The organism is Neisseria sp. KEM232, assembly GCF_002237445.1.
Classification (GTDB): domain Bacteria; phylum Pseudomonadota; class Gammaproteobacteria; order Burkholderiales; family Neisseriaceae; genus Neisseria.
On the sequence record NZ_CP022527.1, the window covers coordinates 115,344 to 341,254 of the forward strand.

Annotated in this window: 207 protein-coding genes, 4 tRNA genes, 13 pseudogenes, 1 CRISPR repeat array and 1 riboswitch (2 of these 226 cut by a window edge); of the genes and pseudogenes, 119 read left to right on the plus strand and 105 right to left on the minus strand. The window is 57.3% G+C overall.

Translation table 11 applies throughout. The annotated features are described in order from the left end of the window. The 4 genes from CGZ77_RS00495 to CGZ77_RS00510 form a co-directional block, all read right to left on the minus strand. Positions 1-36, minus strand: partial view of a YheT family hydrolase gene (locus tag CGZ77_RS00495; RefSeq protein WP_009427313.1) — the 5' portion only. Its footprint begins 936 nt before the window's first position; 36 of the gene's 972 nt are visible here — the first part of the coding sequence; it begins with the start codon at positions 34-36; the stop codon falls past the left edge of the window. Positions 37-107: 71 nt separating this feature from the next. Continuing rightward, positions 108-626: a 2-C-methyl-D-erythritol 2,4-cyclodiphosphate synthase gene (ispF, locus tag CGZ77_RS00500; RefSeq protein ID WP_009427312.1), complete on the minus strand. Its 519-nt coding sequence runs from the start codon at positions 624-626 to the stop codon at positions 108-110. A gap of 60 nt (positions 627-686) precedes the next feature. Continuing rightward, positions 687-1,586 (minus strand): bestrophin family protein, encoded by a 900-nt coding sequence (locus CGZ77_RS00505; RefSeq protein WP_009427311.1) that lies wholly within the window; start codon positions 1,584-1,586, stop codon positions 687-689. Between the two features lie 42 nt (positions 1,587-1,628). Next, complete coding sequence (locus CGZ77_RS00510; protein WP_009427310.1) at positions 1,629-2,474, minus strand: aldo/keto reductase; 846 nt, start codon at positions 2,472-2,474, stop codon at positions 1,629-1,631. 152 nt (positions 2,475-2,626) lie between these two features. Here CGZ77_RS00510 and CGZ77_RS00515 point away from each other — a divergent pair, with 152 nt between their 5' ends. Continuing rightward, the gene (locus CGZ77_RS00515) at positions 2,627-4,072 is read left to right on the plus strand and encodes a subtype B tannase (RefSeq protein ID WP_009427309.1); all 1,446 of its coding nucleotides are present in this window, start codon (positions 2,627-2,629) and stop codon (positions 4,070-4,072) included. A gap of 149 nt (positions 4,073-4,221) precedes the next feature. On the opposite strand, the gene CGZ77_RS00520 is transcribed toward CGZ77_RS00515, so the two are convergent. After that, positions 4,222-5,859: an NAD-dependent malic enzyme gene (locus CGZ77_RS00520; RefSeq protein WP_009427308.1), complete on the minus strand. Its 1,638-nt coding sequence runs from the start codon at positions 5,857-5,859 to the stop codon at positions 4,222-4,224. Between the two features lie 205 nt (positions 5,860-6,064). On the opposite strand from CGZ77_RS00520, the gene CGZ77_RS00525 reads away from it, so the two are divergent. Together CGZ77_RS00525 and CGZ77_RS00530 are read left to right on the plus strand one after the other, a co-directional pair. Then, a complete protein-coding gene (locus CGZ77_RS00525; RefSeq protein ID WP_009427306.1) occupies positions 6,065-6,424 on the plus strand; it encodes a helix-turn-helix domain-containing protein in 360 nt (119 codons plus the stop codon). Positions 6,425-6,477: 53 nt separating this feature from the next. Then, positions 6,478-6,894: a hypothetical protein gene (locus tag CGZ77_RS00530; protein WP_009427305.1), complete on the plus strand. Its 417-nt coding sequence runs from the start codon at positions 6,478-6,480 to the stop codon at positions 6,892-6,894. A 139-nt stretch (positions 6,895-7,033) separates the two neighbouring features. On the opposite strand, the gene CGZ77_RS00535 is transcribed toward CGZ77_RS00530, so the two are convergent. After that, complete coding sequence (locus tag CGZ77_RS00535; protein ID WP_009427304.1) at positions 7,034-8,005, minus strand: TIGR03571 family LLM class oxidoreductase; 972 nt, start codon at positions 8,003-8,005, stop codon at positions 7,034-7,036. 295 nt (positions 8,006-8,300) lie between these two features. Between CGZ77_RS00535 and CGZ77_RS00540 the strand changes: the two genes are divergently transcribed. Then, positions 8,301-9,293 carry a LysR family transcriptional regulator gene (locus CGZ77_RS00540; protein WP_009427302.1) on the plus strand — a complete coding sequence of 331 codons (993 nt, stop codon included), beginning with the start codon at positions 8,301-8,303 and terminating at the stop codon, positions 9,291-9,293. A 623-nt stretch (positions 9,294-9,916) separates the two neighbouring features. On the opposite strand, the gene CGZ77_RS00545 is transcribed toward CGZ77_RS00540, so the two are convergent. Beyond that, the gene (locus tag CGZ77_RS00545) at positions 9,917-11,494 is read right to left on the minus strand and encodes a phosphoethanolamine transferase (protein WP_094030819.1); all 1,578 of its coding nucleotides are present in this window, start codon (positions 11,492-11,494) and stop codon (positions 9,917-9,919) included. A gap of 304 nt (positions 11,495-11,798) precedes the next feature. Here CGZ77_RS00545 and CGZ77_RS00550 point away from each other — a divergent pair, with 304 nt between their 5' ends. Next, a complete protein-coding gene (locus CGZ77_RS00550; protein WP_036496851.1) occupies positions 11,799-13,136 on the plus strand; it encodes a sodium-dependent transporter in 1,338 nt (445 codons plus the stop codon). Between the two features lie 99 nt (positions 13,137-13,235). Here CGZ77_RS00550 and CGZ77_RS00555 read toward each other — a convergent pair whose 3' ends face one another. From CGZ77_RS00555 to pncB, 6 genes are all read right to left on the minus strand, one after another. Beyond that, the gene (locus CGZ77_RS00555) at positions 13,236-13,562 is read right to left on the minus strand and encodes a rhodanese-like domain-containing protein (protein ID WP_009427475.1); all 327 of its coding nucleotides are present in this window, start codon (positions 13,560-13,562) and stop codon (positions 13,236-13,238) included. 99 nt (positions 13,563-13,661) lie between these two features. Continuing rightward, positions 13,662-14,318 (minus strand): protein-L-isoaspartate O-methyltransferase, encoded by a 657-nt coding sequence (locus CGZ77_RS00560; RefSeq protein WP_009427476.1) that lies wholly within the window; start codon positions 14,316-14,318, stop codon positions 13,662-13,664. A 97-nt stretch (positions 14,319-14,415) separates the two neighbouring features. Then, the gene (locus CGZ77_RS00565; protein WP_009427477.1) at positions 14,416-14,955 is read right to left on the minus strand and encodes an NUDIX hydrolase; all 540 of its coding nucleotides are present in this window, start codon (positions 14,953-14,955) and stop codon (positions 14,416-14,418) included. Positions 14,956-14,999: 44 nt separating this feature from the next. Then, on the minus strand, positions 15,000-15,953 hold the full coding sequence (locus CGZ77_RS00570) for an NYN domain-containing protein (RefSeq protein WP_009427478.1): 954 nt from the start codon (positions 15,951-15,953) through the stop codon (positions 15,000-15,002). 85 nt (positions 15,954-16,038) lie between these two features. Continuing rightward, the gene (locus tag CGZ77_RS00575; protein WP_094030820.1) at positions 16,039-17,625 is read right to left on the minus strand and encodes a VWA domain-containing protein; all 1,587 of its coding nucleotides are present in this window, start codon (positions 17,623-17,625) and stop codon (positions 16,039-16,041) included. A 103-nt stretch (positions 17,626-17,728) separates the two neighbouring features. After that, entirely contained in the window at positions 17,729-18,946 is a 1,218-nt protein-coding gene (pncB, locus tag CGZ77_RS00580; RefSeq protein ID WP_094030821.1) for a nicotinate phosphoribosyltransferase, read from the minus strand. Positions 18,947-19,123: 177 nt separating this feature from the next. Between pncB and fumC the strand changes: the two genes are divergently transcribed. Then, entirely contained in the window at positions 19,124-20,512 is a 1,389-nt protein-coding gene (gene fumC, locus CGZ77_RS00585) for a class II fumarate hydratase (protein ID WP_094030822.1), read from the plus strand. 397 nt (positions 20,513-20,909) lie between these two features. Here the strand turns inward: fumC and CGZ77_RS00590 are convergent, their stop codons facing one another. The 4 genes from CGZ77_RS00590 to CGZ77_RS00605 form a co-directional block, all read right to left on the minus strand. Further along, positions 20,910-21,365: a hypothetical protein gene (locus CGZ77_RS00590; RefSeq protein ID WP_094030823.1), complete on the minus strand. Its 456-nt coding sequence runs from the start codon at positions 21,363-21,365 to the stop codon at positions 20,910-20,912. Positions 21,366-21,450: 85 nt separating this feature from the next. Continuing rightward, a complete protein-coding gene (locus CGZ77_RS00595) occupies positions 21,451-22,713 on the minus strand; it encodes a Glu/Leu/Phe/Val dehydrogenase (protein ID WP_094030824.1) in 1,263 nt (420 codons plus the stop codon). Positions 22,714-23,072: 359 nt separating this feature from the next. Beyond that, a complete protein-coding gene (locus tag CGZ77_RS00600) occupies positions 23,073-23,603 on the minus strand; it encodes a chorismate lyase (RefSeq protein ID WP_009427485.1) in 531 nt (176 codons plus the stop codon). After that, entirely contained in the window at positions 23,600-24,670 is a 1,071-nt protein-coding gene (locus tag CGZ77_RS00605) for an AI-2E family transporter (RefSeq protein WP_094030825.1), read from the minus strand. Before CGZ77_RS00605 ends, CGZ77_RS00600 begins: the two co-directional genes overlap by 4 nt. Positions 24,671-24,868: 198 nt before the next feature. On the opposite strand from CGZ77_RS00605, the gene purM reads away from it, so the two are divergent. The 10 genes and pseudogenes from purM (at position 24,869) to prpF (ending at position 37,731) form a co-directional block, all read left to right on the plus strand. Beyond that, positions 24,869-25,903 (plus strand): phosphoribosylformylglycinamidine cyclo-ligase, encoded by a 1,035-nt coding sequence (gene purM, locus CGZ77_RS00610; RefSeq protein WP_009427487.1) that lies wholly within the window; start codon positions 24,869-24,871, stop codon positions 25,901-25,903. Positions 25,904-26,045: 142 nt separating this feature from the next. Then, positions 26,046-27,058, plus strand: a pseudogene (locus CGZ77_RS00615) (adenosine deaminase). A gap of 191 nt (positions 27,059-27,249) precedes the next feature. Then, positions 27,250-27,783 (plus strand): cytochrome c5 family protein, encoded by a 534-nt coding sequence (locus CGZ77_RS00620; protein ID WP_094030826.1) that lies wholly within the window; start codon positions 27,250-27,252, stop codon positions 27,781-27,783. Between the two features lie 185 nt (positions 27,784-27,968). Next, positions 27,969-30,248 (plus strand): NADP-dependent malic enzyme, encoded by a 2,280-nt coding sequence (locus CGZ77_RS00625; RefSeq protein ID WP_009427490.1) that lies wholly within the window; start codon positions 27,969-27,971, stop codon positions 30,246-30,248. 374 nt (positions 30,249-30,622) lie between these two features. Next, complete coding sequence (gene prpB / locus CGZ77_RS00630; RefSeq protein ID WP_009427492.1) at positions 30,623-31,501, plus strand: methylisocitrate lyase; 879 nt, start codon at positions 30,623-30,625, stop codon at positions 31,499-31,501. A gap of 63 nt (positions 31,502-31,564) precedes the next feature. Then, positions 31,565-32,719 (plus strand): 2-methylcitrate synthase, encoded by a 1,155-nt coding sequence (prpC, locus tag CGZ77_RS00635; protein ID WP_036496845.1) that lies wholly within the window; start codon positions 31,565-31,567, stop codon positions 32,717-32,719. Between the two features lie 115 nt (positions 32,720-32,834). Continuing rightward, the gene (locus CGZ77_RS00640; protein ID WP_036496847.1) at positions 32,835-33,041 is read left to right on the plus strand and encodes a type II toxin-antitoxin system VapB family antitoxin; all 207 of its coding nucleotides are present in this window, start codon (positions 32,835-32,837) and stop codon (positions 33,039-33,041) included. Next, positions 33,028-33,435, plus strand: a complete 408-nt coding sequence (locus CGZ77_RS00645) for a PIN domain nuclease (protein WP_009427496.1) — start codon at positions 33,028-33,030, stop codon at positions 33,433-33,435. The genes CGZ77_RS00640 and CGZ77_RS00645 overlap by 14 nt, the downstream gene beginning before the upstream one ends. 183 nt (positions 33,436-33,618) lie before the next feature. Then, the gene (gene acnD / locus CGZ77_RS00650; RefSeq protein ID WP_009427498.1) at positions 33,619-36,228 is read left to right on the plus strand and encodes a Fe/S-dependent 2-methylisocitrate dehydratase AcnD; all 2,610 of its coding nucleotides are present in this window, start codon (positions 33,619-33,621) and stop codon (positions 36,226-36,228) included. 333 nt (positions 36,229-36,561) lie between these two features. After that, positions 36,562-37,731, plus strand: coding sequence for a 2-methylaconitate cis-trans isomerase PrpF (prpF, locus tag CGZ77_RS00660; protein WP_009427499.1), 1,170 nt, complete (start codon positions 36,562-36,564; stop codon positions 37,729-37,731). A gap of 433 nt (positions 37,732-38,164) precedes the next feature. On the opposite strand, the gene CGZ77_RS00665 is transcribed toward prpF, so the two are convergent. The 7 genes from CGZ77_RS00665 to CGZ77_RS00695 all read right to left on the minus strand — a co-directional run bounded on the left by CGZ77_RS00665 (position 38,165) and on the right by CGZ77_RS00695 (position 44,626). Continuing rightward, entirely contained in the window at positions 38,165-39,997 is a 1,833-nt protein-coding gene (locus tag CGZ77_RS00665) for an FAD/NAD(P)-binding protein (RefSeq protein WP_009427503.1), read from the minus strand. Positions 39,998-40,246: 249 nt separating this feature from the next. Further along, complete coding sequence (locus tag CGZ77_RS00670) at positions 40,247-40,531, minus strand: hypothetical protein (RefSeq protein ID WP_009427505.1); 285 nt, start codon at positions 40,529-40,531, stop codon at positions 40,247-40,249. A 147-nt stretch (positions 40,532-40,678) separates the two neighbouring features. Next, a complete protein-coding gene (locus CGZ77_RS00675) occupies positions 40,679-41,197 on the minus strand; it encodes a hypothetical protein (RefSeq protein ID WP_094030827.1) in 519 nt (172 codons plus the stop codon). A 229-nt stretch (positions 41,198-41,426) separates the two neighbouring features. Further along, positions 41,427-42,137 carry a hypothetical protein gene (locus CGZ77_RS11860; protein ID WP_157697469.1) on the minus strand — a complete coding sequence of 237 codons (711 nt, stop codon included), beginning with the start codon at positions 42,135-42,137 and terminating at the stop codon, positions 41,427-41,429. Between the two features lie 175 nt (positions 42,138-42,312). Continuing rightward, positions 42,313-43,791 (minus strand): 4-hydroxy-3-polyprenylbenzoate decarboxylase, encoded by a 1,479-nt coding sequence (gene ubiD, locus CGZ77_RS00685; RefSeq protein WP_094030828.1) that lies wholly within the window; start codon positions 43,789-43,791, stop codon positions 42,313-42,315. A 238-nt stretch (positions 43,792-44,029) separates the two neighbouring features. Then, on the minus strand, positions 44,030-44,347 hold the full coding sequence (locus tag CGZ77_RS00690) for an NGK_0946 family protein (RefSeq protein WP_009426514.1): 318 nt from the start codon (positions 44,345-44,347) through the stop codon (positions 44,030-44,032). 39 nt (positions 44,348-44,386) lie between these two features. Next, entirely contained in the window at positions 44,387-44,626 is a 240-nt protein-coding gene (locus CGZ77_RS00695) for a hypothetical protein (protein ID WP_036496265.1), read from the minus strand. Between the two features lie 587 nt (positions 44,627-45,213). Here CGZ77_RS00695 and CGZ77_RS00700 point away from each other — a divergent pair. Beyond that, positions 45,214-46,737 (plus strand): sodium-dependent transporter, encoded by a 1,524-nt coding sequence (locus CGZ77_RS00700; RefSeq protein WP_094030829.1) that lies wholly within the window; start codon positions 45,214-45,216, stop codon positions 46,735-46,737. Further along, a complete protein-coding gene (locus tag CGZ77_RS00705) occupies positions 46,737-46,829 on the plus strand; it encodes a methionine/alanine import family NSS transporter small subunit (RefSeq protein ID WP_036496268.1) in 93 nt (30 codons plus the stop codon). Before CGZ77_RS00700 ends, CGZ77_RS00705 begins: the two co-directional genes overlap by 1 nt. 404 nt (positions 46,830-47,233) lie before the next feature. Here the strand turns inward: CGZ77_RS00705 and CGZ77_RS00710 are convergent, their stop codons facing one another. Next, positions 47,234-48,373: an extracellular solute-binding protein gene (locus CGZ77_RS00710; protein ID WP_036496274.1), complete on the minus strand. Its 1,140-nt coding sequence runs from the start codon at positions 48,371-48,373 to the stop codon at positions 47,234-47,236. Between the two features lie 285 nt (positions 48,374-48,658). On the opposite strand from CGZ77_RS00710, the gene rpsT reads away from it, so the two are divergent. From rpsT to CGZ77_RS00730, 4 genes are all read left to right on the plus strand, one after another. Then, entirely contained in the window at positions 48,659-48,922 is a 264-nt protein-coding gene (gene rpsT, locus CGZ77_RS00715) for a 30S ribosomal protein S20 (RefSeq protein ID WP_009426520.1), read from the plus strand. A gap of 147 nt (positions 48,923-49,069) precedes the next feature. Next, on the plus strand, positions 49,070-50,206 hold the full coding sequence (locus tag CGZ77_RS00720) for a phospholipase A (protein WP_009426521.1): 1,137 nt from the start codon (positions 49,070-49,072) through the stop codon (positions 50,204-50,206). 213 nt (positions 50,207-50,419) lie between these two features. After that, entirely contained in the window at positions 50,420-51,127 is a 708-nt protein-coding gene (locus CGZ77_RS00725; RefSeq protein WP_009426523.1) for a DUF502 domain-containing protein, read from the plus strand. 142 nt (positions 51,128-51,269) lie between these two features. Further along, positions 51,270-51,758, plus strand: a complete 489-nt coding sequence (locus CGZ77_RS00730; RefSeq protein ID WP_009426524.1) for an Ivy family c-type lysozyme inhibitor — start codon at positions 51,270-51,272, stop codon at positions 51,756-51,758. A 21-nt stretch (positions 51,759-51,779) separates the two neighbouring features. Here the strand turns inward: CGZ77_RS00730 and CGZ77_RS00735 are convergent. The 3 genes and pseudogenes from CGZ77_RS00735 to CGZ77_RS00745 all read right to left on the minus strand — a co-directional run. Then, a pseudogene (locus CGZ77_RS00735) lies at positions 51,780-51,940 on the minus strand (IS1595 family transposase); the annotation flags it as partial. Between the two features lie 127 nt (positions 51,941-52,067). Next, on the minus strand, positions 52,068-54,173 hold the full coding sequence (locus tag CGZ77_RS00740) for a DUF3488 and transglutaminase-like domain-containing protein (protein ID WP_232304423.1): 2,106 nt from the start codon (positions 54,171-54,173) through the stop codon (positions 52,068-52,070). Between the two features lie 40 nt (positions 54,174-54,213). After that, positions 54,214-54,290: transfer RNA gene (locus CGZ77_RS00745), tRNA-Met, on the minus strand. Between the two features lie 126 nt (positions 54,291-54,416). Then, positions 54,417-54,515: riboswitch (TPP riboswitch) on the plus strand. A gap of 107 nt (positions 54,516-54,622) precedes the next feature. Here CGZ77_RS00745 and thiC point away from each other — a divergent pair. The 6 genes from thiC (at position 54,623) to CGZ77_RS00775 (ending at position 59,969) form a co-directional block, all read left to right on the plus strand. After that, the gene (thiC, locus tag CGZ77_RS00750) at positions 54,623-56,503 is read left to right on the plus strand and encodes a phosphomethylpyrimidine synthase ThiC (protein ID WP_009427641.1); all 1,881 of its coding nucleotides are present in this window, start codon (positions 54,623-54,625) and stop codon (positions 56,501-56,503) included. Between the two features lie 92 nt (positions 56,504-56,595). Then, on the plus strand, positions 56,596-56,739 hold the full coding sequence (locus CGZ77_RS11865; protein ID WP_157697471.1) for a hypothetical protein: 144 nt from the start codon (positions 56,596-56,598) through the stop codon (positions 56,737-56,739). A gap of 13 nt (positions 56,740-56,752) precedes the next feature. Then, positions 56,753-57,664 carry a MoxR family ATPase gene (locus CGZ77_RS00755; protein ID WP_094030830.1) on the plus strand — a complete coding sequence of 304 codons (912 nt, stop codon included), beginning with the start codon at positions 56,753-56,755 and terminating at the stop codon, positions 57,662-57,664. Beyond that, positions 57,648-58,589 carry a DUF58 domain-containing protein gene (locus tag CGZ77_RS00760; RefSeq protein ID WP_094030831.1) on the plus strand — a complete coding sequence of 314 codons (942 nt, stop codon included), beginning with the start codon at positions 57,648-57,650 and terminating at the stop codon, positions 58,587-58,589. The genes CGZ77_RS00755 and CGZ77_RS00760 overlap by 17 nt, the downstream gene beginning before the upstream one ends. A gap of 318 nt (positions 58,590-58,907) precedes the next feature. Further along, positions 58,908-59,363, plus strand: a complete 456-nt coding sequence (locus tag CGZ77_RS00770) for a hypothetical protein (protein ID WP_009427637.1) — start codon at positions 58,908-58,910, stop codon at positions 59,361-59,363. Between the two features lie 63 nt (positions 59,364-59,426). Further along, positions 59,427-59,969, plus strand: a complete 543-nt coding sequence (locus CGZ77_RS00775; protein WP_009427636.1) for a hypothetical protein — start codon at positions 59,427-59,429, stop codon at positions 59,967-59,969. A gap of 126 nt (positions 59,970-60,095) precedes the next feature. Beyond that, positions 60,096-61,772: direct repeats of the CRISPR family, unit length 21 nt; unit sequence CAGCCGCCCGAAGGCGGCTGC. 189 nt (positions 61,773-61,961) lie between these two features. Here CGZ77_RS00775 and cas2 read toward each other — a convergent pair. The 7 genes from cas2 to CGZ77_RS00810 form a co-directional block, all read right to left on the minus strand. Continuing rightward, entirely contained in the window at positions 61,962-62,255 is a 294-nt protein-coding gene (gene cas2, locus CGZ77_RS00780; protein WP_009427630.1) for a CRISPR-associated endonuclease Cas2, read from the minus strand. A 42-nt stretch (positions 62,256-62,297) separates the two neighbouring features. Next, on the minus strand, positions 62,298-63,311 hold the full coding sequence (gene cas1c, locus CGZ77_RS00785) for a type I-C CRISPR-associated endonuclease Cas1c (RefSeq protein ID WP_009427629.1): 1,014 nt from the start codon (positions 63,309-63,311) through the stop codon (positions 62,298-62,300). A 344-nt stretch (positions 63,312-63,655) separates the two neighbouring features. Next, complete coding sequence (gene cas4, locus CGZ77_RS00790; RefSeq protein WP_009427628.1) at positions 63,656-64,330, minus strand: CRISPR-associated protein Cas4; 675 nt, start codon at positions 64,328-64,330, stop codon at positions 63,656-63,658. 1 nt (position 64,331) lies between these two features. Next, positions 64,332-65,201 (minus strand): type I-C CRISPR-associated protein Cas7/Csd2, encoded by an 870-nt coding sequence (cas7c, locus tag CGZ77_RS00795; protein ID WP_009427627.1) that lies wholly within the window; start codon positions 65,199-65,201, stop codon positions 64,332-64,334. 28 nt (positions 65,202-65,229) lie between these two features. Further along, positions 65,230-67,281 carry a type I-C CRISPR-associated protein Cas8c/Csd1 gene (cas8c, locus tag CGZ77_RS00800; RefSeq protein ID WP_009427626.1) on the minus strand — a complete coding sequence of 684 codons (2,052 nt, stop codon included), beginning with the start codon at positions 67,279-67,281 and terminating at the stop codon, positions 65,230-65,232. Next, on the minus strand, positions 67,278-68,012 hold the full coding sequence (cas5c, locus tag CGZ77_RS00805; protein ID WP_009427625.1) for a type I-C CRISPR-associated protein Cas5c: 735 nt from the start codon (positions 68,010-68,012) through the stop codon (positions 67,278-67,280). Before cas5c ends, cas8c begins: the two co-directional genes overlap by 4 nt. Before the next feature lie 17 nt (positions 68,013-68,029). Beyond that, positions 68,030-70,513 carry a CRISPR-associated helicase/endonuclease Cas3 gene (locus CGZ77_RS00810; RefSeq protein ID WP_094030832.1) on the minus strand — a complete coding sequence of 828 codons (2,484 nt, stop codon included), beginning with the start codon at positions 70,511-70,513 and terminating at the stop codon, positions 68,030-68,032. Positions 70,514-70,754: 241 nt separating this feature from the next. Here CGZ77_RS00810 and hrpA point away from each other — a divergent pair, with 241 nt between their 5' ends. The 9 genes from hrpA to CGZ77_RS00870 all read left to right on the plus strand — a co-directional run bounded on the left by hrpA (position 70,755) and on the right by CGZ77_RS00870 (position 83,885). Further along, complete coding sequence (gene hrpA, locus CGZ77_RS00815) at positions 70,755-72,152, plus strand: ATP-dependent RNA helicase HrpA (RefSeq protein ID WP_009427623.1); 1,398 nt, start codon at positions 70,755-70,757, stop codon at positions 72,150-72,152. Positions 72,153-72,227: 75 nt separating this feature from the next. Beyond that, the gene (locus tag CGZ77_RS00820) at positions 72,228-73,052 is read left to right on the plus strand and encodes a CPBP family intramembrane glutamic endopeptidase (RefSeq protein WP_009427622.1); all 825 of its coding nucleotides are present in this window, start codon (positions 72,228-72,230) and stop codon (positions 73,050-73,052) included. A 386-nt stretch (positions 73,053-73,438) separates the two neighbouring features. Next, positions 73,439-74,200, plus strand: a complete 762-nt coding sequence (locus CGZ77_RS00825; RefSeq protein ID WP_094030833.1) for an SDR family oxidoreductase — start codon at positions 73,439-73,441, stop codon at positions 74,198-74,200. Between the two features lie 67 nt (positions 74,201-74,267). Then, positions 74,268-74,720: an EVE domain-containing protein gene (locus CGZ77_RS00830; RefSeq protein WP_094030834.1), complete on the plus strand. Its 453-nt coding sequence runs from the start codon at positions 74,268-74,270 to the stop codon at positions 74,718-74,720. Between the two features lie 77 nt (positions 74,721-74,797). Continuing rightward, positions 74,798-75,739 carry an alpha-ketoglutarate-dependent dioxygenase AlkB gene (locus CGZ77_RS12355; protein ID WP_094030835.1) on the plus strand — a complete coding sequence of 314 codons (942 nt, stop codon included), beginning with the start codon at positions 74,798-74,800 and terminating at the stop codon, positions 75,737-75,739. Between the two features lie 222 nt (positions 75,740-75,961). Then, positions 75,962-81,307 carry an alpha/beta fold hydrolase gene (locus CGZ77_RS12360; protein ID WP_369830580.1) on the plus strand — a complete coding sequence of 1,782 codons (5,346 nt, stop codon included), beginning with the start codon at positions 75,962-75,964 and terminating at the stop codon, positions 81,305-81,307. 80 nt (positions 81,308-81,387) lie between these two features. Further along, positions 81,388-82,584: a DUF262 domain-containing protein gene (locus tag CGZ77_RS00860; RefSeq protein WP_094030836.1), complete on the plus strand. Its 1,197-nt coding sequence runs from the start codon at positions 81,388-81,390 to the stop codon at positions 82,582-82,584. Between the two features lie 6 nt (positions 82,585-82,590). Next, positions 82,591-83,220, plus strand: coding sequence for a HEPN domain-containing protein (locus CGZ77_RS11870; RefSeq protein WP_157697473.1), 630 nt, complete (start codon positions 82,591-82,593; stop codon positions 83,218-83,220). A 272-nt stretch (positions 83,221-83,492) separates the two neighbouring features. Next, on the plus strand, positions 83,493-83,885 hold the full coding sequence (locus CGZ77_RS00870) for an SWIM zinc finger domain-containing protein (RefSeq protein WP_094030837.1): 393 nt from the start codon (positions 83,493-83,495) through the stop codon (positions 83,883-83,885). A gap of 146 nt (positions 83,886-84,031) precedes the next feature. Here CGZ77_RS00870 and CGZ77_RS00875 read toward each other — a convergent pair. Then, positions 84,032-84,496 (minus strand): annotated as a pseudogene (locus CGZ77_RS00875) (IS1595 family transposase). Between the two features lie 127 nt (positions 84,497-84,623). Between CGZ77_RS00875 and CGZ77_RS00880 the strand changes: the two are divergent. Next, a pseudogene (locus tag CGZ77_RS00880) lies at positions 84,624-84,830 on the plus strand (IS1595 family transposase); the annotation flags it as partial. Positions 84,831-84,995: 165 nt separating this feature from the next. On the opposite strand, the gene thiL reads toward CGZ77_RS00880, so the two are convergent. Together thiL and CGZ77_RS00890 are read right to left on the minus strand one after the other, a co-directional pair. Continuing rightward, positions 84,996-85,955, minus strand: a complete 960-nt coding sequence (thiL, locus tag CGZ77_RS00885; RefSeq protein ID WP_009426138.1) for a thiamine-phosphate kinase — start codon at positions 85,953-85,955, stop codon at positions 84,996-84,998. Between the two features lie 585 nt (positions 85,956-86,540). Continuing rightward, the gene (locus tag CGZ77_RS00890) at positions 86,541-87,287 is read right to left on the minus strand and encodes an OmpA family protein (RefSeq protein WP_009426136.1); all 747 of its coding nucleotides are present in this window, start codon (positions 87,285-87,287) and stop codon (positions 86,541-86,543) included. Between the two features lie 400 nt (positions 87,288-87,687). Between CGZ77_RS00890 and CGZ77_RS00895 the strand changes: the two genes are divergently transcribed. After that, a complete protein-coding gene (locus CGZ77_RS00895) occupies positions 87,688-88,638 on the plus strand; it encodes a LysR substrate-binding domain-containing protein (protein ID WP_009426135.1) in 951 nt (316 codons plus the stop codon). A 74-nt stretch (positions 88,639-88,712) separates the two neighbouring features. Here CGZ77_RS00895 and fnr read toward each other — a convergent pair whose 3' ends face one another. Next, on the minus strand, positions 88,713-89,450 hold the full coding sequence (gene fnr, locus CGZ77_RS00900) for a fumarate/nitrate reduction transcriptional regulator Fnr (RefSeq protein ID WP_009426134.1): 738 nt from the start codon (positions 89,448-89,450) through the stop codon (positions 88,713-88,715). A 136-nt stretch (positions 89,451-89,586) separates the two neighbouring features. On the opposite strand from fnr, the gene hemN reads away from it, so the two are divergent. Both hemN and asd read left to right on the plus strand, forming a co-directional pair. Next, positions 89,587-90,993: an oxygen-independent coproporphyrinogen III oxidase gene (gene hemN / locus CGZ77_RS00905; protein WP_094030838.1), complete on the plus strand. Its 1,407-nt coding sequence runs from the start codon at positions 89,587-89,589 to the stop codon at positions 90,991-90,993. 234 nt (positions 90,994-91,227) lie between these two features. Then, positions 91,228-92,343 carry an aspartate-semialdehyde dehydrogenase gene (asd, locus tag CGZ77_RS00910; RefSeq protein WP_009426131.1) on the plus strand — a complete coding sequence of 372 codons (1,116 nt, stop codon included), beginning with the start codon at positions 91,228-91,230 and terminating at the stop codon, positions 92,341-92,343. Positions 92,344-93,046: 703 nt separating this feature from the next. Here asd and CGZ77_RS00915 read toward each other — a convergent pair. From CGZ77_RS00915 to gmk, 3 genes are read right to left on the minus strand one after another with little or no spacing between them, the layout of a single operon-like run. Next, complete coding sequence (locus CGZ77_RS00915; RefSeq protein WP_094030839.1) at positions 93,047-95,206, minus strand: bifunctional (p)ppGpp synthetase/guanosine-3',5'-bis(diphosphate) 3'-pyrophosphohydrolase; 2,160 nt, start codon at positions 95,204-95,206, stop codon at positions 93,047-93,049. Positions 95,207-95,225: 19 nt separating this feature from the next. Further along, positions 95,226-95,432 carry a DNA-directed RNA polymerase subunit omega gene (rpoZ, locus tag CGZ77_RS00920; RefSeq protein ID WP_009426127.1) on the minus strand — a complete coding sequence of 69 codons (207 nt, stop codon included), beginning with the start codon at positions 95,430-95,432 and terminating at the stop codon, positions 95,226-95,228. A 53-nt stretch (positions 95,433-95,485) separates the two neighbouring features. Then, a complete protein-coding gene (gmk, locus tag CGZ77_RS00925) occupies positions 95,486-96,106 on the minus strand; it encodes a guanylate kinase (protein ID WP_009426126.1) in 621 nt (206 codons plus the stop codon). 126 nt (positions 96,107-96,232) lie between these two features. Here gmk and CGZ77_RS00930 point away from each other — a divergent pair, with 126 nt between their 5' ends. Then, positions 96,233-96,784, plus strand: a complete 552-nt coding sequence (locus tag CGZ77_RS00930; RefSeq protein ID WP_009426125.1) for an adenine phosphoribosyltransferase — start codon at positions 96,233-96,235, stop codon at positions 96,782-96,784. A 217-nt stretch (positions 96,785-97,001) separates the two neighbouring features. Here CGZ77_RS00930 and CGZ77_RS00935 read toward each other — a convergent pair whose 3' ends face one another. Beyond that, a complete protein-coding gene (locus CGZ77_RS00935) occupies positions 97,002-97,943 on the minus strand; it encodes a serine hydrolase (protein WP_009426123.1) in 942 nt (313 codons plus the stop codon). 330 nt (positions 97,944-98,273) lie between these two features. Between CGZ77_RS00935 and clpX the strand changes: the two genes are divergently transcribed. Continuing rightward, a complete protein-coding gene (clpX, locus tag CGZ77_RS00940; RefSeq protein WP_009426121.1) occupies positions 98,274-99,524 on the plus strand; it encodes an ATP-dependent Clp protease ATP-binding subunit ClpX in 1,251 nt (416 codons plus the stop codon). A gap of 295 nt (positions 99,525-99,819) precedes the next feature. On the opposite strand, the gene CGZ77_RS00945 is transcribed toward clpX, so the two are convergent. Continuing rightward, a complete protein-coding gene (locus tag CGZ77_RS00945) occupies positions 99,820-100,611 on the minus strand; it encodes a 3'-5' exonuclease (protein WP_009425884.1) in 792 nt (263 codons plus the stop codon). After that, positions 100,608-101,126, minus strand: coding sequence for a hypothetical protein (locus tag CGZ77_RS00950; RefSeq protein WP_036495918.1), 519 nt, complete (start codon positions 101,124-101,126; stop codon positions 100,608-100,610). Before CGZ77_RS00950 ends, CGZ77_RS00945 begins: the two co-directional genes overlap by 4 nt. Before the next feature lie 139 nt (positions 101,127-101,265). Here CGZ77_RS00950 and CGZ77_RS00955 point away from each other — a divergent pair, with 139 nt between their 5' ends. Beyond that, complete coding sequence (locus tag CGZ77_RS00955) at positions 101,266-102,054, plus strand: DsbC family protein (protein ID WP_009425882.1); 789 nt, start codon at positions 101,266-101,268, stop codon at positions 102,052-102,054. 133 nt (positions 102,055-102,187) lie between these two features. Beyond that, positions 102,188-102,490: a hypothetical protein gene (locus CGZ77_RS11875; RefSeq protein WP_157697475.1), complete on the plus strand. Its 303-nt coding sequence runs from the start codon at positions 102,188-102,190 to the stop codon at positions 102,488-102,490. On the opposite strand, the gene CGZ77_RS00960 is transcribed toward CGZ77_RS11875, so the two are convergent. From CGZ77_RS00960 to CGZ77_RS11880, 4 genes and pseudogenes are all read right to left on the minus strand, one after another. Beyond that, a complete protein-coding gene (locus tag CGZ77_RS00960) occupies positions 102,429-103,496 on the minus strand; it encodes a Gfo/Idh/MocA family protein (RefSeq protein WP_009425185.1) in 1,068 nt (355 codons plus the stop codon). The genes CGZ77_RS11875 and CGZ77_RS00960 overlap by 62 nt on opposite strands. Before the next feature lie 12 nt (positions 103,497-103,508). Then, positions 103,509-104,816 carry a nucleotide sugar dehydrogenase gene (locus CGZ77_RS00965; RefSeq protein WP_009425184.1) on the minus strand — a complete coding sequence of 436 codons (1,308 nt, stop codon included), beginning with the start codon at positions 104,814-104,816 and terminating at the stop codon, positions 103,509-103,511. 113 nt (positions 104,817-104,929) lie between these two features. Beyond that, positions 104,930-105,739 (minus strand): serine O-acetyltransferase, encoded by an 810-nt coding sequence (cysE, locus tag CGZ77_RS00970; RefSeq protein ID WP_009425183.1) that lies wholly within the window; start codon positions 105,737-105,739, stop codon positions 104,930-104,932. Between the two features lie 42 nt (positions 105,740-105,781). Then, positions 105,782-106,027: pseudogene (locus CGZ77_RS11880) on the minus strand (IS1595 family transposase); the annotation flags it as partial. A gap of 79 nt (positions 106,028-106,106) precedes the next feature. Between CGZ77_RS11880 and CGZ77_RS00975 the strand changes: the two are divergent. The 8 genes and pseudogenes from CGZ77_RS00975 to CGZ77_RS11885 all read left to right on the plus strand — a co-directional run bounded on the left by CGZ77_RS00975 (position 106,107) and on the right by CGZ77_RS11885 (position 113,667). After that, positions 106,107-107,414: a colicin D domain-containing protein gene (locus CGZ77_RS00975; RefSeq protein ID WP_094030840.1), complete on the plus strand. Its 1,308-nt coding sequence runs from the start codon at positions 106,107-106,109 to the stop codon at positions 107,412-107,414. A 5-nt stretch (positions 107,415-107,419) separates the two neighbouring features. Then, on the plus strand, positions 107,420-107,734 hold the full coding sequence (locus CGZ77_RS00980) for a colicin immunity domain-containing protein (RefSeq protein ID WP_232504841.1): 315 nt from the start codon (positions 107,420-107,422) through the stop codon (positions 107,732-107,734). A 151-nt stretch (positions 107,735-107,885) separates the two neighbouring features. After that, a pseudogene (locus tag CGZ77_RS12715) lies at positions 107,886-108,304 on the plus strand (hypothetical protein). A gap of 80 nt (positions 108,305-108,384) precedes the next feature. Next, positions 108,385-108,642: an ESPR domain-containing protein gene (locus CGZ77_RS00990; RefSeq protein ID WP_009426029.1), complete on the plus strand. Its 258-nt coding sequence runs from the start codon at positions 108,385-108,387 to the stop codon at positions 108,640-108,642. 172 nt (positions 108,643-108,814) lie between these two features. After that, positions 108,815-109,435 carry an RlmE family RNA methyltransferase gene (locus CGZ77_RS00995; protein ID WP_009426027.1) on the plus strand — a complete coding sequence of 207 codons (621 nt, stop codon included), beginning with the start codon at positions 108,815-108,817 and terminating at the stop codon, positions 109,433-109,435. A 139-nt stretch (positions 109,436-109,574) separates the two neighbouring features. Continuing rightward, positions 109,575-111,479: an ATP-dependent zinc metalloprotease FtsH gene (gene ftsH / locus CGZ77_RS01000; RefSeq protein ID WP_369799222.1), complete on the plus strand. Its 1,905-nt coding sequence runs from the start codon at positions 109,575-109,577 to the stop codon at positions 111,477-111,479. Between the two features lie 322 nt (positions 111,480-111,801). After that, complete coding sequence (locus tag CGZ77_RS01005; protein WP_009426025.1) at positions 111,802-113,364, plus strand: TerC family protein; 1,563 nt, start codon at positions 111,802-111,804, stop codon at positions 113,362-113,364. A 105-nt stretch (positions 113,365-113,469) separates the two neighbouring features. Continuing rightward, complete coding sequence (locus CGZ77_RS11885; protein WP_157058123.1) at positions 113,470-113,667, plus strand: hypothetical protein; 198 nt, start codon at positions 113,470-113,472, stop codon at positions 113,665-113,667. Positions 113,668-113,884: 217 nt separating this feature from the next. On the opposite strand, the gene CGZ77_RS01010 is transcribed toward CGZ77_RS11885, so the two are convergent. Both CGZ77_RS01010 and CGZ77_RS01015 read right to left on the minus strand, forming a co-directional pair. After that, on the minus strand, positions 113,885-114,727 hold the full coding sequence (locus tag CGZ77_RS01010) for a neutral zinc metallopeptidase (protein WP_036496006.1): 843 nt from the start codon (positions 114,725-114,727) through the stop codon (positions 113,885-113,887). Positions 114,728-114,956: 229 nt separating this feature from the next. Then, positions 114,957-115,349 carry an RNA-binding S4 domain-containing protein gene (locus CGZ77_RS01015; RefSeq protein WP_009426022.1) on the minus strand — a complete coding sequence of 131 codons (393 nt, stop codon included), beginning with the start codon at positions 115,347-115,349 and terminating at the stop codon, positions 114,957-114,959. Positions 115,350-115,546: 197 nt separating this feature from the next. Between CGZ77_RS01015 and CGZ77_RS01020 the strand changes: the two genes are divergently transcribed. The 3 genes from CGZ77_RS01020 (at position 115,547) to CGZ77_RS01030 (ending at position 117,518) form a co-directional block, all read left to right on the plus strand. Then, complete coding sequence (locus CGZ77_RS01020; protein WP_009426021.1) at positions 115,547-116,506, plus strand: acetyl-CoA carboxylase carboxyltransferase subunit alpha; 960 nt, start codon at positions 115,547-115,549, stop codon at positions 116,504-116,506. A gap of 212 nt (positions 116,507-116,718) precedes the next feature. Then, complete coding sequence (locus tag CGZ77_RS01025) at positions 116,719-117,105, plus strand: hypothetical protein (protein WP_009426019.1); 387 nt, start codon at positions 116,719-116,721, stop codon at positions 117,103-117,105. Beyond that, positions 117,099-117,518 carry a hypothetical protein gene (locus CGZ77_RS01030; protein ID WP_009426018.1) on the plus strand — a complete coding sequence of 140 codons (420 nt, stop codon included), beginning with the start codon at positions 117,099-117,101 and terminating at the stop codon, positions 117,516-117,518. The genes CGZ77_RS01025 and CGZ77_RS01030 overlap by 7 nt, the downstream gene beginning before the upstream one ends. A 224-nt stretch (positions 117,519-117,742) precedes the next feature. Here the strand turns inward: CGZ77_RS01030 and CGZ77_RS01035 are convergent. Further along, positions 117,743-117,817: transfer RNA gene (locus tag CGZ77_RS01035), tRNA-Glu, on the minus strand. Positions 117,818-117,827: 10 nt separating this feature from the next. Then, positions 117,828-117,904: transfer RNA gene (locus tag CGZ77_RS01040), tRNA-Arg, on the minus strand. A gap of 113 nt (positions 117,905-118,017) precedes the next feature. Here CGZ77_RS01040 and CGZ77_RS01045 point away from each other — a divergent pair. Beyond that, positions 118,018-119,403: a 3'-5' exonuclease gene (locus tag CGZ77_RS01045; protein ID WP_009426017.1), complete on the plus strand. Its 1,386-nt coding sequence runs from the start codon at positions 118,018-118,020 to the stop codon at positions 119,401-119,403. Positions 119,404-119,533: 130 nt separating this feature from the next. Here CGZ77_RS01045 and CGZ77_RS01050 read toward each other — a convergent pair whose 3' ends face one another. Further along, complete coding sequence (locus CGZ77_RS01050) at positions 119,534-120,007, minus strand: DUF4124 domain-containing protein (RefSeq protein ID WP_009426016.1); 474 nt, start codon at positions 120,005-120,007, stop codon at positions 119,534-119,536. A gap of 165 nt (positions 120,008-120,172) precedes the next feature. Between CGZ77_RS01050 and guaB the strand changes: the two genes are divergently transcribed. Continuing rightward, positions 120,173-121,636, plus strand: coding sequence for an IMP dehydrogenase (guaB, locus tag CGZ77_RS01055; RefSeq protein WP_009426014.1), 1,464 nt, complete (start codon positions 120,173-120,175; stop codon positions 121,634-121,636). Positions 121,637-121,742: 106 nt separating this feature from the next. Here guaB and CGZ77_RS12365 read toward each other — a convergent pair whose 3' ends face one another. Together CGZ77_RS12365 and CGZ77_RS12370 are read right to left on the minus strand one after the other, a co-directional pair. After that, positions 121,743-121,928, minus strand: coding sequence for a hypothetical protein (locus CGZ77_RS12365; protein WP_009426013.1), 186 nt, complete (start codon positions 121,926-121,928; stop codon positions 121,743-121,745). A 103-nt stretch (positions 121,929-122,031) separates the two neighbouring features. Next, positions 122,032-122,139 carry a helix-turn-helix domain-containing protein gene (locus tag CGZ77_RS12370; protein WP_232304381.1) on the minus strand — a complete coding sequence of 36 codons (108 nt, stop codon included), beginning with the start codon at positions 122,137-122,139 and terminating at the stop codon, positions 122,032-122,034. A gap of 161 nt (positions 122,140-122,300) precedes the next feature. Between CGZ77_RS12370 and CGZ77_RS01065 the strand changes: the two genes are divergently transcribed. Together CGZ77_RS01065 and CGZ77_RS01070 are read left to right on the plus strand one after the other, a co-directional pair. Beyond that, complete coding sequence (locus CGZ77_RS01065) at positions 122,301-122,516, plus strand: hypothetical protein (RefSeq protein ID WP_009426011.1); 216 nt, start codon at positions 122,301-122,303, stop codon at positions 122,514-122,516. A gap of 147 nt (positions 122,517-122,663) precedes the next feature. After that, complete coding sequence (locus CGZ77_RS01070; RefSeq protein WP_036496002.1) at positions 122,664-122,954, plus strand: hypothetical protein; 291 nt, start codon at positions 122,664-122,666, stop codon at positions 122,952-122,954. 81 nt (positions 122,955-123,035) lie between these two features. Here CGZ77_RS01070 and CGZ77_RS01075 read toward each other — a convergent pair whose 3' ends face one another. The 7 genes from CGZ77_RS01075 to CGZ77_RS01105 form a co-directional block, all read right to left on the minus strand. After that, positions 123,036-123,626 carry a hypothetical protein gene (locus CGZ77_RS01075; protein WP_157058122.1) on the minus strand — a complete coding sequence of 197 codons (591 nt, stop codon included), beginning with the start codon at positions 123,624-123,626 and terminating at the stop codon, positions 123,036-123,038. An 84-nt stretch (positions 123,627-123,710) separates the two neighbouring features. Further along, positions 123,711-125,003 carry a histidinol dehydrogenase gene (gene hisD, locus CGZ77_RS01080; protein ID WP_009426007.1) on the minus strand — a complete coding sequence of 431 codons (1,293 nt, stop codon included), beginning with the start codon at positions 125,001-125,003 and terminating at the stop codon, positions 123,711-123,713. A gap of 198 nt (positions 125,004-125,201) precedes the next feature. After that, the gene (locus CGZ77_RS01085; RefSeq protein WP_009426005.1) at positions 125,202-125,648 is read right to left on the minus strand and encodes a biopolymer transporter ExbD; all 447 of its coding nucleotides are present in this window, start codon (positions 125,646-125,648) and stop codon (positions 125,202-125,204) included. 3 nt (positions 125,649-125,651) lie between these two features. Further along, on the minus strand, positions 125,652-126,317 hold the full coding sequence (locus tag CGZ77_RS01090) for a MotA/TolQ/ExbB proton channel family protein (RefSeq protein ID WP_009426004.1): 666 nt from the start codon (positions 126,315-126,317) through the stop codon (positions 125,652-125,654). A gap of 91 nt (positions 126,318-126,408) precedes the next feature. Next, positions 126,409-127,344, minus strand: a complete 936-nt coding sequence (locus tag CGZ77_RS01095) for an energy transducer TonB (protein WP_009426003.1) — start codon at positions 127,342-127,344, stop codon at positions 126,409-126,411. 259 nt (positions 127,345-127,603) lie between these two features. Continuing rightward, positions 127,604-127,679 (minus strand) — tRNA-Lys (locus CGZ77_RS01100). 139 nt (positions 127,680-127,818) lie between these two features. Then, complete coding sequence (locus CGZ77_RS01105; protein WP_009426002.1) at positions 127,819-128,634, minus strand: glycosyltransferase family 2 protein; 816 nt, start codon at positions 128,632-128,634, stop codon at positions 127,819-127,821. 225 nt (positions 128,635-128,859) lie between these two features. Here CGZ77_RS01105 and CGZ77_RS01110 point away from each other — a divergent pair, with 225 nt between their 5' ends. Further along, complete coding sequence (locus CGZ77_RS01110) at positions 128,860-129,153, plus strand: hypothetical protein (protein ID WP_036496009.1); 294 nt, start codon at positions 128,860-128,862, stop codon at positions 129,151-129,153. Between the two features lie 130 nt (positions 129,154-129,283). On the opposite strand, the gene CGZ77_RS01115 is transcribed toward CGZ77_RS01110, so the two are convergent. Next, positions 129,284-129,877 (minus strand): tyrosine-protein phosphatase, encoded by a 594-nt coding sequence (locus CGZ77_RS01115; protein WP_009426000.1) that lies wholly within the window; start codon positions 129,875-129,877, stop codon positions 129,284-129,286. A gap of 539 nt (positions 129,878-130,416) precedes the next feature. Here CGZ77_RS01115 and CGZ77_RS01125 point away from each other — a divergent pair. The 5 genes from CGZ77_RS01125 (at position 130,417) to metG (ending at position 134,937) form a co-directional block, all read left to right on the plus strand. Beyond that, positions 130,417-131,037 (plus strand): L-threonylcarbamoyladenylate synthase, encoded by a 621-nt coding sequence (locus CGZ77_RS01125; protein ID WP_009425997.1) that lies wholly within the window; start codon positions 130,417-130,419, stop codon positions 131,035-131,037. A 33-nt stretch (positions 131,038-131,070) separates the two neighbouring features. Continuing rightward, positions 131,071-131,778 carry a CPBP family intramembrane glutamic endopeptidase gene (locus CGZ77_RS01130; RefSeq protein ID WP_009425996.1) on the plus strand — a complete coding sequence of 236 codons (708 nt, stop codon included), beginning with the start codon at positions 131,071-131,073 and terminating at the stop codon, positions 131,776-131,778. Between the two features lie 116 nt (positions 131,779-131,894). Continuing rightward, positions 131,895-132,566, plus strand: coding sequence for a site-2 protease family protein (locus tag CGZ77_RS01135; protein WP_009425995.1), 672 nt, complete (start codon positions 131,895-131,897; stop codon positions 132,564-132,566). A 57-nt stretch (positions 132,567-132,623) separates the two neighbouring features. Further along, entirely contained in the window at positions 132,624-132,848 is a 225-nt protein-coding gene (locus tag CGZ77_RS11890; RefSeq protein ID WP_157697478.1) for a hypothetical protein, read from the plus strand. A 19-nt stretch (positions 132,849-132,867) separates the two neighbouring features. Next, complete coding sequence (gene metG, locus CGZ77_RS01145; protein ID WP_009425994.1) at positions 132,868-134,937, plus strand: methionine--tRNA ligase; 2,070 nt, start codon at positions 132,868-132,870, stop codon at positions 134,935-134,937. A 108-nt stretch (positions 134,938-135,045) separates the two neighbouring features. Here metG and CGZ77_RS01150 read toward each other — a convergent pair whose 3' ends face one another. Further along, positions 135,046-135,366: a phosphoribosyl-ATP diphosphatase gene (locus CGZ77_RS01150; RefSeq protein ID WP_009425993.1), complete on the minus strand. Its 321-nt coding sequence runs from the start codon at positions 135,364-135,366 to the stop codon at positions 135,046-135,048. Between the two features lie 80 nt (positions 135,367-135,446). Next, positions 135,447-135,848, minus strand: a complete 402-nt coding sequence (hisI, locus tag CGZ77_RS01155; protein ID WP_009425992.1) for a phosphoribosyl-AMP cyclohydrolase — start codon at positions 135,846-135,848, stop codon at positions 135,447-135,449. 232 nt (positions 135,849-136,080) lie between these two features. Here hisI and waaF point away from each other — a divergent pair, with 232 nt between their 5' ends. Beyond that, a complete protein-coding gene (gene waaF / locus CGZ77_RS01160) occupies positions 136,081-137,109 on the plus strand; it encodes a lipopolysaccharide heptosyltransferase II (protein WP_009425991.1) in 1,029 nt (342 codons plus the stop codon). Between the two features lie 109 nt (positions 137,110-137,218). On the opposite strand, the gene CGZ77_RS11895 is transcribed toward waaF, so the two are convergent. Beyond that, on the minus strand, positions 137,219-137,479 hold the full coding sequence (locus CGZ77_RS11895; protein ID WP_157058121.1) for a hypothetical protein: 261 nt from the start codon (positions 137,477-137,479) through the stop codon (positions 137,219-137,221). A gap of 69 nt (positions 137,480-137,548) precedes the next feature. On the opposite strand from CGZ77_RS11895, the gene hisC reads away from it, so the two are divergent. The 11 genes and pseudogenes from hisC to CGZ77_RS01215 all read left to right on the plus strand — a co-directional run. Next, positions 137,549-138,616 carry a histidinol-phosphate transaminase gene (gene hisC, locus CGZ77_RS01170; protein WP_009425989.1) on the plus strand — a complete coding sequence of 356 codons (1,068 nt, stop codon included), beginning with the start codon at positions 137,549-137,551 and terminating at the stop codon, positions 138,614-138,616. Positions 138,617-138,632: 16 nt separating this feature from the next. After that, on the plus strand, positions 138,633-139,553 hold the full coding sequence (gene hisB, locus CGZ77_RS01175; RefSeq protein ID WP_009425988.1) for an imidazoleglycerol-phosphate dehydratase HisB: 921 nt from the start codon (positions 138,633-138,635) through the stop codon (positions 139,551-139,553). Positions 139,554-139,735: 182 nt separating this feature from the next. Further along, on the plus strand, positions 139,736-140,380 hold the full coding sequence (gene hisH, locus CGZ77_RS01180) for an imidazole glycerol phosphate synthase subunit HisH (RefSeq protein WP_009425987.1): 645 nt from the start codon (positions 139,736-139,738) through the stop codon (positions 140,378-140,380). A 130-nt stretch (positions 140,381-140,510) separates the two neighbouring features. Next, positions 140,511-141,257 (plus strand): 1-(5-phosphoribosyl)-5-[(5-phosphoribosylamino)methylideneamino]imidazole-4-carboxamide isomerase, encoded by a 747-nt coding sequence (gene hisA / locus CGZ77_RS01185; protein ID WP_009425986.1) that lies wholly within the window; start codon positions 140,511-140,513, stop codon positions 141,255-141,257. A 55-nt stretch (positions 141,258-141,312) separates the two neighbouring features. Further along, positions 141,313-141,636 carry a hypothetical protein gene (locus CGZ77_RS01190; protein ID WP_009425985.1) on the plus strand — a complete coding sequence of 108 codons (324 nt, stop codon included), beginning with the start codon at positions 141,313-141,315 and terminating at the stop codon, positions 141,634-141,636. A gap of 53 nt (positions 141,637-141,689) precedes the next feature. After that, positions 141,690-142,457, plus strand: a complete 768-nt coding sequence (gene hisF / locus CGZ77_RS01195) for an imidazole glycerol phosphate synthase subunit HisF (protein ID WP_009425984.1) — start codon at positions 141,690-141,692, stop codon at positions 142,455-142,457. A 147-nt stretch (positions 142,458-142,604) separates the two neighbouring features. Next, positions 142,605-143,144, plus strand: a complete 540-nt coding sequence (locus CGZ77_RS01200) for a CreA family protein (protein ID WP_009425983.1) — start codon at positions 142,605-142,607, stop codon at positions 143,142-143,144. 265 nt (positions 143,145-143,409) lie between these two features. After that, positions 143,410-143,742, plus strand: a complete 333-nt coding sequence (locus CGZ77_RS01205) for a barstar family protein (RefSeq protein ID WP_036495991.1) — start codon at positions 143,410-143,412, stop codon at positions 143,740-143,742. Positions 143,743-143,760: 18 nt separating this feature from the next. Continuing rightward, entirely contained in the window at positions 143,761-144,099 is a 339-nt protein-coding gene (locus tag CGZ77_RS01210; protein ID WP_036495989.1) for a hypothetical protein, read from the plus strand. 151 nt (positions 144,100-144,250) lie between these two features. Next, complete coding sequence (locus CGZ77_RS12580; RefSeq protein WP_255377875.1) at positions 144,251-144,379, plus strand: hypothetical protein; 129 nt, start codon at positions 144,251-144,253, stop codon at positions 144,377-144,379. A 22-nt stretch (positions 144,380-144,401) separates the two neighbouring features. Next, a pseudogene (locus CGZ77_RS01215) lies at positions 144,402-144,572 on the plus strand (IS1595 family transposase); the annotation flags it as partial. Between the two features lie 161 nt (positions 144,573-144,733). On the opposite strand, the gene mnmE reads toward CGZ77_RS01215, so the two are convergent. The 4 genes from mnmE to CGZ77_RS01235 all read right to left on the minus strand — a co-directional run bounded on the left by mnmE (position 144,734) and on the right by CGZ77_RS01235 (position 151,597). Continuing rightward, positions 144,734-146,101, minus strand: coding sequence for a tRNA uridine-5-carboxymethylaminomethyl(34) synthesis GTPase MnmE (gene mnmE, locus CGZ77_RS01220; RefSeq protein WP_009426404.1), 1,368 nt, complete (start codon positions 146,099-146,101; stop codon positions 144,734-144,736). A gap of 257 nt (positions 146,102-146,358) precedes the next feature. Then, complete coding sequence (gene dnaE / locus CGZ77_RS01225; RefSeq protein WP_009426403.1) at positions 146,359-149,790, minus strand: DNA polymerase III subunit alpha; 3,432 nt, start codon at positions 149,788-149,790, stop codon at positions 146,359-146,361. Between the two features lie 248 nt (positions 149,791-150,038). After that, the gene (ftsX, locus tag CGZ77_RS01230) at positions 150,039-150,947 is read right to left on the minus strand and encodes a permease-like cell division protein FtsX (RefSeq protein ID WP_009426402.1); all 909 of its coding nucleotides are present in this window, start codon (positions 150,945-150,947) and stop codon (positions 150,039-150,041) included. Then, positions 150,944-151,597: a cell division ATP-binding protein FtsE gene (locus CGZ77_RS01235; protein WP_009426401.1), complete on the minus strand. Its 654-nt coding sequence runs from the start codon at positions 151,595-151,597 to the stop codon at positions 150,944-150,946. The genes ftsX and CGZ77_RS01235 overlap by 4 nt, the downstream gene beginning before the upstream one ends. Positions 151,598-151,765: 168 nt before the next feature. Here CGZ77_RS01235 and minC point away from each other — a divergent pair, with 168 nt between their 5' ends. From minC to CGZ77_RS01265, 6 genes are all read left to right on the plus strand, one after another. Beyond that, a complete protein-coding gene (gene minC, locus CGZ77_RS01240) occupies positions 151,766-152,482 on the plus strand; it encodes a septum site-determining protein MinC (protein ID WP_009426400.1) in 717 nt (238 codons plus the stop codon). A 48-nt stretch (positions 152,483-152,530) separates the two neighbouring features. Next, positions 152,531-153,343, plus strand: coding sequence for a septum site-determining protein MinD (minD, locus tag CGZ77_RS01245; RefSeq protein WP_009426399.1), 813 nt, complete (start codon positions 152,531-152,533; stop codon positions 153,341-153,343). A gap of 1 nt (position 153,344) precedes the next feature. Continuing rightward, on the plus strand, positions 153,345-153,608 hold the full coding sequence (gene minE / locus CGZ77_RS01250; RefSeq protein ID WP_009426398.1) for a cell division topological specificity factor MinE: 264 nt from the start codon (positions 153,345-153,347) through the stop codon (positions 153,606-153,608). Positions 153,609-153,611: 3 nt separating this feature from the next. Further along, on the plus strand, positions 153,612-154,532 hold the full coding sequence (locus CGZ77_RS01255; RefSeq protein WP_009426397.1) for a LysR substrate-binding domain-containing protein: 921 nt from the start codon (positions 153,612-153,614) through the stop codon (positions 154,530-154,532). A gap of 68 nt (positions 154,533-154,600) precedes the next feature. Further along, a complete protein-coding gene (gene rsfS, locus CGZ77_RS01260; RefSeq protein ID WP_009426396.1) occupies positions 154,601-154,987 on the plus strand; it encodes a ribosome silencing factor in 387 nt (128 codons plus the stop codon). An 82-nt stretch (positions 154,988-155,069) separates the two neighbouring features. Continuing rightward, positions 155,070-155,450, plus strand: coding sequence for a hypothetical protein (locus CGZ77_RS01265; protein ID WP_009426395.1), 381 nt, complete (start codon positions 155,070-155,072; stop codon positions 155,448-155,450). A 77-nt stretch (positions 155,451-155,527) separates the two neighbouring features. Here the strand turns inward: CGZ77_RS01265 and CGZ77_RS01270 are convergent, their stop codons facing one another. Then, positions 155,528-156,064 carry a gamma carbonic anhydrase family protein gene (locus CGZ77_RS01270; protein WP_036496204.1) on the minus strand — a complete coding sequence of 179 codons (537 nt, stop codon included), beginning with the start codon at positions 156,062-156,064 and terminating at the stop codon, positions 155,528-155,530. Positions 156,065-156,304: 240 nt separating this feature from the next. Then, positions 156,305-156,643: a hypothetical protein gene (locus tag CGZ77_RS01275; protein ID WP_036496202.1), complete on the minus strand. Its 339-nt coding sequence runs from the start codon at positions 156,641-156,643 to the stop codon at positions 156,305-156,307. 195 nt (positions 156,644-156,838) lie between these two features. Here CGZ77_RS01275 and CGZ77_RS01280 point away from each other — a divergent pair, with 195 nt between their 5' ends. From CGZ77_RS01280 to CGZ77_RS01300, 5 genes are all read left to right on the plus strand, one after another. Further along, positions 156,839-157,174 (plus strand): hypothetical protein, encoded by a 336-nt coding sequence (locus CGZ77_RS01280; RefSeq protein ID WP_009426392.1) that lies wholly within the window; start codon positions 156,839-156,841, stop codon positions 157,172-157,174. 56 nt (positions 157,175-157,230) lie between these two features. Next, positions 157,231-158,934 carry a single-stranded-DNA-specific exonuclease RecJ gene (gene recJ / locus CGZ77_RS01285; RefSeq protein ID WP_094030843.1) on the plus strand — a complete coding sequence of 568 codons (1,704 nt, stop codon included), beginning with the start codon at positions 157,231-157,233 and terminating at the stop codon, positions 158,932-158,934. Between the two features lie 149 nt (positions 158,935-159,083). Further along, positions 159,084-159,587, plus strand: coding sequence for a signal peptidase II (lspA, locus tag CGZ77_RS01290; RefSeq protein ID WP_036496215.1), 504 nt, complete (start codon positions 159,084-159,086; stop codon positions 159,585-159,587). Further along, entirely contained in the window at positions 159,584-160,528 is a 945-nt protein-coding gene (ispH, locus tag CGZ77_RS01295; RefSeq protein ID WP_009426389.1) for a 4-hydroxy-3-methylbut-2-enyl diphosphate reductase, read from the plus strand. Before lspA ends, ispH begins: the two co-directional genes overlap by 4 nt. Before the next feature lie 167 nt (positions 160,529-160,695). Beyond that, on the plus strand, positions 160,696-161,736 hold the full coding sequence (locus CGZ77_RS01300; protein WP_009426388.1) for a zinc-dependent alcohol dehydrogenase family protein: 1,041 nt from the start codon (positions 160,696-160,698) through the stop codon (positions 161,734-161,736). A gap of 128 nt (positions 161,737-161,864) precedes the next feature. Here the strand turns inward: CGZ77_RS01300 and CGZ77_RS01305 are convergent, their stop codons facing one another. After that, on the minus strand, positions 161,865-162,611 hold the full coding sequence (locus CGZ77_RS01305) for an amino acid ABC transporter permease (RefSeq protein WP_009426387.1): 747 nt from the start codon (positions 162,609-162,611) through the stop codon (positions 161,865-161,867). Positions 162,612-162,798: 187 nt separating this feature from the next. Between CGZ77_RS01305 and ribF the strand changes: the two genes are divergently transcribed. Together ribF and CGZ77_RS01315 are read left to right on the plus strand one after the other, a co-directional pair. Then, positions 162,799-163,728 (plus strand): bifunctional riboflavin kinase/FAD synthetase, encoded by a 930-nt coding sequence (ribF, locus tag CGZ77_RS01310; protein WP_036496199.1) that lies wholly within the window; start codon positions 162,799-162,801, stop codon positions 163,726-163,728. A 97-nt stretch (positions 163,729-163,825) separates the two neighbouring features. Further along, positions 163,826-164,122 carry a hypothetical protein gene (locus CGZ77_RS01315; RefSeq protein WP_051040438.1) on the plus strand — a complete coding sequence of 99 codons (297 nt, stop codon included), beginning with the start codon at positions 163,826-163,828 and terminating at the stop codon, positions 164,120-164,122. 79 nt (positions 164,123-164,201) lie between these two features. Here the strand turns inward: CGZ77_RS01315 and CGZ77_RS01320 are convergent, their stop codons facing one another. The 16 genes from CGZ77_RS01320 to CGZ77_RS01395 all read right to left on the minus strand — a co-directional run bounded on the left by CGZ77_RS01320 (position 164,202) and on the right by CGZ77_RS01395 (position 178,522). After that, entirely contained in the window at positions 164,202-164,939 is a 738-nt protein-coding gene (locus tag CGZ77_RS01320; protein WP_051040436.1) for an rRNA pseudouridine synthase, read from the minus strand. A gap of 86 nt (positions 164,940-165,025) precedes the next feature. After that, on the minus strand, positions 165,026-166,474 hold the full coding sequence (locus tag CGZ77_RS01325) for an oligopeptide:H+ symporter (RefSeq protein WP_009426381.1): 1,449 nt from the start codon (positions 166,472-166,474) through the stop codon (positions 165,026-165,028). A gap of 232 nt (positions 166,475-166,706) precedes the next feature. Further along, on the minus strand, positions 166,707-167,114 hold the full coding sequence (locus CGZ77_RS01330; protein ID WP_009426380.1) for a DUF5071 domain-containing protein: 408 nt from the start codon (positions 167,112-167,114) through the stop codon (positions 166,707-166,709). 628 nt (positions 167,115-167,742) lie between these two features. Further along, complete coding sequence (prmC, locus tag CGZ77_RS01335) at positions 167,743-168,558, minus strand: peptide chain release factor N(5)-glutamine methyltransferase (protein ID WP_094030845.1); 816 nt, start codon at positions 168,556-168,558, stop codon at positions 167,743-167,745. 280 nt (positions 168,559-168,838) lie between these two features. Continuing rightward, positions 168,839-169,156 carry a DUF4288 domain-containing protein gene (locus CGZ77_RS01340; RefSeq protein WP_009426375.1) on the minus strand — a complete coding sequence of 106 codons (318 nt, stop codon included), beginning with the start codon at positions 169,154-169,156 and terminating at the stop codon, positions 168,839-168,841. A 477-nt stretch (positions 169,157-169,633) separates the two neighbouring features. Continuing rightward, positions 169,634-170,125 (minus strand): META domain-containing protein, encoded by a 492-nt coding sequence (locus tag CGZ77_RS01345; protein WP_009426373.1) that lies wholly within the window; start codon positions 170,123-170,125, stop codon positions 169,634-169,636. A gap of 282 nt (positions 170,126-170,407) precedes the next feature. Next, a complete protein-coding gene (locus CGZ77_RS01350) occupies positions 170,408-170,833 on the minus strand; it encodes a F0F1 ATP synthase subunit epsilon (RefSeq protein ID WP_009426372.1) in 426 nt (141 codons plus the stop codon). Between the two features lie 12 nt (positions 170,834-170,845). Then, complete coding sequence (gene atpD, locus CGZ77_RS01355; RefSeq protein ID WP_036496196.1) at positions 170,846-172,243, minus strand: F0F1 ATP synthase subunit beta; 1,398 nt, start codon at positions 172,241-172,243, stop codon at positions 170,846-170,848. A gap of 35 nt (positions 172,244-172,278) precedes the next feature. Beyond that, a complete protein-coding gene (gene atpG / locus CGZ77_RS01360; RefSeq protein ID WP_009426370.1) occupies positions 172,279-173,157 on the minus strand; it encodes a F0F1 ATP synthase subunit gamma in 879 nt (292 codons plus the stop codon). 22 nt (positions 173,158-173,179) lie between these two features. Then, positions 173,180-174,727: a F0F1 ATP synthase subunit alpha gene (atpA, locus tag CGZ77_RS01365; protein ID WP_009426369.1), complete on the minus strand. Its 1,548-nt coding sequence runs from the start codon at positions 174,725-174,727 to the stop codon at positions 173,180-173,182. A gap of 10 nt (positions 174,728-174,737) precedes the next feature. Next, the gene (locus CGZ77_RS01370) at positions 174,738-175,286 is read right to left on the minus strand and encodes a F0F1 ATP synthase subunit delta (protein ID WP_009426368.1); all 549 of its coding nucleotides are present in this window, start codon (positions 175,284-175,286) and stop codon (positions 174,738-174,740) included. 3 nt (positions 175,287-175,289) lie between these two features. After that, on the minus strand, positions 175,290-175,760 hold the full coding sequence (locus CGZ77_RS01375; RefSeq protein WP_009426367.1) for a F0F1 ATP synthase subunit B: 471 nt from the start codon (positions 175,758-175,760) through the stop codon (positions 175,290-175,292). Between the two features lie 76 nt (positions 175,761-175,836). Continuing rightward, complete coding sequence (gene atpE, locus CGZ77_RS01380) at positions 175,837-176,073, minus strand: F0F1 ATP synthase subunit C (protein WP_009426366.1); 237 nt, start codon at positions 176,071-176,073, stop codon at positions 175,837-175,839. Positions 176,074-176,157: 84 nt separating this feature from the next. Next, positions 176,158-177,030, minus strand: a complete 873-nt coding sequence (gene atpB, locus CGZ77_RS01385) for a F0F1 ATP synthase subunit A (protein WP_009426365.1) — start codon at positions 177,028-177,030, stop codon at positions 176,158-176,160. Continuing rightward, a complete protein-coding gene (locus tag CGZ77_RS01390; protein ID WP_009426364.1) occupies positions 177,014-177,373 on the minus strand; it encodes an ATP synthase subunit I in 360 nt (119 codons plus the stop codon). The genes atpB and CGZ77_RS01390 overlap by 17 nt, the downstream gene beginning before the upstream one ends. A 291-nt stretch (positions 177,374-177,664) precedes the next feature. Further along, positions 177,665-178,522 (minus strand): ParB/RepB/Spo0J family partition protein, encoded by an 858-nt coding sequence (locus CGZ77_RS01395; protein WP_009426362.1) that lies wholly within the window; start codon positions 178,520-178,522, stop codon positions 177,665-177,667. A gap of 124 nt (positions 178,523-178,646) precedes the next feature. Here CGZ77_RS01395 and CGZ77_RS01400 point away from each other — a divergent pair, with 124 nt between their 5' ends. From CGZ77_RS01400 to murJ, 6 genes are all read left to right on the plus strand, one after another. Continuing rightward, positions 178,647-179,312 carry a histidine phosphatase family protein gene (locus CGZ77_RS01400; protein WP_009426361.1) on the plus strand — a complete coding sequence of 222 codons (666 nt, stop codon included), beginning with the start codon at positions 178,647-178,649 and terminating at the stop codon, positions 179,310-179,312. A gap of 139 nt (positions 179,313-179,451) precedes the next feature. After that, a complete protein-coding gene (gene hpaR, locus CGZ77_RS01405; RefSeq protein ID WP_009426360.1) occupies positions 179,452-179,913 on the plus strand; it encodes a homoprotocatechuate degradation operon regulator HpaR in 462 nt (153 codons plus the stop codon). A 259-nt stretch (positions 179,914-180,172) separates the two neighbouring features. Continuing rightward, positions 180,173-180,664, plus strand: coding sequence for a 4-hydroxyphenylacetate 3-monooxygenase, reductase component (gene hpaC, locus CGZ77_RS01410; RefSeq protein ID WP_009426359.1), 492 nt, complete (start codon positions 180,173-180,175; stop codon positions 180,662-180,664). A gap of 74 nt (positions 180,665-180,738) precedes the next feature. Further along, a complete protein-coding gene (locus CGZ77_RS01415) occupies positions 180,739-181,320 on the plus strand; it encodes a carbonic anhydrase (protein WP_009426358.1) in 582 nt (193 codons plus the stop codon). Beyond that, positions 181,317-181,943 carry a nicotinate-nucleotide adenylyltransferase gene (gene nadD, locus CGZ77_RS01420; protein WP_009426357.1) on the plus strand — a complete coding sequence of 209 codons (627 nt, stop codon included), beginning with the start codon at positions 181,317-181,319 and terminating at the stop codon, positions 181,941-181,943. The genes CGZ77_RS01415 and nadD overlap by 4 nt, the downstream gene beginning before the upstream one ends. Positions 181,944-182,112: 169 nt before the next feature. Further along, positions 182,113-183,651: a murein biosynthesis integral membrane protein MurJ gene (murJ, locus tag CGZ77_RS01425; RefSeq protein WP_009426355.1), complete on the plus strand. Its 1,539-nt coding sequence runs from the start codon at positions 182,113-182,115 to the stop codon at positions 183,649-183,651. Positions 183,652-183,901: 250 nt separating this feature from the next. Here the strand turns inward: murJ and CGZ77_RS01430 are convergent, their stop codons facing one another. From CGZ77_RS01430 to CGZ77_RS01440, 3 genes are all read right to left on the minus strand, one after another. Further along, positions 183,902-185,353, minus strand: a complete 1,452-nt coding sequence (locus tag CGZ77_RS01430) for an efflux transporter outer membrane subunit (RefSeq protein ID WP_009426354.1) — start codon at positions 185,351-185,353, stop codon at positions 183,902-183,904. Positions 185,354-185,414: 61 nt separating this feature from the next. Further along, entirely contained in the window at positions 185,415-188,624 is a 3,210-nt protein-coding gene (locus CGZ77_RS01435; RefSeq protein WP_094030846.1) for an efflux RND transporter permease subunit, read from the minus strand. An 11-nt stretch (positions 188,625-188,635) separates the two neighbouring features. Beyond that, the gene (locus CGZ77_RS01440; RefSeq protein WP_009426352.1) at positions 188,636-189,952 is read right to left on the minus strand and encodes an efflux RND transporter periplasmic adaptor subunit; all 1,317 of its coding nucleotides are present in this window, start codon (positions 189,950-189,952) and stop codon (positions 188,636-188,638) included. A gap of 293 nt (positions 189,953-190,245) precedes the next feature. Between CGZ77_RS01440 and CGZ77_RS01445 the strand changes: the two genes are divergently transcribed. From CGZ77_RS01445 to dinG, 3 genes are all read left to right on the plus strand, one after another. After that, positions 190,246-190,869 (plus strand): TetR family transcriptional regulator, encoded by a 624-nt coding sequence (locus tag CGZ77_RS01445; protein ID WP_009426351.1) that lies wholly within the window; start codon positions 190,246-190,248, stop codon positions 190,867-190,869. 26 nt (positions 190,870-190,895) lie between these two features. Further along, positions 190,896-191,720: a siderophore-interacting protein gene (locus CGZ77_RS01450; RefSeq protein ID WP_009426350.1), complete on the plus strand. Its 825-nt coding sequence runs from the start codon at positions 190,896-190,898 to the stop codon at positions 191,718-191,720. A gap of 159 nt (positions 191,721-191,879) precedes the next feature. Next, complete coding sequence (gene dinG, locus CGZ77_RS01455) at positions 191,880-194,015, plus strand: ATP-dependent DNA helicase DinG (protein ID WP_009426349.1); 2,136 nt, start codon at positions 191,880-191,882, stop codon at positions 194,013-194,015. A gap of 66 nt (positions 194,016-194,081) precedes the next feature. On the opposite strand, the gene CGZ77_RS01460 is transcribed toward dinG, so the two are convergent. The 4 genes from CGZ77_RS01460 to CGZ77_RS01470 all read right to left on the minus strand — a co-directional run bounded on the left by CGZ77_RS01460 (position 194,082) and on the right by CGZ77_RS01470 (position 199,400). Beyond that, positions 194,082-195,509 carry an HlyD family type I secretion periplasmic adaptor subunit gene (locus CGZ77_RS01460; protein WP_036496209.1) on the minus strand — a complete coding sequence of 476 codons (1,428 nt, stop codon included), beginning with the start codon at positions 195,507-195,509 and terminating at the stop codon, positions 194,082-194,084. Between the two features lie 146 nt (positions 195,510-195,655). Next, complete coding sequence (locus tag CGZ77_RS01465) at positions 195,656-198,481, minus strand: calcium-binding protein (RefSeq protein ID WP_094030847.1); 2,826 nt, start codon at positions 198,479-198,481, stop codon at positions 195,656-195,658. A 15-nt stretch (positions 198,482-198,496) separates the two neighbouring features. Beyond that, the gene (locus tag CGZ77_RS11900) at positions 198,497-199,006 is read right to left on the minus strand and encodes a hypothetical protein (RefSeq protein WP_009426618.1); all 510 of its coding nucleotides are present in this window, start codon (positions 199,004-199,006) and stop codon (positions 198,497-198,499) included. Between the two features lie 175 nt (positions 199,007-199,181). Continuing rightward, positions 199,182-199,400 carry a hypothetical protein gene (locus tag CGZ77_RS01470; protein ID WP_083479440.1) on the minus strand — a complete coding sequence of 73 codons (219 nt, stop codon included), beginning with the start codon at positions 199,398-199,400 and terminating at the stop codon, positions 199,182-199,184. A 30-nt stretch (positions 199,401-199,430) separates the two neighbouring features. On the opposite strand from CGZ77_RS01470, the gene CGZ77_RS12720 reads away from it, so the two are divergent. Both CGZ77_RS12720 and CGZ77_RS01480 read left to right on the plus strand, forming a co-directional pair. Next, positions 199,431-199,667, plus strand: coding sequence for a hypothetical protein (locus tag CGZ77_RS12720; protein WP_094030848.1), 237 nt, complete (start codon positions 199,431-199,433; stop codon positions 199,665-199,667). Then, positions 199,577-199,962, plus strand: a pseudogene (locus CGZ77_RS01480) (IS1595 family transposase); the annotation flags it as partial. The gene CGZ77_RS12720 and the pseudogene CGZ77_RS01480, both read left to right, overlap by 91 nt. 28 nt (positions 199,963-199,990) lie before the next feature. On the opposite strand, the gene rsmI reads toward CGZ77_RS01480, so the two are convergent. Next, positions 199,991-200,863, minus strand: coding sequence for a 16S rRNA (cytidine(1402)-2'-O)-methyltransferase (gene rsmI, locus CGZ77_RS01485; RefSeq protein WP_009424818.1), 873 nt, complete (start codon positions 200,861-200,863; stop codon positions 199,991-199,993). A 268-nt stretch (positions 200,864-201,131) separates the two neighbouring features. On the opposite strand from rsmI, the gene CGZ77_RS01490 reads away from it, so the two are divergent. The 5 genes from CGZ77_RS01490 (at position 201,132) to CGZ77_RS01510 (ending at position 204,499) form a co-directional block, all read left to right on the plus strand. Further along, entirely contained in the window at positions 201,132-201,479 is a 348-nt protein-coding gene (locus CGZ77_RS01490; protein WP_094030849.1) for a YraN family protein, read from the plus strand. Between the two features lie 4 nt (positions 201,480-201,483). Further along, positions 201,484-202,077, plus strand: a complete 594-nt coding sequence (locus CGZ77_RS01495; protein ID WP_009424822.1) for a phosphoheptose isomerase — start codon at positions 201,484-201,486, stop codon at positions 202,075-202,077. A 77-nt stretch (positions 202,078-202,154) separates the two neighbouring features. Beyond that, positions 202,155-202,481, plus strand: coding sequence for a hypothetical protein (locus tag CGZ77_RS01500; RefSeq protein WP_036495372.1), 327 nt, complete (start codon positions 202,155-202,157; stop codon positions 202,479-202,481). 57 nt (positions 202,482-202,538) lie between these two features. Next, positions 202,539-203,681 (plus strand): class I SAM-dependent RNA methyltransferase, encoded by a 1,143-nt coding sequence (locus CGZ77_RS01505; protein ID WP_094030850.1) that lies wholly within the window; start codon positions 202,539-202,541, stop codon positions 203,679-203,681. A gap of 518 nt (positions 203,682-204,199) precedes the next feature. Continuing rightward, complete coding sequence (locus CGZ77_RS01510; RefSeq protein ID WP_009424826.1) at positions 204,200-204,499, plus strand: hypothetical protein; 300 nt, start codon at positions 204,200-204,202, stop codon at positions 204,497-204,499. A 66-nt stretch (positions 204,500-204,565) separates the two neighbouring features. Here CGZ77_RS01510 and proB read toward each other — a convergent pair whose 3' ends face one another. From proB to CGZ77_RS11905, 3 genes and pseudogenes are all read right to left on the minus strand, one after another. Continuing rightward, positions 204,566-205,687: a glutamate 5-kinase gene (proB, locus tag CGZ77_RS01515; protein WP_009424827.1), complete on the minus strand. Its 1,122-nt coding sequence runs from the start codon at positions 205,685-205,687 to the stop codon at positions 204,566-204,568. A gap of 48 nt (positions 205,688-205,735) precedes the next feature. Beyond that, on the minus strand, positions 205,736-206,035 hold the full coding sequence (locus CGZ77_RS01520) for a DUF2818 family protein (RefSeq protein ID WP_009424828.1): 300 nt from the start codon (positions 206,033-206,035) through the stop codon (positions 205,736-205,738). A gap of 108 nt (positions 206,036-206,143) precedes the next feature. Further along, positions 206,144-206,236 (minus strand): annotated as a pseudogene (locus tag CGZ77_RS11905) (hypothetical protein); the annotation flags it as partial. A 263-nt stretch (positions 206,237-206,499) separates the two neighbouring features. Between CGZ77_RS11905 and fabI the strand changes: the two are divergent. The 3 genes from fabI to CGZ77_RS01535 all read left to right on the plus strand — a co-directional run bounded on the left by fabI (position 206,500) and on the right by CGZ77_RS01535 (position 209,769). Beyond that, positions 206,500-207,282 carry an enoyl-ACP reductase FabI gene (gene fabI, locus CGZ77_RS01525; protein WP_009424830.1) on the plus strand — a complete coding sequence of 261 codons (783 nt, stop codon included), beginning with the start codon at positions 206,500-206,502 and terminating at the stop codon, positions 207,280-207,282. 70 nt (positions 207,283-207,352) lie between these two features. After that, positions 207,353-208,195: a 3-deoxy-8-phosphooctulonate synthase gene (gene kdsA / locus CGZ77_RS01530; RefSeq protein WP_009424831.1), complete on the plus strand. Its 843-nt coding sequence runs from the start codon at positions 207,353-207,355 to the stop codon at positions 208,193-208,195. 155 nt (positions 208,196-208,350) lie between these two features. Then, positions 208,351-209,769, plus strand: coding sequence for a tetratricopeptide repeat protein (locus CGZ77_RS01535; protein ID WP_009424832.1), 1,419 nt, complete (start codon positions 208,351-208,353; stop codon positions 209,767-209,769). Positions 209,770-210,068: 299 nt separating this feature from the next. On the opposite strand, the gene CGZ77_RS01540 is transcribed toward CGZ77_RS01535, so the two are convergent. Further along, positions 210,069-210,590 carry a hypothetical protein gene (locus tag CGZ77_RS01540; protein WP_009424834.1) on the minus strand — a complete coding sequence of 174 codons (522 nt, stop codon included), beginning with the start codon at positions 210,588-210,590 and terminating at the stop codon, positions 210,069-210,071. Between the two features lie 165 nt (positions 210,591-210,755). Between CGZ77_RS01540 and CGZ77_RS01545 the strand changes: the two genes are divergently transcribed. The 6 genes and pseudogenes from CGZ77_RS01545 (at position 210,756) to znuD (ending at position 219,763) form a co-directional block, all read left to right on the plus strand. Beyond that, complete coding sequence (locus CGZ77_RS01545; protein WP_009424835.1) at positions 210,756-211,532, plus strand: ParA family protein; 777 nt, start codon at positions 210,756-210,758, stop codon at positions 211,530-211,532. Positions 211,533-211,733: 201 nt separating this feature from the next. Then, on the plus strand, positions 211,734-213,122 hold the full coding sequence (locus CGZ77_RS01550) for a TolC family protein (protein ID WP_051040392.1): 1,389 nt from the start codon (positions 211,734-211,736) through the stop codon (positions 213,120-213,122). Between the two features lie 141 nt (positions 213,123-213,263). Beyond that, positions 213,264-215,384 carry a type I secretion system permease/ATPase gene (locus CGZ77_RS01555; protein ID WP_009424837.1) on the plus strand — a complete coding sequence of 707 codons (2,121 nt, stop codon included), beginning with the start codon at positions 213,264-213,266 and terminating at the stop codon, positions 215,382-215,384. A gap of 212 nt (positions 215,385-215,596) precedes the next feature. After that, positions 215,597-216,001, plus strand: a pseudogene (locus CGZ77_RS12375) (HlyD family efflux transporter periplasmic adaptor subunit); the annotation flags it as partial. 390 nt (positions 216,002-216,391) lie between these two features. Next, positions 216,392-217,240 (plus strand): annotated as a pseudogene (locus CGZ77_RS01570) (IS5 family transposase); the annotation flags it as partial. A 234-nt stretch (positions 217,241-217,474) separates the two neighbouring features. Next, positions 217,475-219,763 carry a TonB-dependent zinc receptor ZnuD gene (gene znuD, locus CGZ77_RS01575; RefSeq protein WP_009425413.1) on the plus strand — a complete coding sequence of 763 codons (2,289 nt, stop codon included), beginning with the start codon at positions 217,475-217,477 and terminating at the stop codon, positions 219,761-219,763. Positions 219,764-219,986: 223 nt separating this feature from the next. Here the strand turns inward: znuD and CGZ77_RS01580 are convergent. The 3 genes and pseudogenes from CGZ77_RS01580 to nadA all read right to left on the minus strand — a co-directional run. Next, positions 219,987-220,214 (minus strand): annotated as a pseudogene (locus CGZ77_RS01580) (transposase); the annotation flags it as partial. Between the two features lie 62 nt (positions 220,215-220,276). Further along, complete coding sequence (gene nadB / locus CGZ77_RS01585; protein ID WP_094030852.1) at positions 220,277-221,821, minus strand: L-aspartate oxidase; 1,545 nt, start codon at positions 221,819-221,821, stop codon at positions 220,277-220,279. 51 nt (positions 221,822-221,872) lie between these two features. Further along, positions 221,873-222,985 (minus strand): quinolinate synthase NadA, encoded by a 1,113-nt coding sequence (gene nadA, locus CGZ77_RS01590; protein WP_094030853.1) that lies wholly within the window; start codon positions 222,983-222,985, stop codon positions 221,873-221,875. A gap of 354 nt (positions 222,986-223,339) precedes the next feature. Here nadA and CGZ77_RS01600 point away from each other — a divergent pair, with 354 nt between their 5' ends. The 3 genes and pseudogenes from CGZ77_RS01600 to CGZ77_RS01610 all read left to right on the plus strand — a co-directional run. Then, the gene (locus CGZ77_RS01600; protein ID WP_009424906.1) at positions 223,340-224,302 is read left to right on the plus strand and encodes a hypothetical protein; all 963 of its coding nucleotides are present in this window, start codon (positions 223,340-223,342) and stop codon (positions 224,300-224,302) included. Positions 224,303-224,351: 49 nt separating this feature from the next. Then, complete coding sequence (nadC, locus tag CGZ77_RS01605) at positions 224,352-225,233, plus strand: carboxylating nicotinate-nucleotide diphosphorylase (protein ID WP_009424907.1); 882 nt, start codon at positions 224,352-224,354, stop codon at positions 225,231-225,233. 79 nt (positions 225,234-225,312) lie between these two features. Continuing rightward, positions 225,313-225,911: pseudogene (locus CGZ77_RS01610) on the plus strand (IS5 family transposase); it runs 408 nt beyond the window's last position.

Consider the following 225,911-nt stretch of genomic DNA (forward strand, 5'->3'; position numbering starts at 1 on the left):
CGGCAGGTCGGGAAGTTTGTTGTGGTTCGAGGTCATGTCGGGAAGGGCGGGAGGCCGTCTGAAAGCGTGTTTGCGGTTTTCAGACGGCCTTTGGACTTTCGGGCGGTTCAGGCCGTCTGAACGGCGGGAGGGGGTGTGAAGGCGTTGTCGCGCGGGGCGAGGAGGACGGCGGCTTGGGCTTCGATGGCTTCGGTGCGGCCGAGATAGCCGAGTTTTTCGTTGGTTTTGCCTTTGATGTTGACGCAGCTTTCGGGCAGGCCGAGGTCGGCGGCGATGTTGGCGCGCATGGCGGGAATGTGGGGGGCGAGTTTGGGCTGCTGGGCGATAACGGTGGTGTCGGCGTTGACGACGCGCCAGCCCGCTTCCCGCACGCTTTGGTAGGCGGCACGCAGGAGGACGCGGCTGTCGGCGTTTTTGAATTCGGCAGCGGTGTCGGGGAAGTGGCTGCCGATGTCGCCCAGCCCCGCCGCGCCGAGCAGGGCGTCGGTGAGGGCGTGCAGGAGGGCGTCGGCGTCGGAGTGGCCGAGCAGGCCTTTGTCGAAGGGGATGGCGACGCCGCCGAGGATGAGGGGGCGGCCGGGGACGAGCTGGTGTACGTCGTAGCCTTGGCCGATACGCAGGTTCATGTCGGTATTCCTTTTTGGGTGGGAGGCCGTTTGAAAGGGTTTCAGACGGCCTCTTCGGGTTTATTGCAGTTTGAATTTGTCGGCGCGGGGCGCGTCGGGCATCGGTTGTCCGAGCGCGGCCAGGATTTCGCGTTCGACCAGCAGCACGATGGCGTCCAGCGGCAGGTCGTTGGCCTGTGTGCCGAAGGGTTCTTCCAGTTCGCCGCCCAGTGCGTCGAGGCCGAGAAACAGGTAGGCCAGCCAGGCTACCATCACGGGTGTCCATACGCCCAAGATGTTTTCGATGCCGAAGGGCAGCATGAAGCAGAAGCCGTAAATCGCGCGGTGCAGCAGCACGGAATAGGAAAACGGCAGCGGTGTGCCGGCGATGCGGTCGCATCCGGCCTGCACGTTGCCCAGCTCGGCGAGGTGGGCGGATAGCGAGGTGTAGACGATGCTGTCGATTTGTCCTTCGCGCAGCGCCCGTATCAAATCGCGCTGCATGGTTTCCAAGACGAATTGTGGCGGATTGATGTGGCGGATCAGGCTTTGTGCGTCGAGCGTTCCGTATTGGCTCAGGTCTTCGTGGGCGGCGGTTTCCTGCCGCAGCCGGTCGCGCAGCAGGCGGGCGAACAGGATGACGCGGCGGAGCAGGCGGCTGCGGGTGTCGTCGTCGAGCACGCCGCTTTCGCGTACCAGGTGGCGCTGCGCCGCAATCAGCACGCCCCACAGTTTGCGCCCTTCCCACCAGCGTTCGTAGCTTGCGTTGTTGCGAAAGCCCAGCGAGATGGAAAGAATCACGCCGAATACGGTAAAGCCTACCAGGGGCGGCGTGGGAATGTCGAACCATTTGTAGTGCGCGACCATGCCCAGCAGCACCGAGGCGGCGCTCAGAAACAGTATCGGCATCAGCACGCGCGGCAGGATGGTGCCGTGCCACGAGAAAAGCAGTGAAAAAGGGGTTTTGTTGCGGATAATCATGGCGGGTGGAAGGGCGGTTTCAGACGGCCTTTTTCCTGTTCGTTATATGTTAAAAGCCAGTCCGTGCGCCCATTTCACGCGTTCTACCGGCTCGCGGGTAAAGAGGCTGCGGCCGGATTCGAGCGCGGCGATGGCGGCTTTGTCTTCATCGTCGAGCGCGAAGTCGAACACGTCGAGGTTTTCCGCCATGCGCTCGCGGCGGGCGGATTTGGCCAGCACCACGATATTGCGTTCCACCAGCCAGCGGATGATGACCTGCGCCGCCGATTTGCCGTGTTTCGCGCCGATGGCACAGAGCGCTGGGTTTTGGAAAATGCCGTGTTGTCCTTCGGCAAACGGCGCCCATGCCTGCACGGCGATGCCTTCGGCCTGCAAATCGGCGGCTTCGCGCAGCCGCTGGTGGAAGGGGTTGACTTCGATTTGGTCTGCCTGCGGCATCACGCGGTTGAATACGCCCAAATCCACGGCGCGTTCGGGCGCGAAGTTGCTCACGCCGATGGCGCGGATTTTCCCTTCGGCCTGCCATTTTTCCAGCGTGCGCCAGGTGCCGTAGTAGTCTCCGTAGGGCTGGTGCACCAGCACCATGTCGATGTAGTCGAGGTTCAGACGGCCTAAGGAGCGGTGCAGCGAGGCTTCGGCGGCGGCTTCGCCCGCGTTTTCCACCCAGATTTTGGTGGTGACGAACAAGTCTTCCCGCGCCACGCCGCAATGCGCGATGCCGCGGCCGACTTCGCTTTCGTTCAGATAGGCCTGCGCGGTGTCGATATGGCGGTAGCCCGCTTCGACGGCATGGATAACGGCCTGTTCCGTGTCTTGCGGCGGGATTTGGTACACGCCGAAGCCGAGCAGCGGGATTTTTACGCCGTTGTTGAGGGTGAGGGTATGCATAAGGATTCCTTGCGGGTAAACAGAAGTTTCAGACGGCCAATCTTACCGCAAAGGCAGCCCAATCAGACAGAGGCCGTCTGAAAAGAAGCCTTTGACAATCCCGCCCGCCGCGCCTAAGCTGCCCGCCCAACCTTCCAACCGGAGAGCTGCCCATGTCATTGAAAACCCTCGCCCTTACCGCCGCCCTAGCCGCCGCAGGCGCAAACGCCGCCGATTTGGATTTTGCCAAGCAGCCGCACACCAGCCGCAGCGCCGAAATCAACGGCCAAACCGTGCAATACCGCGCCTTTGAAAACATCCCCTACGTGAAAAACCCCGTCGAAGCCGACTACCAGACCATCAACATCTACATCCCCGAAGCCTATTTCCACGGCGGCAGCATCAACGGCTACACCGCCGACACCGCGCCGATTTTCCTGCCCAACAAAATCGGCGGCTATATGCCCGCCAAAGCAGGCACTCCCGGCCAGAAAGGGCGCGGCGGCGAAGACAAAGGCGCAGACGCGATGCAAGTTGCCCTGTCGCGCGGACTCGTTGTCGCCAGCCCCGGCGCACGCGGCCGCACTTCGCCCACCGGCAAAGCGCCCGCCGCCATCGTCGATTTGAAAGCCGCCGTGCGCTACCTGAAAGCCAACGACAAAGCCATGGCCGGCGACGCGCGCAAAATCATCTCCAACGGCACCAGCGCCGGCGGCGCCTTGTCGGTATTGCTCGGCGCGTCCGCCAACCAGCGCGACTACGCAGGCCGTCTGAAAAAACTCGGCGCCGCCGAAGCCGACGACAGCATCTTCGCCGTGTCCGCCTACTGCCCGATTTCCATACTCGATCATGCCGATGCCGCCTACGAATGGCAGTTTCACGGCGTGAACGACTACCAGAAAATGAACATCACCATGCTCGATTACAACGTCGAGCGCAAATTGGTCAAAGGCACACTCACCGAAGCCGAAAAACAGCTTTCAGACAGCCTGAAACCCCAGTTCGCCCCCTATCTCAACAGCCTGAAACTCAAAAACGCGCAGGGCAAGCCGCTCACGCTGGACAAAAACGGCAACGGCAGTTTCAAAGACCACATCGCCGCGCTGCTCGCCCAGTCCGCGCAAAGCGCGCTGGACGCAGGCAAAGACCTGTCCGATCGCAACTGGCTCACCGTGTCCGGCGGCAAAGTTACCGCCGTCGATTTCGATAAATACGCCGCCGCAGCCGGCCGCCAGAAAACCCCGCCCGCCTTTGACGGCGTGGATTTGTCCACCGGCGAAAACCAGCTCTTCGGCAGCCAAACCCAAGACAAGCGCCACTTCACCGCCTTTGCCGCGCAACACAGCACCGTCAAAGGCGCGGGCAAGGCCGACGCGCAAACCGTCAAAATGATGAGCCCCATGCCCTACATCGCCCACACGCCCACGCAGCACTGGCGCATCCGCGTCGGCACCAACGATCGCGACACCTCGCTCGCCGTCAGCGCGATACTCGCCGCCAAACTGCAAAACAGCGGCAAATCCGTCGATTACGCCCTGCCGTGGGACGTGCCGCACAGCGGCGATTACGATTTGGACGAGCTGTTTGACTGGATAGACGGGATTGCCAAAGGGAAGTAGGGCCGTCTGAAAGGTAAAGGCAGCCTGAAAAACCGCGCAGCAAACGAAAGGCCGTCTGAAAACCCGTGTTTTGGGTTTTCAGACGGCCTTTTTGTATTTTCGGGCTGCCTTGCCAATCTTGCTATGTTGTCAAACGGCAGCCTGAAACCTTATCTGTAAACCGGCTGCCACATCGCATCCTGCACGGCCTGCACCCAGTTTTCAGGCTGCTTCGCCGCTACGCCGTCTTTGGCGGCCTGTTTGGCGACGGCGACTGCGACGGTGGCGGAGGAGGCGCGCAGGTTGTCCACAGGGGGCAGCAGCGACGCGCCCAAATCCTGCGGATTGACCTGCGAGGCGACGGCTTCGGCGGCGGCCAGCAGCATGCCGTCGGTTACCTGTTTCGCGCCGGAAACGATCACGCCCAGTCCGAGGCCGGGGTAGAGCATGGCGTTGTTGGCCTGGCCGATGTGGTAGTCCGTGCCTTTATAGGGTACGGGCGGCACGGGGATGCCGACGGAAATCAAAGCCTTGCCGTCCGTCCATTCAACCGCGTCGGCGGGCATGACTTCGATTTTTTCGGTGGGGTTGGACAGGGGGAGCAAAATCGGGCGTTCCACGCCTGCGGCGAGGGCTTTGACCACTTCTTCGGTAAACGCGCCGTGGTCGGTGGAGGTGCCGATAAGGATGGTGGGCTTGACCTGTTTCACCACTTCGAGCAGGCCGATTTTGCCGTCTTTGCGCGCCCAGTCCGCCGCTTCGGCAGCGGAGCGGGCGTATTCCCGCTGGTAGTCGGGCAGATCGGGCATGTCGTCGGTAACCAGGCCGTTGATGTCGATAAGCCAGACGCGCTTTCGGGCTTCTTCGCGCGAGAGGCCGTCGCGCTCCATCGCCGCGCTGATCTGGTCGGCCATGCCGGTACCGGCCGTGCCTGCGCCGTACACGACAAGTCGTTGTTCGGCAAAGGTTTGTTTGGTAACTTTCAGGCCGGAGAATACGGCGGCCATCACAATCGCGCCGGTGCCCTGCATGTCGTCGTTGAAGATACGGTAGCGGTCGCGGTTTTCCACGAGGATGCGGCGGGCGTTGGACGGGCCGAAGTCTTCAAAGTGCAAAAGCGCGTTGGGGAAGAGTTCGGATGCGGTTTGCAGATAGGTTTTGATGAGTGCGTCGTAGCGTTCGCCGCGCACGCGGGCGTGGCGGTTGCCGAGATAGGCAGGGTCGTTCAGCAGGATTTCGTTGTCGGTGCCGACGTCGAGGTTGACGGCGATGGCGCGGGCGGGGTCGATGCCCGCGGCGGCGGTGTAAACGGCGAGTTTGCCGATGGAAATGTCGGTGCCGTTCACGCCCCAGTCGCCGATGCCGAGGATTTCTTCCGCATCGGAAACCACAATCAGATCAACGTCGTCTGCGCCCAGCCCCAAAGTTTCAAACGAGGCGCGGACGGCTTCGGGGCGGTTGATGTTGAGATAGACGGCGCGCGAACGGCGGTAGTCGCGGCTCCATTTTTTGATGGCTTCGCCGACGGTGGGGTCGTACACAATCGGCAGCATTTCGGCCAGATGGTCGGTGAGCAGGCGGTAGTAGAGGATTTCGTTGCGGTTGTGAAGCTGGTCGAGAAAGATATATTTTTCCATGTCTTTTTCGTAAGACGAAAACTGGCGGTAGGCGCGCGCAGCCTGCTGGTCGAGGGTTTCCACGGCGGCGGGCAGGCGGCCGGTGAGGCCGTAGCGTTCGCGCTCTTCCAGTGTAAAGGCGGTACCCTTGTTGGTTAAGGGATTCTGCATGATTGCGGGGGTGTTGCTCATAGCGTGTCTCCTGAACGGGATGGGAACAAAGGCAGCCTGAAAGCCGCCGCCGCTTCAACGGCTTTCGGAAACGCTTCTTTGGCCGCGCGGCGGATTGTACACAGATTATCCGTATCTAAAGGTTGTTTTACCATATTTAAAAGTCCTTAAATATTCGTTTTTAAAAGGCGAATATCCAACTTTTAAAGACCAATCGGATGCAAAAATGAACCTGAACCACAGCGAAATCAACAAACGCATCGGCAAAGCCATTGCCAAATACCGTCAGGAAAGCGGCCTCACTCAGGAGCAGGTGGCCGAAATCCTGCAAATCGGCAATGAAGCCGTCTCGCGTATGGAACGCGGCCTGATTATGCCCAACGTCATGCGTCTGCTCGAACTGGCCGAAATCTTCCAATGCACCGCAGCCGACCTGCTGGCCGAAGGCAGCCCGCGCCTGTTTGACAAAACCCATAAAATCCACCTGCTGATTTCTGATCTAGCCGAAGCCGACCGCCAGCTGATGCTGCATTTTCTCGAACAGTTCGGCAGCCGTCTGAAACGCGGCGCAGTGCAGGCGGTTTGAAACAGAGGCCGTCTGAAACCCCTTTTCAGGCTGCTCCAAGCCAAAGGAAAACCATGAACTACTGGCATATGCAAATCCACCCAAGCGGCCAAGCCGCTGAGTTTGCGCCGCATCTGGCGGGCATTCTGCAGCGCGGCATTATCGGCCTGGGCGAGTGGCCGCAGGGCGCGGCGGCAATCCGCGCGTTTCGCGAAACCATGCAGGCAGGCGATATTGTTGCCGTCAAACGCGGCGGGCAACTGGTGGCGCTGGTTGAAGTGGCAGGCGACGCCTATACCGTTTCGCCCGACGACGACCCCGACCCGCACAGCCGCTGGATGGCGCACCGCCGCCCCGTGCGCGTGCTTGATTGGGCGGACGGCAGCGCGCGCATCCCGCACAACCGCGGCACGCTGGTGCGCTGCGCGAATGCAGACATCGATACGAGCCGCATCATCCGAGACTGGCATCACCGCGTGCAGGCAGCCTGAAAACGTTGCCCTGCCAATCTGCCGAAGCGGTGTTATCCGTGTTTGTGCGGGCATCAATGCGGGAAGGGCGGGAGGCCGTCTGAAAAATCAAAAAGGCCGTCTGAAAACCCTGTTTGGGGTTTTCAGACGGCCTTCAGTTTTATTTGCCCGCATCAAACTGCGACACGATGTTTTCCAAAAAGTCCTGCATGGTTTCCAGCGGCGGGCGGCGGGTGGGTTTGAGATTGGCGACGATGTGCGAGACGCCGATTTCCTGCTGCTGCGCGTAAAAGTCGGCAATGGCTTTATGACCACCGCGCAGGTAGATGCCGTTGAACACTTGCAGCGGCGCGTCTGCGTCTTCCAAAAGCTCGACGAAGTTGCACGTGCCAAACGGCCGCCAGATGCCGCTTTCGTTCAACGCATCGAGTTCCGCCAAGAGTTTTTTCAGGTGCGGCAGGTCGGCGGAATACCACAGCCAGCCGTCGGATTCGTTGGCAATCCAGCGCAAATCCTGCCGCGCGCGGCCGACGGTCATCATCGGCAGGCGCGATTGGGTCGGCTTGGGGGTTAAATCCAAATTGCCGTAAAAGCGGCCGCCGTGTGCGGTGTCGAAGCGCGGGAAGCTCTGCTCGGTGAGGCGGCGGATGGTTTGCCAGTTTTCTTGGAAACGCTCGGCGCGGTTGTCAAACTCTTTGGCAAAGGCGGGGTATTCGCTGGGGCGGTCGCCGCCTGCCAGACCCAACACAAAACGCCCGCCGCTCATCTGGTCGACGGAGGCGGCTTCTTTGGCGGTGAGTATCGGCTCGCGCAGCGGCGAAACGTAGCCCGCCGAGCCGATGGTGATGTGTTCGGTGAGCGCGGCGAGATAACCCAGCGTGGCGGTGATGTCGTACATTTGCCCCGCGTCGCCGAAATTGGGGTCGTAAAACGGCACGTCGCGCACCCACAGCGCACCCAGCCCGCTGTTGTCGGCCTGTTTCACCAGCGCGGTGAAGTCGCTCATGTCGGGAAAGGGCGAATCGGCGTAGCCCATAAACGGCGAAATAATGCCCAGCGTGAGCCTGCCCGGGCGGAAGGCGCGGGCGAAACCGCGATGGTTTTGCAGATGTTGCGGCACGGTTTTTTCCATTTGCTGCTCCTTAAAATCAGTTGCCCGAAAGGGAATGGCTGCATTGTAGGCTGGCTATTGGCAGAGAAAAACCGCATAATGATGAAAAAACTTTTTGATTGTTTCAAATAATCGGGGTTTCAGGTGGCCTGAATGCTTAGCAAGCCAACTTCCTAAATGCCGTCATTCCCGCGCAGGCGGGAATCTTTTCTACCCTTTAACCGGCCGATTGTTCTATCAGAAATAGCCGAATGCCAACCAAGATTCCCGCCTGCTCAGGAATAGCGGCATTTAAAAAACATTAGAGAAAACCGATATGCACGATTTCCGCGCCATGGCGATATTCGCCGAAGTCATCAAACACCAGTCCATGCAGCAGGCGGCAAAAGCCTTGGGTCTGACCGTGTCCACCGTCAGCCTTGCCGTGTCCAAGCTCGAACAGCAGCACGGCATCAAGCTGCTCAACCGCACCACGCGCAGCCTCTCGTCCACCAACGCCGGCGAAGCCTTTTACCAAGCCTGCCTGCAAATGCTGCACGGCGCAGAGCGCGCCCATCGGATTTTGGAGCAGCAGAAAACCGAAATCGAAGGCACACTGCGTATCGCCAGCTTCACTTCCGTAAGCGCGCTGCCGATTGCCGACAGCCTGAAAAACCTGCTCGCGCAACACCCCGCGCTCACCGTCGAATGGCACGTGGACGACAGCTTCAGCAACCTCTACCGCCAACAAATCGACATCGCCATACGCGGCGGCGCACACGCCCTCAACGACCCGCAGCTCATCGCCCGCAAACTCTTGGAAACCGAAAGCGTACTCTGCGCCAGCCCCGACTATCTCGCCGCCGCACCCGCCATCCGTACGCCGCAAGACCTGCCCGCCCAGCAATGGATAGATGCCGCGCCCGCCGAATACGTGTTTACCCATGCCGCACAAGGCAGCGTCCGCATCGCCCCCAAAGCCCGAATGCTGTGCAACAACGGATTGTTATCCAAAGAACTTTTGCTCAAAGGCTTCGGCATCGCCGTGCGCGCCCGCGCCGAGTTTGACGGCGAATTCGCCCAAGGCCGCCTAATCGAAATCCTGCCGCAATGGACGCTGCCGAAAATCCCGATTTACCTCGTTACCCTCAACCGCGAACAACCCGCCCGCGTACGCGCCGCAGTCGAAGCCCTCGGCGCGGCTTTGTATGAGTACCGGCTGCAGGGCGGGGGTGAAAGGGGGAGGCAGTCTGAAAGCCTGCAAAACAGGGTTTTCAGACGGCCTCAAATCGGCCTGAAATCCGAAAGGCCGTCTGAAAGCGAAGTTTAAACGGAGTGAAAACGTGGTTTTCAAACCCGAAAGGCCGTCTGAAATCAAAAATCCCGCCGCGCACCTGACTACCTCCCCTGCACCCCAAGCGCGGGGGGTTGGGGGTGGGGGTGGCAGTTCGCAGAACTGCATTTCCCGCCGCAGCCGCTCCCGCAAAAATTTCCGCAGCGGCGCGAACCCCCACCCTAGGGTCTGTTGACAATCAGCCTTGCGGCGGTGTTTTTGGCAAAAAATACCCGCCTGCCGCGTCAAAAATGCTCGCAAGGTGTCCAACATTGCTGCGCTTTTTTCCTTGCATTCGGGCATTTTTTACTCAAAAAACCGTCTCGCAAGCTGAATGTCAACAGCCCCTAGCCCTCCCCCGTTTATGCCCCGAAGGGGTACGAGCGGGAGAGGGGACGCCGTTGTCCGATAGGTTTCAGAAACGTCATTCCCGCGAAGGCGGAAACGGCCTCAAATCGGCCTGAAACCCGAAAGGCCGTCTGAAAGGAAAGCTTAAACGGAGTGAAAACGTGGTTTTCAAATCTGAAAGGCCGTCTGAAAGGTTGAGGCCGTCTGAAAAAACGCGGATGTGGTTTTTTCAGACGGCCTCTGTCTGCGTTTTGCAAGCCGCAAGGCGGTGTTCAGTTGCCGATCATCTTCCGGTTGCCGTTTGCGTCGATTTCCATATATCCGGCATCGCCGCTGAGGATGTTGCCCGTCACATAGGCGGGCAGGCAGGGGGCGGCGGGGTAGCTGTAGCCGAGCAGGCCGATTATCCAGGCAGACAGTTGGTAGTGGTGGTTGCGGCGGCAGGCGGAGAAGGTTTGTCTGACCTGTGCCTGCAAGGCGCTGTCGGGGGTGTAAACCATCAGGGGCACGGTGTAGACGTCTTCGTGCCAAACGCCCGCTGCGGCGTCTTTGTCGTTGACGAGCTGGCCGTGGTCGGAGGTGTAGATGAAAATCCAGTCGCTGCCGCCCGTGCTTTGCAGGTGTTGGAGGATTTCGTCGCGGACGGTGTCGGTTTGGCGGACGGTGTTGTCGTATTTGTCGGTTTGCGAGGCCGTGCCGAATACCTGCTCCTGCGGTTCGAGCAGCTTGCCGTAGGGCATATGCGAGCCCCGCTGGTGGAGGACGATGAAATGCCTGCCCTGCGACAGGTCGGTTTCTTTGAGCTGTTTGACGAGGTTTTTGTCGGGCATGCTTTCTTCCGCGCCGAAGCCGAAGCTGCCGGAGTAGGTGAGGCGGTCGATCCACTTCATGCCCAGCAGGTTCATTATCCGCATTTCGCCTTCGGCCTGGGCGCTGTGGAAGTGGTTGGTATAGCCCTGTTCTTTGGCCAGGCGCATCAGGGAGGTGTCGCCGCGCGATATCTGCATGAAGCCGTTGGGGCGGGGCACGGCGTTAAACAGCATGGGCAGGGCGACGCGGGTCATCAGTCCGGCGGAGTAGGCTTCGGCTATCCAGGCGTCGGGGTGTTCTTTGGCGAAGGCCGACAGGCGCGGCGTGGTGTCTTTGGGGTAGCCGAAGTGGCCGAGATGGCGGGCGCTTTCGCTTTCGCCCACCAGAAACACGATGTTTCTGATCTGCGGCGCGCCGGTTTTCTGCGGCGCGGGGTGCAGGTAGGCGGGAATGCGGCTGCGGCCGAAGAGGTAGGTGGGCAGGACTTTGCCGAACACGCCGCCTAGGCTCAGATAGGCGGCTTCGATGCGGGCGTATTTGGCTTTGGGGCTAATGCTGCGCGTGTCCTTTGTGCGGGCGGCCATGGCGGCGGACACCGCCAGCGCGGCGAAAAACAGGATGTCGGCGGCAGGCCGTCCGCCGCGTTTTTTGTTCCAAAGCGCCAGGGTGCAGAACAGAGCGCATTCGGCGGCGCCCCACAAAACGTGTACCGCCAGCCTGCCCGTCATGTCGGCGCCCGCCGTGCGCACTTCGCCAAATTCGATCAGTGCGAGATAGGCGTTTACGGCGGTGAGCCAGGTTTTGTAGATTTCGTAGTGGATGTTGTTGCCGACGGCGGCAATGGCGAAAAACACGAAAATCAGCAGGCGGCTGAATGTGTATCGGGCAAAATAAAAGGCGGCGCAGAGGGCGCAGGTGTAGGCGAGGATTCTCGGGTAGCCGGAGATGTCGGCGGCAATGCCGTAAGCGGCGCGGTAGGCGGTTTCGCTGAGAAAGAGCACCAGCGTGTAGATTAGGATAACGGACAGGCTTTTTTTCATGTTATGTTTTGGTGGCGCGGCCGGTAGGGGTTTGTTACGGAGTGTAAAGGAGAGGCCGTCTGAAAAAAGGCGCGATTATACGACTGCGTAATATTTCAGACGGCCTTAACGTTTTAAAACGATATAAAACGTCTTTTAAAAGAGAATTTCAGAATATCGTGTTTTGAAAACAGGTTTTTCGGAAAGATAAATGCGTGTTGCGGGGCTCTTCGGCACAAAGCCTGCCTTATCGCGGCGGGCGCTTTTTTCAGACGGCCTTTTTGTTAAAATCGCGCGCTTCTTGTTTACATTCGGGTATGTGTTGATGAAAACCCCTTCCACCTGGTCTTCCAAGATCGGTTTTATTTTGTCCGCTGCAGGCTCGGCCATCGGCCTGGGCGCAATCTGGAAATTTCCCTACACCGCCGGCACCAACGGCGGTGCGGTTTTTTTCCTGCTGTTTCTGCTGTTTACCGTTTTGGTGGCGCTGCCGGTGCAGCTTGCCGAGTTTTATATCGGCCGCAAGAGCGGCAAGAATGCGGTGGATTCGTTCAAAGCGCTCTCGTCGAGCAGAATCTGGCCGTGGGTGGGGCGTTTGGGCGTGTTCGCCTGCTTTGTGCTGCTGTCGTTTTACAGCGTGGTCGGCGGCTGGGTGCTCAATTATGTGGTGCACGCCTTTACGGGCGAAATTCACGCGGGCGCGGATTTCGGCGCGCTGTTCTCGGCGACGATTGCCGATCCCGTCGGTTCGATTGCCTATCAGGGGCTGTTTATGCTGATGACGGTGTGGGTGGTGAAAAGCGGTATTTCAGACGGCATCGAGAAGGCCAACCGCTATATGATGCCCGCGCTGTTTGTGCTGTTTGTCGTGCTGGCGGTGCGCTCGCTGACGTTGCCGGATGCGATGGCGGGCGTGTCTTTCCTGCTGAAACCGGACTGGTCGTATTTCACGCCGCAGTCGATGCTGACCGCGCTGGGGCAGGCGTTTTTCGCGCTGAGCATCGGCGTGTCGACGATGATTACTTATGCCTCTTATTTGGACAACAAGCAGGATTTGTTCCGCTCGGGACACAGCATTATGTGGATGAACCTGTTTGTGTCGCTGCTGGCCGGGCTGGTGATTTTCCCCGCCGTGTTCGCCTTCGGTTTCGAGCCCAGTTCCGGGCCGGGGCTGATTTTTATGGTGCTGCCTGCGGTGTTTATGAAGATTCCCTTCGGCAGCGTGCTGTTTGCGGTGTTTATGCTGCTGGTGGTGTTCGCCACGCTGACTTCGGCGTTTTCGATGCTGGAAACGGTGATTGCGGCGGTGATCCGCGAAGACGAGGCCAAACGCAGCAGCCGCACATGGCTGATCGGCACGGCGATTTTTATCGTCGGCATTCCGTCGGCGCTGTCCTTCGGCGTGATGGCGGAGGTGAAGTTTTTCGGCAAGACGCTGTTTGACTTGTGGGACTACATGATTACCGCGCTGATTATGCCGCTGAGCGCATTGAGCGTGTCGGTGTTCGTCGGCTGGCTGCAAAACCGTGCGGAGGTGCTGCAGCATATGCGCGAGGGCAGCACCGTGCCGCAGGCGGTGCTGGTGTTGTGGCTCAACACCTTGCGCTTTATCGCGCCGGTGGCGATTGTGCTGGTGTTCGCCAATACGCTGGGCTGGATTTAGGGTATCTGCCAAACGGAATAAGGCCGTCTGAACGCGGGTTTGCGCTTTCAGACGGCCTTTTTTCAGACGGCCTCAGCGTAGCGGGCGGCCGCTTTGCGCTCAGTAGCGCGGCATATCGGGCTCGAGATCCCGCGCCCAGGCGTCGATGCCGCCTTTGAGGTTGTAGAGCGGCGCAAAGCCCGCGTCGGCCAGATAAAGGGCGCAATATTGGCTGCGGATGCCGTGGTGGCAGTAGACGGCGATGGGCGTGTCGTCGGGCAGTTCGTTGTGGCGCATCGCCAGTTCGGCCATCGGGATGGACACGCTGCCGGGCAGGGCGCAGAGGGCGGTTTCTTCCGGCTCGCGCACGTCGAGCAGCAGGGTGTCGGGCTGTTCGGCCAGGAGCGCTTGCAGTTCGTGCGGGGTGAGTTGGGTGATGTCGGTCATGGATTACATTCCTTAAAGCAGGGGCGAAAGAGTGCAGGCCGTCTGAAATTCAGACGGCCTGCGCCAAACATCGCTCCTGCGCGGCGTGTTGAACAGGTTTTAAAAATCGAAGTCGCCGAAAGGCTTGGCGGTTTTGTCGCTCAGATAGGGAATCATGGTGTCGAAGAGCACTTTTTCGCCAAACTGATTGCCCTCGCGGGTAATCAGACGGGCGCACTGCACGGGGTCGCGGCCGGTAACGATCACCAGCCTGCCGCCGTCTTTGAGCTGGTTTTTCAGTACTTCGGGCACGCCCTCGGCCGCGCCGCCGACATAAATGGCGTCAAACGGGGCGGCGGCGTTCTGCGTGGCGAGGCCGTCGCCTTCGGCGTAGACGATGTTGTCGAAACCCAGTCCGTCGAGCACGCTTTTGGCGCGTTGCTGCTGTGCGGGGTCGATGTCTACGGTAACCACTTCGCCCGCCAGCTTGGCCAGCACGGCGGTGGCGTAACCCGAGCCGGTGCCGATTTCCAGCACTTTGTCGGTTTTTTTCAGGGCAAGCCCCTGTATCAGGCGGGCGACGACTTTCGGTTCGAGCATGGCGCTGCCGTTGGGCAGGGCGAGCGTCATATCGGCATAGGCGTAGCCCTGCTGCTCCTGGCTGACGAAGGCTTCGCGCGGGATGCCGTCCAGCGCGTCGAGAAGGTCGAAGTCCAACACGTCCCACGGGCGGATTTGTTGTTCGACCATATTGAAACGTGCTTTTGCAAAGTCCATGATTGTGCTCCGTTGTGTTTTGTCTGGCGGGAAAGGCCGCGATTATAAAGGCTTTGCCGTGCTTTTGACAGCAAGATGCCGTCTGAAAAACCGTTTTTCAGACGGCATCTTGCAGCAGCCAGTGTTGCAGGGCGATCAGGGTTTTGCCGTCTTGGATTTCGTTGTTTTTAAGGGCGCGGCGCACTTCGTCGCGCGTGAGCAGGACGGTTTCGACAAATTCGTCCTGATCCGGTTGCAGGCGGCTGGTTTTGCTGACGTTGACGGCGCGGTAGAGATACATTTTTTCGTCGCAGAAGCCGGGGGCGGTGTAGAAAGTGGCGATTAACTCGGCGCGCTCGGCGGCGTAGGGCGTTTCTTCGGCCAGCTCGCGCAGGGCGCAGGCGGCGGGATCTTCGCCCGCATCGAGTTTGCCTGCGGGCAGTTCGAGCAGCGGCGCGCCCAGCGCATAGCGCCACTGGCGCACGAAGACGATTTCGCCGTCGGCCGTTTCCGCCAGCACGCAGGCCGCGCCGGGGTGTCGGATAACGACGCGCTGCCCTTCGTTGCCGTTGGGCAGGCGCACGGTGTCGCGGGCGATGGTGACGAAAGAGCCTTCGTAAATCGGCTCGCTGCTGATTTTGGTTTCGGTTAATTCCATATCGGGTTGGTCCTTGTTCGGTTGGTGGGAGGCCGTCTGAAAGATTACATCATGCGTTTGAGGTTGCGGAGATATTCTTTGTCGTTTTGGACGACGATTTCAATCCAGCCGCTATGGATGGCACGGACGGCCTGGGAGATGGTTTTGTGTCCCAGTGTTTTCGGGTTGAAATCGGGATCGGCCAAGCGGATGCGGCTGCAAGTGGTGTTGAGAGCGGCAAGACCTTGCGCGTCGGCATGGGCTTCGACGGTTTCCTGCACCAGACGGATGAATCGGCGGAAGCTTTGTTTGCGCACATACAAATCAGAGGGCGAAGTGCCGGTTTTGAATTCGATGGTGGGAGCGGCGCGCACGAGATCGGAGAATTTGCCGTAGCCGTAACTGCGGTGGTCGAAGTCGGGTTGGGTTTTGCTGATGTAGCTGCCCACAGCGCCTAACTGTGCCCAACCGTTTTCGTCGGCTGTTTCTTTGATGGCGCGGCAGATGAGTTGGTTGAGGGCGGCTGTGTCGGCGGCAGTTTTTTCAGACGGCCTTTGCGTTGAACTTTTATCGTCGGCGGGAATCAGGTTTTCAACGAAGATGAAGGCGTCGCAGGCACGGCGGAAGGCTTCGGGTGTTTTCTGTTCGCCAAAGCCGTAAACGGTCAGCCCGCTTTCGCGGATGCGTGAGGCCAGTCGTGTGAAATCACTGTCGCTGGATACAATGCAGAAGCCGTCGAATGTGCCGCTGTAAAGCAGATCCATCGCGTCGATCACCATTGCCATGTCGGTGGAGTTTTTGCCTTTGGTGTAGGCAAACTGCTGGATGGGGATGATGGCGTGCGGCAGCAGGGCTTCTTTCCATTTGTTCAGGCCGCTGCTCCAATCGCCGTAGATGCGTTTGACGCTGGCGATACCGTATTTGGCAATTTCGGCCAAAAGGGGTTCGACGATGGCGGCGGAGGCATTGTCGGCATCGATTAAAACGGCCAGTTTTTTGTCGGAAATATTGTGGTTCATGGTGTGAAGGATTGTTTTCGATTGGAAGGAGGCCGTCTGAAAACCGTTTACCCGTTTTCAGACGGCCTTTGCGGTTTACTCGTCTTCACTCGCCTTTATTTTCAGGCTGCTTGCTGCTCAGGCTTTTGGCGATGCCGACGAGTTCTTGGAACTCGGCAATGAAACCGTAGGGGTCTGTGGCGCGGGTGGCGGCGGCCATTTTTTCGATGGCATTCCAGTCGAGTTTGCCGTTGTATTCGCCGCCGCGCAGTTGTTGGGCGTAGGAGGCGGCGGCAAGGGCCAGGCGGGTGTCGGCGTCGGCTTGGGCGAGCGGGATGCTGCGGGCGGGTACGGGTTGTTCGATCAGTTTGCTTGCGCTTTGGCCGGGCAGTTTGTAGCGCACTTTGACGTAGGCGTATTCGTTTTTGCTGCCGTCTGCGGCGGGGGCTTTTTGGTAGCGGGAATCGGCGAGCCAGCCGGTTTTGCCCTGCGGGATGATTTCGTAAAGGGCGGTGACGCTGTGGCCGGAGCCGATGTCGCCGGCATCGACTTTGTCGTTGTTGAAGTCTTCGTTGCGCAGGGTGCGGTTGGTGTAGCCGACCAGGCGGTATTCTTTAACGGTGGCGGGGTTGAATTCGACTTGGATTTTGACGTCTTGGGCAACGGTGGCGAGGGTGGAGGTGAGCTGGTGTTGCAGGACTTTTTTCGCTTCTTTTTCGCTGTCGATGTAGCTGTAGTTGCCGTCGCCCGCGTCGGCGATTTGTTCCATCATCTCTTCGTTGTAGTTGTCGGTGCCGAAGCCTAAGGTGCTGAGCGAGATGCCGCTTTTGCGTTTTTCGGCGACCATGGATTTGAGGGTTTCGGTATCGGCCACGCCGACGTTGAAGTCGCCGTCGGTGGCCAGCAGGATGCGGTTGATGCCGTTTTTGACGAAGGCTTTTTGCGCTTCTTCGTAGGCCATTCTGAGGGCGCGTTCGCCCGATGTGGCGCCGTCTGCTTCAAGGCTGTTGACGGCGCGCAGGATGGTGTCTTTGTCTTTGCCGGAGGTGGGCGGCAGGACGAGTTTTTCGCCGGAGGCGTAGGTGATGATGGTGACTTTGTCTTGCGGGCGCAGCTGTTCGGTGAGGATGCGCAGGGTTTTTTTGACGAGGGGGAGTTTGTCGGGGTCGGACATGCTGCCGGATACGTCCACTAAAAAGACGAGGTTGGCGGGGGGCAGGTCTTTTTTGGCGGTGTCCTGCGCCTGGATGCCGATTTTGATGAGTTTGGCTTCGCTCTGCCAGGGGGAATCGACGGTTTGGGTGTGGACGGCGAAGGGGCGGCCGTCTTTGGGCAGGGGGTAGGAATAGGGGAAGTAGTTGACGATTTCTTCGATGCGCACGGCGTCTTTGGGCGGCAGGCGGCCGTTGTTGAGGAAGCGGCGCACGTTGGCGTAGCTGCCGGTGTCGACGTCGATGCTGAAAGTGGAAACGGGCTCTTGGGCAACGGCTTTGACGGGGTTTTCAGGCTGCTTTTGGTAGCGTTCGGTGTCGGTGCGCAGGGGGCGGGATTCGGCTTCATACATAACTTCCGCGTTGCCTGCCGCTTCGGCGCGGGGGGACGGAGAGGCGGGCGGTTGGGGTGTGTCGCAGGCGGCCAAAGCGGCCAGCGTGGCAAGGGTTGTGGTTTTCAAGAGCAGGGTGCGGACGGTCATTTGCGGATTCCTTAATAATAGATAACGGATAATGGAAATAAGGGGAAAACAAACGGTTGAGGTCGTCTGAAACCTTTAAAACAGGCTTTCAGACGGCCTTTGCCTAGTTGGCGCGCTCTTGCGGGATTTGGAAAATCTGGCGCAGGTAGGCGAGGAAGGTGTCGTTGTCGGTCATGGTTTTGCCGGGGCTGTCGGAGAGTTTGGCGACGGACTGGCCGTTGCATTCGACGAGTTTCAAAACGATGTTCAGCGGGATGTGGCCGAGGTCGTTGGTGAGGTTGGTGCCGATGCCGAAGCTGGTTTTGAAGCGGTCTTTGAAATATTGGTGCAACGCCCATGAACGTTCGATGTCGAGGCCGTCTGAAAAGGTGAGCATTTTGGTGCGGCTGTCGATTTTGAGATTTTTGTAGTGGGCATAGGCTTTGTCGCCCCAGACGTAGGGGTCGCCGCTGTCGTGGCGCAGGCCGTCGAAGAGTTTGGCGAAATAGAGGTCGAAGTCGCGCAAAAAAGCGTCCATGCCGACGACGTCGGTGAGCGCGATGCCCAAGTCGCCGCGGTATTCGTGCACCCAGGCTTCGAGGGCGGCCGTCTGAAAGTCGCGCAGGCGCACGTGCAGGGCTTGGAAGGCCTGCAAAAATTCGTGCGCCATGGTGCCGATGGGGGTGAGGCCGAGTTTTTTTGCCAGATAAACGTTGCTGGTGCCGCGGAAGACTTCGGGTGCGGCCTGGTGGAAGGTGCGGACGACGTGTTCCTGCCATTTAAGGTTGTAGCGGCGGCGGGTACCGAAGTCGGAAACGAGAAACGGCGGGTCTTCGGGATTTTGGCTGCCGGCAAAGGTTTTCAGGCGGGCTGCCTTTTCTTGCAGGCGGCGTTCGCCTTCGGCCAGCACTTCGGGCGTTTCCAAACGGCGGAAGTAGAGTTCGTTGACGATGGCCAAGATGTAAATTTCAAAGAACATGGCCTGTATCATCGGCCCTTCAACACGGATGTGCAGTCGGCCGGCCTCGTCGGTCGTTACCGTTACGAAGCGGCGTTTGAGCTGGAACAGTTCGAGATAATCGACAAAATCGCTTTTGATGAACCGCAGGCCGCGCAGGTAGTCCAATTCGTCCTGCGTGAGTTTCAGGGTGCACAGCGCGTCGAGTTCGGCTTCCAAATCGCTTTTGATTTCCGCCAGCGGGTAAACGGTGTCCGCATTATTGCGGCAGCGGAATTCGTACACGCCGTGCGCCTGCGGAAACTGGTGCAGCACGACTTGCAGCATGGTGAATTTGTAAAGGTCAGTGTCGAGCAGGGAGTGGATGATGGGGGCGCGGGACATGGCTTTTGCCTTTGCGTTGGAAGGGAAAACGCATTAGAACACGTTTACAAAAAGGCGGCAAACAGGCCGTCTGAAAAGGCGGTTTGCAAAGTTATGCAAACAATAGCTATAATCAATTTGCAGAGACGGCGCGGAAAACGCCGTTTTCTTTCCACCTTGTCAAACAGGAGAAACCCTATGAGCACCCGTACCGAACACGACACCATGGGCAATGTAGAAGTCCCTTCCGAAGCCTATTGGGGCGCGCAAACGCAGCGCAGCCGCCAGAATTTCAAAATCGGCGGCGAAACCCTGCCGCAGCCGATGATTCACGCGATGGCGCTGGTGAAAAAAGCCGCCGCGCACACCAATGCCGCGCTCGGCCGCATCAAACAAGAGCAGGCAGACTTGATTGTTCAGGCTGCCGACGACGTACTCGCGGGCAAGCTCGACGGCCAGTTCCCGCTGGTGGTGTGGCAGACCGGTTCGGGCACGCAGTCAAACATGAACATGAACGAAGTGCTGGCCAACCGCGCCAACGAAATCGCCGGTACAGGCTTGGCGGCTTATCAGCCCGTCCACCCCAACGACCATGTCAACCACGCGCAGTCCACCAACGACAGCTTCCCCACCGCCATCCACGTGGCCGCCGCGATTGAAATCAACCGCCTGCTGATTCCCGCCGTGAAAGCCCTGCGCGACACGCTCGACAAAAAAGCCCAAGCGTTCGCCCCCATCGTCAAAATCGGCCGTACGCACCTTCAAGATGCTACGCCGCTGACTTTGGGTCAGGAATTTTCCGGCTACGTTTCCCAGCTCGACCACGGCCTCGACCGCCTGCAAGACGCGCTCAAAGGTCTGTACGAACTGCCCTTGGGCGGCACCGCCGTCGGCACAGGTTTGAACAGCCACCCCGAATACGCCGAAAAAGCCGCCGCCAAACTCGCCGAACTTTCAGGCTTGCCGTTTGTTACCGCGCCGAACAAATTTGAAGCCCTCGCAGGTCGCGATGCCGCCGTATATGCCTCGGGCGCGCTCAAAACCCTCGCCGCCAGCCTCAACAAAATCGCCAACGACATCCGCTGGCTCGCCTCCGGCCCGCGCTGCGGCCTGGGCGAAATCAAAATCCCCGAAAACGAACCCGGCTCGTCCATCATGCCCGGCAAAGTGAACCCCACCCAGTGCGAAGCCATGACCATGGTGTGCTGCCAAGTGTTCGGCAACGACACCGCCATCAGCATGGCGGGCGCGTCGGGCAACTTTGAGCTGAACGTGTACATGCCCGTTATCGTGTACAACCTGCTGCAATCCGTGCGTTTGCTTGGCGACGCCTGCAACAGCTTCAACGAAAACTGCGCCGTCGGCATTGAGCCCGTGCCCGAAAAGATTGACTACTTCCTGCACCACTCGCTGATGCTGGTTACCGCGCTCAACCGCAAAATCGGCTACGAAAACGCCGCCAAAGTCGCCAAAACCGCCTACAAAAACGACAAATCCCTGCGCGAAACCGCCATCGAGCTGGGTTTGCTCACCGGCGAAGAGTTTGACGAACTGGTTGTGCCTGCGGATATGGTGGCACCGCGTTAAGCCAGTTTCCGCTTGATTTTGATTGGATGCAGTAAAAAGGCAGCCTGAAAACCTTGTGACGGGGTTTTTAGGCTGCTTTTTTTGGTTTTCAGACGGCATTAGGCAGCCTGAAAAATGGTTTACGATGGGCAGTGCTTATCCGCAATCGGCGGGAGTGAAAGGCAGCCTGGAAACGGGCGCAGCGGGTTTCAGCAAAGAAGCCCCAATGCCCCAACCCGTCCCGCCGTCATTCCCGCGCAGGCGGGAATCTTGTTTGGTATGCGGCAATGCTTGGAAAAACAATATTGCCCAAACCATGCAAGATTCCCGCCTGCGCGGGAATGACGTTTTTTTGTTTTTCAGGCTGTCTGTTGCCTTTCAGACGGCATTAGGAGCAGCCTGAAACCCATTTGCAACATCACTCCCCATCGGGCAAACGTTCCATCCATGTTTGCAAGTCAAGACGGGTTTCGCCGCCATACACGCTGCCTGCGGGAATGCGGGCGCTCAGGCGGATGCGGTAGGCATTGCCTTGTTTTTCAAGAAATTGCAGCTTGGTGTTGAACAGGTCGCCGTGTTCAAAAACGTAAAGGGTGAAATAGGGTTCGTTGTACTCGCTGTTCCAAGCATCGGGCAGGATCAGGGTTGTGCCTGTCAAATCATCTTTGTTTGCAAGGGGGATTGGGTCGCGCTCGGCATACAGGCGGGGGGTGCGCCCATAGAGATTGTGGCGGGCCGTGAGATCGGGGTTTTCGCCGCATTCAATATTAAAATCCCAGCCGTTGTAGGGCTGATGCCCGCTTTGGGGGCAATAGCGAAACACGGCGCGTTCAACGGGAAAAACGGTGCGGTGGATTTTAAGGATGTTTTCCATAGCGTAACTTTCTGTGCAAAGGCAGCCTGAAAGCTGATTTCCCGCTTTCAGGCTGCCTTTCCAACTGCTGTTCAATCAGGCGCAATCAATACCAGCCACGAAATTTCATCGCTTTTTCCAAGCGGCGAATACTCATCATATAGGACGCGGTGCGCAGATCAATGTCAAATTCCTGCGCCAAGTCCCAAATGTCGTTAAACGCGCGGCGCAGGACGACGGTTTGTTTTTCCTGCACTTCGTCAAATTCCCAGTAGTAGCCTTGCAGGTTTTGCACCCATTCAAAATAGGATACGACCACGCCGCCGCAGTTGGCGAGGATGTCGGGCACCACCAGCACGCCGTTTTGGCGCATGATGGCGTCGGCTTCGGGGGTGGTGGGGCCGTTTGCGCCTTCCACCACAATTTTGGCGCGCACCTTGCCCGCGTTTTCGGAGGTGAGCTGGTTTTCCAGCGCGCAGGGGGCGAGCACGTCCACGTCCAGCGCGAGCAGTTCGGCGTTACTGATTTCTTTGCCGTAGCCTGCTTGGTTGGTGATGAAGCCGTTGGCGCGGTATTCTTTGAACAGCGCGTCCATGTCCAGCCCGTTTTCGTTGTAGATGGCGACATCGACGGTGGAGACGGCGACGACTTTCGCGCCGGCCTGATGGGCGTAAAGACCGGTGTGGAAGCCGACGTTGCCGAAGCCTTGGATGGCGTAGGTCGCGCCTTTGACGTCTTTGCCGAGCTTGGCGAGCGCCTGCACGGCGGCGAAGTTGACACCGTAGCCGGTGGCTTCGTTGCGGGCGAGCGAGCCGCCGAATTCGACGGGTTTGCCGGTGAACACGCCGGGGGCGGATTTTTTGACGATGCTTTCGTATTCGTCCACCATCCACGACATGATTTTGCCGTTGGTGTTCACATCGGGCGCGGGGATGTCGATTTTTTCGCCGATTAGGGGTTCGATGGCGTTGGCGTAGCCGCGTGCCACACGCTCAAGCTCGGCTTCAGAATATTGTTTGGGGTCGATAATCACACCGCCTTTGCCGCCGCCGTAGGGCACGCCGGCAACGCAGCATTTGATGGTCATCCAGATGGAGAGGGCTTTGACTTCGTCGAAGGTAACGCCGGGGTGGAAGCGCACGCCGCCTTTGTAGGGGCCGACGGCGTTGTTGTGCTGGGCGCGGTAGCCGGTAAAGGTTTTGATGCTGCCGTCGTCGAGTTTGACGGGGAAGGTTACTTCCAGCGCACGCATGGGGTTTTTCAGGATTTCGTAAACGGCAGGCTCGGCGTTGAGGCGGTCGCAGGCGGTTTTGACCTGTTTGCGGGCGATTTCAAAGGGGTTGAGGGTTTCTTTTGTAGAAGCGGACATGGTTTTTCCTTTGTTTGGTTTTCGGGAATGTGCTCGGCACGGACAAAGGCGGAACTATATATAAAATTCGGGGGAAATGTAATAGTATGTAACGGCTATTTCCCTGATTTTTAACATTGTCTACATTTTTGCACGATTTGTGTGAAGAAAGCGCATGAGGGAAAACTGCAGAGAAGCGTGGCGTTTGGCACGGACGCAGGCGGGTTTGGCTGCGCCGAAGCGGCGTTTCAGACGGCCTTTCTGCCGCGCTGCGCTTGGGCGGCGGACAAATGCAAAAGGCCGTCTGAACGTTTCAGACGGCCTCTTTACTGCCTGCTTTTAACGCTGTGTGCCGTTTTGACTTTGTCGAAATTTCGCTTTCAGACGGCCTCAGACACCAAATCCGCCAGCGCGGGCAAAAAGCATTCGGCAAGGGCGAGGGTTTCGCCTTGGTGGGTGAAGAAGGAGCGGCGGGCGAGGAAAGCGGACGGGGCTTGGGGGACGGCGGCGGGCACGGGGCAGGCGTATTGCAGGGTGCTGCGGTGCAGGCCGGCGATGCCGCCGCCGAAGAGCATTTCGCCGAGCGGGCGCGTGCCGCAGTTGAGGATGCCGCGCCAGAAGGCGGAGTCGGGCGGGCATTGGCTGCGCGCCCAGACGACGGGCGAGCCGTCGAGGCAGAGGAAGACGTCGCGGCAGAAGGGTAGGGCGGTTTGCTGCGCCGCGCCCTTGTCGAGCAGGGGGGAGGCGCTGTTTTCGCCCAAATGCAGCAGGCGTACGGAAAAGGCGTACGGCAGGGTGCGCAGGGCGGCGGTGAGCGAGGGGGCGGTGATGATGCGTACGAGTGGCGCGCAGCCGTTTTCAGACGGCCTCTGTGCGGCGGGCGCGTCGTTCCAGAGTGGGGCGGTGTTCATTTGTGCTTGTAGAAATGGCTGGCGAAATAAACCTGCGAGCCTTCGCGCAGGAGGACGAGGCAGACGGCGGCCAGCGGCAGGCCGACGAGCATGCCGACAAAACCCATGAGCTGCCCGAAGGCCATCAGGGAGAAAATCACCCAGAAGGGGGAGAGGCCGATGCGGTCGCCGACGATTTTGGGGGTGATGAAGAAGCTTTCGAGAAACTGTCCCACAGCAAACACCGACCAGACGGCAACCATGCCGTGCCAGGAGTTGAATTGCAGCAGGGCGGCGACGGTGGCGAGCAGCAGGCCGGTGAACGCGCCCAGATAGGGGACGAACACGAGGATGCCGGCAATCATGCCGATGGCGAAACCGGAATCGAGGCCGGTAAGCATGAGGCCGGTGCCGTAGACCAGCCCCATAATCAGCATCACCATAAGCTGCCCGCGCAGGAATTCGCCCAATACTTCGTCCATTTCGCGGCTGATGCGGGTGTAGGTGTCGATGAAGCGGCGCGGAATCAGGGCGCGGATGCCGTGCGACCAGCGTTGCCAGTCGAACAGAAAATAGTAAAGCAGCAGCGGCAGCAGGACGAAGTTGCTCACGCCCACGGCCAGCGCGCCGCCCTGCGCCATGAGGGCGGGGGCGATTTGCGAGGCGGCCTGCTGCACCGTGCCGCTGTGGTTTTTCAGCCAGTTGGCGGCGGCTTCTTTGTTCAGCGGCAGGCTGCCGCCGAAATGGGCGTGCAGCCAGGGCAGGGCTTTGTTTTGGGCGAAGTCGATAAGCTGCGGCAGGCGGTTGGTGAGGTTTTCAAACTGGGTGATCAGCATGGGCACGAGGATCAGCAGCAGGGCGAGCAGCAGCAGCAGGGCGAACATCATCACCAGCATGGAGGCCGCGCCGCGCGGCACGCCTTTGTCGCGCAGTTTTTCCACCAGCGGGTTGAGGATGTAGGCGAGCACGGCGGCAACGATAAACGGCATCAGAATGTCGCGCAGGGCGAGCACCAGCGCGCCGCAGGCGAGGAAAAAGGCCGTGCCGATGATCCAGGGCGAGAGGCCGCGTTTTTTCTTGGTGTACATATAAAGTGTGCCAAAGGCGGGGCTGTAAAGGCGCGAAGGATAACACGGCGGGAGAGGCGCCGCACGGGCAAGGGCTTGAAACGGATTTTGAAGCCGTCTGAAAAACGGTTTTCAGACGGCCGCAGGCAGCCACAGCAGGGGCAAGTTCGGGTAAAATGCGCCCCGTTTTTTCCCTACCGTTTTGAAAGCAGAGCAGACATGAGCGAATCTTTAAGCTACCGCGATGCGGGCGTGGACATAGACGCAGGCGACCGCCTGGTCGAAAACATCAAACCCTTTGCCAAACGCACCATGCGCCCCGAAGTATTGGGGGATTTGGGCGGTTTCGGCGCGCTGGTCGAAATCGGCAAAAAATACCAAAACCCCGTGCTCGTCAGCGGTACCGACGGCGTGGGCACCAAACTCAAACTCGCCTTCGATTGGGACAAGCACGACACCGTCGGCATCGATTTGGTCGCCATGAGCGTAAACGATATTTTGGTACAGGGCGCAGAGCCTTTGTTTTTCCTCGATTATTTCGCCTGCGGCAAACTCGATGTCGAACGCGCCACCGACGTGATTAAAGGCATCGCGCAAGGCTGCGAAGAATCCGGCTGCGCCCTCATCGGCGGCGAAACCGCCGAAATGCCCGGCATGTATCCCGAAGGCGAATACGATTTGGCGGGCTTTGCCGTGGGCGTGGTCGAAAAAGACCGCGTCATCAACGGCCGCAGCATCAAAGCGGGCGACGCGGTACTCGGTTTGGCCTCCAACGGCGCACACTCCAACGGCTACTCGCTCATCCGCAAAATCATCGAGCGTGACGCGCCCGATTTGGACGCGGAATTTGACAAGGGCAAAACCCTGCGCGAAGCCGTAATCGCCCCCACGCGCCTGTATGTCAAACCGATTCTGGCCGCGCTCAAACAGTTCACCATCAAAGGCATGGCGCACATCACCGGCGGCGGCATCACCGAAAACGTGCCGCGCATCCTGCCGGAAAACACCGTCGCCCAAATCGATGCAGGCGCGTGGCAAATGCCCAAGCTGTTCCAATGGCTGCAACAGGCGGGCAATGTCGAAACGCAGGAAATGTACCGCACGTTTAACTGCGGCATCGGCATGGTGCTGGTGGTCGCCGCCGAAGATGCCGACGCAGTGGCCGCGTTCCTTGCAGGAGAAGGCGAAACCGTTTACCGGCTCGGCACAATCCGCGAGCGCGTAGGCGGCGAACACCAAACCCAAGTCGCTTAAAGCCAAAGCAAGGCAAAGGCCGTCTGAAACGCCCAAACGGGATTCAGACGGCCTGAACTTTACACCGGTTCGCAACTGCCGCATTTGCAGCCTCAAAAAATTCCAATTCAGACGGCCTCAACCCTCCCCACGAAAGATACGCATGACCCGCCAAGCCCTTATCCGCGCCCTGCCCAAAGCCGAGCTGCACGTTCACATCGAAGGCACGTTCGAGCCGGAGCTCATGTTTGAAATCGCCCGCCGCAACGGCGTGGCCATTCCCTATCCAGATGTCGAAACCCTGCGCCGCGCCTACGATTTCCACAACCTGCAATCCTTTCTCGACATTTATTACGCCGGCGCGTCGGTATTGCTGCACGAACAGGATTTCTACGACCTCACCGCCGCCTATCTGGTGCGCTGCCGCGAAGACAACGTGGTGCACACCGAAATTTTTTCGACCCGCAAACCCATACCGCTCGCGGCGTAGCGTTTGACACCGTGTTAAACGGCATCTTACGCGCCTGCCGTGATGCCGAAGCAAAATGGGGCATCACCAGCAGCCTGATTATGTGTTTCCTGCGCCACCTCTCCGAAGCAGACGCATTCGCCACGCTCGAACAAGCCCTGCCCTATAAGCAGCACATCATCGGCGTCGGCCTCGATTCCAGCGAAGTCGGCCACCCGCCATCAAAATTCACCCGCGTGTTCGAACGCGCCCGCGCCGAAGGTTTTCTCGCCGTTGCCCACGCGGGCGAAGAAGGGCCGCCGCAATACGTTTACGAAGCCCTCGACCTGCTCAAAGTCGAGCGTATCGACCACGGCGTACGCGCCGAAGAAGACGACGTACTGATGCGCCGTCTGATTGCCGAAGAAATGCCGCTCACCGTCTGCCCTTTGAGCAATCTGAAACTCAAAGTCGTCAGCGAGTTAGCCAGGCACAACCTGCACCGTATGCTCGGGCGCGGCGTACTCGTTACCGTCAATTCAGACGACCCGGCCTACTTCGGCGGCTATATGAACCAAAATTTCGCCGACGTTGCCGATGCGCTGGATTTGAGCGAAAACGACATCCGCGCCCTGTGCAAAAATTCCTTCAAGGCTTCGTTTCTGTGCGAAGACAAAAAAGAAATGTGGTATCGCCGCGTAGACGAATGCGCGCCTGAGGCCGTCTGAAAGCGCAGCGTGCACATCAAAAGAGGCCGTCTGAAAATGGGTTTCAGACGGCCTTTTGTCTTGCATCCTGACAAAACTTAACGCAGCTCAAATTCCTGCGTCTGCCTTTGTGTTAATTTCGACCGTGTTATACCGTTTCATTTTCAGCGGTATGGCGACCAACGATAACGAAACCGAAAAGGACACAAACCATGAAAATCTACTTAGCGATGATTTCCACCGCCGCGCTGGTGCTTGCCGCCTGTTCGCAGGAGGCGGCGAAACCTGCCGAACCCGCGCCCGCGTCCGAGGCTGCCGTTTCCGCGCCGGTTCAGGCCGCATCCGAGGCCGCCCCGGCCGCCCAAGAGCAGACGCAGCAGCCTGCCGCGTCTGCCGAAACACCTGCGCTGCAAGCGTCTGCCGAAGACAAACCGACAGAAGAAGCCAAGCCCGCAGCGGAGGACAAGCCCGCCGAAACCGCCGCCGACGGCAAAAAAGTGTTCGACGGCCTGTGTTTCGGCTGCCACGCCGCCAATTCCGCCATTCCCGATTCGCCGCGCATCACCAATAAGGCCGACTGGGCGCCGCGCATCAAAAAAGGCAAGGACACGCTGTTCAAACACGCCCTCGAAGGCTTTACCGACAAAGGCATGATGCCCGCGCGCGGCGGCAATTCCGCGCTGTCGGACGACGAAGTGAAAGCCGCCGTGGTGTATATGGTGAACGAATCGGGCGGCAAGTTCTGATTCCCCGTCCGCCATAGCGCGTAAAGGCCGTCTGAAAGCACCGTTTGCAGGCTTTCAGACGGCCTTTCCATACCCGCCGCCGCCTACCGCGTGTTAGAATCGCACATTTGCAAATCTTCACAGGCCGTCTGAAAAACAGACCGTCTTTTCAGACGGCCTCCCCCAACCTTTCAGGAGAAAACAGCATGGACGATATGATTAAAGAAGCGGCGCTGCGCTTTCACGAATATCCCAATCCGGGCAAAATCCAAGTCGCCCCCACCAAGCCCTTGGGCACGCAGTATGATTTGTCGCTGGCCTATTCGCCCGGCGTCGCCGCGCCCTGCATGGAGATTTACGACAATCCGCTGAACGCCTACAAATACACCGCCAAAGGCAACCTCGTCGCCGTGATTTCCAACGGCACGGCCGTGCTCGGCCTGGGCAACATCGGCGCACTGGCGGGCAAACCCGTGATGGAAGGCAAGGGTGTGCTGTTTAAAAAATTCGCCAATATCGACGTGTTCGACATCGAAGTGAACGAAACCGATCCCGACAAGCTGGTGGAAATCATCGCCTCGCTCGAACCCACCTTCGGCGGCATCAACCTCGAAGACATCAAAGCGCCCGAGTGCTTCTACATCGAGAAAAAACTGCGCGAGCGCTGCAACATCCCCGTCTTCCACGACGACCAGCACGGCACCGCCATCATCACCGCCGCCGCCGTCCTCAACGCCCTGCGCGTGGTGAAAAAAGACATCGGCCAAGTGTCGCTCGTCTGCTCCGGTGCGGGCGCGGCCGCCATCGCCTGCCTCGATTTGCTTGTCGCCCTGGGCATGAAACGCGAAAACATCACCGTCTGCGACTCCAAAGGCGTGATCTACCAAACCCGCGAAGACCGCGAGCGTATGGACGAGAGCAAAGTGCGCTACGCCGTTGCCGACAACGGCCAACGCGTCCTCGCCGATGCCGTGTCCGGCAAAGACATCTTCCTCGGCCTCTCCGGCCCGAACGTGCTCAGCACCGACATGCTGAAAACCATGAACGTCAGCCCCATCGTCCTCGCCCTCGCCAACCCGCAGCCCGAAATCTGGCCGCCCGAAGCGAAAGAAGCCCGCCCCGACGTGGTTATCGGCACCGGCCGTTCCGACTTCCCCAACCAGGTCAACAACGTCCTCTGTTTCCCCTTCATCTTCCGCGGCGCGCTCGACGTGGGCGCCACCACCATCAACGAAGAAATGAAACTCGCCTGCGTGCGCGCCATCGCCGATTTGGCCATGGCCGAATCCAGCGCGGAAGTGGCCGGCGCATACGGCGACGCCGAACTCACCTTCGGCCCGGAATACCTCATTCCCAAGCCCTTCGACCCGCGCCTGATCGCCCGCATCGCCCCCGCCGTCGCCAAAGCCGCGATGGATTCCGGCGTTGCCACCCGTCCGATTGACGATTTGGACGCCTACGCCGAAAAACTCACCGAGTTCGTTTACAAAACCAGCCTCTTTATGCGCCCCGTCTTCAACCAGGCGCGCAAAGACATCAAACGCATCGTCCTCACCGAGGGCGAAGACGAGCGCGTGCTGCACGCCGCCCAACAGGTTGTGTCGCAGAAACTCGCCTTCCCGATTCTGGTGGGCGACGCCAAACTCATCGAAGAGCGCCTCGTCGCGCAGGGTCTTACCATTCAGGCGGGCAAAGATTTCGAGCTGGTCGACATCAAAAACAGCCCCTACTACGAAGAAAGCTGGAAAGAGTATTACAACCTGCGCAAACGCCTGGGCGTGACCGAAGAAATGGCCAGACGCCGTCTGAAAGCCAACAGCACCCTCGTCGGCGCGCTGATGGTCAAACTCGGCCGTGCCGACGGCCTCGTCTGCGGCACGATGGGGCGTTTCCACGACCACTTCGCCGTGATGGAAGAAGTGATCGGCTACAACAACCCCGAAAAAGAAGCCTTTGCCATGAACGCCCTGATTTCCAACAAAGGCAATTTCTTCATCGCCGACACCTACATCAATGAAAACCCCACCGCCGAGCAGCTGGCCAAAGGCACGCTGATGTGCGCCGCCGAAATGAAACGCTTCGGTATCAAGCCCAAAGCCGCGCTGGTGTCCAACTCCAACTTCGGTTCGCGCCGCGATGCGGATGCCACCAAAATGCAGCAGGCTTTGGAAATGATCCGCGAGCTTGATCCCGAGTTGGAAATCGACGGCGAAATGCAGGCCGACGTGGCGCTGGACGACGAAATGCGCCGCAGCATCTTCCCCGAAACCACCCTCACCGGCGCGGCCAACCTGCTGGTGATGCCCAACGTCGAAGCCGCCAACATCAGCTACAACCTGCTGCGCGTCAACGCCACCAACGGCATCACCGTCGGCCCCATCCTGATGGGCTTGAACAAACCCGTGCAGATTGTGACGCCGATTTCCACCGTGCGCCGCATCGTCAACATGATCGCCCTCGCCGCCGTGGACGCACAGCGCCAGTAAGCCCGATTGGCAGACAAGAGGCCGTCTGAAATGTTTTCAGACGGCCTTTTTTGTTTGCCTGTGCCGCGCGCGGCGGCATCGGAGAAGGTTTGTTGCAAAGTAGGGGAGCGATGCGGCAGCTTGTATTAAAAAATTCGAAATAATATAGGAATGATGCCTATCTTTCATTCGGAAATGGATACGGCTGTGAAAAACGGGTTTTTCGATTGGATTTTTTCTGATTGTTTCTTATGGGTTTAACTTGAATTTCGTCAGTTTTTTGTTATGGGGGTATCACCCGATTTTATTATTAGTATCAGAATAAGTGATTTTACGGCCAGACTACACAGCACTACAGTCCCTTACACAAGAACAACACCACAGGAGAACACAGTATGACCATCCCTTCCGCAGGCCTGCGTTTCCGTCAGGCAGTTCAAGAATCCCGTCCCCTGGCCGTTGTCGGCTGCATCAATGCTTATTTTGCCCGTTTGGCCACGCACAGCGGCTTTAAGGCGGTTTACCTTTCCGGCGGCGGCGTGGCGGCCTGTTCGCGCGGCATTCCCGATTTGGGCATCACCACCATGGAAGACGTGCTCACCGACGCGCAGCGCATTACCGACAACGTCGATACCCCGCTGCTGGTGGACATCGACGTCGGCTGGGGCGGCGCGTTCAACATCGCCCGCACCATCCGCGCTTTCGAGCGCGCAGGCGTGGCGGCGGTGCACATCGAAGACCAGGTGGCGCAAAAGCGCTGCGGCCACCGCCCGAACAAAGCCATTGTGCCGTTGGCGGAAATGGTTGACCGCGTCAAAGCGGCGGTAGACGCCCGCCGCGACGAAAACTTCGTTGTGATGGCGCGTACCGACGCACTGGCGGTGGAAGGTCTTCAGGCTGCCATCGAGCGGGCGCAGGCCTGTGTCGAAGCGGGCGCGGACATGATTTTTCCCGAAGCTATGACAGAGCTGGGCATGTACCGCCAATTTGCCGATGCGGTCGGCGTGCCGGTGCTGGCCAACATCACCGAGTTCGGCGCCACGCCGCTCTACACGCAACAGGAGCTGGCCGACAACGGCGTGAAACTGGTGCTCTATCCGCTTTCCGCCTTCCGCGCCGCCAGCAAAGCCGCGCTGAATGTCTATGAAGCGATTATGCACGAGGGCACGCAGGCCAATGTGCTCGACACCATGCAGACCCGCGCCGAACTCTACGATCATCTGAACTACCACGATTTCGAACAGAAATTGGACGAATTATTCAGCAAAAAATAATAAAACCAAGGGACTGAAAGTCCCCCCCGCTTTTCCCGCCCACTCTACTTAAAGGAGCTTGCCATGACAGCACAAACCGCCACCCCCGCCTTCAAACCCAAAAAATCCGTCGCCCTGTCCGGCGTGGCCGCAGGCAATACCGCGCTGTGCACCGTCGGCCGCAGCGGCAACGATTTGAGCTACCGCGGCTACGACATTCTCGATCTGGCCAAACACTGCGAGTTTGAAGAAGTCGCCCACCTGCTGATCCACGGCCACCTGCCCGACAAACACGAGCTGGCCAACTACAAGAAAAAACTCATCGCCCTGCGCACCCTGCCCATGCGCGTGCGCCACGTGCTGGAAAACCTGCCCGCCAACACCCACCCGATGGACGTGATGCGTACCGGCGTTTCCGCACTCGGCTGCACCCTGCCCGAGCGCGAAAGCCAGCCGACCAGCGAAGCCCGCGACATTGCCGACCGCCTGATCGCTTCTCTCGGCAGCATCATGCTTTACTGGTACCAATACACCCAGCACGGCAAAGTCATCGATTTGGAAAGCGAAGAAGACAGCATCGGCGGCCACTTCCTGCACCTGCTGCACGGTAAACGCCCCACCGCCGAACAAGTCAAAGCCATGCACATCTCGCTGATTCTGTATGCCGAACACGAGTTCAACGCATCCACCTTCACCGCCCGCGTGATTGCCGGCACCGGTTCCGATTTGTATTCCTGCATCGCCGGCGCCATCGGCGCACTCAAAGGGCCCAAGCACGGCGGCGCCAACGAAGTGGCCTACGACATCCAAAAACGCTACCGCAGCGCCGACGAAGCCGAAGCCGACATCCGCGAGCGCATCGGCCGCAAAGAAATCGTCATCGGTTTCGGCCACCCCGTGTACACCATTTCCGACCCGCGCAACGTCGTGATCAAAGAAGTGGCGCGCCAACTTTCCGCCGAAAGCGGTGACATGCTGCTCTTTGACATCGCCGAGCGGCTGGAAACCCTGATGTGGAACGAGAAAAAAATGTTCCCCAATCTCGACTGGTTTTCCGCCGTTTCTTACCAGAAACTCGGCGTGCCCACCGCCATGTTCACCCCGCTGTTTGTCATTTCGCGCACCACCGGCTGGTCGGCGCACGTTATCGAACAGCGCGCCGACGGCAAAATCATCCGCCCCAGCGCCCACTACACCGGCCCCGAAGATCTGGCCTTCGTACCGCTGAACGAGCGCTAGGCGCTTTCAGGCTGCCTGCGGGTTTCCCTTTTCAGGCAGCCTGAAAACCTTTTCAGACGGCCTGATGCCGCGCAAGGTGTATAATTTTCAGCTCTTATACACACAGGAGCAGACCATGCGTACCAATATCGTCATCAACGACCAACTGATGGCCGAAGCCCTGCAGCTTTCCGGCCTGTCAAGCAAACGCGAAGTCGTCGAAACCGCCCTGCGCCTGTTGGTGCAGCAGCAGCGCCAGCGGCAAATACGCAGCCTGCGCGGCAAACTCATATGGGAAGGCGATTTGGCACAGATGCGCGGAGTAGGCGATGATCATTGCTGATACCGGCGTGTGGATAGACTATTTCAACGGCACCGGCAATGCCGAAAGCGACCGTTTGGATTTCGCCCTGCAACACGAACAGGTTGCGCTGACCGACCTGATTCTGATGGAAATCCTGCAAGGCTTTCGCGACGATGCCGCCCACAGCCAAGCCCTGTCGCTGCTTGGCGCGCTGCACTGCTTCGACACGCTCGGCCGCGAACGCGCCATCCGCTGCGCCGCCCTGTACCGCGCCTTACGCAAACGCGGCATCACCATACGCAAAACCAACGATGTCATCATCGCGGGCTTCTGCATCGCGGAAAACATCCCGCTGCTGTTCCGCGACAAAGACTTTTTGCCGTTTGCCGAACACATGGGCTTGCAGCGCGTAGCGGCAGGTGTGGTCAATTAGGCAGCCTGAAAGCCTTTTCAGACGGCCTTTGCCGCCCAAACGCAGGCAGCCTGAAAAGCCCCAAGGCCGTCTGAAACCGCTTCACCCCCCTTTCAGGCTGCCTGCACCGCATCACAAGGCAGCCTGAAACACCACTCGGCTTAGCCCGAACACAAGAACAATACCGAAACAAAGGAAAAAACCATGAGCGCCAACGAAAAATACCGCAAACCCTTAGCCGACACCGGCCTGCACTACTACGACGCCCGCGCCGCCTGCGACGAAATTCAGGCAGGCTCGTACGACACACTGCCCTACACCAGCCGCATCCTGGCCGAAAACCTGGTGCGCCGCGCCGACAAAACCGATTTGTCCACGCTGCAATCCTGGCTGGAACAGCTGATTAACAATAAACAGGAGCTCGATTTTCCCTGGTATCCCGCCCGCGTGGTGTGCCACGACATTCTCGGCCAGACGGCGCTGGTGGATCTGGCCGGATTGCGCGACGCGATTGCCGAGCGCGGCGGCGATCCGGCCAAAGTCAATCCGGTGGTGCAGACCCAGCTGATTGTCGACCATTCGCTGGCAGTGGAATGCGACGGCAACGACCCCGATGCCTTCGCCAAAAACCGCGAAATCGAAGAGCGGCGCAACGAAGACCGCTTCCACTTTATCAACTGGACGAAAACCGCCTTTGAAAACGTCGACGTGATTCCGGCGGGCAACGGCATCATGCACCAGATCAATCTGGAAAAAATGTCGCCCGTGGTGCAGGTGCAAAACGGCATCACCTTTCCCGACACCTGCGTCGGCACCGATTCGCACACGCCGCACGTGGACGCACTGGGCGTGATTTCCGTGGGCGTGGGCGGCTTGGAAGCCGAAGCCGTAATGCTCGGGCGCGCGTCGATGATGCGCTTGCCCGACATCGTCGGCGTAAAACTTACCGGCGCCCGCCAGGCGGGGATTACCGCCACCGACATCGTGCTGGCGCTCACCGAATTTCTGCGCAAAGAGCGCGTGGTCGGCGCGTTTGTCGAATTTTTCGGCGAAGGCGCCGAAAGCCTGACCGTGGGCGACCGCGCCACCATTTCCAACATGACCCCCGAATACGGCGCCACCGCCGCCATGTTTGCCATCGACCGCCAAACCATCGACTATTTGAAACTCACCGGCCGCGACGAGCATCAGGTGCGGTTGGTGGAAACCTACGCCAAAACCGCCGGACTGTGGGCAGACGATCTGCGCGGTGCCCGCTACCCGCGCGTGCTGGAATTCGACCTTTTGCAAGTGGGGCGCAACATGGCCGGGCCGTCCAACCCGCACGCGCGTTTTTCCACCGCCGATCTGGCCGCCAAAGGCCTGGCCGCGCCCTACGAAGAACCGGCAGACGGCCGTATGCCCGATGGCGCCGTGGTTATCGCCGCCATCACCAGCTGCACCAACACCAGCAACCCGCGCAACGTCGTTGCCGCCGCGCTGCTCGCCCGCAACGCCAACCGCTTGGGGCTCAAACGCAAACCGTGGGTGAAAACGTCCTTCGCCCCCGGCTCGAAAGTGGCCGAAATCTACCTGAAAGAAGCCGGCCTGCTGCATGAAATGGAACAACTGGGCTTCGGCATCGTCGCCTTCGCCTGCACCACCTGCAACGGCATGAGCGGCGCCCTGCGCCCCGAAATCCAACAGGAAATCATCGAACGCGACCTGTATGCCACCGCCGTCCTGTCCGGCAACCGCAACTTCGACGGCCGCATCCACCCCTACGCCAAACAAGCCTTTCTCGCCAGCCCGCCGCTGGTTGTCGCCTACGCCATCGCCGGCAGCATCCGTTTCGACATCGAAAACGGCATACTCGGCACCACCGCCGACGGCCGCGACATCCGCTTAAAAGACATCTGGCCGGCCGACGAAGAAATCGACGCCGTCGTTGCCGAATACGTCCGCCCGCAGCAGTTTCGCGACGTGTACGTGCCCATGTTCGACACCGGCACCGCGCAAAAAGCCGCCAGCCCGCTCTACGACTGGCGCCCCATGTCCACCTACATCCGCCGCCCGCCCTACTGGGAAGGCGCGCTGGCGGGCGAACGCAGCCTGAAAAACATGCGCCCGCTGGCCATCCTGCCCGACAACATCACCACCGACCACCTGTCCCCGTCCAACGCCATCCTGCCCACCAGCGCCGCAGGCGAATACCTGGCCAAAATGGGGCTGCCCGAAGAAGACTTTAACAGCTACGCCACCCACCGCGGCGACCATCTCACCGCCCAGCGCGCCACCTTCGCCAACCCCAAACTGTTCAACGAAATGGTGAAAAACGCCGACGGCAGCGTTCGCCAAGGCTCGCTCGCCCGCATCGAACCCGAAGGCCGCGTAACCCGCATGTGGGAAGCCATCGAAACCTATATGGCACGCAAACAGCCGCTCATCATCATCGCCGGCGCCGACTACGGACAAGGTTCCAGCCGCGACTGGGCCGCCAAAGGCGTGCGGCTGGCAGGTGTCGAAGCCATCGTTGCCGAAGGTTTCGAGCGCATCCACCGCACCAACCTGATCGGCATGGGCGTGCTGCCCCTGCAGTTCAAAAGCGGCACCAACCGCCACACCCTTGCGCTCGACGGCACGGAAACCTACGACGTTTCCGGCAGTTTCGTCCCGCGCGGCGACATGACGCTCACCATCCGCCGCCGCAACGGCGAAACCTTGGAAGTCCCCGTCAGCAGCCGTCTCGACACCGCCGAAGAAGTCCTGATCTACCAGGCCGGCGGCGTGCTGCAACGCTTCGCCCAAGACTTTCTCGAAGAACACGCCGCCTGACGCACACAGGCAGCCTGAAAAGCCGTTTTTCCCTTTTCAGGCTGCCTGGGGTGTGCTGACATTCAACATTTTGGCGGCTTTTCCGTCCTAAAACGGCATCTGCCGCGTTGAAAACACTCGCCAATGGACGGCATTGGCTCGCATTTTCGCCTTGCATCTGCCATTTTATGCCGCAAAATCCGCTTCAAAAGTTGATTGTCAACACACCCTATGGCGGCACAGGCCGTCTGAAACCAAGGCAGCCTGAAAAACGCGAAAGGCCGTCTGAAAACCCCAAAGGCAGCCTGAAAATCCCGTACAGGCCGTCTGAAAACCCACCACAAAGGACACCCCATGCCGCAAATCAAAATTCCCGCCGTCTATTACCGCGGCGGCACGTCCAAAGGCATCTTCTTCAAACGCAGCGACCTGCCCGCCGCCGCGCAGCAGCCCGGCGCCGCCCGCGACAGCATCCTGCTGCGCGTGCTCGGCAGCCCCGACCCCTACGGCAAACAGATAGACGGACTGGGCAACGCCAGCTCGTCTACCAGCAAAGCCGTGATTCTCGACACATCCGAGCGCCCCGATCACGACATCGACTATCTCTTCGGCCAAGTCGCCATCGACCGCCCCTTCGTCGATTGGAGCGGCAACTGTGGCAACCTGACTGCCGCCGTCGGCGCATTCGCCGTCTCGCAGGGGCTGGTGGACGCCGCCAAAATCCCCGAAAACGGCACCTGCACCGTCCGCATCTGGCAGGCCAATATCGGCAAAACCATCGTCGCCCACGTTCCCATTGAAAACGGCCAAGTGGCCGAAACCGGCAGCTTCGAGCTCGACGGCGTCGCCTTTCCCGCCGCCGAAACCGTCATCGAATTTCTCGACCCCGCCGACGGCGCAGGCGAGATGTTCCCCACCGGCAACCTGACAGACGAGCTCACCGTCCCCGGCATCGGCAGCCTGAAAGCCACCCTGATCAACGCCGGCATCCCCACCGTCTTTCTCAACGCCGCCGACTTGGGCTACAGCGGCCGCGAAAGCCAGGACGACATCAACGCCAACCCCGCCGAACTGGAAAAACTCGAAACCATCCGCGCCCACGCCGCCCTGAAAATGGGACTGATCCAAACGCTGTCCGAAGCGCAAACCCGCGCCCACACCCCGAAAATCGCCTGGGTCGCCCCCAGCGCCGCCTACACCGCAGCGGGCGGCAAAATCATTGCCGCCGAAGACACCGACCTGCTGGTACGCGCCATGAGCATGGGCAAACTGCACCACGCCATGATGGGTACCGCTTCCGTTGCCATCGCCGCCGCCGCCGCCGTTCCCGGCACCCTGGTCAATCTCGCCGCCGGCGGTATCGCGCGCGACGCCGTACGCTTCGGCCACCCGTCCGGCACCCTGCGTGTCGGCGCCGCCGCCCGCTGCGAACAAGGCCGCTGGCGCGTCGCCAAAGCCGTGATGAGCCGCAGCGCCCGCGTGATTATGGAAGGCAGCGTACGCGTGCCGGATGATTGTTTTTAGGCGGTTTTGCGCCATGGCATAAATCATGCATGCGCAGCAAAAAGGCCGTCTGAAAACCTGTAATACAGGTTTTCAGACGGCCTCCCGCTTTTTTAAGATTCCCCCCCGCCCGTCAAACCCGCACCAACGAAGCCATGACGCAATTAATGGTGCAATACGGCAGACAAGGCAGCTGTTCGCAGGACTACGGAGACTGATTGCCAACGAATCTTAAGGCCGTCTGAAAACGGGAGAATCCGCTTTCAGACGGCCTTTTTAAGGGTAAAGCCTTAGGGGCTGTTGACATTCAGCTTGCGAGACGGTTTTTTGAGTAAAAAATGCCCGAATGCAAGGAAAAAGCGCAGCAATGTTGGACACCTTGCGAGCATTTTTGACGCGGCAGGCGGGTATTTTTTGCCAAAAACACCGCCGCAAGGCTGATTGTCAACAGACCCTAAGTCAACGCCTCTTTCACCGCGCGGTATGCTTGGTCGATGGCGTCCTGCACATAGGGCTTCCATGCCACGTCGCTGCCGGCCATCAGGATGTTGCCCAGGTGTTTTTGCATTTTCGCGGTAGTGTCCGCCGCGTTTCGCTCGGTGTTGAACAAATCCAGCCGCTCGTAGCTGTAGCCGTGCGACCAGCGGTTGATGGAAACGTCGAGCAAGTCGTTGTCGAGATTTTCGCCCGCGAGCGCGTAGATGGCGCGGAGCTGTTTGAGCATTTCTTCTTTAATCGCGTCAAAGGTCATGCCCGCCAGTTTGCCGCGCCCTTTTTTATACATTTCCTGCGGCGTTTTGCCTTCGGTGGCGGTGGCGATGTGCGCCATGTGGATTACGATCGGCTCGTCGGGCGTTTTGGCGAATTGGTAGTCGCCGATGCTGACGGGGTCGTCCAGTTTCACGTCGCAGAAGAAGGCGGCGGGCGAATACAGGCGGTGTACGCCGAGTTTTTTGAAGGCGCGGGCGTTTTTTACCAGGGCATTGGCGTAAACCATGGGCGTGCGCGAGTTGCTCAGCTCGGCCGTTTTTTGTGCTTCGGGCATTTCGGGCATGATTTTCGCCGCCAGCGCGCTGTGTCCCGCGAAAATGCATTTCGCCGCGTCGGCGCGCGCCAAGTCTTGGCTGCTCGGGGTTTTGTATGCCACCGCCACGCCGTTTGCCGTGTTTTGCACAATCAGCGCGGTGCTGTTGAGGCGGATGCGGACGTTGTTGGAGGGCAAGTCGAGTTTGCCATAGTCAAACTGCGCGGTAACGATGTCTTCCATGGTATTGCCTGCGGCGATGCCGGGGATGAGTTTGCGCACCAAAAGGCGGGCGATGGAAGCGTTGCCGTCGGGGAAGTGGTAGATATAGGGCTCTTCGGTGTGGGCTGTGTGGCTGATTTGCAGGTTTTGCACGCCGGGGTAGCCGTCTTCCAGCGCGGAATAAACGGAAATGGCGTGGATGGAAATGCCCCAGTATTCGCTGCTGATTTGGGTGAGGTAGTTGAGGGCGCTTTCGGGCAGCTTGGCGGTGTTTTTCAGGAAATCGTAGTAGCTCGTGCTGTGGGCAAGCTCGGTGCGCTCGCGTTTGCTTTTGCCCTGCCAGTGGTCGGCGGGCTTGGTGTACAGCGCGGTGAGCGCGGCGCGGGCGTCTTCGGGCATGGGGAATTGGGCGATAAGGTCGGCGGATTGGGCGTTGCCGTTTTCAGGCTGTCCTGCGACGACGGCGTTTTTGCCGAAGGTGGCTTCGTCGAAGAATACGCCTTCTTTCAAGCCCCATTTTTCATACAGGGTTTGGTCGAAATAGCGGTTGAATTTGGTGTAGTCGATGCCGAGGTCGTGCAAGAGCTGCTTGGCTTGGCGCGAATAGCCTGTTTTTGGGGAGTCGATGGATTCGCTGCCGCCGTAGCCCAAGATGAGTTTGCCGTTTGCATTGAATTCGTTGCGGATGGCGTGTCCGCCGAAGTCCTGATGCGCGTCCAAAATCAGGATTTTGGCTTTGGGGCGGGATTTTCGATAGAGATAGGCGGCGGTCAAACCGCTTAATCCTGCGCCGATCACGATTAAATCGTATTGCTCGCCGGCTTTTTCGGGCAGGGTAACGCTTTGTCCGCGCAGGGCAAGGCCGTGGGCGGCGGCCTGGCTGCCGTCGTTGTCGCCCATCAGTGTGCGGATCAGCGCGGGCGGGTAATACGCGGCGGCTTCTTCTGCGGCGAGCACGCGGTAAACGGGGCCAGCGAAGGCGAATGCGCCGACGGCGGCGGTGCTTTTGAGAAAGCGGCGGCGTGTGAGGTGTAAGGGCATGGTGGTGTTCCTTTTTGTTGTGGTTAAAAAAGGGGCGATTGTACCGAAAGACGGAGCGGGCTTGAATGAGGCCGTCTGAAAGACAGCTTTTTGTGTGGGGAAAGATGGCAGGCGATGGTTTAACTTCGTTGAAGCCTGCGGCTTTCAGGCTTCTTTCAGCCCTGCTTTACTTACTGGCGCATATCGAATCAGCACGGCGGCCTGTTTTTCCGTACCGCCCAACGCTTGCGGCGCGGACGAATCGCTCACCTAAAAGCAAGACGAGTAATCCTTGTCAAAAACATAGGCATATTCGTAGCCGCAAAGTGCGTCCAAATTCGCCAAGTCCGCTGCTATTGCTTGCGATGGGGCGGCAAACAGCGGCAGGGCGTTGCCCTGAAAAACGTAGTGCCGCAACACATACAGCTCTTGCGCGGGAAACCACTCTGCCAATGCGGCGGGCGTGCAGATTTCTCCGTCTGCGGCGTAGAACGGTCTTTTAAATGAGAAGACGGTTTTATCCTTTAATTGTCCGTTTACCCGTATCTTTTTCACACCGATGTTGCCGTTAAAGAAACGCCCGATTAAGCGTCGGACGATTTTTTCGGCGGATTTGGGGGCGATAAGGGCGGGTAGGCAAATTCTTTCATGGCGCGGGTTTCTTTGTTGGAGAGGCCGTCTGAAAAGCCGGATAAGGGGTTTTCAGACGGCCTGATGAGACGAACTAATACTGCATGCCAGTAATACAAAGCCGTAGGCAAACCACAGCCAAACTGCCAGCGAAATCATCCGTTTGCCGCTATGGTGATGTCGTTTGTGACAGCCTGAAAGCAGGCAAACGGCGATTATCAGCAGCACCATCGCGGTGGGCGCAATCAGGCTTGGCCACTCTGCAACATGGGGCAGGTAGGCAAACCAGCCGATTGTGCCGGCCATCAGCCACAGCAGCACGGGCGAGAGCAGTATTTCCAGTGCGAAACCGGAATGCTGCATCGCGGCAGGCAGCGTAAACAGCATAAGCAGCAACAGCGTTGCAATATGCGGCAACAACAGGACGTAGAGCCACGGTTTCAGGCTGCCGCGCATGGCTCGACCGTCTGCCAAACACATGGCATCCAACACGCCAAAAACGCCGCCTGCAACCGTGGTTGCCGATGTGGTGCAGGTGCGGTTTTGCAGCACTTGGCCGCGAAAGGCGTTGATGTTGGGGGTGTTGCCCATGGTTTTCCCTTGCTCTTGGTTTGGCAGCCTGAAAGTGCAAAGCTGACTTTCAGGCTGCGTTTGGTTTTTAGCTTCGCTACTTTGCTGCACTGCGCTGCGCAGCCGGCATCAGAGCAAGCGTAGCCGTGTATGGCGTAGGGTGTGTAGCTTTGCCACACACGCGGTTGGCAGGTTTTCCGCCCAAGCCCGCGTGCGTGCCTGCTGCAGACCCCCAGCGCCGGCTGCTGGTTTAGTGTTTGCATTCGGGCCAGGTTTCTATGGGCAGGCAGTTGCCGTATCGGGCGTTGCATTGCTGTATGGCCTGCGATTGGGCGTCGGTTTCGGTCATCACGGGGAGTTGGTTGCCTGCGCCGCGGTCGCTGTTGAAGGATTCAATGTCGAGATAACGCACAACGGCAAGCTGCGCTTTGCCTCGGCTGCCTCTGCTGCGGGCGGCGGCGATGCACACGGGACTGGTTTCGCGCAGGAAAACGGCTTCGGGGCTGCATGCAGCGCGACCGCCGTTGCGGGCAGTTTCGTTGCACAGGCGCAAGGCTTGGCTGCGGGCGGAAGAGAATGTGGCGGGCGGCTTGCCGGATGCGCCGCTGCCGCCGCCGAGCGAGCCGTGCAGGCCGCCGGGTTCGAGGATGCCGACTACATGGCCGGGCTGGATGGGATCGGCCTTGATTGCTTTGTTGTTTAATCCCCTAGACCACCAATGCTGATTAGGCTGCTCGCTGTAAGGCTGTGCGTTGTTTGAAGTGCAGACTGCTTGCCCGACGGGAGTCTTCCACCCCTGCCGTCGGGAACTACACAGATTAGTGCGCCTCCGTGCAGTGTGCCGCCATAGGGGCAGGAGCAGCCTGCGGCGGCAGGTGCGGCATACAGCGCGGCGGCAAGGGCGAAAGCGTGGAACATCAGGGATTTGGGCGGGTATTTTTTGCCAAAAACACCGCCGCAAAGCTGATTGTCAACAGCCCCTAGTGTCTAGGCTACCCGAAAAATGGAAGCTGCGGTTCGGCGTTTCTTTGGTTGTGGGATGGTTTAGGCAGCCTGAAAACAGGCGAAGCGGGTTTCAGCAAAGCTAAAACGGCATCTAAAAATGTTTTCAGACGGCCTTTTGGCTTTCAGGCTGCCTACAAGCCCAACTCCCCCCACATCGCATCCACCTTCGCCGCTACATCGGCATCGCGTTCAATCACGCGCCCCCATTCGCGCTGGGTTTCGCCCAGCCATTTGTTGGTGGCGTCCAAGCCCATTTTGCCGCCGAGTCCGCTCACGGGGCTGGCGAAATCGAGATAATCAATCGGCGTATTTTCCACCAACACGGTATCGCGCACGGGGTCCATGCGCGTGGTAATCGCCCAGATGACTTCTTTCCAGTCGCGCACGTTCACATCATCATCTACCACAATGATGAATTTGGTGTACATAAACTGGCGCAGGAACGACCAGCAGCCCATCATCACGCGCTTGGCGTGGCCGGCGTATTGTTTTTTCATGCTCACGACTGCCATGCGGTAGGAGCAGCCTTCGGGCGGCAGGTAGAAATCGGTAATTTCGGGGAACTGCTTTTGCAACAGCGGAACGAACACTTCGTTCAGCGCCACGCCCAGCACGGCCGGTTCGTCGGGCGGTTTGCCTGTGTAGGTGGAGTGGTAAATCGGGTTTTCGCGCATGGTGATGCGTTCGACCGTGAATACTGGGAAATGGTCCTGCTCGTTGTAATAGCCCGTATGGTCGCCGTATGGGCCTTCCAACGCGGTTTCGTTCGGATGGATGACGCCTTCCAGTACGATTTCGGCACGTGCGGGCACTTGCAAATCGTTGCCGATACATTTCACCAGTTCCGTCCGCGAACCGCGCAGCAGTCCGGCAAACTGGTATTCGCTCAAGGTATCGGGAACGGGCGTTACCGCGCCCAAAATGGTGGCGGGGTCGCAGCCGAGTACGACGGCGACGGGATACGGCGTATCGGGATTGAGTTTGCGGAACTCCTGATAATCCAGAGCGCCGCCGCGATGCGACAGCCAGCGCATAATCAGCTTGTTTTTGCCGATTAATTGCTGGCGGTAAATGCCTAAGTTTTGGCGTTTTTTGTTTGGTCCGCGCGTGACGGTCAAGCCCCACGTTACCAGCGGCGCAACGTCTTCCGGCCAGCAATGTTGAATCGGAAGTTTATACAAATCAACGTCTTCGCCTTCCAACACGATTTCCTGACACGGCGCGTTTTTCACCACGTTCGGCGCCATGCTCCAAATGTCTTTCAACAGCGGCAGTTTGGAAAACGCGTCTTTGATGCCCTTGGGCGGTTCGGGTTCTTTCAGGTACGCCAGCGTCTGCCCGATTTCGCGCAGCTTGGCGACGCTGTCCGCGCCCATGCCCATCGCCACTCGCTCGGGCGTGCCGAACAGGTTGGTGAGCACGGGAAAATCGTAGCGGCTGCCGTCGGGGCGCACGGCATTTTCAAACAGCAGCGCCGGCCCTTCGGCACGCAATATGCGGTCGGCGATTTCGGTCATCTCCAAATGCGGCGAAACGGGCGCGGCGATGCGTTTCAGACGGCCTGTTTGTTCCAATTGGGCGATAAATTCGCGCAGGTCTTTGTATTTCATGGGTAGTTTTCCAAGAAGGTTGGATTTTGTTTTGCAGACGGTTTTATCCGCCTGCACGGTTTTTTTGACAATCGCTTGTCTTTTTAGGGGTTTCGATTGTGACGAGCTCCCATAGGATTGGCAAGAGGCCGTCTGAAAATGCGGAAACAGGCTTTCAGACGGCCTCTTTCGTCAGTGCAGGCAATGAAAAACCGCCGCCAGAAACTTTGCTGACGGCGGTTTGCGGTATGGGAAAACCTTAGCGGAAGATGCGGACGATGCCGGCGACGCCGCCAATCAAGCCCGCGCCTGCGGCGGCAGTACCCATTGTTTGACGGATGCTGTCGTGTTTGTTGGCACGTTTTTCGCGCTCCAGAGCCAGCTCTTCGGATACGTTGGCACGCTGGCGGCGGTGCTGTTCGAGCTGGGCGCGGCTGAGTTGGGCTTCTTTGCGGTTGCGGCCGGCATTGATGGCGGCGTTGTCGTCGCCGATGGCGTAGTCGCCGACGGATTGGCCGGGCGCGGCGCAGGCGCCCAGTGTCATGGCAATGATTAAAGGCAGAACGAGTGCTTTCATAATAAAACCCCTATGTGGAAGATTTGTTTGTCGGTCGGATTAGCGGATGATGTAAACCTTGCGGCCGCGGTTGGCGCGGTTGATGGCATCGGCGGCATCCATCATTTCTTCGCGGTTTTCGCGGCGGCGCTCTGCGCGTTCTGCGCGTTCTGCGCGGTCTACCGATTCGGCGTTGTGGCGCAGCTCTTCGGGGGAGAGTCTGCTGACGTAGGGCTGGCTGCCGACGCAGGCGCCCAGCGACAGGGCAGCGGCGAGAATCAGGGCTGTTTGTTTTAACATAAGACGTATCCTTTTTCGGTGTTTGGAAAAAAATCCTTACGCAATTTAACAAATATGTGTGTTTGGGTCAAGATATTCGGTTGTTTTTTGGGATTTAAGGCAGATGTGTGGTTTGCATATCTAAAGAGGCCGTCTGAAAAACGGTTGCGGTGCTTTGATTCTAAGAAAATATCGTCGCTGTCTTTCGTGTACGGCAGGTAAAATGCCGAGCATATTGATAGGCGTTATTGCAACGTAAACAAATGTAATGCGCTGCGGTATGCGGGAAAACGGCGGCTGCGGCCGGTATTCCTGTTGCGTCTTTGCCATAAGGCCGTCTGAAAGGGCGGTGTGGCGTGGTTTTCTGTGTTTTCCAACTGTTTTGCGGCTGCGTTTTAACTTCGTTGAAGCTTCGCTTTCAGACGGCCTTTTTTCAGACGGCCTCTCCATGCTGCGGCCGGTTTTCTTTTTTACTCGCAAAACTTTACACAAGCCAGTATGATGGCGGCCTTACATCAAGAGGGGCTGCCGAAAAAGCAGCCTTTGTTTTCCAACCAATCGGCAGCCGCCCGACGAGGGTGCCTGCCGATAGAGCAAGGAGTGTTTCCGTGTCCGAAAAACAATCAAAACGCGAAACTTTTTCCAGCCGCAAGGCGTTTATTTTTGCCGCCATCGGCTCGGCCGTGGGGCTGGGCAATATTTGGCGTTTCCCCTATGTGGCTTACGACAACGGCGGCGGCGCGTTTGTTCTGCCGTATCTCGTGGCGCTGCTGACGGCGGGCATCCCGCTGCTGCTGCTGGATTATGCCGTCGGCCACCGCTATCGCGGCTCGCCGCCTCTGGCTTTCCGCCGCATCAGCCGCCTGTTTGAACCGATGGGCTGGTGGAACGTGATGGCCAACGTGGTTATCTGCGTTTATTACGCCGTGATTCTCGGCTGGGCGGCCAGCTATACTTGGTTTTCGTTCACCGGCGCATGGGGCGCCGACCCGCAGGCTTTCTTTTTCAACGATTATCTGAAAATGGCGAAAGACGCAGGCGTGAGCTTCGATTTCGTCGGCGGCGTGTTCGGCCCGCTGGTGGCCGTGTGGCTGTTTACCGTTGCCATTATGGCCTTCGGCGTGCAGAAGGGCGTGGCGCGTGCCTCGTCGTTTTTCATGCCGCTTTTGGTGGTGATGTTTGTTGTGATGGTGGCCATCTCGCTGACCCTGCCGGGCGCGGCCAAAGGTTTGGACGCGCTGTTTACGCCCGACTGGTCCAAGCTGAAAAACCCCAGCGTGTGGGTGGCGGCCTACGGGCAGATTTTCTTCTCCCTCTCCATCTGCTTCGGCATCATGATTACCTACTCCTCCTATCTGAAGAAAAAATCGGATTTGGCGGGCACGGGTTTGGTGGTCGGCTTTGCCAACAGCAGCTTCGAGCTTCTGGCCGGTATCGGCGTGTTTGCCGCGCTGGGCTTTATGGCGCAGGCTTCGGGCAAGGAAGTGGGCGAAGTGGCCGCTTCGGGTATCGGCCTGGCCTTTGTCGCCTTCCCGACCATCATCAACCAAGCGCCCTTCGGCCAGCTTCTCGGCCTGCTGTTTTTCGGTTCGCTGGTGTTTGCGGGCATTACCTCGCTGATTTCGATTGTCGAGGTGATTGTGGCGGCGGTTCAGGACAAATGGCGCATCAACCGCGTGGCCGCCACGCTGACCGTGAGCCTGCCGATGATGGTTATCTCCTCGCTGCTGTTCGGTACAACCACCGGCCTGCCCGTGCTCGACGTGCTCGACAAATTCGTCAATATCTACGGCATTGTCGCCGCCGGTTTTGTTTACGTCCTGCTGATTGCCCTCTCCGGCAACCTGCCCAAGCTGGCCAAGCACATCAACGCCATTTCCTCGTTCAAAGTCGGCACTGTTTGGTACGTTTGCGTGCTGGGCACGTTCTGCGTGCTGGGTTACATGCTGTTCAGCGACAGCCAAAAACTCTTGTCCGAGAATTACAGCGGCTATCCCGACTGGTTTTTGAACATATTCGGCTGGGGCATGTCGCTGGCGCTGGTGGGAGCGTCCGTGCTGCTCTCCTTCCTGCCCTGGCACAAAGAAGAGCCGTTTGACGCCGATGCCGAAGAAGAGAAAGGAGACGAATAATGGGCACTTCCGCAATAATTATGATGCTGGCGGCGCTGGTGATTATTTGGGGCGGTTTCATCGTCGCCATCATCCGCCTGCCTAAGGAATAAGCGCAGCGGCGTATCCCGCCGCAGGAGGCCGTCTGAAAAACCGCAATATAGGTTTTTCAGACGGCCTTTTTTGCTGTGTTTAGAGTGTGCCGCATGGCGGGATTGGCGGGTCCAGACGGCCTTTGGGGCTGCGGTAGGGTGTGTTGCGCAGCAACGCACGCGGTTTGGGGCTCGGGAAAGCGTGCGGGCAAAGAAGAGGTCGTCTGAACTGAAAACGAAGCTTCAACTAAGTTAAAACACAAAGCAGGTTTTTCAGACGGCCTCTGTTTCCGACGGGCGGATGAGGACGGCAACAAAGAAACATTGCAGCCCCGTTCCCTGCCTTTTGACAACAGAAAAGCCGTCTGAAAACGGGTTTCAGACGGCCTCTTTCATCGGTTGTCAATACGGCGCGGAAGACGGAATCAGTTGCCCGCTTTGATTTTCTGCCACAGATCCACGGTCTGTTTCTTCGCTTCGTTGCCCATCTGCGGCATGACGAAGCCGTCGGCCATGTCCTGATCGTTGGGGAAAATCGAGCGCACGTCTACCAGCTTCGGATCCATCAGTTTCTTCGCGGGCAGGCTGGCCGGGGCGAAGGTGACGAAGTTGCCGTTGCGCGCGGCGATTTCGGGGTTCAGCGTGTAGTCGATGTATTTGTGCGCGTTGGCGACGTTTTTCGCATCGGCGGGAATCAGCCAGGACTCGATCCAGAAGCCCATGCCTTTCGGTGTCAGCACTTCGATGCCTTCTTTGCGGCCGATTTCTTCCGAGCGTTTTTTCGCCATGTTCAGATCGCCGCCGTTGCCGACCGCCAGGCAGACGTCGCCGCGCGCCAGCTCGTCAATCAGCGAGGGGCTGAAGCGTTTGATGTCGGGGCGCACTTTTTTCAGCACTTCCGCCGCTTCGGCAATGTCGGCGGGGTTGGTGCCGGCCGGGTCTTTGCCCAGGTATTTGAGCAGGATGGGGAAGACTTCGCTGGGGCTGTCCCACATGGCGATGCCGCAGCTTTTGAGTTTGGACGTATATTCGGGTTTGAACAGCAGATCCCAGCCGTTTTCCGGCAGTTGGCCGCCGAGCGCGGCCTTGCCTTTTGCGGTGATGGCGACGGTGTTCACGCCCGAGAAGTAGGGCACGGCATATTCGTTGCCCGGGTCGGCCGTGGCCAGCATTTCGAGGAGTTTGGGGTTGATGTTTTTGTAGTTGGGAATCAGGTCTTTGTTGATTTTCTGATAGGCGCCGGCCTGAATCTGGCGCGGCAGGAAGGCGATGCCGGGCACGACGAGGTCGTAGCCGGATTTGCCGGTCAGCACTTTGGCTTCCAGTGTTTCGTTGTTTTCGTAAAGGTCGTAAACCAGTTTGAGCTTGTTGGCTTTTTTGAATTCGTCGACGGTATCTTCGTCGACATAGTTCGACCAGTTGTAGATGTTCAGCGCGTCGGTGGCGCCGCTATTGGCAGCAGTTGCAGGCGTTTGGCCGTTGGTTTCCGAAGCGGCTTGTTCTTTGTTTCCGCCGCAGGCGGCCAGTGCCAGTGCAATCATTGCGGTCAATAATGTTTTTTTCATGATGGCTATCATTCCTTGCTGTTGATAAATAAGGGAAAACAGCCGACGGTAATGCTGTCGGCAGGTAGCAGATTGTAATGGTATTTTTACAGAAAATCAAAATATTAAACATTTCTCCCGCCTGCCTGCCGTGTGGTCGGGACTGGTGTTTTGTCGTTTTTGCGCACGATGCGCGCGCAAAAGGCCGTCTGAAAAGGAGTCGTCCAACAAAAATCTTGCATCGCACGGGTTTGGCTATTAGAATGCCGCGTTTACGAAATTTGATTTATTCAGGAGATATCCGATATGGCCAATAGCGCACAAGCCCGCAAGCGCGCCCGTCAGGCGGTGAAAAACCGCGCCCACAACGCCGGTCTGCGTACCGCATTCCGCACTGCCGTGAAAAAAGTTCTGAAAGCCGTTGCCGCAGGCGACAAAGCCGCCGCTCAGGCTGTTTATGTTGAGTCCGTCAAAGTGCTCGACCGCATCGCCGACAAAGGTGTGTTCCACAAAAACAAAGCCGCCCGCCACAAAAGCCGTCTGTCTGCCAAAGTGAAGGCAATGGCCTGATTGGTTTGAAGCTGCTGCACCATGCCCCCGAGACGGCCGCCATGCGGTTGGCGGGGGTTTTTTACGGTTATTGCAAAACGGCCGCCCGGCTGCGGGCGGCGGATTGCGGGGAAAACGGATACAGATGAATTGTTTGAAGGATGTGTTATGAAAACAAACCGTTATTTGCCGGCGGCTTTGGCCGTTGCGCTGCCTTTCGCCGCTTATGCCGCCGAAGATGCCGCCCTGCAATGCACTCTGTTGCAGGATAATGCCCTGCGTCTGGCCTGTTACGACAAAATTTTTGCCGCCCAACTGCCGCCTGTGAAGGCAATCGAAGCGCCCGCAGCCGAAGTCAAGCCGCAGCCGGATGTGGTGCGCAGCATACAGGACAGCGTTGAGCGCAAAGAGCCTGCGCTGGTGTTTGAAAAAGAAGGCCAATTCGAGCCTTCGGCTGAGCTGGCGGAAGCTGCCGAAGCCTACACGCCGCTGAGCCGGATGTACGATTTGGATGCCAACTCCTCCGGCGGCCTGCTCACCGTGCGCGAACACAACCCGATGTATCTGATGCCCGCGTGGTACAACAGCAGCCCCAACCGCAAACCCTCGTCGCCGACGCTCGGCGTCACCACGGCCGAGCGTTTCACCGACCAAAAACGGACGGAAACCAAAATGCAGGTTTCCTTCAAAAGCAAAATCGCCGAAGACCTGTTCAAAAGCCGCGCCGATTTGTGGTTCGGCTACACCCAGAAATCAGACTGGCAGATTTACAACCAGGGCAACCGCTCCGCTCCCTTCCGCAACACCGACTACGAGCCGGAAATCTTCATCACCCAGCCTGTCAAATCCAAGCTGCCCTTCGGCGGCAGGCTGCGCATGCTCGGCCTGGGTTTCGCCCACCAGTCCAACGGCCAGAGCCGCCCCGAATCGCGTTCGTGGAACAGGGTTTACGCCATGGCAGGCATGGAGTGGGGCAGGCTCACCGTCATTCCGCGCGTCTGGACGCGTGTGTTCGAGAAAAACAACGACGACAACGACAACCCCGATCTCGCCAAATACATGGGCTACGGCGATTTGAAACTGCAATACCGTCTTGCCGACAAACAAAACCTCTCCGCCACCCTGCGCTACAACCCGCGCAGCGGACGCGGCGCGGCCGAAGCCGCCTACACCTTCCCCATCAAAGGAAAATTGCAGGGTATCGTGCGCGGCTTCCACGGCTACGGCGAAAGCCTGATCGACTACAACCACAAACAAAACGGCATCGGCATCGGTCTGATGTTCAACGGCTGGGATGGCTTCTAGGGACTGTCGACAATTGGTATTGTGGCGGCTTTTGCGCCATCAAACGGCATTTGCTGCTTTCTGACGCAAAGTCCGCTTCACAAACCGATTGGCAACAGCTCCTGAACCGTTTTCAGACGACCTCATCCCCTTTGCCGCCCTTTATTTCAGACGGCCTCATGCCTTTTATGCGGTACAGAGGCCGTCTGAAACCACCCCGTCAGAAAAAACGCAATGGCAGAACAAACTCCGGAAAAAGAAAAAAACACCATCGGCAAAGCATTGAAAAAATACATGCTCACCGGCGTCCTCGTGTGGATGCCCATCGCCGTTACCGTGTGGGTCATCGGCTACATCATCAACGCCACCGACCAGCTCACCGCCCTGATTCCCGCCCAATGGCAGCCCGAACGCTATCTCGGCTTCCGCGTTCCCGGCACAGGCTTCATCGTCGCCCTCGCCGTTCTCTTCCTCACCGGCGTGTTTGCCGCCAACATGCTCGGCCGCAAAATCCTCGAAGGCTGGGACAGCCTGCTCGGCCGCATCCCCGTGGTCAAATCCATCTATTCCAGCGTCAAAAAAGTGTCCGAATCGCTGCTCTCCGACAACAGCCGCTCCTTCAAAACCCCCGTGCTCGTCCCCTTCCCCCAGCGCGACATCTGGACCATCGGCTTCGTTTCCGGCAGCCTGCCCGACAACATCGCCGCCGCCCTGCCCGACGCCGCGCCGCGCATCCCCGTGTACGTCCCCACCACCCCCAACCCCACCGGCGGCTACTATATTCTGGTTAAACAAAGCGACATCCGCGAACTCGATATGAGCGTGGACGAAGCCCTAAAATACGTCATCTCGCTGGGCATGGTACTGCCCGACGAAGCCGCCGCCAAAGCGCAGAGCGACGCGCAAAGGCCGTCTGAAAACACACCTGAAAGCAATGTTTGATTGGTATTAAAACCGACGCAACTCTACCTGAAATGACCGCAAAGCATTAAAATCCGCCTGTTTTGTTTTAAGCTCTGTTAAGGCCGGGCCGTTTCAGACGGCCTCCCCTCTAAACAAACAACCGACAGCGAAAGAAACCGATATGCTCCGCACCGTAAAAATCCTCACCGCCCTCACCCTCGCGCTGGCCGTTGCCGCCCCCGCCGCCGCCAAGCCTGCGCAGACCGGCCAAAAATCCGAACAGGTCAGCCAAAAAGACGCCGACACCTATCTCTTTGACCTGCTCAAAAAACCCGCCTACCGCAAAGTATGGCGCAGCCAAATCGTACCGCACACACCCAAAAGCGACAGATATTGGATTAAAGACGCCGACGGCCCCACCGCTCCCGAAGGCGCGGTAACGGTGGACGGCAAACGCTACATCGCCACCACCATGTGCCAGCCGCACAACTGCATCAGCAACAGCATCTACATCCTGCTGAACAAACAGCGCGCCGTGGTGCTGCACCGCGAAAGGCACACCGTTGAAGGCACCTACGAGTTCCGCTACACCGACCGCTACTACGGCAAACCCACCGAAGCCGAAAAAGCAGCCCTGCAGAAACTCGTCGACGACGAAGAAGAAAAATAAACGGGGCTTAGGAAGCAAAAATCATTTTAAAGGATCATTCCGCAACATTTTCAGCAGTACTTTGTACAAATCATCATGCCTGTGATTGAAGCGAAATTCAGTTTCTTTCAGATGCAAGTAAAACGTATGTTTTGCTACACCATGTTGTGTATCAGACGGTGTTTTGCATAACTCCAAAACGATGTGAACTATACAGAACCCGGCAAACTTCAGTCAAGCTCCAGAAACGGAAACACAGAGGAAAATTCGTCATATCAATGAACAGAAAAGAAATTTTGTTTTCTCATCATCCACCGAAACCTCGTACCACTATTGTTTGTAACGCCGTGCAATTCGAACCGCCCGGCCAAACCACGCCCGCTGAGTCCTTTTATCCGGCATGATTTCGGCGGCAAACTGCCAGTCCTCATATTGCCGCAGCAAGTCTTGCAATTCCCGGTCTTCCACTCCGTTTTGCCGCAGCATTTCGATCAGCTCGGAGGCGGTAACGGCTGCGGCTGTTTCATCTTCATCGCCGATAAAGATGCTTTTCAGCAGCGCAAAGCCTTCGGCCAGCGGTTCACGCTCTTTCAGACGGCCTCTTCTCCACCACCAAACCACGGGCAGCAAGGCCGCGAAAATGCCGACAATGCCCGCCAGCAAAGCCGTGCCGAATCGGAAACGTCCCAGCCCCAGCCCGGCGAACAGATTGTTTTGGCTGCTTTCGTCATAATTCACTACCCACTGCTGCCAGTAAAACTGGCCGCTTTCCAGCCAGCCGCCCCACATTTTTCCGTTATGGTTTCCGGCAACCATCGCCCGATCGCTTTCAGGCAGCGCTTCGCTCAAACCAGCCGTGATACGTTGCTCGGACACAGCTGCCGTAGGGTCGACGCGTAACCAAGCCTGTTCGCCCTCCAGCCAGATTTCCGCCCATGCATGGGCGTTTTTGCTGCGTATCTGCCAGAAATTGCCGCTTTCCTGATAATCCGCTCCGAGATAGCCGGTCACCACCCGCGCGGGCACACCTGCGGCACGCATCATCACCACATAGCTTTGCGCGTAATGTTCGCAAAAACCCTGCCTGCCCTCGAACATAAAACTGTCGATGCTGTCGGCTCCCCGATACAGCGGCGGCTGCAAGGTATACGCAAACCGTCCATTACGGTAATAGTCCAACACCTTCTGCGAAAACTCTCCGACCGAACGGCTTTGCTGCGCCAGCGTCTGCGCCAGGCGGCGCGTGCGGAAATTGCCCGACTGCGGCAGACGCATATACAGTTTCTTTTCAAATTCCTTCAGTTTCTGCGGCAGCATACCGCCGGCGCGCGACTGCAATACGACGCGGCGCAACCCTTCCCTGCTGCGCACGCGCACCACATCGCCCAAACGCACGCTCATGCCCGAGCCTTCGCGCACGACGGGATAATCCAACGCAGGCACAACGCCTTTCTGATCACGCAAAATCATCTGATACGACAACTTGAGGCCGTCTGAAACCCCGGGCGCACTCATTTCCTCGAAATCCGGCATGGCGCGCCATGTCTGCCCGTCGAAATCCGCCATCACAATGGCACGCCAGTACAGCTGCCCAGCACCGGGCTTGAGGCCGTCTGAAAACGTCACATTCGCCACCAGCTCGTCGCTCTGCACCAGATTGCCGATACTGCCCGGCTGCATCGTGTCCGACAAACCCGTCTTCGCCTGCTCCTGCTGCGGCTGGGGGATGCTCCACAAAGGTTCGCTGCGCCGCGGCATCACGACAAACAGTACCGCCGCCAGCGGCAGCGTCAAACCAAATGCCAGCAAACCCTGTTTCAACGCACTGCGCGCATCCAGCCCGCACAGCACGGCAAAACACAGCCCCACCGCCAGCAACGCCGCCAGCAGCCACAAGCCCGTCAGCAGCGTCTGCCCAAACAGCACCGCCGAACCGATTAAAAACAGCATGGCCAGCAGCAACACCTGCCAGTCGCGCATCGCATTGCCTTCGAAGGATTTCAGCATCACCATCAAAAGCAGAAAGGAAATGCCGCCGTCGCGGCCGATTACCGTACCCAGCTGCTGCCACACCAGCAAACCCGCCCCCGCCGCCAGCAGCACCACGGCCGCCAAAGGCAGCTTGGCAACGCCCATGCGCAACAGGGCAAAACGCAGCAGCAGCAAACCGCCAAACACCGCCGTCACTCCCGCGGGCAGTTCGGCCAGCAGCGGCAGCGACGACCACAAAAGCGCCAGCAGCACCGCCGCCACAACCTTGCGCGGCGGCGCTTCCTGTAAAAAGACGGGATTGGAAATCAGCATAATCGGTAAGGTATTTTCAGACGGCCGTTGTTTGACAGAGGCCGTCTGAAAACGGCGTTGGCGGTTTTCAGACGGCCTGATGGAATTTTTCGCAAGACGGCGGCACGCGGCTTTTGGCCGGCCGCTTTTCACGCGGATAAAAAAATAACCGCTGCGAGGCGGTTTGGGTGTCTGGTTGCGGGGGCAGGATTCGAACCTACGACCTTCGGGTTATGAGCCCGACGAGCTACCATGCTGCTCCACCCCGCGTCAGAATTGGCGCACTATACAGACCGCCCCGAACGTTGTCAAGCGCCCGAAAGCGACCCGAGGGCTTTTTCGGCGGCAGATTGCATATCTTTACAAAACAAGCCGCCCGTGCTCTAATCTCCGCCTTCGATGAAACAGGGGTGCCGCCCGCGTGCGGGCGGCTGAGAATCACCCTTCACACCCGATCAGGATAATGCCTGCGTGGGGAGTTTCGCGGTTTTGCCTTTTCAGACGGCCTCCATCCGTATTACCTTATATATAGGTAAGACTGAGGCCGTCTGAAAAACAAACGCTCCTGTTTCCCCTTCAAGCGAGAAAACAGGAGCATTTTTATGACCGCCAAAAACAAAAACACCGGCCGTGAAGCACAAGATTTGGCCGATTTGAGCCGCGACATCGGCATCCGTTTCCCCTATCCCAACTCCCGCCGCGTCTATATAACGGGCAGCAGGGCCGACATCCGCGTGCCGCTGCGCGAAATCGATCAAGACGACACCGTCACCGCGCAGGGCACGGAGCACAATCCGCCGATTCCCGTATACGACACCTGCGGCGCATACGGCGATCCTGCCGCTGCCATCGACCTCAAAAAAGGCCTGCCGCAGATACGCACCGCCTGGATAGACGAACGCGGCGACAGCGAAATCCTGCCGCGGCTTTCCAGCCGCTACGGCAGCGAACGCGCCTGTGACCCGAAAACAGCCCATCTGCGTTTCAGCCAAATCACCCGTCCGCGCCGCGCCCGATCCGGCGGCAACGTCACCCAGCTGCATTACGCGCGCCGCGGCATCGTCACGCCCGAAATGGAATTTGCCGCCCTGCGCGAGCGCATGAGGCTGGACGAACTGTTCAGACGGCCGGAATACGCAAAGCTGCTCAAACAGCACCCCGGCCACAGCTTCGGCGCCAACATTCCCGCTCATCCCGACCAAATCACGCCCGAATTCGTGCGCCGCGAAATCGCCGCCGGCCGCGCCATCCTCCCCGCCAACATCAACCACCCCGAACTCGAACCGATGGTTATCGGCCGCAACTTCCGAGTCAAAATCAACGGCAACCTCGGCAACTCCGCCGTCACGTCGAGCCTTACCGAAGAAGTGGAAAAAATGGTTTGGGCGCTGCGCTGGGGCGCCGACACCATTATGGATTTGTCCACCGGAGCGCACATCCACGAAACCCGCGAATGGATTATCCGCAACGCCCCCGTGCCCGTCGGCACCGTCCCCGTTTACCAGACGCTGGAAAAAACGGGCGGCATCGCCGAAGACCTGACCTGGGAGCTGTTCCGCGACACCCTGGTCGAACAGGCCGAACAGGGTGTGGACTACTTCACCATCCACGCAGGCGTGCTGCTGCGCTACGTTCCGCTCACCGCCGACAGGCTCACCGGCATCGTCTCGCGCGGCGGCTCGATCATGGCCAAATGGTGTCTGGCACACCATCGGGAAAACTTCCTCTACACGCATTTCGACGAAATCTGCGAAATCATGAAAGCCTACGACGTGTCGTTCAGCCTCGGCGACGGCCTGCGCCCCGGCTGCATCGCCGACGCCAACGACGAAGCCCAGTTCGCCGAGCTGCACACCCTGGGCGAACTCACCGCCCAAGCATGGCGGCACGACGTACAGGTCATGATAGAAGGCCCCGGCCATGTCCCCCTGCAACGCGTCCGCGCCAATATGGACGAAGAACTGCGCCACTGCTTCGAAGCCCCGTTTTACACCCTCGGCCCGCTCGTCACCGACACCGCACCCGGCTACGACCACATCACTTCCGGCATCGGCGCGGCCAACATCGCCTGGTACGGCACGGCCATGCTCTGCTACGTCACCCCCAAAGAACACCTCGGCCTGCCCGACAAAGAAGACGTGCGCACCGGCATCATCACCTACAAACTCGCCGCCCACGCCGCCGATCTCGCCAAAGGCTGGCCGGGCGCACAGCTGCGCGACAACGCCCTGTCCAAAGCCCGTTTCGAATTCCGCTGGCGCGACCAGTTCCGCCTCAGCCTCGATCCCGAACGCGCCGAGAGCTTCCACGATGCCACTCTGCCCGCCGAAGGCGCGAAAACCGCCCATTTCTGCTCGATGTGCGGCCCCAAATTCTGCTCGATGAAAATCACGCAGGAAGTGCGCGACTACGCAGACCGACAAAAAGGCCTGACGCAAAAGGCCGTCGAGTTCGTCAAAAACGGCGCGCAGATTTACCGCTAGCCGCCCGTTTTCAGACGGCCTCTCTGCCGCAGAATTCATGCCAAAGGCCGTCTGAAAGCTCAGCTTCAACGAAGTGAAACACAGCCGAACCTTTGAGGCCGTCTGAAACCATCCTTTCAGACGGCCTCAACCATTCCGCAGAACGCGCATCCGAAAGGCCGTCTGAAAAACAAGGCCGTCTGAAACGGGTTTCAGACGGCCTTCATGCTACAATCCTCGCCTTTTCAACCGATTGAACGCATTACGGATATGACAGACAACATACAGGCCGCGCTTGCGCAGCTCAACCGGCTCATTTTAGGCAAAGAAGCCGTTTTGAAACAACTGATGGCCTGCATCCTCGCCGACGGCCACGTCCTGCTCGAAGACGTGCCCGGCGTCGGCAAAACCACGCTGGCGCACGGTTTGGCGGCGGTACTGGGCCTGGGTTACCGCCGCGTCCAGTTCACCAACGACATGATGCCCTCCGACCTCTTGGGCGTAAGCGTCTACCTCCCGAACGACGGCAAATTCGAGTTCCACCCCGGCCCCGTGTTCCATTCCTTCCTGCTGGCCGACGAAATCAACCGCGCCTCGCCCAAGCTGCAATCCGCCCTTCTCGAAGCCATGGAAGAGCGGCAGGTGTCGGCCGACGGCAAAACCTACCGCCTGCCGCAGCCCTTTATCGTCGTCGCCACGCAAAACCCGACCGAGCAGCTCGGCACCTTCCCCCTGCCCGAATCGCAGCTCGACCGCTTTATGATGCGCCTGAGCATGGGTTATCCCGCGCCCGAAGCGGAAAAAACGCTCTACCTCCAAGGCGACCGCCGCAACGCCCTGCCGCAGATTCAGGCCGTCTGCAACGCCGAAACCCTGCGCGGCTGGCAGCAGCATGCAGCGCATGTGCGTTTTGCCCAGGCCGCCGCCGACTATGTTTACCGCCTCGTCGAAGCGACGCGCCGCCCGGGGCAGTTTGTCACCGGCCTGAGCCCGCGCGCCGGGCTGGCGGTGGTAAACGCCGCCAAGGCTTGGGCGTTTATGCACGGACGCGGCCATGTGCTGCCCGACGACATCAAGGCCGTGTGGGTTTCCGTTGCCAACCACCGTTTGCAGCCCGTGCAGCAGGGCGCAAGCTCGGCGCAACTTCTCGCAGGCATCCTCAGCCATGTGGCCGTTCAGTAAACCCGTTCAAGCGGCCTCCGTCAGCCGCTCGCCCACCCTCGCCGCCATCCGCTGCCGCCCGACGCGGCCGGGCGTCGGCCTGCTCGCCGTCGTCGGCCTGCTGTGGCTGGTCGGCGTCAACTATCAGGTCAACCTTGCCTACGTCGCCGCCTTCTGGCTGTTTGGTTTTCTGATGGTCGGCGTGCTGCTCAACCTGCGCCAGCTCCTCGCCCTGCAAATCGACGTCGCCATGCCGCAGGAAGTGTTTGCGGGACAAAACGCCGTATTGCGGCTCACCGCAGACCACGGCGGCCGCAGCCGCTTCCTCTGGCTGTGCAGCGAAGACGACTATCTGGCACAGAGTCCGTCTGAAAACATCTGGCAGCCCTGGCGCATCGGCAAAAGCGGCGGCGCATACGAGTGGCGCATTCCCGCCCTGCTGCGCGGCCGCCTGCGCGTGCCGCCGCTGCGCACCGCCTCCGTCGCCCCCTTCGGCCTCACCGTATCGCAATGCGTGTGGCACTGGCCGAGCGACGCCGTCGTCTACCCCGCCCCCATCGACCACGCGCCGCCCGCCGCCGCCCCGCGCGACAGCGGCGAAAGCACGGAGCGCCGCCCCGCGCAGGGCGGCGACGAACCCGCCTATTTGCAGCCACACCAAGACGGCATGCCCGTGCAGAACATCGCCTGGAAAGCCTACGCCAAAACCGGCGAAATGCTGGCGAAACGCTTTGAAGAAGAAGCACCCGCAGCCGACAACCACATCATCTCCTACCGCGACTACCCGGCCGGCACGCCGAAAGACCGGCTCGCCGGCTTCCTGTGCCGCCGCGTCCTTGACGCCGAGCGCAGCGGCGCGCCCTACATTCTCGAACTGCCGCAGCGCACCGTCGCCCCGCAAAACGGCCAGCGCGAAATCTGCCTGACCGCCCTGGCCTTGTGGTAAACGGTTTGAGGCCGTCTGAAAGCCGTTTTTCCGTTTTCAGACGGCCTCGGAATAAGGCAGCCAAAAATTCGACAGTCATTTCGGAGCTTCACTGGAATTTGACTTGGAAATCCTATGCCCGTCGGCAGCCGCCGCCGATGCGGATTTTCTCGACGCATTCAGATTTGCCGGCGGCAGGGCGTGTTGACATTCAACTTTTGAAGCGGATTTTGCGGCATAAAACGGCAGATGCAAGGCGAAAATGCGAGCCTATGTGTCCATAGGCGAGTATTTTCAACGCGGCAGATGCCGTTTTAGGACGGAAAAGCCGCCAAAACGTTGAGTGTCGACACGCCCAAGTTTCCCCGTTCCTACCGCCTGTTTGCACAACGCTACGGCTGGGGCAGGACATTGGGCAATTTTCTCATCTATCTGCCTGCAGACGCCGCCTGCGATTCGTGGCAGCAGATGCGCGAAGCCGTCAAATCCGCCTATCTCGACGATTTGGCAGACTATGCGGACTACTACCCCGACGACATCGTGCAACTGATGGCACGGACAGAACCGTTTGCCCGCAGCGAATCGGGTTTCTTCCTGTTTTGGGACACCGCAAGCGGCGCCGGCCGCGACGAGTTCGACATTTACGCCACCGATTTTGTCGGCGGCTTCCATCTCTTGGGTAGCGATCTGCCCGAAATGTTCCGCAACCTGACGCGGCATGGCAGCGTATTGCAAGCCTGCTTCAACCGCGAACCCTTCCCCAACACCTTTGAGGGCTTTGACGGGATTGCCTGACAGGGGAAAGGCCGTCTGAAAGCCGCTTTTGCGTTTTCAGACGGCCTCAAACCGATAAAGCACATGAAGAAACCAATGGATTTTGCCCAAACCAATCTGTTACTCGAACAATATATCAACGGCACGCTGCAAAAATACGACCTGTTGTTCTGCCTTTTCGGCGGCAACGGGCGCGAAGTACCGCCGCAGGAGCGCAGCCGTTTCCTGCTCGAATACCTGCACCGCGTCACCGAAACGCAAAACGGCGGCGGTGCGGAATACGCGGTTATCCTGCATGAAGTGTTGTCGTGCAAAGACCCGCAGACGCTCGCCGCGTTCCAAAAACTGCTGGCGCAAGACTGGCACGAACGGCATGAAGACATCGTGACGCTGCTGGCCGAATGTCCGTCCGAATCGTCACTGCCGCACCTCGTCAAAGCCTTTGCTTTCGACCCGCCGTATGCCGACCGCTACCCCTTACAGAAAAAAATCATGTGGGCGGTATACCGCATCGCAGCAGGCGGCAGACGTGGCGCAGAAATCCTGCAGCCGCTGGCCAAATCGGCCGCACCCGAGCTGCAAAAAGAGTTCCGGCAGTTTGCCAGCAACATTGTCGCCAAGCCGTGAACGGTTTGCAAACGGAGGCCGTCTGAATGTTTTTCAGACGGCCTTTGGATTATTGCGCTAGATGTCAAAGATAATTCCCACCCACACAGCAACTATTACGCCATGATAAGCGAAGTTTCAACATAACAACTGCTTGAAGGCAGCTGCCACAACCACCACCCACCGCCGCAAAAAGCATTGCTTTTCAACACACAGCCGCCCGAATGCGGCTGCCCGACGACTTTGCCCGCCTAAACATCGACGGCCGCGTTTCAACACACAGCCGCCCGAAGGCGGCTGCACAAAAGCGTCTACGGCCTCTACAAATCGGCCGAAGTTTCAACACTCAGCCGCCCGAAGGCGGCTGCGACGGCAGACCGATATTGGTTGCCGCGTACTACGGTTTCAACACTCAGCCGCCCGAAGGCGGCTGCCGTCTGCATCGACGGCGTAGCCGCCGAGATGTGCGGTTTCAACACTCAGCCGCCCGAAGGCGGCTGCAACCGTCTGCCGCAGCACGCAAGCCCGTTGCGGTGTTTCAACACTCAGCCGCCCGAAGGCGGCTGCATCTCGTCAGATGCCCCGAGATTGTCCGGACCGATGTTTCAACACTCAGCAGCCCGAAGGCGGCTGCGGTTTTGAGCCACAGGGTGCGGTTGGCCAGCGCCTGTTTCAACACTCAGCCGCCCGAAGGCGGCTGCAAAAAACCGTTTTGCACTTGGGCGGCGTGGGGCAGTTTCAACACTCAGCCGCCCGAAGGCGGCTGCGCTAACGCCGTACCGTCCCAATCAGACGGCTGATGTTTCAACACTCAGCCGCCCGAAGGCGGCTGCTACCGCCAATTCGTGGCCGACAACGCCGCCGCGATGTTTCAACACTCAGCCGCCCGAAGGCGGCTGCGACGGTGGACGGACACGCCGCCGGCGAAGGGGACGTTTCAACACTCAGCCGCCCGAAGGCGGCTGCAAAAACTGCGAGGCCAACGTCCTCAACAACAACGTTTCAACACTCAGCCGCCCGAAGGCGGCTGCGCCGAGCAGCCAACGCCCTTTGTCTGTCCACGGTTTCAACACTCAGCCGCCCGAAGGCGGCTGCGTACTGGCCGACGGCAACACCGCACCGTACACCTTTGTTTCAACACTCAGCCGCCCGAAGGCGGCTGCGGATTGTAACGTCAAACTGAAGCGGGCTTCGGATGTTTCAACACTCAGCCGCCCGAAGGCGGCTGCGCATGGCGGATGCCGACGTGTTCAACACCTGCCTGTTTCAACACTCAGCCGCCCGAAGGCGGCTGCTGTACTTGGTCGTCTGGCCGCCCTCTTCAAATTTGTTTCAACACTCAGCCGCCCGAAGGCGGCTGCCAGGTTTCGGTTTATCGCACCCCCGATGAAAATAGTTTCAACACTCAGCCGCCCGAAGGCGGCTGCGAAGGCTCGGTCTTGATAGTTGACGAAGCATCTGTTTCAACACTCAGCCGCCCGAAGGCGGCTGCCGCCTCAAAAGCCGTATCGGGTGTGATTTCGTTGTTGTTTCAACACTCAGCCGCCCGAAGGCGGCTGCGCCCGTCAGCTGCATGGCCGCCGAAGTGACATTGTTTCAACACTCAGCCGCCCGAAGGCGGCTGCGTCTTAATGTGCTTGGTCGAACTGTGATAAAGGTCGTTTCAACACTCAGCCGCCCGAAGGCGGCTGCCGTCCCCGAACGCGAGCGGCAGGCCGTACCGTCGGTTTCAACACTCAGCCGCCCGAAGGCGGCTGCCGCGTAGCCCTAAGGGGCGTGGCGAACGAGATGGGTTTCAACACTCAGCCGCCCGAAGGCGGCTGCTGCCTTTTGCGGAACGCCCGCCGATTCAGGCTTTGAGGCCTGTTATTCGCCAACGTCGCCGCAAAAGTGCAGTGGGGGCGAGTATAGCACAGCCTTTATGCGCACCCGCCCGATAATTTCCTGATTGTTAAAGAACTGTCCCTTATCGCCAACCTGCCCGCGTTTCGGTGCGAACCGCAGGTTGGCGATTCACACCACCAGCGTGTCCTGAAACACGTCAAGCGCCGGTTTGGCGCCGTGGTGTTCGACTTTGCGCCGCCAGCGGCTGCCGAGATGGTAGAAACGCAGGCTGTCGGTTTCGGGGTTGTAGGTGTCCAGCAGCTTGGCTTTCAGTTTCACCCATTGGTCGGGCGCGATGTCGCATTCGAACACGGAATACTGCACGCGCGTGCCGTAGTCCAGGCAGTGTTTGGCGATGCGGTTGAGCCGCGCGGCGCCGGCGGGGTCTTGCAGGGAAATGTCGTAGGTAATCAGCATCAGCATGGCGGTTCTTTCAGGCTGCCTGAAGGCCGTCTGAAAACGGGTTCAGCGCATTAAAAACGGCGGATATTCGGCCAGATCGCCGCGCAGGTGGCGGGCGAGCAGCATGGCTTGGATGTGCGGCAGCAGGCCGATTTCCACTTCTTCCTGCAAAAACGGGTGGACGATTTTTTCCTGTTTTTTGCTTTGCAGACTGTGAAACAGCCGTTTGCGCGCGTCGTCTTTCAGGCTGACGGCACCGCTGCTTTCGCACACGAAGTCGTCTGTTTTGAGCTGGCCGCGGTTAATCAGGCTGAGAGCAAGACGGTCTGCCCACCAGGCGCGGAATTCTTCCAGTATGTCTTGGGCGAGGCTGTCGCGGCCGGGGCGGTCGGCGTGGAGAAAGCCCGCCTGCGGATCAAGCCCGACGCCTTGCAGTGCACCGCTGATTTCTTTGCCGATAACGCTGTACAGCAGCGACAGCAGGGCGTTGACGGCATCGCGCGGCGGGCGGCGGTTGCGACCGTTGAAAGCAAAGCCGCTGCCCTCGCGGATCAGGCTGCCAAACACGGCAAAATAACGCGCGGCGGCGTCGCCTTCGATGCCGCGCACCCAATCGAGCGAGTCGGCGCGTTTAAGCTGACGCAGGCTGCTGTTGAGCGCGGCAACGGCATCCTGAATATCTTCGCTGCCGCCGTGGTTGCGCAAACGGCGTTGCAGCACGCGCTTGGAAGCCTGGATTTTGGCGGCAACAATATTGCGGGCAACGAGAACGGGATTACGCTCGGATTGGCGGTACTGCTCGCGCCGCAGCAGGATGTTGCCGCTCTGCCGCCCCTGCAAACGCCCAAGATAGCGGCCGTTTTCGGTGAAAAAGGCGAGATTGACGCCGTTTTCGCCGCAAAAGCCCATCAGAAACGGCGACACCAGCACGTTGCCGAAGCAGAAAATATGGCCGATGGCGTGCACCGGCAGTTGCGCGACTTTTTTGCGCTCGCGCTCGACCACCAGCGTTTCACGCTCTTTGTGCAGATAGCTGCCCTGGCCGGTGATGTAAAGCGTGTTTTGCAGCTTGCGCATGGCGGATGCTCGCTTGACGGCGGCAGGCCGTCTGAAAGGAAAGGGGATGGGGACGGTTTTTGCAGGGCGGAAACGGATGGGCAGCCTGCAAGCACGTTTGCGCCGTATCGGGTTTTCAGACGGCCTTTTGCCTTCTTTTCAGGCTGCTTTTCGGTGTGGCGCCGTTTTTCCGCTGCACAGTTCAGGCCGTCTGAACGGTTTGGCTTGTGCGGCAGCTTGAAAGCGAACTTGCGCCGTATCAGGCTTTCAGGCTGCCTTTCTCTGGTTCTATTAGGGCAGCCTGAAAGTTAAGGCCGTCTGAATAGTTGAACTATGCGGCAGCCTGAAAATATTTGGAACAGCTTTCAGGCTGTTTCCGAATCCGCATCGTCTGCCGCTTCGTCGTCTGCGGTGTCGAACAGGGCGGCAGCGTAGCGGCGGGAACGGTCGCGGGACAGCAGCTTGGGCTGGCAGATTTCTGCCAGCGAACACGCCTTGCAGCGTTTGCCGTATTCGGGCGGCGGCGTTTTACCGCCGGCGAGCAGTTCACGCACGGCGGCGACGGTTTGCAGGGTTTGTTCGCGCAGGCCGTCTGAAAACACCACCGGCACGCGGTGGCGGGTTTGCCCGTACCACAGCGCGCCTTCGGCGACCGTCTGCCCGCTCATTTCTTCCAGGCATAAAGCCTGCGCGCAAAGCTGGATTTCGTCGCAAACATCCGGCTTGGGGCGGCCGCGCTTGTATTCAACAGGTTTCAGGCTGCCCGAACGCAAATCGCGCTCGACCATATCCAATACGCCGTGAATGCCCAGCCGCTCCGCCGCCACATGCACGCTGCGCTCAAAACGCACGCCCTTTCGGGTTTCCGGCTCGCCAGAATCGACGCGCTCATGCAACACCCTGCCCTGCGCAGTGAGAAAATTCTCCGCCCACGCCTGCTCGTTGTGAATCAGCGCACATTGGCGCGGGCAGAAGGCATAGTGTTGCAGAGCGGACAGGGGGATGGTGCGCTCGTCTGCTGTGGCGGTGGCAGGCTGCATATCAGAAGCCGTCAATTTCTTGGGCTTGGAGACCGTTGAGGTTATTCAAAACATAGCTGCCGTCGGCATTGACTTTCAGGCTGCCATGCACTTTGGCGGAGGAATATTGTCCTGATTTGCAGCCGTGTTCCCACCAGATGAGTTTCAGAACCTGCATGCTGCCTTCGGGGCGGGCGGATGAGGCGTCGCCTTCAAACAGCTTGGGCAGCACGGCTTTGATTTTTTCCGCATCGGCATCGGAGAAGCCGGTACGCTCGGCAAGCTGGGGGGACATTGCGCCGTAGGCAACGTAGATGCCGCTGTCCACGCGGTGCTTCATGCCCATGGTGTCAGGGCTTTTCTTAACATCACTGTCGCCATCGCCATTCACGCTTTTGGTAATTTGTGTGCTGGTAATGTTGATCGGCTCAATACTAAACGCAGAGTGAAGAGTAACAGGACCGCGAACTGCAATAGACACACCGTCTTCATCTTTGCCACTAAACGCAAAAACTTGACCAAAACTACGAACATCTACCCAGTGTTTACAGGCTTCTTTTGCAATGATGTCTTTTTTCAGATCTGATCCTTTTTGGTTTTTTTTCCCTGTCTCTTCGGTAGAGTTTTCTGTTTTCAATTGTTTGACGAAATGATCATAACGGTTTTTCAAGCTAACCATTCCGTCATCTTTTCTTTCATTTGCCTGCACGAAAATGCTCTCGCCCGCATCTTGCAGACGGTCGCGGATTTTGCGTTTCAGGCAAACATCGGTCATTTCGCCGAAACCGGCAAAGTCGGCACGCGGACGGTTACCGTTGAGCGGGTCGCCGTTGGGGTTGGCGTTTTGCACTTTGATAATCAGGGCAAAGTCGATTTTTTTGCTTAAAGACATGTCATTTTCTCCAAAGGTTTAAAAAGGATTAGTTACTTTCTGCTTGATCATCTTGCATATCTGATTGTACTTGGGCATTGACTTTATTGCGGTAAGCCATTTTTTGGCTGTGATAACCCAATAAAAATTCACCATCCAATTTGGTATCTAACGAACAGCCGGTTTGATCTCTTAATTCGTTTAACGCAGACATGATTTCATCAATTTCTTTTTCACGATTGCGTAAAAAACCCATATAACGGTTATTGCGTAAACGGTCTTTATAAGATTTGACAAGGTTTGTCTCAATTTGCAACCAAGTGCTGAGCGGATGTACTGCAAAACGCTGCATATAACGCTCGGCAGTAGTGGCACGTTCTTCATCAGCAATTCTCAATGCTGTGCTTTCCAATTTTTCTGCAACAGCCAACAACCTGCCAAACAAATAATCGCGTGAACGGTTTTCAAGATCTAAGTCCATAGAATAAATCCTCTTTTGTGATGAATCATGATGGCGGGCGCGCCAACCTTTATAAAGCGCGCAGGCGACGCCGATATTGCGCTGCCATTCCCAATGTTCGCAGCCGCTGGGATTGCAGGCAGCCTGAAAGCTTTTCTGCACCAGATCATAGGGTAGCGGCACGCTGCTGCCACCCGCAATCACGGGCAGCAGGCGGGCATAGAGTTGTTTTTTCAGGGTATCGCTGCCGCGTTTGCCATACACGGTTTCATAAACGGCATAGGGCGAAGGCGGCAGAATCGGCCAGACGGTCTGCTTTTTATTGATGCTGTGCCGTTGGTACCAAGCGGTATCGTCCACCCACGCATCCAGATTGGCGAAATAATCATCAGGCAGGAATTCCTGGTAATAGGTCAGCGCCATGCGGCCGGGCGTGGCGGAATCGAGCATCAGCAGGGAAATTTGCTCATGCTTTTCCAAATCCGCCCGATAACCGCGCATTTTCCGTTTGATGATTTCTGCGGCGGCTTTCCCGATATTGTCCGACCAGTCGATACCGCCCTCTTGGTTTTCAGGCTGCTTTTTGGCTTCGGTTTTGCCGATACTGCTGCCCAAGTTATCCAAATCCAGTTCAACAAAGGTGTCTTGCAGCGGCGAGGGAATACGCTTGCCGCTGATTGCCCAAGCGACAGTTACTTGATCGCCGAATTTAAATCCCTGACGTTTAATTAACCATTTCAGCACATTGAATGCTTTTTGAGAAACATCTCTTCCCAAAATAACAGCTTGTTTGTCTGTTAGAAAACGACCAAGAAAAGTCAAACCTCCCGTATCATTGGCAGATATTAATTTGGCATTTCCTTGAATCTTAGGGTATGCCGCTACCGGAAACTCCTGCTCTCCCGTTATGTAGCACAAATCTTTCTGGGTGCTATCTTGTTCGCTCATACTCTCTTGGTATCTAATCCAGTCTGCTTGGACGCTGTTTTTACTCCATAATTCTGCATGTGGATCACCCGGTATTTCTACTGCCCACACAATCGTAAAGCCAAACGGGTCATCTTTTTTCGACAACAAAATATCTTCTTCAATCGTGAAAACTTGATGGCTTAATAAATCCTTAATCAAAGAGCCTTTTCGTATATATTGCAAAACAGCCTGTATTTCTTTCAACCCACTAAAATCAGCCCAATCGGATAATTGCTTTTCGTAACATTCAAAACTATTTCTGAATTTTTCTTTTTCCGAATCTGCAAATTTTCTTCTGCCGTCATCGTTATCAGATAAAAAAGCCTTCCATTTTTCTCCTCCTTTTTGCGGTGCTTTTTTTTCAGCTACTTTTGAAAGATATTCAATCGTTAGATACTGCTCCGCAGTTTTAGCAATATATTGCAAGTTATCATGCAAGGCATACGGCGCAATCGTCGAACCAGATCGTTTTGATGATTTTTCTGTTACCTGAATAGGAACTTGTTTCTTGCCATCGAAGCGTTCTGCACAAACCAATTCGCCTTTATCATTTAGCACTACTTTTAAATGCGCAGCTTTAGGCATATGGAAAGGCAAAGCCAAGTCTTCATCGTCTAAATTCTGTTTTTGTGCGTACTCATAAGTTTGATACAACTTGCTCATCCAGCTCATAAGCCCAACTCCTGCGCTTCGTTTTCCACCGCTTTCAGATTCTCGCCGCGCTTAAACGGCTTTTCAGGCTGCATTTTGCGGATAAAACGGCTTTTCAGACGGCCTGTTGTGTCGTTAACGCTGGGAAATTCAATTACGCCGTATTCCATTTTAGCCTGCCAAAAACGACCGACCAGCTCGGGTTTGCCGGTTTCTTCGGGATAGCCGAAGCTGTGGAACATCAAACCGAAATCCAGATTGTCGATGCCGTCGTAAAAACCTTCGCCGCTGCGAAACTCGCACGGCTCAACATAGCCTTGGCAGTCGCGCGTACCCAGGAAAATATCCTGCCGCCCGCCGCGTTCCAGCATTCGGCGGGCGATGGCGATGTGCTTGCCGGCAATACGATCTGGCGCCAGCTCTTCCCAGTTTTCGTTCCAAGTGAAATGCGCTTCAACCTGGTATTCCACATCTTGCAAAAAGGTGTAGATAGCCAATGTATGATGATTTCCCTTCAGAGATTCCCATTGCCTAGGTTTGGTGGACTTGCTTTGCGTGCGTATCGGCTTCACCACACGGATGCGGTCTATATGCCAGATCAAGGTTGGCTTCCAATATATGCTTTTCAGTATGCCTTTTATCGCTTCATAGGTTGGCACTTGATAGCTGAATTTTTCGCCGCCGATTTTGGTAACGGGGTCGGTAAACAATGCCTGCCGCCCCCAAACGCGAAAACTGATTTTATTGTCCATATCGCTCCTTATGATTGCTATAAATCGTAAAACGTCATTTCGCCCGCTTCATCAACGCAAAGTCCGTATGCTTCGTGATAGTGCCGCTCGTCGAGATAGTAAATGCCCGAACCGGCAAGAGTTTCCCGCACTGCTTGCGCTTTTTGCAGCCGCTCCCACACATTGGGAAAAACATTCACGCTGTAACGCTGCGCCTGCGCCAATGTGCGGCGCATTTCTTTGGCATCCCATGCGCCGCACAGCTCGGCTATCAGCTCCTGTCCTTTGCCGTAGGGCACAATTACGGCACGGGTTGGCGCATCGATGGCGGCAAACGCCCTGCCTGCGCTTTTGAACGATTGCATCAACAGCGGAATAGCTTTGCCCCGTTTATTATTTTTCGGCATATAAGGATTGCGGCTGTTGTCGGAAAGCCAGTCCAAAAGGCAGCCTGAAACGCTGTTTGCAAGGGTGTAGCTCATTTCGCTGCCGCGTTGGTGGAAGTAATATTCAAAATAACGGTTCATGGCGTCGGGCTGCAAAATATCCTGTCCGTCAAACTCGCGAAACACCCGATCGGCATTAGCTTGCCCGGCGGTGATATCGGGCAAAACTTTGGAAAAATCCGGCTCTTGCAGATTAAGCACATACACCTGCCCTTTATCGGTATTTTCGCCGTTGCGGTTGCAGCGTCCCGCCGCTTGGGCAATGCTGTCCAGCCCGCCCAAGGCGCGGATCACGCAAGCCATGGAAATATCGACGCCCGCCTCTATCAGCTGGGTGCTGATACAGAGCACGGGCTTGCCGTCTTGCAGGCGTTGTTTAATGACATCGAAAATCGCCCTGCGGTGCGCGGCGCATTGGTTGGTGCTGAGATGAAACAGGGCGTCGCTCGGTACGTTTTGCCGACGGCAGTATTGGTAAAGCTCCTGCGCCCAGCGTTTGGTATTGACGACAAACAGGCAGCTTGAGGCCGTCTGAAAACGTTCCAGCAAAAACGCGCCCGCCTCGTCCACCGACCAGCCGCCCGCTTTCAGCTTGGGGATGATTTCCACGCGCGACAAACCGGCAAACAAGATGTCCAAATCCTGCCCGCCACCCATGATTTCGGCGTCTTTTGCCAATTTCAGGCTGCCTAATTCGGGATTGGGAACCTGTCCCAGCAAAGGCTGCGTGGCGGTACACAAAACCGCGCTGCTGCAGCCGTATTGCGCCAGCCAGTTGAGCACATTGCAAAACAGGCGCACACATTTCACAGGTAAGGTTTGGATTTCGTCAAAAACCAGCACGCTGCGGGTCATTGCATGAACATGCCGCACCCCGCGCGTACCGCCGCCAAACCATGCATCCAGAAACTGCACCATGGTGGTGAACACAATGGGTTTGTCCCAGTTTTCGGACAACAGCTTGTCTTGCCAGCTTTGTTGTTCGGGTTCCAAATTGGAATGATGTTCGAGCACCCAATCCGCACCCAGAATATCCCGCACGGCGCGGGCGTTTTGATCGATGATGGAAGTGTAGGGAATGATATAGATAATGCGGTCGAGCCGGTGCTTTTGCGCATGGTGCAGCGCATAACGCAGGCTGGCGAGCGTTTTGCCGCCACCGGTGGGAACGGTTAGCGTATAGATTCCCTGCAGATCGCCGGATCGGCGCAGGCAGGTATCGGAAATATCGCGGCGGATTTTGTCGATAGGATAACGGACGGGAAACTGCGCAAGATGCGCTTCCAGCTTGTCAATGGCGGCCTGCCAATCCGGCATTTCAGCAAAGCGGCGCACATCTTTCTGCGCTTCACGCTCAAAATCCGCGCTGTTGATACGGTCGGCATCGATCAAGCAGCTAAAAAGAAAACGGGTGAAACAGCCAAGATAAAACTCTTCAATTTTGTGCGGGGTTCTAATCTCGCCATGTTTTCTTTCTTTATTAAACGACTCGCTCATTGGCCGAATAATCGCATCCAACGCAGTCAGCATTTCTTTAAGCAAAGCCTCGCCAGCCAAGGATTGCGCCTGTTGCAAAACGGATTTGTCGGCGACCTGTTCACACTGCGCCAAATGCGTCAGCGCATCGTCTTTATTAAAGCGCTTGCGCCAAACCGCCTCTCCGTTATCAGGATCCAAACAGTCAATCAGCCCCGCCCCATGATGCGAGGCAATGCATAAGCCAAGCATCTGCCCGAACAGTTCGCCGATGCCGTATTGCGCCCAAAACACTTTCAGACGGCCATAAACCCATTGCGCACCCGCCGTGGAATGATCAACCTTGCTGTCCGTTGGCGTGTTTTCTTCTTCATCCGCATCAGGATCAAGCAAGCCCGTGGCATGGCGGATATAGCTTTGGAACTTTTCGGAATATTTGCCGAAATCATGCATCAGCCCGAGCAACTTGCCCGCCATACCCAAACCCAACTTGGCAGCAAGCAGCCCCGCTATTTCAGCCGTTTCCGCAAGATGCGTTTCAAGCAGCTGCTGCTCTCCGTCTGCCTTTCGTACATGAGCGATAAATTGGTTATCAGACACGGTTTTCCCCGTTTAATTCGTAGATTTGGTTGTTGTTATTCGTTTGCGGTCTGCAAATATGCAAATAACTTAATATTTATTAACGAATAATATCACAACAAACAAATTATTTACATTTCTCCTTGCACCTATCTCCATCCTAAACGACTGTTCCTATACAAAAAGGCCGTCTGAAAGCTTTCCAGACGGCCTTTGGGCTATAATTCCGCCCTTTGTTTTCCCTGAAATTTCATACACAACCATGCTCCAGCCCGACTTCACCCAAGTGCTCTCCAAAGACCGCCATTTCCTGCAATCCGCCTTTAAAAACCCGAAAAAATACGGCGGCCAAGCCAAAGTCGAAGAAAAATACCAAAAATCCCACGATATTTTCTTAAAACGCCAAGCCGCGTTGCCCAAGCCTGAGTTTGATAACACCCTGCCCGTGCACGAGCGTTTGGACGACATCAAAACCGCCATTCAAAACAATCAAGTAACGATTATCTGCGGCGAAACGGGTTCGGGCAAAACCACCCAGTTGCCCAAAATCTGCCTGGAACTCGGGCGCGGGGCGGCGGGGTTGATCGGACACACGCAGCCGCGCCGCCTTGCCGCGCGTTCGGTTGCCGAGCGCATTGCCGAAGAGCTCGGGCAGCCCATCGGGCAGGCGGTGGGCTACAAAGTGCGTTTTAACGACAACACCTCGCGCGACGCCAGCATCAAGCTGATGACCGACGGCATCCTGCTTGCCGAAACGCAAACCGACCGCTATCTCGCTGCCTACGACACGCTGATTATCGACGAAGCGCACGAACGCAGCCTGAATATTGATTTCCTGTTGGGTTATTTGAAACAGCTTTTGCCGCGCCGCCCCGATTTGAAAGTCATCATCACCTCGGCAACCATAGACGCCGAACGTTTTTCCCAACACTTCAACGGCGCACCCGTATTGGAAGTGTCGGGGCGCACCTATCCCGTAGAAATCCGCTACCGCCCGATTAACGAGCGTGATGAAGACGAAGCGGAAATCGACATTCCCGAAGCGATTGTGGACGCGGCGGACGAACTCGCGCGGCTGGGCGACGGCGACATTCTCGTCTTCCTGCCCGGCGAGCGCGAAATCCGCGAAGCCGCCGAAGCCCTGCGAAAATCCCCGCTGCGCCGCAACGACGACATTCTGCCCCTGTTCGCCCGCCTTTCCGCGCAGGAGCAGCACAAAATCTTCCACCCCACAGGTTCGCAGCGGCGCATTATTTTGGCGACCAACGTTGCCGAAACCTCGCTCACCGTGCCGCGTATCAAATATGTGATTGATACGGGTTTGGCGCGCGTCAAACGCTATTCCGCCCGCGCCAAAGTGGAGCAGCTGCATGTGGAAAAAATCTCCCAAGCCGCCGCCCGCCAGCGTTCGGGGCGATGTGGACGCGTGTCGGCGGGCGTGTGCATCCGCCTGTACGCCGAAGACGATTTCAACCAGCGCAGCCCGTTCACCGACCCCGAAATCATCCGCAGCAACCTCGCCGCCGTCATCCTGCGCATGGCAGCCTTGAAACTCGGCGACGTGGCGGCATTCCCGTTTTTAGAAGCACCCGACCAGCGGTATATCAACGACGGGTTTCAGGTGTTGCTGGAATTGGGGGCGGTGGAAGAGGCCGTCTGAAAGGGGATAGGCAGCCTGAAAGGCAAAATATCGTATTTTTTGAAACCATAGATAACCATAGAAAGCAGGCACGCCATGAACATCTTAAGCAAATACAACCGCCCCGTTTTCTTCTATTTCTGGTCTATGCTGATTCCCGCCGTGCTGTGGTTCGGCATGGCGTATTTGAGCCACCTGCCCGCGCAGACGGACGCCGCGCAAGTGGGGCAGATTGTTTTGGGCATTGCGGGCTTGGTGTCGCCGATGCTGGTTGCGCTGCATTTGTTCCGCCAAGACGCTGATTTGTGGAACGATTTGAAACGCCGCCTGTCTTTGCACCGGCATTTTTCGCCGCTTGCCGTCGGGCTGGTTTTGCTGCTGACCTACGGCTCAATTATGGCGGCGCAGGCGGTTTCTACATTGTTTGGGTATAGCTGGGCGCAGTTTCATATTTCGGGGCAGCCGTCTTTTCAGTCTGCCTTTGTCTCCGCATGGTTTGTGCTGACTTTTGCCCCGCTGGTTGAAGAATTGGCGTGGCACAGCTATGGCACGGATGCGCTGTTGCGAAAATTCAGCCTGTTTTCCGCTTCCATGATTTTCGGCGTGTATTGGGTGGTGTGGCATCTGCCGCTGGCTTTTGTGAAAGGCTATTACCACAGCAATGTGGTTGCCGAAGGCGCGTTGGCGTCGGTTAATTTTGCTGCCAGCGCATTTCTGTTTGTGCTGATTATGAACTGGCTGTACTGCAAGTTCGGGCGCAATATTTGGATAAGCGTGCTGTTTCATTTGGCTGCCAACACGGCCAACGAAATTTTTGACACGCACCCCGACACCAAAATCATACAAACCTTGATTTTCCTGCTGTTTGTGATGGTGTTGATTGCCAAAGACCATAAATTGTTCTTTGCTAAATACAAGTAGGTCGGGCATTCATGCCCGACAACTGCCGGTAAATTTAAAAAACGTCGGGTATCAATGCCCGATACGCCGTCTGAAAACCCAAAGGCAGCCTGAAACTTTTATCAGGCGCAAACCTGCCCACCTGCCGTCATTCCCGCGCAGGCGGGAATCTTGTTTGATGCTTGGAAATTTTTGAAAAAACAAACTATTGGTTAAATCTACTAAGATTCCCGTCTGCTCGGGAATGACGTCGGCGGGGTATGGTTCAACAATTTTCAGGCTGCCGAAAAGGCCGTCTGAAAGCCCCAAAGGCAGCCTGAAAACTCCGCAAGAATCGGGTCGTCTGCCTGTGGTCTTTTCCTTAAAATCCGCGCTGTTACCAAACAACTGACAGAAAAGGAAAAACCATGCAAAACGATTTTTTGAATTTGAGCGGCAAAGTTGCCGCTGTCATCGGCGCATCGTCGGGCATCGGCAGGGCAACGGCCTTGCTGTTGGCAAAACAGGGTGCGGCGGTAGTGTTGTGCGCGCGGCGCGCGGACGAGTTAGCGCAAACGGCAGCATTGATACACGAAGCGGGCGGCAGGGCGGAGATGGTAGTAGGCGATGCGCGCCAATCTGCAACCCATGCAGCGGTGGTGCGCACGGCAGAGCAGGCTTTCGGCGGGCTGGATATAGCCGTGAACAACGTCGGTGCGCTGGGTGCGTACAAGCCGCTGGCCGAGCTCTCGCCCGATGAATGGCGCGACACGTTGGACAGCAACCTCACCACCGCATTTTTGGGCGCGCGCAGCCAAATCCCGGCGATGCTGGCGCGCGGCGGCGGTGCGCTGGTGTTCACGTCCAGCTTCGTCGGCAGCAGCGTTGCCCTGCCGAACCTGTCGGCTTACGGCACGGCAAAAGCGGCGTTGAGCGCGTTGGCAAAAGGCATTACCGCCGATTACGCGGCGCAGGGCATCCGTGCCAATGTGGTACTGTCGGGCGGTGCGGACACCGACATGGCAGGCAACGCAGAGCAGAAAGTGTGGGCGGCAGGGCTGCATGCGGTCAAACGCATCGCCCAGCCTGAAGAAATTGCCTCGGTGATTGCTTTTCTTGCCAGCCCGGCGGCAGGTTTCGTTACCGGCGCGTCGCTGTTTGCCGACGGCGGCAATGCGTCGGTGAAATAGGGTTTTGCCCGACGGCGTTTCAGGCTGCCTGAAATGCCGTCGGGCACCTTCAATCACAGGAGCATATGTGAAATATTGGATAGGCACAGTTTCCCAAGAACACGTTTTACGCGGTGTCGCAGGCGGCTTTTGCCAAGTCTGCCACGGCAAAGCCGCCCCGCTCAACCGCATGAAACGCGGCGACTGGCTGCTGTATTACAGCCCCAAAATCCGTTTGGACGGCAACGAAAAGCTGCAAGCCTTTACCGCGTTCGGGCAAATTCTGGACGACAGAGCCTATCCGTTGCAGATGAGTGAAACTTTTATCCCGTTTCGCCGCAATGTGGCGTATGCCCAAATTGTGCGCGATTGTCCGCTAGACATCGCCCGCCAGCATGGCGAATGGAAACAATACGCCAGCCTGCTGCGCTACGGGCATTTTGAAATTTCGCAAGATTTTTTTAACCGGGTTACAAGCTATATGCTCAGGCAGCCTGAAAACGCATCCGCACCCAATCCACAGCAAGCAAGTTTGTTTTAACGTTTCAGGCTGCCTGAAATACTGTCGGGCAAACTGCAAAAGCGTTTTTCCTTTATCTAAAACAAACTGGAAATACGATGACTCCCGCCGAACAAATCCAATTCGCCCGCATCGCCGCCGCGATAGAGTTTCTCTACGACCACCACCGCGAGCAGCCCGACCTGGCCGCCGTTGCCGCACACGTCCACCTCAGCCCGCAGCACTTGCAGCGGCAATTTCAGCAGTGGGCGGGCATCAGCCCGAAAAAAATGCTGCAACACATCAGCATCGAAAACGCCAAGCGCATCCTGCACGCCCAAGGCAGCGTGCAGGATGCCGCGCTGGCAAGCGGCCTAAGCGGCACCGGGCGGCTGCACGACCTCTTTACCACTATAGAAGGCATGACCCCGGGCGAATACAAAAACGGCGGCGCCGGCCTGCAAATAGACTGGCAGCTCGTCGCCAGCCCCTACGGCAGCGTGTTGGTCGCCAACACCGGCAAAGGCATCTGCTTCCTCAGTTTCGCCGACGAACCCGCCGCCGAACGCCCGCGCCTGCAAGCCCTTTTCCCCAATGCCGAACTGCGCAACGCCGCCAGCCAAGTCGCATGGTACGGCGAGCAGAACTTCGCCTACACCTATTCAGGCGCGACCCGCACCGCGCAGCCGTGGGACAGCGTGCTATCCGACATCAAACAGCAGGTAGAACAACAGCTTGCCGCCGTCAGCCCCACCTGTTTCAACTCCTGTCTGCTCAACCGCTACGCCGACGGCAGCCAAGGCATGGCGTGGCACAGCGACGACGAAGCCTGCTTGGGCAAAAACACCGTTATCGCCTCCGTCAGCTTCGGCGCGACCCGAAAATTTGCCTTCAAACACAAACAAACGCAGGAAAAACGCGAACTCATGCTGCAACACGGGCAGCTTATTGTCATGCGCGGCAGCACCCAAACCCACTGGCGGCACGCCGTGATGAAAAGTAGCAAAATCCAAACCCCGCGTATCAACTTGACCTTCCGCACCATGCTGCCGCAGGGCTAGGTTTTTGGTTTTCAGACGGCGTTTTCAGGCAGCCTGAAAAATACCGATACCGTCTGAAAACAGCGCACGCCCTGCGCAAGCAACACTCAGGCAGCCTGAAACCCGCCGCCGTCATTCCAGCGCAGGCGGGAATCTTGGTAGAATTTGAGCAACGAATTGTTTTTAAACAATTGCCGAATATCCACTAAGATTCCCGCCTGCGCGGGAGTGGCGGCATAAGCTATGCCGTCTGAAAACAATGTGCGCCGCAAAGGCAGCCTGAAAACCCATTATCCAACCCCATCCGCCATGCAAAACACAAAAAACCTAAATACACTACCCGAACCCAAACCCCGCTACCGCCTGACCAAAATCGGCGAGCAAATGGCACGTCTGCCGATTGACCCGAAAGTCGCCCGCATTTTGCTGGCGGCGAAAAAGCACGACTGTATGGCGGAAATTCTGGTGATTGTGTCCGCGCTGTCCATCCAAGACCCGCGCGAGCGGCCGCTGGAAGCGCGTGAAGCCGCCTCCAAGGCGCATGAGCGCTTTGCCGACAAGCAGTCGGATTTTCTCGCCTACCTGAATATTTGGGACAGCTTCCAGCGCGAGCGCGACAAGGGTTTGTCCAACAAGCAGCTGGTGCAGTGGTGCCGCCAATATTTCCTGTCGCACCTGCGGATGCGCGAATGGCGCGAGCTGCATCACCAGCTTGCCCAAACCGCGATTGAAATGGGTTTGACCACCAAGGAAGCGGCTTTCAGACGACCTCCCGAAGCCAAACAGCTCACGTCGTCTGAAAATGCGGGCGATCAAGACTTATCCGTCAAACTCAAACAAAAACAACTGGATAAGAAACAACACCGTGCCCAAATCCGCGCCGCCAAAGAAGCGGGCTACGAGCAAATCCACCGCGCCCTGCTCACGGGGCTGATTGCCAATGTCGGCATGAAATCGCCCGACGGCAACGATTACACGGGCGCGCGCGGCAGCCGTTTTCATCTGTTTCCCGCGTCCGCGCTGTTCAAATCCAAGCCCAAATGGGTGATGGCGGCGGAGCTGACCGAAACCACGCGCCTTTACGCGCGCGATGTGGCGGCGATTCAGCCCGAATGGATTGAGCAGGAAGCGCCGCATTTGGTGAAATATCATTATTTTGAGCCGCATTGGGAGCAAAAGCGCGGCGAAGTCGTCGCCAGCGAACGCGTTACGCTTTATGGCCTGACCGTGCTGCCGCGCCGCCCCGTCGCCTACGGCAGAATCGCCCCCGCAGAATCCCGTGAAATCTTTATCCGCAGCGCGCTGGTGGCGCAGGAATGCGACTTGAAAGCGGACTTTTTTTTCCACAACAAAAAGCTGATTAAGGAAATTACCGAACTCGAACACAAATCGCGCAAGCAAGACGTGCTGGTCGATGACGAAGCGCTGTTTGCGTTTTATAACGAACGGCTGCCCGATTTTTATACGGCGGATGCGGTTTCAGACGGCCTGCACACCGAAAGCAGCCTGCACCCCCGAAGGCTACCTGAAAACCAACATGCCTGTTTCCCTGCTGGAACGTTAGTGCATACCGACAAAGGACCTGTGCCAATTGAACATATTCGTGTAGGCGACCATGTTTTGTCGCGTTCGGAATATGGCGGAACAGATGCGCCCACTGCCTACAAAACCGTTCTACGTGCTTTCTGCTCTGGAGAGAGCACGCTGGTTCGGTTGATGCTTTGCTCGGATAACCAAGATAGCAAACATCCGTCCCCTGTTTATCAAGCCTTAATGACGGCCAACCATCCTTTGTGGGATACCGTTTTGCAAAAATGGAGACCTGCTGCCGAGCTGGAAAAAGGTACTTTGCTGGCTTGCGCAAACGGTAACACTTTACGCGTGTTGTCGTTGGAACATTTTGAAAAATCTACGACCGATACCGTCATCTACAACCACCGTCTGACTGTTTCCGGTACTGAAATTGCCTATTACAGCGTTGGGAATACAGCAGGGCGTCCCATTCTATTACTGCATGGCGGCGGTGTGGATTCAGCACTGTTGTCTTGGCAAGAGGTCATGCAAAAATGGCAGGATGATGATTACTACCTGATTGCCCCCGATTGGCCTGGATATGGGGCAAGCGAGAAGCCTAATGTAAACTATTCAATTGACTATTATGAGCAATTCCTAAATCAACTAATAACTTCCCTAAATCTATCTAACCCCATATTGTGCGGCCTATCTATGGGTGGCGCTGTTGCATTGCAATATGCGCTGCACCATCCGCAGCAGGTGGAAAAACTGGTATTGCTCGCGCCATGGGGTATCAGTCGCAGTGCTCCATTGTCTGGTATTGGCAAATGGTATGCCAAATCGCGCCTAAACCGCTTGAGCTACCGTTTGTGCGCTAGTCGCTGGCTGACCCGCTATCTGATTGCCACTACGTTAATTGGCGACCCGCAACGTATCACACCCGAAACTGTTGATTCCGTACGCGCCGCTGCGTTGGATAAAGACGCGGGTAAAGCGTTCCAATCGTTCCAAATTAACGAAATCGGCGATAGCCAACAAATAGGCCGCCTGCTACCACAATTACCTTCGCTATCTATGCCTGTATTGTTAGTGCATGGAGAGAATGATCCAGGTGTACCACTATCAGATGCACAAGCTGCCGCCAGTAGCATTCCAAATTCACGGTTAGAGGTGTTTGGGCAACACAAGCACTGGGCACAAAAAGAAAGCCCGCAACGTTTTGCTGATTTGCTGCGAGATTTCTGCTGCCATGAGCAACCTTCCTCCGCCGTGTCGAGAGTGCCTGTTTATAATTTGGAAGTGGAAGATTTTCATACCTATTTCATCGGAGAACAAGCAATTTGGGTACACAACTGCGATATGCAAATCCAGCCTGAAAAAATATTGTCAGACGCCCCCAAACCCGAACCCCTGCCCGAATACTGCCGCCCCAAAATCCGCATTGCAGACGATGCCGAACAGCGCGACCGCTTGTGCAGGCTGCTTGTCGCGCAAAACCAGCACGATTTGGCGACATGGGCGATGCAGTGCGTTCAACATATCCTGCCGTTGCTGCCCGATGCAGTAGAAGCAGACGCCGTTCACGACGCATTCGATTTGCTCAAACGTTGGCAAAACGGACAGGCAGACGTTGCGCAACTGCGGCAGACAGGTTTTGCGCTGCACAAGCTGGCAAAAGAACAGCAAAATCCCGTTGCTACCGCCGTGTTACGCGCCGCAGGTCAGGCGGTGGGCGTCGGGCATATGAAGGAACATGCGCCCGTGTGCGGCGACTACGCCGTCAAAGCCGTGGGCTTGGCAAACGGACAAAATCCGCAAGCCGTCAGCCAAGAACGGCAGTGGCAGCTTGAACAATTACAGCAAATCGCCGCACAACCAAGCAGCCTGCACCCGGAAAGGCTACCTGAAAACACAACCGGCACACTTTCAGACAACCTCAAACCCAAAAAGCAGCCTGCACCCCAAAAAGGCCGTCTGAAACCAAATATCCGTCCCGCCGCAAACAGCGATGCCGCCGCCCTTGCCGAATTGTTCTGCCGTGCCGTCAAACACATCTCAAACAGCCATTACAGCGAGCAGGAAAAAAACGCATGGCTGCAAGGCGCAGACGATGCCGAGTTTTGGCAACAACGCATTGACAGCGGTAATGTCCGCGTGGCAACGCATAACGGGCGCATGCTCGGTTTTATTGAATACCAGCCCGAACAAAGCCACCTAAACTGTCTCTTTACCGACCCGAGCCACCAGCGGCAAGGTATTGCCACTGCGCTGCTGGCTGCCGTTTTGCCGTCGGCAGACAGTGGTACGGCAGTCAGCGCAGATGTGTCCAAAGCCGCAGCGGCATTTTTCCAAAATCAGGGTTTTGTGCTGCAACACGAAAACCAAATTCCGCGCAACGGCACGGTCTTGACCAATTACTGCATGGTTCGTCAGGCAGACAGCCTGAAAGCCCAAAAGCAGCCTGAAAACGTAGGTCGGATTCTTGAATCCGACAAAACTTTTGACGCTGCACAAACGTCGGATACGAGTATCCGACCTACACGCCTTTCAGGCAGCCTGAAGCCCCAAACGCCGTCTGAAAAACCCCTCGCCGACATCCGCACCTTCGCCGCATGGCTCAAAACCGCCGAGCGCGACAACCCGCGCCTGTTATTCCTCAGCCGCGACGACCTCATGCAGCACGCCGCCGCACACATCACCGAAGAACAATTCCCCAAACACTGGCAAACCGCAGACGGCAAATTCAAACTCAGCTACCGCTTCGAGCCGCACCACCCGCTCGACGGCGTTACCCTCACCCTGCCGCTCACCGTGCTCAACCGCATCAGCCCCGCCGCCCTCGAATGGCTCGTGCCCGGCATGATACGAGAAAAAATCCAGCTACAAATCAAAGCACTGCCCAAACAAATCCGCCGCATCTGCGTGCCCGTGCCCGAATTCATCACCCAATTTTTAAGCCAAAACCCCGACCGCAACGCCCCCATCCTGCCCCAGCTTGCCCAAGCCATCGCCAAAACCGCAGGCGACATCCGCATACTCGAGCACATCAACCAAGACGAATGGGCCGCGTTCAGACTGCCCGAACACTGCTATTTCAACCTCCGCATCATCGACGACGGCGGACAAGAATTAGCCATGGGGCGCGATTTAATCCAAATCCAACAACAACTTGGCAAAGCCGCCGCCACCACCTTCCGCGACAACACCCAAGAATTCGAGCGCGACAACGTTACCGCATGGGACATCGGCACCCTGCCCGAATCCATCAAATTCGCCCGCGGCAAACAACAGCTCACCGGCTACCTCGGCCTACAAAAAGAAAAAGTCGGCCGCATCGCCCTGCGCCTGTTCGACACGTCTGCCGCCGCCGAGCAAGCCCACCGATTAGGCGTAATCGAACTCATGAAACTACAACTAAAAGAACAAGTTAAAGACCTGAACAAAGGCATCCAAGGCTTCACCCAAGCCGCCATGCTGCTCAAACACATCAACGCCGACACCCTGCGCGACGACCTCACCCAAGCCGTCTGCGACCGCGCCTTTATCGGCGAAGACGAGCTGCCGCGCAACGAAAAAGCCTTCAAAGAACAAATCAAACGCGCCCGCAGCCGCCTGCCCGCCGTCAAAGAAGCCCTCAGCCGCTATTTGCAGGAAACCGCCGCCGCCTACGCCGAACTGAACAGCAAACTCGGCAAACACCCGCTCACCCACCTCATGCGCCAACGCCTGCAAACCCTGCTCGCCCCCGGCTTCGCCACCCGCACCCCGTGGGCACAATGGCCGCGCCTCCCCATCTACCTAAAAGCCATGACCCTGCGCCTTGAAAAATACAGCAGCAACCCCACCCGCGACGCAGCCCGCGAAGCCGATATTCAAGAACTGGAACAAATGTGGCAGGAAAAAACCGACAGCTTGGTGAAACAAGGACAGCCCGCTTCAGACGACCTCGCTGCGTTTAGATGGATGATTGAAGAATTGAGAGTGTCGCTGTTTGCGCAGGAATTGAAGACACCGTATCCGGTGTCGGTGAAGCGGTTGTTGAAGGAGTGGGATAATATAAAACTTACTTACTAAATCAATGTACAATCTTGCAAGATTAGTGTAATATTTACCAACATATATTATTAATAATTTGGTCAATAGGTATATTGCTTATGAAAATCAATGATTTATTTGATATTGAAGATGATCAAGATGTAACTGAGGATTTAGACTTTGACTCTAAATCCATTCCTAATGTAGTTGTTAGTAGCAATGATTGGACTACTGAAACCATCATAAGACAGATAGAAAAAGGAAATATCATCTTAAATCCTGATTTTCAAAGGAGAGATGCTTGGGATAAGAAAAAGAAAAGCCAATTTATAGAATCTTTGATTTTAGGTTTACCAATCCCTCAAATAGTGTTAGCAGAATCTAAAGATCAAAAAGGTAAATATATTGTATTGGATGGAAAGCAGCGTTTACTTAGCTTACGTCAATTTACAATACCCAAAAACAGCTTGGATTATAAAAAATTTAATCTACAAGGATTGGATATTCGAAAAAAACTTAATAAAAAAAGCTATGAAGACTTGTCGCAAGATATTGAGTTATCAGATGATTTTTCAAGCTTTGAAAATCAACCTATTAGAACAGTAGTAATAAAAAACTGGATGAGTGAAGATTTTTTATATCTAGTATTCTTAAGATTAAATACAGGAAGTGTGCCGTTATCAACTCAAGAGCTAAGGCAAGCTCTTCACCCTGGAGAATTCGTTAAATTTTTAAATAAAAAATCGATGAAAAGTCAAGAATTAAAGCATATTCTTGGTTTAAAAGATGATACGGTTGATTTCAGGATGAGGGATACAGAATTATTATTAAGATTTTTTGCTTTTAAAAATTTCATAGATAAATACACAGGAAACCTGAAGAGCTTTTTAGATTCCACATGTTATTTGTTAAATAAGGCATGGCTTGAAAATTTAGAAAAAAAAGAAGACTTAGAAAATCAGTTCGATTTATTCACAAAGGCTCATTCTCGTATAGTAGAAATTTTTGGTGAAAATGCTTATCGAAAATGGAATAAAGTGTCTTATGAATCTCGATTTAATAGAGCAATATACGATATTATGATTTTGACTTTCTCTGATCAAGAGGTTTTAAAAAAAACAGAAGATAATAAACTTCATAATACAATTGAAAAAGGCTTTAAAGATTTATGTTCTAACAAGGAAGATTTTCTAAAATCACTTGAAACTACTACTAAGAGCCTTTCATCCACTCAATGTAGAATAAATACCTGGTCATTATTTTTAAACGAAACTATTGGGACTAATTTGCCCAAATATACTCTAGTGTCGGATTAATAAATTATGAACCCTAAAAATATAAGAACAAAGCTACTAAATGATCTACAAAAAAGATTATCTTATCTTCGAAATAGTATGTTACCTAAGAAATTTGATGCATTGGGTAACTATGATGATCAAACTATCTTATTAACAGAGGCTTATATATTACTAGTACATGCAGAAATAGAATCCTATATTGAAACCGTTTGTCACGATTTGATTAAACATGTTGCTAAACAATGGGCTGATGAATCTAAAACTTCTCCGACTCTTTTTTGCTTATTAGCTTCATACCACCATAGCTGGGTTGAACAAGAAGGAGAACCGAAGAAAGCAAAAGATATTAAGGAAGCAATTAAGCTGGCTACGTCACAATATTCCCATATCATTAAATCAAATCATGGAATAAAACGTAATGATTTAAAAAAGATAATTATTCCGACAGGGGTTGATTATAATAATCTAGATGATTCTTGGATAAATAATATGGATGCATTTGGTAGTGATAGGGGGAAAATCGCGCATACTTCACATAAAAGTAGAATAAATTCTAGTGTTAGTCCACAAGACTCTCTAAATAAGTCAAATTCCCTTCTTGAAGGAATAAAAAAATTTGACCAAGAAATCATTAAACTATATTTAAGTTCGTAAACTTTTGACAATGCATATCAAAAAATCAATATACGGTGCTTTTATCTACTCACGCCATTTTCAGCCAAACCCAAGCAAACCGTAGCCTAGATCCAACCGCGTGTATGTATCTTCTCACCTCCCCCCTTTCTACTCCACCAAAAGGTCGTCTGAAACCCATTTTCAGACGACCTTTTGCCTCTTTGCTAAACAAATCTTCCCGCAACCCTCTCCCCAAACATCGCCCAAACCAGTAAACTCCCCATGTTTCAACAACTTCTTGGAAGCAAACCATGTCCGGTATCTATCTACCCCGCCGATTTCCGCCCCACATCGCCGAACGCGGACTGCTGTATTTTCAGCAGGGCAAGGTTCGCGATGTCCAAAAAACTTCCGCCGGGCGTTATCGGGCGGAGGTGTTCGGTTCGGAAAACTATTCGGTATGGCTGAAGCTGGATAATGATTTGTACATTAAGGACGGGGGCTGCGATTGCCCTTATAGCGGGGCGCGCAAGCATATGGCGGCGTTATGGTATGCGGTGCGCGCCCAAATGCCGGATAAACAAGCTGACGAATCCGGCGTGCAGCAGCCTGAAATCATTCTCTTTGTATTGTGCTCTAACACCAAAGGCTACCTGAAAACCATTTTTCAGGTAGCCTTTCTCTTAGGGGCTGACGTAGATTAGCCCTAAATTCCACACCACTCCCGCAAGATTTTTAGCTGCCGGGACGGTGTGCCGAAGTTAAACCGAAATTCGCATTCTTTCAAGAACAACGGGAAAGATTTGCGATCGATTCCGTTGTATTTGCGCAAGACGCGTTTCGCCTGATTTCAAAAGTTTTCAATGCCGTTAATGTGGTTCTGGCGGTCTGCAAATTCCTTGGAATGGTTGATGCGGTAATGGATGAAACCGCGCACGTCCAACTTGTCGTAACTGCTCAGACTATCGGTATAAACAATGCTGTCCGGCATGATTTTTTTTTGATGGCAGGGAGTAACGTTTCAGACTTGGTATTATCCACCACAACGGTATAGACCCCGTCCGTTGCGTTTCAGAATGCCAAAGACAACCACTTTTCCTGCCGCACCGCGACCGCGTCTGCCTTTACGCCGTCCGCCGAAATAGCTTTCATCCAACTCGACAGGGCCTTCAAAAACCTCATCGGCAACCAAGGCCAGATAATGGCTGATAACCATACGAATTTTGCGGTAGAACAGAATGGCGGAGTTGGGCTGAATGCCCAAAATATCGGCAGCTGAACGGGCGGTAACTTCGAGTACAAAAAATTGAAGCATTTTCTTTTAAATACTCTTTTTTAGTTTACAACGGGTTATCTTCGTTTTTGCAGTCTAACATGACTGCTTATCTAGTACAGCCCCAATGAGTTTGCTCGTGGAGCGCAACATATTAACGGTATTGAGTATTAATCAAAGCAAGCTGTTTGCCGACAGACAGAACCATATCAACGGCATTGAAAATTTCTGGAATCAGGCAAAGCGCGTACTGCGCAAATACAATGGAATCGACCGTAAATCTTTCCCGCTTTTCTTGAAAGAATGCGAGTTCCGTTTTAACTTTGGCACACCCTCCGAGCAGCTTAAAGTGCTGCGCCGGTGGTGTGAAATTTAGGGCTTATCTAGTACAGCCCCTTTTTATTTTGACTCACTATAAAACTTCGTTTTCAGAAACGCCCTCCCGCGAAGGTGGAAGCGGCCTTAGAAGCTTCACGCGGAAAGGCCGATACGGATTGGCGACAATGTCGGAAACTCCGAACAGGTTTTCAAACGCCGCTGCTCAGGAAAAATGGTCGTAACCGCCGCGTGCCAAATGTATCGGCCGCCCCGCCGCATCGCGCACCTGTAGGCCGTGTTGCGCCGTAATCCTGCCGATGCGGCAGACCTCCGTTTGACACTGCCGCGCCGCCTGCTCCACTTCGGCGCGCCGCGCCGGAGAAGCGGTAAACAGCAGCTCGTAATCGTCGCCGCCTGCCAGCACGCATTGCCGCCGCACCACTTCGGGCAGGCACTCCCGCAAGACAGGCAGAACGGGCAGCCTGTCTTCCTCAATCTCCGCGCCGACGCCCGATGCATCGAGAATATGCGTCAAATCCTGTATCAGGCCGTCTGAAATATCCTGCGCGGCATTGGCCAGCGTTAACAGTGCCTGTCCCAAAGCCACGCGCGGCACGGGGCGCAGCAGAGCCCGGCGGCAATGCTCTGCGGCCGGTTCGGGCAAAACCGCCTTGTCCAGCATATGCTGCAAAGCTGCCGCCGCCGAGCCGATATGCCCCGACACCCAAACATCGTCGTCCACCCGCGCCCCGCTGCGGCGCAATCCCAAACCCTGCGGCACATCGCCGATAATCGTGACGTTGAAGACTGAATGTCCTTTGGTGGTATCCCCACCAATCAGCGAAACGCCGTATTCGGCACAAAGCGCGAAAAAACTGTCGCAAAACAAGCGCAGCCATGTTGCATCCAGCTCGGGCAGCGCCGCACTCAGCAACACCCAGCGCGGCCGCGCACCCATCGCCGCCATGTCCGACAAATTAACCGCCAAAACCTTGTGCGCCACATCCTGCGGCGCCGTATCGGCAAAAAAATGCCTCCCCGCCAGCAACATATCGCTGCTAACACACAAATCCCTACCCCGTTCGGGACGAACCACGGCTGCATCATCGCCAATCCCAAGCAATACCGCCTTGTCTTTCGCCGCATCGGCAAGATAGGTTTTGATAAAGTCAAACTCGTTCATTGTCTGCCGCCTCCTGTATTTACGTTTTTTATTCTGCTGTTTTTATTTCGCCGTTTTGGTTCCATTGTTTTCTGTACTGTATTTTCCAAATGCAAAAAAAAACACCGGATTTGCCATTTTTTGCCGCCGCCATTCACAGCTTAGACTTTGGCAGCACGCAACCATCGCACACCGTTTCATTTTCAGCCGGACAAAATCAGGGGACAAAACGCCGGGCAGCAAATTTTCCATTTCGGCCGATTATATCTGCGTAAAACCAAACTGAAACAACACGGAAAGATACAAGACCGCAAGCCGCAGACAGTACACCTAAGTACGGGCAGGTTTGCTTGGCATTTTTAATACCTTACTTAGCACACCTGCCCTATTCGAGCTAAGACACAGCAACGCCGTAGATTTTCGTGTTGGTTCACTATATTTAACCGCACTGCGGTATTTCCGCCAGGCCGTCTGAAAACAAAGAAATGCCCCACCCGACGAAGCTGCTACCACAAACAAAACGGCTACCCTGCACACATCAAAAAACCGCACATAAAACCTATGAAAAGAAAAAACCCCGCATTCGCGGGGTTTTTCAAAATCATCTTACCAACGGGTGTAACCGTGGATGCTGGAACGCTCACCCGGCAACCAGTGGTTGTCGCTGGCAGGACGCTCGCCGAGAGCTTCAGCACCGGCAGAAACCTGACGCTGAACCACGCTGCGGATTTTCACATCTACGCGGCGGTCGGGTTCGATACATGCGATCAACTGTGCACGGCGTTTGGCTTTGGACAGTTTTTTGCCTTTGAGCTGGTCTTCGCAGGTTGCGGTCATCTGAGCTTGGGATTCGCCCAAACCGACTGCGGAAATCTTGCCTGCGGGTACGCCTTGGTTTACAAGGTAGTTTGCCACTACATTGGCGCGGCGTTCGGACAGAGCCTGGTTGTACTGCTCGGAGCCCATGAAGTCGGTATGGCCTTCTACGCGGACAGCCTGTATGTTTTCGTTGGACAGGCGGCCTGCCAAGTCGTTCAGGGTGTCGATGGCCTGCGGACGCAGGTTGTCTTTGTCGAAGCCGAACAGGGTGTTGGCGGACAGCGATACGGTTTCGTCTACAAATTCGGGAGCGGCAGGAGCTTGGGCTTCTGCGTCGCCGCACTCGATACGACCCTGTGTCGCTTTGTCGAAGTACATGGTACGCCAGCACTCTTCATAGTTGTTGCGGACGATTTCCTGAGATTCGCGGCTGACTACATAGCCGTGTTTGGTATGCGGCTCACTGGCTGCCAATGCGTTGGCAGAAGCGATAGCGGCAACGATTAATGCACCTAATTTAAGCTGTTTGGTCATTATTATTCCCTCATCAAAAGATTGTTAATGCAATGACCTGTGAGACCATTACAAAGCACAATATACAGGCCGCAGCGTGACGGCAACCAGAATATACAAGTCCGCACTATAAAAATCCCGATGCAAACTGTCAATATCCCGCTGCCTCCTGTGCGGGCAGCAACCTGTTTCCTAATGCCGCATCATGCCGAAAAATCAATTTTCTGTCACTTATTTACCGGAAAAAACGCTGCCTCCTTTATTAAAGTTGCGCAAAAACAACAGGAACTTTTTACCGCCAGACACTTCCGCCATTCGCCGTTGCAGCTCTCCAACCCTTTATCTGCCGCGGTTTTCTGCCATTAGGATTTGTTTTTATGTTAAAGTCCGCAGCCCGATTCCGCATTCCGCCGCCATACTTATGAAACTGCAACAGCTGCGCTACGCGCTCGAAGTCTACAAACACAATCTCAACGTCTCCGAAGCGGCGGATGCTCTGTTCACGTCGCAGCCCGGCGTATCCAAGCAAATCCGCCTTTTGGAAGAGGAACTCGGCATCCGCATCTTTATCCGCAGCGGCAAGCGCATCGTTTCCGTTTCGCAGCCGGGCAAGGCGGTTTTACAGACGGCCGAGAGGATTTTGCACGATATCCAAAACATCAAAAAAATCGGCAGCGAGTTTGCCAAACAAGACGGCGGGGTGCTCACGCTCGCCGCCACGCACACTTTGGCGCGCTATGTTTTACCGCCTGTGGTGGCGCAGTTTGCCAAAGCCTATCCGAAGGTGCGGCTGGTTATCCGACAAGGGACACCCGAGGAAATCCGCCGGATGGTTTCAGAAGGCCTGACGGATTTTGCCGTGACATCGGAACTTTCCGATTACGGCACAGAGCTGCGCGGCATTTCCTGTTCGAGCTGGCATTACGGTCTGCTCGTGCCGAACGATCATCCGCTGCTCGATCACAAAGGCGCACTGTCTGTCCGAGCCATTGCGTCCTATCCCTTAATCGCCTACGAATCTGCTTTCGTGCGCGGCAGCGTACTTTCGCGCGCGTTCGCCAAAGCAGACATTGCCGAACCGGAGATCGCCGTCTCGGTGGCCGACAACGATGCGCTGAAAACCTACGTCCGACTGGGACTGGGCGTCGGCCTGATGGCCAAGCCGGCCTACGACAAAACGGCAGATGCGGATCTGACGCTGGTCGATATTCCCTATCTTACCGAACCCTGCCACACCGGCCTGCTGCTGCGCAGCGACAGCTATCTGCGCGGATATGTTTACGGTTTTATCGAACTCTTCGATCCGTCTTTAACCAAGGCGCGGCTCGACCAACTTCTGTATACGCCCGTTGTCGAAGACTTTTCGATTTAGGCCGTCTGAAAAAGCAAAAGCGCCGCAGAACGTTTGCTCTGCAGCGCTTTTGCTTTTTCAGACGGCCTCTTTATTCAAACTGTGTGCATACTGCCGCCGGATACCATTCTGTTCAGCACTTCCGGTTTCAGTAATTTGATGTGTTTATGCTCCACCGAAATCAGCTCTTCCTGATGGAAACGCGAAAGCGTGCGGCTGACCGTTTCCAGTTTCAGCCCCAAATAGCTGCCGATTTCCTCGCGCGACATACGCAGGATGAAATCATTGGCGGCAAAACCCCTGTGGTGCAGCCTTTGCGACAAGTTCAGCAAAAAGGCGGCAATCCGCTCTTCGGCACGCATATTGCCCAACAGCAGCATCACACCCTGATCGCGCACAATCTCGCGGCTCATCAGGCGGAAGAAATGCGTTTGGATGCTCGGAATCACTTTGCTGAGCTCTTCCATATGGCCGAACGGCAACTCGCACACCTCGCTGTCTTCCAAAGCCACCGCATCGCAACTGTGCGCATGCGTACAGATACCGTCCATCCCGATCAATTCGCCGGACATAAAAAAACCGGTTACCTGATCGCGGCCGTCCTGCGAAGCGACAGTCGTTTTGAAAAAACCGGTGCGGATGGCGAAAAAGGAATGGAAAGACTCGCCCGAACGGAACAGAAACTCGCCTTTTTTCAGCCTGTGGCTCTGTCGGATAACGGTGTCCAACTGCTCGAATTCATTGGGACGCAGGCCGACGGGCAGGCACAGCTCGCGCAGCGAACAGGTCGAACAAAGCGTCTTCATCGGTTGTAGCAAAGTGTGTGCGGCCATACTGGTTACAGTCCTTAATTTTTTGCACCTGAGGCAAACTGTATACAATTCGCCTTGACTAATATCAAAGTATCATCATCGGCTTTGTGCCATTCTAGCAAACTACCATACATTTACCAACATCAAACCCTTCCGCATGAAAATCATCAACATAATCAACAAAGAAAAGCCGGAATTCGACCGCAACCTCATCGCTTCCCTCCCCGCCAGCGGCCCGCGCTACACCTCCTACCCCACTGCCGACCGCTTCCACAAAGATTTCGGTGAAAACGAATACATCGAAACCCTCGCCCTGCGCAGCGCGGGCGCACTCAACAAACCCCTGTCCCTCTACATCCACATCCCCTTCTGCGACACCATCTGCTACTACTGCGGCTGCAACAAAATCATCACCAAAGACAAAACCCGCGCCGACGAGTACCTCGGCTATCTCGAACGCGAAATGGAACTGCTCGCCCCCCACCTCGGAGGCAAAAATCCCCTCGCCCAACTCCACTTCGGCGGCGGCACCCCCACCTTCCTTTCAGACGGCCAACTCGACCGCGTCTTCGCCATGATACGCCGCCACTTCAACCTCCTGCCCGACGGCGAATACTCCATCGAAATCGACCCGCGCAAAGTCAGCCGCGAAACCGTGCACCACCTCGGCCGCCTCGGCTTCAACCGCATGAGCGTCGGCATCCAGGATTTCGACCCCAAAGTGCAGCAGGCCGTCAACCGCATCCAAAGCGTCGAAGAGACCCGCACCGTTATCGAAGCCGCCCGCGAAGCCGACTTCAAATCCGTCAGCGTCGACCTCATCTACGGCCTGCCCCACCAAAGCCTCGCAAGCATCAAGCCCACCCTCGACACCGTCCTCTCCCTCGATCCCGACCGCCTCGCCCTCTACCACTACGCCCACCTCCCCCACATCTTCAAACCCCAGCGGCGCATCGACACCGACGCCGTCCCCTCCAGCGAAGAAAAACTCGACATCCTGCAATACGCCGTCGAGCGCCTATCCGACGCAGGCTACGTCTTCATCGGCATGGACCACTTCGCCAAACCCGACGACGAACTCTCCGTCGCCCTGCGCGAAGGCTTTCTGCAACGCAACTTCCAAGGCTATTCCACCTACGCCGACTGCGACCTCGTCGCCATCGGCGTTTCCGCCATCGGCAAAATCGGCTGCACCTACGAACAAAACGAGCGCAACATCACCGACTACTACGCCGCCCTCGACGCCAGACGCCTGCCCGTCATGCGCGGCTACCGCCTCACCCGCGACGACATCCTGCGGCGCAACATCATCCAAGACCTCATGTGCCGCTTCGCCCTCGACTTCCGCGTCTACCAAGACACCTTCGCCATCCCCTTCTCCCAATACTTCGCCGACGAACTGGCCGACCTCGAACAAATGGAACGCCTCGGCCTGGTCAAACTCAAAACCAACGGCCTCACCGTCACCCCCAAAGGCCGCTTCCTCATCCGCAACATCGCCATGGTCTTCGACTACCACCTGCGCCACCGCGAAACCACCGCCCAATACTCGCAAACCGTATAAAGCACAAAGGCCGTCTGAAAGAGGTTAAAACCTTTCAGACGGCCTCATACTTCGCGCACGCCAACCGTCCGACAAAAAGGCCGTCTGAAAACAGAAAAACACCCTTTTCAGACGGCCTCAAAGCCCAAAAAGGCCGTCTGAAAAGAGTGCCGCATAAAAAACTTTACTTTTCCCCCGCACAGGTTTAAAACGCGCGCTTTCCTTTCTTCACCAACACCCAAACGGAGACACATCATGAAAGTAGGTTTCGTCGGCTGGCGCGGCATGGTCGGTTCAGTATTGATGCAGCGCATGCGCGAAGAAAACGACTTCGCCCACATCCCCGACGCGTATTTCTTCACCACATCCAACGTAGGCGGCGCGGCACCCGATTTCGGCCAGGCCGCCAAAACGCTGCTCGATGCCAACAACATCGCCGAATTGGCGAAAATGGACATTATCGTTACCTGCCAGGGCGGCGATTACACCAAATCCGTATTCCAAAGCCTGCGCGATTCGGGCTGGAACGGCTACTGGATTGATGCGGCATCTTCGCTGCGTATGGCCGACGACGCGATTATCGTGCTCGACCCCGTCAACCGCAACGTCATCGATGCCGGCCTGCAAAACGGCGTGAAAAACTACATCGGCGGCAACTGCACAGTATCGCTGATGCTGATGGCGCTCGGCGGCCTGTTCCAAAACGACCTCGTCGAATGGGCAACCAGCATGACCTATCAGGCCGCCTCCGGCGCGGGTGCGAAAAATATGCGCGAACTCATCAGCGGCATGGGCGCGATTCACAGCCAAGTAACCGCCGAGCTGGCCGACCCGGCAAGCGCGATTCTCGACATCGACCGAAAAGTGTCCGATTTTTTACGCTCTGACTCCTATCCCAAAGCCAACTTCGGCGTACCGCTTGCCGGCAGCCTGATTCCGTGGATTGACGCGGATTTGGGCAACGGCCAGTCGAAAGAAGAATGGAAAGGCGGCGTGGAAACCAACAAAATCCTCGGCCGCAGCGCCGATCCCACCGTTATCGACGGCCTGTGCGTGCGCGTCGGCGCAATGCGCTGCCACAGCCAGGCCATCACGCTGAAGCTGAAAAAAGACCTGTCCGTAGCCGAAATCGAAAGCATTTTGGCCGGTGCGAACGACTGGGTGAAAGTCATCCCCAACGAAAAAGAAGCCAGCATTCACGAGCTGACCCCCGCCAAAGTAACCGGCACGCTGTCCGTACCCGTCGGCCGTATCCGCAAACTCGGCATGGGCGGCGAATACATCAGCGCGTTTACCGTAGGCGACCAGCTCCTCTGGGGTGCGGCCGAACCCCTGCGCCGCGTGCTGCGGATTATCTTAGGCTCGCTGTAAAACCGCCCGATTGGGCTTGACCGCTTAAAAGGCCGTCTGAAACGGAAAACCGGTTTTCAGACGGCCTTTATCTTTCTTTATGCAGCGTAGCAAAGGCTCAGCACAAAATTTGAATCATGCAGCCCGAAAACCCGAAAGGCCGTCTGAAACCGCCAACTCTCCCACTCTCTTTACTCCCTCCCCTGCGCCACAAGCGCGGGAGAGGGTCGGGGTGGGTGACAGTGCGCAGAGCTGCATTCGCTGCCGCTCCCGCAAAAGTTGCCGCAACGACATAAGCCCCGCCCCAGCCCTCCCCTACGGGCGGAAAAGGGAGTTCAGTCGTCCCACCGCTTTCAGACAGCCTTTTGCCTCCGATGAAGGGTTACAAGGCAAAACCGCCACTCTTCATTTACACAGAGGCCGTCTGAAAACAAAAAACAGCTTTCAGACGGCCTTTATCTTTCTTTATGCAACGTAGGGTCTGTTGACAATCAGCCTTGCGGCGGTATTTTTGGTAAAAATCCGCGCCTGCCGCGTCAAAAATGCTCGCAAGGTGTCCAACCTTGCTACGCTTTTTCCTTGCAAACACGAATTTTTCCTCAAAAAACCGCTTCGCAAGCTGAATGTCAACAGCCCCTAGCAAAGACTCAGCACAAGATGTACATCAGGCCGTCTGCAAAACCTTTTTCGGTTTTTCAGACGGCCTCTCGTTTACGCTTGGGATTTACAAACGGGTGACGCGGCGTACCTGCGGGATGGTGTGCAGGGCGTGGATGATGCTGTTGAGCTGTTTGAGATCCTGCGTTTTGATGCGGAATTTGAATTCGATAAAGCCTTCCGTGCCCGACTGGCTTTGCGAGGGCGTTTCCACGGCTTCGATGTCGGCGCCCTGCTCGGACATGGCCATCGCCATGGCCGCCAGCAGGCCGTGGCTGTCCTGCGAGGCGACAAGCAGGACGGTGTGGTAGGTGTGGCCACCGATGTTTTCCCAGTCGGCGTCAAGCTGCTGGTCGGGATCGCTTTTGAGCAGGTTGGGGCAGGTTTCGCGGTGGATAATCAGCCCTTGGTCTTTAATCAGGATGGCGCGGATGGCGTCGCCGGGTATCGGGTTGCAGCATTGGCCGAGGTGGACGCGGCCGGTTTCGTTGCCGCTGATTTTTATCGGGCTGAGGCGCACTTCGCCGCCGAGGTGCTGTCCCGCCAGCTCGGCAATGTGCATGGCAACGGAAACGGGCAGGGTGTGCCCCATGCCGACGCTGTACAGCACGTCTTCAAAGCTGGTTTGTTTTTCGGTGAGGTCGGCAAGATAGGCTTCTTTGAGTTCTTCCGACAGGAGGACGTCGCGCGGCAGAAGGCCGGCGAGGGCTTTTTGCAGCAGGTTTTCGCCCAGTTCGACGGCGTCGCGGCGGTTCATGTTTTTGATGTAGCTGCGGATGGCGCTGCGGGCGCGGCCGGAAACAGCGAAGTTGAGCCAGGCGGCGTTCGGCCGTGCTTGATCGGAGGTGACGATTTCGACGGTGTCGCCGGTTTTCAGGCGGGTACGCAGCGGCACCATGCTGTTGTTGACGCGGGCGGCGGCGGTGCGGTTGCCGATGTCGGTGTGCACGGCGTAGGCGAAGTCGATGGGGGTTGCGCCTTCGGGCAGTACGAGGATGCGGCCTTTAGGGGTGAAGATGTAGACTTCGCTGGGGAAAAGGTCGACTTTGACGTGTTCGAGGAATTCGACGGCGTTGGCCGAACGCGCCTGCAAGTCGAGAATGTTTTGCAGCCATTTGTTGGCGTTGAGCGTGGCCTGGTCGGGTCGGTCGTCGCCCGATTTGTACACCCAGTGGCTGGCAACGCCGCTTTCGGCAACGGCATTCATCTCGCGGGTGCGTATCTGCACTTCTATCGGCAGGCCGTGCGGGCCGGTGAGTGTGGTGTGCAGGCTTTGGTAGCCGTTGCTTTTGGGGATGGCGATGTAGTCTTTGAATTTGCCGGGCTTGGGCTGGTAGAGGCCGTGCAGCGCGCCGAGTGCGGCGTAGCAGGCGGGGATGCTGTTGGTGATGACGCGGAAGCCGTAGATGTCCATCACTTCGTCGAAGCGCAGGTGTTTGTTGCGCATTTTCTGATGGATGCTGTACAGGTTTTTTTCACGCCCTTTGATTTGCGCTTCGATGTTGGCGCCGACCAGCCGCTGGCTGAACGCCGCCAGCACTTTGCCGACGATGTCGCGCCGGTTGCGGCGGAAGTTGTTCATCGCTTTTTGCAGGGTGCGGTAGCGCGACGGGTAGATGTTTTGGAAGGAGAGATCCTGCAATTCGCGGTAAACGGGGTTGAGGCCGATGCGGTTGGCAATCGGGGCATAGATTTCCAGCGTTTCCTGCGAGATGCGGCGACGTTTGTCGGGGCGCATCGAGCCGAGCGTGCGCATATTGTGCAGGCGGTCGGACAGTTTGACGATGATGACGCGCATGTCTTTGGTCATCGCCAGAATCAGCTTGCGGAAGCTCTCGGCCTGATGTTCGGTTTGGTTGTCGTATTGCAGTTTTTCCAGCTTGGAGAGACCGTCTACCATATCGGCGATGGCGTCGCCGAACTCGGCAGCCATTTCCTCTTTGGTGACACCCGTGTCTTCCAAGACGTCGTGCATCAGCCCCGCGCTGAGCGTTTGGATGTCCATATGCCATTTGGCCAGCTCGGTGGCAACGGCAATCGGATGGGTGATGTAGGGCTCGCCGCTTTTGCGCGTTTGTCCGTCGTGGGCGGAAAAGGCGTAGGCGCAGGCTTTTTCCAGGCGCTCCAAATCTTCTTTGGGAAGGTAGGACGCGGCATCGAACAGCAGGCCGCGCGCTTGGGCGGTCAGCGGATCGTAGGGGGCGGCGGGCGCGGGGACGACGGACATTTTCAGACGGCCTGAAACGTTATTTGCTGCGGTTGAGGATATCGGCCGTGACCTGTCCGGCAGCGATTTCGCGCAATGCTGTGACGGTGGGCTTGTCGTTGCGCACGTCGTCCACCAGCGGCGCGGTGCCGTTTTCCAGCTGGCGGGCGCGGCGGGCGGCGGCAAGTGTCAGGTCGAAATGGTTGGTGATTTTGTCGGAACAGTCTTCTACGGTGATGCGTGCCATTTTCGGGTTTCCTTGTTTGTTTGAGAATTGGTTTGAGACGGATTCGGAGAAATTCAGAAATTTTCCGAGAGCAGGTGTTCGATAAAGTTCTGCTGCCGCTCCAGAGTCTGCCTGTGCGCACGGATAATCGCGCCCAGCTGGGCTTCGGCCTCGGCCAGATCGCGGTTGACGACGATGTAGTCGAACAGCAGCGACTGTTCGATTTCGCCGCGCGCCTGGCGCAGCCTTTTTTCCACCACTTCCGGCGCGTCGGTGCCGCGCCCGCGCAGGCGTTCGGCCAGCTCGGCGAAACTCGGCGGCAGGATAAAGATGCCGACGGCTTCGGGCAGGGCGCGGCGAACCTGCTCGGCGCCTTGTACGTCGATTTCCAAAATCACGTCGAAGCCTTCGTTTTGCAGGGCTTTGAGGCCGGCGAGGCTGGTGCCGTAATAATTGCCGAACACGTTGGCATGTTCGAGAAAGCCGCCCGCATCGGCCATTTCTTCAAATTCCGCCGTGCCGACGAAATAATAATGCTCGCCGTGCCGCTCGCCTTCACGCGGGGCGCGGGTGGTGTGCGATATGGAAACGCGCACGTCGGCATGGGCGGACAGCAGGCGCGACACCAGCGTTGTTTTGCCCGTGCCCGAAGCGGCGGAAATGATGAAAATATTGCCGGGATTTTTTGCGCTCATGATACGGAAATCGCGTGGAATAAGGCTTCGGATTATAGCGCAACCGCGACGGAATAGAAAATTTGTTACAATGCCGCTTTTGCTTTGACAACGAGGATTACGGCGGTGTTGATTCATCCCGAAGTGATGGGCGTGGAAGCCCTTTTTGAAAAAATGCGCACGATTCCCGACTGGCCGGAAAAGGGGATTCTGTTTCACGACATTACGCCGATTCTGCAAAGCCCGCAGTATTTCCGCCTGCTGGTGGATCTGCTGGTCTACCGCTACATGGATCAGAAAATCGACGCCGTGGCGGGTTTGGACGCGCGCGGCTTTATCATCGGCGCGGCGCTGGCCTACCAGTTGAACGTCGGCTTCGTCCCCATCCGCAAAAAAGGCAAGCTGCCTTTCAAAACCGTGTCGCAGAAATACGCGCTGGAATACGGCGAGGCAACGGTGGAAATCCACACCGACGCACTGCAGCCGGGCGCACGCATGCTGCTGGTGGACGACTTGGTGGCCACGGGCGGCACGATGCTGGCGGGCGCGGAGCTGATCCGCCGCCTCGGCGGCAATGTGGTGGAAGCCGCCGCCATTTTGGAATTTACCGATCTGCCGGGCGGACAACGCATCCGCGACGCGGGCGTGCCGCTGTTTACGCTCTACCAAAACGAAGGCTGTATGCCCGATATCGCCTGAGGCCGTCTGAAAAAAAGGCCGTCTGAAAATGCCGAAAGGCTTTCAGACGGCCTTTTCGTATGGCGGCAAACCGTACCCGCCGCTGTTTCAAACCGCTTTCGTATCCGAACCGGCCTGCGTCCGCGCATCGGATGAGGCCGTCTGAAAAGAGGCCGTCTGAAAACGCTGGAACGTTTCAGACGGCCTCTTTGAATGCTGCAAGCCGCAGCCGCCGTTTTTAAGACGGCCTCTGCATCATCCAGCTTTGGATTTTGCGCGCGTCGTTGACGCGGGTGGTGGTGGTGGGCGAATTGAGCAGCACGATGGTTACCGGCTCGCTGCCGATTCTGGCTTTCACCACCATCGAACGACCCGACTCGCGGATATAGCCCGTTTTCTGCAATTCTATATCCCACAAGCCTTCGCGCACGAGGGCGTTGGAATTTTTATAGTTTTGCTGGCGGCCGGCACTGGTGTACACCGAACCGTAGGTGGACGTGCTGTTACGGCGTATTTGCGGATATTTGGCCGCTGCGTTCGCCAGCTTGCTCAAATCGGCGGCGGTGGACACGTTGCGGTAGTCCAAGCCGGTCGGCTCGTAAAAACGGCTGCTGGCCATACCCAGGCTCTGCGCTTTGGCATTCATCGCGGCGACAAACGCACCCATGCCGCCCGGATAGGTGCGCCCCAGCGCGTGGGTGGCGCGGTTTTCGCTCGACATCAGACTCAGGTGCAAAAGCTGCGCCCGCGTCAGCTGCGTACCCACCGAAAGGCGGCTGCCCGTGCCTTTGAGGCGGTCGATTTCGTCTTCCGTGATGGTAATCACCTCGTCCATATTCAGGCGCGCGTCCAGCGTCACCATCGCCGACATCAGTTTGGAAATCGACGCGATGGGCATCACGCGGTTCATGTTTTTCTGATACAGCACTTCGCCTGTGCGGTTGTTCATAATCAAAGCCGACTGCGAAGCCAAAAGCGGGCCTGCGATGGCGGCCTGCGCTTCGAGCATATCGCCCGGATTGTTGGCAAGGAAAGTGCCCAACGGATCCTGCTCGGTGGGGAAATTCTGTTGCAGAAACTGGCCGAGCACGTCCAAATCGTCGGCGGCGGCGTTGAGGGGGAACAGGCTCAGGCCGAGCAGAACGGCGGCGGCCTTTTTGTAAAACCGGGTTGCGTACATCGTGTTATCCGTAAAATTGCAAAGATTCGTCCGGCGGCGCGACACAAAGACGGGGAGGCCGTCTGAAAATATTTTTTATTCCGCGCCATCGGCTTAGGGAGAAGCGCTGCCTGTTTGAGGTCGCGGCGCATTGTCTGTGAAAAGCAAACGCCTTGTAAAGCGGGCAGACGCAGTTTTGCACGAGTTTTCGTTTCCGCCGCCAGCGCCCCTGCCGCCGCACTGCCTTGTCAGGCCGTCTGAAAATTGAAAAAACCACGGCCAATCATTATAATCGCCCACTTTTTTCAGACTTTCAGACGGCCTGTCCGTTTGCGCTGCCGAGGTAAAACCATGACCACAGAAAACCGCCACTGCTCCTTTTGCGGCAAATCCGAGCAGGAAGTCAAACACCTGATTGAAGGCCAAGACGCCTATATCTGCAACGAATGCGTGGAAACCTGCGGCGTGATGCTCGAAGCCGACGACGGTGCCGGCAAGGCAGACGGCAGCGACGGTACCGCAGACAAACTGCCCACGCCCGCCGAAATCGTCGCCAACCTCGACGACCACGTTATCGGCCAGGAACAGGCGAAAAAAGCCCTCGCCGTCGCCGTCTACAACCACTACAAACGCCTGCGCCACCCGCAGGCGGGCGGCAAAGTCGAACTGTCCAAATCCAACATCCTCCTCATCGGCCCGACCGGATCGGGCAAAACCCTGCTGGCGCAGTCGCTGGCGCGCAAACTCGACGTGCCCTTCGTGATGGCCGACGCCACCACGCTCACCGAAGCGGGCTATGTCGGCGAAGACGTCGAGCAAATCATCACCAAGCTCTTGGGTAAATGCGATTTCAACGTGGAAAAAGCCCAGCGCGGCATTGTTTACATCGACGAAATCGACAAAATCTCGCGCAAAAGCGACAACCCCTCCATCACCCGCGACGTGTCGGGCGAAGGCGTGCAGCAGGCGCTGCTCAAACTCATCGAAGGCACGGTTGCCAGCGTGCCCCCGCAGGGCGGGCGCAAGCATCCCAACCAGGATTTCGTCCAAGTCGACACCACCAACATCCTCTTCATCTGCGGCGGCGCGTTTGCCGGTTTGGAAAAAGTCATCCGCCAGCGCACCGAAAAAGGCGGTATCGGCTTCGGTGCGTCGGTGCACAGCAAAGACGAAAACGCCGCCATCACCGAGCTGTTTGAAATCGTCGAGCCGGAAGACTTAATCAAATTCGGCCTGATTCCCGAACTGATCGGCCGCCTGCCCGTAATCGCCACCCTGGCCGAACTCGATGAAGACGCACTCATCAACATCCTCACCGAGCCGAAAAACGCGCTGGTGAAACAATATCAGGCGCTGCTGGCCATGGAAGGGGCGGAACTCGAATTTGAAGAAGCCGCCCTGCGCGCCATCGCCAAACTCGCCATGAGCCGCAAAACCGGCGCGCGCGGCCTGCGCTCCATCGTCGAACGCGCCCTGATGGAAACCATGTACCGCCTGCCCGACCTGCCGCAGGTGAAAAAAGTGCTCATCACCGCCGACGTTATCGACAAACAGCAACCGCCGCTGCTGTTCTTGGAAAACGGCGAAGAATATAAGGGATAAGCCGCCACACGCCAAAAGGCCGTCTGAAAGTCTCGCACAAGGCTTTCAGACGGCCTTTCCCTATTAACCGGGTGCAGGGACTGCTGGCAACCTTTGCGGCGCACGCGGTTTTTGATTTTTTTGCGGGCAACAGCCTGAATGGTTTTGTCGGAACATTGGGGACGCGTGCGTCGCTGTGCGACACAACCTACGCATCGGTGGAAAAAACGTCAGATCGTCTGAAAAAGGCCGTCTGAAAAAGGCCGTCTGAAAACCGCTTTCGCGGTTTTCAGACGGCCTTTCGCCTATCTGTCTCTCAGCCCCAGGCAGCGAGAAATTCGCGCCAGTGCGGCTGTTCGGACAGGCCGGACAGGTAGTTTTTCAGGCGGCGGATTTCCTGTTCGTATTCGTCGGCGTCGAGCGCGCCGTTCATCAGGCGGAAGCGCAGGTACATCAGATAGGTGTTGGCGGCGTCGGTTTCGCAGTAGTCGCGGATGTCTTTCAGACGGCCTGCGTGGAAGGCTTCCCATACTTTGCCGCCATCCATGCCGAGTTTGCCGGGGAAGCCGCAGAGTTTGGCCATGTCGTCCAGCGGCACGGCGGCGCGGGCTTGGTAGAGGGAGAGCAAATCCATCAGGTCGCAATGGCGGCTGTGGTAACGGCTGATGTAGTTGTTCCATTTGAAGTCGCGGCTGTCGCCGAAGTCGCCTTCGCCGGTGTCCCAGTAGCGGGCGGCGGTGATGCCGTGGATAAGGGCGCGGTAGTGCAGAACGGGCAGGTCGAAGCCGCCGCCGTTCCAGCTCACCAGCTGCGGGGTGTGGCTTTCCACCAGCTCGAAAAAGCGGGCGATAACGGTTTCTTCATCGTCGCCGATGTCGCCTATCGTGCCGACGTGGATTTTGTCCTGCCCCCATCGCATGCAGCAGGATATGGCGACGACGCGTTGCAGGTGCAGGGGCATGAAGTCGCTGCCGGTTTTGGCGCGGCGTTTCTGCTGCGCGAACTCCACCACTTCGGCGTCGGAAAGTTCGGCGGGCAGGTCGTAAAGGGTGCGGATGCCGCGCACGTCGGGCACGGTTTCGATGTCGAAGGCGAGGATGGGGGTCATGGGTTTTCTTCCTTGGCGGGTTGCGGGCGGATTTGCTTTTGCAGCCACTCTTCCCATTCGGGGTGGCGGCGGCACAGAGTTTCGTGCCAATAAAGGCAGCCGAACAGGATTTCGACCGTCTGCGGGCTTGGCGGCAGGGCAAACAGGGCGTGCACGAATGCTTCCGCTTTTTCAACAGCGGTATCGCCGTGCATGCCGACCCAATCGCCGAAGGTGCGGCAGGTTTCGAGGTGCAAACCGTCGGACGCGGCGAGGATTTCCGTCTGCCACGCCGTCCAATCCGCACCGCCCGAAAGCACTTCGTACAGCCAGCATTTGACGTTTTCCAAACCGCGCATCTGCGGCGAGTGCAGCAGCAGGCGCAAGACGGCTGCGTGTGCCGTCTGAAAATCTTCGCCGGCGAATCGGTCGGGCAGGAGATACAGGGCTCTGTTGCGGCGGTTTTCCGGCAGGGCGGACAAAATGACGAGGCATTCCTGCGGCGTGTGCCAGTCGGGCAGGCTGGGTTGGGTCATGGAGTAAAGCCGGTTTCTTCGGTTTGAAACGAGCGGATTTTGCGGCAAGCTGCGGTTTTTGTCATGCAAATTGGCAGGCGCAAACGGCATTTTTTCGGCATAATGGCGGCCGATTTTAATTTGAGGAAACAAAGCCGCCATGAACAAAAAAATCCTGCCCGTCCTGACCGCCGCGCTGATGCTGGCCGCCTGCGGACAAAACCAGGCGCAAGTCGCACACTATCCCGCCAAATCCGCCGCGCAACAGGGCGCCAAAGCCGATGCCGCTGTGGAACAAACCATCCGCACGGCTCTGGAAAAAGCCTATGCCGAGCAGCAGCTCAAAGTCCAAAGCGTCCGCCCCACGCCGATAGCGGGCATTTACGAAGCCGTGTTGAGCGGCAAAACCATAGTCTACATCGACGCCAAAGGCGAATTCATGATAGTCGGCGACATGATCGACATCAAAAACCGCAAAAGCCTCACCGACGAGCGCACCGCCGAGCTGAGCGCCATCGACTACAACAGCCTGCCCTTCGACATGGCCATCAAAGAAGTGCGCGGCAACGGCAAGCTGCAAGTGGCGGTGTTCTCCGATCCCGACTGCCCGTTCTGCAAAAAACTGGAACACGAGTTTGCCAAAATGACCGACATCACGATTTACAGCTTTATGATGCCTTTGGCGAGCCTGCATCCCGACGCGGCGCGCAAAGCCGAACAAATCTGGTGCCAAAGCGACCGCACCGCCGCCTGGATCAACTGGATGCGCAAAGGCGTCATGCCGCCGCAGGTTGCCGCTTGCGACAACCCCGTCGCCGAAACCACTTCGCTGGGCGAACAGTTCGGCTTCCACGGCACCCCCGCCATCGCCTTCCCCAACGGCAAAACCACGGCAGGCTACGTGCCCATGCCGCAACTGGAAAAACTCATCAAAGACAACCAGAAATAAGGCTGCAACACAGAGGCCGTCTGAAACCGCCCGGGTTTCAGACGGCCTTTTTTCAGACGGCCACCTTTGGGGGCAGCCGCCTGAAAACATTGTTGGGACGCAGAATGTGTGCCGCAGGTGCCCGCACGTTTCGGTGTTTCTGAAAGGGTTGAGGCCGTCTGAAACGGGGAGGCCGTCTGAAACGGGGAGGCCGTCTGAAACGGGGAGGCCGTCTGAAACGGGGAGGCCGTCTGAAACGGGGAGGCCGTCTGAAACGGGGAGGCCGTCTGAAACGGGGAGGCCGTCTGAAACGGGGAGGCCGTCTGAAACGGGGAGGCCGTCTGAAAAAACCTGCTTCGCAGGTTTTTTCAGACGGCCTCTTTTATGTGCCGCGTTCAGTAAACCAGCGGCAGGGAGACGGTTTGGTTGTCGCGGGCAGAGCGGTAGGCGGCGATGAGCAGCTCCAGCGATTTGAGGCCTTCGCGCCCGTCGGTAATCGGTTTGGCTTGGCCGCGCATCACATCGATGACGTTTTTGTAGTAGAGCGGGTGGCCGAAGCCGTAAACCGAGGTGGTTTCGTAGTTGGCAGCTTTGATTTGTCCGTCGTAGTCGCGGCTGTCGGCGAAATTCCATTCTTGGATTTCGTTGACGGCCATGCCGCCGATGCGTACCGTACCCGTTTCGCCCAAGATGGTAATCGAGCCTTCGAGGTTTTTCGGGTAGGTGCACATGGTTACGGCCATCGAGCCGAGTGCGCCGTTGCGCCAGCGGATGTTCATCACGCCGGTGTCTTCGGCTTCGATGTCGCGGTGGGTGGCAATCATGGCCTGCACGTCGACAACGGGGCCGATGAGCCATTCCATCAGGTCGACATAATGGCTGGCTTGGTTCATAAACGCGCCGCCGTCAAATTCCCATGTGCCGCGCCAGCCGCCCCCTTGGTCGTAATACGACTGCGGGCGCGTCCAGAATACGTTGAGGTGCACCATGCAGATTTTGCCGAAGCGTTTTTCTTCGACGGCGCGTTTCAACAGTTGCAGGGTGGCGTTGAGGCGGTTTTGTTTGACGACAAAGAGGCGTTTGCCCGCTTTGTCGGCGGCCTGCACCATGCGTTCGCCGTCGGCAAGGCGGGTGGCCATCGGTTTTTCGGTTACAACGTGGAAACCGGATTCGAGCGCGTCCACCGCCTGCTGCGGATGCAGGCCGGAGGGAGTGGTGAGTACGATGATGTCGGCGTCGGTTTCGGCGAGCATCTGCGCGTAGTCGGCATAGCCTTTCGCGCCGGTGCGCTCTACGGCCGTCTGAAGGGCGGCGGGGTCGGTGTCGCATACGGCCACGACTTCGCAGTCGTCTTTCAGGGCTTCAAACGAGCCGAAGTGGTTGTTGGAGATACGGCCGCAGCCCACAAGGGCGAATTTGATTTTACCGCCGGTGATGGTTTCGTAGCGTACGGGTTCAAACATTTCAGACGGCCTTTATGCTTTGACGATGTTGGCGTGGCGGCCTTGGTATTTGCCGCGTGTGTCGATGATGAGCTTGGCGTGCTGTTTGAGCAGGCCGTAGTCGAATTTGTCGTGGTCGGTGGTGAGCACGACGCAGTCGTAGGACGCGATGCTCTCGGCGGTCAGCGGTACGCTTTTGAGGTCGAACGAGTGTTCGCGCATCACGGGGAATTCGGGGACGTGCGGGTCGGAGTAGGAAATGTCCGCGCCCAAGTCGCGCAAGAGTTCCATCACTTCTACCGACGGGCTTTCGCGCATATCGTCCACGTTTTTCTTGTAGGCGATACCCAAGACCAGCACTTTGCTGCCTTTGATGGCGCGTTGGCGGTCGTTGAGCGCGAGTACGGTTTTGTTCACCACATATTCGGGCATGTGCGAGTTTACTTCGCCGGCCAGCTCGATGAAGCGGGTGTTCACGCCGTATTCGCGGGCTTTCCAAGTGAGGTAGAAGGGGTCGATGGGGATGCAGTGGCCGCCCAAGCCGGGGCCGGGATAGTAGGCGACGAAGCCGAAGGGTTTGGTGGCGGCGGCATTGATGACTTCGTGGATGTCGATGTCCATTTTGTCGGCCACGATTTTCATCTCGTTAACCAAACCGATGTTGACGGCGCGGTGGATGTTTTCCAGAAGTTTGGTGAGTTCGGCCGCTTTGGTGGAGCTGACGGGCACGACTTTGTCGATGGCCGGTTGGTAAAGCGCGAGGCCGACTTCCAAGCAGGCGGGGGTGTGGCCGCCGATGACTTTGGGGATGGTGCGGGTTTCAAAATCGGGGTTGCCCGGGTCTTCGCGTTCGGGCGAGTACACGAGGAACACGTTTTCGCCGACTTTCAGGCCTCCTTCTTCCACGCGCGGCAGCAGCTCTTCTTCGGTCGTGCCAGGGTAGGTGGTGGATTCGAGCGACAATACTTGTCCGGCGCGCAGATAGGGTTTGACCGCGTCGGTGGTGTCGATAACGAAGCTCATGTCCGGTTCGCGGTATTTGTTGAGCGGGGTGGGTACGCACAAAATCACGGCTTCGACTTCGCCGATGCGGGAGAAGTCGGTGGTGGCGGAGAAGAGGCCGTCTGAAACGGCGGCGGCGATTTTGGCGGCTGGGATGTGTTCGATATAACTTCGGCCGCTGTTGAGTTTGCCGACTTTGGCAGGGTCGATGTCGAAGCCGAGGACGCGGAAACCCGCTTCGGCGTAGCGCAGCGCCAGCGGCAGGCCGACGTAGCCCAGGCCGACGATGCCGATGATGGCGGTTTTGCCGCGGAATTTTTCGATGGTGCTGTGTTTCATGGATGGAAACCGTCTTTTCAGACGGCCTGTTTGTGTTGAGAACGGAAAGCGGCGGATTGTACTCCAAATACAATCCGCCGAGTTTGCAGGCCGTCTGAAAAAACGGCGGGGCGTCAGATATAAAAGTCCTGATGGTCTTCTTCAAAGAAGTTTTGGTTCATTTCGGCCGAAGGTTTGACTTTGCTTTTGTTCCCGACGGTTTTCGCGGGCACGCCGACCACGGTGGTGAACGGCGGCACGTCGGCCACCACGACGCTGCCCGCGCCGATTTTGGCGCATTCGTTAACGCGGATGTTGCCGAGCACGGAGGCGTTCGCGCCTATCATCACGCCGTCGCCGATTTTCGGATGGCGGTCGCCCCCCTCTTTGCCCGAGCCGCCGAGGGTAACGCCGTGCAGGATGGAAATGTCGTTGCCCAGCACGGCGGTTTCGCCAATCACGACGCCCGTGCCGTGGTCGATCATGATGCCGCGCCCGAATTTGGCGGCAGGATGGATATCGACGCCGAACACTTCGGATGCGCGGTTTTGCAGAAAATAGGCCAACGTTTTGCGGCCTTCGCGCCACAGGCAGTGGTTGATACGGTGTGCCTGAATGGCGTGGAAACCTTTGAAATAAAGCAGCGGCAGGCAGTATTGGTCGCAGGCGGGGTCGCGTTCGTAATACGCGACGATGTCCGCGCCGGCCGCTGCGGCAATTTCGGGATCGGTTTCCAAGGCATGGAGGTACAGCTCGTAAAGAATCCGCATATCCATGGTGGGGCTGGCGAGTTTGCTCGACAGATGGAAGGCCAGCACACGTTCCAAGCTGTCGTGCCGCAGCACGGTCATGTGCAGGAAACTGGCCAGCATGGGCTCTTCCGCCGCCGCCTGCGCGGCTTCTTCGCGTATGGTTTGCCAAAGGTTGAAGGTGATGTGTTCCATTTTCAGACGGCCTCTGTTGTACTTATGTGTTAGAAAAGTTCGGCGTTTGCCTTTGCGGTGTCCGCCAAAATAACTCTCGTCCAACTCAATTGAGCCGTCAAAAACCGTATCGGCTTCCAGTGAAAGATGATGGCTGATGACTTCGCGAATCTTGCGGTAAAACAGCACTGCCGAATTAGGGTGGATGCCCAATAAATCAGCTGCTGAACGGGCAGTAACTTCGAGTACAAAAAACTGAAGCAGTTTCTTTTGAATACTCTTTTTTAGTTTACAACGGGTTATCTTCATTTTTGCAGTCTAACATGACTGCTTATCTAGTACAGCCCCTTAATATTTTAGAACCGTCTCGATTCTCCACGCGAGACCCTTGCAAACCATCGCCTACTTTATGCTCGGCGCCGCCTTAGCCTACGCCAACGGCGCCGACCCGCTTGCCGGCGGCAGCGCTGCTGTTACTGCCGAACGCGCAGCCGGCTACCTGGCCAAGCAATACGACGACGGCCATACCGCGATTGACCCGACAACGGGGAAATTCAATCCCAACCTGTTACCCGAGCACATTAAGGAAGAGATCAAAGCGCAGACCGGGGCTATCGCTTCGGTGGTGGGTGCGGCCGGAGGCAGCCTGAACGGCACCAACGGCGCAAACACCAATGCCCTGTTCAACGCACAGGTAGGGGGTGTGTTGGGGCAGAATGCGGTGGAGAATAATTACTTAACTAGAGAGGAACTCAATGCCCAAGTAGATGCTGCCGCAGATTGCCGAAAAGGAAATAAGGTAGCCTGCGCGGAACAAAAAAGGTTGGAAAGGCTAAATAAAGAGCGCGATTTGCGACTACTAGCTGAATGCAATGCCAATATCCGTTCTCCTTTATGTACTCGGTTGAGAAAAGAAGCGGAAGTTGCTATGAGTGGATTAAGTGCCACTCCATTAAGCAGATTGTTTGATTTTAAAATGGCATTTAATCCCGAAAGAAGGCAGGTTCATAGCGACGAGTTCGGCAAAACCGATACTGTTGTATTGATGTCTTACGGCAAATCACCGGAAGAAATTGCCGCCAATGCAAAAATGATGAGGATTGGCAGTGAGCTGCTTACCGATATGACGGTTGTCGGAACGATTAAAGATTTCAAACAGGCCGACACGTTTAGAGATTATGCTGTTGCAACTATTTTTGCCATTCCGGGAGTGAAAGTAGCTAAAAAACTAGAAACCGTCCGCGATTTCAGAAAGGCCTACGAAGCTGCCAAAGAAGCGGGGGATTTGCGCACAGCCAAGGAGTTGTTTGAATTGGCCAAAGAGGCGAAAAGCTCACCTAAAGTATTAGAAAAATTTGAAAATTCAGTAAGAAATATTAATTATATCAACAGAGCTAAATTATCTCAAAAGCAATTACAGAAGAAATTTAAACATGCTGTTGAATTTGGTATTGATACTAAAAAATCAAATCCTTCGAATTGGAAAATTTTTGGAGATGCTATTATTAATCATATGAAGCATAAAGAAACTATTCAATATGGCCGTTATCGTCTGCCAGATTCTAAAGTTTTTTATAATCGTGACAGTAATATTGCTGTTGTATTTTCCAAAGATGATGAATTCGTTACAGTGATAAAATTAAATAAAGGACAGCCACAGTATAATAATTTTATTAAGAATGGATATTTTCAATGAAAAAAATGAGCCCATTGTTATGCTTAGCAACAGACTTTATTGATGACAAAATAGACGCTGATACTTTTGTTGATGCATATATGGAAATGTGGAGAAGTAACGCCAGTGATTTTGGAGGTGGGGAGCAATGGGATCGTGCTGACATTGCGGGAAGTTTATACATTATTGCAGACCGTTATTGTCCATTGGAATTTAGAGAGGACATAGAGCCTTGGGAATTAGATGAGCATGAACTTAAGCAGGCAGTTTCAATATTTTTAAACAGTAAAAATTCTGATGAGGCATATGAAACATGGGAAAATATTCGGAATGGGAAATGAATGGATGTGTTTTATTCGTGAAGGGGACTTTTCTTCATATATGACGAAACCGATCTCGACATTGATGTTTAAACATCCCGAGAAAATTCAGTTTGATTTGGTAAAGAGTTCCTAGCTTATCCAATTTATGAACCTTAACTTAAGATACATTATGATTAAAATTAAATATTATTATTATGATAAGGAAATCGATTATAGATGCTGTTCGTTCTTGGATGAGCATGATAATGAACTAATTTGTTTTAATAAAATATTTTCTTATCTTTCAGTTTCAATGACCAGCGATATTTACCTGCCTGATCGTATTGAGAAGCATTAGAGAATCATAGAAAAAGTTTCAAAAGATGCATCGGCTACCGAATTTAGCGGCGGGCAGCAATTCGAATTAGAATTTCATAACAATATGGTCAGTTTTTATCACAACGAATTTGACGAAGAAGACGGCTTCCCCGACCTAAGCTGTCCGCTGTCGGTTTTCAAAACCGTCCTGACCGCATGGGATGCCTTTTTACGCCTGCCTAAAACATCCATTCTGTCGTTGAAACCGAGATTCCCGAATGGCGTGAATAGTGAAGCCGTAAGGCAGCCTGAAACTTCCATCTCCCGTTTTCAGGCTGCCTTCCCCGCACACACTACGGATACCCCCTACCATGAACAAACACTGCCATAAAATCGTTTTCAACCGCACCCGCGGCATCCTGATGGCCGTAGCCGAGACTGCCATCGGGCAGGGCAAAAGTCCCGGCGAGCGCTCAGGCGGAGAAGCCGGTGGCGGTAACGGCAGCCTAAAAACCCGTTCAGGCTGCCGGCTGCATTTCTCCGTCCTCGCCTTCAGCCTGCTGGCCGGTTTCGGTTCCGCCTTCCGCCTGCCCGCCGCCTACATCCAAGCCGACAAATCCGCTTTGTAAATTTCCAATACCATCAAACCCCAAAGCAACCTGAAAGAAATACGTCCTTTGAAATACTAAGGGCATCGTTTCCCAACCTATAGTTTAGTGTAAACAATGCCGTTGGTTTCCACAGTTAAGGCCGTCTGAAAATCGTGTAGAATGGCGGCCTTTTGCATTTTCGGGGTTGGCGATGGCCGCGCGTTCCAAATCTTCCAAAGCATGGCTCAACGAGCATATAAACGACCACTACGTCCATCTCGCGCAAAAAGACGGCTACCGCGCCCGTGCTGCCTACAAACTTTTGGAAATCAACGAAAAAGACAAACTCATCAAGCCTGGAACGGTGTTAGCCGACTTGGGCAGCGCGCCGGGGAGCTGGTCGCAGGCTGCGGCGAAACTGGCGGGCGCGTCGGGCAAGGTGTTCGCGCTCGACATCCTGCCTATGGCAGCGGTCGAAGGCGTGTCCTTCATTCAGGGCGACTTCCGCGAAAACGACGTGCTCGCGCAATTTGAAGCCCTGCTCGGCGGCCGCGCGCTAGATCTTGTAATCTGCGATATGGCGCCCAATATGAGCGGCCACGCGGTTACCGACGCGGCAAAAAGCCTTTATCTGAACGAACTGGCCTTGGATTTCGCCCGAAACCATCTGAAAACGGGCGGAAATTTTTTGGTTAAGGTGTTTCAGGGTGCCGGTTATCAGGAATATCTGGCCGAAATGCGGCGCAGCTTCGCTTCGGTTCAGACGCGCAAGCCTGACGCTTCGCGCAACCGTTCCAGCGAAATCTACCTGTTGGGCAAGAACAAAACCTGACATTCCGCCGGAAGACGGCTCGGCCGCCTTTCTGTTTTTTACCACCGTATTTTCAATCTTTTATTTATTCTGGGAGCCCGTTTTTGTGAGGAGCATTGTAAAAAACCTGCTGATTTGGTCGGCCTTGATTATCGGACTGATGGCGGCCTTCAACGCCGTCAAAAGCCAGAGGGACGAGGCGCGGCAGATCGAATATTCCCAATTTGTCCGACAGGTCGACAAAGGCGAAATCGCCTCGGTAACCATCGAAGGCTCGGCACTGGCGGGCTACACGCTCAAAGGCGAGCGCACCGACAAAAGCAAATTCGTAACCAACGCGCCGATGGACTACAAACTGTCCGAACGCCTGCTGGCGAAAAACGTCCGCGTGCAGGTTACGCCCGAAGAACGCCAGAGCATGCTCGGCAGCCTGTTTTTCAGCCTGCTGCCCGTGCTGCTGCTGATCGGCGCGTGGTTTTATTTCATGCGCATGCAGACCGGCGGCGGCGGCAAAGGCGGTGCGTTCTCCTTCGGCAAAAGCCGCGCCCGCCTGTTAGACAGCAATGCCAACAAAGTTACTTTTGCCGATGTGGCGGGCTGCGACGAAGCCAAAGAAGAAGTGCAGGAAATCGTCGATTACCTGCGCGCGCCCAACCGCTATCAGAGTCTCGGCGGCCGTATGCCGCGCGGCATTTTGCTGGCGGGCAGCCCCGGCACGGGCAAAACCCTGCTGGCCAAAGCCATCGCCGGCGAAGCGGGCGTACCGTTTTTCAGCATTTCCGGTTCGGATTTCGTGGAAATGTTTGTCGGCGTGGGTGCAAGCCGAGTGCGCGACATGTTCGAGCAGGCCAAGAAAAACGCCCCCTGCATCATCTTTATCGACGAAATCGACGCCGTCGGCCGCCAGCGCGGCGCGGGCTTGGGCGGCGGCAACGACGAACGCGAGCAGACGCTCAACCAGCTTTTGGTGGAAATGGACGGCTTCGAGAGCAACCAAACCGTCATCGTTATCGCCGCCACCAACCGCCCCGACGTGCTCGACCCCGCGCTGCAACGCCCCGGCCGCTTCGACCGCCAAGTGGTCGTCCCCCTGCCCGACATACGCGGCCGCGAGCAGATTCTGAACGTGCACGCCAAAAAAGTGCCGCTCGACGAATCCGTCGATTTGGTCTCGCTGGCGCGCGGCACACCCGGCTTCTCCGGCGCGGATTTGGCCAACCTGGTGAACGAAGCCGCCCTGTTTGCCGGCCGGCGCAACAAAGTCAAAGTCGACCAGAGCGATTTTGAAGACGCCAAAGACAAAATCTACATGGGCCCCGAACGCCGCAGCATGGTGATGCACGAAGACGAAAAACGCGCCACCGCCTACCACGAATCCGGCCACGCCATCGTTGCCGAAAGCCTGGAAGGCACCGACCCCGTGCACAAAGTAACCATCATGCCGCGCGGCCGCGCGCTGGGCTTAACCTGGCAGCTTCCCGAGCGCGACCGCATCAGCATGTACAAAGACCAGATGCTCAACCAAATTTCCATTCTGTTTGGCGGACGTATTGCCGAAGATTTGTTTGTCGGCCGTATTTCCACCGGTGCGTCCAACGACTTTGAGCGCGCCACGCAAATCGCCCGCGAAATGGTGACGCGCTACGGCATGAGCGACAAAATGGGCGTGATGGTGTATGCCGAAAACGAAGGCGAAGTCTTCCTCGGCCGCAGCGTTACCCGTTCGCAGCACATTTCCGAGAAAACGCAGCAGGAAGTCGATGCCGAAATCCGCCGTATTTTGGACGAGCAATACGCCATCGCCTACAAAATCCTCGACGAAAACCGCGACAAAATGGAAACCATGACCCAAGCCTTGATGGAATGGGAAACCATCGACCGCGACCAAGTGCTTGAAATCATGGAAGGCAAGCAGCCCAGCCCGCCAAAGGATTACAGCCACAATCTTCGTCAAGAAGACGAAGAAGAAACAGGCAAAGCGGGCGATTCCGAAGTGCAAAACGGCGGACAAGACAGCGCCGAAGCCGACGCTCCGCCTGCCGCCCCAAGCACGCCGGACGCCTGATAAGCGATACCGTCTCCAAACAGCCCGTACCTGCGGGCTGTTTTTCTGTTTTTATGCGGCACGCAAACGGAAGAGGCCGTCTGAAAGCAGAACCGCCGCTCCGTCGCAGCCCCGCTTTCAGACGGCCTGCCTGTTCCGCAGACCGCCCAAACCCGCGCCTCAGCTTGCATTCCGCGTCCAAGCTGCTTACACTGCGCGCTTTATTTTTCCCGCGCCGCCGGCAAACGCCGCCTGCATTCGCCCCGTCGGCGCCGCGCCTGCCCTTTTCAGACGACCTGAACCATTCGGGCCGTCTGTTGCCTTTGCAAGGAATCGGACAACAATGGATTTAAGCTGGTTAGCCGAACCGCAAACCTGGATAGGTTTCGCCACCCTGCTGCTGCTCGAAGTGGTGCTCGGCATCGACAATCTCGTATTCGTCGCCATACTGGCGAACAAAGTCAAACCCAAGCTGCGCGACCGCGCCCGCATCACCGGCCTGTCGCTCGCCGTCCTCCTGCGCATCGTCATGCTCGCCTTTATGGCGCACATCATGACCCTCACCTCCCCCTTCATGCACCTGGGCGCCCACCCCGTTTCCGGCAAAGACCTCATCATGCTCGCCGGCGGCCTCTTCCTCCTCTACAAAGCCACCACCGAGCTGCACGAGCGCCTCGAAGGCGCCAACCACTTCACCGTCTCCGACAGCCACAAAAAACACTCGCCCTTCTGGGGCGTCGTCGCGCAAATCCTCATCCTCGACGCCGTTTTCTCCATCGACTCCGTCATCACCGCCGTTGCCATGGTCGAACACATCGTCATCGCCATGGCCGCCGTCGTCGTCGCCATGGCCGCCATGATGTGGGCGAGCAAAGCGCTTACCGAATTTGTCGACCGCCATCCCACCGTCGTCATGCTCTGCCTCGGTTTTCTGCTGATGATAGGCTTCAGCCTCATCGCCGAAGCCTTCCACTTCCAAATCCCCAAAGGCTACCTCTACGCCGCCATCGGCTTTTCCGTCCTCATCGAAATCTTCAACCAGATTTCGCAGAAAAACACCAAGAAAAACGACTACGCCGGCAGCTCCTGGCGCCAGCGCACCGCCGAAAACGTGTTGGGCATGATGGGCATCCGCGAAAGCATACTGGCGGGCGGCGAAGGCGGCAGCGAAGACAGCGAACACTTTGAAGAAAACGAAAAATCCATGATACGCAGCGTGCTCACCCTCGCTGAGCGCCCCATCCCCGGCGTGATGATTCCCCGCCGCGACATCGAGCGTCTCGACATCTCGCAAAGCAAGGAAGAGCAGCGCCAAACCCTGCAAACCACGCCCTACTCCCGCCTGCTCGTCGTCGGCAAAGCGGGCGTCGACGAACCTTTGGGTTACATCAACAAAAAAGACCTGCTCGCCCAACTGCTCGACACGGGCGAGCTCAACATTCAGACGGCCTTGCGCCAGCCGCTCGTCCTGCCCGACAGCACCACCGCCCTCAACGCCATCGAACTCTTCCGCAACAGCAGCGCCGACTACGCCCTAGTCGTCGACGAATTCGGCGCCGTGCTCGGCATGGTCACCATGAAAGACCTGCTCGAAACCATCGCCGGCGAATTTCCCGAAGAATTCGAACGCGAAGAAGACGCCGTTATCCAAGCTGACGGCCAAACCGACAGCTTCACCGTCGACGGCAGCCTTGAATACGTCGAACTCGCCCCCCAGCTCAATCTGCCGCCGCCCGAAGAAGACGCCCCCTTCCACACCGTCGCCGGCCTGATTATGGAAGAGCTGGAAAACCTGCCCGAAGTCGGCGAAAGCACCGACTACCACGGCTGGCGCTTCACCGTATTGGAAAAAGAAGGCCAACGCATCGAGCGCGTGCAAATCAGCCGCATCCCCGACGAAGAATAAAAACGCAAAGCCTGAGGCCGTCTGAAAATTTCAGACGGCCTCAGGCTTTGTATATAGAGGAACAACACAAGAAACTACGGTGTTGATTCGCCTAAGATTTTTGTGTTGGCTCACTATAAAACAAGCGCCGCTTCCATTCCCGTACAGCGGGAATGGCGCCGACCGGACAAATCCGGCATTTTGCAAAAACTTTACAAACAGAACACCTCCACATCCCGCACGACACAAGAAGGCCGTCTGAAAGCACAGCTTGGCCGCAACCCAAGCCGCCATACGCTTTCAGACGGCCTCAAAATCCCTTAGCCGTCAAACAGAATTTCCACCGCCCTCCTTTACAGAACACAAACGCAGAAACCGCGCTGCCCGGGCGGTTCGGCCGCCAGCAAAGGCTGCCCCGCCGCTTTGCGGACGATTTACAAAACCTCAGGCCGTCTGAATGTGCCAAGCACAAAAAGGCCGCCTGAAAAAGCCCGCCCGCAAACGCAGACAGTTTTTTCAGACGGCCTGATCCTATTGCCCGTCAGCCCGCTTCAAACGTATTGCACTGATTGATGTCGCCGCTCTCCAGCCCGCGTTTGAGCCAGTACATACGCTGATCGGACGTGCCGTGGGTAAAGCTGTCGGGCACGGCGTAGCCTCTACTGCGCTTTTGCAGGGTGTCGTCGCCGACCGCGGCGGCGGCATTCACCGCCTCTTCGATGTCGCCCGCTTCAAGTAGGTTTTGCCGCTGCGCGTATTTCGCCCACACGCCGGCGAAGCAGTCGGCCTGCAATTCGAGTTTCACCGACAAGCGGTTGGCTTCTGCCTTGCCCGCCTGCTGCTGCATCTGGTGCACCTGCGGCAGGATGCCGAGCAGGTTTTGCACGTGGTGGCCGACTTCGTGGGCGATCACATAGCCGAAGGCCGTGTCGCCCGCCGCGCCGAGTTTGCTGCGCATTTCTTCGTAAAACGACAAATCGAGATAGACTTTTTTGTCGGCCGGGCAATAGAAAGGCCCCATCGCCGCCTGTCCCGTGCCGCAGGCCGTGCGCGTGCCGCCGGTGTAGAACACAAGGGTGGTCGGGCTGTATTTGGCGTTTTGCCGCGCGAAATATTCGCTCCAGGTTTTTTCCGTATCGGCCAACACCACGGCCGACAATTCGGCCAGTTGCGCTTCTTCCTGGCTGCTGACGCGCGTCTGCTGCGTGCTGCCGATGCCCAGTTGCGGCGAGCCGCCGACGATGCCCGACAAATCGACGCCGTAATACGCGCCGACGAGGACGACAATCAGGCCGACGATGCCCATGCCGCCTCCTCCTCCGCCGCCGCTTTGCCCGCGACGGTCTTCGATATTGCTGCTTTGTTCTCTGCCTTGCCAACGCATGATGTGGTTTCCTTTATTTGAGATGTGGAGAGTGTTTTTAAACTTCGTTGAAACTTTGCTTTCAGACGGCCTCTGCGTTTTTACGCCTGAAAATATGCGGATACCGTCATTCCCGCGCAGGCGGGAATCTTGTTTCGGATAAGGCCTAAAACCGTTTTTCAAAAATTGTCGGATATCGACCAAGATTCCCGCCTGCGCGGGAATGACGCCGGTTGTTTTTTCAGACGGCCTACCATTCCCCGCGTTTGAGTTTTTCGATTTGGCGGCGGTCGCGCTTGGTCGGCCGCCCTTCGGGATAGGCCGTGCTGATGCGCGAGGCCTGGTCGAGAAGCTTCTGCGCTTCGCGTTCGGCCGCCACTTTTTCGTCTTCGCGGTAGAGCAGGCGCGCTTCGGACGCGGGGCGGCGCTGGTGGTTGAGGGCGAGCACGGTGATTTCGTAGGGCAGCGAATTGAGCGTCAGGCGGATAACGTCGCCCGCCGCAATGTTTTTGCTGTTTTTCACCTTCGCGCCGTTTACCAAAACGCGCCCCAGCTCGATATGCTTCTGCGCCAGCGCGCGGGTTTTGAAAAAGCGCGCCGCCCACAGCCATTTGTCCAAACGCATCGCGGTTTCCGCCACCATTTCCGTCCCTTTCCTACCCGCTGCAAAAGACGGCAGTTTAACACGGCGGATGCGTCAGAATAAAAACTCTAAGGGGATGAAATAGCGCTTGCCCGCCTACCGTTTATCGCGTAAATTGCGCGCCTTGTTTCGCAAAAGCGCGCCATCCGCGTATGATATTGCGCGAAAACCCGATTAAAAAGTGAGAACGTCCGAATATGAAACCCGTCTTTCTTGACTTCGAGCAGCCCATTGCCGAACTGACCAAAAAAATCGAAGAATTACGTTTCGTCCAAGGCGAATCCGCCGTGGACATCAGCGACGAAATCGAACGTTTGCAGAAAAAAAGCAGCGATCTGACCAAATCCATCTACGCCAAACTCACCCCCGCACAGGTCTCGCAGGTTTCCCGCCACCCGCAGCGCCCCTACACCCTCGACTACATCGCCGCCCTGTGCACCGACTTCCAAGAGCTGCACGGCGACCGTCATTTTGCCGACGACTACGCCATCGTCGGCGGCCTGGCGCGTTTTAACGGCCAAAGCGTCGTCGTTATCGGCCACCAGAAAGGCCGCGACACCAAAGAAAAAATCCGCCGCAACTTCGGCATGCCGCGCCCCGAAGGCTACCGCAAAGCCCTGCGCCTGATGCGTCTGGCCGAAAAATTCCGCCTGCCCGTGCTCACCTTCGTCGACACCCCCGGCGCCTATCCCGGCATCGGCGCGGAAGAGCGCAACCAGTCCGAAGCCATCGGCCGCAACCTCTACGAACTGACCAAGCTCAAAACCCCCGTCATCTGCACCATCATCGGCGAAGGCGGCTCCGGCGGCGCGCTGGCGATTGCCGTCGGCGACTATGTCAACATGCTGCAATATTCCACCTATTCCGTGATTTCCCCCGAAGGCTGCGCCTCCATCCTGTGGAAAACCGCCGAAAAAGCCGCCGATGCCGCCGCCGCGCTGGGCATCACCGCCGACCGCCTGCTCAAACTCGGCCTGATCGACAAAGTCATCGACGAACCGCTGGGCGGCGCACACCGCAACTACGACGAACTGATGAACAACGTGCGCGAAGTGCTCACTGACCAGCTCCGCGCCGCGCAGGACATGCCACAGGCCGATCTGCTCGAACGCCGCTTCGGCCGCATCATGGCCTACGGCCGGTTCGTCGAAAAATAAACACATGGCAAAGGCCGTCTGAAAGCGTTTTTCAGACGGCCTTTTTCGTTTTACCGTTAAAAAACTTTCCGCAAACACCCTATCCCCCATCCTGCCCCGCCTTTGCAGCGGGCAGCAGCGCGGGCAAAACCAAACATTGAGGCCGTCTGAAAACGGATTTTTCCCAAGCCGAAACCGCGCTTTCAGACGGCCTCAAACAGACAAAACAGCAAATGAAGAAAAAGAAAACCGGCAAACAATACCTCGGCCTGCTGCTTGTCTGCCTCAACGAAGGCTGCGACGACACCCTGCCCGACTACGGCGGCCTGGACCTTACCAACCGCAGCAGCATCCGCAGCATGGTTGCCGATTACATCGCCCCGCATTACCGCAGCTTGACCCCGTCCGAACAATTCCGCGTCAAAGAAAGCCTGCGCTACGGACTGAACTTCTGGCCGGAAAGCGACTTGGCGGACGCGTTTCCCTACGAATCCGTCGTTGCCGTCCCGCCGCAGATGCCCGTCCGCGAACTCTTCCGGCAAATCTGGTACGACCTGTTCGACGGCGAAGAACCGCTGGTTGGGAACCCCGAAGACTACGAAGAAATCCCGCCGTGTTAAACACCACCACGCACGAAACCCCCGCCGTCTTCATCAGCGGCGACAAGGACGGACGCAGAATCGAATTTGCCGCCGATGCCGCCGCCTCCGCCGCACTTGCCCGACTGATGGCGCAAAACCGCAGCATCCGCCTGCCGCTGCCCGCCGACCCCGATGCCGCCCTGCCGCGCCCGTTTGCCTTTTTGCAACTGATCTGCGCCGATGCAAGCGGCGGGCTGCTGTCTGTCGGCATCAGCGACTCAGGCGACACCATCTGCCTCACCGGCGATGCCGCCTACGCCAAACTCATTGCCGCCTTGGAATATTTTTTCGACAGCGGCGCACAGGCGGGCGACCATTTCCATCTTGATGCCGCCGCACGCGACAGCCTGCTCCACTCCGCCGCCCCGGCATTGATATTCGTCTGCCTGTAGGGCAGCACTGAGGCCGTCTGAAAACAGCCGCCAAAACCGATAACGCGCAACCCGGATACCGTCCGAACAAAGGAATCAAATAAACCAAACCGCAGGCGATCCGCCATATCACAGGCCGTTTGAAAGCCTTTTCGGTTTTCAGACGGCCTCTGCCAAAGCAAACGGCGCGCTTGCCGGACAACAAAAAGAAAGCCCTGCAATTTCTTGCAGGGCTTTCGGAATGCTGGCACGCCCACGGGGAATCGAACCCCGGTTACCGCCGTGAAAGGGCGATGTCCTAACCGCTAGACGATGGGCGCGTAGTTTTTCTGGCGCACCCGGAGCGATTCGAACGCCCGACCCTCTGGTTCGTAGCCAGATACTCTATCCAACTGAGCTACGGGTGCGAGAAAGATTCAGATTATATGGGTCGGCATTAGGGCTGTCAAGCATTCTTGCTGAAAATTTTCCGCCACGGCGGTAAAATGCCGCCTTTTTCTTGAACGGTAACGGAATTTTAATGACGGATTCTTTGCGCTGGCGCGCTTTGGCAGAGTTTTTGACGGCATTCGGGCAGCCTGCGGTGGTGATCGATTTGGAAACCACGGGCGGCAATCCCGACAGCGACCGCGTCACCGAAATCGCCCTGCTGCGTTTCGACGACGGCGGCGTGACGCGCTATACGCATCTGGTCAATCCGCAGCGCGGCATCCCCGCCTTTATCGCCGCGCTGACGGGCATCGACGACGGTATGGTGGCCGGCGCGCCGCCGTTTGCCGCGCTGGCAGGCGAACTCTTGCTGCTACTGCGCGGCTGCGTGCTGCTGGCGCACAACAGCAAATTCGACTACACCTTTCTGCGCCGCGAGTTCGCCCGCTGCGGCCTGCATTTTGCCGTGCCGACGCTGTGCACGGTGCAGCTTTCGCGCCGCCTCTACCCGCAGTTTTTCAAGCACAGCCTCGAGAGCATCATCGAGCGCCACGGCATTGCCGCCGCGCCGCGCCACCGCGCGATGAGCGACGTGCTGGCGCTGGCAGACTATTTGGAAACCGCAGCGGCGGATTTGGGACGGGAAACGCTGGCGCAGCAGGCCGGCAAGCTGCTGCGTCCCCGTCTGCCGCCGGCCGGTTTGTCCGATGCGCTGGAGCGGCAGCTTGACGCTTTGTCCGACGGCCACGGCGTGCTGCTGTGGCTTGATGCGTCAGGCAAGCCGCTGCATCTGGCGGCGCACCGGCAGACGTTTTCCGAAGCGTCAGAGCTGCTGCACAAACAGAAACCTTTGCGCGCGGCGGCGGAAATCCGTTTCCTGCCCGCAGCAGGCGCGCTGCACGCGCTGATGCTGAAAGCGCAAACAGCGGCGGAATACGGTTTCAGGCCGTCTGAAAACGCGGCGGATCAGGAATATCTGACCGTGCGGCTGCGCAGCAATGAGCGCGGGCATTTGCAGGCAAGGCTGGTGCGGCTTTCAGACGGCCTGTCGGCAGAAAAGCCCAACGGCCTGTTCCTGCACAAGAAAGCGGCAAAACGGGCGCTGGACACATGGGCGCGCGAGCAGGGTTTGTGCCCCGCGCTGCTCGATATTCTGCCGCCTACCTTCGCCAAAAACGCGCCCTGCCCTGTGGCCGCTTGCGGCGGCTGCGGCGGCGAATGCGCGTCTTCAGACGGCCTGAATGCGCACAACCGCAAAACGGCCGATGCTGCGGCTCTGCTGCCGGTGGCGGACTGGGGCAAGGCGCACACGCTGGAAATCACGGAAACGGACGAGGCGCTGGGTAGCCTGTCGTTTTCCTGCTCGGGCGGCGCGCTGCTGATGCCCGACGGGCTGTGGTATTTCGACCGTTCGCTGCCTGCGGTGCTGAAAGAAAAGCTGCGTAAGGAGCGGCATACGGTTAAGGTGCTGGCTTAGGCGGCGCGGTGCTTTTGGCGAAAGCCGCTTGGCAAGGCGGGGGCATCGGCTGCGAAACCGGCTGTATCAGCCACAACAAAAGGCCGTCTGAAAAATATTTTCAGACGGCCTTCAAGCGGATACGGCTGGTTTATTTGCAGTATTTGGAAACGTCTTGGTTGAAGCGTTCAATCAGCGCTTCGCGTTTGTCGGTGCGGGCGCTTTGCGCGTAGGACAGGTTCATCTGCGCGGTTTTGCAGTTGGCCTCGGCGGTCTGTTTGTTCTGCTCTTCGATTTCTTTGTTGCGTTTTTCCGCTTCTTTGTTCTGCTCGGCCAGCTTGGCGTTCAGCGCACTCTGCTGGTCGGCCAGCGACGGCGCGGCGTTGGGATCGCCCACTGTGGTGACGGAGGCGGGCTGCGTGGTGGCGCTGGCAGGCGGGGTGACTTTGTGGGTGCGGATGTTGATGATGGTGGACTGGGTGGGTTTGAGGCCGCGCGGCACGTCGGAATAGACGTTGCCTTTGCCGTCTTTCCAGCGGTATACCTCAGAACCAGCCGCATACAAACTGCCGGACACCAGCAGGCCGCCCAAAACCAATGCTTTTGCAATACGGGTAATGTGCATCGTTCAACTCTCTTCTATGTTCGTTATTCGGAATGGCGCGGATTGTACCGCATTTATCCCTATGCCGTCATGTTATCGCCCGTTTTGCCGCCAAACTGTTTGGGGCGGGCGCGGCAAATTTGATACAATGCCGTGCATCTTGCACAAACTGAAAGTTAAAGCATCATGCGTATCGTAGAAAAAGCCTACACCTTCGACGACGTCCTGCTCGTTCCCGCACATTCCCAAGTGCTGCCGCGCGACGTTTCCCTCAAAACGCAGCTCACCCGCGACATCTCGCTCAACCTCCCCCTCCTCTCCGCCGCCATGGACACCGTAACCGAAGCCCGCTTGGCCATTTCGATGGCGCAGGAAGGCGGCATCGGCATCATCCATAAAAACATGACACCCGAACAGCAGGCCAGAGCGGTGGAAAAAGTCAAACGCCACGAAAGCGGCATCGTTAAAGACCCCGTTACCGTTGCGCCCGACGTGTTAATCGGCGAACTGCTGGAACTGCGCGCCCAACGCAAACGCAAAATGTCCGGCCTGCCCGTTGTCAAAGACGGCAAAGTGGTCGGCATCGTAACCAACCGCGACCTGCGCTTTGAAAACCGCCTCGATTTGCCCGTGTCCGCCATCATGACCCCGCGCGAACGCCTCGTTACCGTGGCCGAAGGCACCAGCATCGACGAAGCGCGCGAACTAATGCACACCCATAAAGTCGAGCGCGTTTTGGTACTCAATGCCGACGACGAACTCAAAGGCCTGATTACCGTTAAAGACATCATCAAAACCACCGAATTTCCCAATGCCAACAAAGATTCCGAAGGCCGTCTGCGCGTGGGTGCGGCCGTCGGCACGGGCGCGGATACCGAAGAGCGCGTACGCGCACTGGTAGCGGCAGGCGCAGACGTTATCGTCGTCGATACCGCACACGGCCACAGCCAGGGCGTGCTCGACCGCGTGAAATGGGTTAAAGAAAACTTCCCCGGCGTGCAGGTTATCGGCGGCAACATCGCCACCGCCAAAGCCGCGCTGGACTTGGTTGCCGCAGGCGCAGATGCAGTGAAAGTGGGCATCGGTCCCGGCTCCATCTGCACCACCCGCATCGTTGCCGGCGTGGGCGTACCGCAGCTTACCGCCATCCACAATGTTGCCGAAGCCCTCAAAGGCACAGGCGTACCGCTGATTGCCGACGGCGGCATCCGCTTCTCCGGCGACGTGGCTAAAGCCCTTGCCGCAGGCGCGTCCAGCGTGATGCTCGGCGGTATGTTTGCAGGCACGGAAGAAGCCCCCGGCGAAATCGAACTCTACCAAGGCCGCTCCTACAAATCCTATCGCGGCATGGGTTCGCTCGGCGCAATGAGCCAAGGCTCGAACGACCGCTACTTCCAAGACAAACAGGAAAGCGCAGACAAATACGTGCCCGAAGGCATCGAAGGCCGCGTGCCCTACAAAGGCCCGATTGTCAACATCATCCACCAGCTCACCGGCGGCCTGCGCTCCAGCATGGGCTACCTCGGCTGCGCCACCATCCGCGATATGCACGAAAAAGCCGAGTTTGTCGAAATCACTTCCGCAGGCATGAGCGAATCGCACGTCCACGACGTACAAATCACCAAAGAAGCGCCGAATTACCACCGCTGATTGGCGATACCGATTTGACGTGATGCAAGGCCGTCTGAAAACGTAAAACGGGTTTTAACTCCGTTGAAGCTGCGCTTTCAGACGGCCTTTTTGCTTTGCCGCGGGCTTAAGCCTGCCGCTCGCGCATCAGGCGGATGATTTCCTGTAAGGCTCCCAGCTCGCGGTCTTTCTGCGCCAGCATTTCCGCTTGGTGTTTCTGCATCAGTTGCAGCTTGTCGATTTCGGCAGCCATTTGGATTTGGCTGTCGTAGATGTTTTGGTAGTTATCGGATGAAATGTTGTTGACGGACATGCTGTACCGCCCGTCTTCCTGCGCGATCAGGTTGAGGATGTCGGTGTCAAAGATTTCGGCGATCTGTTCCAGATGCGGCAGGTTCAGGCGCGTTTCGCCGCGTTCAATTTTTAGCGTAGCCGTTGGCCGACAATCCCAGCCGCACGGCCAGCTCCTCCTGCGACCACTGCCGCTCTTCGCGCAGCGCGCGGATTTTCTCGTAGATTTTCATAACAACACTTTTCGTGTGTACCGCTCCACTTTTTGCTGCTGGCAGCATAATGTAAACGGCGTTTACAATTATTTAACCGATGGCAGCGGATTTTAGACGGTTTGGTCGCAGCCCGCCAGATCGGTTCACATTCGATTGTAAACTCTTACCAAGAACAACAAATGAAAAACATTTTTTCGGCGCGCGCCTTTGCCGTATTGCTGGCTGCCTCCGCGTTAATCGCGGCAAACATAGCGCAGGCAGAACCGACGACGGAGGAGAAAAAACAGGCAGTAAGAGCCGCCATAAAAGCAGCAAGAGCGGAAGCCTGTGATGCCGGTTTTGAAAAAATCATGGTGCAGTCGGAACTGCCGCAGCCGGTTTATTTGGTGCTATAGGAAACAAGTGCCCCAGATTACTTTAAAGACCCCGATACAGGAGAAACAAGATGTTCGGGCGGTTCGGGCACGAATTACTACGGTCTAGCGCGGGTGGTGCAAACGGGAAACCGTTTTACCGTTACCGATAAAAATCTCTTCGACAAAATGGACAGAGCCAACGGAATCAATCCGAATCAGGATTATGAAGATCAGTCCAAAGCATTGAACAATCGTTTTATCCAATCCATAAAAGTTCTTGATGGCAGCCGCATCAGGGTAGTGGCAGACAAATACGCCCCGGCGCGGGAAGACGACTTTCAGGGAAACAATTTTCCCACCCGTCGCTGGCAGTACGAGATCAGTGTAACTAATATGAAGCTGCCGGATGCAAAACTGGTGTGCAAGCCGGAATACGTCGTCGACATTAAAGGCGAAAGCGTTATTTGCAAAAGATAGCCCTCTCAGATCGTCTGAAAAACCTTACAAATCCGTTTCAGACGATCTCTTTCCACAAAACCAAACACATTGAAAAGCGAGTTACCCATGACAAACAAAAAACTGATCCCCCTTGCTGCCGCTGTGTTCCTGCTGGCGGGCTGCCCTTTGCAGCAAGGCGACGACGAAACGAAAAAAGAGCTGGCCGCATTGAAAGAGCAGCTGGCGCAGCAGCAGAAACAGGAAGCCGAACGCGCCGAAAAAGCGAAGCTGGAAGAACAGGAAGTCAGACAGCAGCAGCGGGAAGATGAAATCTACCGCCAAGCGCAAGCGGACATGGAACTGAGGCAGGCATTTGAGGCGGAAGAGCAAAAGCAGGCGCAGGAAGAACAGGCCAAACAGGAAGCGGAAAAATCCAAGCAGGAGGCGTTGAAGAAAAAACCTGTGGAGAAGCTTGCACGTTATCAGGCGGTAGTGATCAGCGAGTCGGGCTACGGCGCACTGAACCTGCGCGGTTCGCCTTCGGCGCAGTCGGTGGTGGTTACCGAATTGCAGGACGGCACGGAAGTACAGGTTATTGCCGAAACCGATGTCTGCCACAATGGCGCCGCCTCGAAGCAACGCACGCGGTCTTTGTTTTTTATCAGAAGATTTTCCAAAAAATTCCACAAACCGCGTGCGTGGTTGTGCCACATACTCTACCTTCACAGCAGAGGCCGTCTGAAAACCCTGATTCGGGTTTTCAGACGGCCTTTTTGCTTTGCTGCGGCACAAACGTCAATCGCGCAGGCGCATTTCGGCGGCGCGGGCGTGGGCGGTGAGGCTTTCGCCGTGGGCGAGCAGGCTGGCGGTTTTGCCCAGCGTCTGCGCGCCCTGTTCGGAGACGCGGATAAGGCTGGAGCGTTTTTGGAAGTCGTAGGTGCCCAGCGGCGAGGAAAAACGGGCGGTGCGGCTGGTGGGCAGGACATGGTTGGGGCCGGCGCAGTAGTCGCCGAGGCTTTCGCTGGTGTAGCGTCCCATAAAGATTGCACCCGCGTGGCGGATTTTTTCCGCCCAGCGTTCGGGGTTTTCGACGGAGAGTTCGAGGTGTTCGGGGGCGATGTGGTTGGCGATTTCGCAGGCTTCGTCCAAGTCGCGCGCCAGTATCATCGCACCCCTGCCGCCCAGCGAGGCTTCGATGATGGCGCGGCGGGGCATGTCGTTTATCAGGCGGTTCATGGCCGTCTGAACGTCGTCGAGGTAGCTTTGCGAGGTGGCAATCAGTATGGCTTGGGCGATTTCGTCGTGTTCTGCCTGACTGAAGAGATCCATGGCCACCCAGTCGGCAGGGGTGCTGCCGTCGGCGATGACGAGGATTTCTGAGGGGCCGGCCACCATGTCGATGCCGACGACGCCGAAGACGCGGCGTTTGGCGGCGGCGACGTAGGCGTTGCCCGGGCCGGTGATTTTGTCGACTTGGGGGATGCTTTGTGTGCCGTAGGCGAGTGCGGCAACGGCCTGCGCGCCGCCGACGGTGTAGGCGCGGGTGACGCCGGCAACGTAGGCGGCGGCCAGCACGATGTCGTTGCGCTCGCCCTTGGGGGTGGGGACGACCATGATGATTTCGCCGACGCCGGCAACGTGGGCAGGTATGGCGTTCATGATGACGGAGCTGGGATAGGCCGCTTTGCCGCCGGGAACGTAGATTCCGACACGGTCGAGGGGGGTGATCTGTTGGCCGAGCAGGGTGCCGTCTTCGTCGGTGTAGCTCCACGATTCGAGTTTTTGACGGCGGTGGTAACTTTCAACGCGCTCGGCGGCGGTTTGCAGAGCGGCTTGTATGTCGGCGTCCAAGCGATCGAAAGCGGCTTTGAGTTCGCTCTGGCTCAGGGTGAGATCGGCGATGCTGTGCGCGGATGTGCCATCGAAGCGGTTGGTGTATTCGATAAGGGCTGCGTCGCCACGGCGGCGGACGTCGTTGCAGATGTCGGCCACGATGCGTTCGGTTTCGGGGTTTTGCGCGGTTTCGAAGGCGAGCAGTTTGTCCAGTTCGCTGCGGAAGTTTGGCGAGGCGGTGGTGAGTTTTTTCATGGTGCGTTCCGTGGGATGTGATGGCGGCTTTCAGACGGCCTTTTGTCTGCATGAAAGAGGCCGTCTGAAAGCCGTGTTTATATCATCTGCCGCATGGTGCGGGCAACGAGCGGGGCGGGCAGCAAGGAAAAGGCCGTCTGAAAATGCCTGCCCTGTCGGGGCGGAGTTTTCAGACGGCCTTGCTGTTTTCGCGGCGGTTTACTGCGGCGGGGCAACACTTTTGATTTCGGTGTTGAAGCCGATTTTTTTGATTTTGGCTTCTTTGGCCATGTCGATAGCTTGGATCACCGTGCCGTAATCGACGTCTTTCGAGGCGTCTACCGCCAGCACGACGTCGGGGTTGCGCGCCACGGCTTCGGCAAAGGCGGAAGCGAGGTTTTCCTTGGCTGTGGGCGTGCTGCTGCGGTCGATGAAATATTGGCCGCTGTCGTCCACCGACAGCCACATCGGTTCTTTCGGCTTCTGTTCTTCTTCCGACTGCGCGTCCACGGAAGCAGTCGGCAGCTGGATTTGGATGGAATGGGTGAGCACGGGCATGGTGATCATAAACACGATCAGCAGCACCAGCATCACGTCTACCAGCGGGGTGACGTTGATGTCGCTTACCGGTGCGTCGTCGTCGCCGTCGTTCATCGAAAAGGACATGGCTTACTCCTTGTCTTTTTTGTTCAGGATTTGCGCGTGCAGGTCGTGGCCGAAGGCGTTGAGGTCTTGCAGCAGGGTTTTGTTGCCGCGCACGAGGAAGTTATAGGCCAATACGGCAGGAATGGCGGCGAAGAGGCCGACGGCGGTGGCAATCAGTGCTTCGCCGATGGGGCCGGCTACGGCAGCGATGCTGACTTGGCCGCTTTGGCCGATGTTGAGCAGGGCTTTGTGGATGCCCCATACGGTGCCGAACAGGCCGATAAACGGCGCGCTCGAACCGATGGAGGCAAGGGCGGTGAGGCCGCCGTCGAAACGGCGCATGATCTGGCTGATGCTGTATTGGATCTGGCGCAGCAGGTACGGGCCGAAGGGAACGCCGGATGCGAGGTTGGCATCTTTGTTGCGGTGGAAGGTTTCGTCGGTTTTCACTGCATCAAGCAGCATGTCGCTCATCGGCGATTCGTGTTCGCGGGCAATTTTCACAGCCTCTTCCAGCGATTTGGCATTCCAAATCAGCTCTTTGACGCGGGCGTTGCCGGCTTTGGCGCGGCGCAGTTTGATGGTGCGGACTATCATCACCGTCCAAGTGGCCAGACTCATGATGATGAGGATGATGAAGGCGGTGATCAGAACGAAATCGCCTTGTTTGAAAACGTGTAGTAAATCCATATTGTGCTGCTCTCTTTTGCTGTTGATTTGAAATTGGTCGACGGAGGCCGTCTGAACGCGTGTGCCGTTTTTTCAGACGGCCTCCGAGGGATTAATCGTTAAGCTCGAAAACGATTTTCGCGCCTTTGAAGCGTACCCATTTGCCGTGGGTTTGGTAATGCCCCGACATCGCTCCGCGTTTGGCCGCGGCGTCTAAGCGGGCATAGCCGCTGCCTTTGGTGATTTTCACCTCGGTGGCGCGTCCACTCGGATCGACGAGCACCTCCATCACAATCGTGCCGGTTTCGCCGTTTTCGACTGAAAGGGGCGGATAAGACGGTGTGGCCAGTCTGCCTCCGGCTTTGACGATGGCATTGCCTGCGCTGCCGCCGGCACCGTCACCACCACCGCTTCCGCCGCCGCTGCCGGGGCCTCTGCCCGACCCGGTGCCGGGGCCGTCTCCCGTGCCGTCGCCGCCGCCTCTGCCGCCGCCCGTTCCCGTGCTGCCGGGTTTGCCGTGGGCTTTCGGATCGGTGCCCTGCCCCTCGCCGCTGCCGGTACCGCCGGGAGCGGTGAATTCCGGTTTTTTCGCCGGAGGCGGCGCGGGAGGTGCGGGCGGAGCCGGTTTCGGCTCGAGCTTGGGTTCGGGTTTCGGTTGCGGCTTGGGCTCGATTTTTTCTTCCGGTTTTTCCTCTTTCGGAATGCGGATATCGGCTTTACGGTCGTGCGTAATCACCGGTTTGAGCTTCGGCTTTTCAGGTTCTTTCACTACCGGCTTCGGCTTCTCGATCGGTGGCCGGGGTTTGGGCTTCTCAGGCTCGGGCTGCGGCTCTGCCTGCTGAGGCTGCTCCGGCGCCGGAGCAGCCTCCGGCTCGCCCCCGCCTCCGCCGCCCGGCGGACCGAAAGCGGCCAAATCGACAAACTCCATATCTTCCACATCGGGAAGTTCGGGCTTGTTGTTGAGCAAAAGCAGCAGCGCAAACAGCGCCGCGTGCATCAGCACAACGAATCCGAAAACGGAAAAGGTTAATAGGCGGTCATTTTTCATAGGGACGGCATACTAATAAAAACAATTTTTGCTTGCAAGGTATTTTTTGCAGTTTTTTGTTTTTTCTTTACATATTCTAAACGGTATTAATTTGGAGATATTTGGGATTTGGCATTGATATATTTGAAATAACGATCGGTATTAGTACTGAACATTGCAGATAGCGTCACGGTATGTTTTATTCAGACCGTTTTGATTGAGATTCCGAAAATTATAAAAAAAGCCAAACCGGAATCCGATTTGGCTTTTTTCAGGATTTTGGTGGGTCGTGAGCGATTCGAACGCTCGACCAACGGATTAAAAGTCCGCTGCTCTACCGACTGAGCTAACGACCCATCGAATAATCGAAGTCGCGCATAATATCGGCGGAGCAGTCGGGCGTCAAGCGTTTTTTGTCTGCGGTGTTTTGACTTCGCTGAGGCTTCGCTTTCAGACAGCCTGACGCTGTTGTTGCTTGTTTAATGCTTAATCTTCTTATGCGTAGTCGGTTTTCAGAACGGTGATGCCGGTTTGGCCGAAAGACAGGGTGGTTTTCAGGCTTTCTATGGCGGCGCAGATGCGTTGGGTGACGGCTTCCGCTTCAGCCTGGTGTCGTTCGGTCATGCCGTCGGGCATTTTGCCGAAGAGGGCGGCGTCGAGCAGTTTTTCGGCGTGGATGCCGGGGTGGTGGTTGTGGATGACGGCGGGGTCGCGGCTGCCGAACAGGGTGCCGACGACGGCGGCACGGGTGAGGGCGATGCCGAGGGCGGCATCTTCGCCGCCGAAGCGGCGGAACAGGGCGTCTTGCGGGAAGCCGCCGCAGGCCAGCAGGACGCTGCGACGGAAGACCATATTGCCGCCGACGGTCATTTCCAGCCGCTGCCAGGCTTCGGCGAAGGCGGGATGGGCTGTGTAATGGTCGGGAAAACCGGCGGGACGCAGTTTGAGGCGGATGAGAGCGAGGTAGGGTATGGTTTCGAGGGCGAGATATGCGGGAGCGAGGGCTTCAGCTTCGTAGGCGTCGTCGGCATCGAGAAAGGCGGCGAAATCAGCATCGCTCTGTAACACGCCCCAGTTACGGGCTTGGGCGGCGCCGACGTTTTGCGACAGGCGTGTGCAGCGGATTTGCGGGTATTGTGCGGTAAGCTCCGCCATCACCTCGGCTGTGCGGTCTTGCGAGGCGTCGTCGACCAGCCAGACTTGACGCACGCGGCTTTGCGCCAACGCGCTTTCGGCGGCGGCGCGCAGGGTGGCGGCGGCGTTGTAGCAGGGAATAATGACGTCGAGGGTGGGCTTGTGGTCGGTTTGCATGATGGAGGCCGTCTGAAAAAATAATGGAAGTGTACTGGTTTGAGGCCGTCCCCGCCTTTACCCCTTCAGGACATAAACGCGGCGATGATGTTTCTGAAGGGCGGTTTGCGCTTTCAGACGGCCTTAATGGTATCCTGCCTCTGCCTTAATGTTAAAAGGAAGGTGCCGGCTGCCGCAGAACGGTTTGGCGGCGGCATTGGCACACAGGTAAACGAAAGGAGTTTTATGTCTGACAAACTGACGCGTGCCGAGGCGGCGGTTTACCGTCTGCTGACGCTTGCCGACCGGCCCGATGAAACGGTGGAAGTTCTGTTTGGCAAACCGTTTGCGGCCGAAACGGGCGAATGGGTGTGTCCCTGCCGTATCGTCGGGGCGGGCAGGGACATGTGTTTTCGGGTTTTCGGTGCGGACGGCGTGCAGGCTTTGCAGTTGGCGTTTGCCGTTATCGACGGCGCGATGGCGGACAAAGGTTTGCGGTTGCTGTGGGACGGCGAAGCCTTCGGCGGTTTTAATAGTTAACCAAAATAGAAAATATACAGCGTTGCTGCGCCTTAGCTCGAAGAGGGCGGCTTTCTACGGCATTTAAAATGCCAAGAAAACCTGCCCCGTATTACCCATACTGTCTTTGGCTTGCGGCCTTGTATCTTTCCTATTTTGTTTCACTATACTGCGCCTGTGCTTTGAGTTTGGCCAGTTCGGCCTTCACTTGGCGGACTTTGTCTTCGGTGAACAGCTTGGCGAGGTTGCGCCAGATGCTGTGGTAGCCGTAGGGGCCTTGCTGCATTTCGCGTTTGGCTTCTTCTATCGGCCAGTTTTGGTAGACGATGCGGTACATGGCGGAGATAAGGCCGGTGCGGTCGGCGCCGTGGTAGCAGTGGATGAGAACCGCGCCGTGCGTCTGGCGTTGCTCGATCAGGTAGAGGGTTTCGGCGATTTGGCGCGGGGTGACGCGCCAAGTGAGCAGGGGTTTGTTGAGCAGGGCGAGGCCGTGTCCGGCGAGGGCGGTGTCGTTGTCGTTGCGGTCGAAATAGCGCAGGTTGACGACGCTTTTGACGCCCAGATCGGCAAGCTGCGGGGCATCGGCGCGGGTGAGCTGCTCGCTGCGGTAGAGTTTGTCGTCGATGCGGTAGAGGTTGGCATCCGCTTTGACGGGGGCGGCCCATTGGTAGGATTCGGCCGTGGCAGCGGCGTGAACGGCAGCGGGGATAAGGGCGCAGAGAATAAGGGCAATCAGGCGGGACATGGGTTTTCCTTTTGTCGGCAGAGCGGCTAGGGTATCATTCGCGGCTTTTTTCGGCCAACAGGTTTTTCAGACGGCCTCTGTATTTGGAAATTTTAAGAGGCGTAATTACCTCTTTACGCAAGAAGTCTTGTTATTAACTATCTAAAAGGAAATGCCATGCAGCCATTGGATCTAAAAGACATTCCGAATAGTGTGTTCCTTGAAGATATTGAAGAGCTCACAAGGGAATTTCCCGTTGAATTTCCTCAATTGTTTGAAAAATAATATCTTATTTGGATATAGATGCAAAATATGTCTATATCACTGATTTTATTGAGGATGAAAGCAGAAGCAATCATTTTTACGGTTATTTTTTTGATGCCCTCAATAAAAAGCTTTATCAATACTCGTTTGAAGAAAATAGTTAGCGTTTTCAAGAAGTCAATATTGAATCTTTAACAATGAAAGATACATTCAGTATTAAGGTATTAAATCTTCTGGGTAAACGGCAAGCATAAAATTGGCTTGCCAAGCCCAATATTTTTTAAGGAGCATTCATCATGGCTCAGTTTTTTGCCATCCATCCCGACAATCCGCAAGAGCGACTGATCCGGCAGGCGGCGGAAATCGTGCACAAGGGCGGCGTGATCGCCTATCCCACCGATTCCTGCTACGCGCTCGGCTGCCGTTTGGGCGACAAGGAGGCGATGGAGCGGATTCTGCGCATCCGCAAAATCGATTTGAAACACCATCTGACGTTGGTTTGCGCCGATTTGGCCGAGCTGGGCATTTACGCCAAGGTGGACAACGCCCAATTCCGCCAGCTCAAAGCGGCCACGCCCGGCAGCTACACCTTTATTTTGCAGGCCACCAAGGAAGTGCCCAACCGCACGCTGCACCCGAAACGCAAAACCATCGGCCTGCGCGTGCCCGACAACGCCATCGCCCTTGCGCTGCTGCGCGAGTTGGGCGAGCCGCTGCTCTCGTGCACGCTGATGCTGCCCGAAGACGAAGAGCCGCTCACCGACCCCTACGAAATCCGCGACCGCCTGGAGCATTCCGTCGATTTAGTGATCGACGGCGGCTGGTGTGGCACCGAGCCGACCACGGTGGTGGACATGACCGACGGCACGGTTTTGGTACGCGAGGGACGGGGCGACAAGGCCGTGTTCGGCTTGTGAGGCCGTCTGAAAAGGCCGTCTGAAAGGGTTTGCATGAACAAAATCACGGACATTCTGAAATTCACCGGCTGCCTGCTATTGCTGTTTGTCGTGCCCACGCTGGTTTACACACTGGTCGACATCAACCGCCGCACTGGGCAGATCGGCAACACCGCCGCGCTTTACCAAACCGCCGTGTTCGCCGCCGTCGCCGCGCCGGTGCTGATTCTGTTTTACCGAGCCTACCGCACCGGCCGCCCTATCGGCGGCTACTTTGCCAAACCCGCAGACATCTCCCTGAAACGCAAGCTCTGCTGGGGCGCGTTTTACCTCGCGCTGATGCTGCTGGCAGGCGAATACGGCCTGCACGTGTTGAACTTTTTCTTCGACACACCCGTGAAAGACACGGAAAACCAGCAGGCAATTATCGAATGGACACGCCATCTGCCCGTATCTGTAGCGCTGGCCGACATCGTGCTGTTCGCACCGCTGGCGGAAGAATGGCTGTTTCGCGGCGCACTGTTCGGCCTGTTCGGCCGCAGCATCGATCAGCCCGAAGGCCGCGCCCACGCGTTTTTATCGTCCTCGCTGCTCTTCGGCTTCATGCACTCGGGAACGGACATCCCCGCCCTCGTCCTATACGGCACGCTCGGCGCAGTGCTGTCCGCCGCCTATCTGCACCTGCGCGACATCCGCTACCCCATCGCTATCCATATGGCGAACAACGCCGTGGCCATCGCCTCCGTTTACCTGTCTTCCTAAAAACAAGGCCGTTCCCGCCTTCGCGGGAATGACGTTTCTGAAAGCGCAAAACGGCCTTTAACTTCGTTGAAGCTGCGCTTTCAGACGGCCTCCCACACCAAGAAAGACCACACACCATGAATTTCGACCCCGCCTCCTTCCTTCTAATGATCGCGCCCGCCCTGCTGGCCATCACCCTGCACGAAGCCGCCCACGCCTACGCCGCCCGCTACTGGGGCGACAACACGGCGGAAAAACTCGGCCGCCTCACCCTCAACCCGCTGGCGCATATCGACCTGTTCGGCACCATCATCGTCCCCTCCATCCTGATTGTCAGCGGCTCGCCCTTCTTTTTCGGCTGGGCAAAATCCGTGCCCGTCATTACCCGCAACCTGCGCGACGCCCGCCTCGGCTGGCGCACCATCTCCATCGCCGGCCCGCTGGCCAACCTCCTGATGGCCTTCGCCTGGGCGGTGCTGATGGGGCTGCTGCCCGTCGTCCCCGTTTCCTTCGGCGAAGCGCTGGCCGGAATGGCAAGCTTCGGCGTCTCGTTCAACGCCTTTTTATTCGTGCTCAACATGCTGCCCATACTGCCGCTCGACGGCGGCCGCTTCCTCGACAGCTTCCTGCCCGCCAAATGGTCGGCGCAGTTCCAAAAAATCGAACCTTACGGCACATGGATCGTCTTTCTCGCCCTGATCGCCGGCCTGCTTGCCCCGCTGCTCGCCTATCTGGCCGAGCCGCTAATCAACGCCGCCCTTTTCCTCTCCCTGCTTATCGGCACCCTGCTGACGGGCGTTGTTATGTAGAAACCGACGCAGAGGCCGTCTGAAAGCGCAGTTTTCCTCTTTCAGACGGCCTAGGGCGTGTTGACATTCAGCTTGCGAAGCGGTTTTTTGAGGAAAAATTCGCGCCTGCAAGGAAAAAAGCGCAGCAAGATTGAATATCTTGCGAGCATTTTTGACGCGGCAGGCGTGGATTTTTACCAAAAATACCGCCGCAAGGCTGATTGTCAACGCGCCCCAGGGGCTGTTGGCAATTGGTATTGCCAACAGCCCCTAATCGTTTATGGCATAATGCCGCGTTTTTAACACAGCTTAACCACCTGCCATGACACGCAAAATCCTCGTTACCTCCGCCCTGCCCTATGCCAACGGCAGCATCCACCTCGGCCACATGGTCGAGCACATCCAAACCGACATCTGGGTGCGCTTCCAAAAACTGCGCGGCCACGACTGCCGCTACTGCTGCGCCGACGACACCCACGGCACGCCGGTAATGCTGGCGGCGCAAAAACTGGGCGTGCAGCCCGAAGACATGATTGCGCGCGTGCGCGAAGAGCATCTGGCCGACTTTACCGGCTTTCTCATCGGCTACGACAACTACTACTCCACCCACTCACCTGAAAACAAAGAGCTTTCCGAAAAAATCTACCTCGCTCTGAAAGCCAACGGCAAAATCGAAAGCCGCACCATCGAGCAGCTTTTCGACCCCGAAAAACAAATGTTCCTGCCCGACCGCTTCGTCAAAGGCGAATGCCCCAAATGCCACGCCGCCGACCAATACGGCGACAACTGCGAAGTGTGCGGCACCACTTATTCCCCCACCGAACTCATCAAACCCTACTCCGCCGTATCGGGCGCAACGCCGGTACTCAAAGAATCCGAACACTTTTTCTTCAAACTCGGCGAGTGCGCCGATTATTTGAAACAATGGACATCGGGCAGTACCACCCTTTCAGACGGCCGCGTGCAGCCGCATTTGCAGCCCGAAGCCTTAAATAAAATGAACGAATGGCTGGGCAAAGACGGCGAAACCGCGCTTTCCGACTGGGACATCTCGCGCGACGCGCCCTATTTCGGCTTTGAAATCCCCGGCGCGCCGGGCAAATATTTTTATGTGTGGCTCGATGCGCCCGTAGGCTATATGGCTTCGTTTAAAAACCTGTGCAGCCGCATCGGCATTGAGTTTGACGACTATTTCCGCGCCGACTCCGACACCGAGATGTACCACTTTATCGGCAAAGACATCCTGTATTTCCACGCCCTTTTCTGGCCGGCGATGCTGCATTTCTCCGGCCACCGCGCCCCCACAGGCGTATTCGCCCACGGCTTTTTAACCGTGGACGGCCAAAAAATGTCCAAATCACGCGGCACGTTTATCACCGCCAAATCCTATTTGGAACAAAAACTAAACCCCGAATGGATGCGCTACTACATCGCCGCCAAGCTCAACAGCAAAATCGAAGACATCGACTTAAACCTGCAAGACTTCATCTCGCGCGTCAACAGCGATTTGGTCGGCAAATACGTCAACATCGCCGCCCGCGCATCCGGTTTCATCACCAAACGTTTTGAAGGCCGTCTGGAAGACGTATCGGGCAGCGAGCTGCTGGCCAAACTCGCCGCCGAGAGCGAAACCATCGCCGCCGCCTACGAAGAGCGCGAATACGCCCGCGCCCTGCGCGACATCATGGCGCTGGCCGACGCGGTAAACGAATACACCGACGCCAACAAGCCGTGGGAACTGGCCAAGCAGGAAGGCCAGGAAGCGCGCCTGCATGAAGTGTGCAGCGAGCTGATTAACGCCTTTGCTGTGTTGAGCGTGTATCTCGCGCCCGTGTTACCGCGTGTTGCCGAACAGGCCGCCGCGTTTTTGAACATTCCCGCACTTTCATGGAACATGGCCGCGCAAACCCTGCCCGCAGGCCACGCCATCAACAAATACGAACATTTAATGCAACGAGTGGAGCAAACCCAAGTGGACAACTTAATCGAAGCCAACAAACAAAGCATTCAGGCTGCCGCCGCGCCCGCCGAAGCCGAGAGCCAATACGAAAAAGTCGCCGAACAGGCATCGTTTGACGACTTTGTCAAAATCGACATGCGCGTGGCCAAAGTCATCAACTGCGAAGCCGTAGAAGGCAGCACCAAGCTTTTGAAATTCGACCTTGATTTCGGCTTTGAAAAACGCGTTATCTTCTCCGGCATCGCCGCCAGCTACCCGAATCCGAGCGAACTCAACGGCCGCATGGTGATTGCCGTAGCCAACTTCGCCCCGCGCAAAATGGCCAAATTCGGCGTATCCGAAGGCATGATTCTCTCCGCCGCCACCGCCGACGGAAAATTGAAACTCTTGGACGTGGACGCAGGCGCACAGCCGGGGGATAAAGTGGGTTAAACCGCCGCTTTTCATACCAAAGGCCGTCTGAAACCTCAAACAGGGTTTCAGACGGCCTTTGCTTGCCAAACAGATTCGGGCTTTACCGAAAATGAGCTTTCAGACGGCCTATTGCTGCCGCGCCGCCTTTTCCGCCAGTCCCGACAAACCCTGCCGCCGCGCCAACTCGTTTACCACGTCTTCCGCCCGCAGGCCGTGCGCCGAAAGCAGTACCATGCAGTGAAACCACAAATCGGCCGTTTCGTAAACCAAATGCGCCTTGTCGCCGTCTTTCGCCGCCATCAGCACCTCGCCCGCCTCTTCGATCACTTTTTTCAAAATCTTGTCGCCGCCCTTGTGAAAAAGCTGCGCCACATAAGAGCTTTCCGGGTCTGCACCCTTGCGCGAGTCGATAACGTTTTGGATTTCGTCGAGAATACCGCTGTTCATTGTTTCTGCTCCTGTTTGGAAAACCGGTTTGAGGCCGTCTGAAAGCCATATTTCAGTTTTCAGACGGCCTTTTGTCTGATTTAGCGACGGTCTGCGCCGCCGTAGATTTCCGCTTCGTCTTTGATAACCGCATCCGCCGTCTGCCAGACGCCGTCGCGCCATACTTTGTAAAAGCAGCTCTCCCGCCCCGTGTGGCATGCGATGCCGCCGTTTTGCTCGATCCGCATCACCACAGCATCGCCGTCGCAATCGAGCCGCAGCTCGTGCACCTTCTGCGTGTGGCCGGAAGATTCGCCCTTCATCCACTGCTTTTGCCGCGAACGGCTGTAATAATGCGCGTAGCCCGTGGCCGCAGTCTGCGCCAGCGCCTCGGCGTTCATCCACGCCACCATCAGCACCCTCCCGCTCTGCCAGTCCTGCGCCACCGCGCACACCAGCCCGTCCGCACCGAATTTCACGCCCTGCAATACTGCTTCGTCCATCTGCTTTTCCTTTTATCAAACCCAAACCGCCCGAACGTTTCAGAAACATCATTCCCGCATAGGCGGGAACGGCCTTTCGGGTCAACCGGCTGTCACATCCGAGCCCGCACATTATGCCAACAATGGCCGCAGGCAAAAAGGCCGTCTGAAAACGAAACTTCAGCCCCAAGCGTTTTCAGACGGCCTCCAATCCATATTAAAATAAAGCCAAACCACAAACCGCCCGCAAACCATGTCCAAAAAAATCCTCATCATTTCCCCCAGCTGGATAGGCGACTGCGTCATGACCCAGCCGCTCTACCGCCGCCTGCACCAGCTTCATCCCGGCTGCACCATCGACGTGTTCGCGCCCAAATGGTCAATGGCCGTATTCGAGCGTATGCCCGAAATAAACGAAATCATCGAAAACCCCTTCGGCCACGGCGCGTTGCAGCTCAAAAAACGCTGGCGGCTCGGCCGCGAACTCGGACGGCGCGGCTACGACCAAGTCATCGTATTGCCCGGTTCGCTCAAATCCGCCGTCATCGCGCTGGCCACCGGCATCAGGCAGCGCACGGGCTATGTGGGAGAATCGCGTTATTTTCTCCTAAACGACATCCGCAAACTCGACAAAGCCGCCCTACCCCTGATGGTCGACCGCTACACCGCCCTCGCCCACCCTACCCAAGCCGACTTCAACGGCCATTCCGACAACCCGCGTTTTGCCATCGACCCCGCAAGCCGCCAAGCCGCCCTCGCCGCGCACGGCCTTAACACGGGTAAACCCGTTATCGCCTTCTGCCCCGGCGCGGAATACGGCCCGGCCAAACGCTGGCCTGCGCGCCATTTCGCCGAACTCGGCCGCCGTTATCTCGCGCAGGGTTGGCAGGTTTGGCTGTTCGGCTCGCAAAAAGACTTCCCCATCGCCGAAGAAATCAACGCCCTTTCAGACGGCCTCTGCACCAATCTTTGCGGCAAAACCAGTCTCTCCGAAGCCATCGACCTGCTCTCCTGCGCCGACACCGTAATCTGCAACGACAGCGGCCTGATGCACCTGGCCGCCGCGCTCGACAGAAAACTTGTCGCCGCCTACGGCTCGTCCAGCCCCGACCACACGCCGCCCCTAAGCCCGAAAGCCAAAATCGTCAGCCTGAACCTCGACTGCTCGCCCTGTTTCAAACGCGAATGCCCGCTGGGGCACACCGACTGTCTGAACAAACTCACGCCCGATATGGTGCGAAACGCAGCCGAAGAATTGGCGGAAGAAAACAAGGCCGTCTGAACGGACTTCTTGAAAACAATATAGACCATGCAGCAAAAGGCCGTCTGAAAGCATATCTTCCGCCCGAACACTTAGGAAACCGCTTGTTAACTTCGTTGGAACTTCACTTTCAGACGGCCTTTTTATGCCCATATGCCATATTTTTAAAACATGCCGCGCTAAAAACCATACACAGCGGCAAAATATCCCACAAAACAAAAGAAGCATTTCTTTTACTCTTTTTCATTCCCCGTTCCGAAAACGGCATCTTTTCCGAAAAAATCATCACTTCCACATCCGATTTCTGCCGTAAACAATCAAAAACAAACCCCATCATGCATTTTGCCGGGACGCCGTGCTTAAAAACGGTATAATGCGGCAAAAATTCCAACAGTTTCCGCCCAAGCCGATATGCAAAACAGAGCGGAACACATAACAAACCAGCACAACGGAGCAAATAATGACCCCCACCAGCCATCTGGTTCGCGACGAAATCCGCGCCATGTCGGCCTATGCCGTCGCCGCCGTGCCCGAAGACTGCATCAAGCTCGACGCCATGGAGCTGCCCTGCCGTTTTCCCGACGACATGATGCGGGAGCTGGCGCAAGAGCTGGCGCAGGCGCAGATCAACCGCTATCCCGCGCCCGACGCCTGCGGGGTACCCGAACTGCTGCGCGACACCTTCGCCATTCCCGATGCGGCGCAGATTGCCTTGGGCAACGGCTCGGACGAACTGATCCAACTCCTGCCGCTGCTTTTGGCCAAACCGGGCGCGAAAATGCTGGCACTCGAACCAAGTTTTGTCATGTACCGCCACAACGCGGCGCTGGCGGGCATGGAATACGTCGGCGTGCCGCTGAACGGTGATTTCACGCTCAACCTGCCCGCCGTGCTGGCCGCGCTGGAAACCCACCGCCCCGCCCTGGTTTTTCTCGCCTATCCGAACAACCCGACGGGCGTGCGTTTTGCGCGGGAAGAAGTACAGGCGGTTATCGACGCCGCGCCGGGCGTGGTGGTGGTTGACGAAGCATACGGCGCGTTCAGCGGCGACAGTTTCCTGCCGCAGGCGGGCGGCGAGGAAAAGCTGGTAGTGCTGCGCACGCTGAGCAAAATCGGTTTTGCCGGGCTGCGGCTGGGCTATGCCTGCGGCCATCCGTCGCTGATGGGCGAGCTGGCGAAAATCGTGCCGCCCTACAATATGAACCGCCTGAGCCTGACCGCCGCCGCTTTCGCCCTGCGCCGCTACGGCTGGGTGGCTAAGCAGATAGTGTCTTTAAAAGAAGAACGCGCGCGCCTGAGCGAAGCACTCGCCCGCCTGCCGCAGGTGCGCGTTTTCCCCAGCGAAGCCAACTTCGTCACCGCGCGCGTGCCCGATGCGGCGGCGGTATACGAAGCGCTGAAAGCGCACAATATTTTGATTAAAAAGCTGCACGGCTCGCATCCGCTGCTCGAACAGTGCCTGAGATTCACCGTCGGTTCGCCCGAGCAGAACCGTCAGGTTTCCAACGTTTTGCAAACACTTTTTTGATTTGAAAGGTCAAACCATGGATAAAAAAACCATCCGCACCGAAAACTTCCTGCGCCTCGTCGAAGAAGCGGGCAGCGTGTCCAAACTCGCCCGCGCCGCAGGCTATGCCAAACCCGCCTCGCTGCACCAGCTGCGCGCCCGCCTGAACAAAGAAGGCGAAAACGGACGCGGCATCTCCCACGTGCTCGCCGCCAAGCTGGAAAAAAGCATGGGCAAACCCAAAGGCTGGATGGACAGACGCCATCCCGAGAAAAAAGCAAAAGACACCACCTCGCAGGAAGCCGTTCAGACGGCCTTGGCCGAACAGACCGTGCAGGCCGCGCCCTTTGCCGCCCGCGAAGGCGACCGCGTCGTCACCGTCACCCGCAACACCAGCGAAACCCAAATCACCCTCACCCTGAACCTCGACGGCACAGGCAAAGGCCTCTTCGATACCGGCGTGCCCTTCCTCGAACACATGCTCGACCAAATCGCCCGCCACGGCATGATCGATCTCGACATCACCTGCAAAGGCGACACCCACATCGACGACCACCACACCGTCGAAGACATCGGCATCACCCTCGGCCAGGCGCTGAAACAGGCGCTGGGCGACAAAACCGGCATCCGCCGCTACGGCCATGCCTACGTCCCGCTCGACGAAGCATTGAGCCGCGTCGTCCTCGACCTCTCCGGCCGCCCCGGCCTCGTGTACAACGTCGATTTCGTCCGCGCCCTCATCGGCCGCTTTGATGTCGACCTGTTTGAAGAATTCTTCCACGGCCTCGTCAACCACAGCATGATGACCCTGCACATCGACAACCTCAGCGGCAACAACGCCCACCACCAGGCCGAAACCCTGTTCAAAGCCTTCGGCCGCGCCCTGCGCATGGCGGTGGAGTTTGACGAACGCATGGCCGGGAAAATGCCTTCCACAAAAGGCACGCTCACCGATTAGGCTTATTTAAAACACCGTCCCAACCGCCTGACCCGTCCTCCGGAGCAGGCGGTTTGTCCGCCGGTTCAAACCTTATTCCGTTTTTTCAGACGGCCTCCAACCCGCATCCGCACACCCGTTCAGGCCGTCTGAAAACACAACGTTTCGTTTCAAAGATACAAAAAACACAAAGGACACCAGCCATGAAAATAGCCGTCGTCGATTACGGCATGGGCAACCTCCATTCCGTTGCCGGCTCCGTGCGCGAAGCCGCCCGCATCAGCGGCGCAAACGTGCAAATCCTGCTCACCGGCCGGGCCGAAGAAGTGGCCGCCGCCGACAAAATCATCTTCCCCGGCCAGGGCGCGATGCCCGACTGCATGGCCGCCCTGCAACAGAGCGGCTTGGGTGAAGCCCTGTCCGACGCCCTGAAAAACAAACCCTTCTTCGGCATCTGCGTCGGCGCGCAGCTGCTGTTCGAGCGCAGCGAAGAAGGCGACACACCCGGCCTGGGCTGGTTTGCCGGCACCGTCGAGCGCTTTTCAGACGGCCTCACAGACGCGGCGGGAGGCCGTCTGAAAATACCGCACATGGGCTGGAACACCGTGCACCAGACGCAGCCGCATCCCCTGTTCGCAGGCATCCCGCAGGATACGCATTTCTATTTCGTCCACAGCTACCGCTTCGCCCCCGCCGATCCGTCGGTCGTCCTCGCCACCAGCAGCTATCCCGACCCCTTCCCCTGCATCGTCGGTCGCGACAACGTGTTCGCCACCCAGTTCCACACCGAAAAAAGCCACAACGCCGGCCTCACCCTGCTGAGTAATTTTTTACACTGGAATGGATAATTTGTGTAAAATGCGCTTTACATGCAGCCGCCATACCCCGCGTTTTGAGGACAAAGGCCGTCTGAAAGCGCAATCCCAACGAAATTAAAAAGCGTTGTGCCGCGCTTTGCCACCCAATAAAGGAAAAACCATGCTGCTCGTTCCCGCCATCGATTTGAAAGACGGAAGCTGCGTGCGCCTGCGCCGCGGCCTGATGGAAGAAGCCACCGTATTTTCCGATGATCCCGCGCACACCGCGCGGCACTGGCTGCAACAGGGCGCGCGCAGGCTGCATCTTGTCGATTTGAACGGCGCATTCGCGGGCGAACCGAAAAACTTCCCCGCCATCAAAGAAATCCTGGCGGCTGTGGCGGCGGACATTCCCGTCCAACTCGGCGGCGGCATCCGCGATCTGGCCACCATCGAAAAATACCTCGCCCTCGGCCTGAACGACGTCATCATCGGCACGGCGGCGGCGAAAAACCCCGATTTCGTGCGCGAAGCCTGCAAAGAATTTCCCGGCCGCATCATCGTCGGCCTCGACGCCAAAGACGGCAATGTCGCCGTTGACGGCTGGGCAACGCTCACCGGCCTCGACGCCGCCGAACTGGGCAGGCGCTTTGCCGGCGACGGCATCAACTCCGTCATCTACACCGACATCGGCCGCGACGGCATGATGAGCGGCATCAACATCGAAGCCACCGTCCGCCTGGCCGAAGCCATAGGCATCCCTGTTACCGCATCGGGCGGACTCACCGGCTTGGACGACATCCGCGCCCTGTGCGCCGCAGAAAGCAGGGGCGTCACCGCCGCCATTACCGGCCGCGCCATTTACGAAGGCAGCATCGATTTCGCCCAAGCGCAAAAGCTGGCAGACGAGCTGTCGCAAACCGTTTGACACACCGCGCCCGCAGCAGGCGCACACCGACAACACAAAATAAAAGGGATTAAAAATGTTAGAAGCATTCGTTTTAGGATTTTGGATGATCTGGTCGGCCGACCGCGACATTTACGCGCTGTCGGAAAGCCTCGGCTTTATGATTATCGCCGTCATCATCCGCGGCTTCATGTCCATGACCCTGCCGGCGATGGACGGCATATGGGTGGCGGAAATCGGCGTGCAGTGGATATACGTCGCACTGGTGCTCACCGCCGTCAACCGCCTGTCCAACAGCTTTGCCTCCACCCTCGCCATTTCCGTTATCGGCTCGCTCGGCTTTTACTGGCTCTCCCAGCCCGAACACATGAAAAGCATCCTGTCCCCCTTCGTTTCCTAACCCTCAGGCCGCCCCCCGACGGACGGCCTGTTTTTTTCGCAAGGAAGCACAGCATGGCACTGAGCAAACGCATCATCCCCTGCCTCGACGTCAAAGACGGCCGCGTCGTCAAAGGCGTCAACTTCGTCGGCCTGCGCGACGCGGGCAACCCCGTCGACATCGCCAAACGCTACAACGACGAAGGCGCCGACGAAATCGCCTTCCTCGACATCACCGCCTCCTCCGACAACCGCGACACCTTCCTCCACGTCATCGAAGCCGTGGCCGAACAAGTCTTCATCCCCCTCACCGTCGGCGGCGGCGTGCGCAGCGTCGCCGACATACGCCGCCTGCTCAACGCCGGCGCCGACAAAGTCAGCATCAACACCGCCGCCGTCACCAACCCCGGCCTGATTGACGAAGCCGCAGGCTTTTTCGGCTCGCAGGCCATCGTCGCCGCCCTCGATGCCAAAGCCGTCAACCCCGACAACAGCCGCTGGGAAATCTTCACCCACGGCGGCCGCACCCCCACCGGCCTCGACGCCATCGAATGGGCGCGCGAAATGCAGCGGCGCGGCGCGGGCGAAATCCTGCTCACCAGCATGGACAGAGACGGCACCAAACAAGGCTTCAACCTGCCGCTCACCCGCTCCGTCAGCGAAGCCGTCGGCATCCCCGTCATCGCCTCAGGCGGCGTCGGCAGCATCGCCCACCTCGTCGAAGGCATCACCGAAGGCAAAGCCGACGCCGTCCTGGCCGCCAGCATCTTCCACTTCGGCGAAGCCACCGTCCGCGAAGCGAAAGAAGCCATGCGCGCGGCAGGTATCGAAGTTCGCCTGTAAAATCCCGCATACCGAGCGCTGTCAGACGGCCCCATCCATCAAGGCCGTCTGAAAGCGCTTTTTCCTTCTTCAGACGGCCTCCCGTTTGGAGCGGCACGCACCCTGTGGCAGAATGGCCATCCGCAAAACACACCCCAAGGAAAAAACATGATCCGCAAAACCGCCGCCTGCCTGGCCGCCGCCCTCCTTCTGGCCGCCTGCGATTCCGATGCCGACAAAATCGGCGACGCCAGCACCGTCTTCCGCATCCTCGGCAAAAACGACCGCATCGAAATCGAAGCCTTCGACGACGAAGACGTCAAAGGCGTCACCTGCTACCTCTCCTACGCCAAAAAAGGCGGCCTCAAAGAAGCCGTCAACCTCGAAGAAGACGCCAGCGACGCCTCCGTCTCCTGCGTGCAGACCGCCCCCGCCGTCGAATTTTCCGAACAGGCCGTGCTCAAACCCAGACAAATCTTCCGCCGCAGCGCCAGCTTCGCCTTCAAAAGCACGCAAATCATGCGCTACTACGACCCCAAACGCAAAGCCTTCGCCTACATGGTATACAGCGACAAAATCATCCAAGGCTCGCCGAAAAACTCCCTCAGCGCCCTCTCCTGCTACGGCGCGGCCGCCGCCCCGCAGGCCGCCCCCGCAGGCCGCGAAACCGTCGGCGCCTGCATCATCCAACCCGCCCCGCAGCGCTGACCCTCCCGCTGCAAAAGGCCGTCTGAAAACAAAGCTCCAACCAAGTTAAAGCACCGTTTCAGACGGCCTCAAAGCAAAGAAAACCCGCAAATCCGATTCACTGCAAACTGTGGCACACAGCGTTTCAGACGGCCTTAACAACGGTAAACCATACGGCTCTGCCGCACAACTGACTTTTCAGACGGTCTTCAAACAGCCGTCCAGGCCGGGAATCGATGTCCGACCTACCGAACCCCGTTTCAGGCTGCCCAAAAAAGAAAAAAACATGCCCCGTTTCACCCAATCCGCCCTCACCGCCCCAGATACCCTCACCGTCAAAATCAGCCTGCGCCACCTGCGCAGCGCAGCCGCCTTTGCCGAGCGCATCGCCCAAGTCCTGTCCTTCCCCCGACCCTGTCCCAATGCCGACGCGCTGGACGACCTGATGCGCGATTTGGCATGGCAGTCTGAAAGCCGTATCCGCATCCGCTTTGAACACCTGCGCGAACTACACAACCAAACCCCCGCCCTCGCCCGCCAAATCGCCGACCATTTCGCCATATGGCGCGAATACCGGCAGCAGCCGCGCTGCGGCAAAACCGTCTCCATCCATTTTTAACTTTAAAGCAGCCTGAAAATGCCCATCCGCAAATTCACCCGCAACAGCGCAGACAGCGAACACTACGACTACTGCGCCCGCCACTGCTACCCCGTTATCATCCTCGCCAATCTCGATGCCGAACACTGCACCCTGTTCTACGACATCACCGAGCGCGATTGCGACATCGCCACCGTCTCCGCCGCCGTGCGCCGAATCGCCGAAGCCTACGCCGAACTCTACGACCTGCCCGCCCATATCCGCGAGCGCTTCGCCGACCAGACCTATTATTTCAATGTCCCCGTGCGCCGCGAACACGCCGAATACGCCGCCGACGCGCTGTTTGACTATTTGCTGCGGCAGATTCGGGCAGCCTGAAAGCCGTCTGAAAACACTTTCAGGCTGCCTTTCAGACGGCATCCAAAGCAGCCTGCGGGCTACGCTTGCTCATGCAAAAATTACCTGCTCATACACACCCAGCGGAAAAAAGAGAGCCGCAAGAATTTCTTAATCAATTGAGGGACGATAAATGATAAACAAAGACGATTTAGTATTTTTTGAAGAAAATGGCTTTGAAGTTTGTTTGGAAAAAAAGAAATCAAAATTAACCATGCATGATATAGAAAGAGACGTTTTTTCTTGGGGCTGTACTAGATAAGCAGTCATGTCAGACTGCAAAAATGAAGATAACCCGTTGTAAACTAAAAAAGAGTATTCAAAAGAAACTGCTTCAGTTTTTTGTACTCGAAGTTACTGCCCGTTCAGCAGCTGATTTATTGGGCATCCACCCTAATTCGGCAGTGCTGTTTTACCGCAAGATTCGCGAAGTCATCAGCCATCATCTTTCACTCGGTTCGGTTCGGTTCGGTTGCCATAATTGCGTCCTAGTGTCGGGAAATTGTAAAAACAAGCGGCGGCTTCTAACACATCATTGTGCCAAGTACAAGAGATTCCATAAAAAGGCCGTCTGAAAGCGTTGCGCTGTGCTTTCAGACGGCCTTTTTGCCGCGTTTTATTTGCCGATGCAAAAGCGCGAGAAAATCACGCCGAGCAGGTCGTCGGCGGTGAATTCGCCGGTGATTTCGCTGCACGCGGCTTGTGCGAGGCGCAGGTGTTCGGCCATTAATTCAATCTGGCCGCTGCCGCACAGGGCGGCGTTGTCCAATTCGCTTTGCGCGGTTTCGAGGGCGTGGGTGTGGCGGCGGCGGGCGAGGAACAGGCCTTCGCTTTCGCCCTGCCAGCCGATTTGCTGCAACAGCGCCTGTTTGAGCAAATCAAGTCCCGCGCCGGTTTTGGCGGAAAGGGCAATCAGCGTGTCCGCGCCGCTCTCAAGCGTGAGGCCGTCTGAAAGACTCGGCGCGGTGCCTGCGAGGTCGATTTTGTTGTGCACTTCGATTTTTTTCAGATTCGGCGGCAGCGCGGCGAGGATGTCGCGCGTTTTTTGGTTCAAACCTTCGGCCGGGTCGATGAGAATCAGGGCGACATCGGCTTCGGCAAGGGCTTTGCCGCTGCGCTCGATGCCGATTTTTTCTACGGTGTCGTCGGTGTCGCGCAGGCCGGCGGTGTCGGTGATGTGTACGGGGATGCCGTCAAGGGTGATTTGTTCGCGCACGGTGTCGCGCGTGGTGCCGGCGATGTCGGTAACGATGGCGATGTCGTCGCCCGCCAGTGCGTTGAGCAGGCTGGATTTGCCGACGTTCGGCGCGCCCACCAGCACCACGTTCATGCCCTCGCGCAACACCGCGCCCTGCTGCGCCTGCGCCAACACGGTTTTCAGACGGCCTTGCAAACCGGCCAGCCTGCCGCGTGCGTCGGCGGCTTCGAGAAAGTCGATGTCTTCTTCGGGAAAATCGAGCGTGGCTTCCACCAGCATCCGCAGCGTGATGAGTTCGTCCACCAGCGCGTGAATGTGTTGCGAAAACGCGCCTTTGAGCGAGCGCACGGCCATGCGGGCGGCGGACTGGCTGGACGCATCAATCAAATCGGCCACGCTTTCGGCCTGCGCCAAGTCGAGTTTGTTGTTGAGAAAGGCGCGTTTGGTAAATTCGCCCGGCTCTGCCAGCCGCGCGCCGAGTTCCAAACAGCGCGAGAGCAACATCTGCATGACAACCGGCCCGCCGTGACCTTGCAATTCGATCACGTCTTCGCCGGTGAAGCTGGCGGGCGCGGCGAAATAGAGCATCAGGCCGCTGTCGATGGCGCGGTTTTCGGCATCGAGAAAATCGGTGTAAAGGGCAAGGCGCGGCTTGGGCGTTTTACCGCCGCTGATTTGCTGCGCCAGCGGCAGCAGGTTTTTGCCGGAAATGCGGATTACGCCCACGCCGCCGCGCCCGGGGGCGGTGGCGACGGCGGCGATGGTGGGGGATGGGGTGTGGGTCATGCGGGGGCTTTCGTTTGGGGTTCAGACGGCCTTTTTTGGCGGGATGAGTCCGTCTGAAATATAGTGAGTCAAAATAAAAAAGATACAAGGCAGCAAGCCGCAGACAGTACAGGTAGTACGGGGCAGGTTTACTTGGCATTTTTAATGCCTTAGCAAACCGCCCTCTTCGAGCTAAGGCGCAGCAACGCCGTAGATTTTTTATTTTGGCTCACTATACGTTTTCAGACGGCCTGATGCTCACCGGCAGGGCTGCGGGTTTACCAGCCGACGGTAACGCCGTATTCGCCGAGCAGGTTTTGCAGGCGGTCGAACAGTTCGGCGCGGGCTTCGAGCTGCCATTGTTTTTGCAGGTCGATTTCGCCCAGCGCGCCGTCGTTGCGGTAGCGCACGCGCAGGGGGATGCCGCCTGTGTCGCGGCGGTATTCGCCGAGCAGGGCGGCGAGGGCGGCGGCGTCGCTGCCGGGGCGCACGGTGAGGGTGAGGTTTCTGGCGTATTTTTCGCGTGCCATCTGCAAGGTCATGACCTGGTTGGCCATAATCCGCAGGCCGTCGCTGCCGCCGTAGTCGTCGCGGCTGACTTTGGATTCGATAATCAGCACTTGGTCGGCTTTGAGGTGGCCGGCGCAGTTTTCCAGCGTTTGGCCGCTGATGAGGATTTCGACTTGGCCGCTTTGGTCTTCGAGGGTGGCGAAGGCGATTTTGCCGCGTTTGCCCATCATGGTGCGCACGGCGGTAACGAAGCCGGACAGCCGTACGCTCTCTTGCGGTTTCAGACGGCCTAGGCGCGTGGGGGCGATTTGGCGCACTTCTTCGGCGTAGGGGCCGAAGGGGTGGCCGGAGAGGTAGAAGCCGATGACGGTTTTTTCTTCGGCGAGTTTCTCCGATTCGCTCCATGCGGGCGCGTCGGCAAGCTGCACCGGTTCGATGGCGTCTTCCATCATGTCAAACAGCCCGCCCTGATTGGCATTGGCGGCTTTTTGGTCGGCGTTGTTCATGGCAAGGTCGATGTTTGCCAAGAGCATGGCGCGGTTGGGTTCGATACTGTCGAACGCGCCGCCGCGTATCAGGGCTTCGAGGGTGCGGCGGTTCATGTGTTCTTTGCCGACACGCTCGCAGAAGTCCAACAGACCGGTAAACTTGCCGCCGCCTTGTCGCGCGGCGATGATGGATTCGACGGCGGCTTCGCCCGTGCCTTTAATCGCGCCGAGTGCGTAGCGGATTTTCATGTTCGGATACGGCGTGAAGCGGTAGTCGGATTCGTTGATGTCGGGCGGCAGGAACTCGATGCCGTTGGCGCGGCAGTCGTCGTAGAAATGTTTGAGCTGGTCGGTGTTGTCCAATTCGGACGACATGGTGGCGGCCATAAACTCGGCCGGGTAGTGGGCTTTGAGCCAGGCCGTCTGATAGGAAATCAGGGCGTAGGCGGCGGCGTGGGATTTGTTGAAACCGTAGCCGGCGAATTTTTCCATGTAGTTGAAGATTTCGTCGGATTTTTCGCGCGAAATGCCCTGTTTGGCCGCGCCTTCGGCGAAGATTTCGCGGTGTTTCACCATTTCTTCGGGCTTTTTCTTACCCATCGCGCGGCGCAGCAAATCCGCGCCACCGAGCGAGTAGCCGCCGATAATCTGCGCCGCCTGCATCACTTGTTCCTGATACACCATGATGCCGTAGGTCGGCTCGAGAATCGAAGCCAGCAGCGGATGGATGTATTCGAATTTTTCGCCTTTCATGCGGGCGACGAAATCGGGAATGTTGTCCATCGGGCCGGGGCGGTAGAGCGATACGAAGGCAATCAGTTCTTCAAATTTGGTGGTGTGCGCCGTTTTCAGCATTTTTTTCATGCCGGTGGATTCAAACTGGAATACGGCGGTGGTGTTGGCATCGCGGAAAATCTGATAGGCGGCCTGGTCGTCGAGCGCGATTTTGCCTACATCAACGATGTCGCCCGTGGTGTTTTTGATGTTTTCCTGCGCCATTTCGATGATGGTGAGGTTGCGTAAGCCCAAGAAGTCGAATTTCACCAAGCCCACGTCTTCCACGTCGCCTTTGTCGTACATCGACACGGGCGAGGCAGATTCGTCGGCCTGATACACGGGGCTGTAATCGGAAATTTTGCCCGGCGCGATGAGCACGCCGCCCGCGTGCATGCCCAAGCCGCGCGTGAGGTCTTCGAGTTTTTTCGCCAGCGTGATGAGTTCGTCCGCCTCTTCGGCTTCGATAAGTTCCTGAATCTGCGGCTCGGCTTCCATCGCCTTGTCGAGGCTCAAAGGTTTGTTGGCTTCCAGCGGAATCAGCTTCGAGAGTTTGTCGCACAGGGTAAACGGCAGCTCCAACACGCGCCCCACGTCGCGGATTACCGCCTTGGACGACATCGTGCCGAAGGTAACAATCTGGCTCACCGCTTCCGCGCCGTATTTGTCGCGCACATATTCGATCACGCGGCCGCGGTTGGACTGGCAGAAATCCACGTCGAAGTCGGGCATGGACACGCGTTCGGGGTTCAAAAAACGCTCAAACAGCAGCGCGTATTTCAGCGGGTCGAGGTCGGTAATCTTTAAGGAATAGGCCACCAGCGAACCCGCGCCCGAGCCGCGACCCGGCCCTACGGGGCAGCCGTGCGTTTTTGCCCAGTTGATAAAGTCTTGTACGATAAGGAAATAGCCGGGGAACTTCATCTGAATGATGATGTTCAGCTCAAAATCCAGCCGCGCCTGATATTCGGGCATTTTCGCCGCGCGTTCGGCCTCGTCGGGATAAAGCTGCGCCATGCGCTCCTGCAAACCTTCGTTGGAGAGCTTGACCAGATAATCGTCGAGCGACAGGCCGTCGGGCGTGGGAAACAGCGGCAGGAAGTTTTTGCCCAAAGTGATGTGCAGATTGCAGCGTTTGGCGATTTCCACCGAGTTTTCCAAGGCTTCGGGCAAATCGGCGAAACGCTCGATCATGGTTTCGGGCGGAAGGAAAAACTGGCCGGACGTAAACTCGCGCGGACGTTTTTTATCGGTGAGCACCCAGCCGCCGGCGATGCACACGCGCGCCTCGTGCGCGTTAAAGTCGCCCTCGCTCATAAACTGCGCCGGATGCGTCGCCACCACCGGCAGCCCCAATTCCTCCGCCAGCTTCACGCTGCCCGATACCGACGCTTCCCATTCCGGCCGTTCGGGCAGGCGTTGCAGCTCCAAATAAAACGCGTTCGGAAACCAAGCCGCGTATTTCAAGGCCGCCGCACGCGCCGCGTCTTCATGCCCGTTCATCAGGTTCGCGCCCACTTCGCCCAAATGCGCGCCCGAAAGGCAGATCAGGCCGCTGTTGTCGCCCTCGGAGAGCCATTCGGGATTTAGCTCGGCATGGTGCAGATTGCGGTCTTTGCCGACATAGGCCGCCGTCAAAAGCTCGCTCAAGCGCAGATAACCGGCCTCGTTGCGGATAATCAGCATCGCGCGGAAAGGCTTGTCGGGCGACTCGGGGTTGCCGATCCACACGTCCGCCGCACCAATCGGCTTGATGCCCGCGCTGCGGCAGGCTTTGTAGAATTTCACCAAGCCAAACTCGTTCATCAAATCGCTGATGCCCAGTGCAGGCAGGCCGTATTCCTGCGCCTTTTTAACCACTTCTTTGATACGCACCATGCCGTCGGTAATCGAAAACTCGGTGTGCAGGCGCAGGGGGATGTAGGCGGGCTGGTTCATGGCGGTTCGGCGGGGGAAACAAAGAAAGCGCGCATTATATAACAGGCCGTCTGAAACGGTTTCAGACGGCCTGAGGGCAGGCAAATCAGGAGGCCGTCTGAAAACGGAGAGACGTTTGTTTTCAGACAGCCTCAAACCTATGCCGAACGTGTTTGGCGGATCGGCTGCAAAGGCAAAAAGGCCGTCTGAAAATGTTGTTCCAACGAAGTCGAAACTTTTCAGACGGCCTCCGACGCATTCCGCATCTGTCAGCTTTGCTCTTTCAGGCTGAGCAGATGGCGGCGGGTGGCGAGCCAGGCGCCCGCGATGCCCAGCGCAATCACAATGGCGAACACGGCCAGCCATTCGGCGGGACGGAAAAAGCGCCAGACGATGTCGATGCCGTAGGGGCGGAAAATCTGCACCACCAGCGGGCGGGTGGCGGCAATCAGCCAGCCGCACAGGCCGAGGCTGACGGCGGAGGCAATCACGCTCTGCAAGGCGGCCAGATAAAGGAAGGGGCGGCGGATAAAGGACGCGGGTGCGCCGAGCAGGCGGGCGATTTCGATTTCTTCTTTGCGCGCGAGGATTTGCAGGCGGATGGTGTTGTGTGCCACCAAAACGAAAGCCACGCTGAGGGTGACGGACAAAAAGGCGAGTATCTGCCGCACGAGGCTGTCGATGCGGTAAAGCGTTTGCAGCCATTCGGTGTCCAGCCGCGCAGACTCGACCATCGGCAGCTTGGCAAGCTCCTGTTGCAGGGCTTCGGTCTCGGCGGGCGTGCCCGTTTTCGGTGTGACGACGAACACGTCGGGCAGCGGGTTGTCGTCGAGTATGGAAACGATGTCTTCCCCGCCCATGCTGTTTTTCAACTCGTCCAAACCCTGCGCCTTGCCGACAAACTCGCTTTTGGCGACGCGCTTATCGGCGGCGAGCAGCTCTTTCACGGCGGCGCTGTCGGCTTCGGCGGCAGACGTTTCCATATAGAGCGTAATCTGCGGCGTTTCGCTCATTTTGCCCAGCACGGCGCGGCTGCTCTCTATGCCCAGATACAGGGCAAGCGGCAGGGTCATGGCAACGGCCAGCATCAGCAGGATGAGCAGGGTGGCGACGGGCTGGCGCAACAGGCTGCGGGCGGCGTTTTTCGCGGCATCGAGATGGAGGGCGGCGTAAGTCATGCGGCGAACCTGCCTTCCTGTAAGCGCAGAATGCGGTGGCCGTAGTCGGCCATCAGGGTTTCGTCGTGGGCGGCGACAATGACGGTGGTACCCGCTTCGTGGAAGGTTTTGAAGAGTTCCATAATGTCCAGCGCGTAGGCGCGGTCGAGGTTGGCGGAAGGTTCGTCGGCAATCAGCAGGCCGGGTTGGTGGACGACGGCGCGGGCGATGCACAGGCGCTGCTGCTCGCCGCCCGAAAGCGTGACCGGATCGGCGGCTTCGCGTCCGCCCAATCCCACTTTTTCAATGGCCACCCGCGCCCGCTTTTCCGCTTCGGCACGGCCGTAGCCCGCGATTTGCAGCGGCAGCAGCACGTTTTGCAGCACGTTGCGGTCGAACAGGATTTTGTGGTCTTGGAAAACGATGCCGATGTGCTGGCGCATAAAGCCCGCCTGATCGTCGTTCAGACGGCCTGTGTCCTGCCCGTTGATCCACACGCGGCCTTCGCTGGGGCGCGTGATGCCCGCAATCAGTTTGAGCACGGTGGACTTGCCCGCGCCCGAATGCCCGGCCACAAAAATCATCTCGCCCTTGCCGATGCTGAAGCTGACGTTTTTCAAAGCCTGAAAGCCGCCGCGGTAGGTTTTGGAAACTTGTTCGAAACGTATCATGTCGCAATGCGTCCGTTGTCGGAAAGAAGCGCGGATTATAGCCGAAACGGATAAAGGCCGTCTGAAAGCGCGTAAGGCGGTTTTCAGACGGCCTTCCGGTAAAGAAATTGATGCAGGCGGGCAAATACAGTAAACTGCCACCATTAAAAAAATTTATGGTAATGCAGAATGAAAGCTGCTTTTGAAATCAAATCCGCCCGCACCGACGCACTCGCCGTGCATCTGGACAGCGCGGATGCGGCGGCGGTGGGCGCGGCGCTCGACAAGTGCGCCGCGCAATACCGCGAGCTGAACCTGCCGCTGATTCTCGATATGCAGGCCTTCCGTCCGGCCGCCGTGGACCTCCCCGCGCTGTTGGCCGTTTTCCGCTCGCGCCGCCTGCCGGTGGCCGCGCTGCGCCACAGCGACGAAACCTGGGCGAAAATCGCCGCCGTCAACGGTGTGGCGTTCAGCCCCGCAGGCAGGCACGCCCCGACCGACACCGCCGACGCGCCGGCTCCCGCGCCGCAGGCGTCCGCTCGCGAAACCGCCCCTGCCAAACCGGCCGGTCACCCGACGGTGTTCGTTGCCGAACCCGTGCGCACCGGCCAGCAGGTTTACGCCGAAAACGCCGATCTGATCGTCACCGGCATGGTGAGCGAAGGCGCGGAGCTGATTGCCGACGGCAACATCCACATCTATGCCCCGATGCGCGGCCGCGCGCTGGCCGGGGCGAAAGGCCGCCGCGACGCACGCATCTTCATCCATTCCATGCAGGCCGAATTGGTGTCCATCGCCGGCATCTACCGCAACTTCGAGCAGAAGCTGCCTGCACACTTGGACAGACACCCCGTCCAAATATACCTTCACGAAGACCGTTTGGTCATCGCGGCCATAGACGCATAGCGGCTGCCGTATCATTTTTCACCTCCGAAACCCAAAAAAGGAAACACCGTGGCAAAAATCATTGTTGTAACTTCGGGCAAAGGCGGCGTGGGCAAAACCACCACCTCCGCCAGCATCGCATCCGGTCTCGCCCTGCGCGGCCACAAAACCGCCGTTATCGACTTCGACGTCGGCCTGCGCAACCTCGACCTCATCATGGGCTGCGAACGCCGCGTCGTTTACGACCTCATCAACGTCATCCAGGGCGAAGCCACCCTCAACCAGGCACTCATCAAAGACAAACACTGCGACAAGCTCTTCATCCTGCCCGCCTCGCAAACCCGCGACAAAGACGCCCTCACCCGCGAAGGCGTGGAAAAAGTGCTCGACACGCTCACCGGCGAAATGGGCTTCGAATACGTCATCTGCGACTCCCCCGCCGGCATCGAAACCGGCGCGCTGATGGCGCTCTACTTCGCCGACGAAGCCATCGTCACCACCAACCCCGAAGTCTCCAGCGTGCGCGACTCCGACCGCATTCTGGGCATTTTGCAGAGCAAATCGCGCAAAGCCGAACAGGGCGGCCGCGTCAAAGAACACCTGCTCGTCACCCGCTACTCGCCCGAACGCGTGGAAAAAGGCGAAATGCTGTCGGTGCAGGACATCACCGACATCCTGCGCATCCCGCTTTTGGGCGTGATTCCCGAATCGCAAAACGTTTTGCAGGCATCCAACGCCGGCACCCCCGTCATCCACCAGCCCGACGCCGTCGCCGCCGAAGCCTACAAAGACGTCATCGCCCGCCTCTTGGGAGAAAACCGCGAAATGCGCTTCCTCGAAGCCGAGAAAAAAGGCTTCTTCCAACGCATCTTCGGAGGTTGATATGTCGCTGATTGATATGCTGTTCGGCAAAAAACAGAAATCCGCCGAAGTTGCCCGCGACCGTCTGCAGATCATCATCGCGCAGGAGCGCGTCAAAGCGCAGGCGCCCGACTATCTGCCCACCCTGCAAAAAGAGCTGCTGGAAGTGCTGTCGAAATACGTCAACGTATCGCTCGACGACATCCGCATCTCGCAGGAAAAACAAGACGGCCTCGACGTGCTCGAACTGAACATCACCCTGCCCGACCAACAGAAAAAGGCATAACCCATGACCCTGACCGAATTGCGCTACATCGTTGCCGTGGCACAAGAGCGCCACTTCGGCAGGGCGGCGCAGCGCTGCCACGTCAGCCAGCCCACCCTGTCCATCGCCATAAAAAAGCTGGAAGAAGAGCTGGCCGTATCCCTGTTCGACCGCAGCAGCAACGAAGTCATCACCACCGAAGCGGGCGAGCGCATCGTCGCCCAAGCCCGCCGCGTGCTCGACGAAGCCGACGTCATCCGCCGCCTGGCCAGCGAAGAGCAGAACGAATTGGACGGCACCTTCAAGCTCGGCCTCATCTTCACCGTCGCCCCCTACCTGCTGCCCAAGCTCATCCTGTCGCTGCGCGACATCGCGCCCAACATGCCGCTGATGCTCGAAGAAAACTACACCCACATGCTCACCGAAGCCCTCAAACGCGGCGAACTCGACGCCATCGTCGTTGCCGAACCGTTTCAGGAAGCCGGCATCGTCACCGAGCAGCTTTACAGCGAACCCTTCTTCGTCATCGTTCCCAAAGGCCATCCGTTCGAAGAACTCGACGCCGTCACCCAGTACGAGCTGGCGCAGGAACAAGTGCTGCTGCTCACCGAAGGCAACTGCATGCGCGACAACGTACTCGACAACTGCAACGAGTTGGCCGCCAAACAAAAAATCAACGGCCTGGCCAACACCCTGCAAGGCAGCTCCATCAACACCATCCGCCACATGGTTGCCAGCGGCCTGGCCATCAGCGTCCTGCCCGCCACCGCCCTCACCGAAAACGACCACATGCTGTTCAGCATCATCCCGTTTGCCGGCGAAGCCCCCAGCAGGCGCGTCGTCCTCGCCTACCGCCGCAACTTCGTGCGCCCCAAAGCCCTCACCGCCATCCGCAGCGCCGTTATCGGCTCGCAGCTGGCCGGCGTCACCTTCGCCGCCGCATAACACAGGCAGAAGGCCGTCTGAAAACCCTTTTCAGACGGCCTCCTCCCCCCATCCCCTTAGGAAAACACATGACCGAACAAGAACTCCAAGACCTCGAACGCATGGTTGCCGTTGCCGTCGAAGCCCTCGACGACATCAAAGGCAAAGACATCTCCGTCCTCGAAACCCAAGGCAAAACCTCCCTCTTCGCCCGAATGATCATCGCCAGCGGCGACAGCACCCGCCAAGTCAAAGCCCTCGCCAACAACGTTGCCGTGCGCCTGAAAGAAGCCGGCTTCGAAATCCTCGGCAGCGAAGGCGAAAGCGGCGAATGGTCGCTCGTTGACGCGGGCGACCTCGTCGTCCACGTCATGCAGCCGGCCGTCCGCGATTTCTACGACATCGACACCCTGTGGGGCGGCGAAAAACCCGAATTCCACAACGGCGCCGCCAAACCCTGGCACACCGCAGACTGACCCGCCTGCCGCCAAACGCAGAGGCCGTCTGAAACCCACAAAAGGTTTCAGACGGCCTCAAAGCCAAAGAAAGCATCCCAAAATGAAAACAACCGTCCTGACAACCGCCCTGGCCGCACTCACATTGGCCGCCCTGCCCGCCGCAGGCGCGGAAGAAAACGCCAACCGCCGCGCCTGCCGCCTCGGCGCCGAGCTGTTCTACATCATCAACGATGCCGCCATCAACGGCCAAACCGAACAACAGGCCATGAGCCGCGCCGAAAACGCCGTCACACAGAAATTCCCCGGCGCGGGACAAGAACTCTACCACCGCCTGCGCGATTCCGGCCACCTCGCCCAAAAATTCAGAGAGATGAAATCCTTCGACCAAACGGCAGACAAAAACATCGGCACAGCAGACAAATTGCGGCGCAACAAAGAATCCTACGCCCAAGCCCTGCAAAAATGCGCGGCGGAAAACTGACGCCCGAATGCCGCTCCGCACACACTGAGGCCGTCTGAAACCCCGTTTTCAGACGGCCTCAACTGTTATGACGCTTGTTACACGCCTTCCCGATACGCCCGCGCCGTTTCCAGATAGGTTTGCGCCGAGCGCTGCAAAAACGTCCGTTCCGCATCGGTGAGCGGCCGCGCGGCTTTGGCGGGCGAACCGGTATAGAGGAAACCGCTTTCGAGGCGTTTGCGCGGCGGCACGAGGCTGCCCGCGCCGAGTATCACTTCGTCTTCGATCACCGCGTCGTCCAGCACGATTGCGCCCATGCCGATCAGCACGCGGCTGCCGATAGTGCAGCCGTGCAGCACGGCGCGGTGGCCGACGGTGACATCTTCGCCCAACACCAGCGGCGAGCCGTCGGGTTTGGCAGCAGACGCGCCGGAAACGTGCAGCACGCTGCCGTCCTGAATATTGCTGCGCGCGCCGACGCGGATAAAGTTCACGTCGCCGCGCAACACGGCAAACGGCCACACCGACACGCCGTCGCCCAGCTCCACGCGGCCGACCACCACGGCGGCGGGGTCGATGTAAACGTCGGCGGCAAGCTGCGGCAGGTGGTTGCGGAAGGGGCGGATATTGTCCATTTTCGGTTTCCTGTTTAAAAGGGCTACGGGCGGCCATTGTAGCAAAAGGCCGTCTGAAAAGATTTCAGACGGCCTTTCTGCCTTTGATGCGGCAACCGGTTTCTGCCGTTTGCCGACAGCGTGCGCCGTCGTCGGCAAACCGCGTGCGTTGCTGGACGACACGCCCTACGCGCAATCATTAAAGAGGCCGTCTGAAACCGCAAAAACAGGTTTCAGACGGCCTCTTGTCAGCAAACCGGATCAGCCGACGATTTCCACCGGCCCGTGGTCGTCGCAGTGGTCGCCGTGCTGGTGGTGCAGGCGGCCGTTGACGATGTAGTCGATATGGTCGCCGTGCGGCACGGCTTCGTGGCCGCAGCCTGCGCCGTGGACGTGGCTGCCGCAGGTGTGGACGGGGTGGCAGCCGTCGGCGTTGGTGTCGTTCACTTCGAGGACGTGCTCGTCGTAGTGGCCGTTGTGCTCGTGGTGCAGGTGTCCGTCGTGCAGGTAGTCGACGTGGCCGTTGTGGCGGATGGCGGTATGGCCGCAGCCCGCGCCGTGGACGTGGTTGTGGTTTTCGTGGGTTTGACAGTTGCTCATGGCGTTTCCTTTTCGGTTTGTGTTAAGAAGGTGCGGCATTATAGCCCCATTTGTCGGCAATGCAAGTTTAAGATAATGTTTTATAACGAATTATTATAGTGTAACGGTTACAGTATAGCGGCCTTGCCGTGGCAGGAGGCCGTCTGAAAGCCTATAATCGCGCGTTTTTTCACTCACGAAACAGGCGCAGATAAAATGACACAATCAAACTCGGAACAAAGGTTTCACGCCTCCATGCTGGCGATTTACGACAAAGCGTGGGATTTGCCCAAGCCGTACCGTCCCACAGAGTTTAAACGGATGGTTCTGAATTACGGCGGCAAAGAAGCGGCGGACAGACTGCTCGCTACTTCCAATCCATCGTCAGGCTTTACCCAACTGTTTCTTCATGGCGGTTACGATGCCCTGAAAATCAGCATGGAATATCTGGTTTTGTCAGACCCATGGAAAACACTGTTTACCGAAGAGCAATTGGCGGTTGCCCGCAAACGATTGAAAGACATGAACGTTCCGTTTGCCTTGCCCGAATAACGCTTTTCAGACGGCCTCAAAGCCCTTTGCATTCAATACAAATACCAAAGCCCCACATGTCCGCCGTACACATCCAAACCCGTTCAGTCGACCAAGACATCTGCCAAACCCTTATCCAATCGGGTGCCGACCCGCTTACCGCCCGCCTGTGCGCCTCGCGCGGCGTGGTGTCGCCTGCCGAGCTTGACGACAAACTCGCCGCGCTGTTGCCCTACCAAACGCTCACCCATTGCGAAACCGCCGCCGCGCGTCTGGCCGATGCCATCGGGCGCAAAGAAAAAATCCTGATTGTCGCCGACTACGATGCCGACGGCGCCACCGCCTGCTCCGTCGGCATGGCGGGCTTGGGCGCGATGGGCGCGGCGGTGGATTTTCTCGTGCCCAACCGCTTCGAACACGGCTACGGCCTCACGCCCGAATTGGCCGACATCGCTGCCGCGCAGGGCGTAAACCTGTTGGTAACGGTGGACAACGGCATCGCCAGCATCGCAGGCGTGGCACGGGCGCAGGTTTTGGGGATAGACGTTATCGTTACCGACCACCACCTGCCTGCCGACGAAGTGCCAAACTGCATTATTGTGAACCCCAACCAGCGCGGCTGCGGCTTTGCCAGCAAAAGTCTGGCGGGCGTGGGCGTAATTTTTTATGTGCTGATGGCCTTGCGCGCCGAATTGCGGCGGCGCGGATATTTTTCAGACGGCCTCAAAGAGCCGAATCTGGCCGATTTGCTCGATTTGGTGGCACTCGGTACGGTGGCCGATGTCGTCCCGCTCGATCACAACAACCGCATTCTCGTTTCACAAGGCTTGAAACGGATGCGCTCGGGCAAAATGCGCCCCGGCATCCGCGCCTTATTTGACGTGGCGCGGCGCGATTGGAAAAAAGCCCAGCCCTTCGACATGGGCTTCGCACTCGGGCCGCGCATCAACGCTGCCGGACGGCTCGACGATATGTCGCTGGGCATCGCCTGCCTGCTCGCGCAAAGCGACGATGAAGCGCAAACCCTCGCCGTGCAGCTTAACGATTTGAACATCGAGCGGCGCGAAATCGAACAATCCATGCTGCAAGACGCACTCAACGCCTTTCCCGACAGCCTGCCCGCAGGACAAACCACCCTCGTTGCCTACCGCGACGACTTCCATCAGGGCGTGGTCGGCATCGTCGCCAGCCGTCTGAAAGACCGCTTTTACCGCCCCACCGTCGTATTCGCCCCCGCCGACAACGGCGAAGTGCGCGGCTCCGGCCGCTCCATCCCCAACCTGCACCTGCGCGACGCGCTCGATTTGGTGTCCAAACGCCACCCCGATCTGATTTTGAAATTCGGCGGCCACGCCATGGCGGCCGGTTTGAGCATACTCGAGCGCAACATTCCCGCCTTTCAGACGGCCTTTGAAGAGGCTGTGCGCGAGATGGTGCGCGAAGAAGATTTGTCGCAAACCTTCATCACCGACGGCAGCCTGAGCACCCGCGACATCACGCTCGAGCAGGCGCAAAAACTCGCCCGCCAAGTGTGGGGACAAGGCTTCGCCCCGCCCAGCTTCACCGACTGCTTCCGCGTCGTGCGCCAGCAAAACCTAGGCGCGGAGGGCAAACACAAAAAAGCCTGGCTGCAAAAAGACGGCCGGGAATTTGAAGCCATGTTCTGGCGTTGCAGCGAAGACATCCCCGAATACGTGCGCACCGTCTACCGCCCCGTCGCCAACGAATGGCGCAACAATCTCGAATTGCAGCTTTATATCGACTATTGGGAAGCGGCGTGAAAAAGGCCGTCTGAAACGTTCAGACGGCCTGATGCCCGTGCCAAACGGCCGCCGCCCACAAAACGGAAACCGCGCCGCGCATATCGGGTAAAATGCCGCCCTTGTTTACAACAGGCCGTCTGAAAACGGGCGGCCGCGGAATCGGAACTATGGCAACACAATCCACTCTGCGCTACTGGCTGCTCTCTGCGGCGGCCATCGTGCTCGACCAAATCACAAAATACGCGGTGCTGGCGCGTTTCGCCGACTACGAACGCCTGCCCGTTATCCCGCATTTTTTCGACCTGACGCTGGTGTACAACACCGGCTCGGCGTTCAGCTTTCTCGCGGCAGCGGGCGGCTGGCAGAAATATTTTTTCGTCGCGCTGGCGGCCGTGGTGTGCGCGTGGCTGGTGCGCGCGGTGAAAAAAGGCGAATTCGGCGCTTGGGGCAGCTGGGGCGCGGCAATGGTGGTCGGCGGCGCGCTGGGTAATGTGATCGACCGTTTCGTCCACGGCAAGGTGGTGGATTTTCTCTTGTTTTACGGCGAAACGTGGTCTTATCCCGCCTTCAATGTGGCCGACAGCTTTATCTGTGTCGGCGCGGTGCTGATGGTAATCGACGGCTTTAAGCAGAAAAAACACGGCAGGCCGTCTGAAAAGGATGCGGCATGAGCGGCAAAACCATTATGCTGGCCAATCCGCGCGGCTTCTGTGCGGGCGTGGATCGGGCGATCAGCATCGTCGAGCGCGCGCTGGAAGAGTTCGGCGCGCCGATTTATGTGCGCCACGAAGTCGTGCACAACAAATTCGTGGTGGACAATCTGCGCGAAAAAGGCGCGGTGTTTATCGAAGACTTGGCCGACGTGCCCGAAGGGGCGACGCTGATTTATTCGGCGCACGGCGTGTCCAAAGCGGTGCAGGACGAAGCGGCGGCGCGGGGTTTCCGTGTGTTCGACGCTACCTGCCCGCTGGTGACGAAGGTGCACAAGGAAGTGTCGCGGCTGGATACGCAGGGCTATCAGATTATTATGATCGGCCATGCGGGGCATCCCGAAGTGGAAGGCACGATGGGGCAGCTGCCCGAAGGCGCGATGCTGCTGGTGCAGACGGTGGAAGACGTGGCAAAACTCGAAGTGGCCGACCCCGACCGCCTGTCGCACGTCAGCCAGACCACGCTGTCGGTGGACGAAACGAAGGACATCATCGCCGCCCTCAAAGCGCGTTTCCCCAATATCAAAAGCCCGCCGAAGGACGACATCTGCTACGCCACCACCAACCGTCAGGAAGCGGTGAAGCAGCTGGCGGCGGAATGCGACATCGTGATTGTCGTCGGCTCGCCCAATTCGTCGAACAGCAACCGCCTGCGCGAAGTGGCCGCCCAGCGCGGCGTGGATGCGTATATGGTGGACAACGCCTCCTATCTGCGCCGCGAGTGGTTCGAGGGCAAAAAACAGGTCGGCGTTACCGCAGGTGCGTCCGCACCCGAAGTGCTGGTGCAGGAAGTGCTGGCAACGCTCAAAGCCTGGGGACACGATACCCTGCGCGAGGGCGAGGGGGCGGAAGAAAGCATCGTGTTCGTGCTGCCCAAAGAATTGCGCGGCGAAAAGAAATAAACGCGGGCAACGGAATATGAACAAAAGGCCGTCTGAAAATCTTTTCAGACGGCCTTTGTTATATAGTAACAAAGGATTAAATAATTTGACAGATATTATCAATCGGCCTATAAACCGAATAAATGATGTTTTCGTTTTGTCCACCCTCCGTTCTGAAAGGAAGCATTATGAAAGCAATGGTTTACCACGGCGCCAACGACATCCGTTTGGAAGACAAACCCAAACCGCAGATCATCGACCCCACCGATGCGGTGGTGAAAATCGTCAAAACCACGATTTGCGGCACCGACTTGGGGATTTGGAAAGGCAAAAACCCCGAAGTGGCCGACGGCCGCATCTTAGGGCATGAAGGCGTGGGCATCGTCGAAGAAGTCGGTTCGGCGGTGAAAAACATCAAAGTCGGCGACAAAGTCATCATTTCCTGCGTCAGCAAATGCTGCACCTGCGACTACTGCAAAACCCAGCTCTATTCCCACTGCCGCAACGGCGGCTGGATACTCGGCTATATGATCGACGGCACGCAGGCCGAATATGTGCGCACGCCCTATGCCGACAACAGCCTGATTCTGCTGCCGGCAAACGTCAACGACGAAATCGCCCTGCTCTTGTCCGACATCCTGCCCACCGCCCACGAAATCGGCGTGCAGAGCGGCGACGTAAAACCGGGCGACACCGTATTTATTGCCGGCGCCGGCCCCGTCGGCATGTCCGCGCTTCTCACCGCCCAGCTCTACAGCCCCGCCACCATCATCGTCTGCGATATGGACGAAAACCGCCTGAAACTGGCCAAAGAACTGGGCGCGACCCACACCGTCAACCCCGCTTCGGGCGACGTGGCAAAACAGGTGTTCGAAATTGTCGGCGCAGACGGCGTGGACTGCGCCATCGAAGCCGTCGGCATTCCCGCCACCTGGGATATGTGTCAGGACGTTGCCAAAGCGGGCGGCCACATCGCCGTGGTCGGCGTACACGGCAAGCCCGTCGATTTCAAACTGGAAAAACTGTGGATCAAAAACCTGGCCATCACCACCGGCCTGGTAAACAGCAACACCACCGAAATGCTGCTCAAAGCAGTAGCCACCAGCTCGGTGGACTACACCAAAATGCTGACCCACCGCTTCAAGCTCTCCGAGTTGGAAAAAGCCTACGATGTGTTCAAACACGCTTCGGAGAATCAGGCGATGAAAGTGGTGCTTATCAACGGCTGACAAGCGGGTAAAACACAAGGGCGGAAATTCCGCCCTTTTTTGTTGCCGAAGCCATCCGTTTCACCATGCAAGAGGCCGTCTGAAACACCCTGCGGATGTTTTCAGACGGCCTCCGAATGTGCAAAGCCTCAGTGCCGTTGCAGGCTGTAGCGTTTTTCCAGCCACGAGAACAGCCAGCTCAGACACAAAGTCATCGCCAGATAAATCAGCGCGATGGTGTAGAGCGGCTCTTCGTAAATCGAGTAGCGGCCGGAGATGGTGCGTTGGACATAGGCCAGTTCGGCCACAGCGATGGCCGACAGCAGCGAGCTGTCTTTGAGCAGCGTGATGAATTCGTTGGCAAGCGGCGGCAGCATGCGGCGCACGGCCTGCGGCAGGATAACGAAGCGCATTGCCTGCGGGTAGGTCATGCCCAGCGAGCGGGCGGCTTCCATCTGGCCTTTGTCGATGGACTGGATGCCCGCGCGGAAAATCTCGGTGATGTAGGCGCCCGAGTTGGCCGTCAGCGCCAGCACGCCGGCAATCACCGCACCGTAGCTGCGGCGCAGCTCGACGGCGGCCTGACCGTCTACCAGCCAGCCGCCGTTGGGATGGATGAGCGCCGCCAGCCAGACGAAATACCAGATGAAAATCTGCACAAACAGCGGCGTGCCGCGGAACACCGTCACATAAAGCGCCGACAGATTGCGCAGCAGCCAGGCCAGCGCTTTGAGCGGCGCGCCGCCTTTTTCAAAACGGATAATCCGCGCCAGCGCGCCGAACAGGCCGAGCAGCGAACCGCCGAGGGTGGCGACGAAGGTCAGCCCCAAAGTGGTCAATGCTCCGGTCAGGAACATTTCGCGGTATTCATAAATGATGTCGAAACGGAAACTCATAAAACGGTCCGAAAGTGAAAGGGCGGGCGGATTTACCCGCCGCGAAAAACCGCGCATTTTACAAGAAAAAACACAATCCGAAAGATTTAATTGCGTTTTTTACCCGCGGCGGGGCAAGCGGGGCAGACTGTAAACGCTGTGCGAATCCGTTTACAATGGCCGCTTTTTTCCACCCGCCTTGCACCACATGAACATTTTTCCGGGCGGCCGCCTGCCGTCTGAACCCGCTCCTTCCGCCGTCACCATCGGCAATTTCGACGGCGTCCACCTCGGCCATCTGCACATCCTGCAAAGGCTGAAAACCGAAGCCGCCGCGCGCGGCCTGCGCAGCACCGTTGTGCTGTTCGAGCCGCAGCCCGCCGAGTTTTTCGCCCGCCTTGCAGGCAAAGAACCGCCGCCGCGCCTCACGCCGCTGCGCGACAAGCTGCGCCTGCTGCGCGAGAGCGGCTGCGTCGATGCCGTGCGCGTGCTGCGCTTCAACCGCGCTTTCTCGCAAATGCCCGCCGAAGGCTTTATCGACACCGTGCTGCGGCGCGAACTTGACACGCGCTATCTGCTGGTGGGCGACGATTTCCGTTTCGGCCGCGGCAGGTCGGGGGATTTCTCCCTGTTGCAGGCGCAGGCGGATTTCGCCACCGAGCGCACGCCGAGCATACTGGTTGCGGGCGGCCGCGCCAGCAGCACCGCCGTGCGCCTGGCCTTGCAGGAAGGCCGTCTGAAAGAAGCGGAAGCCATACTCGGCCACGGCTATGTGCTCAGCGGCCGCGTCAAACACGGGCGCAAACTCGGCCGCACGCTGGGCAGCCCCACCGCCAACATCCATCTGCCGCCGCACCGCTACGCCCTGTCGGGCGTGTTCGTCGTCGAAGCCGCAGGCGCGTTCGGCAGGCTGCGCGGCGTGGCGAGCTTCGGCTACAACCCCACCGTCAGCGGCGGCAGCGGCGGGCAGAAGCTGGAAGTGCATCTGTTTGATTTTCAGGGAAACCTATACGGCGAACGCCTGTTTGTCCGCTTCCTGCACAAGCTGCGCGACGAAGAAAAGTTTTCCGACATCGAAGCGCTGCGCCGCCAGATTGCCGCCGACATAGCCGCCGCGAAAAACCGGCAGGCCGTCTGAAAAATGCCGCCGGCAAATGGCACGAAATAACGCATCCGGGTATAATCGCGTTAATTTTTGCAAACTGTATGACCCTGACTTTAAAGGAGCGTTAACCGTGAACCAACCTTCCAATCCCTTGTTGAACCAACAGCAGCAGCAATACGGCTACCAACAGCAGGCGCCCGTTATCGGCATCGGCGAATGGATCGTAACCAGCATCGTGCTGGCCATTCCCATCGTCAACCTGATTATGGCGCTAGTGTGGGGCTTCAGCAGCACCACAAATCCGAACAAAGCCAATTTCTGCAAAGCCTGGCTGATTTTTGTTGCCATTGCCTTCGTTCTCTATATCCTGCTGATCGTATTCGTGCTCAGCGCGGCGGGAGCGGCAGGCGCGATGCAACAGCCCTGATTGGCAAACCCGTCACCAAGAGGCCGTCTGAAACTTTCAGACGGCCTCTTGGTTTGCACGCGCAGGCGGTGCGGCGGTTTTAAAAACGCTCGCCCGGATGCAGATAGCGCCATTTGCCCGGCGGCAGTGCACCGAGTTTGACGCGGCCGATGCGGATGCGTTTGAGGCCGACAACGCGCAGGCCGACGAGTTCGCACATGCGGCGGATCTGGCGCTTTTTGCCCTGCTTCAACACGAAGCGCAGCTGGTCTTCGTTTTGCCATTCCACTTTGGCCGGACGCAGCCTTTCGCCGTCGAGGCCGAGGCCGTGGTTGAGCAGGGCGAGGCCTTGTTCGTTCAGACGGCCTTTCACGCGCACGAGGTATTCTTTTTCCGTGCCGCTGTTGTCGCCGATCAGGCTTTTGGCGGTGCGGCCGTCCTGCGTGAGCACCAGCAGGCCGACGGAATCGATGTCGAGGCGGCCGGCGGGGGCGAGGCCGCGCAGGTGGGCGGGATTGAAAGCGATGCGGCAGGTGTCGCCCTCCCAGTGGTTTTCCGGCGTAATCAGCTCGGCGGCGGCGCGGTAGCCTTTTTCGGGCTGGCCGCTGACATAGCCCACGGGCTTGTTGAGCAGGATGGTGACGCGCTGCGCCTGCGCTTCGTGCGCCTCTTTGGCGAGATCGATGCGGTCGGCGGCGGTGACTTTCTGTCCCAGCACCGCCGCCGCACCGTTCACTTTCACCCAGCCGCGTTCGATGTAGCCGTCGGCTTCGCGCCGTGAACACAGGCCGAGTTCGGCCATGCGTTTGGACAGGCGGACGGGTTCTCCTGTACTCATCATTTTCCTCAGGATAATCGGTGGAAACGTTTTCAGACGGCCTCAACGCTGCGTCAGGCCGTCTGAAAAGGCAAAACGGAGGCGGCTCAGTCCGCGCCTTTGAGCAGGCGGTTGAGCAGCGGCGCAAGCAGCAGCAGCACGCCGCCCGACACCGCGCCGATGGCAAACAGCAGCCAATAGAAACCGGTGTCCGCGCCTTCGTGGTGGAATTTGTCAAACAGCAGTCCGCCCAGCGTAAAACCGATGGAAAGGGCGAGGAAGTTCAGCGCCACCATCTGCGTTTTGAACATCGGCGGCGCGATTTTGGTGGCGAAAGACAGGGAAATCGGCGAGAGCAGCAATTCGCCCACGGTAATCGCCAGCAACACCAGCGCAAACAGCACCATCGGCATCGGCGTGCCCGAAGACACGAAGGGCACGAAAGAGAGATAGGCCGCGCCGGTAATCAGCAGCGACAGGGCGAATTTCAGCGGCGTTTTCGGCTGGCGCGCGCCCATTTTCGTCCACATCGCCGCCATCAGGCCGGAAAACAGCACCACCCACATGCTCTGCATCGAATCCTTCCACGACACCGGCACGGTAAACCCGCCGATAGTGCGGTCGACCGTTTCGTCAAAATACACCGTCGCCACCGTATACACCTGAAACCACACCGCCCAAAACAGGCAAATCGCGAGAAACAGCGGAATATAGGCAATGATGTGGCGCTTGTTTTCCGCCCCCGTGTGCGGACTGGCCAGCAGGCGGACAAAATACGCGGCCACCACGGCCACCACGCAGGCGAGCAGCCGCTCGGGGAAATTTTCCAGCGTCAGCCAGCCCGAATACACCAGCGCCGCCAGCGCGGCGGCAATGCCCGCCGCCACGGCCGCCGCCACCCTGCCCTGCCCCTGCGGCAACGGATAGGGCGCGGGCGTGTGCGGCAGGTTTTTGCGGCCGAGCCAGTAGCGCCACAGCCCGAATGCCATGCCCACCGCCGCCGCGCCGAAGCCGTAGTGGAAACCCGCTTTGGTTTGCAGCACGCCCGTCACCAGCGGTCCGAAAAAGCCGCCGATATTGATGGAAATATAGAAAATCGAAAAACCCGCGTCGCGCAGTGGCCGCAGTTTTTCATCCTCATACAGCGAGCCGACCATCGAATTGGCCGACGCCTTCACCCCGCCGCTGCCCAGCGCAATCAGCACCAGCCCGCACAGCAGCCCCGCCAGCCCCGGCACAAGCGCCAGCGTCAGATGGCCGAACATCACCACCACGCCCGACACAAACAGCGTCTTTTCCGCGCCCCACAAACGGTCGGCCATCCAGCCGCCGAACACCGTCGCCAGATAGACGCTGCCGCCGTATGCGCCGACGATGCTGCCCGCCAGCGACTTGTCCACCCCCAGCCCGCCGCGCGACGTTTCGTAATACAGATAAAGCATCAGAATGCCTTGCAGGCCGTAAAACGAAAAACGCTCCCACAATTCGATGTGGAACAGCGTCGACAATTGGACGGGGTGTCCGAAAAAAGTTTTCTGCGTACCGGTTTGCGGCATGGTTTCTCCTCCGTTGTCATAATGCCCGCCCGAAATCCGGCGGAAGGCGCTGTTTTAACCCAATGGCGCGGTTTTGTCAAAAAACGCAAAGAAAAAGCAGCGCGGCGCAAATACCGCCAAGCCTTCGGCAAAGGGCAAAGGCCGTCTGAAAACCAAGCCGTAACACACGGCGGCAAGCTTTCAGACGGCCTCAATGCGGCAGGGGAACCGCATCACGTCCTTTTCAGAAACGTCATTCCCGCACAGTTTTGGCGGGAACGGCCTCAATGCGGCGCAACGCGCCCGCGGCGGCTTTGTCCGCGCCCCATTCGCGCTCGGCCGCCGTCGGTCGGGCGGCGATGCGGCGGATTTCGCGCAGGCTTGCGCCTGCGGTATGGCGGTCGGCCAGATAAAGCAGAAGGCTCAGCTTCCAAGCCCCGTCGTCTCCGCGCAGAACAGCCGCCGCGGCTTCGTCTAACAGCGATTGGTGCGGCCGCAGGGCGGCAGCCAGCGGCGCGGTCAGCGGCCAGTCCGGGTCTTGCAGCCATTCGAGCAGCTGCGGCAGCAGCGGGATAAGGGCGGCGGCAGACGCGGCGGCAATCCGTTCGGCGGCGGCCAGGTCGAATTTGTCTTGCGGCAGGAGGGAGGCGGGGTCGGTCATGGTCGGATTTTCCTTGCGGTGGAACAGACGGAGGCCGTCTGAAACCCGTTTGGGCAGCTTTCAGACGGCCTTGCGGCAAGCGGGCATAACGGAGCAAACACCTCGGGCGTTTTGCTGTTGCCCAAGCCTGTTCGGAATCTCTGCGCGGGCGCAAACCGATACGGTTCGCTGCACGCAAAGTTGTGGAACGCGAGCAACGGCGAGACTCTACCCAGTTTTATAAGGCAGCCGCGCCGGAGATGCCGAACAGTCTGTCAGGCCGTCTGAACGTTTCAGAAGGCATTTCGGCAAACGGCGTCAAGGCTGCACGGGCATCCGAGCCCGTCCGATTGCCAAACGGCGGCGTTTGCCGTGCAAAGCGTGCTTGTCACCGAACAGATTCCGGTTTTACGGCGGCTTGTTGTGTCAGAACCTGTTCGGAAGTGCCGCGCAGGCGTCCGCCGCTACGGATTGGTCGTGCCGCACGGCACATAAGGCAGGAAATGGCGGAGGTTTGCAGCACGGCCGCGCGGTAGGGATATGCCGCCGACGGCTGTGGCGGAGATTCCGAACGGTTGATCAGGCCGTCTGAAACCTTTTCAGACGGCCTTTGCCTGCGGGTGTTCGGGGTGCGGCGGGCGGCGGCTTTTCAGACGGCCTTTTGCCCCATGGTGACGCGCTCATGTCCGGCGAGGTCGGGCAGGGTTTCGATATTGTTCAGGTCGGCAGCGGCGAAGATTTCGCGGGCGGCCGCGCCCTGATCGTAACCGTGTTCGACCATCAGCCGCCCGCCGTCGGCCAGTCTCGCGGGCGCGCCCTGCGCGAGGATGCGGATGCAGGAGAGGCCGTCTGAAAAGTCGGTGAGGGCGGTTGGCGGCTCGAAGCGCAGGTCGCCCTGTTGCAGGTGGGGGTCGTTTTTTTCAATGTAGGGCGGGTTGGAAACGATAAGGTGGAAGGAGGTTTGCAGGTCGGCGGGCAATGCGTCGAACCACGAGCCGCAGGCGAAGCGGATGCGGGCGCGGTGGGCGGCGGCGTTTTGCTCGGCGACGGCGAGGGCGGCGGGGCTGATGTCGGTGGCGGTGATGTGTGCGTCGGGGCGTTCGCAGGCGAGGGTAACGGCGATGATGCCGCTGCCGGTGCCGATGTCCCATGCGCGGCCGTCGGGTGGCAGGTGCGTGAGGGCGGCTTCGACAAGGTGTTCGGTTTCGGGGCGGGGGATAAGGGTGGCGGGGGAGACGGCGAAGGGGCGGCCGTAGAATTCGCGCTCGCCCAAAATGTAGGCGACGGGTTCGCCGTTCAGACGGCGTTGTTCGAGGGCGGCGAGGGCGGCGGCGGTGTCGGGCGGCAGGGGCTCACGGTCGCAGGTGAGGAGTTGGGCGCGAGTGTAGCCCGTGGCGGCCTGGGCAAGCAGGCGGGCTTCGTTTTTCGGCAGTGCGGTTTGGCGCAGGTAGTCTTCGAGAGTCATGGGGTTTGCCGTGGTGAGGCCGTTCCCGCCAAAACCGTGCGGGAATGGCGTTTCTGAAAGGCGGTATCGCAGAACAAAACGCAGATAACGCAAATGCGGCGGGTAAGGTGAGGTATATGACGCAGCCGTACACGCGTTTCGACAAGCTGAGCATCATATGCGGAAATTTGTAATGCACGGGAATATGTACGCTGCTTCTGGGTGGGCAAAACCGTATTGCGGGGTTTTAACTTCATTGAAGCTTTGCGTTCAGCGGCCTATTCGTGATTGCGCCGGGTCGTTACGGCATAACGACAGCAGGAATTTCGTGCCGTTTCAGCATGCGCGAAAAAACTTCGGCGCGGCCTTCAGGCGTGGATACGGAATCGCAGACATCAAACACTCCCGTTATCCCCAACCAATGCCAACGCACGGAGTCGTCCGACATCGAACGGTAGGCGGTTTCCCGCTCTGCGGCATACGCGGCGGCGGCTTGTTTGGCGGTTTCGCTATCAAGGGCGCGGATAAGGACGAGCGATTCTTCAAACCAATCGTCGTCTGCCGGCATGCCGTTACGGATGGAGCAGTACAGAAGGCCGACGCAGAAATATTTTTCCATTATGTTCCTCTGTGCGGGACGTCATTTAGATCCGTTACCACAGCGGTAGGGCGGGCGGTTTCGTGAATCGGTTTACCCGTCGAATGAGCAGCATCAGGGATAACGCGATAATCGCAGGAGACCCTTTCGCCGCTTGGCCTGTTTTGCCATAGCACTTATGTTTTCAGATATGGCTGCCGATTGGTGCAGGACAAAACAACGGCGAGCAGACCAGACATACGCTTAGCAACGGGTTGTCAGACCTTCGCATCTGCCGCGTTTTGCACCCAAATTATGCCGATGCATCATTTCAAATACGCTTTATGACACGACGGCCTGCGATTTTGCAACGGCTTTTCCCTCGGAACGGCACAGCCAAAACAGTCAACGCAGCGCAAAATATGGGGCTCTATGTCCATTGGATAAGACCGTCCCCGCCTACGCGGGGATGCCGTTTCTGAAAGCGAAACTTCAACGGAGTTAAAACGCATTGGCGTTTTAATGCCTGATATGGATGCTGCTTTTGTCTGCCTGGGCGGAGTGGCTGCGGTTATTTTCAGACGGCTTCTCTGCGGCTTCGGCATCCGCGCTGCCGGCTCTGACCGCCTGTAACAGCACTGCACCTCGGCCGTCTTCAAGCAGCAGGTTGCGGCGGCCGATGCGGAAGGTTTCGATTTGGGTAAAAGTGCGGCTGATGCGGCTTTCGGCTTCGGCCTGCTCTTCGCCGCAGGCCATGCGTGTGGAAGCGGTATAGCCGAAATTCAGACGGCCTGCGCCTGCCGATGTGTAGCGGGTGTTCATGCGGTTGCAGCCCGCATAACTGGAGAGCACGTTGCGTTCGTTGTCAAACAATAACTCGGCTTGTCCGCCGAACGGTGTGCCATCGACTTTTTCCACTTTCCATTTTCCGGCCAATGCGCTGCTGTCGGCGGGATGTGCGACGCAGCCTGCCAAAAGCAGGGCGGTGGCCAGACAAATTACTGCTTTCATATGTTTTCCCTTTTTTCAGACGGCCTTTTAGGCCGGTTCGGACAAGATGCGGGCTGTCCGCCTGCCCGACATGGTGAATCAACACAAAAATATTGTGCTGCTGCATCCTAGCTTGAAGAAGGCGGTTTCTACTGCATGTGGAAATACCAAGAAAACTGGCTTGCTGTCTGCAGTTTACCGTTTTGTTTCTTTTTTATTTTACTCACTATATTTATGTCGGCATACTGCAATCAAACAAAAGCACGGACATGCCGTGCTTTTGTTATCCAAATCCCGAAGGATTTATTTGTGTTTTTGTGAGCGGATATATTCCAGCGTTTTGAGTTCGGCAATCGCCGCAGCCAATGCGGCGTGTGCTTTAGCCAAAGATTCGTCGTCGGTTGCTTTGGCGATGTTGCTCTCTGCGGCTTTTTTCGCTTCCTCCGCACGCGCCTGATCCATTTCGCTGCTGCGCACGGCCACGTCGGCCAATACGGTCAGCTTGTCGGGCTGCACTTCGAGCACGCCGCCGGAAACGGCAACCAATACTTCTTCGCTCTGTCCGGGCACTTGCAGACGCAGTGCTCCCGGACGTACCAAACTCATAATCGGCTCGTGTCGCGGGTAAATACCGAGCTCACCTTGCACGGTCGGCACTACCGCAAAGGCAGCCTCGCCCGAATAGATGTTGTATTCGTTACTTACCACTTCAACTTGCATGACACTCATGCCGCTCTCCTATCAGCTTAAGGTTTTCGCTTTCTCAGCGGCTTCTTCGATCCCGCCCACCATGTAGAACGCTTGTTCGGGCAGGTGGTCGTATTCGCCGTTCAGAATGGCTTTAAAGCCTGCGATGGTGTCGCGTAGCGAAACGTATTTGCCGGGAGAACCGGTAAACACTTCTGCCACATGGAAAGGTTGGGACAGGAAGCGCTGGATTTTACGTGCGCGCATCACAGTCAATTTGTCTTCGTCAGACAATTCATCCATACCCAAGATGGCAATAATATCGCGCAACTCTTTGTATTTCTGCAAGGTAGACTGTACGCCGCGTGCTACGTCGTAGTGTTCCTGACCCAATACCATCGGGTCAAGCTGGCGGGAAGTCGAATCCAGCGGGTCAACCGCAGGGTAAATACCCAAAGAGGCGATATCGCGGCTCAATACAACGGTAGCATCCAAGTGGGCAAATGTGGTTGCGGGAGACGGGTCAGTCAAGTCGTCCGCAGGTACATATACGGCTTGGATAGAGGTAATCGAACCGGTTTGAGTGGAGGTAATGCGCTCCTGCAGACGACCCATTTCTTCCGCCAGCGTCGGCTGGTAGCCCACTGCAGACGGCATACGACCCAGCAGCGCGGATACTTCGGTACCGGCCAAAGTGTAGCGGTAAATATTATCGACAAAGAACAATACGTCGCGGCCTTTACCGTTTTCGTCTTTCTCATCGCGGAAGTATTCGGCCATAGTCAGACCGGTCAGGGCTACACGCAGACGGTTGCCGGGAGGCTCGTTCATCTGGCCGTAAACCATGGCCACTTTGTCCAATACGTTGGAATCTTTCATCTCGTGGTAGAAATCGTTACCTTCACGAGTACGCTCACCTACGCCGGCAAACACGGACAAACCGCTGTGCGCTTTTGCGATGTTGTTGATCAATTCCATCATGTTCACGGTTTTGCCTACACCGGCACCGCCGAACAAGCCTACTTTACCGCCTTTAGCAAACGGACAAAGCAAGTCGATCACTTTAATCCCGGTTTCCAGCAATTCGGTAGTGGAAGAGAGTTCGTCAAATTTGGGCGCTTCTTGGTGGATTGCGCGGGTATGGGCTGCGTTTACCGGGCCGGCCTCATCAACAGGATTACCCAAAACATCCATAATCCTGCCCAACGTTTCTTTACCGACAGGTACGGTAATCGGTGCTCCGGTATTGTGTACTTCCATACCGCGTTTCAGGCCGTCTGAACTGCCCATAGCGATGGTTCGGACGACACCGTCGCCCAACAGCTGCTGGACTTCCAATGTCAGTCCGTTTTCAACCAATTTCAAAGCATCATAAACATGCGGGATGGCATCACGCGGAAATTCCACGTCTACCACCGCACCGATGATTTGTACGATTTTGCCTTGGCTCATTATCATGTCCTAATTTACAGTACAGGCCTGCAACACTATACGGCTGCCGCACCCGCAACAATTTCTGACAATTCTGTGGTAATTGCGGCTTGGCGGGATTTGTTATAAACCAACCGCAATTCTTTAATGGCATTACCCGCATTATCGGTAGCTGCTTTCATTGCCACCATACGTGCAGCCTGTTCGGATGCCATATTGTCACTTAACGCCTGATAAACCACAGATTCCAAATAGCGGCGAACCAAATACTCCAACACTGCGACGGGGCTGGGCTCATAACGGTAATCCCAGTTATACCCCTTAGCTTCTCCGCTTGCCTCTACCAAGGTATTTTTGCCAATGGGCAGCAATACCTCCATCCGAGGCTCCTGTCGCATGGTATTCACAAAGTACGAATAAACCATGTGAATGACATCGATTTCATTGTTTTCGTAACGCCGGAACAATTCAGTCAATGCACCGACCAGCAATTCCAACCTAGGCGTATCACCCAAATTGGTTACGCTGGCAACCACATTAAGACCAATGCGCTGGCAAGCAGCCAAACCTTTGCTGCCGATGCATACGATATCAACGTCAATTCCGCGCTCTTGGTAATGCTGAACTTGAGCAAAAAACTTTTTCAGCACATTCGCATTTAAACCGCCACACAAACCTTTATCTGTCGTAATCAGAATAAAACCCGCTCTACGGATTTCACGATGATCACTTAACAGTTTGATGCTGTGGTTCTCTTGTGTTTGTGCCAAATGCCCCATTACCAACCGCACTTTATCCGCATACGGACGGGCAAGACGCATTCTATCTTGCGTCTTCCGCATTTTGGAAGTGGACACCATCTGCATGGCTTTAGTGATTTTTTGGGTATTCTGAACACTACGGATTTTGGTAAGAATCTCTTTCCCTACGGCCATTTCAGACTCCTTTTATTCAGCCTTACACTGCGTAGTTGTAAGAAACTTTGAAGGATTCCATAGCTTTGGTCAGAACTTGCTCGTCCTCATCGGACATTGCTCCAGACGCATTAATATGCTCCAGCGTTTGGGGGTTCTGAGTACGGATAAAATTCAAAAACTCGGCTTCAAATGCCAATGCCTTGGAAACCGGCACATCACTGTAAGACCCATTGTTAATTGCCCACAGAGTCAGAGCCATTTCCGCCGTATCCAAAGTGCTGAACTGCTTTTGCTTCATCAATTCAGTTACCACTTCGCCATGTTGCAACTGCTTGCGCGTAGCCTCGTCCAAATCAGACGCAAACTGTGAGAATGCAGCCAATTCGCGATATTGAGCCAAAGCCAAACGGATACCGCCACCCAGCTTCTTAATCACTTTAGTCTGCGCCGCACCACCTACGCGTGATACGGAAATACCGGCATTAATCGCAGGACGGATACCGGAGTTAAACAAATCCGTTTCCAAGAAAATTTGGCCGTCTGTAATCGAAATAACATTTGTCGGGACGAACGCGGAAACGTCTCCTGCCTGAGTCTCAATAATCGGAAGTGCTGTAAGAGAGCCGGTTTTACCTTTTACCTGGCCTTCAGTCAGTTTCTCCACTTCATCGGCATTGATGCGGGCAGCACGCTCCAAAAGACGGCTGTGAAGATAGAAAACGTCACCAGGATAAGCCTCACGACCGGGAGGACGACGAAGCAGTAGGGAAATCTGGCGGTATGCAACAGCTTGTTTGGACAAGTCGTCATAAACAATCAGGGCATCTTCCCCGCGGTCACGGAAAAATTCACCCATAGTGCAGCCCGCATACGGAGCAATAAACTGCAGTGCAGCTGCTTCAGAAGCAGTTGCTGCAACAACAATGGTATGTTCCATTGCGCCATGCTCTTCAAGTTTGCGTACCACGTTTGCAATAGACGAAGCTTTTTGTCCTACTGCAACATAAATACAGATAACACCCGTACCTTTTTGATTGACAATCGCATCCAATGCTACTGCTGTCTTACCAGTTTGGCGGTCGCCAATAATCAGTTCGCGCTGACCTCTGCCAATAGGCACCATCGAGTCGATGGCTTTTAATCCGGTTTGCATCGGTTGGTCAACCGACTGACGGGCAATCACGCCCGGAGCGATTTTTTCAATAGGTGCAGACAAACCTGTATTGACAGGGCCTTTACCATCAATAGGCTGACCCAGCGCATTGACTACGCGTCCGATCAATTCACGGCCAATAGGAACTTCCAAAATACGACCGGTGCATCGGACTTCATCGCCTTCTTTAATATGCTCATACTCGCCAAGCACTACCGCACCAACCGAGTCACGCTCCAAGTTCATTGCCAAACCAAATGTATTGCCGGGAAACTCAAGCATTTCACCTTGCATCACATCCGACAAACCATGCACGCGGACAATGCCGTCTGTTACAGAAATTACCGTACCACGTGTGCGCAGTTCTTGTTTGGTATCCAAATTTTCAATTTTGGATTTTAGCAAATCACTGATTTCAGCAGGATTAAGCTGCATGAAAACTCTCCTAATTTATCATTGCCGCATACAGTTTTTTTAATTTTCCCTGCATGGACAGATCCAAAACCTGATCACCCACTTCTACCTTGACTCCGGCAATTAATTCGGGATCAACTTTGAAGACTGCTTCCAAACGGGTATTAAAATGCTTTTCCAAGTCTGCAACAATCTTGGCTTTTTGCCCTTCGCTGGCAAAATCAAAAGCACTAAAGACAACCGCTTGCTTGACGCTATTGCGTGATAAAGCCAAATCTTGATATTGGGTGTAGATCTCAGGCAAAACTACAAAACGTTTTTCCTCCGCAATCACTTTGACAAAATTACGGAATATTTCGTTTTTTGCTACCTGTTCGTCGCTAAGCAAACCAAGCAAAATATTTGCCTTATATTCGCTGATGCTGCCGGCATCTTCAATCAGCGCCGCCACTTTGGGCTGCTGCACAGACCATGCCAGCTCATTCAGTCCGCCCAACCAAGACTCGACTTGGTGTTTCTCATCTGCCAGCTCGAACAATGCTTTCGCATAAGGTCTGGCAATGGTTGCGAACTCAGCCATAATTTACAGCTCCTGTTTCAGGTTACTCAACAGATCCGCATGCTTGGCAACATTCACTTCACTGCGGAGGATCGCTTCGGCACCTTTAACAGCCAAAACAGCAACCTGCTCACGTAAAGTTTCACGCGCACGATTGGTTTCCTGTTCGACATCGGCTTTTGCCTGCGCTGTAATTCTTGCGGCCTCTGCAGAAGCTTGGCTTTTCGCATCTTCCACAATTTGAGCCGCCCGTTTTTCCGCATTGGCTACCAATTCGGCAACCTGGCTGCGGCCTTCGGCCAAGAGTTCTGCAACTTTCTTTTCCGCCTGTTCAAAATCGCTTTTTCCGCGCTCGGCAGCAGCCAAGCCTTCTGCAATTTTGTCGGCGCGCTCATCAAGAGCTTTGGCAATAGGTGGCCACACATATTTCATGGTAAACCAAACCAAAATGCCAAAAACAATTAATTGCGCAAATAAGGTTGCATTTAAATTCACTTTACTTAACCTTTGTATTGGGGTTAATCAACCAAACATTGATTCCGCATTCGTTGCGGAACAGTCTGTATGCGGATTAGCCTTGTACAAACGGGTTAACGAAGGCGAACAGTAACGCGATGGCTACACCAATCAGGAATGCCGCATCGATCAAACCGGCAATCAGGAACAGTTTGGTCTGCAGAGGACCGATCAGTTCAGGCTGGCGCGCAGAGGATTCCAGATATTTGGAACCGACCATAGCGATGCCGATAGAGGCTCCCAACGCACCCAGTGCTACGATCAAACCACAAGCGATAGCAATCAAACCCATTTCAAAACTCCTTAAATTAAAACAAAAGGTTAAACCACATTAAACAACTTAAAAAACAAAAGAACAGCTATCTAACAACAAAATTTAATGGGCATCATGAGCCTGGCCGATGTAAACGAATGCCAAAGCCATAAAGATAAATGCCTGCAAAGTAATAATCAGAATATGGAAAATTGCCCATGCCGCACCAGCAACAATGTGGAACAGAAACAGAACCGGATCCATCAATGTCACGCTGCCTGAGGCAGCCCAAGCACCACCGAGCAAGGCAATCAACAAGAACACCAGCTCGCCTGCATACATATTACCGAACAACCGCATACCGTGCGAAACGGTTTTGGACAAAAATTCCAAAATATTCAATAAAAAGTTTGCAGGGAAAAGGAGCGGTCCGAAAGGAGCAGTAAACAATTCGTGAACCCAGCCTTTTCCACCTTTGATTTTGATATTGTAATAAATACATACCAGCAAAACACCAACGGCCAAGGCCAAGGACGTATTCAAATCGGCAGTCGGCACCACACGGAGCAATGCATGATGATCCCCTGTTGCACCCTGCCAGGTAATCGGCAGCAAATCTACCGGCAGCAAATCCATCGCGTTCATCAGGAAAATCCAGACAAACAGCGTCAGACCGAGCGGAGCAACGGCTTTGCGCGATTCGGCATTATGGATAATACCTTTGCACATATCGTCGACAAATTCGTAAAGCAGTTCGACGGCAGCCTGAAAACGACCCGGAACACCGGCGGTGGCATTTACCGCTGCACGGCGCAGCAGAAAACAACCCAGCGCACCCAGCACCACAGCAAAAAATATCGCATCCAAATTGATATAAGAAAAGTCAGCGATATTTTGCAGCCCCTGGCCTTTGGTCACATCCGACAGACTGGTCAAACTTTGCAAATGGTGTTTGATGTAGTCGGCCGCAGTCATGGTTTCACTTGCGCTTGCCATAATATTCAGCTTTCCAAAAAACAAAAAAAATCACATGGCTGACGGCCAACAAACCGAAAAGAAACGGCAGAAACCGCAGGCTTTGACGGAAAAAGACAAATATCGAAACCATCATCACCAACGCCAGCACTATTCTTAAACCTTCTCCGACGATAAACGCATATCCCGCATATTGCGGCACACGGCGGAAAAGATTTAAGAACAGCACCGTAACAACCGATGGGAAAAAGAAACTCGCACCGCCTGCTGCCGCAGACCACGCAGCCGAAATTCCTGCCGCCAAGCCGCTTACCAGCGCAACTGCCAACAAAGCGGCAAACTGCAGATACAGAATTTTTGCCATCGGCGCACACAGTGGGAGTCACATTAAGCTTCGGCACTATAATAAATGCCCTGTTTTCCGTCAAGCCGATTGGTTAAATTTCGTGAAATATTCCGTTTGAAAAACAGCGGAAGATTATCACGGGTAAATTTTCAGACGGCCTTTGTGTGCACAGGCGCCATTCTTAACAAAATTTTTCGAAATCACAAGCCGCCACACAAAATTGGCGAGAAACCGACGCAGCAGGCTGCTTCTGCTTTATTTTCTGCCTGCGGCGCGCGGTTTTGCTGAGGTTTGTTGCTTTCAGACGGCCTAACGGAACTCCACGCCAAGCCGCTGCAGCAGCGCGTCTAAGGTTTCGGGGGTGTCGAAATGGAGGACGATTCTGCCTTTGCGGCCGTTACCGCTCTTAACTTCGGCGTTCACGCCCAACGTTTCGGTCAGCGTTTCGTTGAGCCGGCGGATATCGGGATGGACGTTTTTTGCCACCGCATTTTCAGACGGCCTGTGCGCCATTTGGCTGCGCCGTTCCACTTCGCGCACCGACCAGCCGTTTTTCACGGCCTTCTGCGCCAATTCGAGCTGATCGACTACCGGCAGGGTCAGTAGGGCGCGGGCGTGACCCATTTCCAAACGGCGCTGATAAAGCATGTCCTGCACCGGTTCGGGCAGGGCGAGCAAGCGCAGGCTGTTGGAAATGGCACTGCGGCTTTTGCCGACGGCTTTGGCGATGGTTTCATGGGTGAGGCTGAACTCGTCGGCCAGGCGTTTCAGGCCGCGCGCTTCCTCTATCGGATTGAGGTTTTCGCGTTGCAGGTTTTCAATCAAACCCATGGCCAGCGCGGTTTCGTCGCTGATGTTTTTGACAACGACGGGGATTTCCGCCAAGCCGGCCATCTGCGCCGCCCGCCAGCGCCGCTCACCCGCAATCAACTCGTATTGAGACAGACCGTGTTCGCGCACGATAACGGGCTGGATAACGCCCTGTGCCTTGATGGATTCGGCCAATTCGTGCAGAGCCTCGTCGTCCATCTGCACGCGCGGCTGGTAGCGGCCGGGGCGGATGTCGCCCACCGGCACGGCGGTGAGGCGGTCGCCCTGTCCGTCTTCGATGCTGCCCGACAGCAGCGAATCGAGCCCGCGCCCGAGTCCGCCCGGTTGTTTTGCCATAACTCTTTCCTCGCTTAAAAAATGTGCGCCATTTTAATGGAAAGGCCGTCTGAAAGCAGTTTTATTTTTTCAGACGGCCTGCCTCGTGTATGATGCCGCCCCTGTTTTTCAACGACTTGGACGGGTGACGGATTTGGAAGTTTATCTGGTGCGCCACGGCAAAACCGTGTTCAACACGCTCGGCCGCCTGCAGGGGTGGAGCGATTCGCCGCTCACGGAAGAAGGCCGCACGGCGGCGGCAGATTTCGGCGCAAAGCTGGCGCGGCGCGGCATAGAGTTTGATGCGGCGTTTTCCAGCACGGCACCGAGAGCCGCGGCAACGGCGCGACTGCTGCTCAAACACGCGGGGCAGGCGGCTTTGCCGCTTGTCGAACTGGCGGATTTGCGCGAATGCTGTTTCGGCGGGTTTGAAGGCGAACACGCGCAAACGCTGTACCGCCTGCTGGCCGGGCGCAACGGCTTTGCCGACGCGGATGCGTTTCAGACGGCCTTCCGTCGGGCGGATCGTTTTATGCTGCTCGATGCCGTGGCGCAGGCCGATCCTCTGCATCTGGCGGAAAACCACGAACGTTTTACCGCCCGCACCGCCGCCGCGCTGAAACAAATCGCCCTTGCCGAGCAAAACTGCCGCCGAGTGCTGGCAGTGGCGCACGGCATGACCATTACCGCCGTGCTGAAAAGCATCGACCCTGCCGCAACGGAATACCGCAGCGTGCCCAACCTTTCGCTGTCGCGCCTGCGTTTTTCAGACGGCCTGTGGCGGATAGAATCGGTCGGCGAAGTGTTGTAAACGCAAGAAAGTGTGTCGTTTTGTATCGCGAAGTGTAAAAACGGCGGCACACTGTCTATGCAATATGGATTAATTTCGGACTATCGGTTAGAATACAAACATTCACTTCATAACAATCACTGTTACAAAGGACTGTTTTATGGACTACAAGCGAACCTCCATCAATATTGCCATGTTACAGGCACGCGATATGCTGCTTTCGCATTTCCGTCCGATTTTGCACAGCGCGGGCATTACCGACCAGCAATGGCGCATCATCCGCCTGCTGGCGGAAAACGGCACTATGGATTTTCAGGAGCTGGCCTCCTCCGCCTGCATCCTGCGTCCCAGCCTAACCGGTATCCTAAACCGCCTCGAACAGAGCGGCCTGCTGATCCGCATGAAACCTTCCAACGACCAGCGCCGCGTCTTCCTCAAGCTCACCGCCGCCGGCATGGAAATCTACGAAAACACGCGTTCGCAGGTTGACAAACGCTACGAAGAAATCGAGCAGCGGATGACCCGCGAGAAAATGAACCAGCTTCACAGCCTGCTGGGCGAACTGGCCGCGCTCAAACGCCCCGACGGCAAAGACGGCGGCGCAGACGCAGACGAAGAATAACCCCCGCCCGCATTCGCGGGCATACCGCCAACGCGGCAGTGTCGGGTAAAATACCAGCCTGCCGCGTTGCCTATGGCGCGGCGGCAAACGATAGCAGACCGCTCCCGCCTGCCCCTTCGGGGCATAAACACGGGAACGGCGTTTCCGAAACACGGTTTTTCCGCCAATCCGCAGCCGGAGGCCGTCTGAAAACGCAGCTTCAACGAAATTAGAACACGGTGCCGACCCAACAAAACCACCGCCGCGAAACCCGAATCCCATGCCGCATCCCCTGCAACTTCCCTTCCGCGACGCCATGTCCGTCTGCGCCGCCGGCGTCCACGTCATCACCACCGACGGCGCGGCCGGGCGCTACGGCATCACCATGACCGCCGTCGCCCCCGTCACCGACGAGCCGCCTACCGTCATGCTCTGCATCAACAAACAGGCGGGCATCATTCCCGTTCTTCTGGAAAACCGCGCCGTCTGCATCAACGTCCTCGCCGCACACCAGCAGGATGCCGCCGAACACTTCGCCGGCCTCACCGCCCTCTCGCCTGAAGAGCGCTTCGAATACCATATCTGGCACAGAGGCCGCAGCGGCCAGCTGCAAATCGAAGGCGCACTGGCGCACCTGCACGGCAGCGTCGCCGCGCAAAACGAAGTCGGCACACACCACGTTTTCATGATCGAAATCGACGAAATCGCCGTCCGCGGCGGCTCCGACCCCGCGCTGGTCTATTTCAGACGCCACTTCGCCGCCCTGCCCTGAAACGGGCTTACGGCTTCTGCGAAGCCGAAACCACCAACCCACCGCACACCAACCCGCAGCCGAAAGGACACCCGATGGGCACCCTCAACGAAATCCTCGACTTCAACCGCAGCTTCGTCGAAGCAGGCGAATACGCCCGGTTTTTCAGCAACAAATACCCCGAACGCGGCCTGGCCATCCTCTCCTGCATGGACACCCGCCTGTCCGAACTCCTGCCCCGCGCCCTCGGTCTGAAAAACGGCGACGCCAAACTCATCAAAAACGCCGGCGCCCTCGTCAACCATCCCTGGGGCTCGGTCATGCGCAGCCTGCTGATAGCCGTTTTCGAACTGCGTGTCAGCGAAATCATGGTCATCGCCCACTACGACTGCGGCATGCGCGGCATGAGTGCCGACGGCTTCCTCGAAAAAACCGCCGAACACGGCATTCCCGCCGACCGCATCGACACCCTGCGCAATGCCGGCATCGACCTCGACAACTGGCTCACCGGCTTTGACGACGTCGAAGACAGCGTCCGCCACACCGTCGGCATCATCCGCCGCCATCCCCTCATGCCCGCCGCCGTCACCGTCCACGGCCTCGTCATCCACCCCACCACCGGCAAACTCACCCTTGTCGTCGACGGCAACGCCCAGACAGAGGCCGGACGGCCATGAGCGGCAAAACCGGACTCTTCGGCGGCACCTTCGACCCGCCCCACAACGGCCACCTGCACATCGCCCGCGCCTTTGCCGACGAAACCGGCCTCGACACCGTCATCTTCCTGCCCGCGGGCGACCCCTACCACAAAAGCGCCCCGTGCACCCCCGCCGCCTACCGCCTCGCCATGACCGAACTGGCGGCTGCGGCCGACCCGCGTTTCGCCGTCTCCGACCTCGACATCGTGCGCGGCGGCGCGACCTACACCGCCGACACCGTGCAAATCTTCCGCCAGCATTATCCCGCCGCCGAACTCTGGTGGCTGATGGGCGCCGACAGCCTCGCCGCCCTCCACACCTGGAAAAACTGGCAAACGCTCGTGCGGCAAACCAACATTGCCGTTGCCGCCCGCAGCGGTTTCAGCCTAGCCGCCCTGCCGCCCGAACTGCACGACTGGGCGGGATACGCCCTGAGCCGCGGCAGCCTGCGCCTGCTGCAAGCCCCCCTGTCCGACATCTCCTCCACCGACATCAGAGGCCGTCTGAAAAACGGCCATAGCGCCGACGGCCTCATCCCGCCGCAGGTAGCCGCCTACATCCGCCGCCACAATCTGTACGCCGAAAACCCGCAGGCCGTCTGAATCACCGCCACGGCTTTCAGACGGCCTCAACGCACCGGTAAAACGCACAAAAAGGCCGTCTGAAAAACCGCCCCAACGCCAGACAGGCTTTCAGACAGCCTTTTGTTATACTGCGCCCTTTTCGCCGCACAGGCCGTCTGAAACGGCACACTGTCCAAACCGAACCCTTATGAACCTGCTCTCCATCCTCGGCAAACTCGGCAGCATGACCATGCTGTCGCGCATCCTCGGCTTTATCCGCGACATGATCATCGCCCACGTCTTCGGCTCGGGCGACGCCGCCGACGCCTTCTTCACCGCCTTCAAACTGCCCAACCTGCTGCGGCGCATTTTCGCCGAAGGCGCATTCGCCCAAGCCTTCGTGCCCGTGCTGGCCGAATACAAGCAGACCAAATCGCCCGAAGCCACGCGCGAATTCGTGCAATACATCGCCGGCATGCTCACCTTCGCCCTCACCGCCGTCACCGCAATCGGCGTGCTGGCCGCGCCGTGGATCATCACCGCCACCGCCACGGGCTTTACCAAAAACCCCGACAAATTCGCCCTCGCCACCGACCTTCTGCGGATTATGTTTCCCTACATCCTGCTGATTTCCCTGTCCTCTTTCGTCGGCTCGATACTCAACACCTACCACAAATTCCAAATCCCCGCCTTCACCCCCGTCCTGCTCAACCTCTCCTTCATCGCCTTCTCGCTCTTTTTCGTGCCCTATTTCGACCCGCCGATCACCGCGCTGGCCTGGGCGGTGTTCGTCGGCGGCATCCTGCAACTCGTCTTCCAACTGCCGTGGCTCGCCAAACAGGGTTTTCTCAACCTGCCCAAACTCGATTTCAAAAACGCCGCCGTCAACCGCGTTATCAAACAAATGATGCCTGCCGTTTTCGCTGCCAGCGTCGCGCAGATTTCCTTAGTGATCAACACCATCTTCGCCTCCTTCCTGCAAAGCGGCAGCATCTCTTGGATGTACTACGCCGACCGCCTCACCGAACTGCCCACCGGTGTGCTCGGCGTCGCGCTCGGCACGATACTGCTGCCCACACTGTCGAAATACGCCGGCGGCCGCAACCCGCACGAATTCTCCAAGCTGCTCGACTGGGGACTACGCCTGTGCTGCCTGCTCGCCGCCCCCGCCGCGCTCGGGCTGGCAATGCTTGCCTACCCGCTGATTGCGACGATGTTCGTCAGCCAGAGTTTCAGCGCGCACGATGCCATAATGACAAAAAACGCCCTGATCGCCTGCTCCTTCTGCGTCATCGGCCAGATTATGATTAAAGTGCTCGCCCCCGCCTTTTACGCGCAGCAGAACATCAAAACGCCGGTCAAAGTGGCCGTCGTTACCCTGATGGCGACGCAGCTGATGAACCTCGCCTTTATCGTGCCGCTCAAACACGTCGGCCTGTCGCTTTCCGTCGGCCTCGGCGCCTGCCTCAACGCCGCCTTCCTCTATATCCTGCTGCGCGTCAAAGGGCTTTATTTTCCCGACGCGGGCTGGAAAACCTTTCTTGCCAAACTCGCCGTCGCGCTGGCCGTGATGGGTGCGGGGCTGTGGGCGGCGCAGGCGCTGACCGGCTTGGAATGGATCAACATACGCGGCTGGCAAAAAGCCCTGCAACTGGCCTGGCTGGTGCTCTTGGGCATCACCCTCTACTTCACCACCCTCGCCGCCCTGGGCTTCCGTCCGCACCATTTCAAACGCTCGGAACACTGATACTCGGCGGACAAGACAAAAGGCCGTCTGAAAACCCGAAACAGAGTTTTCAGACGGCCTGACGTATGCCGTGGGAAACAGCCGATACCCGCGTTGACGGCAGGAGTGCGATAAGGCCGTTCCCGCCTACGTCCACCATTCGGAACGAAAACGTCCGCGCTGACAAAAAAGGCCGTCTGAAAACCCTGTTGCGGGTTTTCAGACGGCCTTTTGCCGCACAAAACGGCGCGGCGGTCGTGTTCGGACTGCCTTACTGTGCCTGCGGCTGTGCGGCGTTTTCGCTGCCGTCGAGCGTGACCCGTTTCAGGCCGCCGCCGAGGGCTTTGTAGAGATCGGCCATGTTTTCCAGCATGGTCAGGCGGGTGGCGATGAGGGCAGTGTCGGCGGTGTAGCTGCTGCGCTCCGCATCCAAGAGGTCGAGCGCGCTGGATACGCCGTGTTTGTAGCGCAGGCGCACGAGGCACAGCTGGTCGGCGTAGGCGGTGCTCTGCCTGCTGTTGGCATGGTAGGTTTTGTCGAGCTGCTCACGGGCGACAAGGGCGTCGGCTACGTCGCGGAAGGCATTCTGCACGGCGGCTTCGTAGTTGACGACCTGTATTTCCTTACGGATTTTGGCGGCGTCGAGGCTGGCTTTGAGGCTGCCCCAAGTGAAGATGGGGATGTTGATGGTGGGGGCGAACGCCCAAGTGCCGTTGCCTGCGTGGAACAGGTTGTTCAATTCGTGCGAGGCCGTGCCGACGCTGCCGGTGAGGCTGATGCTGGGGAAGAAAGCCGCACGCGCCGCGCCGATGTTGGCATTTGCCTGTTTGAGGGCGTGTTCGGCGGCGCGGATGTCGGGGCGGTTGAGCAGCACGTCGGAGGTAAGGCCGGCACCCAGGCGGTCGAAGACGAATTGTTTGTTCAGCGGCAATCCGGCGGGCAGATCGTCGGGGATGGGCTGATTGATGAGGACGGACAGAGCGTTGCGCGCCTGTTCGCGGCTCTGCACGGCAGACGCGTAGGCGGCTTTGGCCGCTTCGATCAGGGCTTGCTGCTGGCGCAGGTCGATGGCGGAAATCACGCCCGCTTTGTGGCGGATTTCGCTGAGACGGAAGGTTTCTTCGCGGCTTTTGAGCACTTTTTGCGCTAGCGCCATGTTTTCTTCGGCGGTGCGCTCGTTGAAATAGGCTTTGGCAACGGAGGCGACCAGAGCGAGATGGGCGGAGTCGCGGGCGGCGGCGCTGTTGAAGTAGCCTTCGAGGGCGGCCTGTTTGTTGCTGCGGGCTTTGCCGAAGAGGTCGAGTTCGTAAGAGGAGACGCCGAGGCCGACGCTGTACGACTCGGAAATCACGCCGTGTCCGGTGCCGTTGAGGTCGCCCGCGCTTTTCTGGCGCGCACCGCTGCCGCTTGCGCCGAGGGAGGGGAAGAGGGCGGCGCGGCTGATGCGGTATTGTTCGCGCATGGCTTCGGCGTTGAGGGCGGCGGCGCGCAGGTCGGTGTTGCGTTCGAGCGCGATGTCGATCAGGCGGTGCAGGCGCGGGTCGGCGAAGTAGTCTTTCCAGCCCAAGGCGGCGGCCTGAATGCCGTTGTCGGCGCGGTCGTATTTGAACTGCTGCGCCACGGCTACCTGCGGCTCTTGGTATTTGGGAATCATAGTGCAGGCCGACAGGGCTGCGGCGGCGGCAACGGCGGCGAAGGCCGGTTTGAGTGTGATGTTTTTCATTGGGATCTCCTTAAACAGGCCGTCTGAAAACCGTGTTTGGCGTTTTCAGACGGCCTTTTGCTTAGTGCCTGTCGTGCGGCTCGTCTTCCGCGCTCACGCCTGCTTCGAGGGCGTGCTGGTGTGCCAGTTCGAGCTCGTGCGCGCTGGGTTTGAAGATTTTGCGCACGGCAACATAGAACAGGGGCACGAGGAATACGGACAGTATTGTGCCGACCAGCATGCCGGAGAGCACGGTGGTGCCGATGGCTCTCTGGCTGGCGGAGCTGGCGCCGGAGGCGAAGAACAGCGGTACGACGCCGAGAATAAAGGCGAACGAGGTCATGATAATCGGGCGGAAGCGCAGGTGCGCCGCACGCAGGGCGGCTTTCACTGCGTTCATGCCCTGTGCCTGCAGGTCTTTGGCGAACTCGATAATCAGAATGGCGTTTTTCGCGCTCAAGCCGATCACGGTAATCATGCCGACCTTAAAGTAAATATCGTTGAGATATTGCGGCGGCACGCCGAAGATGGCGAGGAAGCCGTTGCGGCCGGTGACGCCCAGCACGATGCCGAGAAAGCCCAGCGGCACAACGAGAATCACGGCCAGCGGTACCGACCAGCTTTCATACAGCGCGGCCAAGACGAGGAAGACGGCAAGGATGGCGAGGCCGTAAACCAGATAGGTTTGCGAGTTGCCTTTTACTTCTTCGCGCGACTGTCCCGCCCATTCGAGGCTGTAGCCGCCTTCGAGTTCGTTGACCAAGCGCTGCGCTTCGGCCATCACCTGGCCGGTGGAATAGCCGCTGGCGGCCGCACCTTCGAGTTTCATCGCCGGATAGCCGTTGAAGCGCACGCTCTGCTGCATGCCGTTTTCCCATTTGGCGGAAACGAAGGCAGACAGCGGCACGGCCACGCCCGACGAATTGGGCACGGTGAGCGCGAGGATATCTTCGGGCTGCATGCGCGAAGCGGCGTCGGCCTGCACGATTACCCTTTGCAGACGGCCGTTGTTGGGGAAGTCGTTGATGTAGGACGAGCTCAATGCTGTCGCCAATACGGTGCGCACCGACGAGAAATCGATGCCCTGCGCGGCGGCGGCGGCGCGGTCGATTTCCAGTTTGAGCTGCGGCGCGTCTTCGAGGCCGGAGGCGCGCACGGCGGAGGCGTCGAACATCGGGTTTTGCCGCATTTTGTTCATCAGCTCGTTGCGCTTGGCCAGCAGGGCTTCGTGGCCGTTGTTGTTGCGGTCTTGCAGGTACAGCTCGAAGCCGGAGCTGGTGCCCAGCTCCATGATGGCGGGCGGGTTGATGGCGATACCGAAGCCGTCTTTGATGCTGCCCATCAGCGCGCCGGTGATTTTGCCCGACACGGCGGCCGCGCCGCTCATCGGATCGGTACGCTCGCTCCAGTCTTTCAGGGTGATGAAGCCGAAGCCCATGTTCTGACCCGAGCCGCCGAAGCTGAAGCCGGATACGGTGAGGTAGGTGTCGACTTCGGGCATATTTTGCAGCACTTCGTCCACCACTTTCATGGTTTCGTCGGTGCGCTCTTTGGTTGCGCCCGCAGGCAGCTGCACCATCATCATCAGGCTGCCCTGGTCTTCCTGCGGCAGGAAGGAGGTGGGGATGTTTTTGTACAGCACGCCGGCCACGCCGGCCAGGGCGATGTACACGGCAATCATCGGCACGCCGCGCTTCATCAGCTTGGCTACCCAGCCCTCATAGCCGTGTGTGGTTTTGCTGAAGGTGCGGTTAAACCAGCCGAAGAAGCCTTTTTTCTCGATATGGTGGCCTTTGGGGATGGGCTTGAGCAGCGTCGCACACAGTGCGGGCGTCAGCGACAGGGCGAAGAAGGCCGAGAAGCCGATGGCTATCGCCATGGTGGCGGCAAACTGGGTGAAGATTTTGCCTTGCGCGCCGGAGAAGAAGAGCAGCGGCACGAATACGGAAATCAGCACGGCGGTGATGCCGACAATCGCGCCGGAAATCTGCGACATGGCTTTTTTGGTGGCGGCTTTCGGCGGTAGTCCTTCTTCGGACATGATGCGCTCCACCGCTTCCACCACCACAATCGCATCGTCCACCACGATACCGATCACCAGCACCATGGCAAACATGGTCAGCACGTTGATCGACATGCCCAAGTATTGCAGGCAGGCGAAAGCGCCCAACAGCGAAATCGGCACGACGATGGTCGGAATCAGGGTGTAGCGGAAGTTTTGCAGGAAGAGATACATCACGATAAACACCAGCACGATGGTCTCGATCAGCGTGTGCACCACTTTTTCAATCGAAATGGAGACGAATTTGGAGGTGTCGTAAGGCGCGCTCCAGGTCATGTCGTTGGGGAAGAAGCGTTTGAGCTCGTCCATACGCGCGCGCACGGCGGCGGCGGTCGCCATCGCGTTGCCCTTGTTCGACAGCATCACGGCCATGCCGACGGCGGGTTTGCCTTTGAGCTTGGTGGAGGTGGAATAGTCCTGGCTGCCCAGATTGATGCTGGCGACGTCTTTCAGATAAACGTTCGAGCCGTCGGTGTTGGCGCGCACGATGATGTTGCCGAACTGTTCGGCGGTGGAGAGCTGGCCTTCGGCGGTAATGGTGGCATAGATGGTTTGTCCGGCCACATTGGGCAGCGCGCCGATCGAGCCGGCGGAAATCTGCACGTTTTGCGCGGAGATGGCCGCGTTGACTTCGGCTACCGACAGATTGAAGTTTTGCAGCTTTTTCGGATCTATCCACACGCGCATCGCACGCTGCGAGCCGAACAGGCGGGCAGTACCCACGCCTTCGACGCGCTGGATTTCCGGCTTGATGTTGCGCTCGACATAGTCGGCGATTTCCTCGGTCGTCATGCTTTCAGACGACATCATCAATACCATCAGGAAGTTGGAGCGCGATTTGGATACGGTGACGCCGTTCTGCTGCACGGTGGCGGGCAGTTGCGACAAGACTTCGGAGAGTTTGTTCTGCACCTCGACTTGGGCGAAATTCTCGTCGGTTTCCGGCGTGAAGGTCAGCGTCACCGAGCCCGAGCCGCTGCTGTCGGCGCTGGTGGACATATAGTCCAAACCTTCCACGCCGTTCATATTGCGCTCGATAACGGCCAGCACGCTGTCTTCCATCACCTGCGCCGACGCGCCCGGATAGACGGCCTGCAGCGAAATGGTGGGCGCGCCCACGCTGGGATACTGCGACACCGGCAGATTCATGATGCCGATAACGCCCGCCAGAATAATAAATATCGCGATTACCCACGCGAAAATGGGACGGTCGATAAAAAACTTAGCCATGTGCGCATTCCTTATTTGGCGGCAGACGCAGCGGCGGGTTTGGCTTCGGAGGCCGTCTGAACGGCTTCTTCGGGCGCGGAGGCAGGCGCGTCTTTCGCACCTTCCTGCGGCTTGGCCTGCGGCGCGGCCTGGGCGGCGGCGTTTTCAGACGGCCTCACCCATTCTTTGGGCGTCACCTTTTTCGACCCGGTTTGCGCGCCCATCATTGCGGCGATGGTCGTACCGGCCACCACCACCTTGTCGCCTGCTTTGAGGCCGTCTGAAACAATCCAGTCGCCGTTTTGCTGCGCGGCGACGGTGACCACGCGCGGCTCGAGCTCGCTCTGCGCGTTCACCACCATCACGGTGTCCTTCTGTCCGCGCGTTACCGCCTGCTGCGGCACGGCGAAACCGCCCTTGATAACCGACTGCGCCATCACGGCGCGCACATACAGGTTGGGCAGCAGGATGTTTTGCGGATTGGGCACGATAACACGCAGCTTCACCTGTCCCGTCGTTTCGCTGACCGTGGTGTCGGCAAACATCAGATAGCCTTTTTCGCCATAGGTCGAGCCGTCTTCAAACTTGATGTCCACTTCGATGCGTCCGTTCACCGGCTGCACCTTGCCTTCGGCAATCTGCCGGCGCAGCTTCATGATTTCCGTTGCCGACTGGGTCACATTGGCATACATCGGATCGGTCTGCTTGATATTGGCCATCGCCGTGGTGTCGCCCGCACCCACCAGCGCGCCTTCGGACACGTTCGACTGGCCGATGAAACCGGAAATCGGCGCGGTGACACGGGCGTAGTTGACATTAATCTGCGCCGAACGGATGGCCGCCTTGGCCGCTTTCACGCTGGCGTCGGCCGAACGTTTGGCGCTGACGGCGGCGTCGTATTCCTGACGGCTGATGGCGTCGGCCTCAACCAGCGGACGGTAGCGCGCCACATCGGCATTGGCTTTGGCCTGCGCCGCCTCGGCGGAAGCGAGCTGGGCGCGCGCGCTTTCCAGCGAAGCCAGATAGGACGCGTCTTCCAACTGGTAGAGCGGCTGGCCTTCGCGTACGAAGCTGCCTTCCTGGAACAGGCGGCGTTTGACGATGCCGCCCACCTGCGGACGCACGTCGGCCGAGCGTACGGCTTCCAAACGGCCGGGCAGTTCGACGCCGATTTCGATATCCTGAGGCTGCACAGTCAACACTTCCACCGCCGGCGCGGGCATTTGCTGCTGCGCCTGCTTACCGCCGCCTTGTTGCGCTTCCTGCGTACCTTTTCCGCCGCCGCAGGCCGTCAGAGCCAGCAGCACGGCGGCGGCCAGAGCCGCCGGACGCCATATATTCCGTATCATGGTGTTCTATCCTTCATCTTTTTGACGTTAAATAAAAATAAACTGTGGCAGGCCGTCTGAAACCCTTTCAGACGGCCTGCCGAACCTTGTTAGGGCGCGGATTATACATACAGCCTTGAATGTAATAAAAGCGGAATCTATAATGCGCGCCGTTTTTTTACACTTTTTCAGGGTGTGCCGACATTCGCTGCCAAACCCCCAATAACGCCGTTTGGGGAAATTCCGGTTTTTTCAGACGGCCTTTCGCATTTCGCAAGCCGAATGCCGGCACACCCTGCAACAACGTCTCCCCAATGCGCAAAACCAAAGCCGAAGCCCAAAAAACCCGCGAGCAACTTTTGCAGTCCGCCCTCGACACCTTCCTCGAAAACGGCGTTTCCCGCACCTCGCTTGCCGCCATCGCCCGCAACGCCGGCGTCACGCGCGGCGCGCTCTACTGGCATTTCAAAAACAAAGAAGATTTGTTTGAAGCCCTGTTCCAACAGATTTTCGCCGACTGCGGCACCTCCTTCGCCGCCTGCCTCGAACAGCCCGACCGCCGCAGCCTGCGCCGCATGTTCGTCGACATCTTCGACCACATCCAACACAACGCCCTGCACCGCCGCCTCATCATCATCCTCCACACCAAATGTGAGTTCACCGAAGAAACCCGGCCGATTATGGCGGCGCACCAAAAATACATCGGCCTGTGGGAACAGCAGCTGCGCCGCATCCTCGAAACCTGCACCGACGGCGGCGAACTGCCCGCCGACCTCGACATCAACCTCGCCGTCCACTACCTGCACGCCGTCACCTGCGGCCTGATCGACATATGGGTGTACGAACAGCAAACCAACCTTGCCGCCCTCGTCCCGCCCATCATCGACGCCGCCATCCACACCCTGCAACACAGCCCCGCCCTGCGTCAGGCCGTCTGAAAGCGCATCCATATAGAAAGAATCCCATGACCAACCCCGCCCGCCCCCGCCTGATACAGGTGCAAAGCAGCACCGCCCTCGGCAAAAACATGCGCCGCATCGTCTTTTGCAGCCCCGAGCTGGCCGACTACCCCTGCGAAAGCAACGGCGTTCCCTTCAAACTCCTCCTGCCACAGCCCGGCCAAAGCACGCCGAAACTGCCCGACAGCTTTGAAAACGGCCGCCCAAAATGGCAAAGGCCGTCTGAAAAACCGCTTACCCGCACCTACACCGTGCGCCATTTCGACCGCGCCGCGCAAACCCTCACCGTCGATTTCGTCCTGCACGGCGAACACGGCCCCGCCGCTGCCTTCGCCGCCCGCGCCCAAGCGGGCGACACCGTCGGCATCGCCGCCCCCAAACGCGGCGCGATGCTCAAACCCGCCGCCGAATACCTGATGGCCGCCGACCTCACCGCCCTGCCCGCCGTCGCCGCCATGCTCGAAGAAATGGCGCACAGCCGTCCCGACGCGCAGGGCAGAGTCTTCCTGCTGCTGCCCGACGAAGCCGACCTGCCCGAACTCGTCCGCCCCGCAGGCATCACCGTCACCCCCTTTATCGGCGGCGCGGAACAAAACGACGCCATCGCCGCCGCCGTAGCGCAATCGCGCCCGACAAACGCCGACTGCCAAATCTGGTTTGCCGCCGAAGCCGCCCTGGTCGCCGCCCTGCGCCCCATCGCCCGCCAAGACTGGCAACTGCCGCCCGCCCGCTGCTACGCCGTCCCCTACTGGCGGCAAGGCGAAGCCGAAGAAGCCTACCACCAACAGCGCCACGCCTTTGTCGACAGCGACGGCGAAGAGGCCGTCTGAAAGCAGGGTTTCAACAGCCGCCATGCAACGAGAGGCCGTCTGAAAGCGAAGCTTCAACGAAGTTAAAACCTTTCAGACGGCCTCTTGCCGTTTTCCCGCCGCCGACACGCGCCATCGGCTACAATCCCGCCCCGAACACAAAAGGCCGTCTGAAAAAACATGCTCACCGACTTGGAAAAAAACGCCATCCGCGACCACTACCGCGCCATCTCCGAAAACCTGCCGCAGTTCCGCCCGCGCGCGGCGCAGCGGCAGATGATCGCGGCGGTGGCCAACGCCTTCTCGCGCAGCAAAACCCGCGCCGAAGGCGAAGAGCCGCCCAAGCGCGAAGGCGAGAGCATCGCCGTGATCGAAGGGCCGACCGGCGTGGGCAAATCCCTGTCCTACCTGCTGGCGGGCGGCATCATGGCGCAGACGCGCGGCAAACGCCTCATCGTGTCCAGCGCCACCGTCGCCCTGCAAGAGCAGCTCGTCCACCGCGACCTGCCCTTTCTCGTCGGCAACAGCGGCCTGGAACTCACCTTCGCCCTGGCCAAAGGGCGCGGCCGCTACCTCTGCCCCTACAAGCTCTACCAGCTCACGCAAACCCACGCCCAGGGTACGCTCGCCGGTTTCGACCGCCCGCCCTCCGTCTTGTGGGACAACAAACCCAGCGCCTCGGATCTGCACACCCTCAACAGCATCGCCGACGAATTTTCCGCCCGCCGCTTCAACGGCGACCGCGACGAGTGGCCGGAAAAAATCCCCGACCCGCTCTGGCAGCAAGTCACCAACGACCGCCACGGCTGCCTGAAAAACGCCTGTCCCAACCGCGCCGAATGCCCCTTCTACCTCGCCCGCGACACCCTCGAAACGGTAGACGTCGTCGTCGCCAACCACGACCTGCTGCTCTCCGACATCGCCATGGGCGGCGGCGTCATCCTGCCCGCCCCCGAAAACAGCTTCTACTGCATCGACGAAGCGCACCACCTCGCCAAAAAAGCCGTCAGCCGCTTCGCCGCCGAACACTCCCTCAACCAAGCCCTGTGGATGCTCGACAAACTGCCGCCCGTGCTCGACCGCGTCGTCGGCCTCACCGACAAAAACGAAACCGGCAGCCTTGCCGACGAAGCCGCCGCCTCCCTGCTCGACAGCCTCAACGAATGGCAGTTCCACCTCGGCAGCGAACCCGCGCTCGATCTGCCCGACGACGGCTCCGACCCCGTCTGGCTGTGGCAGGACGGCAAAATCCCCGACGGCCTCGACCTCCTCGTCGCCAACACCGCCGCCGCCGCCCGCGCCCTCGCCAAACACATCGTCCAACTCAACGACGCCCTCTCCGCCGCCCGCCGCGACAAAGACCAAGACAGCGCCCTTATCGACCGCACCACCACCGAGTTCGGCATCTTCGTCGCCCGCAGCGAACAAACCGCCGACGTGTGGGAACTGCTCGCCACCGCCACCCCCGAAGGCGGCGAACCGCTGGCCAAATGGATAGAGCGGCGCGTCGGCGACAAAAACGACTACCACTTCCACGCCTCCCCCATCTCCGGCGCCGCCACCCTCGCCAACGGCCTGTGGCGGCGTGCCGCCGGCGCCATCCTCACCTCCGCCACCCTGCGCTCGCTCAACAGCTTCGATCTGCTGCTGCGCCAAACCGGCCTTGTCTGGCTGCCCGACACCGAAACCCTCGCCCTCGACAGCCCCTTCGACTTCCCCAAACAGGGCGAACTCTACATCCCGCCCCTGTCCGCCAGCCCCAAACAGCCCGCCGAACACACCGCCGCCGTCATCGAATGGCTGCCCAAACTCGTCTCCGCCGCCGAACCCGTCGGCACACTCGTCCTCTTCACCTCGCGCAAACAAATGAACGAAGTCGCCATGCGCCTGCCCGAAGACTACCTGCCGCTCATTTTGGTGCAGGGCGAAATCCCCAAAGCCGTCCTCCTCGAAAAACACCGCGCCGCCCTCGCCGACGGCCGCGCCAGCATCATCTTCGGCCTCGACAGCTTCGCCGAAGGGCTCGACCTGCCGGGCGAAGCCTGCGTCCACGTCGTCATCGTCAAACTGCCCTTCTCCATGCCCGACAACCCCATTGAAAAAACGCAAAACCGCTGGATAGAACAGCGCGGCGGCAACCCCTTCATCGAAGTCACCGTGCCCGAAGCCGGCATCAAACTCGTCCAGGCCGCCGGCCGCCTCATCCGTACCGAAAGCGACTACGGCCGCGTCACCATCCTCGACAACCGCGTCCTCACCCAACGCTACGGCCGCCAACTCCTCGCCTGCCTGCCCCCCTTCAAACGTATAGGCTGAACGGCAAGAGGCCGTCTGAAAGTGAGAAATGGGCTTTCAGACGGCCTTCAATTATCGGTATATCGTTTACCGTTCGCGCAAACTCTCATCCACTTTGGTCTGTAGAGGACTGAGCAAATAATCAATCACCCGCCGTTTGCCGGTTTTAATTTCGGCGGTGATGTTCATGCCGCCGGTCAGATTGACTTTCTGCCCGTCTATCATCAGGTAGTTTTTGTCGAGCGCAACGGTTACGGCGAATACCAGACCCAGTTTTTCATGTTCCACCGCATCGAAGCTGACATTTTTCACTTTGCCGGTAAGATAGCCGTAGCGTGTATAAGGGAAGGATTCGATTTTGATAACCGCATCCTGTCCTGCTTTGACAAAGCCGATATCTTTGTTCGGCAGTAGTGCTTCGATTTCCATCTGCTCTTCGTCAGGCACTACCACCATAATCGGCTGGGCGGCGGTAACCACGCCGCCTATGGTATGGGTAGCCAGCTGCTGCACGGTGCCGTTGACGGGGGAATCGAGCTTCATCAGCTCCTTACGCCGGCGGGCTTTTTCGGTCTGGCTGTCGAGCTGGGCAATTTGTTCATCGGCCTGACGCAAAGCATCAAGCGTGTCGCGTTTTAGCGTTTGGGTATTGAGAACACGGTTTTGCTGAGCCTGACGGATGCTCTCGTCGATTTCGCGCATCTGGCTTTTTTGGCCGGCGAGATCGTTGCGGTTTTGGATAAGCTTGCTTTCCTGCTCGTAATACGCGTGTTGGGAGACGAAGTTTTCCGCCAGCAGTTTTTTATAATCGGCAGTGCGTTTGCTTTCAATGCCGCTGATTTGTTCGAGTTTGCGCACTTGGGCAGCCGTTACCTGTTTTTCCGCTTCATGGCCGCGCAGGGCAGCCTGAAGCTGCATATCCTGTGCCGACCAGGTTTGGTACTGGTTTTGCGCCAAAACCTGCGCGGCGGCAAGTTCGCTTTCAGGAATCTGCCATTGCTGCGCCCGCTGTTTGTCCAGCTGCGGCAGCCGGTTTTGTTCCAATGCCGCCAGCACGGCTTCGTAGCGCAGTTTGTTTACCCGCGCTGCCCGCAGCGCTTCGGCAGACTGCACATAATCGGATTCGGAGCCGATGCCTTCCAGTTCAACCAGCGTCTGCCCGGCTTTGACGTGTTCGCCGTTTTGTACGGCGATTTTTTTGACTACGGCGGTTTCCAGCGGTTGGATGGTTTTACTGCGGCTGTTCGGAGCGGTTCTGCCTTCTGCCACCGCAACAATATCGATTTTTCCGACCAGCGCCCACAGCAGCGCCAAGAGCGCAAACAGCATAATCAGCCGTGCAGTCCATTTGGGTGCAGCCGACAGCGGGGTTTCGACCAATTCCAGATGGGCGGGCAGAAAAGCACGCTCGTCCTTATCTCGCACCGGTGGATCAAGTTGGGCACGTACCGACCAAACATTGCGCCAAACAGTAAGATAACGGGAAAAAAATTCTTTATAGGCTTGGAAGCGGATACCCATGGCGGTAGTTTTGTAAAGATTTGACAAAAGTAGCACGATAACACAGCAGGTTGTGCATCTCAATAAAGAAAGCACACCCGCCAGCCTCTGACGAGTGTGCTTCTCACGAACCGTTTTCACACGGTCTTTTCAGTCTCTATTTAGAGTGGAGAAGACGCTAACACAGGTTGTTGCATTTGTGGCGAGATACCGGCAGAAGTTCCCCCTGCTTGGGAACCAAATACAGACATCGACTGCACCAAATTGTCTGCCATCTGTGCGTACTTGGCAAAATCTGATGCCTGCACCACTTTATCCGTAAACTCAAAACGTTCAACAATATAACTAGAATTATTGAAGAAATTTTGTACACGCACGGAATCTTGACGGTTATTGGTTCGCAAGATTAAGTCAGATCCTGTTTTGAAAAATTCAATATCGACCAACTTCAAGCTGTCCAAACGCAAAGTATCCGCTGCACCATCAACAGCATAGTCATTGATAACATCATTTCCAAAACCTCTTCCGAAGATGTAGGTGTCGCTGCCGGCTCCTCCTTCCAGGTAGTCGTTGCCGAAACCGCCTATCAGGGTGTCGTTACCGTCATTACCATACAGATAGTCGTTGCCATCCCCTCCGTCCAGTTTGTCATTGCCTTCGTTTCCGTTCAGACGGTCGTTATCCGCTCCGCCTATCAGATTGTCGTTGCCGGAAGAACCGTACAGCGTGTCGTTACCCGCTCCGCCGTTCAGTGTGCTGCCTTTGGCATAGGCATACAGAACGTCTTCTCCTGCCGTACCGCGTTGTACCAGCGATTTCACTGCTTCTACATTCAGACGGCCTCCGTCGGAAAATTCGATGGCGTCTACGCGGTAATTGCCTGCCGCATCGCTTTCAAAGAAGTAGCGGACGGTTACTTTGTCGGTGCTGTTTTTGGCCGCAATTATCAAATCGTTGCCGCTGCGGGTAAAGTTGAAGTGGCTTTGTTTCCAACCGTCGGTAAAGCGGATGGTGTCTTTGCGGCCTTCGCTTGCGTCGTAGTTAGATACGGTGTCTTCGCCGAATTTTCTTCCGAAGATGTAGGTGTCGCTGCCGGCTCCTCCTTCCAGGTAGTCGTTGCCGAAACCGCCGTCTAAAATGTCATTGCCTCCATTACCATATACATAATCGTTTCCTTGTCCACCGGAAATAATACTAATACCCTCACCACCTCTGAGATAATCATTACTCCAAGTACCATTCTGTATATTGAGCAAGGTGTCGGCATCTTTTCCTAAAGCTTTCATCCAATCGGTTAGTTTGCCACTTTTTTCACCAGTTCTAATAAAATCTAAAAGCAACGCTCCCGCACCGCCCCAAGATTTGACATGGTTTTCGCCATAAATGACAAATTCAGCCAAATCGATAAAGGCTTTTTCCTGATTTTTAGCAAAGGCCTTCTCAAAGGCTACCTGAACACCGCGAAAATCTAATTCGAAATTGCCGTTTTGCAGTTTAACCGAAATTTCTTTGACATAAGGCTGTAATCTGGTTTGAAATAGCAAGTTTTCATAAACACGTTGCGCTAATTTATCATAAGTTTCGGAAATAACTTTTAAAATATTGTCAGCCTGAGCACTTGTTCCAAAACTCAGTGTGGAAGAATTCGTCCCCGTAAAAGCATCAAGAATCCGTACTTTTTCTTTAGAAGATTCCCATGCAGATTCTTGTTCCTTAGTTAAAGAAACCACCCCATTTTTCAAATCAGCAATTTGGGAAGGCGTAAGCGCAATACCTTGTCCGTTGCCAGACTGGGATGTTACAAAGCCAAAAGTAGGTTGCCGACTAAATTGCGGGTCTGTTTTTGCCCATTCAAGAATCAACTTACCCAATCGTGCCATTTGGGTTTGTTTGGTTTGAGACGAAGAATAAGATGCCAATGCATTTGCCAAATTGCCTGACAATGCAGCAGCCTCACGCAGATCGCGCAACCTGCCGATACCTTGAAGATTTGCCGCCTCCATCTGTTTATCAGTCATTTTAACAGTATCAACATAACGACTATAAAGTGGATCGGCTTGCAACAACAAATCTCCCATTTGCGCAGTACTGCCGTCAGTTTTGGTGTAGCTGCCGACCTGAGCAAGAATATTGCCGTTACCCAAGTCTTTGTTTATATCCTGATAAATCAAATTCAGAGATTTGATTTTAAGATCAGCTAATTTAAACAACTCTCCTTCTTGGGTAATGCCATCTTGGTTTAGATCACGCCAAATACGCAATTGTTTGAAGACATTATCTTTATTATCAATAATACCGTCTCTGTTACTGTCGTGCTGAACCAACGCAGAAAAACCATGAGCAGCATTGCTGCCGTCTAGCCAACGTGTACTGTCACCGAAAAGCTCCGAACCGTTGTCGATCCGGCCATTACCGTTTTTATCCCAAACCAGCAAACCGTCATCGGCAGAAACCCAGCCACCGGCAGTGCGGATGCCGTCGTTATCGTGGTCAAACAGACTGCCGACGAACCCGTTAGCAGCAAGGGTTTCGATGCCGTCGCCATCGAGATCGAGAGCGATTGGATCGTAGATGTGGTATTTGTTGGCGCGATTGAGATTTTTCCATTCCTCAAATGCTCTATATCCTGCTTCAAAACCAGCTGCAATTCCAAATGCTGCAAGTGCACCAAGCTTAGTAGCCGGATTAATAGAAACTGCAACAGATGCAGCAATAGTAGCAATATTTCCAGCTACTGCAATTGCATCTGACAATGATACTTTTCCCGTTTTATCAAAATCATTAATCATTTTACCTAAAGTTAAAGTTGCCGCTCCTGCATTTGTAGCAATCGCAAGTCCTGCAGTTACAGGATTTAGAGCAGCGGCACCTAAAGCCGCTGCCGCTTGTGACAAGCCCGTGGCAACACCAATTGAGTTATTTGCATTGAGCGCCCCCTCCATACCCGACATCGCTCCATTTACTGCCTCTAATACCGCTCTATTCATGATCAAACTCCTAAATTATTTGTCACAATTTATATATATTGATGAAATTAAATGAGATTTATCATCGCCATACTTAAATAAGTCATTTTTAAAAAAACCAGGTGCATATGTAATTTCCAACTCCTTTAAAATTTTAGGTACTATAATTTGTTCATAAACGCCATCTTTAAGACATTTTAATTTTGAATCTGTCATTCTTACTGACAAACTATCTTTATCGATAGCAATCCATTTATATATCTTATCTCTTGCGCAAATATCTAAACTATTCTTGGTAACAAAACGTCTAGGATTATTAGTCAAATTATTACTTTTAAAACACAAACAAATATCTGAAACGCCCTTATTAAATTCTTGTTTACCTACATAAAGCGGAACGGTATTAATTAAAGCTCTTTCAAATGATGTGCAACTTAATAAATCAGGGCGTTCTAAATGTTTTTTTATAATTAAAATGAAGATTATTAATACACCAATAAAAGGCAAAGCACATATAGATATATATACTATATACATTCTCTTCATAGCTATACCTATTTTCAATGAATAATAATAGATATGGAAACAAACTTTACAACTACGCGTTTGCTATATTGGGCATAAGTAACAAAATGGAGGCTAAGAATCCCTGCAAGCCTTATCCTATAAGGCTTTAAAAGAGATCGAAGGCTTTGAATACAAAAAATGCCCTTTCTGCCGCTCAAAACAAGTCAAAAAGAACGGCTGTCGAAACGGCAAACAACGCCACAAATGCCACCTCTGCGGCAGGCAGTTTGATGGCGGCAGATGGCTTAATCCGCAGAAAATATGGCAGACATACAGAGAAGGCAGACAAACCGCCGTACAGCTTGCCAAAACTTACGGATGCAGCAGGCAGACCATTCTGAGACATCTCAAAAAGGTTCAAATTGAAGCGCACTTCATTGCTCCCGAAGTAGCCAACGTCATCATGGACACCACCTACTTCGGCCGTACGTTCGGCGTCATGGTTCTGTTCGACAGCATCAGCGGCAAAGCCCTGCCCGTCAGCGAAGCCAAATACGAAACCAACACGCTATATGCCCAAGCCATAGGCAGACTGAAAGCCAAAGGCATTTTGCAGTCTTTGGCATTCTCAAACGCGGCGGCAAGGTTTATACCGTGGTTGTCGAGAACGCTAAAAGAGAGACGTTATTTCCTGTTATAACAAAGAAAATTATGCCTGACAGTATTGTCTATACGGATTGTTTGAGCAGCTATGATGTGTTGGATGTAAGCGGATTTACCCACCACCGCATTAATCACAGCAAGCTGTTTGCCGACAGACAGAACCATATCAACGGCATTGAAAATTTCTGGAATCAGGCAAAGCGCGTACTGCGCAAATACAATGGAACCCGCTGCAAATTTTTTCTGCTGTTCTTGAGAGAATGCGGGTTTCGTTTAACTTTGGGACGCCTTCTAAGCAACTTAAAGTATTGCGTCGGTGGTGTGAAAATTAGGGTTCATCTAGTACGACAGTCCCTGAGATTACTGCTGCTTCAAAGCCAACGCCGCTTCATACAATATCTTTTTTCCTTCGCCCGTAATCTGTGCCGTTAATGCTGCAGCCTGCTTGGTGGGCAGTTCGTCGGCAAGAATGCGGAGCACGCGCAGGGTTTCGTCGGACAGGGTTCCGCTTTTTTCCTGCGCGGCGGGGTGGAGGACAAACACCATTTCGCCGCGCGTTTGGTTTGCGTCTTCTCGCAAGGCCATCTGAATGTCCGCTACCGTGCCGCTTAAAAAGGTTTCGAAGGTTTTGGTCAGTTCGCGTGCCAGTGCCAGGCGGCGTTCGGGAAAGGCGGCGGCCATGTCGGCTAGGGCGGCTTCGATGCGGTGTGGGGTTTCAAACATCACGATCGGGTAATCCGCCGCCTGCCATGTGTCGAACAGTTTTTTGCGTTCGGCGCTTTTCGGTGGCAGAAAACCGCTGAAATAAAAGTCGGACTCGGCTACTCCCGCCGCGCTGAGGGCGGCCATCACCGCGCTGGCGCCGGGTACGGGGACGACTTTGAAACCGGCCGCGCGGACGTGTTCCGCCAACCGCGCACCCGGATCGCACACGGCGGGCGTACCCGCGTCGGACACTTGGGCGACGATGAGGCCGTCTGAAAGGGCAGAAACGATTTTTTCCGCCATTTGCCGCTCGTTGTGCTCGCGTACGCTGAGGAGCTTGGTTTGTATGCCGTAGGCGGCGAGCAGGCGGGCGGTGACGCGGGTGTCTTCTGCACAGACGAGGTCGGCCCGCTGCAGCACGGCCAGCGCGCGCAGGGTGATGTCGGCAAGGTTGCCGATGGGCGTAGCGACGACATACAGCGCGGATTTGAGGCTGTCGGCGGCTTTTTGCAGGTGTTTTTGCAGCATGGTTTTGCATCCGTGAGAAAACGACGCATTGTATAGTGAGCCAAAATAAAAAATCTACGCTGTTGCCGCCCCTAGCTCGAAGAGGGCGGTTTTCTACGGCATTGGAAATGCCAAGAAAACCAGCCCCGTACTATCCATGCTGTCTTTGGCTTGCCACCTTGTATCTTTTTGTGTTGACCCACTATAGCTTTCAGACGGCCTGTTTGCAGCAAAACACGTTGTCCCGTAACATTCGGGCCGTCTGAAAACCTTTGTTTGGGAAAAACGAATGCGCCTGAACCATCCGCAAGGACAGGCCGCCGAAGATGCCGCGCTGGCCTTTCTGCAACGGCAGGGCTGCCGCCTTGTCGAGCGCAACCGGCATTGTCCGCACGGCGAAATCGACCTGATTATGGAATCGGGCGGCGTGCTGCTGTTTGTTGAAGTAAAATACCGCAAATCGGCAGCGTTCGGCGGCGCGGCGCACAGCATCACGCCGTCCAAACTCGTCAAGCTGCAAAAAAGCGCCGAACTGTATCTGCAACAGCACCCGAAACGCGGCCGCGCCTGCCGCATCGACGCCGTGCTGATCGAAGGAAACGCCGCCCCCGTCTGGCTGCAAAACATCACAGGATAAACCCATGACCACATTGGAAGAGCGCGTCCGCGCCCATTTTGAAGAAAGCATCGCCGCCAAGCGGCAGGCCGTCGAAGTGTTGGCCGAACCCACCGCCGCCGCCGCGCAAATGCTGCTCGAATGCCTGATGAACGACGGCAAAATTCTCGTCTGCGGCAACGGCGGATCGGCAGCCGACGCCCAACACTTCGCCGCCGAACTCACCGGCCGTTTTGAAAAAGAACGCATGGAGCTGGCCGCCCTTGCCCTCACCACCGACACCTCCGCCCTCACCGCCATCGGCAACGACTACGGTTTCGAACACATATTCAGCAAACAAGTCCGCGCCCTCGGCCGTCCCGGCGACGTGCTGTTGGGCATCTCCACCTCGGGCAACTCCGCCAACGTTATCGAAGCCATCAAAGCCGCGCACGAGCGCGACATGCGCATCCTCGCCTTCACCGGCCGCGACGGCGGCAAAATCGCCGCCATGCTGAACGACAGCGACATCCTGCTCAACGTCCCCCACCCGCGCACCGCCCGCATCCAGGAAAACCACATCCTGCTCGTCCACGCCCTGTGCGACTGCATCGACACCATGCTGATGGAAGGCATGTAAAACGGAATGAGGCCGTCTGAAAACGAAAGCTTCAACGAAGTGAAAACCTGTTTCAGACGGCCTCACATTGCCCCGCCATGAAAAAGACGCTCCTCACCGGCCTGCTCCTGTTTCTCGGCCTGAGCCCGTCCGCCGCCCGCGCCGCCGAAGAAACCCGCCACTACCTCGGCATCGTCTACCCCAAACAGCGCAACCGACCCGTCGTCTTCTACGACGAAATCAGCCGCGAACGCGCCGCCGAAGTGCGCAAACAAGGCGAACCCTCCTGCTACACCGTTACCTACCGCAACGGCCGCCCCGTAAAATTCGTCAAAAACCTGCGTCACAAAAAACTCTCCGAAGGCAAAATCCTCTACGACGCAAACAGCCGGCCCGCAGGCATCCGCTTCACCGATACCCCGTAAACCTTCCGCCAAACCGTCCGGCACAGGCCGCCCGTAAACCCGCAGAAAACCCATTCCATGACCGATTACACCCTCTTCGCCACCTGCCCGCGCGGCCTCGAAACCGTTCTCGCGCAAGAACTCGCCGGCCAAGGCTGCACACACATCCAAGCCGCCGACGGCGGCGCGTCCTGCCAAGGCGGCCTCGAACAAATCTACCGCGCCAACCTCCATTCCCGCACCGCCTCCCGCGTCCTCGTCCGCCTCGCCCGCGGCGCATACCGCAGCGAAAACGACCTCTACCGCCTCGCCCGCAACATCCCCTGGCACGAATGGTTTTCAGACGGCCACACCATAAAAGTCCACAGCGAAGGCCGCCGCGCCGCCGTCAAAAGCCTCGACTTCGTCAGCCTCAAAACCAAAGACGCCCTCTGCGACCACTTCCGCGAGCGCACCGGCCGCCGCCCCTCGGTAGACAAACACCGCCCCGACATCCGCATCCGCGTCTTCCTCGACGACAAAACCGCGCAAATCTTCCTCGACACCAGCGGCGAAGCCCTGTTCAAACGCGGCTACCGCCAAGACACCGGCGAAGCCCCCCTGCGCGAAAACCTCGCCGCCGGCCTCCTCCTCCTTGCCGGTTACGACGGCAGTCAGCCCTTCCAAGACCCCTTCTGCGGCAGCGGCACCCTCGCCATCGAAGCCGCCTGGATCGCCCTTAACCGCGCCCCCGGCCTCATGCGCCGCTTCGGTTTCGAAAAATTGGCCGTGCACGATCCCGCCCTGTGGGCGCGCCTCAAAGCCCAAGCCCGCGCCCAAATCAAAAACAGGCCGTCTGAAAACATCGCCGCCGGCGACAACGACCGCGCCATGACCCGCGCCGCCCTCACCAATGCCCGCGCCGCCGAAGCCGATATGTTCATCGACATCGTCACCTGCGACGCACAAGACGCCCGCCCCAACGGCGGGGGCGGCATCATGCTCTCCAACCCGCCCTACGGCGTGCGCCTGGCCGAAATCCAAAGCCTGCACGCCCTCTACCCGCAACTCGGGAGCTGGCTCAAACAACACTACGCAGGCTGGCTCGTCGGCATGTTCACGGGCGACCGCGACATGCCCAAAATCATGCGCCTCACCCCCAAACGCAAAATCCCCCTCTACAACGGCAAACTCGACTGCCGCCTCTTCCTCCTCGACATGGTGGCCGGCAGCAACCGCTGAACATAAAAGGCCGTCTGAAAAACTGTTTCAGACGGCCTGAAGTTGTGAAGGGCAGTTGTAGGCCGACATGGTGCGTTACATCGGTTTTGAATGATTGTTTGCTTTCGTTTGTTTTTCTATATGTTATTGAATAGTAAATTTATAAAAGAAAATGATTGGTAAATCGGCTGGTCTGCTTGCTGGATTAAGAGTACTGTTTGGAAACGGTTAGATGAACCTTATTGATTACTCAATTCTCAGCTAACAAGGAGATTAAAATGGCGTATTTTGTTGTTACTTCCAACTCAGGAAACAAGGCAATTATTAATGGCAATAATGTATCGAAAGTTGTTGATTTCGGGTCATTCTGAACGATTTATCAAGGTGCTGATACTAATAATTACCAAGTTAAGGAAACCTTGCAGCAGATTTTAGACAATTTACAGAATTAGTTTGAAATCGGTTTATTTTATAAACGACAGTGCCGGTTCTGTTACTCTGGCACTGTTTTTTTATTTTCCAAATAAGGAGTTTAAGTCATGTCCCGTTTGTTTTGGATGCTGGCGGCCGTTATGCCCGCCGTTGTTGCAGCCGCCGACAGTTATGAAATCGAAAGATTGGAACGCAAATGTACTTTGGAGCGGGAATCTTTGCTGCGCCATCGCAACGGCACGCCGTCTTGCGAACAATTGGACAGGATCTACGGCCGACCGCCGAAAACAGAACCCGTCGTTATTGTCCAACCGGCGGAAGAAAAATACACGGATTACCGCTGGAACGACGGCTATAAACAAAATTGCCTTCATGACAAAAAAGGCAACGTCGTCAGTTGCTATTGAATACAAGTGAATATGAGGCCGTCTGAAAAGCGTTTCAGACGACCTCTTGTCTTTTGCGCAGCGGGTTTACCAGTGCGCCATATTGTCGCGGTGGACGAGTTCTTCTTCCCAGACGTAGCCGAGTTTGGCGGCGATGTGTTCGGACGGGGTTTTCAGGATGCGTTCGGTTTCGCCGCTGCCGTAGTTGGCGAGGCCGCGGGCGATTTCGCGGCCGTCGGCGTTGCAGATAGCGACGAGTCCGCCGCGGTGGAAGCTGCCTTCGACGGCGGTGCAGCCGACGGGCAGCAGGCTGCTGTGTTTTTTGACCAGGGCGGTTTCGGCTCCTGCGTCGACGGTGATTTTTCCGGCGGGACGGATGTGGCCGAGCAGCCATTGTTTGCGTGCGGCGATGCGGTTTTGGCTGCTGGTAAAAAGGGTGCCGATGTTTTCGCCGTCTGCCAGGCGCAGGAGGACGTCGGCTTCGCGGCCGGAGGCGACGACGGTGGCGGCGCCGCCCAAGGCGGCGCGTTTGGCGGCGCGCACTTTGGTGTACATGCCGCCCGTGCCGATGCCGCTGCCCGCGCCGCCCGCCATGTTTTCGAGTTCGGGGTGGTCGGCGGCGATACAGGCGATGAATTGCGCCTGCGGGTTTTTGCGCGGGTCGCTGTCGTAGAGGCCGCGCTGGTCGGTGAGGATGACGAGGGCGTCGGCGTCGATAAGGTTGGCGACGAGGGCGGCGAGGGTGTCGTTGTCGCCGAGTTTGATTTCGTCGGTGGTGACGGTGTCGTTTTCGTTGATGACGGGGACAATGCCTTTGTCCAGCAGGGTTTTGAGGGTGCTGCGGGCGTTGAGGTAGCGGGTGCGGCTGCTGAGGTCTTCGTGGGTGAGGAGGATTTGCGCGGTGTGGATGCCGTGCGGGCGGAAGGCGGCTTCGTAGGCTTGGGCGATGCCCGTCTGGCCGACGGCGGCAGCGGCCTGGAGTTCGTTGAGGGCGGTGGGGCGGTGCGGCCAGCCGAGGCGTTTGATGCCTTCGGCGATGGCGCCGCTGGAAACGAAGACGATGCGGATACCGCGCTGTTTGAGGGCGGCGATTTGCGATGCCCAACGGTTGAGGGCGTCTTGGTCGATGCCGCGCCCTTCGGCGGTGACGAGGCTGGAGCCGGCTTTGACGACGATCAGGCGGGCTTGGGCGATGTTGGGGTTTTCCATGTTTTTTCCTTTGTTTGTATTTGTCGGACGGTGTTTCGGAATGCAGGTTTACTGTTTGTCGCGCTCCTGCCAGAAATAACGCCAGACGAAGCCGGGGAAGGCGGCGACGAGGAACAGGCAGGCGCAGACGGCATAAAATTCCCAGCCCTGCGGGTGGACGCTGCCGGCGCGGCTTTCGAGCAGGCGGGCGAGCGCGCCGGTGAGGACGAAGGCGGCGGCCAGTTCGAGCAGGTGGTGTCCGGCGTGTTTGCGCGGCAGGGCTTTGACGCCGAACAGGCGCGTGCTGAGGAAGGGCAGGTTGGCCAGGATGAGGGCGAGGGCGATGAGGGTGTACATGGGGGCGGTCATGATGTGTCCGTGTTTTGTGTTGTTGCAACGCCGTCCCGCACAGGCGGGGCGGTCTGCCGTATAGGCCGTCTGAAATCGCAGTGCTGCTTCGGCGCAGGTAAAAAAGGGCTAGTCCAAATCGACGTGCAGGATGTGCTGTCCGCAGTGCAGGCAGCGGAAGAGGCAGCCGACTGCCGAGCCGTCAGTGTCGGCCTTCACGGCAAATCTTTCGCGGGGGGGGAATGCGGTTTTAACTTCGTTGGAGTGTCGCTTTCAGACGGCCTCACCGCCTCTTGGCGCGGCAGTTTGAGGCCGTCTGAAAACTATGCGGTGCGGGTGCATTGTAACTGTTTTTGCCGCATCAGGCCGTCTGAAAAGGCCGTCTGAAACCGTTCTTTCGGCTTTCAGACGGCCTTTTCCCATGCCCGGCAATCTCGGCTATAATCGCGCCCGTTTTTTGACAATCTCACAATAAGGACAAGCAAATGGGCTTTCTGCAAGGCAAAAAAATCCTGATTACCGGCATGATTTCCGAGCGCTCCATCGCCTACGGCATCGCCCGCGCCTGCCGCGAACAGGGCGCGGAACTGGCGTTCACCTATGTGGTGGACAAACTCGAAGAGCGCGTGCGCAAAATGGCCGCAGAGCTCGGTTCGGAGCTGGTGTTCCGCTGTGACGTGCAGAGCGATGCGGAAATTGCCGCCCTGTTTGCCGATCTCGGCAAATCGTGGGACGGGCTCGACGGCCTGGTTCACGCCATTGCCTTCGCGCCGAAAGAAGCGCTGGACGGCGATTTTCTTGACAGCATCAGCCGCGAAGCCTTCAACACCGCTCACGACGTGTCGGCCTACAGCCTGCCCGCGCTGGTGAAGGCCGCCCGCCCGATGATGAAAGGCCGCAATGCCGCCGTCGTCGCCCTCACCTATCTGGGTGCGGTGCGCGCGATTCCGAACTACAACGTGATGGGTTTGGCCAAAGCCAGCCTCGAGGCCGCCATCCGCTTCACCGCCTCTTCCGTCGGCCGCGACGGTATCCGATGCAACGGCATTTCCGCCGGCCCGATCAAAACGCTGGCCGCTTCGGGCATCGCCGATTTCGGCAAGCTGCTCAAACACGTTGCCGACCAAAACCCGCTCGGCCGCAACGTTACCATCGAAGAAGTGGGCAACACCGCCGCCTTCCTGCTGTCCGATTTGTCTTCCGGCATCACCGGCGAGATTACCTATGTCGACGGCGGTTACAGCATCAACGCCCTTTCCGTGGTGTAAACCCGTCCGCTTGGCGGCGCAGGCATCGTCCCGCGCCGTTTTTTGTCCGCACGTTACGAAAGAAAACGCCATGATCGTCTCCATCAACGGCATCACCGTCTCCAACACCGCACCCTTCGTCCTCTTCGGCGGCCTCAACGTCCTCGAAGACCTCGATTCCACCCTCTTTGCCTGCGAAAAATACGTCGAAGTCACCCGCAAGCTCGGCATTCCCTATGTTTTCAAAGCCTCCTTCGACAAGGCCAACCGCTCGTCCGTGCACTCCTACCGCGGCGTCGGCCTGGAAAAAGGCATGGAAATCTTCGCCGCCGTGAAACGCGAGTTCGGCGTGCCCGTTATCACCGACGTGCACGAACCCTACCAGTGCGCGCCCGTTGCCGAAGTGTGCGACGTGCTGCAACTGCCCGCCTTCCTTGCCCGCCAAACCGACCTCGTGCAGGCCATGGCCGCGACCGGCCGCGTCGTCAACATCAAAAAACCGCAGTTTCTCAGCCCGTCGCAGATGAAAAACATCGTCGAAAAATTCAAAGAAGCGGGCAACGGCAAACTGATTCTGTGCGAGCGTGGCAGCAGCTTCGGCTACGACAACCTCGTCGTCGACATGCTCGGCTTCGGCGTGATGAAAAAAGCCAACCCCGACGTGCCCGTGATTTTCGACGTCACCCACGCCCTGCAAACCCGCGATTCCGGCTCGGCCGCATCGGGCGGCCGCCGCGCGCAGGTGCTCGATCTCGCGCTCGCGGGCATGGCCGTCGGCCTCGCCGGCCTGTTCATCGAAGCCCATCCCGACCCCGACCGCGCCAAATGCGACGGCCCCAGCGCCCTGCCGCTGGACAAACTGGAAGATTTCCTCGCCCGCGTCAAAGCCGTCGACGACTTGGTCAAATCCTTCCCGCCGCTCGAAATCGGCTGACAAAAGGCCGTCTGAAAAACCGTTTTACAGGTTTTCAGACGGCCTTTTTAACGCGTGCCCGGCCGACATGACGAACAGTTTTCCCGATGGAAAAAAAGCCGGTTATCCGCTAAAATCCGCCGCCATAAAGACACAACAATAAACCCGCCACGTTCATGACCGAAAACGCCGAATCACTCTTCCAGCAGGTACGGCAGTACCTCACCGCCGTGCCCACCGACTACGCCGCCGCCCTGCCCCTGTTGGAAAAGGCGGCCGAAGCCGGCCATGCCGAAGCGGCGTTCCAACTGGGCGGCTGCATGCAGTACGGCATGGGCACCGAACCCAACCGCGTACAAGCCACCTACTGGCTGCGCAAAGCCGCCGAAGGCGGCCACACTACCGCCCGCTACAACCTCGCCCTCCTGCGCGAAGACAACGGCGTCCCCGTTGAAACCGTCATCCCCGCCTATCTCTCGCTGGCCGAAGAAGGCCACACCGACGCGCAGGTGCGCGTCATGCACTATTACGCCGAAAAACAAGACGAACGCGCCGTTCATTGGGCGCAGCAGGCGGCGAAAAACCACCATCCCCAAGCGCAAATCTTCCTCGCCCGCCACTACCAGCACAGCAAAGTCCCCAACCTGCCCGCCGCACACCAACTCTACCAGCAGGCCGCCGCGCAGGGCATCGTGTCTGCCCACTGGCAGCTGGCCAACCAGTTCCTGCACGGACAGGGCGTGCCGAAAAACCACAAACAGGCGCTCTACCATCTGCGCATCGCCGCCGAAGCCGACGTCGCCCCCGCCCAAGCCGAACTGGGCAAACTCCTGCTTGAAGGCCGCTACCTGCCGGCCGATGCCGAAGAAGGCATGAAATGGATCAACAAGGCCGTGCGTCAGGAAGACGATGCCGCCTGCGCCTTCATCGCCAAACAATACCTGACGGGCGAACACATCGGCCGCGACTACAAAAAAGCCGCCCTCTACGCCGCCAAAGCCGCCCGCCACAACCAGCCCGACGCCCTCTGCCTGCTCGGCGACATCCGCCAATACGGCCTCGGCATCCAAACCGATCTCGAAAAAGCCCGCGAATACTACGAACACGCCGTCAAATACGGCAGCCTCGTCGCCATGCAGCGCCTGCTGATGCTCGACTCGCGCAGCCACGTCGACAACCCCGCCTACAATCAGGAAGTACTCGAATTCCAGCAGTCGCTCGAACGCAACTACCAATCCGGTTTCGCCCTCCACTACGGCATCGGCGTGGCACAGGATTTCGAAAGCGCCTTTGCCTACTACTCCATGGCCGCCCGCAACGGCCATCCCAAAGCGCAAACCAACCTCGGCATGATGTATTACAACGGCGAGGGCGTCGAAGCCGACGCCAAACTGGCCGCCCGCTGGTTCACCCAAGCCGCCACCCAGGGCGACACCACCGCCCAATACAACCTCGCCTGCCTGCACTACTCCGGCACAGGCGTGCCGCAGGACACCGAAATCGCCTGCAAATGGCTGCAAACCGCCATCGACAGCGGCCACGACCACCCCGAAGAACTGCGCCGCCTGATGGAAGAATGGCGGGCGCACCCTTAAACATTAAACATCAAACATCCGAACAAACCGAAAAGGCCGTCTGAAACCCCATCCCGTTTTCAGACGGCCTTTTTGCGCCGCAGACCGCCCCGCCCTTTGTCCGAAACTGTCTTTTCCCACCGGCAAACGCGGCAGACAAATTCCCGCCGCCGAAAACGGCGGCCGCTTCCGTTACCGCTGCGGTAAAAAACGCGTCCGAACCGATGCTCTGACCGCCTTTCGCCCGAAATGCTTTGAGGCCGTCTGAAAACTCCGAATGGGAGTTTTCAGACGGCCTCAAATAATCTGCGCACGCAAAGCTAGTGCCTGCGCCGCAGCGAAAACATTCCCTTTCTGTCGGCATCAAAAACAAAACGCCCGTCCTGCACCGCCGCGTAAGTCTGCTGCTCCGACACAGGCTGCAAGCCCGCGTGTTCCAGCATATATTTCCCCACCTCGTCGGGCTTGGCGGTAATTGCGGCGGCCAGCTTGTCGAACAAATCGCGGCACACGCCGCCCGCCGCCCAACCTGCGGCCGTATCCTCCATACACTGCCCGTTCAGCTCGTGCATATTTTCCGGAAACTTGCCGGTAAACGCGACAAAATTACCCTCCGGCAACCCTTTAATCGGATAGCGGTAGGCCTTTTCGCCGTGCTCCCCTTCGCTGATTACCGGCTCGCCCAAAGGCAGTTTCGGCGCGAGCACCGCAATATCGATAAACTTCACGGTAAAGCCCGGTTTGGGCGGCATCAGCGCCGCATCGGCGGCAGGCTCACCGCCGCCGCAGGCCGCCAGCGCCGCCGCCAAGAGGGCGGCAGGCAGGTATTTTTTCATCATCATACGGATTCCTCTGCAAAAAACAGCCGCCATTATAGACCTTCCGCCCGCGGGGCGCTAAGGCCGTCTGAAAGCGCAGAGCACCGCCGCGCCGCGCCCGAGTGCCGTTTCAGACGGCCGCAAATAACGGTACAATCCGCCCCCTTTCCAACCCGACCGGAAACCGTCATGAGCGCATACGTCATCGCCGTCGCCAACCAGAAAGGCGGCGTGGGCAAAACCACCACCGCCGTCAACCTCGCCGCCTCGCTCGCGGCGGAAAACATGCGCGTGCTCGTCGTCGACCTCGACCCGCAGGGCAACGCCACCACCGGCAGCGGCGTCGACAAAACCACCATCGCCAAAGGCGTCTACCACGTCCTGCTCGGCGAAGCTGCCGTGCGCGACGCTGTGGCTGAAAGTCCCGCCGGCGGCTACCGCGTCCTGCCCGCCAACCGCGCACTGGCGGGCGCGGAAGTGGAACTCGTGCAGGAAATCGCCCGCGAAATGCGCCTGAAAAACGCTCTGGCCGAAGTGGCGGACGACTACGACTACATCCTCATCGACTGCCCGCCCACCCTCACCCTGCTCACCCTCAACGGCCTTGTCGCTGCCGACGGCGTCATCGTACCGATGGTGTGCGAATACTACGCCCTCGAAGGCATCTCCGACCTTGTCGCCACCGTGCGCAAAATCCGCCAGGCCGTCAACCCCAAGCTCGACATCCTCGGCATCGTGCGCACCATGTTCGACAACCGAAGCCGTCTGGCCGTGGAAGTGGGCGAACAGCTCAGCCGCCACTTCGGCGGCAAACTCTTCTCCGCCACCATCCCGCGCAACATCCGCCTGGCCGAAGCCCCCAGCCACGGCATGCCCGCCCTGGCCTACGACCCCAAAGCCAAAGGCACGCTGGCCTACCGCCAACTGGCCGCCGAGCTGCTGCAACGCACGGGAAAGGCCGTCTGAAAGACGGTTTTCAGACGGCCTCTACGTTGGTAAGAGTAGTATTTCGGCCGATATGCGTAGTACGTTTTCTGTTTGAATATTTATTTGATAATTAAATTATATTTACATTATTTGTCTGGGACGAATCAAATTATTTTCTACTGTCTTTCAATAAATATTCTAAAGCTGTGCCCTCAATATTGACTAACTACTTATACCATTATGTTAGCTAGATTTTTTTCTTCTGTTTTTTTCTTCTCCTCTATGTTGGCTCCTGCCTGTGCGTTCACTCTCGGCGACGCTATTGCTGCCGCTGAGCGACATTCTGCGGACTACGCTGCCGCTTTTTACGAGAGCAAAGCCGCACAGGAGAAGCCTATCCAAGCACGTGCTGCGCTGTTGCCCCAGGTCAATGCTAATGTTCTCCATCAGCATCAGCCGGAGTCTGTTTCTGCCAGTACCCGCAGCAGAGGTTGGAGCATTCAGGCCGAGCAGGCTTTGTTTGATCGCGGCAGATGGTTGCAATACAAACAGGGAAAAATTACTGCACAAAGCGCTAATGTCCAACTACGCCATGCAGCTTCCGAAACCGCCTTTCAGACTGCCCGTGCCTATTTCGATGTTTTATCTGCACAGGAGCAGCTGGTTGCGGTCCGAGATGAACGGCAAGCTTTCGAACAACAGGTGCGGCAGGCACAGGCCATGTTCCAAACCGGTGCAGCCACCAAAATTGATGTGCAGGAAGCCATGTCCGGTTATGATGCCGCTGTTGCCAAAGAAATGGCTGCCCTCAACCGGCTACAGCTTGCACGTAGCACTCTTTCCGAGATGACCGGCCTCGATGCCCGCGAAGCCGAAGCTCCCGCATTTCCCTCGCCGCTACCGGATATTCTTCAAGATAGACCTCAGACCTATTGGCAGGAAAACGCTGACCGTAATAATCCCGAACTGGCCGTACAGCGGTTGGCTGCTGCTAATGCCCGTATTGCTTTGTCTGAAGTCAGAGCCCGCCATTTACCCCGTCTTAGCGCGTCAGCCGGTTATCAGGATTATCATAACCGCCAGGAATATGGCGGTCACGGCCAAAACTACCGCAGCCGTGGTGCTACCGTATCTGTGCAGCTTACCCTTCCTCTCTTCAATAGCGGCCTTACCGTCAGCCAAAGCCGAGAAGCTGCTGCCCGCCTCAATCAAAGCAACATGCAGGTAGAAGCAGCCGAACGCAGGATCCGCCAAGCTGTCAGCCGCGCCTATCTCGATACTGTTGGACAGTGGTATCAGAGCAAAGCTCAAGAACGTTTGCTGGAGACCAATCGCGCCAAATTCCAAGCTGCGGAAAAAGGTCTTGGTCTTGGTTTGAGTACCATCCTGCAGGTGGTACAGGCGAGGCAGGCCGAATCGGAAACGCAGCAGAAACTCGCGGAGACCCGCTATGCTTGGCTGTCGTCTTACGCCGAACTGTTGCACCATGCCGGTTTGCTTGATGGTGGTAGTGAACGGGAACGCTTTGCCCGCCTTGAAGGCATCGTGTCGGAAACTGCGAATAGTGGAAATGGTATAGTTGTCACAAGGGTGCTGAAAAAAGCATCATTAAGAAAAGTCAAACAGTAGAGGCGCATCATCAAACAAAATACCATAAAATAATTTGGTTTAATCATTCTGAAAGTCAGCTGTTCGTTTTATTCCAAACTACTAGTATTTATCATCCCGATAAACTGTTCTGATTCATTTATTCTGACTCGCAATCCTATTATGCAGACTTTTGATACTGTTTCTCACCCTGCTCTTTCTGCCCTAATCCTGCTCGCCCACTTTCACGGCATTGCCGCCAATCCGGCCGACATCGTCCACCGCTTCGGCAGCGGCAGCGCCGATTTGTCGCTCGACCAATGGCTGCTGGCGGCCAAAAGCCTCGGCCTGAAAGCCAAGCCGGTAAAGCATAAGGCCGAACGGCTGCACCTGATGGCGCTGCCGGTTTTGGTGTGGCGCGAAGACGGGCAGCACTTTGTGCTCGCCAAAATCGACGGCGGCCGCTATCTGATTCAGGATTTGGCCGGACAGAAAACCGCCGTGCTCGACGAAGTGCAGTTTGCCGAGCGCTATTCGGGCACGGTGATTGCAGTTGCTTCCCGCGCGTCGGTACTCGGCCAGCTTGCCAAGTTTGATTTCACTTGGTTTATCCCCGCCGTTGTCAAATACCGGCGCATTTTGCTGGAAGTGCTGCTGGTGTCCGTAATCATCCAGCTGTTTGCCCTGATTACCCCGCTGTTTTTCCAAGTGGTGATGGACAAAGTGCTGGTGCATCGCGGCTTTTCTACGCTGGACGTAATTGCTGTCGGCCTGCTGGCGGTCAGCCTGTTTGATGTGGTGTTGGGCGGGCTGCGCACCTATATTTTTGCCCATACCACTTCGCGCATCGATGTGGAGCTGGGCGCGCGGCTCTTTCGCCACCTGTTGTCGCTGCCGCTGGCCTATTTCGAGCGCCGCCGTGTCGGCGATACTGTGGCACGTGTGCGCGAATTGGAGCAAATCCGCAGCTTTCTCACCGGTCAGGCGCTCACATCCGTGCTGGATTTGTGCTTTTCCTTCATTTTCCTGCTGGTGATGTGGTACTACAGCGGCCGGCTTACCCTGATTGTGCTGGTTTCCCTGCCGCTGTATGCCTTTTGGTCGGCCACCATCAGCCCGCTGCTCAGAAGCCGGCTGAACGACAAATTCGCCCGCAATGCCGACAACCAGTCTTTTTTGGTCGAATCCGTTACCGCTATCGGCACCATCAAAGCCATGGCCGTCGAGCCGCAGATGACCCGCCGCTGGGATCAGCAGCTTGCCGCCTATGTCTCTTCCGGCTTTCGCGTTACCCGCCTGGCCACCATCGGCCAGCAGGGCGTGCAGCTCATCCAAAAGCTGGTTACCGTTGCCACCATGTGGCTGGGCGCGCGGCTGGTGATCGACGGGCAGCTTAGCGTCGGCCAGCTCATCGCCTTCAATATGCTGGCCGGACAGGTAGCCGCTCCCGTTATCCGGCTGGCACAGCTGTGGCAGGACTTCCAGCAGGTCGGCATTTCCGTTTCCCGTCTCGGCGACATTCTCAACAGCCCCACCGAAAACCCTTCTTCCCGCCTTGCCCTGCCCGACATCCAAGGCCGCATCACCTTCGAGCGTGTCTCCTTCCGCTACCGCCCCGACGGCGCCGAAATCCTGCGCGATCTCAATCTCGACATCCGCGCCGGCGAAGTGCTCGGCATTGTCGGGCGCAGCGGATCCGGCAAATCCACCCTGACCAAACTCGTCCAACGGCTCTACGTACCCGAGCGCGGCCGCGTTTTGGTGGACGGCAACGACCTGGCCCTGGCCGATCCCGCCTGGCTCAGACGGCAGGTCGGCGTCGTCCTGCAGGAAAACGTACTGCTCAACCGCAGCGTGCGCGACAACATCGCCATGGCCGATCCCGGCATGCCGCTCGAGCGCATTATTCAGGCTGCCAAGCTCGCCGGCGCCCACGACTTTATTATGGAACTTGCCGAAGGCTACGACACCGAAGTCGGCGAACAGGGCGCCGGCCTGTCCGGCGGCCAACGCCAGCGCATCGCCATCGCCCGCGCCCTGATCAGCGACCCGCGCATCCTGATTTTCGACGAAGCCACCAGCGCGCTGGACTACGAATCCGAACGCGCCATTATGCAGAACATGCAGGCCATCTGCCGCAACCGCACCGTACTCATCATCGCCCACCGCCTGTCCACCGTACGCATGGCGCACCGCATTATTGCCATGGACAAAGGACAAATCGTGGAAGCGGGAACGCATGAAGAACTGCTGGCGCAGGAGGACGGGTATTACAGTTATCTGTACCGCTTGCAGAACGGATAAAAGGCCGTCTGAAAAACAAAGTGTAGAAATCAACCGCGTTGTTTACACCACAGGTTGAGAAAAATAAGCCTGTAGTGTAAACAACGCGGTTGATTTCTACACATAAAGAATTTCTCTCCCGCTACCTCACCGTATGGTGCAATGTCTGTTCGGATCGCGAGTCGGCACGCAGTGAATATGAACGCGCTTTTCTGTCCGCCCATTTTGAGTTTGTCGGAATCCCTGTTTCGGCCGCGCCGAAATCGACGTCCTGGCCGATTATGGTAGTTGTACCTGACGAAAATTAGATGGAAATCGAAGCCCTGCTGCCGAACAAAGACATCGGTTTTGTCAAAGCAGGGCAGGATGCCGTGATCAAAATCGAATCCTTTCTCTACATACGCTACGCTATCTGACTGGCAAAGTGAAAAACGTCAGCTTCGACGCGGTGGGACATGAAAAACTGGGTTTGGTGTTTGCCGTTACCGTTGCACTGGACGATGATAGAAGGTCAAAAGGTTAGCCTTACCGGCGGCATGAACATCACTGTCGAAGTCAAAATCGGTAGACGGCGGTTAATCGACTACCTGATTAGCCCACTGCAAACCAAAGTGGGCGAGAGTTTACGCGAGAGATAGCTCGGTTTGATGTCCAAGCAAAAGAGAAAAACCATCTAAAAATGAAATTTACAATATATTTACAATCATCGTGAAAATTAATTCTTGACAGTTGATGCATATGAATTAAGAATATTAATTAATATAATATAGGGAATGAGTAACAAAATGGAGGCTGATTCTAAGGTTTAATTGAGAAATAATCCTTAACAAACATAATCTTATTCTCTTTACTCATGCCGTTATGGCACGCTAAATGGCGCTTTAAGCCCGCAAACATACCGTCAAGCAGGCTAGTGGTGTTTGGAATGTTCAAATCGGGATATTGCTCAAACACAAACAAGTAAGCCAAATTCCGTTTCAGGTTGAAATATGCGCTTCTGAACTGCTTATGCGTGTAATGCGACTTCCGCCTATCCCCTGCTATCCATGTTCAAAGCCGTCCTGCTCGGACAATGGCACAGCCTCTCCGATCCCGAGCTCGAACACAGCCTCATCACCCGCATCGACTTCAACCTGTTTTGCCGTTTTGACGAACTGAGCATCCCCGATTACAGCACCTTATGCCGCTACCGCAACTGGCTGGCGCAAGACGACACCCTGTCCGAACTGCTGGAACTGATTAACTACCAACTGACCGAAAAAGGCCTAAAAGTAGAGAAAGCATCCGCCGCCGTCGTTGACGCCACCATTATTCAGACCTCCGGCAGCAAACAACGCCAGGCCATAGAAGTTGATGAAGAAGGACAAGTCAGTGGACAAACCACACCGAGTAAAGATAAAGATGCCCGTTGGACAAAGAAAAACGGCCTCTACAAACTCGGTTACAAACAACATACCCGTACCGATGAGGAAGGCTATATCGAGAAACTGCACATCACCCCCGCCAATACCCATGAGTGCAACCATCTGTTGCCTTTGCTGGAAGGAATAGCCAAAGACACAACCGTCTATGCAGATAAGGGCTACGACAGTGCGGAAAACCGGCAACATCTGGAAGAGCGTCGACTGCAGGATGGCATTATGCGCAAAGCCCACCGCAACCGTCCGCTGACGGAAAATCAAACGAAGCGTAACCGGTATTTATCGAAAACCCGTTATGTGGTCGAACAAAGCTTCGGGACGCTGCACCGTAAATTCCGCTACGCCCGGGCAGCCTATTTCGGGTTGATTAAAGTGAGTGCGCAAAGCCATCTGAAGGCGATGTGTTTAAACCTGTTGAAAGCGGCTAACAGGCTAAGTGTGCCTGTTGCCGCCTAAAAGGCGGCCGGATGCCTGATTAATCAGGTATCCAAGGGGGATTAAGGGGGGGGTATTTGAGTAGAATCAGTGGATATTTGAAACAAAAACAGCCGAAAATCTTTAATTAGATTTCGGCTGTCGGGGAAAAAGGAATTTTGCAAAGGTCTCTGCCTTTTTTTCTCAAAAATCTTATCATATAAACAATAAAATGCTATATAATAACAGCCTTTCGAAATATGATGAGAAACTAAAATGACACAAACCACACTCAAACCCATTGTTTTATCTATTCTTTTAATCAGCACCCCCATCCTCTCCCAAGCGCATGAAACCGAGCAGTCGGTTGACTTGGAAGAGGTTACCGTCGTCGGTAAAAGCCGTCCGCGCGCCACTTCGGGTCTGTTGCACACTTCGACCGCCTCCGACAAAATCATCTCCGGCGATACCTTGCGCCAAAAAGCCGTCAACTTGGGTGATGCTTTAGACGGCGTACCGGGCATTCATGCCTCGCAATACGGCGGCGGCGCATCCGCTCCCGTTATTCGCGGTCAAACAGGCAGACGGATTAAAGTATTGAACCATCACGGCGAAACGGGCGACATGGCGGACTTCTCGCCCGACCATGCCTTGATGGTGGACAGCGCCTTGTCGCAACAAGTCGAAATCCTGCGCGGTCCGGTTACACTCTTGTACAGCTCGGGCAATGTAGCCGGTTTGGTCGATGTTGCCGATGGAAAAATCCCCGAAAAAATGCCTGAAAACGGCGTATCGGGCGAAGCCGGATTACGTTTGAGCAGCGGCAATTTGGAAAAACTGACATCCGCAGGCATCAATATCGGCTTGGGCAACAACTTCGTGCTGCATACTGAAGGCTTGTACCGCAAATCAGGCGATTACGCTGTACCGCGCTATCAAAAAGAAGAAGGCCGTCTGAAACGACTGCCCGACAGCCATGCCGATTCAAAAACAGGCAGCATCGGCCTGTCTTGGGTTGGGGATAAAGGTTTCCTCGGCGTGGCGTACAGCGACCGTCGCGACCGCTACGGCCTGCCTGCCCACAGCCATCTCTACGACGACTGCCACGCCGACATCATCTGGCAGAAAAGTTTGATTAACAAACGCTATTTGCAGCTTTATCCGCACCTCTTGACCGAAGAAGACGTCGATTACGACAATCCTGGTTTGAGCTGCGGTTTCCACGACGATGATAATGCACACACCCATGTCCACAACGGCAAACCGTGGATAGACCTGCGCAACAAACGCTACGAACTCCGCGCCGAATGGAAGCAACCGTTCCCCGGTTTTGAAGCCCTGCGCGTACACCTGAGCCGCAATGACTACCACCACGACGAAAAAGCAGGCGATGCAGTAGAAAACTTCTTCAACAATAAAACACACAACGCCCGTATCGAGTTACGCCACCAACCCATAGGCCGTCTGAAAGGCAGCTGGGGCGTACAATATTTGGGACAAAAATCCAGCGCGCTTTCCGCTATTCCCGAAACCGTCCAACAACCGATGTTGATTGACAACAATGTGCGCCATTACAGCTTTTTCGGTGTAGAACAGGCAAACTGGGACAACTTCACGCTTGAAGGCGGCGTACGCGTGGAAAAACAAAAAGCCTCCATCCAGTACGACAAAGCATTGATTGATCGAGAAAACTACTACAACCAACCCCTGCCTGACCTCGGTGCGCACCGCCAAACCGCCCGCTCGTTCGCACTTTCGGGCAACTGGTATTTCACGCCACACCACAAACTCAGCCTGACCGCCTCCCATCAGGAACGCCTGCCGTCAACGCAAGAACTGTACGCACACGGCAAACACGTTGCCACCAACACCTTTGAAGTCGGCAACAAACACCTCAACAAAGAGCGTTCCAACAATATCGAACTCGCGCTGGGCTACGAAGGCGACCGCTGGCAATACAATCTGGCACTCTACCGCAACCGTTTCGGCAACTACATTTACGCCCAAACCTTAAACGACGGACGTGGCCCCAAATCCATCGAAGACGACAGCGAAATGAAGCTCGTGCGCTACAACCAATCCGGCGCCGACTTCTACGGCGCGGAAGGCGAAATCTACTTCAAACCGACACCGCGCTACCGCATCGGCGTTTCCGGCGACTATGTACGAGGCCGTCTGAAAAACCTGCCTTCCCTACCCGGCAGGGAAGATGCTTACGGTAACCGTCCTTTCATCGCACAGGACGACCAAAACGCGCCTCGCGTTCCGGCTGCGCGCCTCGGCTTCCACCTGAAAGCCTCGCTGACCGACCGTATCGATGCCAATTTGGACTACTACCGCGTGTTCGCCCAAAACAAACTCGCCCGCTACGAAACACGCACGCCCGGACACCATATGCTCAACCTCGGCGCAAACTACCGCCGCAATACGCGCTATGGCGAGTGGAATTGGTATGTCAAAGCCGACAACCTGCTCAACCAATCCGTTTACGTCCATAGCAGCTTCCTCTCTGATACGCCGCAAATGGGCCGCAGCTTTACCGGCGGCGTGAACGTGAAGTTTTAAAATCGGACAGGCCGAGACCTTTGCAAAATTCCTTTTTCCCCGACAGCCGAAATCTAATTAAAGATTTTCGGCTGTTTTTGTTTCAAATATCCACTGATTCTACTCAAATACCCCCCCTTAATCCCCCTTGGATACCTGATTAATCAGGCATCCGGCCGCCTTTTAGGCGGCAACAGGCACACTTAGCCTGTTAGCCGCTTTCAACAGGTTCAAACACATCGCCTTCGGGATCGGAGAGGCTGTGCCATTGTCCGAGCAGGACGGCTTTGAACATGGACAACAGGGGATAGGCGGGACGGCCGCGGTGGTCTCGAAGGTAACGGGTTCTTTGACGATTCAGGTACTGTTCGATCGGTTGCCAATCAATCACTTGATCCAACTTCAATAGTGGGAAGCGGTCGATGTGTTTGGCAATCATGGCTTGTGTGGTTTGTTGGAAGAAGGTGCTCATGGAAAATCCCCTAAATGTCTTGGTGGTAATTTAGGGGATTTTGGGGGGATTTTGCAAAGGTCTCAGCCTGCCTCCCGCTCCTGCCAGTTGAAACATGCCGCCAAATCGGTATTGAAATGTGCGCCGATGTTTTGCCGCCTTGCGTATGCGGCTTGGGCGACGGCGAGGCTGCATTCGAGCAGGTTGCGGTTTTCGTATTCGGACGCGGTGTGCGGCTCGGCTTGGTTTTGCTTCCAAAGCCGCAGTTGGGCGATGGCGCGGCGTAGGCCGGTATCGTTGCGGAGGATGCCGAGATGGTGTTGGTTGAAGGCTTGCAGGACGGGGCGGCTGAATGTGTTTTGGAGGTCGTCTGAAAAGATGCCTGCTTCGGCGGAGGGGCTTTCAGACGACCTTTGGGGCGGTACGGTTTGGAACGCTTGCCCGTCTGCGATGGTTTGGGCGGCAAGCCTGGCGGTAACGACGCATTCGAGCAGGGAGTTGCTGGCGAGGCGGTTGGCTCCGTGCAAGCCGGTGCAGGCGGTTTCGCCTAAGGCGTAGAGCTGCGGCAGGGAGGTTCTGCCGCTGGGGTCGGTTTGGATACCGCCGCAGGTGTAGTGTTGCACGGGGCGGACGGGGATGGCTTGGCGCGTGATGTCCAAACCGCATTGGGACAGGCAGTGCCGATGGATGGACGGGAAATGCTGACGGACGAACTCTGCGGGTTGATGGCTGATGTCGAGCGAGACGAAATCTTGCGTTTGTTTGGCGATTTCGGCGGCGATGGCGCGGGCAACGATGTCGCGCGGCGCGAGTTCGGCGCGGCGGTCGTAATGCGGCATAAACCGTTCACACGCTTGGTTGGTCAGAATGCCGCCTTCGCCGCGCACGGCTTCGGAAATCAGGAAGGTGCGGCCGTTTTCAGACGACCTTGCCAAGCCTGTGGGGTGGAATTGGATAAATTCGAGGTTTTCGACTGCGCAGCCTGCGCGTATCGCCATGGCGATGGCGTCGCCCGTGCATTCGGGCGGCGTGGTGGTGGCGGCGTAAATCTGTCCCAAGCCGCCGCCTGCAAGTACGGTATGGCGGGCGCGGATGCGGTAGGTTCCTTGCGTTTGGCGGTCGAGGACAGTCAGTCCGCACGCCGCGCCTGATTCGGTTTGGATATCCAACGCCATCTGCTGCTCGTAAACGCGGATGTTCGGGCGGCGGCGTATTTGGGCAATCAGGCTCTGCATGACGGCTTCGCCCGTGTAGTCGGCGACGTGGGCGATTCGGCGGCAGGTATGCCCGCCTTCGCGCGTCAGGTGCAGGCCGTCATGATTCCGGTCGAAAGCCACGCCCTGCGCCAGCAGCCATTCGATTGCCGGTTTGCCCTGCGACAGGATGGTGCGGACGGCGGCTTCGTCGCACAAACCCGCGCCCGCTTCCAAGGTATCGGCAACGTGTTTTTCGATGTCGTCCTCTCCCGACCACGCCGCCGCAATCCCGCCTTGCGCATGACGGCTGGCGGTGTCGTCCAGCCGGTTTTTGCACAGGATGACGGTGCGGAACGATTCAGGCAGCGACAGGGCGAGCGTCAGTGCCGCCAGCCCGTTTCCGGCAATCAATACGTCGCAATCGGTTTGCATGGTGTTGTCCTTGTTTGAGAGGTCGTCTGAAACGGCAATATGGACGGCAAATCAGGCGGGGCCCATGCCGTTGAACACATCCCCGCGTTTGAGTCCTGCCGCGAAGTCGAGCATACGCTGCAAAGGCAGTTTGGCGGCTTCGCCCAGCTTTCTGTCCAACAGGATTTCGTTGTGTCCGCTTGTCAGGGCGTATTTGATGCCGCCCAGCGAATTCATCGCCATCCACGGGCAGAACGCACAGCTTTTGCAGCTTCCGCCGTTGCCCGCCGTCGGTGCGGCGATAAATTCTTTGTCGGGCGCCTGCTTTTGCATTTCGTGCAGGATGCCCAAATCGGTCGCCACGATGAATTTCTTTTCAGGGCGCGATACGGCGGCTTTGAGCAGTTTGCTGGTCGAGCCGACCACGTCGCCCAGTTCGATGACGCTTTGCGGCGATTCGGGATGAACCAGCACCACCGCGTCGGGGTGTTCCGCTTTCAACACCGCCAGCTCCTGCCCTTTGAATTCGTTATGGACGATGCACGAACCCTGCCACAACAGCATATCCGCGCCCGTTTCGCGGCGGATGTAGTCGCCGAGGTGGCGGTCGGGCCCCCAAATCAACTTCTCACTGCGCGATTTCAGATACGACACGATTTCCAACGCTACCGAAGACGTTACCACCCAATCGGCACGCGCTTTCACGGCAGCGGAAGTGTTGGCGTACACTACCACCGTACGGTCGGGGTGTTGGTCGCAAAACGCCGAAAACGCCTCCTCGGGACAACCCAAATCCAAAGAACATTCCGCTTCCAAATCAGGCATCAGCACCGTTTTTTCAGGGCAGAGGATTTTCGCGCTCTCGCCCATGAAGCGCACGCCCGCCACCACCAATGTACCGGCTTCATGTTCCGCACCGAAGCGCGCCATTTCCAGCGAATCGCCCACACATCCGCCCGTTTCCAAAGCCAAATCCTGAATCAGCGGATCAACATAATAATGCGCCACCAAAACCGCGTTTTTCTCCTTCAGCAAAGCCTTGATTTCGTCTTTCAGACGACCTGCCGTCTCGCGGTCGGGCGTATCGGCAACCTTCGCCCACGCCTGACGGATTTGGCAGGCGGAAGTCGGCGTTTGGATGAGGGGCATATCGTAATCGAACGAGCGGCGGGCGGCGGTTTGCATGATGTTTCCTTGTGGCTGGTTTTCAGACGGCATAAAGGTTTGCCGTCTGTTTTTCAAACTGTTTTTATATTATGCTCAACTTGAGTATAATATGCAAGGTCGTCTGAAAACAGGTTTGCGATACCGTAGTGGATTAACAAAAATCAGGACAAGGCGACGAAGCCGCAGACAGTACAAATAGTACGGAACCGATTCACTTGGTGCTTCAGCACCTTAGAGAATCGTTCTCTTTGAGCTAAGGCGAGGCAACGCCGTACTGGTTTTTGTTAATTCACTACGCAAAACCGACCCGCTTCGTTCCGACAAACCGCTTTGGTTTACAATAAAGCCTTTCCCACCCGCAGAAAGCCGAGCATGGACGCCTACCCCGAAGCCGAAGCCCCGCCGCAAAGCATCGTCGAGCTGGTTCCCGTATTGATTGCCGTTACCGACGGCGGTCTGCGGGTATTGACCGTCGCCCAAGGCACGCTCCTGCCCAACGGCCCGCTCTCCCCTCTGCGCAATTCCCTGCAGGCAGGCGTGAAGCTGTGGGTCGCCAAGCAGACTTCGCAGCCTATGGGCTATGTGGAACAGCTTTACACCTTTGTCGATACCCACCGCCGCAACGAACACGGCATGCCCGTGCTGTACGTCAGTTATTTGGGGCTGGTGCACGAGGCAGCCGACAGCATCCTGCATCCCGACGCGAAATGGCAGGACTGCTACGACTATTTCCCGTGGGAAGACTTGCGCACCGACGGCGGGCAGCGCGACGCCATCGTCAGCCGCCTGCGCATTTGGGCAAACTCGGCGGACACGGAGGAAGTCCGCCAAAAGCGGCTCAAGCGCATTCATTTGTGTTGGGGTGTCGAACCGGAAAACTGGTCGGAAGAATACGTTTTGCAACGCTATGAAATGCTGTATGAAAGCGGCCTGATAGCGGAAGCCGCCGAGCCGCAGGCAAACTTCGACTTCGCGCTCACGGGGCAGCCCATGCGCCACGACCACCGCCGCGTGTTAGCAACCGCCCTGTCCCGCCTGCGTGCCAAAATCAAATACCGCCCCGTGATTTTCGAACTGATGCCGCCCGAATTCACGCTGCTGCAACTGCAAAACAGCGTCGAAGCCATCAGCGGCAGATTGCTGCACAAGCAAAACTTCCGCCGCCAGATTCAGCAGCAAAACCTCATCGAGCCGTCGGATACCGGCGTATCGGGCAGCAAAGGCCGTCCCGCGCAGCTTTACCGCTTCCGCGACAACGTCCTGACCGACAGGCTGATTTCGGACATCGGACTGCCGCTGGGCAGCCGTTGCCCGTTTTCAGACGACCTCAAATGAAGTTTTGCCCATCGGTGCAACATCAATCTTTTTCAACAAAGGAAACCCCATGTCGTCTGAAAACACCCTCTTCCCCCTGCCCGACACCCTGCTGCACCCCATAGTCGAACAAGCCCTGAGCGAAGATTTGGGCAGGCGTGGCGACATTACGTCCGCCGCCGTCATCGCGCCCGACAAAACCGCCAAACTCTTCCTCGTCAGCCGCGAAGACGGCGTCATCGCCGGCATGGACTTGGCGCGTCTCGCCTTTCAGACGATGGATCCGTCCGTCCGCTTCCAAGCCGAAGTCCAAGACGGGCAAGCCGTCCGCGCAGGTCAGACGCTTGCCGCCGTCGAAGGCAACGCCCGCGCGCTGCTCGCCGCCGAACGCACCGCGCTCAACTACCTCACGCACTTAAGCGGCATCGCCACCGCCACCGCGCGTGCCGTTGCCGAAGTCGCCGAATACGGCACAGACATCGTGTGCAGCCGCAAAACCATCCCCCTGCTGCGCGTCCTGCAAAAATACGCCGTCAGGGCGGGCGGCGGCGTGAACCACCGCATGGGTTTGGACGACGCCGTACTCATCAAAGACAACCACCTCGCCTATTGCGACAGCATCGCCCAAGCAGTTCGGCAGGCAAAACGGGCGGTAGGACTGTTGACCTACGTGGAAATCGAAGTGGACACGTTGGCACAACTGGACGAAGTCATCGCAGCGGGCGCAGAACGGATTTTGCTGGACAACATGGATGACGAAACCCTGAAAGAAGCGGCAAACCGCTGCCACACGCAAACCACCCACACACACACCATCTATTGCGAAGCATCGGGCGGCATCGGCTTCGACCGCCTGAAGCGCGTAGCGCAAACCGGCGTGGACGGCATTGCCCTCGGCTATCTGACCCACAGCAGCCGATCGCTGGACATAGGTTTGGATTTCGTGGCGTAAGTTCAATTACACATCGAGACCTTTGCAAAATCCCCCCAAAATCCCCTAAATTACCACCAAGACATTTAGGGGATTTTCCATGAGCACCTTCTTCCGGCAAACCGCACAAGCCATGATTGCCAAACACATCGACCGTTTCCCACTATTGAAGTTGGACCAGGTGATTGATTGGCACCCGATCGAGCAGTACCTGAATCGTCAAAGAATCCGTTACCTTCGAGACCACCGCGGCCGTCCCGCCTATCCACTGCTATCCATGTTCAAAGCCGTCCTACTCGGACAATGGCACAGCCTCTCCGATCCCGAACTCGAACACAGCCTCATCACCCGCATCGATTTCAACCTGTTTTGCCGTTTTGACGAACTGAGCATCCCCGATTACAGCACCTTATGCCGCTACCGCAACCGGCGGCGCAAGACGATACCCTGTCCGAATTGCTGGAACTGATTAACCGCCAACTGACCGAAAAAGGCCTAAAAGTAGAGAAAGCATCCGCCGCCGTCATTGACGCCACCATTATTCAAACCGCCGGCAGCAAACAGCGTCAGGCCATAGAAGTCGATGAAGAAGGACAAGTCAGCGGCCAAACCACACCGAGTAAAGATAAAGATGCCCGCCGGACAAAGAAAAACGGTTTATACAGACTCGGTTACAAACAACATACCCGTACCGATGAG

What these genes read in the sequence shown, in the direction of transcription:
- CGZ77_RS01500 (WP_036495372.1), top strand. Translation starts at nt 202,155, where the DNA reads ATGAAAAAGACGCTCCTCACCGGCCTGCTCCTGTTTCTCGGCCTGAGC.
- CGZ77_RS01445 (WP_009426351.1), top strand. Translation starts at nt 190,246, where the DNA reads ATGCGCAAAACCAAAGCCGAAGCCCAAAAAACCCGCGAGCAACTTTTG.
- CGZ77_RS00950 (WP_036495918.1), bottom strand. Translation starts at nt 101,126, where the DNA reads ATGACCCAACCCAGCCTGCCCGACTGGCACACGCCGCAGGAATGCCTC.
- proB (WP_009424827.1), bottom strand. Translation starts at nt 205,687, where the DNA reads ATGGAAAACCCCAACATCGCCCAAGCCCGCCTGATCGTCGTCAAAGCC.
- CGZ77_RS01345 (WP_009426373.1), bottom strand. Translation starts at nt 170,125, where the DNA reads ATGAAAGCAGTAATTTGTCTGGCCACCGCCCTGCTTTTGGCAGGCTGC.
- gmk (WP_009426126.1), bottom strand. Translation starts at nt 96,106, where the DNA reads ATGAGCGCAAAAAATCCCGGCAATATTTTCATCATTTCCGCCGCTTCG.
- CGZ77_RS00870 (WP_094030837.1), top strand. Translation starts at nt 83,493, where the DNA reads ATGTCCGGTATCTATCTACCCCGCCGATTTCCGCCCCACATCGCCGAA.
- CGZ77_RS11870 (WP_157697473.1), top strand. Translation starts at nt 82,591, where the DNA reads ATGAACCCTAAAAATATAAGAACAAAGCTACTAAATGATCTACAAAAA.
- CGZ77_RS01465 (WP_094030847.1), bottom strand. Translation starts at nt 198,481, where the DNA reads ATGAATAGAGCGGTATTAGAGGCAGTAAATGGAGCGATGTCGGGTATG.
- CGZ77_RS01135 (WP_009425995.1), top strand. Translation starts at nt 131,895, where the DNA reads ATGAATTTCGACCCCGCCTCCTTCCTTCTAATGATCGCGCCCGCCCTG.
- CGZ77_RS00690 (WP_009426514.1), bottom strand. Translation starts at nt 44,347, where the DNA reads ATGAAAGCACTCGTTCTGCCTTTAATCATTGCCATGACACTGGGCGCC.
- CGZ77_RS00955 (WP_009425882.1), top strand. Translation starts at nt 101,266, where the DNA reads ATGAACAAAAAAATCCTGCCCGTCCTGACCGCCGCGCTGATGCTGGCC.
- waaF (WP_009425991.1), top strand. Translation starts at nt 136,081, where the DNA reads ATGTCCAAAAAAATCCTCATCATTTCCCCCAGCTGGATAGGCGACTGC.
- hisB (WP_009425988.1), top strand. Translation starts at nt 138,633, where the DNA reads ATGGATAAAAAAACCATCCGCACCGAAAACTTCCTGCGCCTCGTCGAA.
- CGZ77_RS00755 (WP_094030830.1), top strand. Translation starts at nt 56,753, where the DNA reads ATGACAGACAACATACAGGCCGCGCTTGCGCAGCTCAACCGGCTCATT.
- ribF (WP_036496199.1), top strand. Translation starts at nt 162,799, where the DNA reads ATGAACATTTTTCCGGGCGGCCGCCTGCCGTCTGAACCCGCTCCTTCC.
- CGZ77_RS01200 (WP_009425983.1), top strand. Translation starts at nt 142,605, where the DNA reads ATGATCCGCAAAACCGCCGCCTGCCTGGCCGCCGCCCTCCTTCTGGCC.
- hisD (WP_009426007.1), bottom strand. Translation starts at nt 125,003, where the DNA reads ATGAAAAAACTCACCACCGCCTCGCCAAACTTCCGCAGCGAACTGGAC.
- CGZ77_RS01270 (WP_036496204.1), bottom strand. Translation starts at nt 156,064, where the DNA reads ATGGACAATATCCGCCCCTTCCGCAACCACCTGCCGCAGCTTGCCGCC.
- pncB (WP_094030821.1), bottom strand. Translation starts at nt 18,946, where the DNA reads ATGTCCCGCGCCCCCATCATCCACTCCCTGCTCGACACTGACCTTTAC.
- kdsA (WP_009424831.1), top strand. Translation starts at nt 207,353, where the DNA reads ATGATCGTCTCCATCAACGGCATCACCGTCTCCAACACCGCACCCTTC.
- CGZ77_RS00540 (WP_009427302.1), top strand. Translation starts at nt 8,301, where the DNA reads ATGCACGATTTCCGCGCCATGGCGATATTCGCCGAAGTCATCAAACAC.
- hisC (WP_009425989.1), top strand. Translation starts at nt 137,549, where the DNA reads ATGACCCCCACCAGCCATCTGGTTCGCGACGAAATCCGCGCCATGTCG.
- CGZ77_RS01350 (WP_009426372.1), bottom strand. Translation starts at nt 170,833, where the DNA reads ATGAGTGTCATGCAAGTTGAAGTGGTAAGTAACGAATACAACATCTAT.
- atpD (WP_036496196.1), bottom strand. Translation starts at nt 172,243, where the DNA reads ATGAGCCAAGGCAAAATCGTACAAATCATCGGTGCGGTGGTAGACGTG.
- clpX (WP_009426121.1), top strand. Translation starts at nt 98,274, where the DNA reads ATGACCACAGAAAACCGCCACTGCTCCTTTTGCGGCAAATCCGAGCAG.
- CGZ77_RS00705 (WP_036496268.1), top strand. Translation starts at nt 46,737, where the DNA reads ATGGGCACTTCCGCAATAATTATGATGCTGGCGGCGCTGGTGATTATT.
- CGZ77_RS01540 (WP_009424834.1), bottom strand. Translation starts at nt 210,590, where the DNA reads ATGATGATGAAAAAATACCTGCCTGCCGCCCTCTTGGCGGCGGCGCTG.
- atpA (WP_009426369.1), bottom strand. Translation starts at nt 174,727, where the DNA reads ATGCAGCTTAATCCTGCTGAAATCAGTGATTTGCTAAAATCCAAAATT.
- CGZ77_RS01190 (WP_009425985.1), top strand. Translation starts at nt 141,313, where the DNA reads ATGTTAGAAGCATTCGTTTTAGGATTTTGGATGATCTGGTCGGCCGAC.
- acnD (WP_009427498.1), top strand. Translation starts at nt 33,619, where the DNA reads ATGAGCGCCAACGAAAAATACCGCAAACCCTTAGCCGACACCGGCCTG.
- CGZ77_RS12580 (WP_255377875.1), top strand. Translation starts at nt 144,251, where the DNA reads ATGATAAACAAAGACGATTTAGTATTTTTTGAAGAAAATGGCTTTGAA.
- CGZ77_RS00645 (WP_009427496.1), top strand. Translation starts at nt 33,028, where the DNA reads ATGATCATTGCTGATACCGGCGTGTGGATAGACTATTTCAACGGCACC.
- CGZ77_RS00820 (WP_009427622.1), top strand. Translation starts at nt 72,228, where the DNA reads ATGAACATCTTAAGCAAATACAACCGCCCCGTTTTCTTCTATTTCTGG.
- fumC (WP_094030822.1), top strand. Translation starts at nt 19,124, where the DNA reads ATGAGCACCCGTACCGAACACGACACCATGGGCAATGTAGAAGTCCCT.
- CGZ77_RS00725 (WP_009426523.1), top strand. Translation starts at nt 50,420, where the DNA reads ATGGCAGAACAAACTCCGGAAAAAGAAAAAAACACCATCGGCAAAGCA.
- CGZ77_RS00565 (WP_009427477.1), bottom strand. Translation starts at nt 14,955, where the DNA reads ATGGAATTAACCGAAACCAAAATCAGCAGCGAGCCGATTTACGAAGGC.
- CGZ77_RS01020 (WP_009426021.1), top strand. Translation starts at nt 115,547, where the DNA reads ATGAAACCCGTCTTTCTTGACTTCGAGCAGCCCATTGCCGAACTGACC.
- hisA (WP_009425986.1), top strand. Translation starts at nt 140,511, where the DNA reads ATGCTGCTCGTTCCCGCCATCGATTTGAAAGACGGAAGCTGCGTGCGC.
- cas8c (WP_009427626.1), bottom strand. Translation starts at nt 67,281, where the DNA reads ATGAGCTGGATGAGCAAGTTGTATCAAACTTATGAGTACGCACAAAAA.
- ftsX (WP_009426402.1), bottom strand. Translation starts at nt 150,947, where the DNA reads ATGACTTACGCCGCCCTCCATCTCGATGCCGCGAAAAACGCCGCCCGC.
- cysE (WP_009425183.1), bottom strand. Translation starts at nt 105,739, where the DNA reads ATGGAACACATCACCTTCAACCTTTGGCAAACCATACGCGAAGAAGCC.
- CGZ77_RS01340 (WP_009426375.1), bottom strand. Translation starts at nt 169,156, where the DNA reads ATGGAAAAATATTTCTGCGTCGGCCTTCTGTACTGCTCCATCCGTAAC.
- CGZ77_RS01550 (WP_051040392.1), top strand. Translation starts at nt 211,734, where the DNA reads ATGTTAGCTAGATTTTTTTCTTCTGTTTTTTTCTTCTCCTCTATGTTG.
- atpE (WP_009426366.1), bottom strand. Translation starts at nt 176,073, where the DNA reads ATGGGTTTGATTGCTATCGCTTGTGGTTTGATCGTAGCACTGGGTGCG.
- CGZ77_RS01015 (WP_009426022.1), bottom strand. Translation starts at nt 115,349, where the DNA reads ATGGTGGCGGAAACCGCGATGCGTTTGGACAAATGGCTGTGGGCGGCG.
- CGZ77_RS00945 (WP_009425884.1), bottom strand. Translation starts at nt 100,611, where the DNA reads ATGACCCCCATCCTCGCCTTCGACATCGAAACCGTGCCCGACGTGCGC.
- CGZ77_RS01045 (WP_009426017.1), top strand. Translation starts at nt 118,018, where the DNA reads ATGACGGATTCTTTGCGCTGGCGCGCTTTGGCAGAGTTTTTGACGGCA.
- dinG (WP_009426349.1), top strand. Translation starts at nt 191,880, where the DNA reads ATGCTCACCGACTTGGAAAAAAACGCCATCCGCGACCACTACCGCGCC.
- CGZ77_RS00620 (WP_094030826.1), top strand. Translation starts at nt 27,250, where the DNA reads ATGAAAATCTACTTAGCGATGATTTCCACCGCCGCGCTGGTGCTTGCC.
- CGZ77_RS00520 (WP_009427308.1), bottom strand. Translation starts at nt 5,859, where the DNA reads ATGAGCAACACCCCCGCAATCATGCAGAATCCCTTAACCAACAAGGGT.
- CGZ77_RS00915 (WP_094030839.1), bottom strand. Translation starts at nt 95,206, where the DNA reads ATGTCCGTCGTCCCCGCGCCCGCCGCCCCCTACGATCCGCTGACCGCC.
- znuD (WP_009425413.1), top strand. Translation starts at nt 217,475, where the DNA reads ATGACACAAACCACACTCAAACCCATTGTTTTATCTATTCTTTTAATC.
- CGZ77_RS01125 (WP_009425997.1), top strand. Translation starts at nt 130,417, where the DNA reads ATGGCTCAGTTTTTTGCCATCCATCCCGACAATCCGCAAGAGCGACTG.
- prpB (WP_009427492.1), top strand. Translation starts at nt 30,623, where the DNA reads ATGACCATCCCTTCCGCAGGCCTGCGTTTCCGTCAGGCAGTTCAAGAA.
- CGZ77_RS01490 (WP_094030849.1), top strand. Translation starts at nt 201,132, where the DNA reads ATGCGCCTGAACCATCCGCAAGGACAGGCCGCCGAAGATGCCGCGCTG.
- CGZ77_RS00550 (WP_036496851.1), top strand. Translation starts at nt 11,799, where the DNA reads ATGAAAACCCCTTCCACCTGGTCTTCCAAGATCGGTTTTATTTTGTCC.
- purM (WP_009427487.1), top strand. Translation starts at nt 24,869, where the DNA reads ATGAGCGAATCTTTAAGCTACCGCGATGCGGGCGTGGACATAGACGCA.
- CGZ77_RS00775 (WP_009427636.1), top strand. Translation starts at nt 59,427, where the DNA reads ATGAAGAAACCAATGGATTTTGCCCAAACCAATCTGTTACTCGAACAA.
- minC (WP_009426400.1), top strand. Translation starts at nt 151,766, where the DNA reads ATGAAAGCTGCTTTTGAAATCAAATCCGCCCGCACCGACGCACTCGCC.
- CGZ77_RS11900 (WP_009426618.1), bottom strand. Translation starts at nt 199,006, where the DNA reads ATGAAGAGAATGTATATAGTATATATATCTATATGTGCTTTGCCTTTT.
- CGZ77_RS00930 (WP_009426125.1), top strand. Translation starts at nt 96,233, where the DNA reads ATGGGCGTGGAAGCCCTTTTTGAAAAAATGCGCACGATTCCCGACTGG.
- rsmI (WP_009424818.1), bottom strand. Translation starts at nt 200,863, where the DNA reads ATGCTGCAAAAACACCTGCAAAAAGCCGCCGACAGCCTCAAATCCGCG.
- CGZ77_RS01600 (WP_009424906.1), top strand. Translation starts at nt 223,340, where the DNA reads ATGGACGCCTACCCCGAAGCCGAAGCCCCGCCGCAAAGCATCGTCGAG.
- CGZ77_RS12365 (WP_009426013.1), bottom strand. Translation starts at nt 121,928, where the DNA reads ATGTCCGTCAACAACATTTCATCCGATAACTACCAAAACATCTACGAC.
- CGZ77_RS00860 (WP_094030836.1), top strand. Translation starts at nt 81,388, where the DNA reads ATGAAAATCAATGATTTATTTGATATTGAAGATGATCAAGATGTAACT.
- CGZ77_RS01085 (WP_009426005.1), bottom strand. Translation starts at nt 125,648, where the DNA reads ATGTCCTTTTCGATGAACGACGGCGACGACGACGCACCGGTAAGCGAC.
- lspA (WP_036496215.1), top strand. Translation starts at nt 159,084, where the DNA reads ATGGCAACACAATCCACTCTGCGCTACTGGCTGCTCTCTGCGGCGGCC.
- CGZ77_RS00525 (WP_009427306.1), top strand. Translation starts at nt 6,065, where the DNA reads ATGAACCTGAACCACAGCGAAATCAACAAACGCATCGGCAAAGCCATT.
- CGZ77_RS00995 (WP_009426027.1), top strand. Translation starts at nt 108,815, where the DNA reads ATGGCCGCGCGTTCCAAATCTTCCAAAGCATGGCTCAACGAGCATATA.
- CGZ77_RS01280 (WP_009426392.1), top strand. Translation starts at nt 156,839, where the DNA reads ATGACACAATCAAACTCGGAACAAAGGTTTCACGCCTCCATGCTGGCG.
- rpoZ (WP_009426127.1), bottom strand. Translation starts at nt 95,432, where the DNA reads ATGGCACGCATCACCGTAGAAGACTGTTCCGACAAAATCACCAACCAT.
- CGZ77_RS01210 (WP_036495989.1), top strand. Translation starts at nt 143,761, where the DNA reads ATGCCCATCCGCAAATTCACCCGCAACAGCGCAGACAGCGAACACTAC.
- CGZ77_RS01305 (WP_009426387.1), bottom strand. Translation starts at nt 162,611, where the DNA reads ATGAGTTTCCGTTTCGACATCATTTATGAATACCGCGAAATGTTCCTG.
- CGZ77_RS12370 (WP_232304381.1), bottom strand. Translation starts at nt 122,139, where the DNA reads ATGAAAATCTACGAGAAAATCCGCGCGCTGCGCGAAGAGCGGCAGTGG.
- CGZ77_RS00825 (WP_094030833.1), top strand. Translation starts at nt 73,439, where the DNA reads ATGCAAAACGATTTTTTGAATTTGAGCGGCAAAGTTGCCGCTGTCATC.
- CGZ77_RS12720 (WP_094030848.1), top strand. Translation starts at nt 199,431, where the DNA reads ATGGACACCACCTACTTCGGCCGTACGTTCGGCGTCATGGTTCTGTTC.
- CGZ77_RS00600 (WP_009427485.1), bottom strand. Translation starts at nt 23,603, where the DNA reads ATGAACACCGCCCCACTCTGGAACGACGCGCCCGCCGCACAGAGGCCG.
- CGZ77_RS01430 (WP_009426354.1), bottom strand. Translation starts at nt 185,353, where the DNA reads ATGAAAAACATCACACTCAAACCGGCCTTCGCCGCCGTTGCCGCCGCC.
- CGZ77_RS00640 (WP_036496847.1), top strand. Translation starts at nt 32,835, where the DNA reads ATGCGTACCAATATCGTCATCAACGACCAACTGATGGCCGAAGCCCTG.
- nadA (WP_094030853.1), bottom strand. Translation starts at nt 222,985, where the DNA reads ATGCAAACCGCCGCCCGCCGCTCGTTCGATTACGATATGCCCCTCATC.
- CGZ77_RS01005 (WP_009426025.1), top strand. Translation starts at nt 111,802, where the DNA reads ATGGATTTAAGCTGGTTAGCCGAACCGCAAACCTGGATAGGTTTCGCC.
- CGZ77_RS01265 (WP_009426395.1), top strand. Translation starts at nt 155,070, where the DNA reads ATGAAAACAACCGTCCTGACAACCGCCCTGGCCGCACTCACATTGGCC.
- CGZ77_RS12360 (WP_369830580.1), top strand. Translation starts at nt 75,962, where the DNA reads ATGCCGTCTGAAAACAATGTGCGCCGCAAAGGCAGCCTGAAAACCCAT.
- hisH (WP_009425987.1), top strand. Translation starts at nt 139,736, where the DNA reads ATGAAAATAGCCGTCGTCGATTACGGCATGGGCAACCTCCATTCCGTT.
- rsfS (WP_009426396.1), top strand. Translation starts at nt 154,601, where the DNA reads ATGACCGAACAAGAACTCCAAGACCTCGAACGCATGGTTGCCGTTGCC.
- CGZ77_RS01275 (WP_036496202.1), bottom strand. Translation starts at nt 156,643, where the DNA reads ATGAGCAACTGTCAAACCCACGAAAACCACAACCACGTCCACGGCGCG.
- prpF (WP_009427499.1), top strand. Translation starts at nt 36,562, where the DNA reads ATGCCGCAAATCAAAATTCCCGCCGTCTATTACCGCGGCGGCACGTCC.
- atpB (WP_009426365.1), bottom strand. Translation starts at nt 177,030, where the DNA reads ATGGCAAGCGCAAGTGAAACCATGACTGCGGCCGACTACATCAAACAC.
- mnmE (WP_009426404.1), bottom strand. Translation starts at nt 146,101, where the DNA reads ATGACCCACACCCCATCCCCCACCATCGCCGCCGTCGCCACCGCCCCC.
- ispF (WP_009427312.1), bottom strand. Translation starts at nt 626, where the DNA reads ATGAACCTGCGTATCGGCCAAGGCTACGACGTACACCAGCTCGTCCCC.
- prpC (WP_036496845.1), top strand. Translation starts at nt 31,565, where the DNA reads ATGACAGCACAAACCGCCACCCCCGCCTTCAAACCCAAAAAATCCGTC.
- CGZ77_RS00695 (WP_036496265.1), bottom strand. Translation starts at nt 44,626, where the DNA reads ATGTTAAAACAAACAGCCCTGATTCTCGCCGCTGCCCTGTCGCTGGGC.
- CGZ77_RS01205 (WP_036495991.1), top strand. Translation starts at nt 143,410, where the DNA reads ATGCCCCGTTTCACCCAATCCGCCCTCACCGCCCCAGATACCCTCACC.
- ftsH (WP_369799222.1), top strand. Translation starts at nt 109,575, where the DNA reads ATGGCGGCCTTCAACGCCGTCAAAAGCCAGAGGGACGAGGCGCGGCAG.
- ispH (WP_009426389.1), top strand. Translation starts at nt 159,584, where the DNA reads ATGAGCGGCAAAACCATTATGCTGGCCAATCCGCGCGGCTTCTGTGCG.
- prmC (WP_094030845.1), bottom strand. Translation starts at nt 168,558, where the DNA reads ATGACTCTCGAAGACTACCTGCGCCAAACCGCACTGCCGAAAAACGAA.
- CGZ77_RS01150 (WP_009425993.1), bottom strand. Translation starts at nt 135,366, where the DNA reads ATGAACAGCGGTATTCTCGACGAAATCCAAAACGTTATCGACTCGCGC.
- CGZ77_RS01535 (WP_009424832.1), top strand. Translation starts at nt 208,351, where the DNA reads ATGACCGAAAACGCCGAATCACTCTTCCAGCAGGTACGGCAGTACCTC.
- CGZ77_RS01320 (WP_051040436.1), bottom strand. Translation starts at nt 164,939, where the DNA reads ATGAGTACAGGAGAACCCGTCCGCCTGTCCAAACGCATGGCCGAACTC.
- CGZ77_RS01520 (WP_009424828.1), bottom strand. Translation starts at nt 206,035, where the DNA reads ATGACCGCCCCCATGTACACCCTCATCGCCCTCGCCCTCATCCTGGCC.
- hemN (WP_094030838.1), top strand. Translation starts at nt 89,587, where the DNA reads ATGAAAATCATCAACATAATCAACAAAGAAAAGCCGGAATTCGACCGC.
- nadD (WP_009426357.1), top strand. Translation starts at nt 181,317, where the DNA reads ATGAGCGGCAAAACCGGACTCTTCGGCGGCACCTTCGACCCGCCCCAC.
- CGZ77_RS00990 (WP_009426029.1), top strand. Translation starts at nt 108,385, where the DNA reads ATGAACAAACACTGCCATAAAATCGTTTTCAACCGCACCCGCGGCATC.
- atpG (WP_009426370.1), bottom strand. Translation starts at nt 173,157, where the DNA reads ATGGCCGTAGGGAAAGAGATTCTTACCAAAATCCGTAGTGTTCAGAAT.
- CGZ77_RS00595 (WP_094030824.1), bottom strand. Translation starts at nt 22,713, where the DNA reads ATGTCCGCTTCTACAAAAGAAACCCTCAACCCCTTTGAAATCGCCCGC.
- murJ (WP_009426355.1), top strand. Translation starts at nt 182,113, where the DNA reads ATGAACCTGCTCTCCATCCTCGGCAAACTCGGCAGCATGACCATGCTG.
- CGZ77_RS01505 (WP_094030850.1), top strand. Translation starts at nt 202,539, where the DNA reads ATGACCGATTACACCCTCTTCGCCACCTGCCCGCGCGGCCTCGAAACC.
- CGZ77_RS01370 (WP_009426368.1), bottom strand. Translation starts at nt 175,286, where the DNA reads ATGGCTGAGTTCGCAACCATTGCCAGACCTTATGCGAAAGCATTGTTC.
- CGZ77_RS00980 (WP_232504841.1), top strand. Translation starts at nt 107,420, where the DNA reads ATGAGCCCATTGTTATGCTTAGCAACAGACTTTATTGATGACAAAATA.
- CGZ77_RS00720 (WP_009426521.1), top strand. Translation starts at nt 49,070, where the DNA reads ATGAAAACAAACCGTTATTTGCCGGCGGCTTTGGCCGTTGCGCTGCCT.
- CGZ77_RS00960 (WP_009425185.1), bottom strand. Translation starts at nt 103,496, where the DNA reads ATGTTTGAACCCGTACGCTACGAAACCATCACCGGCGGTAAAATCAAA.
- CGZ77_RS01065 (WP_009426011.1), top strand. Translation starts at nt 122,301, where the DNA reads ATGAAAAACATTTTTTCGGCGCGCGCCTTTGCCGTATTGCTGGCTGCC.
- CGZ77_RS01510 (WP_009424826.1), top strand. Translation starts at nt 204,200, where the DNA reads ATGTCCCGTTTGTTTTGGATGCTGGCGGCCGTTATGCCCGCCGTTGTT.
- CGZ77_RS00570 (WP_009427478.1), bottom strand. Translation starts at nt 15,953, where the DNA reads ATGAACCACAATATTTCCGACAAAAAACTGGCCGTTTTAATCGATGCC.
- CGZ77_RS00590 (WP_094030823.1), bottom strand. Translation starts at nt 21,365, where the DNA reads ATGGAAAACATCCTTAAAATCCACCGCACCGTTTTTCCCGTTGAACGC.
- CGZ77_RS01435 (WP_094030846.1), bottom strand. Translation starts at nt 188,624, where the DNA reads ATGGCTAAGTTTTTTATCGACCGTCCCATTTTCGCGTGGGTAATCGCG.
- metG (WP_009425994.1), top strand. Translation starts at nt 132,868, where the DNA reads ATGACACGCAAAATCCTCGTTACCTCCGCCCTGCCCTATGCCAACGGC.
- CGZ77_RS01110 (WP_036496009.1), top strand. Translation starts at nt 128,860, where the DNA reads ATGTCTGACAAACTGACGCGTGCCGAGGCGGCGGTTTACCGTCTGCTG.
- CGZ77_RS00895 (WP_009426135.1), top strand. Translation starts at nt 87,688, where the DNA reads ATGAAACTGCAACAGCTGCGCTACGCGCTCGAAGTCTACAAACACAAT.
- fabI (WP_009424830.1), top strand. Translation starts at nt 206,500, where the DNA reads ATGGGCTTTCTGCAAGGCAAAAAAATCCTGATTACCGGCATGATTTCC.
- CGZ77_RS01495 (WP_009424822.1), top strand. Translation starts at nt 201,484, where the DNA reads ATGACCACATTGGAAGAGCGCGTCCGCGCCCATTTTGAAGAAAGCATC.
- CGZ77_RS01070 (WP_036496002.1), top strand. Translation starts at nt 122,664, where the DNA reads ATGGACAGAGCCAACGGAATCAATCCGAATCAGGATTATGAAGATCAG.
- dnaE (WP_009426403.1), bottom strand. Translation starts at nt 149,790, where the DNA reads ATGAACCAGCCCGCCTACATCCCCCTGCGCCTGCACACCGAGTTTTCG.
- CGZ77_RS01545 (WP_009424835.1), top strand. Translation starts at nt 210,756, where the DNA reads ATGAGCGCATACGTCATCGCCGTCGCCAACCAGAAAGGCGGCGTGGGC.
- CGZ77_RS01235 (WP_009426401.1), bottom strand. Translation starts at nt 151,597, where the DNA reads ATGATACGTTTCGAACAAGTTTCCAAAACCTACCGCGGCGGCTTTCAG.
- CGZ77_RS00505 (WP_009427311.1), bottom strand. Translation starts at nt 1,586, where the DNA reads ATGATTATCCGCAACAAAACCCCTTTTTCACTGCTTTTCTCGTGGCAC.
- CGZ77_RS01050 (WP_009426016.1), bottom strand. Translation starts at nt 120,007, where the DNA reads ATGCACATTACCCGTATTGCAAAAGCATTGGTTTTGGGCGGCCTGCTG.
- CGZ77_RS00965 (WP_009425184.1), bottom strand. Translation starts at nt 104,816, where the DNA reads ATGAAACACAGCACCATCGAAAAATTCCGCGGCAAAACCGCCATCATC.
- CGZ77_RS01010 (WP_036496006.1), bottom strand. Translation starts at nt 114,727, where the DNA reads ATGCGTTGGCAAGGCAGAGAACAAAGCAGCAATATCGAAGACCGTCGC.
- CGZ77_RS01415 (WP_009426358.1), top strand. Translation starts at nt 180,739, where the DNA reads ATGGGCACCCTCAACGAAATCCTCGACTTCAACCGCAGCTTCGTCGAA.
- asd (WP_009426131.1), top strand. Translation starts at nt 91,228, where the DNA reads ATGAAAGTAGGTTTCGTCGGCTGGCGCGGCATGGTCGGTTCAGTATTG.
- CGZ77_RS01325 (WP_009426381.1), bottom strand. Translation starts at nt 166,474, where the DNA reads ATGCCGCAAACCGGTACGCAGAAAACTTTTTTCGGACACCCCGTCCAA.
- CGZ77_RS00530 (WP_009427305.1), top strand. Translation starts at nt 6,478, where the DNA reads ATGAACTACTGGCATATGCAAATCCACCCAAGCGGCCAAGCCGCTGAG.
- nadB (WP_094030852.1), bottom strand. Translation starts at nt 221,821, where the DNA reads ATGCAAACCGATTGCGACGTATTGATTGCCGGAAACGGGCTGGCGGCA.
- CGZ77_RS00730 (WP_009426524.1), top strand. Translation starts at nt 51,270, where the DNA reads ATGCTCCGCACCGTAAAAATCCTCACCGCCCTCACCCTCGCGCTGGCC.
- CGZ77_RS01105 (WP_009426002.1), bottom strand. Translation starts at nt 128,634, where the DNA reads ATGCAAACCGACCACAAGCCCACCCTCGACGTCATTATTCCCTGCTAC.
- CGZ77_RS00545 (WP_094030819.1), bottom strand. Translation starts at nt 11,494, where the DNA reads ATGAAAAAAAGCCTGTCCGTTATCCTAATCTACACGCTGGTGCTCTTT.
- CGZ77_RS01300 (WP_009426388.1), top strand. Translation starts at nt 160,696, where the DNA reads ATGAAAGCAATGGTTTACCACGGCGCCAACGACATCCGTTTGGAAGAC.
- nadC (WP_009424907.1), top strand. Translation starts at nt 224,352, where the DNA reads ATGTCGTCTGAAAACACCCTCTTCCCCCTGCCCGACACCCTGCTGCAC.
- ubiD (WP_094030828.1), bottom strand. Translation starts at nt 43,791, where the DNA reads ATGAAATACAAAGACCTGCGCGAATTTATCGCCCAATTGGAACAAACA.
- CGZ77_RS12355 (WP_094030835.1), top strand. Translation starts at nt 74,798, where the DNA reads ATGACTCCCGCCGAACAAATCCAATTCGCCCGCATCGCCGCCGCGATA.
- guaB (WP_009426014.1), top strand. Translation starts at nt 120,173, where the DNA reads ATGCGTATCGTAGAAAAAGCCTACACCTTCGACGACGTCCTGCTCGTT.
- CGZ77_RS00535 (WP_009427304.1), bottom strand. Translation starts at nt 8,005, where the DNA reads ATGGAAAAAACCGTGCCGCAACATCTGCAAAACCATCGCGGTTTCGCC.
- cas2 (WP_009427630.1), bottom strand. Translation starts at nt 62,255, where the DNA reads ATGCTGATGCTGATTACCTACGACATTTCCCTGCAAGACCCCGCCGGC.
- CGZ77_RS01130 (WP_009425996.1), top strand. Translation starts at nt 131,071, where the DNA reads ATGAACAAAATCACGGACATTCTGAAATTCACCGGCTGCCTGCTATTG.
- cas5c (WP_009427625.1), bottom strand. Translation starts at nt 68,012, where the DNA reads ATGGACAATAAAATCAGTTTTCGCGTTTGGGGGCGGCAGGCATTGTTT.
- recJ (WP_094030843.1), top strand. Translation starts at nt 157,231, where the DNA reads ATGTCCGCCGTACACATCCAAACCCGTTCAGTCGACCAAGACATCTGC.
- minE (WP_009426398.1), top strand. Translation starts at nt 153,345, where the DNA reads ATGTCGCTGATTGATATGCTGTTCGGCAAAAAACAGAAATCCGCCGAA.
- thiC (WP_009427641.1), top strand. Translation starts at nt 54,623, where the DNA reads ATGACCGCCAAAAACAAAAACACCGGCCGTGAAGCACAAGATTTGGCC.
- CGZ77_RS00890 (WP_009426136.1), bottom strand. Translation starts at nt 87,287, where the DNA reads ATGACCAAACAGCTTAAATTAGGTGCATTAATCGTTGCCGCTATCGCT.
- hisF (WP_009425984.1), top strand. Translation starts at nt 141,690, where the DNA reads ATGGCACTGAGCAAACGCATCATCCCCTGCCTCGACGTCAAAGACGGC.
- thiL (WP_009426138.1), bottom strand. Translation starts at nt 85,955, where the DNA reads ATGAACGAGTTTGACTTTATCAAAACCTATCTTGCCGATGCGGCGAAA.
- CGZ77_RS01395 (WP_009426362.1), bottom strand. Translation starts at nt 178,522, where the DNA reads ATGGCAAAACAACCGGGCGGACTCGGGCGCGGGCTCGATTCGCTGCTG.
- hpaR (WP_009426360.1), top strand. Translation starts at nt 179,452, where the DNA reads ATGGACTACAAGCGAACCTCCATCAATATTGCCATGTTACAGGCACGC.
- CGZ77_RS01255 (WP_009426397.1), top strand. Translation starts at nt 153,612, where the DNA reads ATGACCCTGACCGAATTGCGCTACATCGTTGCCGTGGCACAAGAGCGC.
- CGZ77_RS01090 (WP_009426004.1), bottom strand. Translation starts at nt 126,317, where the DNA reads ATGGATTTACTACACGTTTTCAAACAAGGCGATTTCGTTCTGATCACC.
- cas4 (WP_009427628.1), bottom strand. Translation starts at nt 64,330, where the DNA reads ATGCAGCCTGCCACCGCCACAGCAGACGAGCGCACCATCCCCCTGTCC.
- CGZ77_RS01115 (WP_009426000.1), bottom strand. Translation starts at nt 129,877, where the DNA reads ATGTCCCGCCTGATTGCCCTTATTCTCTGCGCCCTTATCCCCGCTGCC.
- CGZ77_RS00515 (WP_009427309.1), top strand. Translation starts at nt 2,627, where the DNA reads ATGTCATTGAAAACCCTCGCCCTTACCGCCGCCCTAGCCGCCGCAGGC.
- hrpA (WP_009427623.1), top strand. Translation starts at nt 70,755, where the DNA reads ATGCTCCAGCCCGACTTCACCCAAGTGCTCTCCAAAGACCGCCATTTC.
- CGZ77_RS01390 (WP_009426364.1), bottom strand. Translation starts at nt 177,373, where the DNA reads ATGGCAAAAATTCTGTATCTGCAGTTTGCCGCTTTGTTGGCAGTTGCG.
- hpaC (WP_009426359.1), top strand. Translation starts at nt 180,173, where the DNA reads ATGCCGCATCCCCTGCAACTTCCCTTCCGCGACGCCATGTCCGTCTGC.
- CGZ77_RS00605 (WP_094030825.1), bottom strand. Translation starts at nt 24,670, where the DNA reads ATGTACACCAAGAAAAAACGCGGCCTCTCGCCCTGGATCATCGGCACG.
- cas7c (WP_009427627.1), bottom strand. Translation starts at nt 65,201, where the DNA reads ATGTCTTTAAGCAAAAAAATCGACTTTGCCCTGATTATCAAAGTGCAA.
- CGZ77_RS00560 (WP_009427476.1), bottom strand. Translation starts at nt 14,318, where the DNA reads ATGGACTTTGCAAAAGCACGTTTCAATATGGTCGAACAACAAATCCGC.
- CGZ77_RS01025 (WP_009426019.1), top strand. Translation starts at nt 116,719, where the DNA reads ATGAAGAAAAAGAAAACCGGCAAACAATACCTCGGCCTGCTGCTTGTC.
- CGZ77_RS00665 (WP_009427503.1), bottom strand. Translation starts at nt 39,997, where the DNA reads ATGCCCTTACACCTCACACGCCGCCGCTTTCTCAAAAGCACCGCCGCC.
- CGZ77_RS00760 (WP_094030831.1), top strand. Translation starts at nt 57,648, where the DNA reads ATGTGGCCGTTCAGTAAACCCGTTCAAGCGGCCTCCGTCAGCCGCTCG.
- CGZ77_RS00935 (WP_009426123.1), bottom strand. Translation starts at nt 97,943, where the DNA reads ATGTACGCAACCCGGTTTTACAAAAAGGCCGCCGCCGTTCTGCTCGGC.
- CGZ77_RS00555 (WP_009427475.1), bottom strand. Translation starts at nt 13,562, where the DNA reads ATGACCGACATCACCCAACTCACCCCGCACGAACTGCAAGCGCTCCTG.
- rpsT (WP_009426520.1), top strand. Translation starts at nt 48,659, where the DNA reads ATGGCCAATAGCGCACAAGCCCGCAAGCGCGCCCGTCAGGCGGTGAAA.
- cas1c (WP_009427629.1), bottom strand. Translation starts at nt 63,311, where the DNA reads ATGCGCAAGCTGCAAAACACGCTTTACATCACCGGCCAGGGCAGCTAT.
- CGZ77_RS01450 (WP_009426350.1), top strand. Translation starts at nt 190,896, where the DNA reads ATGACCAACCCCGCCCGCCCCCGCCTGATACAGGTGCAAAGCAGCACC.
- CGZ77_RS00710 (WP_036496274.1), bottom strand. Translation starts at nt 48,373, where the DNA reads ATGAAAAAAACATTATTGACCGCAATGATTGCACTGGCACTGGCCGCC.
- CGZ77_RS01555 (WP_009424837.1), top strand. Translation starts at nt 213,264, where the DNA reads ATGCAGACTTTTGATACTGTTTCTCACCCTGCTCTTTCTGCCCTAATC.
- hisI (WP_009425992.1), bottom strand. Translation starts at nt 135,848, where the DNA reads ATGGACGAAGCAGTATTGCAGGGCGTGAAATTCGGTGCGGACGGGCTG.
- CGZ77_RS00575 (WP_094030820.1), bottom strand. Translation starts at nt 17,625, where the DNA reads ATGACCGTCCGCACCCTGCTCTTGAAAACCACAACCCTTGCCACGCTG.
- CGZ77_RS00675 (WP_094030827.1), bottom strand. Translation starts at nt 41,197, where the DNA reads ATGGGCAACACCCCCAACATCAACGCCTTTCGCGGCCAAGTGCTGCAA.
- fnr (WP_009426134.1), bottom strand. Translation starts at nt 89,450, where the DNA reads ATGGCCGCACACACTTTGCTACAACCGATGAAGACGCTTTGTTCGACC.
- CGZ77_RS01440 (WP_009426352.1), bottom strand. Translation starts at nt 189,952, where the DNA reads ATGATACGGAATATATGGCGTCCGGCGGCTCTGGCCGCCGCCGTGCTG.
- CGZ77_RS00510 (WP_009427310.1), bottom strand. Translation starts at nt 2,474, where the DNA reads ATGCATACCCTCACCCTCAACAACGGCGTAAAAATCCCGCTGCTCGGC.
- CGZ77_RS01095 (WP_009426003.1), bottom strand. Translation starts at nt 127,344, where the DNA reads ATGAAAAATGACCGCCTATTAACCTTTTCCGTTTTCGGATTCGTTGTG.
- CGZ77_RS01330 (WP_009426380.1), bottom strand. Translation starts at nt 167,114, where the DNA reads ATGACCGACCCCGCCTCCCTCCTGCCGCAAGACAAATTCGACCTGGCC.
- CGZ77_RS00625 (WP_009427490.1), top strand. Translation starts at nt 27,969, where the DNA reads ATGGACGATATGATTAAAGAAGCGGCGCTGCGCTTTCACGAATATCCC.